Origin of the sequence: Cucumibacter marinus DSM 18995 (assembly GCF_000429865.1) — a bacterium.
GTDB lineage: Bacteria > Pseudomonadota > Alphaproteobacteria > Rhizobiales > Devosiaceae > Cucumibacter > Cucumibacter marinus.
Map to the genome: position 1 here is coordinate 397,452 of NZ_AUCR01000002.1, position 169,484 is coordinate 566,935.

The window sequence follows — 169,484 nt, forward strand, 5'->3', positions numbered from 1 at the left end:
CCACGCCTCCGACATCGGGGGAAACGATCATCACCTTGTCGGTGTCGTAGTTCTCCTGGATGTCACGCACCATGACCGGCGCGGCATAGAGATTGTCGGTGGGGATATCGAAGAAACCCTGGATCTGCCCGGCATGAAGATCGAGGTTGAGAACGCGGTTGGCGCCGGCCTCGGTAATGAGGTTGGCGACCAGCTTGGCGGAGATCGGGGTGCGCGGCGCGGATTTGCGGTCCTGCCGGGCATAGCCGTAATAAGGGATCACCGCGGTAATGCGCCGGGCCGAAGAGCGGCGGAGCGCGTCGATGATGATCAGCAGCTCCATCAGGTTGTCATTCGCCGGGAAGGAGGTCGACTGGAGGACGAAGACATCCTCACCGCGGACGTTTTCCTTGATCTCGACGAAGATCTCTTTGTCGGCGAAGCGCCGGACATCGCAATCGGTGAGCTTTGTGTTGAGGTATTTGGCGACGTCGTGCGCCAGGGGCAGATTGGCGTTGCCGGTGACCAGTTTCATGATGCTGCCTCGGGCTCTTCGTGCCGCGCCGCCTCAGATGCGGCGGAAATGTTGGGTTTCCCATATACGCCCAGACCGCAGGGTTCAACTGGGCTGGCGCCGATGCGACACCAAATCCACCTGAAAAGTTAAGAATGGCCGTCAATGGGGCGCTGATTCCGGATTTCTGAGTCGGATCAACGCCGTGCGCCGCAAGCCTGACAGACAGATTCAGTCAGTGGCCTGTATCTGTCAGCGCGATGACGGATAGCTGGCGACCGGGGCTGCCCTGGCGGTGAGAGAAGTATTTCTCCGGGCTGGCGAAGGTCGAGGTGCCAACATGGCCGGGATCGGAAATGCCACCCTCGCGCAGCCGGGCGAGAACGAAGCCAGGCAGGTCAAAATGCTCCCTCTCGGCCCCGCGCGGGATGTGGATGAAGCGCTCATATTCCGGATTGCGGGCCACGAGGGCGTTGGCCCATTCATTGCCGACTTCATAGTCGGGCATGTGAATACAGGGACCAATCGCGGCACGGATATTGTCTCGGTCGGCGCCCAGTTTCTCCATCGCATCGATCGTTGCAGCGACCACATGGTCGACCGCGCCACGCCAACCGGCATGGCAGGCGCCGATGATGCGCGCCTCCGAGTCGGCGAACAGCACCGGGACGCAGTCGGCCGTCAGGACGCCAAGGCTGACACCGGGCCGGTCGGTCACCAACGCATCCGCCTCGGGCCGCGAGGCCTCGTCGAAAGGACCGGTTGCGGTGACCACCATCGCGCTGTGCACCTGCTTGGCGATCGCCAGGGTATCCGGCATCAAACCCAGCGAGCGCAGGACAATACGGCGGTTCTCAAGGACATTCTCAAGCACATCACCGCTGGCGGTCGAGCAGTTGAGACTGTCGTAAGGTGCAGAGGACACGCCTCCGGCACGACCGAAAAAGCCATGCAGTATGGCTGTGTCGCCGGAAAGGTTTGTGCATTTCTCGAAGGCTACGGTCATCGGGTTTCCCTTGTGGCCTCCTTTTCGGGCCCGACCAAACAGGCGGTCAGGCCGAAAGCGTCATCACCTTGAACAACTCGCCCATCTGGTCGGACGCCGTGAGCCGGGTGAATGCAGTTTTTGTTGTATCAGCTTCCTCGGGATTTTTTGAGGCCAGATCGTGCGCGCGTTGCCCGATGCCATGGTCAGCCAGGAATTGGGCCTGTGTCGTCAGGCTATAGTTGAGGCCGCGTTCACGCGCGATCTCGCCGAGTGCCCCGAAATCCACATGGGCCGTCAGGTCGGCGTGTCCGGGATCGGCGAAGGGATCCGCGAAACGATGCCCGGCGACTGCCTGGAACGTGTCGCCGGTCTGGGTGTCCGCATAGCCGTAATCGATGAAGAGCGCTGCCCCGCCGCGGGCCTTGAGGAGGTCGGCGACTTCGGCGATGAGCTGCCTGGCCCCAAAATTGACTTCCCAGATGGCGCCCTCCGGGGCATCGGCGATGGCCGGGGGAAGGTTGGCCTCCGGCATCGGGGTTGGCGACAGGCCGAAGGCGAATTGGCCGTCGACAAGCCCGATCTCGCGTTCGTGCCAGGCTCCGTCGGCCTTCTGGTACTGCGTGATCGGCAGGGCATCGAGGAACTCGTTGCCGATCATCAGCACGGGCGGCCCGCTATCCGGTAGTTCACCCAGGTCCCTGATCCATTCAGGATTGGCATGCGCCAGTCTGTCTGCCTGTTGGGCACGCAGGGTGAGGCTCGCTTCCAGCAAATGCAGATTGGCGGCGTCGGCGAGGCCAGGCACCTTACCCAACACCCGCCATGCGTCGGCCATCAGCGTTCCGCGCCCTGGCCCGAACTCCACAATGTCGACTGGGTTGGGAGAACCCAGGCCCTGCCATCTCGTGGCCGCCCAGACCCCGATCATTTCCCCGAACATCTGAGAAATCTCGGGCGCGGTAATGAAATCGCCGTCCTGCCCGATCGGGTTGCCCGTGGTGTAGTAGCCATGGTCGGGACGCAGCAGGCAAAGCCGCATATAGGCCGACAGAGAAATTGGCCCGGACTGGGCAATCATGCCTTCGATAAAGCGTCTTTGCTTATTGTTGGCAGTCGTCACGGGCCGGTCAGCCTTCGGCGCCAGCACGGTCGGCCGGCTTGCGCATGGCGTAGGCGATCAGGCCGATGCCGGCGATCAGAACCGGCAGCGACAGCACCATGCCCATGGTCAGCCCGAAAGGCAGGTAGCCGATATGGGCGTCCGGTTCGCGGACCATCTCTACAAGAATGCGAGAAAGGCCGTATCCGATGCCGAACAGGCCGGCGATGAGACCGGGGCGCTTGAGCGCGCCAAAGAAGCGAATGAGGATGAAGAACAGCCCGAAAAGCAGCAGGCCTTCGAGTGCGGCTTCATAAAGCTGGCTCGGATGACGCGGTTCCGGACCGCCCATGGGGAACACAATGCCCCAAGGCAGATCAGTCGGGCGGCCGAACAGTTCCCCATTGATGAAATTGGCGATGCGCCCAAAACACAGCCCGATGGGGGCGGCAGCCCCCAGCAGGTCGAGCAATGGCAAGAGCGGCGCCTTGTGGCGGCGCGCGAACCAGGTGATCGCGATGATCATGCCCAACAGACCGCCATGGAAGGACATGCCGCCGGCCCACAGCATCGGGATTTCCGCCGGATTGGCGGCGAAATAGGCGGGATTGTAGAAGATCACATAGCCCAGCCGGCCGCCGACGATGATGCCGATGACGGCCCAGAACAGGAAATCGAGCCATTGTTCGCGGGTCAGGGGCGGGGCGTCTGCCGGCCACAGGCTCTGTCGAGCGATCAGGCGGGTGCCGTAGAACCAGCCCAGCCCGATACCGACGATATAGGCGAGGGCGTACCAGCGCACCACAAGCGGGCCAATGGCAAAGGCGACTGGGTCGATTTCGGGGAAAGGCACGCTGTTACGCTCGCATTCTGTCCAAGGTCGGCGGCACATTGCCGCCGGACCCGGCACTGGTCAAGCGCCGGTGCGCTCCCTACATTCTGGTCACCTGATTTGAGTGCAAAGGACCTCACCATGACCCAGGGCAGCAAGTTTTTCGACGATCTGGCCAAAGTGATGAACGACGCGGCCGGAATGGCGGATGGCGTCCGCCGCGAAGCGGAAACCGCATTCAAGGCGCAGATGGAGCGCATCGTCGCCGATCTCGATCTCGTCAAGCGCGAGGATTATGACGCCTTGCGCGAGCTCGTTCAGATCCAGGGCGAGGAAATCGCGCAGCTCCGCCGTGATCTCGAAAATTTCAAGGGAAAGAAGAAGGTATCGTAACGGGACAGAAATGCCGGGATTGAGGGCATTCGATTAATCGCACGTTAACCTTTGAGCGCCGATCATCCACAAGAGAAATCCGGTCTGAGTCCCCCGGACAGTCCACCACAGACCGGACCCGGTGTAGGGTGATGATGCGATGAAGATTCGCGATGGTGCGGCACATTTCCGGATCGTCGACCGGCCAGGTAAAGGGCCGGGAATGCAAGCATTTTCACCGTGCGGGCAGGCGGGTTTTTCCGCGTGTCGAACTCAAATCTACGAGCTTTGCGAGGCCCGGCATGTCCCTGATTGAACTGGAACTTGAGCGCAGCGTTCACCCGGTCGATATCATCGAGCATATTGCGTCGATCAATGACTGGTCTTTTGACCGTCAGGACGCGGATGAGATCTCGATTTCGGTGCGCGGGGGCTGGTCGGATTATCACGTCTCCTTCACCTGGATGGAGGATATCGAGGCGCTGCATCTGGCATGCGCCTTCGATCTCAAGATTCCCGATGCGCGGCGTAACGAGGTGAAGCAGCTTATCGCCCTGATCAACGAGCAGCTCTGGATCGGGCATTTCGACAATTGGAACAATGAATCCATGGTTCTGTTCCGCAATTCGCACATGCTCAATGGCGGCGCAGAAGTGTCACCCTTGCAGTGCGAGGCGTTGATGAAGTCCGCCGTCGAGAGCTGCGACCAGTATTATCAGGCGTTCCAATTCGTCGTCTGGGCCGGCAAATCTGCGGGCGAGGCGCTGTCTGACGTCATGTTCGAAACCGTGGGCGAGGCGTGAGTTTAACCAGGGCAACACCGCTCGTCCTGATCGGCGCGGGCAAGATGGGAACGGCCATGGCGGGCGGATGGCTCGCCAAGGGCCTGCCGCCGCACGGCCTGACCTTGGTCGATCCGTCGCCGGCCGAAGCTGTGATCGAGTTTGCGCGCAAGCACGGCGTTCAGATCGCCGATGCCGTGCCGCGGGAATCCGCGCGGGTCATTGTGCTTGCCGTCAAACCCCAGGTGATGGGTGAAGTCATGGGCGACGCGGCCATGGCCGTCGGCCCTGATACACTGGTGGTTTCGATTGCCGCCGGCATACCTATGGCGAAGCTGAGCGCCGGCACCGGCACGCATCGTGTTGTCAGAGTGATGCCAAACACACCGGCACAAATCGGCAAGGGCATCTCCGGGGCCTATGCGGGGGACATCTCGGCTGAAGACAGGGACGTGGCGACCGCGTTGCTCGAAGCTGCCGGGCGCGTGGTCTGGGTCGACAACGAGACCGATATCGATGCGGTAACCTCTGTTTCCGGTTCCGGTCCGGCCTATGTGTTCCATCTCGTTGAAGCGCTGGCGGCTGCAGGTGAGGCCGAAGGGTTGCCGGCGGAGACTGCAATGGCGCTGGCGCGGCAGACGATCATTGGTGCCGCGGGACTGCTCGAGGAAGACGACTGGATCCCGGCGGCCAAGCTTCGCGAAAATGTGACTTCGCCCAAGGGCACCACCGCCGCGGCGCTTGACGTGCTGATGGCCAATGAGGACGGGCTGAGAGACTTGATGAGACGGGCGGTTCATGCTGCACGGCTGCGGGCAGAGGAATTGGGCCAGTGACGGACACGATCAGCTTCGACGATTTTCTCAAGGTCGATATCCGGACCGGCACGATTGTCGAAACCCGTGATTTTCCCGAGGCCCGCAAGCCCGCGATCATCATGTTGATCGATTTCGGGCCGGAACTGGGGATCAAGAAATCCTCGGCCCAGATCACCGTGCATTATTCGCCAGACGAGCTCGTGGGGCGGCAGGTGATGGCTGTCGTAAACTTCCCGCCGCGGCAGATCGGGCCGCTCAAATCGGAAGTGCTGACGCTGGGCTATGAAGACGAGAATGGTGACATCGTCCTGGCGGCCGTCGACAAGCCGGTGCCGAACGGCCAACGCCTGATGTAGCTGCCGGATTGATTCAACCGGTTTGACCAAGGGCCTGAAATCAAAACTGTTTCAGCGGCGTCAGAGATAGTCCTTGAGGACGTCTGTGAGGTGCAGATCGTCGAGGGTCTTGCGATCCTCGGGCTGGACCATCTGCTCGAGAAAGCGTGCAACCAGCTTGTGGCCGTCGGGTGGCAAGGCGTCGAGCGCCTTCGATACCCGAGCTGCCTGCAGATCCGTGAGGGTGCCGATCAAGTTGACGCCCTTGGCGGTCGGATAAAGCAGCCGCTGGCGCCGGTCGGTCGGTCCGGTGATCTGCTCGATATAGTCGCTTTCGACCAGTTGCCGCAGCACGCGAGCCAGGCTTTGTTTTGTAATGCGCAGAATATCCAGCAATTCGGCGACCGTCATGCCGGGCTTCCGATTGACGAAATAGAGAACCCGGTGATGCGCCCGCCCAAAGCCCTGCTTGGCGAGAAGGGCATCGGCATCGCGCACGAAATCCCGATAGGCGAAGAACAGGAGCCCCATCAGATCGAGGGGTTGTCCGGTCCGGGCTGAATTTATGTCAGCCTTATTGACATTAATTTCGGGTGCTGGCATCGTGATTCCAGTCGCCAAGACTTTCGGTCTTATCCCAGAGCCAATTGGATTTGCCAAGTCTGGGGCGGCGGCGCACAATGGTGCTTCACAAGCAAAACGCGAGAAATGGAGAGAAGAAGATGGCCGGTTTGCCCTTGGACCAGCGCGAAGGCTGGATCTGGTTCGACGGCGAAATGGTGCCCTGGAAGGACGCCAAGGTGCATGTGCTGACCCACGCCATGCATTATGCTTCGTCGGTTTTTGAGGGGCAGCGCGCCTATGGCGGGCAGGTGTTCAAGCTGCACGAACACTCCGAGCGGCTGATCAATTCCGCCCGTATTCTCGATTTCAAGATTCCCTACAGCGCCGATGAGATCGACGCCGCCTGCAATGCCGTTCTCGAAAAGAACGGGCTGACCGACGCCTATATGCGTCCGGTCGCGTGGCGCGGCTCCAAGGAATTGGGGCTCTATGCGCGGAACAACCCCGTGCATCTGGCGATCGCCGCCTGGGAATGGCCCAGCTATTTCACCCCCGAGCAGCGGCTCAAGGGAATCCGGCTGACGATCTCAGACTGGCGCCGTCCGGCGCCGAATTCGACCCCCTATGCTTCCAAGGCAGCCGGGCTCTACATGATCTGCACGCTCTCCAAGCAGGCCGCGGAGGACAAGGGTTTCGGCGACGCGCTGATGCTCGATTATCGCGGGCAGGTGGCTGAGGCGACCGGGGCGAATATCTTCTTTTACAAGGATGGCGAGCTGCACACGCCGCTGCCGGACTGTTTCCTTGATGGCATCACCCGCCGCACCGTCATCGCACTGGCCAAGGCCAAGGGGATCAAGGTCATCGAACGCGCGATCATGCCCGAGGAAATGGGCGACTATGACGAGTGTTTCCTGACCGGTTCGGCCGCGGAAGTGACCCCTGTGTCCGAGATCGACCAGTACACCTTCACGCCGGGCGAGATCTGCAAGGACATGATGGAAAGCTATTCGCGCGAAGTGCAGCCCAAGCGGGCCGCTGCTGAATAGGGCCCAATTCATCCGATCCTCATCCTGAGCTTGTCGAAGGGTGGGGATCAATTTATCCCACCCTCGTGGTTCGCCCCGGTCATTGGCCGGGGCTTCCTTTTTTCCTAGGACTTCCAGCGGTCGCGGGCGGTGTCGTCTGTCGCCTTGGCCTCGACCCAGTTTTCACCTTGAGGACCCGCTTCCTTTTTCCAGAAAGGGGCGTCGGTCTTGAGCCAGTCCATCACAAAGTTGGCGCCGTCGAAGGCGGCTAGCCGGTGCGGAGACAGCGCCATGACCATGACGATGACCTCGCCGGGCTTCATGGTGCCGAAACGATGGATGGCGGCGATATCGGTGAGTTTGAAGCGCTCAAGTGCTTCTTCGGCGAAGCGGGTGATCTGGGCTTCGGCCATTCCCGGATAGTGTTCGAGGGTAAGGCTGGTCACCGGCTTGTCGGGCGTCGAGCGGACGGTGCCGACGAAGCTCACAAAGGCACCGGTCTCCTCGCGGCCTTTGAGGAAGGCATTGGTTTCCGCGCCGGGATCGAAGGGTTCGGCCTGCAGACGCACACGGGGCATGTCAGCCCCCGGTCATGGGCGGGAAGAGGGCGATGGTGCCGGCCCCGGCGATCGGGGCGTCGTGGTCAACCAGTTCCTCGTCCCGCGCCGCCCGGATGGCCTTGCGGTCCTCCAGCAGCAGAGCGAAGCTCTCATCGCCGTCTGCCAGCCAGTCGAGCAGGTCGGAGACGGTGACGACTTCGGCAGGGGGATCGACTTCGTCACCGGAGCGATTGAGCCGTTCCCTGATCCAGGCGAAATAGACGAGCTTCATACCTTGGCTCCCGAAAGATGCGGCCAGGCCTTCATGAAATATTCGACCCCCGTATAGACCGTCAGCACCGCTGCCAGCCAGACCAGCCCGTGGGCGGCGAGTTCGAGGCCAGGGACGAGCGGCACCACCAGCATGGCGCCGAGCGCGATGAGTTGGGTCATGGTCTTGTATTTGGCGATCGCGGTGACGTGCACGGTAACACCCTCGCTGCCGAGATGTTCGCGCAGGCCGGAGACTGCTATCTCGCGCATCATGATGGCAATGGCGGCCCAGGTGAGGCCTGTGGTGAAGCTGCCTGCAAAGGCGAAGGCGATCAGCAGCGCGCCGACCAGCAGCTTGTCGGCGATGGGATCGAGCATGCGCCCCAGCGGGGACACGGCGTTCATTCGCCTTGCCAGCGCCCCGTCGAAGAAATCGGTAATGGCCGCAATCACATAGAGAGCAAAGGCGAACCACTGCGCGACCGGGTTGCCGGTCAGGAACAGGAAGATGATGACCGGAATGGCGACGATCCGGCTCAGTGTCAGGATATTGGGCAGGTTCATCGGTCTCGGCCTTGGTTCGGTACCCTATCTCATTGTGATCGCGTCGTTTTTGCGAATAACCGGCATCCACTTTTCGCACGATGCTTTAGCCAACAGGAGCGATCAGGCCCGGTCAAGCGCAGTGTCACCGGATCAACTGCTCCGGTTGAAGTGATCATAGATCTTTTGCGCCATTTCCGAGGAGATGCCGCTGATCGCTTGCAGATCGGCCTGCGAGGCGCGGGACACGGCCTTGGCCGAGCCGAAATGGTTGAGCAGCGCGCGCTTGCGGGTCGGTCCGATCCCTTCGATCTCATCAAGGGGGTTCTTGACCATCTCCTTTTTGCGGCGGGCGCGGTGGGTGCCGATGGCAAAGCAGTGGGCCTCGTCGCGCAGGCGCTGGACGTAATAAAGGACCGGATCACGGGCCGGCAGCATGAAGGGCTCGCGGCCTTCCATATGGAAGGTTTCGCGCCCGGCATTGCGCTCCTCGCCCTTGGCGATGCCGATCAGGGCCACATGGCGCGGCAGGTCCATTTCACTCAAGATTTCGCGTACCGCGCCGAGCTGGCCCTTGCCGCCATCGATGAGCAGCACATCCGGCCATTCGGGCATTGTGGCGGAGTCATCGGCATCGGGGTCGACGGTCTCGGTTTCGGGATCGGTTTCGTTGATCAGCCGGGTGAAACGCCGGGTCAGCACTTCGCGCATCATGCCGAAATCGTCGCCCGGGGTCAGCTCGGTCGATTTGATGTTGAAGGTGCGGTAGTGCTTCTTCGACAGGCCCTCCCGCCCGGCAACGATCATGCCGCCAACGGCATTCGTGCCCTGGATGTGGGAGTTGTCGTAGACCTCGATGCGGCGTGGGGTTTCCTCCAGCCCGAAGGTTTCCCTAACGCCTTCGAGCAGCTTTTGCTGAGAGGCGGTTTCCGAGAGCTTGCGCCCCAGCGCCTCGCGGGCATTGGTCAGCGCGTAGTCGACCAGTTCGCGCTTTTCGCCCCGCTTGGGTGCGGTGATGCGGACCTTGGATTTCGAGCGGATATAGAGTGCTTCGGCTACGAGGTCCTGCTCCAGCAATTCGTGCGAGACCAGCACGTCGCGGGGCGCCGTCCGGCCTTCATAGAACTGGGCGACAAAGGCGGTCAGCACCTCTTCGTCGGTCAACTCCTTGTCGGCGCGGGGGTAGTAGGCGTGGTTGCCCCAGTTCTGGTGGGCGCGGAAGAAAAAGACCTGAACGCAGAACTGGCCGGCCTCGTGATGGATGGCAAACACGTCGGCATCGGCGAGGCTCTGGGCGGTCATGTCGCCCTGGCTCTGGATAAGGGCCAGCGCGCTGAGCCGGTCGCGCAGCAATGCGGCTCGCTCGAAATCGAGGTTTTCGGCGGCCTCGTTCATGTCCTTTGAAAGCTCGTCCTGCACCTTCTTGGTCTTGCCCATCAAAAAGGCGCGGGCATCCTCGACCAGCGCTTCGTAGTCGGGGATTGAAATCTCCCCGGTGCAGGGCGCGGCGCAGCGCTTGATCTGATGCTGCAGGCAGGGCCGGGTGCGGCTTTGGTAGAAGCTGTCGGTGCAGTTGCGCAAAAGGAAAGCCTTTTGCAGCGCCGTGATCGTCTTGCGCACCGAATGGGCCGAGGCGAAGGGACCGAAATAGTGCCCCTTTCGGCGCCGGACGCCGCGATGCAACAGGATTTCAGGCGCCTCATGCTCGGTGGCAATCAGGATGTAGGGGAAGCTCTTGTCGTCGCGCAGCAGCACATTGTAGCGCGGCTTGAGGCGCTTGATGAGGTTGGCCTCGAGCAGCAGGGCTTCGCCCTCGGTCTCGGTGGTCACGAACTCCATGGAGCGGGTGGCCGAGATCATCCGCCCGATGCGCAGCGAGTTGCCTTCATAGCGGGTGTAGTTATTCACCCGGGCCTTGAGGCTGCGGGCCTTGCCGACATAAATCACCTGGCCCTTGTCATCGAGCATGCGATAGACGCCGGGGGAGGCAGGCAGGGTGCGCACAAAGGCCTTGATGATGTCAGGGCCGGATTTTTGCGCTTCCTGATGCTGTTCCTGACTCATTCGTCGCCGTCCTTGCGGCGCCAATTGAGGTGCGCACCGCCATCGAGGGCCAGCATCTGGCCGGTGATCGAGGGTGTCTCAATGAGAAACAGCGCCGCCCGCGCGAAGTCCTCGAGGTCTGCTCCTTGACCGAGCGGCAGGGCACGCTGGCTTGCCTCGAACTCTTCTTCGGTCTGGTGGACGTCCTGCAGGGTCGGGCCAGGACCAATGGCGTTGACGCGGATATGCGGGGCGTAGGTGAGGGCCATATTTCGGGTGGCGGTCCACAGCACTGACTTCGACAGATAGTAGCTGAAGAATTCGGTATCGGGACGCAACACGCGTTCGTCGATCATGTTGATCACTGAACCGCTTGCGCCTTCGGGCAACTGACGGGCGAAGTCCGCGGCCAGGCGCGTCGGAACTTCGGCGTGGAGGGTGAAATGGATGTGCCAGTGGTCCTCGTCTATCGCGTGGGCGGTATCGGCGTGGAAGACTGAGGCGTTGTTGATCAGAATGGTGAGCGGCCCAAAGGGTTCGCCGGCGCGCTCGACCAAGGTACCGCGTGCCTTTGTGTCCGTGAGGTCGGCGCCAATGCAAGCGGCCGCGCCACCCTCATTGTTGATTTTCGCCACCAGGTCTTCGGCCTTTGATCGCGACCGGTTGTAGTGAACGATCACTTTGAAGCCGGCCTTGGCCAGGCCGCGCGCCATGGCCGCGCCAATGCGGTCGGCTGCGCCGGTGATCAGGGCGACACCGCTCATATCGAGTTTCCCGTATCCGTTTTCCGTTTCCCGTGCCGCACTATGCGCCGGGAATCGTCACCATGTTCATGTGATAAACGAAATACACATAGCCGAGATAGGCGACAGTCATCACGGCGCCTTCAATCCTGCCAATCTTGCGACCCATCAAGACGAGAGGCAGCAGCAAGGCCGAGGTCGCCAGCATCACCCAGAAGTCGAAGCGCAGGAAGTTCTCCGGCACGCTGAGCGGAAAGAATGTGACGATGAGGCCGAGGATGAACAGGATGTTGAAAATGTTCGATCCGACCACATTGCCTATGGCGACAGCATGCTGACGCCGCATGGCGGCGGCCATGCCGGCGGCAAATTCGGGCAGTGACGTACCCAGGGCAACAATGGTCAGGCCCACGGCGCTGTCGGCCACCTGCCAGGTTGCGGCGATGGCGAGTGCATTGTCAGTGGTCAGCTTGGCGCCAAGCGGCAGGCCGATAAGGCCAGCCACGAGGAACAGGACAATGCGCTTGGTGTCGTCGGGTGCTTCTTCAAGCTCCTCAAAGGCTTCAGCGGCATCGCGATTCTTCATGTCCCGGCGGGCATGATGGAAGGAATAGCCCACGAAAATCGCGAGAAACGCCAACAGGACGACGCCGTCCATGGCCGACAAGGAGCCATCGAGAGACAGTCCGATGAGGATCACCGAGATCGCGATCATGAACAAGGTCGAGCGCCGGATGCCGTTCTGCCGGCAGTCTATGGCGCAAAACAGGGCTGGTACGCCGAGCACGAACAGCACATTCGTGATGTTGGAGCCGACCACATTGCCCAGCGCCAGGCCGGCCGCGCCCTTTTGTGCCGCATCGAGTGACACCACCAGCTCCGGGGCGGATGTGCCCATGGCAACGATGGTGAGGCCGATGACGAGCGGGGGAATGCCCACGCGTTTGGAGAGGCCCACCGCGCCGCGTACAAGCAAATCACCCGCCAGAATGAGAACAGTCAGACCAACGAGCAGCAGCACATAAATCATATCGGCCCTTGTTTCGGCGGGTAGTCAGCGGGAAGGCGCTCCGGAACCGGGCGCAGATCACGCCAATATGGTGAGGACAATCAGGATTTAAAGGGGGGCACATTCGGGTTTGTGAATGGCGCTATGGGGGAGACCACACTATTTTGACGTCATGAGGGGCGGTTCATGCTGACAACGACGCATATGCTGGTAGCCGGGGCGACGCTTTCGCGTCCCAGCCAGCGCTGGTATCACATCGCCGCCGCGTGGTTCGGGGGTTTCTTCCCCGATATGAGCGTGTTCGTCATGGTCGGCTATGGCCGGGCGATGATGGACAATGCCAATCTGTGGAGAAAGCCGGAGGGCCTCTACTGGCAAGAGCCATGGCAGACCTTTTCGGCGATCTCGAATTCGATGCCACTGTATGCGTCGCTGATCGCCCTCGGCTACTGGATCAGCCGCGCCAGCGAGCGGTTGCGTGGCTGGGGTGTCGGGCTGATGCTTTTTGCCGGGGCGGCCATGACCCATGTGGTCCTCGACTTCCCCGTTCATACCGATGATGCCCATATTCATTTCTGGCCCTTGACTGACTGGCGTTTCCATTCGCCGGTCAGCTATTACCAGCGCGACCATTATGGCGGCCTCGTCGGCACCGTGGAAATCGTTGTCGGGGTCATTCTGGCGGCACTGGTGATCTGGCGGTTCAGGCGCTGGCCGCTCACGGTTCTCGCGGTGCTGCTGGCGCTACCCTATTTCCTTTCCATCGGCCTTATCTTCTTCTGGGACCCGTTCTGATCAATCGGTGTGATAGATCTGTTCGGTTATCTCCCAGGTCTGGTCGCTGCAATTGTCATCGATTCCAAACGAGTCGGCCACGAAGCCGTTTTCGACCAAACGCCAAACTCCGATCGCTCCGCAGTCGTAGTAGCCGTAACGGGGCACCCAATGAGCGGTCAGCGTGACCTGATCCGGATCAAAATCAACTTCCGGCAGCCGGTCGGTCGCCCACCATCCGCTCTCTCCGTCGGTGATTGCGAAGTATTTTTGATTGAACTTACGAAGGGTGTCGTCCCTTTCAATATAGATACGAAATGTATAGGGAACGTGGTGACCGCCGAAACAGGGAACGAGGTACAGGTTAGTGTCCCCGTCGAGAAGGTAAGTCAAACCCCAGAACTGTTCTTCATCTTCCCGTGGCAGAATACACGTACCGTCGCCCTTGTGCTGCGCGAGAAGGGCATCAGGGATTGTATATTTCGGCTCGTCTGGCTGAGGTGCTTCGGGTGGCGTGTTGGCGACCTCTTCACGCCAGCGCTCAACCGCCTTGTTGAGCACGGGACCCCAATCGACGTCCTGCTGGGCCGGTTCGACGGCGCTCGACGGCGCCGCCAGTAACAACGCGATCAACGCCGCTGAGAACCACTTCCGCATCTCGCCCATCCCTTCGGCCATTCGTTGGTTGACCTGACGTGGGGTCAGATCGGTCGGCTTCAAGTCGGGGCTTTTCTCACCGGCTGCGAAATCTCACGGGTAGACCTGCGGGAACTCGCCGCCGAAATCGCCGTCGCATTCGTCCTTGGCGTAATAGCTTTCGAGCTTGAAGGCGTAGTCGCTCCAGACCCAATTGCCGGCCGTGCCACAATCGGCAAGACCGCGGCCCTTATAGAAGGCGCTCAGCCTGTTCGTTTCCGGTTCGAAAGCGATGTTGAAAAGCCGGTCGGTGCCGGTCCAGCCCAAGGCCTCGGAATAGTCCGCGAAATAGAGCGGCTCGAAGGAAGTGAAGGGTGCACGGGCGACGTAGAGCCGGAATGTGACATTGTAGGCATGGCTGGTGCAGGGGACGATATAGAGCTTTGTTGTTTCGCCGAGATCATGCACTTCACCCCAATCGGCATGGACGACGTCCTGCATGGGATCGCAGGTGCCGCTGGCCGCGTGTTGCTGCAGGAGGGCGGCGGGCAGGCTGCCATTGGGCCCGGTCGCCTGCCCCACGCGCTCCAGGCCCTTGGGGTCGGCACCGGCCACGCGCTCGGCGCCTACACGGCGCTGCTGTTCGTCGATCCAGAGCAGAGATGCAGCGAGGCCGCGTAGCGAGAACGCGGCTTCATGGGGCGTGCCCTGATCGTCGGTGAAGGCGAAGCGGGCCGTGTTTCCGGGCACGAGGTGATCGAGGGTGAACTGGGCGGCGTCGCCCATGAGGAAATAGTCGTTGATCGCGCCAAAGGCGGCGTAGTCGCGTCCCGGCTCGGCGTTCAGTTCGGCATCGTCGATGGCGATGTTGAGCACGGAGGTTTCGGCGGGCATGGCGATGACCGCCGTGAACGAGACTTCCCAATAGGGCGCATCGGGATGTCGACCGACCCTGAGGATATGATCTGCCACGCGGCCACCCGCCCCGACATTCACATAGGCGGTTGCCGAGCAATAATCGGTGGTGGGCCGGCAGGCCGCCAGCCAGTCATCGAAATAGCGCCGTGTCTCGCCGAATGGCTGGGCGAGGCCCGGCCATGCCAGCGCGAAAAGGCAGGCGATGGTGAGGGCAAATCGGGTCAGGGGGCGGAACATGTGCCACTCCATGTTGGGTGCACCTGGCGATAGCGCCACAAAATGCCCGGTTGATGACATCAATCAAGCCATTTCGGTAGGGCCCGGTTCGCGGTAACTTTTTTGTGCGCTCCGCTTCCGGAGTCGCAAATGAGGAGGGAACAATGGAAACCATTATTGCCCTGATTATCCAGGCGGTGGCGGGCGGTGTCGGCGGTGTCGGGACCGGACAGGTCGCCAAGAATGTCAGCCTCGGCCAGACCGGCAATATCATTGCCGGTGTGATCGGCGGGGTTGGCGGCACCTGGCTTGCTGGCATCATTCCGGGGCTGGAAGGCCTTGTGGGGGCCGGCGGGCTTGACGCGGGCGCCATCGTCGGGCAGGCGGTCACCGGTCTTGTCGGTGGCGGCATCCTGACCGGGATTGCTGGCTTTGCGAAGAACGCGATGGGCGGCAAATAAGGTTTCATCCACGCTGCGAACTGGCGCTCCGATCCAGCCGGACCGGGGCGCCGATGCTTTTTGGAGAGAATGATGGCCGGGGAAACGGCGGCGAACGGAAACAGCAATGGACGCGGAATCATGCTCGCCCTCATGGCGATCATGGTGTTCGGCGGGCAGGATGTGGCCGGCAAGATCCTGGTGCAGGACTATGCGCCGGCCCAGATCGTGATGATCCGCTATTGGTCGTTCGCCGCCTTTGCGCTGTTTCTCGTCATGCGGCAGGGCAAGCTGCGCCATGCCTTCCGCGCCAGGCGGCCGCTGGTGCATGTGCTGCGCGGGGCATTGCTGATCGCCGACGTGCTGTTGTTCGCGCTGGCGGTGCAGACGCTGCCGCTGGGTGAACTGCACGCGGTCCTGTTGCTGTTCCCGATCCTTGTGACCGTGTTCTCGATCCCGCTTCTCGGGGAGACGATCGGTCCGTTCCGCTGGGGGGCGGTGTTTGCCGGGTTTGTCGGCTCGCTGATCATTCTGCGGCCGGGCTTCGGCGAATTCGATATCGGGCTGGTCTATGGTCTCGCCGCGGCGGTGGTGTTCGCGCTCTACAATGTGCTCACGCGATTGACCGCACGGGACGACAGCACGGCGACGGCGATGCTCTATGCGGGCGTGGTGGGGCTGGTGGTGTCGGGCGCCATCGGCATCTTCTACTGGGTGCCGCTGACGCTTGAGGCCTGGGGGCTGATCGCGATCACCTGGGTTTCGACGGCTCTCGGGCACTTTCTGATGATGCGTTCGCTGCATTTTGCGCCGGCAAGCCTGCTGCAGCCGTTCAACTTTTTGATGCTGCCCTGGGCGATTCTGATGTCACTGATCTTTTTCGGGGTGGGGATCGATCCGATTTCGCTTGTGGGCGCCACGATCATCATTGCGGCAGGGCTGACCGTGACCTGGCGCGAGCGGGTGAAGGCGCGGGCTGTGACGCCGGCCATGTTTGCCGCCTCGGCGGGGGAAGCGACGACCCGGCAGCAGGTCAGCGCCGCAGAAATGCCCAGAGATAAAACCCCAGCGCCATGAGGGCGATGATCAGCCCGAGCGGGCCGACGCCATAAGCGAGAAGGATCGGAATCGGGCCGAGCAGGCCGGGGAACACATAGATTGCCAACAGGAGCGGGCCGAACCCCACAATGGTGAGGACGGCGGCCATCAGGGCGAACATGTGGGCGGAGCGCCAGAGATTCATGCGAATGCCTATCCTTTGGTCAGGTCCGCAATGCGGTTGCGCAAGGCGGGGAGAAGCTCGGCTTCGAACCAGGGGTTTTTCTTTTGCCAGCCGAGGGTACGCCAGCTCGGGTGGGGGAGGACAAAATAATCCGGTAAATAATCACGCCAGGCGGCAACGGTCGCTGTCAGGGTCTTGTGACGGCGCGAACCCAGATACCGCTTCTGGGCGTATTGCCCCACCAGCAGCACGAGATCGAGGCCCGGGAAGCCCGCCATCATTCGCTCATGCCAGAGCGGGGCACATTCGGGGCGGGGCGGCAGGTCGCCGCCCTTGTCGTTGACGCCCGGGTAGCAAAATCCCATGGGCATGATGGCAATCCTGCCTTCGTCGTAGAAGGTGTCCGTGTCCATCTGAAGCCAGTCGCGCAGGCGCTCGCCGCTGGCGTCGTTCCATGGCACGCCGGATTCATGCACCCGCGTACCCGGCGCCTGGCCGATGATCATCACCCGCGCTTGCGCTTCGCCACGCACGACCGGCCGGGGGCCGAGAGGCAGGTGGGCGGAACAATGAGTGCAGGCGCGGATCTCGCGCTTGATCTCGGCCAGAGCCGCGTCGGGCAAGTCGGCGTCAGGCATCGTTTTTGCTAGTCGTTGAGAACGAAGGTGACCTTGAGGTTGACGCGATACTCGATGATCTTGTCGTCCTTAACAACGACCTTCTGGTCCTGCACCCAGGCACCCTCGATGTTCTTGAGCGTCTCGGTGGCGCGTTCGATGCCCTTGTGGATGGCATCCTCGAAGCTCTGGGGCGAGCTGGCGATAATCTCGGTAACACGGGCGACGGACATGATGTCCTCCTTTTGTGCCGCAACGGGGAAGGGCCGGCGCAGAGTGGCAAAGCGTCGGTGCGGCGAATGCCGCGACAGAACAATGCCAGCCTTTGCGGGAAGTTCCAAATCCGGCAACGGGTTGCGGGGAAGGCCCGGACACCATATCTCAGGGGCAGCAATGGAGGATCGATCTTGGGTTTAGGCATTCTGCTTGTCGTGGGGCTGGTGGCGGTAGCGCTGATCGGCGGTGTGGGCTTTCTCGAACAGCGGGACAAGACCAAGGCGCTCGACAAGGCCGTGCGCGAACGGGCCATCGCCTATACCGACCGGCTGCGCAGGGCGGACGCGACCGGCTATTTCCAGCACATGACCCCGGCGGAAATGAAGGACCATGTGGCCCAGAACATCCGCATCTTCCGCAACAAGACCCGGGCCCGGCGCCGGATGATCGCCTTCGGGGTCATCCCCGCGGCGGCGGTGTGCATCTACTTCCTGACCCAGAACGGCCCGCTGGGGCTGGCGATCGCCAGCCTGGCCTGCGGCGCGACCCTTTTCGGGGTCAACGAGGTGCTCAAGCGCTATACGCGCCGGGAGTTCCTCAAGCTGGGGCTCGACACACGGCAATTGCGGATCGACTGACCCTGGCTTCCCTGCTTTTCCGCTGAACGGCAGATGAACCGCCCGCCCAGTACCGGTTCAAGCGGGGTGGGGCATGCTCTTTCTCAACGCTGAAACGCGAGGAGGAGACAATGACCCATATCGCCCGTGACATCACTGCCCTGATGCTCGCCGCAGAGGCGCTGCCCACCGAGGTGCCGGAAATCAAGCGCCGGCCGGACAATCCCGAAATCGACGATCTGATCGCCGCCATGCTGGCGATCGCCCATCTCAAGCAGGAAAAGGCGGATGCCGCTCCAGTGGAGCCGGACTTTCCCGAGCACCTGTTTTCGACCGACGGGCTCGATATTACCCACTGAGCCCGTCAGCCAGATATCCCGCCGGAACCTGTTTGCGTCGTGGTCGCGTGTCCGAACCGGAAAACCGCATGACACTTTTCCTGGACACGCTCCCGATTACTCGGCGGTGATCGTCCCCTTCATCGAGCTGTGGATCTCGCAATGATAGGGGTAGCTGCCAGCCTCGGTGATAACGATCTCGCCCACATCTCCGCCCGAGAGGCGCCCGGTATCGAAGGCACCGCCATCGGCGGTCGCAGTGTGGGGGGCGCTGTCATTGTTGGTGAAGCGCACCGTATCGCCGACCGCGACGGTCAGGCTGGCCGGGGCAAAGGCGAAATTGGCAATCGAAACCTCATGCACCGTGCCGCCTGTCGCCTCTTCCTCAGGCGCAGGCTCTTCCTGCGGCGCGGGTTCGGCTTCCATCTCCTCCATCGCGGGTTCTTCGGCGGGCTGTTCTTCAACCGGTGCCGGGGTCTCGGCCTCGGGCTCGGGGTCGGCCTGATTGTTGGAGCCGGAATTGTCGCAGGCGGCGAGCACAAACGGGCTCGCGGCGACGGGGATGAGGGTCAGAAAATGTCGGCGGTCCATGGCATTATTCCCTTCTGCTTGAACGCGCCACGCAGTTTTCAACCTGAACAAGGCTAATTCGTGTCAGCGAAGGGGGTGGCCGCCGGGCCCCGAGAATGAGGGGTAGGGGGCTGAGCCCGGCGGCCGATGCCGGCTAGACCAGATTGGCCAGCCGGGCAAACCATACGCCCGCGGCGGCCGACGCGGCGGTGAGCGCCGTGCCCCAGGCGATATCGACAATGGCGACGGCGGGGGTGAAGCCGCGCATGGTCGAAAGGTTGGTGAGGTCATAGGTGCCATAGGCGACGAAGCCGAGAACCGCGCCCAGCAGCGCTGCGCGCAGAATGTCGTTGCCCGCCGGGGCGGTCACCAGGATGGTGAGGCCGACCAGATAGGCCAAGTAGAACAGCCCCGCCACCGCCAGATTGGGATTGTCGAGCAGGAGCGAGCCGATCTGGGGCCGGTAGAAGGCCTTGCTCATGGTAGAGAGCCAGACGAAATCGGCGGCGAAAAACACGATCGCACTGCCGATATAGAGCACCAGATATTTGGTCATGTTGCCTGCCTTTGCCCTTTGCTTTGGCCGCTCGGTCGGGCCGTGTGTGACTTGCCGTGTGTGTCTTGCCATGTGTGTCTTGGCGTTAAGGGTGTTACGCGCGAGGGTGGAAATCGGATTTGTAGGGGTGGTTTTGTCGCCCTCTCCCTTCGAGGCTCGCCCTTCGACAAGCTCAGGATCGCCTCGCACCTCAGAGTGAGGCGGAGAGGGTGGGGGTGAACTCTTGGCACAGTGCAGCCCCGATTTCATCGTCACCCTCGGGCTTGACCCGAGGGTCCATGAGGCATCGCATGTGGTTCGGCGGTACTAACTAGTGACGAGCGGTTCCCGCGTGGCATCTCATCATGGATTCTCGCGAGTCTGACTGCCTCACGCCGGCAGGCTGCCCGAGCATGACGAAGATATGTGGGGCATCGCTTTCCTCCATTCGCTGCTTCCTTGTTTCGATCAGGCATCCCAACAGGCCCGGCAGGCTGTTGCCTCCGGGGTTTGCGAAAGAGCGGGAGTGGGACGCGGAACGTCTCATCCGAAACTAGTAAAAGCGAGGCACACCGCGTCCCACTCATCCGGGGTTTTGGGCTTGGACTGCGTCAACGGGCTGGGGTCAATCCCCGCTCTCTTTCGAGAGTACACCGCCGCCGTAACGGCAGCCGGCTCCGGCGCAGTTTTGGCCTCCGCTGGAGCGACCTCCATCGGACCCGGACCGGTCTATGAAGTTGGTCGGTTGGCGAACCGGACCCGAAGGGCCGCGCCCCGCGAACACCGCTTCACACTTTTCCTGCCAACCTCCCGCCGGAGCTCGTATGCATCCGCGCCCTGTTTGCGGGACCGTTCACAAAGGATAATTGGGTTCGAGAGGGCGGGGATAAGTTTCGTTGGCGGAGCGCCATCCCAACCTCAAACCTCATCCTGAGGCGGGAGCGCCACCGGCGCGACCCTCGAAGGACGCCCTCGCCCTTCGAGGCTCGGTTTCACCTCGCACCTCAGGGTGAGGGCTTGAGGGTGCATCCTACCGGGCCGCCCCGCACGGGCTGTGTTTCACTTCGCCGGCACGCGGTCCGCACCGCGCCAGTCGTGCCGGGTGCTGGCGATGGCGGCGGCGGTTATGGCCTCGATATCCGGGGTTTCACCGCGCTTGATAAGGGGCAGGGCGAGGCGGATGGCCTCGGCAAGCCCGGCGGTGACGCCCTCGTCGATGTGCTCGTCGATCCGGCGGATGAGGCGGGCGCGCAGCTCCGCCATGTTCTCGAATTCGGAGGCGGGTTCGGCCGGCTTGTCATAGCCCCTGGCCGCCCCATGGCGCGCGAGCGCCGCGCGGGCCTGGCCGAGGGTGACAGCGAGCATGGGGTAATCGGCGTCCGGGGCGAGGCGGGGGAGAGACTGGCGGGGGAGGGACTGGCGGCCACCACTGCCGGATCTGACGGCTCGCGTCACCTCCCGCAACAGGCGCTGCGCCAGCTTGAGGGTTTCGGGCGGCACGGGCACGGGCTTCGCCGCGCGGGCAGGGGCGGCGATGTCGGCGCCCAGCGCCTCCACCCGCGCCATCAGGGTCTCATAGGCTTCGCGGTGATCTGGGGTCTCGCGATGATCGGGCATGGCTCTCTCCTGTCTCAGCGCCGCCGGTGAGGCGGCTTGGGTCAACAGGAGAGTATGGGGCTTGTGGGGAGGGGCGGGGATTTCGAGGCGTTTCATCAATCGATCCGGTGGATCGATTGAAGCCGAGAAAGCCATGAGAGCTACGCTCGAGTGGCGGAGGCGTGAGGCCTCGCCGCGCAGGAAGGGCGGCAATGTCGGCGCCCGGCGCCTATAACCGCGGCAGCAGGTCTCACAATGATCGGGTGTATACGGCACCTGACCAAGACCTTATGTCGTGAAGTGGTTCGGTGCATATAGGTGCTTCGCTATCACCAAATGGCGATAAGCGATCGTTGAATAATAGGGGGCAATTACTCAGCAAAACGCCGTCATATCAGATGGGGTTTGTTTGACGACTATTTCCATTGTGCTAAAATTAAAGGCTTGAAGACCGGAGGCGGTAATGGACCTGATTGACGAAAAACAACTCGGTACCAAACTCTCGCAAAGAGCGCTCGACAAATTCCTAAGTATCGTTGGAGCGGAAATATCAAAGAAGTGGGCGTCGTATAGGAATTCGTTAGAAAAAACTTTTTCGATTTACATAGAAAATAAATATACATGGTGTAGTATTGTTAGAAACATACCTAATGATTTGCACACAGTGCCAATTGAGGACATATATGTTAGAAATTTTGTCTTAAACGGAGAGTCGCTATCAACCGAAGCAGATGTGATACGTGATCTTTTAGAGAGAAAAGATGGCCAACCAACCGTTCCTCAGGGCAAACTACAACTAGAATCGCATCGAAGGGCCAGAGCCATATTTGTCCAAGGCAGAGCTGGGGCTGGAAAGTCGTTTTTGCTGCGGCACATCTATATTCAAATATGTAAATCAGACATCGATAGGATACCTGTACTAATTGAGTTGAGAAACTCGAATAATATTAAGCTAACAGATATATCCAATATTATTCAAAAAGAATTTGAAGATCATGGCTGTAGTATATCATTAGCTCAAGTGCACGATGGTCTTGAGAATGGATTATTTGCTGTCCTTTTGGATGGATTTGACGAGCTAAAATGGAATATTCAATCTCATTATTCAATTGAGATAGATAAATTTTCCAAAAAATTTGGAAAATGTCCAATTCTGGTAACCGGTCGACCTCAGCATGAGGTCTATTCGTGGTCTCATTTTGAGATTATGAAGATGTCACCTTTCGATATCGACAGAGTCCAGGAGCTTGTTTCAGTCCAAAATATTGACGATTCAATAAAGGATAACTTTAAAACTCAATTGCGGGAATCGTTATTTTATACTCATAGAGAATTTTTGGAAATACCGCTTCTGGTAATTGTTATGCTAATAACATTTGGTGAAATTGGTGCAATATCTAGCAAAAAGCATGAGTTTTTTGATGATGTTTTAGGCGTACTTTGGCGAAAGCATGATGCACGTAAGAATGGCTTCGAAAGACAGAAATACACTGGTTTAGAACTTCATGATTTCAGAAAATTAGTTGCTACTTTCTCGATATCTTCGTACCTAGGTCAGGATTTTTCGTTTACCGATCGGAAGTTTCGGGAGCATTACCAGGCCGCGTGTGGGTTGGCTGGTCTGGATGTTGAGTTCGAATTGTTCTTTAAGGATATGACTATATCGACATGTTTGATCGTAGAGGACGGTGATTACTTTAAGTTTATACATCGGAGTTTTCAGGAATTTTTCGCGGCGGTATATATTTGTGAATGTATGAATGAAAGTCCTGCGGAAATTTTAGATCTCGTGGCGAGAAGATTTGAGACAGATAATGTCATATTTATTGCGCATTCTATAAAAAGAACACTCGTTGAAAATATTTGGTTACTTCCAATACTATCAGAGATTGAAGGTATCGATGACGGATCACATAGGCTTGTCGAGTATGCATCGAAATTTGGTGTTGTAGCAAATTCTAAGAGTAGTCGTATTAGTCTCGCAGTACGTATAGTTAGGGCGCTGTATGATCTTGAGCCGGGAGATGATTTGCTACGTGCTCGATGGGATGCGCTATGGTCTTCCAAGCCGCAGCTTATTCAGGCAATGAATATGCAGCGGGAAATGGTGGGTGACTGGAGGGTATTCTCGAAAGACCTGTCTAATATTCTTTCAAAAATAGAGGCTATGAAACAGCGTGTGGAACAAGAGGCCGCTGCAAAGTTAGCACTTTTGGGAAAAGCTTCCCGATCTTGAGCTGGAATGAACAGCTCGAAGCGTAATTTTCTATTTGACTACGGCATGTGATCTCGTGTCAGGCCCGGGACGGCGCGAGGAGGTGGCGCCGCTCGTTTCGCCCCCACAGCGTCACCACCCGACTTGTTCGGGGGTCCACTCATCAACAGACGGTGTTCGCCTTTTTTGGATTGCCCGGATAAACCGGGCAATGACGAGGGAGGATGCCGGCAGGCTGGTCGGGAATGATGAGGGAGTTTGTGTATAAGGCTCACCCTCGCCCTTCGACAGGCTCAGGATGAGGGTTCGCTTGCTGGCCGGGGATCCCGTTGCCCTAGGCAACTTCCCGGCGTTCGAAACCTGGCTGCCCTTCAAGCGTAGCTTTCAGGGCGTTCGTGCACTTGATTTGATCCACCGGATCAAATCATGCCTGCGGCACCGTTTCTCACTCCCCCAAAGGGAGAGGTGTGGTCGGTGCCAGGGGGAACGAGGTCCCGGATCAAGTCCGGGACGGCGCGAGGGTGGGGCACTGCATCCCCAAAGAACGGGCGTCACCCCGGTGAAAACCGGGGTCCAATCGCGGGCGCTGGGATGAAAGGCGCTGGCGTTTTGCCTTGTTGCTGATGCGAGTGGATCCCGGGTCAAGCCCGGGATGACGTCGAGTATGTGGCAGCTACTCGCCCAGGTGACTTTCCAGCGTATCCAGTTCCATTTCCTTTAGCCGTTTGACCTCGTCGCGAAGTCTTGCCGCCTCCTCGAACTCGAGGTTGGTGGCGGCGTCGCGCATGCGGGATTCGAGGTCCTTGATGGTGGCGGCGAGGTTGTCGCCCACATGCACATCGGTGCCGCCGCGGCCGGCCTTGCCGCCGATGCCGGTTTTCACGGTCACATGGTCGCCCTCATAGACGCTTTCCATGATGTTCTTGATGTTGGATTTGACCGTTTCCGGCGTGATGCCGTGTTCCTGATTATAGGCGAGCTGCTTTTCGCGGCGGCGGTTGGTCTCGGCCATCGCCCGCTCCATGGAGCCGGTGACGCGGTCGGCGTAAAGGATCACCTTGCCATCGGCGTTACGCGCGGCGCGGCCAATGGTCTGGATCAATGAGGTTTCCGAGCGCAGGAACCCTTCCTTGTCGGCATCGAGAATGGCGACGAGCGCGCATTCGGGAATGTCGAGGCCCTCGCGCAGAAGGTTGATGCCGACCAGCACGTCGAACGCGCCAAGCCGCAGATCGCGGATGATCTCGATGCGCTCGACGGTGTCGACATCGGAGTGCATGTAGCGCACGCGGATGCCCTGTTCGTGCATGTATTCGGTCAGATCCTCGGCCATCTTCTTGGTGAGGACGGTGAGGAGCGTGCGGTAGCCGGCCTTGGCGGTCTGGCGGACGGCGTCGATGACATCGTCGACCTGGTCCTTGGCGGGGCGGATCTCGACCGGCGGGTCCATGAGCCCGGTGGGGCGGATGACCTGTTCGGCGAAGACGCCATTGGTCTGCTCCATCTCCCAGGCGCCGGGGGTGGCCGAGACATAGACCGATTGCGGGCGCATGGCGTTCCACTCCTCGAAGCGAAGCGGGCGGTTGTCCATGCAGGAGGGCAGGCGGAAGCCATATTCGGCCAGCGTCGCCTTGCGGCGGAAGTCGCCGCGATACATGGCGCCGAGCTGGCCGATGGTGACATGGCTTTCGTCGACGAAGACCAGCGCATCGTCGGGCAGGTATTCGAACAGGGTCGGGGGCGGCTCGCCCGGCAGGCGGCCGGTGAGATAGCGCGAATAGTTCTCGATGCCGGCGCAGGAGCCGGTGGCCTCGATCATCTCGATGTCGAACAGGGTGCGCTGTTCGAGGCGCTGGGCCTCGAGGAAGCGGCCCATGCCGTTGAGCTCCTGCAGGCGGGCGGCGAGCTCGAGCTTGATGTCCTTGACCGCCTGGATGAGGGTCGGGCGCGGGGTCACATAGTGCGAATTGGCGTAGACCCGGACATAGTTGAGATTGGCGGCCTTCTTGCCGGTGAGGGGATCGAACTCGACGATTTCCTCGATCTCGTTGCCGAACAGGGTGATGCGCCAGGCGGCGCTGTCATAGTGGGCGGGGAAAAGCTCGATGGTGTCGCCGCGCACCCGGAAGGCGCCGCGCACGAAGGCGCTTTCATTGCGCTTGTATTGCAGCGCGACGAGGGATTTGAGCAATTCGTCGCGGTTGATCGACTGGCCCTTTTTGAGGTCGAGGATCATGGCCGAATAACCCTCGACCGAGCCGATACCGTAAATGCAGGAGACCGAGGCGACGATGATGACGTCGTCGCGCTCCATCAGGGCGCGGGTCGCCGCATGACGCATGCGGTCGATCTGCTCGTTGATGGTCGATTCCTTCTCGATATAGGTGTCGGTGCGCGGGACGTAGGCTTCGGGCTGGTAGTAGTCGTAATAGGAGACGAAATACTCGACGGCATTGTTGGGGAAGAAGGATTTGAACTCGCCATAGAGCTGGGCGGCGAGGGTCTTGTTGGGCGCCAGGATCAGCGCCGGGCGCTGGGTGCGGGCGATGGTCTGGGCGACGGTGAAAGTCTTGCCCGAACCGGTAACGCCGAGCAGCACCTGGTCGGTCTCGCCATTGTCGATGCCCTCGACAAGGTCGGCGATTGCCGTGGGCTGGTCGCCGCGCGGCTCGTATTCGGTGACGAGGTCGAAATTCTTGCCGCCCTCGAGCTTTTCGGGGCGTTCGGGGCGGTGCGGCTTCCAGGCTTCTGTGCCCTCGACCTCCTTGCGGCCATACTGGATGAGGTTTTCGAGTGCCTTGACGGTGGCGGAAACCCCGCCCGAGCCTTCGCCGGGGGAGGAGGCGATATCGGCGGCGCTGGCGATGCCGCGGCGCAATTGCTCAAGGGTCGCGGGATCCTTGGCGGCGGCGCGGGAGATATCGCGGGCGGTGAGCTCGCCTTGCGGCTTGTGGCCGAAGCCGGCCTGGGGCGGTTCCTCGAAGCCGGGCAGGTTGGTCGGGCGCTCGACGGCATTGGCCTTTGATTTCGGCGCCTTGAGCGTCATGCCGGTGGCTTCCGAGCGCCCGGCCTTCTTGGCTTTCTTCGCCTTTTCGGCCTTGGCTGCTTTGGCGAGGCGCTCGGCCTCGGCCTTTCTCGCCGCTTCCGCGTCTTCCCGGTCCAGCCGGCGCTTGTTCTTCATGCGCTGCTGGGGCAGGGGCTTGGACGCCTCGATATCCTCTGCCTTCTCGATCTCGGAGATGAAATCGTCGATGGAAAAGTCGGGTTTGGACGGGCGCTGGCTAGCGGGGTTCTTCTTGTCGGAAGCCATGATGTGACCTTTGGCGTGACCCTTGGTGTCGGCGCGTGAGACATAAGCACGAGCACCCTTCTCCTAAAGGAGGAGTGTGTCAGAATCTGTCAGGAGCCTTTGATATTCAGGCTAGCATGGCGGGAACCAAAGGGGAACAGGCGCGTGTTGTTCGTATCGCGCCTCGCCCTTCGTGGTTCGACAAGCTCACCATGAGGGCTCAGGGTGAGGGCTTTGTTTTGGGCAGTTCAGGTTGAGGCTTGGGAAGAGCCGGTTGCGGGTGGTGGTTCATGTAGCAATCAGCGCCAAGACCGCGTCGTCGAAGCTTTCCGCCTCGGCGGCAAGCCAATCGCGGAAGCGGGATTGGAGCGGAGAGAGGGGACGACCGGCGGTGCTGACCAGGCGGTAGCGATAGGCGGTGGGCAGGTTCTTTTCATAGCCAAACGGGGCCAGCAGCAGGCCCCGATCGATTGAATCGAAGGCTTCCGTGATGCCGCAGAGTACCAGCCCCTGACCGGCAAGGGCCGCCTGCAGGCCCGAGCTGATGCGGGAATAGCGCATGCCGGTCTCGGGCAGGGCGTAGGCCATGCCGAAATGCGGGCACCAGGTATCCCAGTCTGCCCATTGCGGATCTGGCGTGCGGTTCTCGAGCCTGACCAGGGGGACGCCCAGTACAGAGCGCGTGCTGGGCGAGAGGCCATGGCGCTGGGCAAAGCCCGGGGTGCAAAGCGGCAGGACGGCGTCGCCGAACAGATCGATGGCGCTGAGACCGTCGGCGGGTGGCGCGCTGTAGCGGATGGCGAAATCGAACCCTTCCGCGGCGATATCGACGCGCCGGTTGGCTGCTTCGAGCCGCAAATCGGCGCGGGGATTGTCGCTGTAGAACCCGGCAACGCGGCGGGTGAACCAGTTCTCGGCGAAGGATTCGGGCAGGGTCACCGCGATGCGCAGGCCCGAGTTTTCGTCTCTGAGCTCGGTCAGCGCCTCGGTGATGGCCGCGAAGCCGGCGGTCAGCCCGGCCTTGACGCGAAGGGCCTCCTCGGTCGGCTCGGCGCCGCCGGCGGTGCGCCGGAACAGCTTGCGTGACAGGAAGTCCTCAAGCCCCCGGATCTGCTGACCCACGGCGGCGGGGGTCACGCCGATCTCATCGGCGGCGGCCTTGAAAGAACCGGTGCGCATGACCGCTTCGAAGGCGCGCAAGGCGTTGAGGTGGGAAAGCTTCACGGCGCCAGACTAAAGATTTTCTATTGTCATGGCGAGGAAAACTGACCTGACTGGCTCGGATTTGTGACGCATCCTGTTTGCGAACACGCCCCTTGGAATAGATTTTGTTTCATAAGCCAGTGTATCGAACTGAAAGGAGGCCACATGTACACGCTTTACTGGGAGCGGTTGTCGGGCGCGATAGCCCCGCAGGTCATCATGGAGGAAATGGGCGTTCCCTATGACACTGTCTGGATCGACATGGCGTCGGGCGCACATCGGCAGCCGGGCTATGCCGACATCAATCCCGTTCGCCGTATTCCGGCGCTCAGGCTTCCCGAGGATACGGTGATTGGCGAGACCGCGGCGATCACGCTGGTGCTCGGGGAGCGCCACATCCAGCAGGACATCGTTCCGCAACCCGGCGACGATGACCGGGCGGTATTCCTGTTCTGGTTGTCGGCGATGGCGGCCAATGGCTATCCGCTGTTCACCCGGTCCTGGCACCCCGAACAGATCACGTTTGACGAGGCCGCCAACGAAACGGTGCGGCAGCGCGCTGAAGCCGATCTTGCGGATTTCTTCGCCATGATCGACCGTTCGATCTCCGGCGATCCCTATTTCCTGCCGCGGGGCTATTCGGCGCTCGATATCTATCTGACCATGCTGACGGAATGGTCCGCGGACCGCGATGCACTTTTTGCCGCCAATCCGCGGATTGCCGCTGTTTGCCGCGCGGTCGCCGACCGGCCAAGTTATCGCAAGGTGATGGCACAGCATCGTGAATGACTTCCCGAAGGGCCAACCCAGTGTGTCAATGCCTGAACCCTAGGTGGCTTGGCTTACCATTCGCCCTCGCCTTTCGAGGCTCGGCCCAGGGGGCCTTGCACCTCAGGGTGAGGGCGGGGGAGAAACGATCCTCGGTTCGGGTGGGGAGCGTGGTTGGCCTGGCTCGACGGGGTGGCTTGACCAGGGACGGGCGCTCGTCAAGGGTGGCGCTTCTGTGCTGAGTTGAGGGACGGCGGTCTGCCGGGCTGTAATTGCTGCATACACTTGCCATTTCCGGCTATCGCTCCATTCGCGATCTCGTGCTGCCGCTCGACCGGCTGACCCTGGTGACCGGGCGCAACGGGACGGGAAAATCGAGTTTTTACAGGGCTTTGCGGCTTCTGGCTGAAGTGGCCCAGGGCCGCGTGATCGCCTCGTTGGCTGCAGAAGGCGGACTCACCTCAACGCTCTGGGCCGGGCCGGAGAAGTTCTCCCGCGCGCTGAAGCAAGGCGAAGCACCGGTTGAGGGCTTGCGGCGGAAGGACAGTGTCAGCCTCAAGCTCGGCTTCGCCAGTGAAGACTACGGCTATGCGATTGACCTCGGCATGCCGAAGCCTCCCGCTGGGGCTTTTATGCTCGACCCCGAGATCAAGGCGGAAGCAGTGTGGGCTGGCGACGTGCTGAGCCGCCGCAATGTGTTCGCCTCACGCGCGGGCCCGAGCGTCACGGCGCTCGATCCCAGGGGGTATCGAGAGGTGATCACCGCCACCATGCCACCCTTCGAAAGCATGATGATGCACGCGGCGGACCCCAAGGGTTTGCCTGAACTGTTACACCTGCGCGAACGGATGCGATCCTGGCGGTTTTATGATCACTTCCGCACCGATGCCGAGGCGCCCGCGCGCCGCACCCGGGTCGGCACACGCACACCGATGCTTTCGGCTGATGGTGGCGATCTGCCGGCGGCGCTGCAGACCATCCGCGAGATCGGCGATCCCGATGGACTGAATGCAGCGATCGAGGATGCGTTTCCCGGTGCGTCGCTGGAGGTCCGGTCTGATAATGGCCGGTTCGAGTTGCTGATGGGGCAGCATGGGTTGCTGCGGGCCCTGGGCCCGGCCGAACTCTCGGACGGGACCTTGCGCTATCTGCTGCTGGTTGCTGCGCTGCTCACGCCCCGACCGCCTGAACTGATCGTGCTCAACGAGCCCGAAACCAGCCTGCACCCTGACCTGCTTGCGCCGCTTGCGCGCCTCATCGCGCGGGCAGCCAAGGAATGCCAGTTGGTCGTCGTGACCCATGACGACGCCTTGAAGCAGGCACTGTTGGCTGAAGACGCGCTGCACCATGAACTGGTCAAGGAACTCGGTGAGACGCTGGTGCCGGGCGCCGAGGAATTAAGCTGGACCTGGCCAAGCCGGTAGGGAAGGCGGTTCACCATCCGGGCAGGTCACTTCGACTGCGGGGCCAGCACGATTTCTACCGCAGCTGGCCAGTGAGGCTCATGATGGCGGAGAGGGCATCGCCCGGTTCCCGCCCCGCGGTGAAGGTGAGGACCGGTGTTTCCGGGTTGCCCTTCGGCCCGAGGGGCAGGGAAAGACTGGCCGACAGGCCAAGGCCGCGGGTGCCGTCTGACCCGAATTCGACGCTACCGGCGAAGCGCGATTGCAGACCTCCGGACCAGTTGAGATTGAGCGCTGCCTGCTTGGTCAGTGTCAGCTCGGGCACTGCGAAGGCGGGCAAACCCGATTGCAGGATAGCCCATTCCAGCCCGATCGTGCCTTCGAACCGCCCAATGGGGCCGGTGGCCAGATCACCCAGCAGGACAGGGTGACTGACAGTCGATTCAAGGATCAGAAGTCCCAGATCGAATGTGGACGGCGAAGACTTGTCGAGCGCGCTCCCGCTGGGCGCATCGCGTTTGGTGTGGCTGTAGGTCAGCCTGCCCGATTTGACGAGACGCCAGTCCCCGGGGAGGTCGAAAGCCTTGGCAAGGCCGGTCGAGGCGATGAATGTGCGGTGGCCAAAACCGGTGTCAGTGCTCGCTTCCACGATACCTGTGGTGCCAGCCTCGTAGCCCAGCATCACGTCCCAGATCAGCCCGCCTTCGCTCGTGAATTCGCTGAAGATTGCGCCACCGCCCAGTACGGTCTCCGAAGTGGTGTCGAGATCGGGTGCGGTGAGCGACGAGGCCTCCAAGCGGACAGCCGCACCCATTCGCGTTCTCTCGTTGACGGGAGCGAGAAAACCGGCAGCGATATTGGCGCGCAGACTGCTGTGGCCGGCCACCGGGCGGTCGACGCTTTCCCAAGTTATGTCGCCTTGGAGCCAGCTCTCGAAGCCATTCGGCTGGATATGGCGGAAGCCGAAATCGCCCTGATCGGCTGTCGGTGTCGGATCGAAATAGGCGAAGGCGGTGCCGGGCAGAGAGTGAGACGGACCATCAGCGATGTTGGATCCGGCCGGTGCGTAGTTGGACAGCAGGTCGGGCGACATGCCAACGCCGTCCAGTTGGTCCTGGATCAACAACAGGTACAGCAACTGGTCTCCGCCGAAATCCAAATGGCCCTGGTTTTCGGTGTCGTTGATGAATTGCCTGTTCTTATCGATTTCCGCCTCGAGGCGTTGGCGTTCGCCACGCGCCCAGTCATCCTCAGGGATTGAACCGTCAGCTATGCCCTTCTCCAGCGCATCGAGTTCTGCTTGTGCCTGTTCAACGGCCTTGAAGGCCAGGAAGACCCGAAAAACCATGTCGGCGACAGGCTGATTGGCGAACAGCGGGTCGTCTCTGAGCGGGTTGCGGACGAAGTAATTCTCCGGGAAGTTGCGCGTGGCGTCATGGGCAATGGTGCCGGTGACATAGTCGGTGCCAGAGCCAGGATCGGCGCTGCCGCCGCCGCCGCTATCGAGATCAGAGCAATCGACGAAGCCGTCGAAATGGCTGCCGCCAGCGGTGAAATTGAAGGAGAACGACTCCCCGGGAGCGAGCGAAATGTTGGTCTGGTTTCCGTCAATGCCCAAACCGAGTACGTCGAAGCTGTTCGACTGACCGGTATTGTTGGTGATCGTGATGTTCGCGGTGTCGCCCGGGTTGATGCGGAAGCCTGTGGCATCGCCGCCGCAATCATCGTCATTGGTGATCGAGATATTGATGTTCACCGGGGCTGCATGGGCCGGCGTTATCCATAGCATTGCCATTGCCAGCCCTGCGAATGCCGCCAGGGCAGGCGGTCGAGTGAACAGTCGATTGAAAAGCATGGCATCCCCCCAGGCCGTGCGTTCGCACGGTTGAGGCGAGCCTATTGGATGGAGATCGGCGGACAATCCGCACAATTGTGCGGGGGCAAAACCCGACCGGAAAGGGCGGATGTCATATCCGGATTACCTTGTATTTGAGCGCCTGGGCGATGGCCTGGGGCTGGGTCGAGGCATCGAGCTTGGCCATGGCGGAGCGGAGATAGGAACGTACGGTGTGAACGCTCAGCCCTTCAATATCGGCGATGTCGCGGGCCGACTTTCCCAGCGCCAGCCAACGGAGGCAATCGCGTTCGCGAGCCGATAGCTTGTATTTGCGGCCATGAGTATCGGGGGTGGCCAGGGTGTTGCGGATGACCCCGGCCATATCCGTTTCGGGAGCGAAATCGACAATATGAGCATGGAAACAGGTGCAAAGGAGGTGGAGAAGCGGTGTGTTGACTGACAGGGTATCGAGGTCCGTATCCGAGGCGCCGGCAAAGACCAGAACTGCCCCGACATAAGGTGGTCGCGACGTGGGGAAGACGACACCCCGATCGAGGCCGGCGGCAGACAGGGCCGCCCAGCGTGGCTGCGCCGAGGGAAGAGGGTTCCGCCAGGCCTCCTGATGGCTGAAGGGCCGGACAACACCCTGATGCAAGCGAGCCATGATCGGATCGTCTGCCCACCAGGCACTGTCAGCATCCAGACGGGCAAAGGGCTCTCTTTGCGAGGCGTAGAGCAGCATCCGGCTGCTGTCATTGGCCAGATAGGCTGTGGCGACGAAGCCGATGCCCCCAAATCCGGCGATGATGGAGTCAAAAGCGGCAATCAGCGCGACGGTGCCCTCGGCTGACTCGAGACGGCTCAAAAGCCTGTCGAAGAGCTGCTGGTCCATGATACTCCCCCGCGCCGCGAACCCGGCGGGCTCATGCGGCCATGCTCGTGGTGCAAGGTTGCCTCCGGGTCCACCGAACGGCAGATGGGATTCGAGCCTCCCGCCCGAAAACTAGCCGTCCGCGGCGCGATCCGCTATTGGCCTTTGGCTTCTTTCTTTGCGGCCTGCGGCTCCGTTGGCTATCGGCCTGCGGCCTGGCGGGCATATTCCTCAGCGTCGAACCAGCCGCGCGAGGATTTAACCTTGAGATCGTCGCCGAGCTCCCACTCCTCCCAGCCGCGGATATGGAGCGGATTGCCGGAACCGGCGTCGTGGCCGGTGAATGTCCAAACATAGATGACGTGATTGCCCGAAGCCCGGACATCGTCGCAGGTCAGCGACAGGTCGGGCACATCCGCGTAAAAGCCCGAGGCCATGTCGGCGACGCGGGACCGGCCGTTCCAGGGATCGCCCCTGTTGATGATGATATCGCCGTCCTCCGCATAGAACGAGGCGACCGCCTCGGCCGATCCGGAGTTCCAGGCGGCTGTGTAGTCGGCGGCCATTTTCTCGATGGCCTCAACCGGGTTCGTCATGGTCTTCCCCTCCCTCAACGACGTGGTGAAGCGCCGATTGTGGCCGGTTGGTGCCGAAAAGGCCAATTTGAGGGCCTTTCGGCGCGGTAGAGGGTTACACCGAGCGGGTAAGCCCGCCATCGACGCGCAGGTTCTGGCCGGTCATGTAGCCGCCTTCGGGCGAAGCGAGCCAACCGATCAGAGAAGAGATCTCCTCGGTGCGCCCATAGCGGCCCATGGGCACACGGGCGCGGCGCTCTTCGGTCTCGGGCAGACTGTCGATGAAGCCCGGCAGGACGTTGTTCATGCGGATATTGTCGGGCGCATATTTATCGGCAAACAGCTTGGTGAAGGCGGCGAGCCCGGCGCGGAAGACACCCGAGGTGGGAAACAGCGGGTCGGGCTCGAATACGGCAAAGGTCGAGATGTTGATGATCGCGCCGCCGCCTTGTGCCTGCATCAGCGGCGTGACGAGGCGCGTGGGGCGGATGACGTTGAGGAGGTAGACATCGAGGCCTTTGTGCCAATCCTCATCGGTAATCTCGAGAACGGGGCCCTTCGGGCCGTGGCCGGCGGAATTGACGAGCACATCGACCCGGCCCCAGCGCTGCCTGGCACCCTCAACCAGCGTTTCGAGATCGCTGGGCTCGAGATTAGAGCCGGTCACGCCGAAACCGCCGAGTTCCTTGCCCAGCGCTTCGCCCTTGCCGGACGATGAGAGAATGCCCACGCGAAACCCGTCGCTTGCAAGGCGGCGCGCAGCGTCTGCGCCCATGCCCGAGCCGCCTGCGGTGATGAGGGCAACCTTTTGTTCGCTCATGATTTTCTCCGGTCTGGTGGTCTGGTTGGGGCCGAGCCTATAGCGGGACAGGTGGCGTTGGCCATGCCGGGCGACACCAGATTCGCACCCGCGACATGCCGCGACCAGCCTTTCGGGTGTCGGGCTGGACAATTGGCGCATGCCGACGAAAGGCCTGCCGGGGCGTGAAGAACAGGGCTATTATTGGCGCGTTCAACCGGAATTGGAGGGAACGATGCCGGATCCGACACTATTGATGTGGAGCGCAGTGCTCACATTCGTGATGGTGCTTGCCGCGGGGTTGATCAAATACCGCGCCTGGACGCCGCAGGGGCTCAACACCATGATGGGCAATCGCGAGCATGTGGACGAGCCGACCGGCCTTGCGAGACGGGCCGACCGAGCCGCCGCCAACATGATCGAGAACATGGTGCTGTTCACCGCGGTCTTTGCCGCGGTGCATTTCAGCGGACAGGGTGATGCCCAGGCCAATTGGGGCGCGACCCTGTTTTTCTGGGCGCGGCTGATCTACTGGCCGGTTTATCTCGCCGGCATCCCTTATCTGAGGACCGGGCTCTGGGCCGTCGCGATCGTGGGCATAGGGATGATGGCCCTGTCCATGATTTGACAAGCATGGCGGCGGCAATGGCGTTGCCGCCGACCTTTTCCTCGGTTAGCGTTTTGCCCGGTTTGATCAATCTCCGGGGACAAGATGCTGAAAAAACTGGCTTTTGGAGCGCTGGCGCTGGCGATGGGTGTGGGCTTCGGTCTTGCTGCCCATGCGCAGGATGGCTCAGGCGAAGACGGAATCAACGCGCTCGCATTTTCGAATGGCACGGTGCTGCTGGGCTATTCGGACGAATATGGCGGCCGCGCCTCATCCCAATGGATTGCGCTGGCGCTGATCGACGAAGATCCGGCGCTTGGCTGGGCCAGCGCGCAGGGCGCACCAAAGCCGCATTCCTTCGTTTTCGAACTCAACACGGTTTATTCGCTGCACCGGTTCGGCTTTGACAGCGCGCAGGCCGAGGAAGGCGGGTATCCGGGCATCTCTGCGGAAGAGGTCAGGATTTCGGTGTCGACGGAAGGGGCGGACGGCCCGTGGACGATTGCCTATGAGGGCACCATCGATCCGGGCATGGCGTCCGCGCTCGACATTCCCGAGCCTGTCGAGGCGCAGTGGGTGAAACTGGAGATCACCGATAATGGCGGTCGCGACGATTATACGGAATTGATGGAGTTCAGCGCCTGGGGCCTGCCGATGGAGCCGCCGGCAACACCTGCAGCGGTGTCGGGAACCTATGACACCAATTGGGGCCGGTTCTATGTGAGCTACAAGGATGGCGCGCTGAGGGGCTGTTACAATCACGATGAGGGCAAGTTCTCCGGCTCGCTGGTGGGAAGCTTCCTCAATATCGAATGGCGCGAAACCGGCGACCAGCACGGCAAGGCGGTGATTGCGATCACGGCGGATGGCCGGTTCCTCAACGGCTTCTGGTACGAAAACGGGGCGCGGCAGGGGACCTGGTTCGGGCCGCTGATGGAGCCGGGCAGCGAGCCGGAATGTGCCGCCGACCTGATCGAGCCGACCAAAACCGCGATCGAGCAGTCGCTTGAGGAAACCGGGCGTGCGACGCTTTACGGTATCTATTTCGACCTCGATTCAGATGTGCTGAAGGCCGAATCCGAACCGACGCTGAGTGAGGTGCTGGCCTATCTGACCAACAATCCGGACAAGGGCGCGCTTTTCGAAGGGCATACGGATTCCCTTGGCGCTGATGATTACAACCTCGACCTGTCAGCGCGACGTGCGGCGGCGGTTGTGAGTTGGCTGACGGACCGAGGCGTCGATGCCGGGCGGCTTTCAGCCAGCGGTCTCGGCGAAGAACAGCCGGTGGCCGACAATGACAATCCGTCGGGCCGGGCGCTCAACCGGCGCGTCGAAGTCAGCCTGCAATAGGACGCCTGAATCGGACACGCCGCACTGCTGCGGGGCAGTGCGGCGTGCCAGGGAACCGGTGGACGCCGGGGATGGTGTGTTGGAGCGGTATCCCCGAGGACAGGCGAAACACGTCCGCCGGTTCCAAGCCTTGTTTGGTGACTAGCGGCCCAGACAGGACGGATCGCTGCGGATCGAGGAACAACATTCCTTGTTGGCGCGACAGATGGATTTGACCCATGCCTCACCGCCCTCGGTCCAGCGGAACTGGGCGCAGCCCGCGCTGAGCGAGGTGGCCATCAGCGCCGTCACGAGGAGGGCGGCGTGTAGCGCAGAATATCGCCGGGCTGGCATTCGAGGTACTCGCATATCTTCTCCAGGGTTTCGAAACGGACGCCCTTGACCTTGCCCTGCCGCAGCAAGGACATGTTGGCCTCGGTAATCCCCACATGTTCGGCCAGGTCCCGCGAGGTGACCCCGCGCTCGGCCAGGATGACGGCTAGCTTGACTTCTATCGGCATCAGACAAACTGCCTGTTTTCGTCTTCGAGACGGGCGGCTTCGGCCAGGATCGCGGCGATGACCCAGAACAGTCCGGCGGTGGCGATGGCGAAGAGTTCGGTGGTGCCGAACATGATCGCGACCGCCCCTTTGCCCGTGAGCCAGAGCGAAAGCATGATGCTCGAGACGGTGTTGCCCACCACATCGACGATGACGGACAGCAGGAGCGCGATGGCGAAACCGCGCAGGGCCACAAGGCCGTCGCGCCCGAAGAAATCGCCCTGCGAGAAGGCCCGGAACGCGGCAGAGAGCCGCCACAGCGCATAACCGGTCAAAAGAGACGCCGGCAAGTTGACCGCCAAAAGCGCCAGCCGAAGACCATTGTCTGGTGCCTGGGTTTCGCCAGCGGGCTGCAGGCCGGCCGCGGTCAACAGGGTCTGTGCATCGGCGAACCACAGCACCAATATTCCGGTGATGACCGCGAAGGCGGCAAACACCAGCGCCACCCACGACATCACACCACTCAATCGTTCGATCCGGGCCCGCTCTTGCCCTGTCACCTGTTCTTGTCCGGTCACCTGCGTTTGCCCGGTCACTGTCTCATTCATGTCGTTCTCCTCAAAAGGCTTGATTTCGTCATAATCCAATGATTATTGTTTTGCAATAAGTTTTATGCCCAAAACAGAAAGGAATATGGATATGACGATAAGGCGTACCGTGATCGCAGGGCTTTTGCTGGTGGTGGCCGGCGGCTTCGCGCTGGCCGATGTGGCCAGGGCCCAGGATGCCGGCATGACACCGGACGGGCAGGTGAGTGTGGCGGCCGTTCTCGACGGGATCGAGCAGTCCCCGCGCAGCCAGGAGGCCAACATGATGCTCAACACCTATCTGATCGCCGCCATCGAGGGCGCGATCGCCATGAGCAAGCGGTTGCCGACGCCGGTGCTGTGCCCCGAACAGTCTTCAGGCGAACTCGACGGAGCGATGCTGGTGGCGCATTTCACCCGCGCGGTGCCTGATCCGCGGATGCGCGACCAGGTGGCGGCAACCCCGCTGCTCGTCGGGCTTTTGACCGAGAAGTTTCCCTGCCGGTAGGGCGTCGCGCCTCCTGCCTCCCGAAAAGGCCGGTCCGCTTCTGGCGTGCCGGCCTTTCGGCTTTTCGGGCTCTCGAAAAATGGTGGCGAACGAATTGGAACTTCGTCCGGCGGGTCTCCGTTTGGCGGGCAGAACACCACAGAAAGGAGGACCGTCATGACGATGTTCACCACGACATCCAGGACTTCCAACACAACCTTGACCCGTGCGACTGCCAAGACCCCGTTCAAGCCGACGGTTCGTGCTTGGCTTGGCGCGGTGACCGGGACCCTGGCCGGCGCAATGCTGTTCGCCGCACCGTCCATGGCACAGGATGCGATGGCACCGGACGCGATGGATCAGAATTTCATGGCGCCCACGGTGGAACTGGGCGTTGATGCCACTGCCGCGGCCAGCGGCGAGGCGAATTCGTCCCGCATGACCAGCGGCGCCGATACCTATGGCGATGTGATCGCCGAGGTGCAGACCAATGTCGGCGTGACGCTTAACCTCGACGCCTTCGCCGAAGCAGACGAGGTGGATTTCGTCCGCCTGTCCGAGCTGAAGGCCGATCCGGATACCGCGACTCCGACCCTCGACTCGGTGCTTGAGGGTAATGCCGAGGCCATCGACCGGCTGCAGGCCGATGTCGAGGCCAGTTCGGCGCTGAGGGCCGAAATCGAGGAGCAGGACTTCTCGATCGAGGACGTGATCGCCATTGATGCGGCCACCGATGGTACGCTCGATGTCTATGTCGATGACCGCGCCTAGGCGAACCAGGCCCGTGTAAACACGGCACTTCCGCATCGCCGCCTCTGGCGGCTTGTGTTAGGGTCCCGTCCTTCTCAGGACGGGGCCTTTGATTTTGGACACATTGAACAAGGCAGTGGCCTTCGGGCTTGAAATCGCCGTTGTGGCGGCGGTCGCCTATTGGGCCTATGGCGCCGGCGGCAGCCCGGTGTGGGGCATCGCCTCGGCGGTGGTCGGCGCGATGCTGGTGATCCTGCTGTGGGGCGCGTTCGCGGCGCCGCGTGCCGAGCGGCGATTGAGCGGCGTGGCGCTGCTGGTGTTCAAGGCGGTGATCTTCGGGGCCGGGGCGCTTGCCCTGATCGCGGTGTCGCAATGGATTCTGGCGATCATTCTGGCGGGGCTCGCCGCCGGGCATCTCTGGTATTCGGCCGCCAACGATACGCTCTAGGCAAGGGGCGGGGTCTTCAGACCCGCGCCCTTTAGCCCTCCCGCGTGCGAGCCTTTCCTAAGCCTTTGAATTTCCGCGAAATTGTCACATTTAACTCGGGAACGACAGGGCGTGGTGCCCGTTTGGCTGTCACGGACGCAGCGAGAAAGGAGCACCACATGCTTACCACCAAGTCGACCACTCTTCGTGCAACAACCTTCGCCGCGGTTGCCGCGCTGATGACCGCGCCGGTGATGGCGCAGGACCTTGAGATCGGTACCGATCTCGGCCTTTCCGGTGATACCGGGGTCGAAGTGAGCGAAGACGGCGTCAATATCGGTGTCGATGCGGATGCAGGGGCCGGTGTCAACGCTTCGGCGGATGACGAAGACGGTGACAGCGAAGCCGATGCCGGCGTGAACGCGGATATCGGTGGTGACCTCGACGCCGGTGTCGAAACCGATGAGACACAGATGGCCGACGGCACCCACACCTATGGCGAGGTGATCTCGGACATCAATTCCGGCTTCGATGCCGAACTGTCGGACGCTGACGACGGTATCGATGTCGATTTCGTGCTGATGTCGGAGCTTGAAGGCAATGCGGCCTCGCATGCCGAAGCGCTCAGCGACACCATGCAGAGCCGCTCGGAGCTGATCAGCGATGTGCAGGCCGATTTTGAGGCCAATGCCTGGCTGATGGCCGAGCTCGACGATGAAGGTTTCACCCTCGACCAGGTCGTATGGGTGGAAGAGGAAGCCAGCGGCGACCTCGATGTCTTCATCGACGACCGCGCCTAGAGCACAATGCGTTCTGATTGAACCAGAACGCGTGCTCTAGCTTATTGTGATCGCATCGTTATTTGCGAAAAACCGGTACCCACTTTTTCGCACGATGCTTTAGCCGGACCTGACCTCCGGATCAGCCGAATAAGGGCTGAGGGCCGCCTTGCAGAAATGCAGGGCGGCCTTTTTTATGCCGCGCAACAGAGTGTGTTGACAAAGGGCCGGGGGTCTGTGATCGCATATCGGTCATGAGCGAAGACAAGATCAAAGGTCCGGCGTCCTATTTTCCGAGCATTGAGAAGAAATATGGACGCCCGATTTCCTACTGGAAGGAACTGGTTCGCGCGGCGCGCCCTGCCAGGCACATGGAACTGGTTGCCATGTTGAAGGACCAGCATGGCATGGGGCATGGCCATGCCAATGCGATCGTTGCCCATACGCTTGCCGAGGACGACGCCTGACCTCGTGACCGTGTGAGTTCCCGCAATTGCCGGGGGCAAGTCCGGTCGCCAGATCGATGTGGTTCAGACGCCGATCTCGTAATAGCCGAGCGCGTCGCCGATCGACTCCTCCTCATAGCCGAAATGCGAGAGCAGGACCTTTTCCAGCGCGTCATAGACCTCGCGGGCGGCGGCGAATTCTTCGGGGCCCTGATGGCGGATCAGGGCGACGAGGCTTTCGATCAGCCGCTCGAGCAGGGCGTGAACAACCACATGCTCATCGACGAGGCGCTGGGTGACCTTGCGGAAGGCCTCGGCCTTTTGCGAGAGGACCGGGAAGATCGCCTGATCCTCGATGCCGTGATGCATCTCGATGATCTGGCAATGCTGGCCGCAAAGGTTGCCGAAGCGGCGTGAGTTCTCGATGAAATGCAGATCGCTTGCGCGCTCGCGCAGTTCCTCGGGCGTGATGGCCCCCTGGGCGGCAGCATCGATCAGCCCACGCAGAACCTGCATGTTCTCGCGGAAGTGATTGTGGATCATGCGCAAATGCCGGCCCGGCGCGCGCTGTTCGAGGGTCAGGCCTTCGAGCCTGGGCGCCTCGGGGCGGGTGTCATCGTCAAGAAATTCGATATCCGAAAGAACGGAGGAAGGGGAGTGCATAGGGCCAGCGCGATTTTGGGGGATTGATATCGCCCTCAAGATGCGCACAGCGCCGCGCCGGTGCAAGGGCGGTCACACGGGTGTGCGTGGGGGCCGTCCTCACAATGCGTCGCAGACCCAGCTTTGCCATTGCTCCTCGGGGCGGCCGCCGAGTTTGGCGTAAAAGAGCTTGGCCTTCTCGTTCCAGGGCACGACGGTCCAGATCAACTGACCGCAATCGCCAGCGGCGGCCCTGGCCTTGACGGCGTTGAACAGTGCCTCACCGACTCCGGCCCCGCGGGCCTCTTCGGTGACATAGAGCTCCTTGAGCACCATGGTGGGTTTGAGGCTGTAGGTGTAGGGAATGAGATAGGTCACGGCCATGCCGAGGAGCATGTCCGAACCCTCACGGTGAGCCACCAGTGCCTCGAATTGCGGGGATGTTCCAAGCCCGCGCTTGATGATGTCGTCAGGCGTGACGGCAAGGTCGTAGCCCTCGAAATCGGCCAGCGCCAACATGAGGTCGTGGAGTTGTGGCACGTCCGGCCGCGTGAAGGGGCGAACGGCGATCGCGGTGGCGGGCATCAATAGTCTCCGTCCGGCAGCGTGTCGGCGTGCCAGGCGGCGGGATCGGGCGCTGTGGTCAGCATGGTGCGGATAAAGGCCTGGCGCTCATGCTCGATGACGACGCTTTCCCACACGCAGGCGTTGATGCGGGTGTCGGTAAGCCGCGTGAAATCATGGCTGCCCGCCGGGGCGAGCATGAGGATGTGGCAGTTGATCTCGCCAAATGCCCACCAGTGCAGCAGGAGCCAGGTGCCGTCCGCCCCGCTATGAACGATGGCATAGCCGAGCCCGTGATGACCGCCGAGATCGTGGATTTCGGGCACCTGGCGGTCGATCTCGCGGCGGAGCGCTTTGACGAGGGCGTCAGGTGCGACGGCCTCATCATGGCCGGCGTTGATCCAGTACATCTTGACCGCGATGCCCTGTGTCTCGTGCAGTCCGAGATGGCGAAAGGCGCGGTGGCGATAGGGTGTGGTGCTGCCGTCGATAGCGCCCGGCGGCGAGGCGAGGGGCTTGCCGGAGGCGGGGTATGTCTTTCGAAACCCGTCCTTGCTGGCGATCTTGCCATCGCGGAAGGTGAAAACGTCATAGCCGCGCGCCGTCATTTCCGGGCCATCGGCTCCGTCGGTCGTCCAGGACCAGCCGGCATAAGCCGTGTCGCCAAAGAAAACGCCCGGCTCGGCGGTGGCTTTTCCGGTGTCGAATGCGAGGAACTGTGCGAACCCCTTTCGTACCGCCTCGCGCCCGCGCCAGGTTTCGCCGGGTTCGGGGCCGATGGAGCCGGAATAGACCACATCATCGGTGACTAGCGCCATCAGCGCTTCGATGTCGCGGTCGCCCCAGGCCTTTTGAAACCGGGCAAGGACGGCCCGATTGATCTCGGTTTCAGGGTCAACAGTTTCTCTCTCTCCCGCGGTGGTCGCGGGGGTGTTGTTTGCAGCGCTCATGCCGGTCTCCAAGATTGCTCCCGGCACGAGGCTACTGCCCGACTGGCCCATGCTCTACGTCCAGTTCGGAGGTTTTGGATAAGGCCAATTATTTGGGGGAGTTGCGACCCCGACCCGCCTTGCCCTTTGCCCCCTGCGCCGGTTAGCTGAAGGCGGTTGGCGGGGAGAGGTTCATGTCCATCATTTTCGGGATCGTTCTGGCCGGGATCTGCGTGCTCATTCATTATGAGGCGCTCAGGTGGCTTTCCGGGCATCTCGACCGGCTGGAGCGGATTGCAAGGCGGCGCCTGCTGGTGGCGATTGCGGTCAGCTTTGTCGCGCATCTTGTCGAGATTGCGCTGTTCGCGGCAGCGTTCTGGCTGATCGCAGCGACCGGATTCGGGGCGCTCACCGGCGAGATCGACCATGATTTCTCGGATTATCTCTATTTCTCGGCCACGAGCTACACGACCCTGGGGGTCGGAGACATCACGCCCACCGACGGGATGCGCATGGTGGCGGGGATCGAGGGGTTGACAGGGCTGGTGATGATCACCTGGTCGGCATCCTTCACCTATCTGATCATGCGCAAGTTCTGGAGCTTCGACGAGGAATAGGCGCCTGGCGGATTGATTCAGCGTGCTTTGGCAAGCTGCTGTTTCCGCAAACAAAAAGACCGCCGGGCGGCGGTCTCAGAAGTCAGTGGTCAGGGTTGGGGTTATTGAGGGCGGCACCGGACTGGGGGGAAGGGGGCTGAGGAATGGCCCGGCCCGGCGCCTTTGGGGGAGGTCAGGAAAGGATGGTTGAGTTGGAGGTCAGTATCCTTTGCAAAATCCTGCCGAGTTCCCTTGTGGGGAAGCTTTCGGGGCCGATCAGGCCAGACCACCGCTGAGGGTGAGGACTGTGCCCGCAATGCCGGTCATGAACAGGCCGGCGACGGCGGCAAGGCTCATCTTGTAGATCTGCATCATGCGATGGTCGGTCATTGTGGCCTCCTTTCGGCCCGTTGTGGCCTTTCGGCTGGGGCGCCGTGGCGCCCTGTTAAAGAAGAAACGCCGGGACGGGGGAAAGGTTTCAGAAAGGGTCGCAAAAATTTGGGTGGCGGAGACAAAAAAGCCGCCCCGGGAGGGCGGCCTTGCCGTTGCGGGGGCCGGACAGAACCGTCCGGCCCGAAGGGTCCTGGTCTTACTTGTAGACCTGCAGCGAGCCGATCGCATTGTCGACCGGGCCAGGCAGCTGGTTGTGGCTGCTGTTGTAGACAATGCAGCCGCCATTGTAGTTCCACTTGTCGCAGACGCGGACCTTGTAGCCGGCAGCGAGGTAGAAGGAGGAGATATTGTTGTTCCTCCAGCCCTGCAGCTTGGGCCGGTTGCCCGAGCCCTGGATGCAGAAGCTCTGACCGGTGTAGTTCTTGCCGGTGTAGAAGCAGGACTGGCCCACATTCACGTTCACATTGGCGCCGTCGGACCCGAAGGTCACCGAGAAGTTGGGGCCGCCAAAGGTGATCGAGACGTTGGGCTTGTCTTCTTCTTCCTCGAAGCCGCCGCCACCGCCGCCGCCGCCATTGTAGAGCGTCAGGTAGCTCTGGGAGGCGAAGTAGCCATCACTGAACTTGCACCAGCCGCCCGAACAGCCCACGGTCTCGCGGACCTGGCCGGGATAAAGCACATAGACCTTGGAATAGCCGCCGCCAGGGCCGGTGCGCACATTGAGCGGGACGGTGGACGTCACCTGATCCGCATAGACCGCGCCGGCGGTTGCCAGCAGGCCGGTAAAGGCGAGGATGCCCGCCATAAGCCATTTGGAAAGTTTCATGTCTGTCTCCCTGCGAAAATCTGGATTATTTCCAGTGTCAGCACTTGATCATTTCGCGAATGAACCGGTGCTGAACGAACCTGCTGCAGGGCGAGCCATGGACGCCGAATAGCGTTGGCGCTTGCTCGAGCCGGCCGCACGGCTCGTCTATCCAGTGCATAAAGTCTAGCCCCATCAGGGGTTTGACGCCAGAAAAAAGCGATTCGGACCGGTCGAGCGGTAAACGAATTGCGCCGGACCATCGGCCCGGCGCATTTGCGATGTGTGGCGAGACGCCCTCCGCCCGCGTCCCCGGCGGTCCGCCGCATGGCGGGCGGACCATCAGCCTCAGAGCGGGGGCGCCCCATTCGGGGCCTCGGTCCCGGCGCCCGCGATTACCGGTCGCGAAGCACGCGGAAGGAGGAAATCCGGTCGTTCCAGTAGCGGCCGACATTGGGGGTGTTGCTGTCGATCACACGGCAATTGCCGCCATAGCTGGCATGTTCGCAGACCTGCACCTTGTAGCCGCGGTTGACCTTGATCGAGGAGATCTGGTCGTTCCAGCGATTGCCGACATAGCGGCGGCTGTCGCCCCGGTCGGCGCAGAAGGAATTGCCGCGGTAGCCGACATGTTCGTAGAAGCACACGACGTCGTTGCCACGACCGCCCCAGCCGCCATTGCCACCACCGTAGCCGGGCCGGCCCGGACGATTGTAGCGGTCATCGTCGCAGTTGACGCCGAATGAGAAGTTCGGGCCGTCAATGCAGAAGCCGACATCGGGGTCGTTGTTGCCACCCTGGTTGCCGCCATAGCCGCCACCCTGATTGCCGCCGCCATTATGGCCACCGCCATAGCCACCGCCATAGCCACCGCCATTGTTACCGCCGCCATAGCCGCCGCCCTGGTTGCCGCCGTAGCCGCCGCCATTGTTGCCGCCATAGCCGCCGCCATTGCCATAGGCCGGGACGAGATAACGGTCGGACGCGTAGCCACCGCGGTCGAGCTTGCACCAGCCGGAGCCGCAGAAATCAACTTCGACCTTCTGGCCAGCATAAAGGGTGTAGATCACCGGGTAGCCGGTCGACGGACCCGAGCGAACGTTGAGCGAGGTGGTGGACTGCATGGGGGCGGCATAGGCCGCGGCAGCGCCGGTGAAAGCGAGGCCGAGAGCGGCAGCGCCGGTGATGAAAAGCTTGCGAAGCGACATGGTGAACTCCTTGATGGTGAACCCCGGTGCCGGGTGTTCGTGTTGGTGTGAGCGGAATTCAACATTTGGCGGCTGAACGGTAGCTGAACAGCGTTTTTAGTTTTGTTTCAGACAACTAGGGGAGGCAGGGAAGGCCGGATTTCCGGGCTTTCCAGTCTGTCCGAGGCGAAAAAAAAACGCCGCCCCGGAGGGCGGCGTTGATCGTTTCAGGCTGTGGCCCGGCTACTGTCTCCAGCGCGGCCGGATCCGGTAGGACGAGATTTCGTCGTTCCGGTTCAGGCGGCGGCGGTCGGCATTGACGATCCAGCAGCCCTGATAGTTGACGTCGCGGCACACGACCGCGGAGGCGTTACCCTTCACGTCGATCGAGGAAATGCGGTCGTTCCAGAACGGGCTGAGGCGATTGTCGCGATCGCCGGGACGCTCACAGAAGGACCGGCCGCGGAAGTTGACGTGCTCATAGAAGCACACCTCGCCATAGCGCGGGTGGTTCGGACGGTTGCGGTCGCCCTGGTCGGGATCGCAGTTGACGCCGAAGGAGAAGTTTTCGCCTTCGATGCAGAAACCGACATCGGGATCGGGCCGGCCGCCGGTCTGGGGCGGGTTGTTCCCGCCGCGATTGCCCGAAACCGGGCGCAGATAGCTGCGCGAGGCATAGTTGCCATCACCGAAACGGCACCAACTGCCGACTTCGGCCACGCAATTGCGCACGTCGCCCGGCCGCATCACATATTGCACGGCATAGCCCGTGGACGGGCCGGAGCGCACGTTAAGAGTGGTGGTGGAGGTGACGTTGTAGGCGAAGCCCGCGGTCACCGTGGCCAGAAAGCCGAGCGTTGCGAGCCCGGCAGCGGCCATCCATTTTCTGAGCATCATGGTATTCTCCTCGCTCTGTTCGCCCCCCGTTTGACTAGAAAACACACGGATAAGCCTTTGGTTCCGTGAGCGCAGTGTCGCGTCTGCAGTTGACCCATCCGGGCGGTCGACGGCTTAATGGCACGGGAGTTGGGCAATCAAAGGGAATGGTGCCTCATGTTCGGGACGCAAAAGACGCTGGTGGCGCTGGCCGCCGGGCTGGTTTTCGGTTTGACGGCGGTGTTGGCGAGTGCGCCGGTGCAGGCGGGCGAAAAGGTGATGGTTGTGCTCGACGGGTCGGGCTCGATGTGGGGACGCATCGATGAAGAGCCCAAGATCTCGATCGCGCAGCGAGTGCTCAAGGATGTGCTGGGCGGCATCGAGGCCGATGTCGATCTGGGGTTGATGTCCTATGGTCACCGCGAAGAGGGCAATTGCGCCGATATCGAAATCATCATCGAGCCGGGGCCGGGGAACGGGCCGGCGATCGGGGAGGCGTCCGACAAGATCAACCCGCTTGGCAAAACGCCGCTCTCGGATGCCGTGCGCATGGCGGCGGAAAGCCTCAGCTATACCGATGAACGCGCCAGCGTGATCCTGATCACGGACGGGATCGAGACCTGCGACGCGGACCCTTGTGCGCTGGGGATGGCGCTCGAAGAAGCCGGTATCGACTTCACCGCGCATGTGATCGGTTTCGGGCTTTCGGCGGAAGAAGGCCAGCAGGTCGCCTGCCTGGCGGAGAATACCGGCGGTCTCTATCTGCCCGCAGGCGACGCAGACCAGCTTGAGCAGGTTCTGGGCGAAACCGTTGAGGATATTGCCGAGGCCGAGCCCGAAGTGATCGAGGAGGCTCCCGAAGCAGTCGAGGAAGAACCCGAGGCGTTGCCGGAGGCGAGCGTTGCTGGTCCCGAGAGCGTCGAGATCGGACGGACCTTCACTGGCACATGGGAAGGCCCGGGCGAGCGGCGTGATGCGCTGGTGCTGTGGGATCCGACCGCGAACCAGGGCGAGGGCCGGGAAGTGGCCGGCCGGCGGCTGATCAATGGGGACATGGACAACCAGGCGGTCGACCTGGTGGCGCCGGTGCATGTGGGCACCTATGAGCTGCGCTATGTCTGGGGCAGCCGGCGGATCGTTTTGGCGACGACCACGATCGAAGTCGTTGACGCACCGGTTTCGCTCGATGCCCCGGCGACGGTGGCTATCGGCAAGCGCTTCACGACCACGTGGGAAGGCCCGGGTGGCCGCCGCGACACCATCGAGATTATCGATCCGACCGGTGATGGCGGCGAAGGCAGCCGGGTGCGCGGCAAGCGGCTGGTGAATGACGATTTCGAAAACAATCAGGTGACGATGGAGGCGCCGGCCGAGCCCGGTTTCTATCGCCTGCAATATTGGAACGGGGACAATCGCGAAGTGCTCGCGACCCGCGAAATCGAGGTGCTCGACGCGCCGGTTTCGCTCACCGCAGAGGACACCGTGCCCATGGGCCGGGTGTTCGATGTGACCTGGGAAGGGCCGGGCGCGCGGCGCGATGCGGTCGAGATCTTCGATCAGAGCGCCAATCAGGGCGAAGGCAAGGTGATCTCCTCGCAGCGGCTGGTGAATGGCGATTTTGACAATGCCAGCGTGCGGCTGACGGCGCCGGCAGAGCCGGGCGACTACCTGCTGCGCTACTGGAATGGTGACAACCGCACGGTGCTCGCCACCCGCCCGATCAGCGTGGCGGAAGTGGCCGTCTCGCTCTCGGCTGACGATGCGGTGCCCATGGGCCGTCCGTTCGATGTGACCTGGCAAGGCCCGGGGGCGCGGCGCGACGCGGTCGAGATCTTCGATGAGAGTGCCGATGCGGGGCGTGGCAAGGTGGTCAGCGCAATGCGGATTGCCAATGGCGACTATGACAATGCCATGGTGACGCTCAACGCACCGGCGGAGCCGGGCGAATACCTGCTTCGCTACTGGAATGGCGACAGCCGCACGGTGCTGGCGACGCGACCGATCACGGTCGAGGCGGTGGCCGTCTCGCTCGATGCTGCCGAGACGGTGAAAATCGGGCAATCATTGACGGTGACCTGGGAAGGCCCGGGTGCCCGCCGGGATGCGATCGAATTGTTCGACCCGGAAGCCGATGCCGGGCGCGGAAAGGTGCTCGTCAGCCAGCGCATTACCAATGGCGATTATGACAACAGGACCGTCGAACTGACAGTGCCGGTCGCACCGAAGACCTATGAGCTGCGCTACTGGAACGGGGACGGGCGCACCGTGCTCGCAACCCGGCCGGTAACGGTGGAGCCGATGGATGTCTCGCTTGACGGGCCGGCAAGCGTGGGGGTCGAAGAGACCTTTGCAGTCACCTGGGAAGGGCCGGGGGCCTATCGCGATGCGGTCGAGGTGTTCGATCCGCGTGCCGCTGGCGGGCAGGGGCGGACGGCGACCTCCACCCGGCTGGTCAATGGCGACTACGACAACAAAAGCGTCAATGTTCGCGCGCCGAAGGAGCCGGGCAACTATCTCCTGCGCTATTGGAACGGAGATTTTGGCGCGGTGCTGTTCGAGGCGCCGATCATCGTCGAATAGGGCGAAGGCGCCAAGGCGGGTTGATGCCGGGGCGGGTTGCCGCCCTGGCTGCGAAACGGAGAGCGGCCGCGGCTCCGATTTGTTGTTCGACTTTGGCAGGGGGGAAGACTTGACTGACGAGACCATACGCAAGGCACAATGTTCCTGCGGGCAGTTCAGCGTGACTGTCCGCGGCGACCCTGAATGGGTGAATCTGTGCAACTGCCACGATTGCCAGCGCCGCACGGGCAGCGCCTTTCAGATTGCCGGCTTTTTCCGCGAAAGCCAGATCATCGAAAACACCGGCGAGCGAACCGAGTTTCATCGGCCGACCCAGGAGGGACGTACCATGGATCTTGAATTTTGCCCGGTCTGTGGCGTTTCAGTTCTGTTTCGGCTCAAGCTGCGGCCCGGCATGATGGCGATTCATGCCGGATGTTTCGCCGATACCGGGTTCCCGGCGCCCGACCGGATATGGTTTGCACACCGCGCCCACCCATGGGTGGTGCTGCCACCCGGCAAGAACATGACTCCGGCACCTGACTGAAGGCTTGGCTCGACCGGCCGGGAGACGGACAGGTTGCCACTCATCCAACCTTTTGATGCAGGTTTCGAGAAGCTCCCGGATGCAGCGGGGCTGGGGTGAATCCGCAGGTGTCGCTCACCCCTACTCAATCTTCCGCTTCTTCCCTTCATCGTCCAGCGCGACATAGATGAACCGGCCATCGGTGACCTTGACGCGGTCGGGGGAGCCGCGGCGGCGGACCCAGGCTTCGAGATCGACGGTGATCGAGGTGGTGCCGATGCGGGCGATGGTGGTGTAGATGCACAAAATGTCGCCCACCTTGACCGGGGCAATGAAGGTCATCGCTTCGACCGCGACGGTGGCCACGCGCCCCTTGACCCGTTCGATGGCGGAGACCGCGCCGGCAATATCCATCTGGCTCATCACCCAGCCGCCGAAAATATCGCCAGCGGCATTGGTATCGGCGGGCATGGCCATGGTGCGGATGGTCAGTTCACCTTTGGGCTCGGTGTTGTGGGCAGGCTCGGCATGGGTCACGGGATATCCCCTCGCAATCAGATTCAAGGGGCGAGTCTAACCCTTTGCCCATGTGGCGCAATTGACGATTGTGCCACGCTGCTATGCAGGCTGACCCTTGAAGGCCAACGGCTCGAACCGGAAAGGCGATCTGCATCCCCGTTCGGGGCTGAAGACATGTCTTTACCAGGTGTGCGCAGGTTCTTTTTGTGGTCGCGTGCCCGAACCAGAGAACCGTTTCACACTTCTCTTGGGCACGCTCAAAAAAAAGAAGGCCGCTGGCGGAGCGGCCGAGACGCGTCCAAATTGGGGGAACCTGGCGCGTTGGGCGGATGGGGCTCCGCCGATAGGCGGAACGGGGCGTTCCGCAAGACCAGCGCTGGCGTTAGGCGGGTGCGCCGGTCAAATGCACGCTAGGGGCGCTGTTTGAACGCCGGGTGAAGCTTGGGTGACGGTTCGATGACAATCCACAGGGGCGGGGGCACCCGAGGCTTGACACAAGTGGCGCTAGCGCAAGCCGCGAATTCCAGCCACATTTTCAAATGCCCGATGTCGGATCGGCGGGTGCCGGTTCGTCCTAGTGGGGCGAAGGATGCGCTTCGCGCAACAGGAGACAAGAGATGCAATACGCCATTCTGATTTTCGGCGCCGACGGGGTGTTTGACGATCTTCCGGAAGACGATCAGCGGACCTATATGCAGCAGCACCGCGACATGCAGACGAAATATGAGGATCGGTTAGGGGCCATTGCCCGGCTGATGCCCTCGACCAGTGCCATGACGGTCACCAGCAAGAATGGCTCTGTGATCGTGACCGACGGTCCCTATGCCGAGAGCAAGGAACAGCTTCTGGGTCTCTACATCGTTGAAGCGGACAGCATGGAAGAGGCCATCGAGGCAGCGAAAATGCTGCCCACCGGATTCAATTCCATGGAGGTGCGGCCGGTGGCCCAGGCGCCCGTGCAACGGGAAGCCGCAACGGCATGAACACAGGCGGCAGCGCGGCCATTGCCGCCCGGTTGCGCGCGGTGCGACCGCGCGCACTGGCTGCGCTGACCCGCATGTTGCGCGATCTCGATCTGGCCGAAGACGCCCTGCAGGACGCGTCCCTGGCGGCATTAGACACCTGGAGCCGGAATGGAATACCGCGCGATCCCTTGGCCTGGGTACTGACGGTGGCGCGCAACCGGGCACGCGATGCGTTGCGGCGGCGGCAACGTGTCGATGACACCCCGGCGGAAGAGCTTCTCGAGGCAGGGCTCGGGGCGTCGGACCGGGATATCGAGGCAGAAGAGGTCCAAGCCCTGGACGAGGCTGTCTACAAGGACGATGTGTTGCGGCTCATGTTCATGTGCTGCCACACCGAACTCTCCCCCACCGATCAGCTCGCCCTGGCGCTCAAGGTGATCGCCGGTTTACGGGTCGAGGAAATCGCGCGGGCGTTTCTGGTGTCGCCCAGGGCGATGGAACAGCGCATCACACGCGCCAAGAAGCGCGCCGGGGCCGTGGCGGCAAAGCTGGATGCACCTTCTCTTGCCGAGCGGGCCGCACGGCTCGATGCGGTGGCGGCGATGATCTATCTGATGTTCAACGAAGGCTACCAGACCCGGGGCGGGGAGGCGCCGATCCGGGTGGATCTGTGTGCCGAGGCGATCCGGCTCGGGCGATTACTGGTGAGCCTGTTTCCCGGTCAGCCGGAGGCGTTGGGGCTGCTGGCGCTGATGCTGCTGCAGCATTCGCGGCGCAGCGGGCGGACCGACGGTGAGGGCCAGCTTGTGCCGCTCGACCGGCAGGTCCGGAGTTGCTGGGACCGGCCGATGATCGATGAAGGCACGGTGCTTGTCGAAAAGGCGCTGCGGCACCGCCAACCCGGGCCCTATCAGGTGCAGGCGGCAATTGCGGCGGTGCATTGCGCGGCCCATCGGGCCGAGGACACGGACTGGGCCGAGATCGAACGGCTCTATGCCGCGCTGATGCAGATCCAGCCGAGCGCGGTCGTTGCGCTCAACCATGCGGTGGCGGTGTGGAAGCTCGAAGGCGCCGAAGCGGCGCTCGAGCGGCTCGCCGCCATTGAAGACGAACTCGGCGATTACCTGCATTTCCAGTCGACCCGCGCGGCGCTGCTGGCGGAGGCGGGCAGGATGCCCGAAGCGGTGGCCGCCTATCGGCGGGCGCTTGGGCTGGGACCCAACAAGGCGGAAGAAGCCCATATATTGCAGCGGCTTGCAGAGATCGGCGAAAAAAACTGAGACCGGTGTCGGATCGGCGGTCTGCCAAGCGTCCTTGGATCAGCCGGGAACGGCTCAACTCAAGGAGGACATCATGGACAAATATACAACCGCAGGCGCACCGAGCTGGATCGAACATTCGGGGCCGGATGGCGCAGCTGCGCGCAAATTCTACGAGGATGTGATCGGCTGGACGGTCAAGGAAATGCCGATGGGTGACGGGAGCAATTATCCCGTTCTCAATGTCGGCGAAGAATCTGTGGGCGGTCTCAATCCGCGCCCGGCAGAAGCGGGGCTCTGGACGGTCTACATCACGGTCGACGATGTCGATGCGACCCATGCCAAGGCGGTGGCGAATGGCGCCAAGAGCCTTGCCGAACCGTTCAACGCGCCGGGTGTCGGGCGGATGGCCCATATCCTCGACCCCTTCGGGGCGGCGATGGCTTTCATCACCTATGAGAGCCAGAATTGATCCAATGCCGCTTCGCCCTTTCCGGGCGGGGCGGCGTAAACGGAGAAGGGTGGAATGGTCGACAAATCGAAGGACCCGCAATTGCAGACCGAGCTGCGGGCAGCGCTGGGGCATCGGTCCGATATCGTCGAGAAGCGCATGTTTGGCGGGCAGGCCTTCATGCTCGATGGCAAGATGTTGTGTACGGCGGGCAAGGGGCGGTTCATGTTCCGGGTAGGACGCGAGACCGAGGCCGAAGCACTGGCGCTGCCCGGCACGACACTCGTCGAAATGAAGGGCCGGCCCATGCCCGGCTATATCGTTGTGCAGCCGGATCAAGCGCATGAGATCGGGCTCGAAACCTGGATCGCCATGGCGGAGCGCTACGTCCGCGCGCTGCCCGAAAAATGAGCAAGGCCGAGGAGTGAACGCAGATGTTTGCCGGATTGCCCAAGGATTTCACCGGGTTCCTCAAGGACCTCTCCAATAACAATGACAAGGCCTGGTTCGATGCCAATCGCGAGAGATATCAGGCATCGATCGTCGATCCGCTGATGGACCTGATTGTCGGGCTTGCGCCGGTTGTCGAGGCGCTCGACCCGCCGCACAAGGCGGTGCCCAAAATCAATGGCTCGATGCGCCGGATCTTTCGCGACACCCGGTTTTCCAAGGACAAGACGCCCTATCACACCCATGCGCATCTGGTGTTCTGGTGCGGGGATCACCCCAACCGGTCGCCGGGCATCCATCTTGTGTTTCATGCCGACGGGTTCGCGTTCGGGGCCGGGCAGTGGGGGCTCGATGCCGATCAGCTCCTCAAGTTCAGGCAGGCGGTCGAGGCCGATGGCGGCGCCGGAATCGAGGCTGCGACGGCTGGTGCCAGGGCACTGGGCGCCTTGCCGGACCAACCGGAGCTCACACGCGTGCCGAAAGGCTATGATTCGGGGAGCGAATCGGCGGAATGGCTGCGGCGAAAGTCGGTCGTTTTGCGGACGCAACGTATGCAATATCCGCAGGAACTCTTTGGAAACAAAGCAATTCCCTATCTATCTCGCATTTGTACTGGTTTGGCCGAGGTGAATAAATATATGTTCAGCGTCGTGGCTTGACATTTGGCAGTCGAAAAGGCGCCATAAGTGGGTGATAGGTCGCCTTTGCGGGGTGGCTGATGGGAAGAGGTATGTTCAGAACGTTCAAGCAATGGCTGGCGGCGCTTGTTTTGGTTTTGACCGGGGTGCCGGCTGCTCAGGCAGAGAATTTCAATCCGCATGGCATCTGGGAGCCTCCGGGCAAGGAGGCGCGCTACCGGGTAACCCTTTGCGGTGACGGGAGCCAACTCTGCGCCCTCGTAGTCTATATCCGGCCCGACCAGCAGACCGAAAGAAACAAGAAATATATCGGCACCTATCTGTTCGAGAAGCTGCCGCGGACCGGGCCAAACCGCTGGCGCGGCCAGGTGACGCTGGAAGACACCACCATCAACGGGACGGTGGAGATGGTCGGACGAAACGAATTGAAGGTCACCGGCTGCGTGTTGCTGGTTCTGTGCGACAACCTGGTGATGACGCGCCGCTGACCGGGGCGAACAGGAATGATCGAAAGAAGGGCCGCATGCGGCCCTTTTTTGTTGCCCCGGGACGGAAAATCAGCCGGTGGCGGCTGGCTTTCTGCGCAAGAGGGGCAGCGTTTCAACAGCCACGATGGCGATGAAGATCAGCGCCGCGCCGAGATAGCCGATCAGGGGAAGGCGCTCCCCGAGGAACAGGGCGCCACCCAACGCTGCGAAGAGAGATTCTGCCGACAGAATGATTGCCGCGTTGGCGGGCGGAACGTGTTGTTGGGCAATGGCCTGAAAGGTGAAGCCGACCGCGGTCGACAGCAGCCCGGCATAAAGGATTTCGCCCCAACCGAGGCGGAAGGCATCAAGGGTGACCGGCTCGGTGGCGAAGGCACCCACAGCGGCGAACAGGCCGGCCAGCAGGAAGATCACCGAAGAGATGAAGATGGGCCGGGCGGTCGAGCGTGCCAGGTAGCCGAGCACCAGCACATGAACGCCCCAGAAAAACGCGCTGGCGATGATCAGATAATCGCCGGTGACCATGGAGGTGAAGCTGGCGCCATTGAGCAGGTACAGACCGGCGACGGCCATCGGCATGCCGATCCAGACCACCGGGTGCGGCGCGGTGCGCAGGAGCACGAGCAGAATGAAGGGCACGAAGAACACATACAGCCCTGTGAGGAAGCCGCCATTGGTGACGCTGGTGGACATCAGCCCCGCCTGCTGCAGCCAGGAGGCGATGAAGAACGCGACCGAGACCAATCCCATGACCTGCCAGTCGCGGCGCGAAATGGGTTCGGCGCGGCGGCGGTGTTCGATCAGCGCCAGGGGCAGGATGACAAGGCCGCCCAGAATGTAGCGCGAGGCGATGAAGGTGAGCGGCCCCATGGCTTCCATCGCGGTCTTTTGCGCAATGAAGGCAAAGCCCCACACCATGGTGGCAATCAACAATACGCAAAGCGCCAGCGGGCGAGGCATGGTGGGCGACATGGCAGTGTTCACCTGATCGAGAAACCGGGAAGGGTCCGGCCCAAAGACAGCCGGAAAGGGCACCCGTCAGGGCGCCCGTTTTCCATGCCAGTGAATTGCAGAATTAGCAACCCGGAGCAATACGGGGCCACGGTGTTCAATCAGGCCAGTTCGACCTCAAGCGCTGCGATGAGACGTTCGATCTCTTCGGGCTCGGTGTAGTGGAGGAAGGACAGCCGCAGCACGCCGTGGTCGGGATCGATGCCCATCGCCTCCATCAGGCGCACGGCATAGAAATGGCCGCCCGAGGCCATGATGCCATGTTGAGCCAGGCCCTTGGCGATCTCGCCGCCCGGCCGATCGGCGATGACCGAGATGGTCGGTGCGCGGCTCTCGGGTTCGGCGGGGCCGACAAGGCGAATGTCGTTGCGGTCGGTGAGGTAGTTGAGGAGCGGGGCCATCAGCATGGTCTCTTGCGCGCGCATGGCCGTGTGGGCGCGGCGGAAGGGTGTGGCGTCTCCGGTCTGATCAGCGGCAAGGCCCGCGACGGCTTCGAGGTAGTCGACAATGCCGGCAGCGGCCGCGATCTGGGCATGGTCCGGGCCGGCAATGGTCAGACGTTTGCGCAGGAACCTGTCGTTGAAATAGTGACCCTGATTGGCCAGCACCCGGCCGAGCTCGGGGCGGATCATCATCACGCCGAGATGGGGGCCATAGGTCTTGTAGGCCGAAAACAGGTAGATATCGGCACCGAGATTGCCGAGATCAGGCAGGCCGTGGGGAGCATAAGCGACGCCGTCGACAATGCTGAGAATGCCGGCCTCGCGCAGCCGGGCGCAGATCTGGTTGGCCGGATTGATCTCGCCGACAATGTTGGAAACATGCGGGAAGGCGACAAAAGCGACCTTGTCGTCGAGCAACTCTTCAAGGTCGTCCGGGTCGAGGCGGCCGGTGGAGGAATTGACCTTCCACTCGCGGATTTCATGGCCTTCGGCGGCGAGGCGGCGCCAGGCGCCCGAATTGGCCTCATGGTCCTGATTGGTGACGACGATGGCGCTGTTGGGCCGGATATGGCCGGCAAGCGCATGGGCCAGCATATAGGTGTTGGCCGAGGTCGAAGGACCGAAATGGACGGCATCGACGGGCACGTTCAGCGCCGCGGCGAGGCGCGCATAAGCGAGGTCCATCGCCTGGCCCGCCTCGCTGGACGCAGGATAGGGGCTGTAGGGCTGGACCTTCTTGGTGAGGTAATAGTCGTTGAGCCGGTCGATGACCTGGCGGCAGGGATAGGCACCGCCGGCGTTCTCGAAAAAGGCCCAATCGCGCAGTGAAGGCTCTTCGAATGCCGGGAAATGCGAGCGCAGTTTTGCCGGGTTGAGGGGCAGGTCCTTCTGGGTTTGCCGGGACGGCATTGAATTGCTCACGGTGGGTCCATCTCTCTGCGGGGGCTTCGAGAGACGCTAGACCGCCAAAATCGAGCCGACAAGGGGCGTATGGGCAGTGACGCCGCAAATATGACGGGCCTGCACCCCCTGGGGGAGCGCAGGCCCGGCGGAGAGGCCGGTGGGCGGACAGGCAAGTACTTCAACGAACGCCACGCTGTCCGGCTCGTGATTGGCGGGGTCAGCTGCCCCGGCGGCCAGACTGCTCAGGGCCGCCCCGGTCGTTGTCTCCGCCGCGATGACCGTGGGCCAAGCCGTGGTTGTTGGGGGCCAGTTCGGCCTTCTGGTCATCGGTCAGGCTGTCGAAGAATGCCTCGAATGCCGGCAGAACGCTGTCAACGGCGGTGAGGCGCGCCTCACCAAGGCTCTGACGCAGGCGGATATTGTCGACCGCGTCGCCGGGCTCTTCGGCATTGAGCGCGGCACACACCGCGGCATAGTCGGCCTGGGCGGCAAGCGCGGCATCAGACAGCGCGGCCAGAAGCGGCTCCTGGTCGGGAGTCAGTTCGACCCGGTCGCCGGTGTGCTCGATCATGGCGGAAACGCGCATGGCGCCATTGGCCTCGCAAGTGAAAGAGAAGGGACCACCGCCGCGCATGCCAGGGCCATCGCGCATCTCGGGCCCGCCGCGCATGCCGCGCTGATGGTCTCCCCTGTGCACGGCCTGGCCGCGCTGCATCTGATGCGCCTGGGTGACGGGCGTGCCGTCGGGCGTTTCCTGGGCATAGGCCACCATCGGCACGGCGGTAGAGGCCATGGTTGCGGCGAGGGCGAGGGGCAGGGTGAAGGTTTTCAAGAGGGTCATTCGATCAGTCTCCATTGGGTTGGTTGCGGCGCCGCCGGAGGGCCACTGTGTGCCGGCGACGACATGGAGACTGACAGGAGGCGCCTTGCCTCAACTTTGCGGTGAGATGAAAAAACGGCAAGCTTGGTAAGGTGCGGCAAGACGTTGAACACAAAGCAAAAAGGCCGACCCAAAGGGCCGGCCAGATGTTCGCTTAGACTGTCAAAGGGGGGAGGTCAGTCAAATCGCTGAGGATTGTCAACTTCGCGAACCCGAACCGCCTGCTTGCGCAACAGACGGGACGTCTGATTCATCACATAGGCAGTGATAAATCCGGATACAAGGAGGGCGCATACGAACACCGCGGCAAAGGCGCCGCCCTCGGGCTGCGCGCCTGTGGGCGCCGCCAGGGCCGGTGCCGACATGGCCGGAACGGCAACAAGCAGGGCGGAAGTCAGCGTCGCGGCAATGTGAACAACGCGGGAAGGCATCGCTATGGTCTCCTTGAGTAGCTGCGATTAGGCTGATTAGGCGCTTTGAATGCGCAAAGATTTTGAGCGGGTTGCGGTTTCATCGTCGCGATTTTGCGGCGGTTCCATGACGAGGGGCATGACGGGTTACCTTTCGGTAACCCATTGAAAGGGGCTGAGCGCCCCTTGAGGAGGTGCACATGTTCATTCGCCTGAAACTGATGTTGGCGGCCATTCTTGTCGTGGCGTTCGCCGGTGCCGGCAGCGCCCAGGACGCCACAACCACCGACCCGGCCACCGAGGCGCCCTGGCAGGCCTCGATTACCGGCCAGATCGAAGCGTTCCGCGCGGGAGACGGGGCGGGCGCGCTCTCGTTCGCCGGGGCAGGGTTCCGCGCCGCGTTCGACGATCCGGCCGTCTTCGTCAATGCGCTGAGCGGCGGCTACAGCCCGATCATCAATTCCCGCACGCATTCCTTCGGCGATTTCCGGATCGTGGGTGAAGGCGTGGCGCTGCAGGAAGTGAATATCGTCGGCCCCGACCTCAAGAATTTCGAGGCGCTCTACCAGATGCGGCTCGAAGAAGAGGGCTGGCGGGTCTGGGGTGTGCAGATGCGCGCCGCGCCCGGCGTGACGATCTAGCCGGGGCGACGATTTACTCCGGGCGCGGGGTCGGGACTATTCCGCGTTGTCGCGACAGGTGAGATGGACGCTTTCCCCGAACGGGACGCGCTGCTGTTTCACCCGATCGGCGCAGGCGTACTCGATCTCGAACATGACGGGCTGGTTTGACGCGCCAGGTTGCCCGCACATCTTTTCGTCTGCCGTGAAGCTGCATTTGTCAGGAAAGATGGGCGGGTCGGCCGAAGCGTCGCCGCCATAGCACTTCCATTCCACAAAGTACTTCGCGTTGCATTCGCGCGCGGGATCCGAAATCTGGAACAGGCGTGCGGAATTAATGCGGATATCAGGATAACTGCGTCCCGCCAGTGCGGCCTGATGGGCGGCGATTTCCGCATCCCTGAACGCTTCCGCGGCTTCCTTGTAGTTCGTGGCTGCAGTTTTGTAGTCGATGGCGTTGGCCTTGCGCTTCGCTTCGACCTGGCCGCGCAAATTCTCCACCATGAGTTCGTTCTGAAGGTCCCTATACTCGTCGGCGAGGGCAGGCGGCAGACCTTCCGGTGCATCTTGCGCGGATGCCGGAAAGCTGTTGAGCGCTGCTACCAGAGTGATTGCAGGCAGGAGAAGACGCATCATTCCACCTGCTCCAGAAGTTGCTGCTGCTCTTCGGCGCTGAGCGAGAAACCGGGAACGTCGATGGTTTTCAGGTCCTCGGTGATCTTGCGCTGAACCTGCAGAGAGAAATCCATGTCTCCGCGTGGGCTGAGAGTGGGCAGGACAACGACATCAAGGTCGACCGTTTGCAGGGTTACTCCTGTGCCGCCGCCACCGCCAAAGTCGCCGGCACAACCGCGCGGCTCCGGCTCGTCGCCCGCGCACCAACACACTTCGGCGCCTCGCGAAAACAAATCGCAGGATGCAGAGTCGACCGCGTTGATCGCCGTGTACGACAGGCCCGCGACCTCACCCTTGCGGTTGGCAAAATACTGGACAAGCAGATCAGCCTCTCCGCCATTCTCAAGCACCGGCAGGTTGGGAATGCGGGACAGGAATCGCGTGTATTGCTCGCCGGTTCCTGCTGCGGGAAGTTCGACCGCGGGAGCATCCGCATCTGCATTATCCTGCGCCAGAATCACGATCGGGTTGAAAGTGCCGACGACCAACAGCGCTACCAACAGGTGTTTCATGAGCATCTCGGATAACCTTTCTGAGTGGCGTTCTTGCCGATATCGACCGGGAAGCTGAACCCTTCATAGCCAATGGCCACCGGGCGGTCGTAGGTCTTGGAGAAGGTGATGCCGAGGGCGTTCCAGGACTGAAAATTGAGGCTGGTGCCCTGGGTATCGCCCGTCGAAAAACTATCGATCTTGGTCTGAAGGTCTGTCAGTTCGTCATCGGTCGAGCCCGCCACCTTGGCCTCCCCCGTCGCCTGATTGACGTTGACGGTAATTCGCGACGGTACCGGCGCGGCAGGGGCGGTCTGGCCTTCTTCTGCCCGCCGCAGGCCGGCGGCGATGATGGCAGCGTTGTAGTAGGTGAAGTTGATTTGCCGAGTCAGGTACACACGCGTGACGACGACTGCAGCGGTGCATCGGGTTTTTGATATGTCGCGCCCCGCAAGTTCCTCGATGCGTTCGCGGTCTTTCAACGAAGTATATATGGGATTGGTTGGTCCCAACTGCTTGGGAATGATCGTCCCGGTGAGGAGGCGATTTCGGATATCGACCTGGTCCAGCTTAACCGGTTCGACCCAGTAGGTGCGGACATCGTTGAAATCCAGCCGAACCAGGGTTCTGTCACCGCCGCCGATCCCGAGCGACTGGAGGGCTTGCGAAATTCCAAGTCCTGCTGTGAACCCGGCATCTGCGGTAATACTCGGAAACGCCGAGATCGGCAGCGTTTCGATGTTCACCGCCTTTCGCCGCGTCAGCTTCCGACCGAACAAATCGGGAGTGTTGGCGGCTGCGTCCCCGTCTTCTCTCTTGCTGGTGGTTCCGGAACGAAAAACGATGCGCGATCCCATGAAGTCGTCGGCGGCGTCCGCGACCTCAGGAAAATCAGCGACCCAGACGCGGGCGGAGTCGTTGATGTCGACCTGCCTGCTGCCCGGTTTCATCCCGAATGAAGCAACGAACACGTCACCGATCTGGAATTCCTCGCGGGGCGGGTAGACCGGTACGATGCCGAGTTTGCGAACCGTCTGTGTATAGCTTTGCTGGATATCAGCGGTCTCCAGCGTCGTGCAGGCGGCGACGACGAGGCAAAAACCGAACGACAATAACAGCTTGAGCGCAGTCCCCATGCGCTTGCCCCCGCAGATCAGCCTCTTTTTGCCGCGGGCTCATTGTTGCATTTCCCATAACGCCGAAACATAAAATTCGAATTATTGATTGTTATGTTGAAAAGCTGTGAATAATAACTGTATATTCGTGTTGTTACATCTGATATTCTAAGTAATTATACTTACGTATATCAGTAGGATTGGGCGTGGCGCGGATCCAGCATTCCGTCTCTCGCCCAGTCAGGCGAACATTGCACCGTAATTGCCCTTTGGTTGGTGGGGCCCCTTGCTTGCCCTTCAACAGGGGTTTGAAGGGGTCTGAAAGGCTGGCGCCTTTGCAGCGCCCTTGGTGCGCCCTTGCTTCAAAAGGGGCGGGGGTGTAGACCCTGCGCGTCAATCAACCCCAATCTCCCGGATGTAAAATGTCCCAGATTTCCGAAGCGCTGCAACGTGTTCGCCCGTCCGCCACGATGACCATTTCTCAGTTGGCACGGGACAAGAAAACATCGGGTGCCGACGTTATCGCCCTGTCCGCGGGCGAGCCGGACTTCGACACGCCCGAGCATGTGAAGCAGGCGGCGATCAAGGCGCTTGCCGAAGGCAAGACCAAATACACAGCCGTTGACGGCATTCCCGAGCTCAAGCAGGCCATTGTCGACAAGTTCAAGCGTGAGAACGGGCTCGATTACACCCCGGCCAACATCACCGTCGGTGTGGGCGGCAAGCAGATCATCTTCAATGCGATGGTCGCGACCCTCGACCCGGGCGACGAAGTGATCATCCCCGCGCCCTATTGGGTGAGCTATCCCGAGATCGTGCGGCTGACCGGCGCGACCCCGGTGGTCGTCGAAGCGACGGCGGAACAGAAATTCCGGATCACGCCCGAACAGCTCGAAGCGGCGATCACGCCCAAGACCAAATGGCTGATCCTCAATTCGCCGAGCAACCCGTCGGGCGCCGCCTATTCGCGCGAGGACATGAAGAAGCTCGCCGATGTGCTGATGCGTCATCCGCAGGTGATGATCCTGACCGACGACATCTATGAGCACCTGATCTATGACGGCAACGAGTTCGTGACCATCGCCATGGTCGAGCCGGGCCTCAAGGACCGCACGTTGACCATGAACGGCGTCTCCAAGGCCTATTCGATGACCGGCTGGCGGATCGGCTATTCGGCGGGACCGGAATGGCTGGCCAATGGCATGCGCAAGCTGATGGGGCAGTCGACCTCGAACCCCTGCTCGATTGCACAGTGGGCTTCAGTCGAAGCGCTCAATGGCGACCAGACCTTCCTCAAGGACTGGGTCGAAACCTTCCGCGGGCGCCGCGACATGGTGGCGGAAAAGCTCAATGCCATTGACGGTATCGAGTGCCTGGTGCCGGAAGGGGCGTTCTATCTCTACCCGTCCTGCGCCGGCGCGATTGGCAAGACCGCGCCCAATGGCAAGGTGATCGAGACTGACGAGGACTTCGTGCTGGCGCTGCTCGACTGCGAGAACGTGGCCGCGGTGCATGGCGCGGCCTTCGGGCTGAGCCCGCATTTCCGGGTCAGCTATGCGACCTCGACCGAGGCGCTCGAGAAGGCCTGTGAGCGGATCGCGAATTTCATGGCGTCGCTGAAGTAGCTGCCGGTTTCATTACGGAATTCAAGGGCGCCTGTGGGCGCCCTTTTTTGTGCCGTTCGGGCTTTGCTGAAGGCGGGCACCAACTTCGCTCAGGCGATCGCGCAAAAAAAAGGCCCCGCGGAAGCGGAGCCTTGAGAAGGGGAAACCCCTTTTAGTTCGATCGGCACGCGAGGGAGGAGGGAACGAGCACCGATCTGACTGCTTGACAACGAGGGAGGAGGGAACGTGTCAAGCAATGTGAGTTCTATATGCGCCTTGACCGTCTGGTCAGCAAGATGACCTTGGTCATAGCGGCCATGCTGTTTTTGCATGGCTAAGGTCCGCATCTCTTTCGGACGCGGACCCCGGTCCGCCGCAACTCCCACCCAAAAGAAGAAGGCTCCGTCGCAATGACGGAGCCTGTCGCAAAGGGAAAACCCTTCAAGTGGTGGACCGTGCCCGAGGGAGGAGGGACAGACATCGGTCCGATCGCGCGGCGGCGAGGGAGGAGGGAACACCGCCGTGCGTCATGGGTGCTATATGGCTGTAACCCGGGTGATCCGCAACCGGTTCCCGCACATGTCAGCCATGCATCCCGCGCATTACTCAGGAGCCTCAAAAACGCAGGGCTCCAGACAAAGAAAAAGGCTCCGCTACAGGGTCAAGCGGAGCCTAGGAAGAAGAGGTATCCCTCTTCGGGATGAGGCGCTGTCCAGGGAGGAGGAAAAAACAGCAACCGCATCGCTGGGTGGGTATATGGGGGAGATGGCCGCGGAGCGCTAGGGGGTGGTGCGCATAGCAGGCATGCAGATGATGCATATGTTAAGTAAATTGCGACGCAGCTGTTCTTTGCCGGATTTCGATAATGACATCAGGAGTTTAGAAGGTTGGGATTTTTGAAAGTCGTGCGTGTGCCGGTGGGCAGTGGACGCCTAGTATGCCCATTCCCGGGCCTTGGCGACCAGGAAGTCCCGGAAAACGCCGACTCGTTTCGAGTTCTTGAGCGCGGGGGGATAGACGAAATAGGTCTCGAACAGCGGCAGCTCGACCTGGGAGAGAATCCGGGTCAGTTCAGGCTGGTTCTCGGTGATGTAGTCCGGGAGCATGGCAATGCCTATGCCCTGCTTGGCGGCCTGCATCATGGAATAGATCGCATTGACACGCAGGGTCGGCTGGCGGGGCGTGCTGTCGAGCCGGCCGACGCGCTCGAGATAGTTCACATCGCCGAGGAAGGACGGTGTCGGATCGCCGAAGGTGACGATGGAATGCTGGTCGAGTTCCTCGACGGTCTTGGGCTCACCGCGGTTCTTGAGATATTCGGCCGACGCATAGATGTGGAAGTGCACATCGAACAGCTTGCGCTGAATCATCTCGGACTGGTTGGGCCGATGCAGGCGGATGGCGACATCGGCCTCGCGCATGGCCAGGTCGAGCTCGGCGTCGGAGAGTTTGATGTCGAGCTGGATAGTGGGGAACATCTGCACGAATTCATGGATCCGGGCGGTCAGCCAGGTCGAGCCGATGCCGACCGTCGTGGTGACGCGCAGGGGTCCCGAGGGCATGTCGCGGCTCTCGGACATCTGCGCTTCGACGGATTGCAGTTCCCACGCCATGCGATGGGCGGTGCGGAAGAGCTGCTCTCCAACCTCGGTGAGCACGAGCCCGCGCGCGTGGCGGATGAAGAGCTTGAACCCCAGATCCTCTTCGAGCGCGGAGACCTGCCGGGAAACGGCGGACTGGCTCATATTCAGCCGCTCGGCGGCATGGGTGAAACTGCCGGCCTCTGCTGCGATATGAAATATGCGCAGCTTGTCCCAATCGAGCATTGACGGGTCCCCCTCCTCAAAAGCCGATGCCGCGGTCGCAAGGACCGCGGTCAGCCTAGCCTCTTTGTCGGTGCGGGCAAGCCGCTCCGTTATTTATTCCGCCGCTTCGGTGCTCGCGCCTTCGGCAAGGCCGATCTCGGCGAGATAGCGTTCCGCCTCGAGCGCCGCCATGCAGCCCATGCCGGCAGCGGTCACTGCCTGGCGGTAAATATCGTCGGTCACATCGCCGGCAGCGAAAACACCGGGGAGGGAGGTCGCGGTGCTGTCGGGCTGGGTGACGAGATAGCCGCCCTGCTTGGTTTCAAGCTTGTCCTTGAACAGTTCGGTCGCCGGTGCGTGGCCGATGGCGACAAAGATGCCGTCGACGGTTTTTTCGATGATTTCGCCGGTCTTGAGGTTCTTGAGCCTGGCGCCGGTCACCGAAGGCGGCATGGCATTGCCGGTCACTTCTTCCAGCGCGGTATCCCACATCACCTCGATCTTGGGATGCTTGAACAGGCGGTCCTGCAGGATGCGCTCGGCGCGCAGCTCGTCGCGGCGATGCACCAGGGTCACCTTGGAGGCGAAATTGGTGAGGAACAGCGCTTCTTCGACCGCGGTATTGCCGCCGCCGATCACCAGTACTTCCTTGTCGCGATAGAAAAAGCCGTCGCAGGTTGCGCAAGCAGATACGCCGAAGCCCTTGAATTTCTGCTCCGAAGGCAGGTCGAGCCATTTCGCCTTGGCGCCGGTCGCAATGATCAGCGCATCGCAAGTATAGGTCTCGCCGCTGTCGCCCTTCAGCGTGTAGGGGCGGGAACCGAGATCGACCTCGGTGATGGTATCGGACACCATTTTTGTGCCGACATGCTCGGACTGAGCCTTCATCTGTTCCATGAGCCAGGGGCCCTGGATGACATCGGCAAAACCGGGATAGTTCTCGACATCGGTGGTGATGGTGAGCTGGCCACCGGGCTCGAGCCCGGTGATCAACACCGGGTTCAGCATGGCGCGGGCAGCATAGATGGCGGCGGTGTAACCGGCCGGGCCGGAACCGATGATCATGACGGGTGCGTGCATGGGGCACTTCCACAGCAAGGAGATTTCAAAACTTTCGCCTAGATAAGGTGACCCACCCCCCGGGCGCAAGGTGCGGGGTGGTCGCGGCTGGGTAAAACCGGGGTGAAAGCGACCCAAAAGAAACAGGGCCCCGAAGGGCCCTGCAAAGCGTTCGACTGTGAAGCGCGTCGGTCAGACGTAATTGATCTCGAGGATCTCGTAGCCGCGCGCACCGCCAGGGGCGGTGACTTCAATGGAATCACCGACTTCCTTGCCGATCATCGCACGGGCGATGGGCGAAGAGATCGAGATTCGGCCAGCGCTGGCGTCCGCCTCAGGGTCGCCGACGATCGTGTAGGTCTTTTCCTGATCGGTGTCTTCGTCGACGATTCTGACGGTCGCGCCGAATTTCACCGTATCGCCGGACAGCTTGGTGACATCGATGATGTCGGCCAGCGCCAGCAGGGTTTCGAGCTCCTTGATGCGGCCCTCATTGTGGCTCTGCATCTCCTTGGCGGCATGGTACTCCGCGTTTTCGCTGAGATCGCCATGGGCACGCGCTTCCGAGATCGCCTCGATGATGCGCGGGCGCTCAATCGCGACGCGGCGTTCCAGTTCTTCGGTCAGTTGCACGTGACCGTTTTTCGTCATGGGGACCTTTTCCATTTTCCGTCCCTTCCTTGTAGTTCAACAACAACATCCAACCGCCGCGGCCGGTTGGCGCGGCGATACAAAAAAGCCGACCTTCGCGCTTCGCGCCTCAGGCCGACACAGCAAAACTCATCACCGATCTTAGCAAAAATCCCAGCAGGTTTAAGCGAAAAGTTCGAAACGCCCGGTCAGCGGGGATCAAGAGGGATAAGTAGGTGTCGCAATCAGCGTTTCAAGGGGCACGCAGAGGGAGCGATCACGGATTGGTGTTGGCCCCGAGGCGATCCAAATCGAATGCGAAGTGGTTGAATGCATAATGACGATCACGACGGCGACAATGCCGATCAAGACCGGGAGGCCGAGATGAGCGTAACCGATGATGCCAGGATGAAGACCGCACGCCGAACGCCGTTGATGCGCGCCTTGGGCGTGGTGGCGCTTGTCACCTTCATGAGTGCGCCGGTGGCGGCGACGGGACAATCCCGATTTGAGTCGAGCGCGGGGCCGCTGAAGGCAGAAACGCTTGTCGACGGCCTGAGCTATCCGTGGTCGGTGGCGTTTCTGCCCGCGGGTGGATACCTGGTGACCGAACGGCCCGGGGCGCTGAGGATCGTGCGCAACGGTAAGATTTCCGAGCCGGTTGCCGGTGTGCCCGATGTCTGGGCCAATGGGCAGGGCGGCTTGCTCGATGTCGTGCTTGCCCCGGATTTCGAGAATTCCCGCCGTCTTTATCTCAGCTACTCCAAACCCGGCGACGGCGGCGCCGGCACGGCCGTGATGGCGGCAACGCTGATCGAGGATGCCGAAGGTGCGCGGCTCACTGGGCAGCAGGATATCTTCGAGATGAACCGGTTCACCTCGCGCGGACAGCATTTCGGTTCGCGCATCGTGGTGGCGGACGATGGCAATCTGTTCGTCACGCTGGGCGAGCGAGGGCAGGGCGAACGGGCCCAGGATATCGAGGATCTGGCGGGTGCCGTGGTGCGCATCGCGCCGGACGGTTCGATCCCGCAAGACAATCCCTTTGTCGGTGAAGCCGGTCACGACGCGCTGTGGTCCATTGGCCATCGCAATCCGCAGGGTGCGGCCAAGCGGCCTTCGGATGGTTCGCTCTGGACGGTCGAGCACGGCGCACAGGGCGGCGATGAGATCAACAAGCCGCATCCGGGCGCCAATTATGGTTGGCCGGTTATCGCCTATGGCGAAAACTATGGCGGCGGGCAGATCGGGGAAGGCAATGCGAAACCCGGCATGGAACAGCCGGTCTATTACTGGGACCCCTCGATCGCTCCTTCAGGGCTGGCGTTTTACGATGGCGAGATGTTCCCCGAATGGCAGGGTGATCTGCTGGTCGGGGCGCTCAAGTTCCAGCTCTTGTCACGGCTCGACATGCAGGGCGACGAAGTCGCGGGCGAGGAGCAGCTTTTCAAGGGCGCATTCGGGCGCATCCGCGATGTGCGGGTGGGGCCGGACGGCGCGATCTACCTGCTTACCGACAAGGCAGATGGCGAGCTGATCCGGATTTCCAGAGCAAATGATGCGTAGGGGTTAGCGCCCGGACATCGGACGCACAAAGCAAAACGGCGCCCCGAAAAGGGGGCGCCGGAAATCAATCCGCCGATATCATCCCGGTTCAGTCTGCGGGCGTCAGATTGTCGGCAGCGGATTTGCCGGTGCGACGGTCGGTCACGATTTCGTAGTTGATTTTTTGGCCTTCATCGAGCTTCTGCAAGCCCGAGCGCTGGACGGCGGAGATGTGCACGAACACGTCGCTGCCGCCTTCATCCGGCTGGATGAAGCCATAGCCTTTTTGGCCGTTAAACCACTTAACGGTGCCGGTAGCCATATCAGGGTATCCTTCGAAGTTACCTAGTGTTCCGGGCCTGCCGGCGAACCGGCAAAGCAAGTTTCACATCGAAAATTGGGGGAGAACGTCAGCAGTCGCGAAACAGCAGGTCGCGGGGCCAGGTCGATCGGCCCTCAATATCGATGGCGAAAGGATAGGACAATTTGCCGCAACGCGCAATTGATTAGTAGATGAAGCCCCTTGCCCACAGGGGGATGCGGGTATTTCGCGGGTGATCGCCCTGGTCCCAAACGGCAGTCGGTGGGCACAAAAAAACCGCCCCGGCGCGTATTGGCGGCGGAGCGGTAATCGTTCCTGAAGACCGTTTCCGGCCCTGAAGCCTGTTCGGGTCAGGCGGCGAAATAGTCCTGCAGCGCCTTCACCGAAGCCTGGCCGTTTGCATAGGCGATGATCCCCTCGACGGCGGCAACCGCGCCGGGGATGGTGGTGTAGTAGGGGATCTTGCCCATCAGCGCGGTCCGCCGCAGGTCGCGGCTGTCGATCAGCGCCTGGCGGCCTTCGGTGGTGTTGATGACGAGCTGGATATCGCCGTTCTTCATCGAGTCGACGATATGCGGCCGGCCCTCGAGCACCTTGTTGACGCGGGTGGCGGGAATGCCCTCGGCCACGAGGTGGCGCTGGGTCCCGGAAGTCGCAACGATGTCGAACCCGGCATCGGCGAGCTTGCGCGCTGCCGGGGTGATGGTTGCCTTGTCGCCGTCGCGCACCGAGATGAAGACGGTGCCGGTAAGCGGCACGCCGGTTCCGCCGCCAAGCTGGGACTTGGCAAAGGCCATGCCATAGTCGGTGTCGAGGCCGATGACCTCGCCGGTCGAGCGCATTTCCGGGCCGAGCACGGTGTCGACGCCGGGGAAGCGGGCGAAGGGAAAGACCGCTTCCTTGATGGCGATGTGGTTGATCGGCTTTTCCGAAAGGTGGAAGTCGGCCAGCTTCTCGCCGGCCATGATGCGGGCGCCGATCTTGGCGATGGGCACGCCGATCACCTTGGCGACGAACGGCACAGTCCGCGAGGCGCGCGGATTGACTTCGAGGACGTAGATCTCGCCGTCCTTGATCGCATATTGCACGTTCATCAACCCGCCGACATTGAGCGAGAGGGCCATTTCCCCGGTCTGGCGCTTGAGCTCCTCGATGGTGGCAGCATCAAGGTTCTGCGGGGGCAGGGAGCAGGCGCTGTCGCCGGAGTGAATGCCGGCTTCCTCGATATGCTCCATGATGCCGCACACGAACACGTCAGTGCCGTCGGCAAGGCAGTCGACGTCGATCTCGGTGGCGCCCTGAAGATAGCTGTCGAACAGGAGCGGGTTGTTGGCGATCACGGAGTTGATCTGCCCGGTCTTGTCGTTGGGGTACTTCTGCCGGATGTCGGGCGGCACCAGTTCGGTCAGCGTGCCCTGCACATAGTCTTCGAACTCGTCGGCCGAATGCACGATGACCATGGCGCGGCCGCCCAGCACGTAGGAGGGGCGGATGACCAGCGGGAAGCCGAGCTTTTCGGCGACCATGCGGGCCTGCTCGAGCGAATAGGCGATGCCGTTCGAGGGCTGGCGCAGATCCAGCTTGTTCAAAAGCTTCTGGAAGTGGTCACGGTCTTCGGCAAGGTCGATGCTCTCCGGCTGGGTCCCGAGGATCGGGATACCGGCCTGCTTGACCGCTTCGGCGAGCCGCAGCGGGGTCTGGCCGCCAAGCTGGACGATGACGCCGTGAAGCGTGCCGTTCTGTTGCTCGGTCTTGAGGATCTCGAGCACGTCTTCCTCGGTCAGAGGCTCGAAATAGAGCCGGTCGGAGGTGTCGTAGTCGGTCGAGACCGTCTCGGGATTACAGTTGACCATGATGGTCTCGTAACCCGCATCGGTCAGCGCAAAGGCGGCGTGGCAGCAGCAATAATCGAACTCGATACCCTGGCCGATCCGGTTCGGGCCGCCGCCGAGGATGACGATCTTCTTGGCGTCGGTCGGCCGGGCCTCGTCTGCCGGCGCGCCGGCAAAGGGCGTCTCATAGGTCGAGTACATATAGGCGGTGGGCGAGGCGAACTCGGCCGCGCAGGTATCGATGCGCTTGTAGACGGGCCGCACCCCGAGGGCATGGCGCGCCTTGCGCACATCGGAGACCTTCTTGCCGGTCAATTCGGCCAGCCGGGCGTCGGAAAGGCCGAGTGCCTTGAGCCGGCGCAGATTGCCTTCGGTCTCGGGCAGGCCGTATTCGCGGACCTTGTTCTCCATCTCGACGATGGCCTCGATCTGGCGCAGGAACCACGGATCGATCTTGCAGATGTCGTGCACCGCTTCCACCGTCATGCCGAGACGCAGCGCTTCAGCCACCTGAAGCAGGCGGTTCGGCGTGGGCACCGCGAGCGCGGCGCGAATGGCATTCTTGTCGTCACCCTTGCCGAGGCCGGGAATGCCGATTTCGTTGAGGCCGGTCAGGCCGGTTTCGAGCGACCGCAGGGCTTTCTGAAGGCTTTCGGCAAATGTCCGGCCGATGGCCATGGCTTCGCCGACCGATTTCATGGCGGTCGTCAGGCGATTATCGGCCCCGGGGAACTTCTCGAAGGCGAAGCGCGGGATCTTGGTGACCACATAGTCGATGGAGGGCTCGAAACTGGCAGGAGTGGCGCCACCGGTAATGTCGTTTTCGAGCTCGTCGAGCGTGTAGCCAACCGCCAGCCGGGCGGCGACCTTTGCGATCGGGAAGCCGGTGGCCTTTGAGGCCAGCGCGGATGACCGCGACACGCGCGGGTTCATCTCGATGACGGTCATGCGCCCGTCTTCGGGGTTGACCGCGAACTGAACGTTCGAGCCGCCGGTTTCGACGCCGATCTCGCGCAAGACGGCGATCGAGGCGTCGCGCATGCGCTGGTATTCCTTGTCGGTCAGTGTCAGCGCGGGGGCGACGGTGATCGAGTCCCCGGTGTGGACCCCCATCGGGTCGATATTCTCGATGGAGCAGATGATGATGCAGTTGTCCGCCTTGTCGCGGACCACTTCCATCTCGAATTCTTTCCAGCCAAGGACGGATTCTTCGACAAGGACTTCGTTGGTGGGCGAGGCGTCGACACCGCGCAGCACCAGTTCGTAGAGCTCATCGAGGGTGTAGGCGACGCCGCCGCCTGTACCGCCGAGGGTAAAGGACGGCCGCACGATGGCGGGCAGGTTGGTGACCTTGTAGGCTTCAAGCGCCTGGAGCTGGGCGGTCAGCCGGTGCTCTTCGCGCCGGGCGCGTTCGCCCTCGGCCCATTTCTTCTCGAAAGCCTTGCGCTCGGCCTCGCCCTCGATCTCGGCGATCAGGGCATCGTGCTCGGCCTGGAAGCGCTGCTTGAGTTCCGATGTGTTGACGAAGGCGGCGTTCGGAGTTTCGAGGCCGATCTTCTCCATGGCGGAGCGAAACAGCTCGCGGTCCTCGGCCTTGTCGATGGCCTCGGCCCTGGCGCCGATCATCTCGACGCCGTATTTTTCCAAGACGCCCATCTTGCGCAGCGAGAGCGCGCAGTTGAGCGCGGTCTGGCCGCCCATGGTGGGCAGCAACGCGTCGGGGCGCTCTTTTTCGATGACCTTGGCGACGAATTCGGGGGTGATCGGCTCCATATAGGTCGCGTCGGCCACATCCGGGTCGGTCATGATCGTCGCCGGATTGGAGTTCACAAGGATGATGCGGTAGCCCTCGGCCTTGAGGGCCTTACAGGCCTGTGTGCCCGAATAGTCGAACTCGCAGGCCTGGCCGATAATGATCGGCCCCGCGCCTATGATCAGGATCGAGGAGATGTCGGTGCGCTTGGGCATATTTTGGCTCGGTCTTACCGGCCGCGCGGAACATGGGGGTTCCGGGCGGGAGTGGGCGGCGGCTGGATTCGAAGTTTGCGGGTGTTTAGCCCAAGCAAAAGCCGAATGCCAGTGTCATCTCGTCTCAATTTTGGTGGAAGTTGACAGGCTGTGGAACCTCTGAGGCATCCAGCACTTGATCGGCAGGCGGGGTCTCAGCATATGATGAAGGTCATGCCGCATACCGTCGGCGCTCCATTTCAATCAATTGATCCCGATATAGCCGGTTTTTCGCGCTTCGGCGCATTCAAGACTTTGTTCGCTTCGCGACGAGGAGGATTTCATGACCAGTGTACCGCTTCTCACTCTCAATGACGGCTTGACCGCCCCCCAGCTCGGGCTCGGAGTGTGGCAGGTCGAAGGCGAGAAGGCTGCCGACATCGTGCAGACCGCGCTCGATGCCGGGTACCGCGCGGTCGACACCGCTGCGATGTATCGCAATGAGCCCGGCGTCGGCGAGGGCATCCGCCGCTCGGGCGTGGCACGCGAGGACGTTTACCTCACGACCAAGCTCGGCAATGGAGACCATGGCTTTGATGCGGCGATGAAGGCGTTCGATGCCAGCCTCGAGCGGCTCGGGACCGACTATGTCGATCTCTATCTCATGCACTGGCCGCTGCCGATGTTCGACAATTATGTCGAGACCTGGAAGGCGATGGTGCAGATGCAAAAGGACGGCAAGGCGCGCTCGATCGGTGTCTCGAATTTCGAGAAAGAGCATCTTGAGCGCATTATCGGCGAGACCGGGGTGGTGCCGGCGGTGAACCAGATCGAACTGCATCCCAAATTCCAGCAGAAGGCCATGCGCGCCTATCACCAGACCCACGATATCATCACGGAAAGCTGGAGCCCGCTTGGCAGTGGCCGGCTGATCGAGGATCCGGGAATCTCCAAGATCGCGGAGAAGCACGGCAAATCGGTGCCGCAGACGATCATCCGCTTCCTGTTGCAGGAAGGGCTGATGGTGATCCCGAAATCGGCAACGCCCGAGCGCATTCGCGCCAATTTCGATGTCTTCGACTTCACACTCGACGAGGCGGATGTCGAAACGCTGCGCAAGATGGACAGCGCCGACGGGCGCAACGGCCCGCATCCGAGCGAGTTCGACTGGAAGCCTTAAGTCCCGGTTGCCGGTTCTGAAGTGAAATGCAAGGCGGCGCCGGGTGTGCCGCCTTATTTTTTGCGCCTTGCGGGCCGGCCGGCAGCGAAGCCCGCGCCGATGGTGATCAAAAGTGCGGCGGCGAGCACAGTCCAGGTGAAGGGCGCAAAACCCGTCGCCATCAGGATGAGGGTCGACAGGAGCGGCGCCGCATAGGCCGAGGTGCCCAAAAGCTGGATGTCGCCGTGCTTGACCCCGTGATCCCAGACGAAAAAGGCGAGCCCGACCGGTCCGAGCCCCAGGCCCAGCACCGCCAGCCACTGCATGGTGTCGGCGGGCATGACGGTTTCCTCAAGCGCCAGATGGCAGCCAAGGGACAAGAAGGCCGTCGCCATGCAGAAAAAGGTGACGATCGGGGTCGGCACGGATTTGAAGCCGCGGGACAGGACCGAGTATCCCGACCAGGTGAAGGCGCAGACCAGCGCCATCAGATAGCCGAAGCCATATTCCGCATTGAACGAGATGCCCTGGCCGCCGGTGACGATCAGGGCTGCGCCGAAAAGCCCGAGCACGGCGCCGATGACATGGCGGGGCTTGAGGTGCTCGCCCGGCAGCAGTGCCGAGAACAGCACGATCAGCAGTGGCCAGAGATAGGCGATCAACCCTGCCTCGACCGGCGGGGCGTTTCTGAGGGCGGTGAAATAGAAGAAGTGGTAGCCGAACAACCCGCCAATGCCGAGAAGCCAGACCGGCCAGGGTTGACGCAACATGGCCCAACGGCCCGGCTGGCGCTGCCAGAAGATGAGACCGATGGCGGTGGCCACGGTGAAAGCCATGGCATTGAGCTGGAAGGGGGGCACCGCACCGCTGGCTGCGGTGAACAGAGCCAGAAGTGCCCACATCAGCACAGCAGTGAAACCGATCAGGGTGGCAGGGGACATCAAGCTTCCGGTTTGGGGACGGGACATCCCATCCTTGGATGGATTGTGCGGCGGCAGCCGCGGGCCTAGCTTTCCCGAGACAGGGCGGCGGCGATCAACCCCGCCCGCGAGGAAAAACCAAGGGTGGTCAGCACTGCATGGACGTGATCCTTGACCGTTGCCGGGGAGATTTCGAGTTCGCGCGCGATCTGCTTGTTGGAGAGGCCGCGGATCACAGCCTCGGCCACCGCGCGGCGGCGTGGGCTCAGGGGGGCGAGCAGCGTGGCGACGCCATCTTCGGCGCCCGCCAGGATAACCGGTGCGCCGAGCGCGGCGCTGGCTGCGTAGTCGATGGTCAGCTGACGGTCGCTGTCCGCCAGTTCGCCGAGGGGCCCGAGGGCTGCGACCGGCACGCAACCGTCCGGCGTCTCGAGGGCGTCGAGCGCCTGCTTCAGCCGGTTGACCGTTTTGTCATCGAGTTTCGTCATTTCCACTCCGGGCTTGCCGACCGCGAACCTGAATTCATCTCTGCGAGGACTTCATGAGCACATCAGACCAGACTTTGCCTGCCGAGATCAGCAATTTCTTCCTCGCCATGCAAGCGGGCAAACCGGCAAGGGAGCGGATGGCGGCCTTGTTCGCGGAGGATGCGGTCTATGTCGAGCCGTTTTCGGGGAGCGAGCAAACCCATGAAGGCCGCGATGCAATTATCGGCACCATGGCGCAGGGCTGGGAGCAGCCCCTGCCCGAGATGAGCATTGCCATTGACCGGGTCGAAACCGGTGGCGGCCGGGTCAGCGTCGCCTGGACCTGCTATTCTCCGGCGTTGCCGGGCGGCCGGGGCAGCGGGGTCAACGAGTTCGAACTGGCGGGCGGGCAGATCACCCGGCTGGTCACGCGGTTCACCTGAGAAAGGGCAGTGAAATGGGCATGAAAGCCGATGAGGTCGAGGCCTGGATGGCCGAATATGAAAACCCGATGAAGCCGGTGGTCGAGAAAGTGCGCGAGATCGTGCTCGGGGCTGACGATCGCATGACCGAATGCATCAAATGGAAGACGCCAACCTTTGCCTACAAAGGCAATCTGATGAGTTTCAATCCGCGCTCGAAGAAGCACGCCAGCCTGCTGTTCCACACGGGTGCGGAGATCCCCGGCGATTTTCCGCTGCTTGAAGGCGACACGCCGACCGCGCGCACGGCCAAGATCGAGAACGTCGAAGACGCCGAGGCCCGAGCCGACGAACTGCGCCAGATCGTTGTGACCTGGTGCGACTGGAAGGACGGGAAGTGAGGGGGAATGAGTCGACCTAAAACTAATCAGTTGATGAAGGATCGAAGAACTCTATTTGATTGTCTAGTATTCGTGAGCGCCACTCAATGCCTCTAGCCATCAAGCATCCATTCGCAGATTCCACTATCTCTGGGTTTGGATTGAAGACTACAAAGTTAGCTTCCTGTTCCGACAGATTCAGGTCTTCGATCAAGGTTCTTGTGAAGAGTTCGAGGCGAGGTTCATAACCTGGCACCGCTCCACCACGGCCAAAAGATGCCATGAAAGGGTCTACGGGCGCTCCTTGCGCTTCCTGCATTATCTGAAACCCACTTTTTGCCGGCGCTGGCCAAACCTTCCCGTTTCCAACACTTCCACCAGCACCACCTACCCTTACGCCATCGCCGGAAACGACAGCGTTTCCGCCACGCCCCCCACTTGCCCCCGCCGCGTAACTACGGCCTCCGGCACCTCCGAGTGCCATGCCCCCGCCATTCGTGTGGGCATCCCCGCCTTTCCCACCCATGCCACTTCCGGTCGAGCTACCGCCGCGACCGCCAATTGCAATTCCTCCTCCCACGGCTTCAGCATTTCCGCCTGAACCACCGACGCCTGTTGCCGCGGTTTCGGCTGGATTTTCAGAGATCAGTATGTGTTGGATGAGCTTGGATACTGGCTTCGGTATGGTGGATGGGCGCAATAGGTGGACAGTTAGGGTGCCAAGCAAAAGAAGGCCAAAAACAAGTAGCAGGCCGCCCGCTACGGGTTGGATTGCGGCATAAATAGCGCTGGCAAGAATGCCTACAAGGAGGCTTATGATGATGGCTTTTGGGCTAATTGAGCTTTTTCCAAAGAAACTAATCCTAAGTTGCGATTTTAGGTTTTTGGATAAGTGAACTCAATATTTTTGCGCGGATATCAACAGCAAGAACCCCTAGCGCTGCGTCACATACCCTTCGGGCACGCCGCGGGTCGAGAGGACGAACTGCCAGACCTGGATGATGCGGGAGCGGAAGCCGCCGGCGCAGCACAACAGGTAGTATTCCCACATCCGCTTGAAGCGGTGTTCGTCATCGGTCTTGGGCGCGGGCCAATTGGCCTGGAAGTTCTCGTTCCAGGCGACGAGCGTCTTGTCGTAATGCGGGCCGATATTGTGCAGATCGATGACCACGAACAAATCTTCGATGGCCTTGCCGATCTGGGTGAGGGATGGCAGCACGCCGCCGGGGAAGATGTATTTCTCGATCCAGGGATCGATCGTTGTCGTTGAATCGGGTGAGCCGATGGTGTGCAGCATGAACAGCCCGTCATCCTTGATGGCGCGGCGGGCGGTTTCGAAATAGGTGCGATAGTTCTTGTAGCCGACATGCTCGAACATCCCCATCGAGACGATGTGGTCGACCTTTTCGTCGAACTCCCGGTAATCCTTGACCTGAAACTCGACGCTCAGATCCTTGTAGCGCTCGCGGCCATAGGCGGCCTGATCGGGCGAGACGGTGACACCGACGCAATCCGCACCATACTTCTCGGCGGCAAAGCCCATGAAGGCGCCCCAGCCACAGCCGATATCCCAGACCCGGTCACCGGGTTTCAATCCGACCTTGCGGCAGACCATGTCGAGCTTGGCCTCCTGGGCCTGGTCGACATTTTCGACTCCTTCGGGCCAGTAGCCGCAGGAGCCGGTGACCCGCGCATCGAGAGAAGCAAGGTAAGCTTCGGTCTGGTTGTAGTGCATCTGCGCCACCCGCTTCGAGCGGCCAAGGTTCTGCATGTTCAGCAGCCTTGCCTGCAGGTGCTGCCAGATCAGGTTGGGCGTGATACGCAGCCGGTCCTGAATGCCTGCGCCAATCACCCGGTTGAAGAACTCAGCGAGATCCTCGCATTCCCACCAGCCATCCATATAGGCCTCGCCGAGACCGACGGACCCGTGGGCATACAGTCTGCTCCACACATCGGGGTTCTTCATCTGAGGGTCCCAGGGGTTGGACCCGTTCACCGTAATTCCGACGTCGGCCAGCAGGCCGGTGATGAATGCTTCCTGTGTCATAAGCCTTGGATCCGTTGGCAGGGATGCAGTTGGCGGGAATGGCAAGTGGCATGAATTTCCTGGGCCTAATACGCAAAATCAAGGCCGGGCGAACCCGGCCTTGTCAATGGTCGAAAGCATTTTTTTGATACAGCAGGGCCGGTTAGGAGCCCAAAGGCCGGGGCGGCGTCAAGTTGGACTGCCTTGCTCGCCGGACCTCTTGGGTTGTCGCGTTTCCGAACGGTGAAGCCGATTCCATCCCCGTTCAGGCCGGGGACATGTTTCACCTGGAAACGCTTTGGCGCTTCGGATCAAACGATGTTGGTGGTCACTTCTATATTGCCGCGGGTGGCATTGGAATAAGGGCAGACATGGTGTGCCCGCTCGGTGAATTCCTCGGCCTTGGCCTTGTCGACCCCGGGCAGGTTGACGTCGAGCGTGACCGCGATCTGGAAGCCAAAGCCGTTGGGATGATCGCCGAAGCTGACATGAGCCGTCACGGTCGCATCGTCTGCAATCTTGACGTGCTGTTCGCCTGCGACCTTGCGCACGGCGCCGAGATAGCAGCCGGCATAGCCGGTGGCGAAAAGCTGTTCGGGGTTGGTGCCGTCGCCGCCCGGTCCACCCATTTCCTTGGGTGGCACAAGATCAACATCGATCTTGCCATCGTCCGTGCGCGAATGACCCATGCGGCCCCCGGTTGCGGTGGCGTGAGCGGTATATTTGGCTTCCATGTCGGAACTCCATTTGCTGGCGGGGAAGGATGCCCTGTCAACGCGGTGATAGCCCGCCCGGTTCACTGAACCAATGAAAAAGGGGCGCCGGGGCGCCCCTCACATAGTTACCTCGGGTCCGGCTACAGCGTGATGCGGTAGATGCCGAAGCCGGCTTCGTTGGTTTCGCCGGTCGGTTCGATATCGACGGCGGTGACGTCGGAAACGTGGTCGGCGCCCTTGGGGCCGGTCTCGAACAGAACGGTGGTCCCATCAAGCGGAGCCAGCGACCAGTTGCTGTCGGCGCTGGGGTTGATGGTGCCGTTTTCGACGATATAGCGCACGATGATGTCGCGGTTGGTGTCGGGGCCGACAAAGATGATGGTCGAGCCATCGGCACCCGGGAAATGGCCACCCCCACCGGCGCGGTAGTTGTTGGTCGCGACGACGAATTTCTGATTCGGATCAATCGGTTCGCCGTTGAACTTGAGATCGACGATGCGGCTGGCATCGGCATTCACAACATTGCCGTCACGGTCATATTTGGCCGGCTGGGACACGTCGATCTGGTAGGTCACCCCGTCGATGACGTCGAAATTATAGGACGGCATGTCCGGGTTGATGAGAGGCTGATCGGTGCCGCCGACCTCGACCTGGTTGAACATGCCGGCCGAACGCTCGAGCCATTCCTTGACCAGGCCACCGTCGATCAGCACGGCGCGGATGGTGTTGGGATAGAGGTAGAGGTCGGCCACGTTCTTGATGGCGACCGGGCCGACAGGAACGTCGGTATAGTAGTCCGGGCCACCGCGGCCACCGGCCTTGAACGGCGCGGCTGCGGACAGGATCGGCAGGCCTTCCCACTCGGTGCCCTGCATCATCTGTTCGATGTACCAGGTCTGGGCCTTGGAGACGATCTGAACGGACGGATCGTCGGCGACCAACGCGAAGTAGGAATGCAGCGGGGCCGAGGTTTCGCCGACTGCCCGACGGACATAGGCGAGCGTCTCTTCATGGGTCTGTTCGACCGACGCAAGGACCGGGGCGACCGATTCAACGAGCGCGATGGTCTGGCCGTCTTCACGCTTGGAGATCGGGCGGGCCTCGGAAACGTGGCTTGCGACGGCCCATTTGCCATCGGCATTGCGCTCGAGCATGAGATCGATCAGGCCCATATGCGAGCCCCAGAAGCCGCCCATGACAGCGGGCTTGCCCATCAGGGTGCCGGCTTCGTTGTCGACGCCTTCGATATCGGGGTAATTGCCCGGGAAGACCAAGTGGTGGTGGCCGGTGAACACGACGTCGATACCGTCAACGCCTGCCAGATAGAGCGAGGCGTTTTCCATGCCGTCGGTATGGCCGCCGCCGGCGATGCCGGAGTGGGAGAGGGCGACGATCAGGTCACAACCTTCTTCCTTCATCTGCGGGATATAGGCCTTTGCGGTTTCGACGATGTCACGGGTGATGACATTGCCGGTCAGGTGCTGGCTGTCCCAGGTCATGATCTGGGGCGGCACGAAACCGATGAAACCGATCTTGATGGTCGAGGTTTCGCCGGCACCATCGGTGATCTGCTTGTCGAGAATGGTGTAGGGCTTGATCAGGGTCTTGTCGTCTAGCGGGTTGCTGGCCAGCGTGTCGCCGACCGCGATATTGGCGCAAACGAAGGGGAAACCGGCGCCGGCCAGAGAGGCGGTCAGGAATTCGAGGCCGTAATTGAATTCGTGGTTGCCCAGCGTTGCCACATCGTATCCCAACGCGTTCATGGCCGCGATGGTGGGGTGCAATTCGCCGTCCTTCACACCCCGCTCATAAGCGACATAGTCGCCCATCGGGTTGCCCTGGATGAGGTCGCCATTGTCGAGCAGCATCGAGTTGGTGGCTTCCGCGCGAATGCCCTCGATCAGCGCGGCGGTGCGCGCCAGGCCCATGGTGTCGTTGGGGGCGTCGGCATAATAGTCATAAGGATAGATGGCAACGTGGATATCGGTGGTTTCCATCAGGCGCAGATGCGCCTGACCGGCGGCGGCGTTGGCCGAAAAGGGATGCAGTGCGATCAGCGCGCCGGCGCTCGCGGTGCCGGCAAGAAACGTCCGGCGGGAAAGATTTTTGTGAAACAGCATGGCCTCATCCTCGGGGGCAATTGATCGAGTGGGTTCGCGGCGCGGAACGCCGGTACAAGCTCGACCGTGTGGCCAACCCGGATGGACAAGGTGTGGTCTCGGTCGCGCTGTGACGCGCTTTTCCCGCTACCGTGTGAAGAGCGTATGACGCCGCGTGCCCTTGCTCAATGAAAATTTGTCCAAGCGGTCAAAGATAAAGCTTGAAGCCCTCGTGTGACGGCTCGAATCCGAGGCGCCCGTAAAAGCGGTGGGCCTCGGTACGTTTCTTGTTCGAGGTGAGCTGGACGAGGCGGCAGCCACGCCGTTGCGCCAGTTCGATGGCGTGGCGGATCATGGCGCTGCCGATACCCTTGCCGCGCCGGCTCTCGCGGACATGGATGTTTTCCAGCAGGGCGCGGGTCATGCCGCGGCGCATGATGCCGGGAATGAAGGTGATCTGCATCGTGGCTACGACTTCGCCCTCCATTTCGCCCAGAACGATCTGATTGTTCGGGTCGGCCTCGATGGCGGCAAAGGCGGTCTGGTACTCATCGCTTTCCCAGTCCGCCGGATCGTCGGCCAGGGTCATCACGGCCCCGCCCAAAGTGAGTTCGATTATCGTGCGCACGTCTTCGCGCCGCGCTGCGCGGAAGGTGAGCTCAGGCATGGGCAGTCTCCGGTCTGTGCGTGACGCGCATGAAAGGGCTGGATTGGTTTGACTTTCTTTGCCGGTTGCGGTCAATCAGATATCGGTCGGAGGCGGCGTGTGAGGCGCAGATGAAATGGCGAGGGCGGGCGCGTAGCGCCAATATCGAGGACCGGCGTCGCGGTTCCGCCGGATGGGCGCCGGGCACCAAACGCCGCCGCGTGGCACAGGGTGGCGCCGGCGGTATCGTCGTCATCGTCATTGTCATCTTCGGGGCTATTGCGCTGGGAATCGACCCCAGTGAAATCCTGCGCAGCCAGCCGGACCTGTTGCGCGATATCGGGGGTGGACAGGCCACGACCACCGGTCGCCCGGCTCCGGATGCGGGAGAGGAGGAGCTGGTCGATTTCGTCGGCGTGGTGTTGAAGGAAACCGAGACCCTGTGGAGCGAAGTCTTCGCGCAGAACGGGATCGATTACTCGGCGCCGACGCTGGTGCTGATCGACAGCCGCGACCGATCAGGCTGCGGCATTGCCGATCCCAACACCGGGCCGTTCTATTGTCCGGCGGACCAGAACATCTATCTCGACCTCGGGTTTTACGAGCAGCTTCGCGCGCGTTTCGGCGCGCCGGGTGATTTCGCCCAGGCCTATGTGATTGCGCATGAGGTGGGACACCACATCCAGAATCTCGTGGGGACGCTTGGGGACTTCAACCAGGCGCGGCAGAGCATGCGGCCGGAAGAGGCCAATGCCTATTCGGTGCGGGTCGAACTCCAGGCCGATTGCTATGCCGGCATCTGGGCCTCCTATGCAGGGCGCGAAAACCTGCTCGAACGGGGCGATATCGCCGAAGCGTTGAACGCGGCGGAGCAGATCGGGGACGATGCGATCCAGATCCGGACCCAGGGTTATGCGGTGCCGCGGACCTTCAGTCACGGCACGTCCGAGCAGCGCCAGCGCTGGTTCCGACGCGGATTCGAGGCGCGCGAAGTCGCCGAATGCGATACGTTCGAGGTCGCCAATCCCTGAGGTTCCTGACAGCCCGGGCATTCCCAGACGGCTGCATCTTGTGTGGTCGGGGCCGCGCATGCCGGAGAAGTTTGCGCGCATCTATCGGGCATGGCGCGAATCCCATGCGGATTGGGAGATCACGCTTTACGACGCCGAGGCCATGCGGGCGATGGTCGAGATGCAATACCCGCAATATCTCGCCATCTATGATGCCTATCCGACATGGACGCATCGGGGGGATGTGTTCCGATATTGCGTGCTCAGCGCAAAGGGAGGTGTTTATGCCGATCTCGATGTCGAACCGCTCGGTCGCCTCGATGATCTGATTGCGCAGAGCGAGATCTTTCTGGGGTGCGAACCGGCCTCCCACGGACACCGGTCGGGTGGCCTGCCTTACAATCTGGCGACGGCCTTTATGGGATCGGTGCAGGGGCACACGTTCTGGGATCATGCGATGTCCCGGCTTGAGCGGTGCGTCGGGCCGGATGTGGTCTGGTCCACAGGGCCAGGCTTTCTGTCCGGCGCGGCGCTGACGGCGCCGAGGGAGAGCCGGCCCGATGTTGTGGCACCGCGCTATTGGTCGCCGTTCGATGCCGCGGGCAAGCCGGTTGAAGACACAGAAGACTATCTGGGACGGGTGGAAGAAGCCTTCCACGTGGTGGGCGCGGGCCGGGAGCCGATTGTGTCCCATCTCTGGTTTGGCAGTTGGATGAGCGTTTCATCGGATTACATGGATCGCCATTGGCTGCGGGCGCCCTCGCGCCTGAAATGGCGGTGGCGCGAAACACGTCATCCGGAACTGGCCGAGCGCGCCGGGCAGTTTCTCGACGGGCCGCGTGACTTTGACCGGCAGACCGGCGTTGCCGATACGGCTTTGGACGGCACTCTGGCGATCGCCGTGACCGTCGGGGGACAAATTGCGGATGCCGAAGGATTTGCCCGGCAATTGGCGGCGCTCAAGAGCCCGGTGCCCGTCAAAGGCGTGGTCCTGGCTGTGGACGACGCCCAGGCCAACGGGGACGATGAGCACAGGCTCGAACGCGCCCTGTGCGCAGAGAATTTCCGGGTTGAGCGCGTTGGCATTGCCGGGGTGATGGGCAGGTTGGAGAGGTCGGCCGTGCTGGCTGATGCGGCGCTCGGTAAGGCTTCGGCGGAGGCAGACAGGGTGCTGCTCGTCGATGCCAATTGCAGCGATTTGCCTGCGTCGCTGATTGGCGATCTTGCTTCTGCGGGTCGTGATATTGTCGCTCCGCGGGTCGAGACCCGGCAAACCGGCGAACTCGATCCCGGCAATGCGAGATACGGCATGGCGCCCGGCTTCAGGTCTCACTACCGGAACAGAATGGCGAAGGGCCTGACAGCGGAAGCGGTCGAGGACTACCGGATTGTGCTGGGCACCAATAAATCGCTCGACGTTTTGCCCGTCGACAGCGTTTCGCCGCGATGTTTGCTGGTCTCCAGCGAGGCGCTACGCAAGAGCGGAGCGGTTTTTGCGGGAGAGCCGATCGCCGGAACGGTGGGCGGGCTGGGTTTCGTGCAGAAATTGTTGCGGGGGCAGGGCACCGTGGCCGGTATGCCGAACGTGGTGGTGACCCATGCGGGATCCTGATGTCATCGTGATCGGTGCCGGCGCGGCGGGCATGATGTGCGCCATCGAAGCCGGGCGCCGGGGGCGGCGTGTGCTGGTGCTCGAGCATAATCGCGAGCCCGGGGAGAAGATCCGAATTTCGGGCGGTGGACGCTGCAACTTTACCAATCTCGGTGTGGCGGCGAACCGGTTCATCTCGGGCAATCCGAAGTTCGCCCTGTCGGCGCTCAAGCGTTTCGACCAGCACGATTTCATCGCCATGGTCGACGCCCATGGCATTGCCTGGCACGAAAAGACCCTAGGTCAGCTGTTCTGCGATGGGTCATCGCGCCAGATCATCGACATGCTGACCGGCGAACTGAGGGAAGCGGGCGTGGAAATGCGGACCGCGATCGAGGTCGAAAGCGTCGAGCGTATCAAGGACAGGTTCGTCGTTTCGACGAGCGAAGGAGTCTTCATGGCTGAGGCCCTGGTGGTGGCCGCAGGGGGCAAATCGATCCCGAAAATGGGGGCGAGTGGTTTTGGCTACCGGATCGCACAGCAATTCGGCCTGAAGCTTCGTGAAACCCGTCCGGGCCTCGTGCCGCTGACCTTCGAGCCGGGGTTTCGGGAGTTGACGGCGGACCTTTCCGGCGTAGGAATCGATGTGTCCATCTCGGGCGGCGGTGTGCGCTTCCGAGAGGCAATGCTGTTCACCCATCGCGGGCTGAGCGGGCCGGCGGTGCTGCAGATCTCGAACCATTGGCGTGAAGGTGAAGAGATCATCATCGATCTGATGCCGGACGGCGACCCGCTCGAGGCGCTGAAATCGGCGCGCAAGGACAATCCCCGTCAACAGTTGGCCACGGCGCTATCGGGGGTGTTGCCGAAGCGGCTGGCGCAGCATTTTGCGGAGGGCGAAGCCCGGCGGATCGGCGAGATCGGGGACAAGGACCTGATCAGGGTCGGTGCAAGTCTGAGGGAATGGCGCGTGAAGCCGACCGGGAGTGAAGGCTACCGGACAGCGGAAGTGACGCTAGGCGGTGTCGATACCGATGGCCTTAATGCAAAGACATTGCAGGCCAAGGCCGTGCCCGGACTCTATTTCATCGGCGAAGTCGTCGATGTGACCGGCTGGCTCGGCGGATACAATTTTCAGTGGGCCTGGAGCTCTGGTTGGGCCGCCGGACAAGTGGCCTGAAGCCCACTGAGTTTTTGATGGCGTTTCGGCTTTCGCGCGGCGGGGCCGCGCGGCCTCACTGTGGGCCTGGAGCTCCGGCTGGGCGGCCGGACAAGTGGCCTGAAGCCCACTGAGTTTTTGATTGCGTTTCGGCTTTCGCGCGGCGGAGCCGCGCGGCCTCACTGTGGGCCTGGAGCTCTGGTTGGGCCGCCGGACAAGTGGTGTGACGCTTCTTACCCTCCCCCTTGCGGGGAGGGTGGGCCGGTGAAACCGGTCCGGGTGGGGGTCATAAAAAAGCCCCAACTTCTTCCGGCGTGCAGTAATCCAGGGTTACCCCCACCCTGTCTCGCGACAGACTTGGCTTTCGCCAAGCCTTGCTCGCCGTCCCTCCCCGCAAGGGGGAGGGAGGGCGCTGTGCAGGACTTCCCGCCTCAGGATGACGATGGCGGGATCAGCGAGCGGTGGCGTGGGCTCGTCAGCCGGCCTTGTCGAACTCGGCGACCGGCTCCATGCCCTTTTGCTCGCGCACCAGATTGATGAAGCGGCGGAACAGATAGTGGCTGTCCTGCGGGCCGGGTGAAGCCTCGGGGTGATGCTGGACGGAGAAGACCGGCTTGTCCGCAAGCCTGAGCCCGCAATTGGTGCCGTCGAACAGAGATTTGTGAGTCTCTTCAACGCCCTCGGGCAAAGAGTTGGTGTCGACCGCAAAGCCGTGATTCATCGACACGATCTCGACCTTGTCGGTGGTGAAATCCTTGACCGGGTGATTGGCGCCGTGATGGCCCTGATGCATCTTGACGGTCCGGGCGCCGAGCGCGATGGCCAGCAGCTGGTGGCCAAGGCAGATGCCGAAGACCGGCTTGCCGCTCTCGACCAGCTTTTGAATGATCGGCACGGCATATTCACCGGTCGCGGCCGGATCGCCCGGACCGTTGGACAGGAAGATGCCATCGGGGTTGAGCGCCAGGATGTCTTCGGCGCTGGTATGGGCATTGACCACGGTCACCCTGGCACCCTGATCGGCCAAGAGGCGCAGAATGTTGCGCTTGGCACCATAGTCGATGGCGACGATATGCATGGGCGCATCGTCATTGGCACCGAAGCCTGTGCCCCACTGCCAGCTTGTCTGGTCCCAACCATGGGTCTTGGCGGTGGTGACGGTGTCGGCGAGATCGAGACCCTCGAGGCCCGGAAACGCGTCGAGCTCGGCCTTGATGGCTGCGTCGTCGAACTTGCCATCGGGCGAATAGGCGATCACCGCGTCGGGCATGCCGGTCTCGCGGATGAGGGCGGTCAGGGCGCGGGTGTCGATGCCCGAAATGCCGATAATGCCGCGCGCCTTGAGCCAGGCGTCGAGATGGCTGACGGCGCGGTAGTTCGAGGGATCGGTGATATCGGCGCGGATCACGCAGCCGCGGGCGCCGGGCGCGCCATCCATATCAACGGTCTCGATGTCTTCGTCATTGGCGCCGACATTGCCGATATGCGGGAAGGTGAAGGTGATGATCTGGCCGGCATAGGACGGGTCGGTCAGGATCTCCTGGTAACCGGTCATCGCCGTGTTGAAGCAGACCTCACCGGCGGCCTGGCCGACAGCGCCTATTCCGAAGCCCTCGAGGACCGTTCCGTCTCTCAGGATCAGGCGCGCGGTGAATTGGGGCTCGGTCCAGCCAGTCATTTGCAATGCTCCTGAAATGGGGTCGCGCGGAAACTAAGCGATGCCTCGGCTGTGGTCAATCACTCCTGTGAAAGTAAAAATCGTTGAATATCAACGAGTTAAACATAAAGGAGAACGCGATTGGCTTTGCCGGTACGCTTGGGTATATGTGTGGTTCGCTCCAACTGCACAAGGAACGCTTTATGCGTGACAGGATCAACGCGGCGCTGAAGCAGGCCGTGAAAGCGCGTGAGACGCGCCGGATGGCAACGCTGAGGCTGGTCAATGCGGCGATCAAGGATCGGGATATCGACGCTCGCGGGGAGGGACGCGAAGCGGTAACCGACGAGGAAATCCTCGCCATCCTGCAAAAGATGATCAAGCAGCGCGAAGAAAGCGCGCGGATCTATGCCGAAAACGGCCGGGCCGAACTGGCCCAGCAGGAAAACGAAGAAATTGACATCATCCAGGAATTCCTGCCTCAACCGCTGAGCGATGAGGAGGTGGAGGCCGCGATCGACGAGGCGATTGCCGAGACCGGGGCCGAGAGCCTTCGCGATATGGGCAAGGTCGTCTCCGCGCTCAAGGCGAAGTTCCCCGGCCGGATCGATTTCGGCAAAGCGTCCAAGGTCGTCAAGGCGAAGCTGGCGAGCTGATGGCCGGTGAGAGGGTGCAGGGCAGGGCAACACTGCGCCCGATGACCGAGGCCGAATTCGAGGCCTGGAAAGGGCCTGCCATCAAGGCCTATGCGGACGACAAGTCCCGGTCGCTCAATATCAGCGACCAGGAAGCCATGGCGCTTTCGGTCGACTCCTTCGACAAGGAGTTGCCGCAGGGCCTTGGAACAGAGAACAACTTCCTTTTCACGGCAAGGAACGAGGACGACACGCCGGTTGGCATGGCCTGGATCGCGGTCGACACCGCGCGTGGCGTCACCACCGCGTTTGTTTTCGACATTCTGATCGAGGAGCCCTATCGCGGACACGGTTATGGCGGGTCCGTGATGTTGGCCCTCGAGGAAGAAGCCCGCAAGCATGGCGCGACGCGCATGGGCCTGCATGTCTTCGGCGACAATCCGCGCGCGCAGGCGCTTTATGAACGCATCGGCTACAAGGTGACCGACGTTTCCATGGCCAAGGAAATCGGCCTTAGGGGACGCTGACACTTGCCCGCTGCGCGTCCCGAGGACTGCGTCGAACCATGTTCTCGCCATACCGACCGACCAAAGTCCGGTCGCGGCGAGGAGCGGAGTTCCGTGCGATGAAACCGATAGCCCTGATTTTCTGCGTCTTCGTCATGGCCGGACCTGCGCTGGCCGGACCTGCGCTGGCCGCGGACATTATTCCACCCGCCGCAAGGCAGGTGTGGCAGGACTTTACGAACGAGCGATTTGGCGCTTCGGCCAAGGTCCCCACGGTCGGGTTCACGGCGGAGGCGCCGCCCGCCAATGGCGACGGGCAGGCCTGGACCGGGCAGGACGGCACGGTCCGCATCGCGGTCTATGGCAGCTACTGGACGGTGTTCGAAACCGACTTCCCGGGTTTTCGCGACAAGCTCCGGGAATTTCTCATTGAAGACGGGGTGACGCTTGAATCTGAGCAGACAGGCGATACCGAGTTCGGGTTTGCCGGTACGCTGCCTGACGGGCGGAAGTTCCGCGACCGCACGGTGATCGTGCCGGGCTGCGACATCGCCGCCCACACCCATATCGAATACCCGGCGGCCCAGGCGCCAGTGATGGATGCCATCGCCAACGAAGTGACCGAAAGCCTCGTGATTGCCGATGGGTATTGCTGAGGGGGCTGTCCCTGGTTCCCCAATTCGACCCGACAAGCCCATTGCGCTAGGCTCCCCGCGAGGAGGGCTGGCGAATGGTGGAGCAGGCTGGCGGGTGTCTTTGCGGGTCGGTGCGGTATCGGGTGACGGCGCATCCCAATCACGTGGTGATCTGTTTTTGCCGGTTCTGCCAGAAGACAACCGGTTCGGACCATATGGTCGAGCCGCTTTTCGACGTCTCCGAATTCGAGATCACCAAGGGTGAACCCTCGGTCTTCACGCTGATGTCTGAAGGCAGTGGCAAGCCGGTGCATGTCCATTTCTGCCCGACCTGCGGCACCAAGCTGCGGCTGACCTTCGACCGGTTTCCCACGAGCACCGGGGTGTATGCCGGCACATTCGACAATCCGGGCTGGTTCGAGCGCAGCCCGGAGAACACCGATTATTTCTTTGTCAGCGCCGCGCCGCCGGGCGCGATGGTGCCGGCGGGCTTTCCGCGCTTTCCCGAGCACGGCCTCAATCTCGACGGTTCGGCACGCCAGCCGGAGATCCTCGACCATCATCTGCTGATCGGCTTGCCCGGTTCTGCTTGACCCGAGCGGTGGATTAGCGGAATAAGCCGAGCCTTTGATTGCGGCGGGGGCAGGCGCAGCCTACATTCATAAAATGCGGTTTTCCGATCAGTTCCTCGACGAGATACGCGAGCGGCTTCCCATCTCCTCGGTGGTCGGCCAGTTCGTGGCTTGGGACAAGCGCAAATCCCAGCCCGGGCGCGGGGATTTCTGGGCCTGTTGCCCGTTCCATGGCGAGAAAACCCCGAGTTTTCATGCGGATGACCGGCGCGGGCGCTATCACTGCTTTGGCTGCGGGGTGTCGGGCGATCATTTCCGGTTTCTGACCGACAAGGCCGGGATGAGCTTTCCCGAAGCGGTCGAGCAACTGGCGCAGCAGGCCGGTGTGCCGATGCCGGCGCGGGACGAACGCGAAGAGAAAAAGCAGCGCGCCCGCAACACGCTCTTTGACGTGATGGAACTGGCGACGCGCTATTTCGAGGAAGCGCTGGCGGCCAATATCGGTGCCCGCACCCGCGGCTATTTGATGGAGCGCGGGGTTGCGCCGAAGATGCAGCGCCGGTTCCGGCTCGGTTTTGCCCCCGACAGCCGCAACGGGTTGAAGGAGTATCTTGCCTCGAACGGGGTGAGCGCGGCGCAGATGGCGGCCTCTGGCCTGGTTATCGAGCGCGAGGACGTGGCGGTGCCCTATGACCGGTTCCGCAACCGGCTGATGTTCCCGATCCTCGATATGCGGGGGCGGGTGATCGCCTTTGGCGGGCGGGCGATGGCCGAGGATATGCCGGCCAAATATCTCAATTCGCCTGAGACCGAGCTCTTCTCGAAGCGGCGTGTGCTCTACAACGGCCAGACCGCCCGGCAGGCGGCGCATGACGGCAAGCCGCTGATCGTCGTCGAAGGCTATATGGACGTGATCGCGCTGGTCTCGGCCGGGTTCGAGGGGGCTGTGGCGCCGCTCGGTACGGCGATGACCGAGGAGCATGTCGAGATCCTTTGGCGGATGTCGGAAATGCCCTATCTCGCCTTTGACGGGGATGAGGCCGGGCAGCGCGCGGCGGCCCGGGCTGCGGATATGGTTTTGCCCAAGCTGCAGCCGGGGCATTCTGTGCGGCTCATCACGCTGCCACCGGGGCAGGACCCGGACGATCTGATCAAGGCCGGCGGGCGCGACGCCTTTGCGGGCCTGCTGGAGACCGCGCAACCGCTGGCCGAGGCGGTGTGGGCGCGCGAGACGCGCAGTACTGTGTTTGAAACGCCGGAGGCGCGGGCGGCGCTTGAAGCCAAGTTGAAAGGCATTGCCCAGCAGATCGGCGACCAGTCGGTGCGCCGGCACTATCTGCAGGCGTTCGAGGAGAAGCTCAGGGAGTTTTTCCGGCCCCAGCGGCGCGACCATGGCGGCGGCGGACGTTATGACGGCCGCGGCCGCGGCGATTATCGCGGGCAGGGCCGAGGGCCTAGTGGTAGGCCGGCTGGCGGACGAGGCTACAATGTCAGCGAATCGCTGATGAAGACCCGGCATCTGCGTGACCATGTGACCCCGCAGGCGGTGATTCCGCGCGAGGCGGTAATCGTTGTCACACTTGTGAACCATCCGGGGCTGGCGGAAGCACGGCTCGAAAGCCTGGCCCATCTCGACCTGGTTTCGAGCGCCGGCAAAAAGGTTCTGGCCGCCGTGATCGATGCGGTGGGGAGCCTCGAAGCCCCTGATCCGAAAGCCATTCGCGACCATCTCGAGCGGCGCGGGCTCAGTGAAGCGCTCGGGGCGATGGAGAATGTGCTCATTCGCGAAAGAATTTGGCAGGCGGGTCCCGACATTAACGAAATCGATGCGGAGACCGGTTTAAAGCACGCCTTGGCCTTGCATAATAAGAAGGTTCAATTAAATAGAGAACTCAGAGCAGCCGAATTGGCGCTGGGCGAAGACCCGAGCGAGGAATCATTGGCGAGGCTGCGCGACATCCAGAACCAGATTTCAAGTGTCGACGGCACGGAAGCGCTGATTGAGAAATTTGGTTCGTTATCCGGCCGTACGGCGCGCTCCTTCTAGGGGGTGGGTGCCGGCGGGGCTTTTTCGTATTCGGGCGCGAATCACCCTTGAATGCGGAGCGGAGAAACGAACCCTTGTCCAGTCACCGCAACAGGCGGCAATCGATAAGCGGCGGATAACCGCCGGCGACCAGGAGCAGACGTTGAATGGCGACTAAGGCCTCTGAAAAGACCGAGAAGCCCGAAGCTCAGACCGAAACCCAGGACAGCCCGCTGCTGGATCTCTCCGATTCCGCAGTCAAGAAGATGATCAAATCCGCCAAGAAGCGCGGATACGTCACCTACGAGCAGCTCAATGAAGTGTTGCCCTCCGAAGAGGTCAACAATGAGCAGATCGAAGACGTGATGGCCATGCTTTCGGACATGGGCATCAATGTCGTCGATGAGGACGAGGTCGAAGACGAGCAGAATAGCGGCAGCGACGACGAGGAAGAGAGCGAAAGCACGGCGGTTGCAACCCGCACCGGCACGGCTGTCGCCACCAACTCGAACGCCAAATCGGGCTCGGACCGGACAGACGATCCGGTGCGCATGTATCTGCGCGAAATGGGCTCGGTCGAATTGCTGTCCCGCGAAGGCGAAATCGCCATCGCCAAGCGCATCGAGGCCGGCCGCGAGACCATGATCGCGGGGCTGTGCGAAAGCCCCTTGACCTTCCAGGCGATCATCATCTGGCGCGACCAGCTTGCAGAAGGTGAAATCCTTCTGCGCGACATCATCGATCTCGAAGCGACCTATGCCGGCCCTGACGCCAAGGCAGAGGCGCCCGCACCGGCACCTGCGGCGGAAACGCCCAAGCCCGAAGCCGAGTCCAAGCCCAAGGAAGAGGGCGAGGAGAATGAGGGTGAAGACGACGAAGAAGACGATGATGACGACGAGTTCGAAAGCAATCTCTCGCTCTCGGCGATGGAAGCCGAACTCAAGCCGCAGGTTGTCGAGACCTTCGACCGGATCGCCGGCACCTACACCAAGATGCGTAAGCTGCATGACGAGCAGGTCGAAAGGCGTCTCAACGCCGACGAGATTTCGAACGCTCAGCAGAAGAAGCTCGATACGCTGCGCGGCGCGGTGATCACCGATGTGAAATCGCTCTCGCTCAACAATTCGCGTATCGAAGCGCTGGTCGAACAGCTTTACGACATCAATAAGCGGCTGGTACGGCTCGAAGGCCGTCTGCTTCGCCTGGCGGAAAGCTATGGCGTCAAGCGCGAGGATTTCCTGTCGAACTATCATGGGCAGGAGCTGGCGCCGGACTGGACCCAGACCGTTGCGACCCTTCCGGGCAAGGGCTGGACCGACTTCGCCACCCGCGAGATCGACACCATCGAAGAGCTGCGCAACGAGATCCAGACGCTCGCAACCGAAACCGGGCTCGATATCGCCGAATACCGGCGGATCGTTCACAAGGTGCAAAAGGGCGAGCGCGAGGCGGCCATCGCCAAAAAGGAAATGGTCGAGGCCAATCTGCGCCTGGTGATCTCGATCGCCAAGAAATACACCAATCGCGGCCTGCAGTTCCTCGACCTGATCCAGGAAGGCAATATCGGGTTGATGAAGGCGGTCGACAAATTCGAATACCGTCGCGGCTACAAGTTTTCGACCTATGCCACCTGGTGGATCCGACAGGCGATCACCCGGTCGATCGCCGACCAGGCCCGCACCATCCGTATCCCGGTGCATATGATCGAGACGATCAACAAGATCGTTCGCACTTCGCGCCAGATGCTGCATGAGATCGGTCGCGAGCCGACCCCGGAAGAGCTGGCCGAAAAGCTGCAGATGCCGCTCGACAAGGTGCGCAAGGTCCTCAAGATTGCCAAGGAGCCGATCAGCCTCGAAACCCCGATCGGGGACGAGGAGGATTCAAACCTTGGGGATTTCATCCCGGACGTGAATGCGGTGCAGCCGATCGATGCGGCGATCCAGAGCAATCTGCGGGAGACCACGACCCGCGTGCTCGCCTCGCTCACCCCGCGTGAAGAGCGCGTGCTGCGCATGCGCTTCGGCATCGGCATGAATACCGACCACACGCTGGAAGAAGTCGGCCAGCAGTTCTCGGTGACCCGCGAACGTATCCGCCAAATCGAAGCGAAGGCGCTCAGAAAGCTCAAGCATCCGAGCCGGAGCCGCAAGCTGCGCAGCTTCCTCGATAATTGATCAGTCTGTCGGTTTGGAATTCAGGGGCGGCCTCAGGGCCGCCCTTTTTGTTGGCGGATGGAATCCGGAAGCGCCGCTAAGCGGTTGACGTGAAGTCGTTTTCGACCCGCTTGACGATGCGGTTGAGCCCGACCGGCGTCACGCCGAGATAGGCCGCGAGGTCTTTTTGCGTGATGCGTGCGATGAGGCCGGGATTGGTCCGACGCAGGGTGCGGTAGCGGGCCTCGGGCTTGAGCGTCAGGAAGTCGCGCTCGCGCGCCTCCTTGCGGGCGGCATAGGCGAGCAGGAGCTCGGTCAGCATCCCGGCCCAAGCGAGATCGTTGGCGGCGAGTTCCCTCAGGACCGAGAAGGGCAGGCTCTCGATCTCGGTGGGCTCGAGGGCGACGGCGTCGAAACCCGCGCCACCTTCGCCCATATGCGCGGTGATCGAAGTGAACAGTTGCCCCTCGGGGATGAAGGATTTGATCCATTCATCGCCATCCGCCAGCACATAGCAAAGCTTGACGAGGCCCGTGCGCACGACCTGAACCGAGGTCAGCGGATCACCGGCCGCGAAGATCATGGAGCCCGCCGCATGGGAACGCATGATGATCCGGCTTTCAAGCGCCTCAAGGCCGGTCAGAGGCGCGGGGGCGAGCGACTGGAACAGGGTGAGGCTGGCAAAGGACATCGGCTTAACCCGGGTTAATGCGGCATGGCCTCAGGTGACAAGAATGGCGCCATCACCAACAGGAGATGGCTCCATGACCACATTCAACTCCAAGCGTATTCTGATCACCGGCGCAAGTTCGGGCATTGGCCGGGACCTGGCACTCAAGCTCTCGGCTGACGGTCACGAGGTCGTCGCGCTGGGGAGAAGCCCGGAGCGGCTGGCGGCATTGCGGGCTGACGACAGCCGCATCGAGACCGTGATGCTCGATCTGTCGAACACCGAAGCGGTGCTCGACTTTGCGGCGCAGCCGGGGATCGGCGAGATCGATGTGCTGATCAACAATGCCGGGGTACAGGACCAGCACCGGCTTGATGACGTAGCGGTGAGGGGCCGGGTAATGGCCGAGGAGACGGTCACCAATCTGATCGCGCCGATGGTGCTGACCAAGGCACTGCTGCCGGGGCTCACAAGGGGCGGGCTGATCGTCAATCTGGTGTCGGGGCTGGCGCTGGCGCCCAAGGATGTGGCGGCGACCTATTCGGCCACCAAGGCGGGGCTGAAGATGTTCTCGGCCGGTCTCCGGGCGCAGTTTCCGCGCGAGAAACTGCGGGTCATCGATATCTACCCGCCGCTGGTAAACACAGCGATGACCGCCGGGCGCGGCAGCGGCAAGATGAGCGCAGAGGCGGCGGCGGATGCGATCATCAAAGCCATGAACGGCAAGAAGGACAGTGTCGCCTTCGGCACAATGAGAGTGATGGCGGTGATCGCCAAATTGGCGCCGGGTCTCGCCACGCGAATGATGAGCAGGTGATCGGCGGGTAGGTGTTGTTCCCGTATCCAAGCGCGCGCCTCCCCGCTAGGCTTGGCCCGTCGAGGCCGAGAGCAGGGGGGCGCCATGGCGACGGCATCGGGAGAACCGAATCAGATTTCATCACCCGAAGAGCTTGCCAAATGGCTCTCGGACAAACCGCCAGCCTGGGCGCAAGTCATTGCCATGCGCATGGCGCTGCGGGTTTTGCCCTTCATTACAGCCGTGCCGAGAGGGGGCGACCCTGATGATGACTTGGCGCTATTGCCCCGGATTGGCGCAGCAGTGCTGGCCTGGACCGGCGCGGCTTATCCGGAATGGCTAGATCGGATCGCCCTAACAGCGACCGAGGTTGCCTCGCATGCGGATCCGACAATGGATAATTGGCGAGGAGGCATTGCCTACGCGTCCGCGATGGCCAACGTTTCCGCCTGCGCGGCGGTCTATGTGCTTTCCGCCCCCGATAAAGCCCACAAAAGTATAGTGGATCGTGCCATATCAACCGCAACGTTTGCCTTCGAATCCTACTCTTCCGCTTTTGGACAGGCAACGCAACCGATCGGATTTTGGTCACAAGTTCGGCAAGATACGCTTGAACTGGAATCGTCCGGGGATACCGCGTCTCTCGCGCGATCCCGCCTTTGGACACTGAGAACGCCGCAACGGTGGCTCGACATAGCTGATGGTTTTCGCGCCTATCTCCGAAGGCGAGAGGCTGGTCTTTCCATTTGGGGCGAGTGGTATGGGAGCCGAGTTAGAGGTCATCCAAGTTACAGGCTCGACTCCGTACGTGCCGAATCTATTGATCAGCGAATTGGCTCCCAGGCGGCTGAATGGTGGAGAAGAGATCCGCAGGAAGTCGCCATTGAAACGAATGCTTGGCTTAACCAGATTCGAAGCGCGAGTTCACCAACATCCACCACCCGCCACGAGGCCGATACGCCAAACAGCTTCATCCATGACGATGTCGATGGCACGGTCGATTATCTCGGGCGGTCGAAGCTGGCCTTTGTGCTGGCCGGGCGGCTCAATCAGATATGGGACGATCTGGCGGCGGGGAACGGGCATGGGCGGCCCTTGCCCGGGCATGAGCGCGACCCCAAGCCCGGTTTCGTGGTGCACGTCGATGCGCCCTGGGGTGGGGGCAAGACCAGTTTCGTGCGCTATCTCACGCGCATCCTCAATCCCTATCGCCATGCCGGAACGCCGCCCGACTGGCTGCGCGAATTGCCGATGGCGGACCCCGACTATTGGCCGGAGGGCTATCGCCGGCCCTGGCGGATCGTGTGGTTCAACGCCTGGCAGCGCGAGCATGTCAGCCCGCCGTGGTGGGTGTTTTACGAGACGATCCGCAAGCAGATCACCCATGCCGCGGTGACCGAGATCGAGGCCGTGAAGCCTGCGCCGGGGCTGCCGGAAAGCGAGCCGCCCAAGCCGGATGTGCCGGCGCCCGTGGGCAAGGATTATCGTTACGCCAGCGGTTTCGGGCGCTGGGCACGGGGGCCCGAAGGCTGGCTCGGGGAAATGTGGTGGCGCTTGCAGCGCCCGGCCATTCTGGTGAGTGCCGGGGTTGCAATCTTGTCGGTCGCCATCATCTGGGTGATGAGCCTGTTCGGACTTTCGACCGTCGTTTTCGATGGTGGACTGCCGAAATTCGAGTTCAAGGACAACCCGTTCGGGTTACTCCTCTTGCTGTTCACCGGGGCCGGGGCGGTGACCACCATTGTGACCGCGCTCACACGGTCGCTGTTTCCCGGCACGCCGGATGCGGCGACGAATTATTCGCTCGGCTCAGGCGACCCGCATGAGCATTTCCGCCGGCATTTTGCGCGGCGGATGAAGGGCGCGCGACTGCCGGTCCTGGTGGTGGTCGACGATCTCGACCGCTGCCAGCCCGACTATGTGGTCGAGATGATCCGCGGCATGCAGACGATCCTGCAAAGCGAACGCGTTGTTTTCATCCTGCTCGGGGACAGAGACTGGATCGAGCACAGCTTTGCCGGGGCCTTCAAGGCGATGAACGGCATCGATGTCGGCCCCGAACACAGCTTTGGCGGGCGTTTTGTCGAAAAGGCGATTCAGCTTTCGCTGATGCTGCCGGATATCGATCCCGAGGTGCGGCGCGATTATGTCAACGCGCTGATCGATATCGAGCAGCCCGAGGAGCCGGAAGGCGGCGCAGAACTGCGCGCTGACGGCGTTGACCTCAATGCGCTGACAGCAAGCTTTGTCGCGCAATCGCAGGCCGCGCTGCGCAATGACGATATCCGCGAGCGCGATACCCAGATCGCGGCTGCTCGGGCGCCGCTCGAAGCATTCAAGGCCGACGCGAAGGTGGCTGCCGCCATAAGGCAGGTCAGCACCCAAAGGGCGCTCAGATCGGCGGGGGACAAGACGCTCGAAAAGGTCACCAAGGTCCGGCTTGCGGGGCTGGCCGATTATCTGCCGGCCAATCCGCGCCAGATCAAACGCATCATCAACGCGATCTCGCTGTGGCAACAGGTGGCGCTGATGGAGGCTGATATGGAGCCGGGCGAAGCCGAATGGCAAAAGCTCGTGCGCTGGATCGTGATCATGGTGGAATGGCCGAAAAGCTGGTTCACCCTCAGCCACTATCCGGACCTCGTGACGTTGGTCTATACGCCGCAGGCGGAAACCGAGGGGCTGGAACTGCCTGAAAAAGCAACGGAAATCGCCAGGCTGATCCGCGAGACGGACAATGTGCGCGACCTTCTCGACCTCAAACGGCCCGGCCCCGGCTGGTCGCACACAAGGATCGAAAAGACCGATGTCGACCTCTTCAAGCGCATCCTGCCGCCGACCAGCGGGTCGTTCCTGGCTCCTGCCGGCGACGGGGATGCTGGGGATGCGAAACAGGACCGGGACGGTCAGACAGGGCACAAAGGTGAAAGCTGAGATATCCGCCTTCCCGCAGCCGACCAGTAACTGATGATAGCCGCGCCGATCATGAGGGTGCTTCAGGACGTGCTAGCCTCGTCCGGGGCAATGGAATGACCGTGTCAATTTGCCGGGAGGCGTGTCGGGCAGATCAACGACTCATGGCTTTGAACAGGGTTCAAATGCGTTAGACTATCTGGTGCGGCAGGGCCAAACCGGGCGTCAGGCGGCTGCACGGTCCGCGTCATGCTGCGGGACGGCACCGGCCGGACGGTGGCCAAGCCGAAACCGGATATCGCGGAGCAGAGATGACCCTCAAACACACCGAAGTGCGCGAAAGGCTGATCGAGGCGACGCTGAGCGCCATGGACAAGGCCGGGCTCGAGGGCATCAAGGCGCGCGATCTGGCGCGTGCGGCGGATGTTTCGGTGGGGACGGTCTATAACCTTTTCGGCAATGTCGACCGGCTGATCCGCGAGGCGAATTTGAGGATCTATGCCCAGCTCAACGCGTTGGGGCACAAGAACCTCGAAAAGCAGGCGGCCGCCTTTGTCGATGCTGTTGCCGCGGGCAAACTCGAAAATGCCCCGCGCGACAAGATCCGGTTTCATCTTTTGGGCCTGGCGCGGCTCTATCTCGGTTTTGTCGAGGACAGTGCCAAGCGCTGGTCGGCGCTTCTGGCATTCAACCGCAGCCGGGCCGCGGCGTTTGAAAGTATGGAATATGCGGAAACGCCCGAGGTGCTGATCGGTATCGTCGCCGATCTGCTGCAAGAGGCGGTCGAAGACGAAGACCAGCGCAAGGCCACCGCCTGGGCGCTGTGGTCCTCGGTGCATGGCATCGTCACCATGAACTATGTCGGCCAGTTCACCGAAGAGGCCCGCGCCCGCGCCTGGGAGCAGATCGAGATTATCGTCACGCTCGCTGTCGAGGGCATGTTTGCGGGCCCCCGCGGGACATGATCAGGCGGGCAGGCGGGGCGAGCGGTGGTTTAGCGCCAGTCCCCATAACGCCAGGCCCGACAGCACGGCAAAGATGATCCATTGCGGCAGCGGCCAGGGCGAACCGAGCCGGGTCGTGCCGTAAAACAGGAACAGACCGATAATCGCAATATTGAGGGCAGTGACGGCGAGCACGGCGCCGCTGCCGATATCGGGCCGCCATATGCCAAGGGCGAAGCTGGCAACACTGATCAGCATGAAGGCCGAGACCATGTGCCAGAGAACGGCATAGAGCGCCTTGCCATCGGCGGTGAGGTCGCTGGCGAGGGCGGGGGCGAGGAATTCCGGGCCGCCGCCAAAGACATGCAGAAAGAAGGTGAGAAAAGCGATCGCGGCAGCGATCAGCAAAGGGATTCGGGGTGACATGATCTGGTCTCCATTTCCATACGGTACCGTATGTTAGAGGTGCTGCTTGCGCGCATCAATACGGTGCCGTATGGATGTGGCGATTGACCGCACAAGGCGATTGGCGCCGTGCAGCATGCGGAGTTGAACGATGGCAAAAGCCGGCAGCCTTGCCCCTGAAGACTGGATCAGGGCCGGGTTTCGCGCGCTGTCGCGTGGCGGACCGCAGGCAGTGCGTGCCGAGGCCATCGCCCGCGACCTGAAGGTCAGCAAAGGCTCGTTCTACTGGCACTTCAAGGATCTGCCGGCGTTCAAGCAGGCGATGCTCGATCATTGGCAGGGACAGGCGACCGAGGGAATTATCGCCGCGGTCGAGGCGGCGGGGGAGAATGCCCGCGAACGACTCAGCGCGCTGGTCGCCCTGACCACCAGCGATCTCGATCTGCCCTATGGCGGAGTGGTGGTCGAGGCCGCCATTCGCGATTGGGCGCGGCACGACCCCAAGGCCGCGGCGGTGCTGGCCGGCGTCGAGGATCGGCGACTCGGCTTTGTGACCGGCTTGTTCGCCGAGTCCGGAGTTGCGGACGCGGCACAGGCGGCGCGTTTGCTATATGCCGGGCTGATCGGTCTCGATCAGCTCGGCGTTTTCAATCCAGCGTCGCGCCGTGAGGATCTTGAGCGGTTGGTCGCTCTGCTACTCGCGGATGCGCCCCGGTGACTGTCAGTCAACCGATTTGACGGGCTGGCGCAGAATGGTGCGGCGTTTTTCCGGCGCGGTGCGATTGGGATCGTTGAGATAGATCTCGTGATGCGGCCCTGCCGGCGCCAGACCGTGCGCCGGCAGGTATTCACCGTGCAGCTTGTGCATGATCGGTCCCTGCTCGGGATAGTCGCCGCGATGCAGAATCTGCACGCAATCCCCTTCCTCCAGTTTCTCGAGCCGCAGGGTTTCGGGCGGCGGACCCAGGCGTGTTTCGGCCTGACTGACAGCCGAGGCCAGCATCTGCTCCGTGATCCAGGGCGGGGCGACGATCATGATCCGCCATTTCCATTTGTCGAGATTGGCGTTGACGAAATCGGCAGGGTCGTCTGCCCAGTAAAGGGCCTCGACCGGTGGCTCGACAAACTCCGCTCCCATACGCTTGCGGGCCTCTACACGAACGGGAAACACCACGGTCGAGAGATATTTGAGCGCCCGGGCGTAGTCGGGGCCTTGCGGGCTCCCCGCACCATCGACCATGAAATAGGTCAGTTCCGGCACGCTCACGCGCGCGAACTGCTCGGCGGGAGGCTGATAAAGCCGTTTCATCGTATCCCGGTCAGCAAGCGGATCCATGGTCATCTCCGTTTTCGGCCCGGCACCTGGCGATCATTTCGGCCATGGCCTGGCTTCCATATAAGCAAGGGTCTCTTCGACCCATTTCAGTTCCGCCCGAAGCTGGCCGAGCGAATAGTCGAACAAGGCATTGACGAAATCGGGCAGGGGTTGCTGGTCATACTGGATCGCAGCGAGGCGTTCGATCTCGGCACCAACGGCCCTGGCCCGGTCGGCGAGGGCGCCAAGGGCCGTGTCACGGTCCAGAACCGGCCAATGGGCCATGCCCAGAAGCACCGATGAGGGGCGGGGGCGGACCTCGCGCAGCGCTTCAACCGTCTGTGTCCTCAGGGTTTCCTCGCCGGTGGCGGTGAGCGTGAAGATCTTGCGCGACTTGGCGCTTTCCGGCGCGCGGGCGGCGATCAGCCCAGCCTTCTCCAGCTTGCCGAGCACGAAATAGATCGAGGAGAAGCCGATCTGGGTCCATTCGCGCATTCCCCGCTGCTCAATGACCTGTTCGAGCTCATAGCCATGCCTTGGCATTTCGGCGATCAAACCGAGCAAAAGCAGTTCGGCATCGGTTGTCTTGTGTTCCATATTCTAGTACTAGAATAACAAGTGATGCTTGGCAAGGGATGGGTGCCAGGGCGCGCGAATGCACAGGGAAACAGACAAGGCAGAAGGGCAGGCGATCGATATGGACAAGGTGGACTTCAAGAAGACGCTCAAGCATCTCTATATGCCCTCGGCGAAGGCATTCGAGATTATCGAAGTGCCGAAGATGCAGTTCCTCAAGGTGGATGGCGCGGGCAGCCCCGGCGGCCCGGCCTATGCGAAGGCGGTCGAGTGGCTCTATTCGGTCAGCTATCCGGTCAAGTTCATGTCGAAGAAGGAGCTGGGGCGCGACTATGGCGTGGCCCCGCTGGAAGGGCTCTGGTGGGCCGAGGACATGGATGCCTATATCACCGGCGACAAGGATCAGTGGGAATGGACCATGATGATCATGCAGCCGGACTGGATCACCCCGGAGATGGTCGAAGCAGGGATCGTGAAGGCCAAGGGGAAACTCGGTGATCCGCCAGCCAGCCTGAGACTGGAGCCCTATGATGAGGGGCTAAGCGTACAGATCATGCATATCGGGCCCTATAGCGAAGAGGGACCGACAATCGCAAAGCTGCATCACGAGTTCCTGCCCGCCAACGGATTGACCGAAACCGGGCATCATCACGAGATCTATATCGGCGATCCCCGGCGCACGGCGCCGGAAAAGCTCAAGACCGTGCTGCGTCAGCCGGTCAGGCGGGTTTAGTGGAGATCAGTCCAGAAAAGCGAAATGCCTGAGCGCCGTGCCCCCGCGGGTGAGGGGGAAGGCATCGGGGGTGGGTACATCGAGACGGCTGGCGACGACGCTTTGGACTGCAACCACACCGGACGGTTTGGCCGGGTGGGGGATGCCCACAATCCTGAGATACATCGGGCCCTTTTCCGAATCGACGTATTGGCCCAGGACTTCGACGGCCGGATAACCCGAGATCTTGGTCGAGCGGACCACTGCGCGGGCCGATTGCTCGGAGCCTTCGACAGCCATGTTGAACGCGTCATTGCCGAGGGACTGGGCGAGGTTTTCCAGCCGGTCGCCTTCCATGGAAAGGCTGAGCGGCACGATCTGCAGATCTTCAATCAGGCCGCGCTGCTCCGTGACGAAGCTGACCTTCACAAAAGCAGTGCCAGGTCTGGGTGCAGGCTCCACAACCGCGTCCACCAGCCGTTCCGTCGGCACGAGGAACGAGAAAGGGGTGGGCACTTCGATATCGTTCTGCTCCGCAAATCGTGAATCGACGCGAACAGTATCGCCCACAATCAGCCCGGTCTCGGGCAGCAGGTTGAAAGTGGGAATCGAATCGCTCGATCCGGACTGGGCGAACGCAGTGAAAGGTGCCGACATGGTCAGGCCAAAAATCAGGACGAAAGACAGGATCTGACGCATCGGGCTTCCCTAGTTTGCGGTGGTGCAAGTGTTGACGCTCGAGGTGGCGGCACTATGGCAAAGCCCCGTGAAAAGTGCCAGCGCAGGCAAATGTTTGTTGGGTATAGTTGAATTCGAAACTCGCGGCATTTCCCGTGGCCGGGGATTGAGATAGGAACACGATACGGTAAGGATAGAGCAATCCGGGTGGCCTGGCCGCCCCGACAGGGAGAGAGTTATGTCATTTCTCAAGAAACTGTTTGGCGGCAAAGGCGATACCGACGGCGTCGAAGTCACCCTCGAGCAGGAAGACTACAAGGGCTACACCATCAAGGCGCTCCTGATGGCAGCAGGGCGCGAATATCAGCTTGCCGGCGTCATCGAGAAGCAGGATGGGGACAATGTCCGCAGCACCCGTTTCATCCGTGCCGACCGGTTGCAGACCAAGGACGATGCGGCTTCTGCAGCGCTGGCCAAGGGGCGTCAGATCATCGATGAGCAGGGCGATTCCGTCTTCGCTTCCACCCAGAACTAGCGGGCGCTCCTAGAACGCCGCCAATACACCGGGCCGGGCCGGGGTCCAGCCCAGCTCATCGCGGCTGCGCGGGGCTTCCATGGTCTGGTCGAAGGTCAGGCATTCGGCCCAATCGCCCAGTTCAGTCATGACGTTCTCAAGCGGTTCGCGCACCGGTGCCGGCGCGCCGAAACGGTTGGCAAGATGCTCGGCGATCTCGCCCGCTGCCACGCCCCGTTCGGCGACACCGTGATAGTCCTGACCGTGGCGACCTGCCTCGAGCACCTTCACATAAAGCGCAGCGAGATCATCGGCGTGCACCAGCGGCCAGCGGGCCTTGCCTGAACCGATCAAGCCCGGTGCGCGCCCGGCGCGAGCCGCGCGCAGGATTCGGCCGATGGCGCCGCCATTGTCGTGCCATACCCCGGCAGGGTGGATGGTGGAGGCGCGCAGATGCGGGGATTCATAGAGCCAGTTGCGGTGCAAGATGGTGTGGCGGAAGGCGGCGGGGGGATCGAAGCGCGAGCCTTCGATGGCGGCGTCGTCACCTGTTTCGCCATAAAGCCAGCAGCCGCCCGTGTAGATCACGGGCAAACGGTCGCCGAGCCGACGGGCATGGCCTGGGGCTGTTTCGATCACGGCGCGCACCAGGGCGGCATCATTGGCGGACATATCCGGCCCGAAGCTGGCGGCGATGTGGATGATGCCGTCGAGATCGCCGAGCTCGCGTATCCACCGTGCCGCGTCGGCCAGGTTGCCATGAACCGGGGTAGCGCCGGCAACGGCCACGGCATCGGCAGCATGAGGTGTCCGTGCCAGGGCGGCGACATGATGGCCCTGCCTGACCAACTCGGCCAGAACGCCGCGGCCAATGGATCCGGTTCCGCCTGTGAGAAGAATAGTCATGTCAGATCCGTGCGTTGGCGATCGTGGCGGGGTTGGGCAGGCGAAGGGCGGTGAGCCCGGCCAGACCGACCACCGCTGCCCCGATGATGAAGATCTGCGGCGCGGTGGCGAGCACCGCCTCAGGAGCGACTACGCGATCGACAGGGGCGCCGTCAAACAGGCCGAGCGAAAGTGCCAGAAAGCCGGCGAATGCGGCGCCCAGGGCGCGGCCTGTGGAATCGACGGGCGGCATCATGCCCGAAACGCGGTCGCGCTCCGTCTCGCTTGCCGACGCAATCATGAACTTGTCGAGGAACAGGGTGTGGGTTCCATATCCATATCCGATCATCGCAATACCGGCGGCCATGACCCAGGGTGAAGGCATCGACAGCGCCAAGGCGCATATGGTCATCCCGACAGTGATGAGAAAGAGCCCCAAGCGCACAATCCGCAGCTGGGTGTCGGTGTTGGCGATCCCGACGACTGTCAGCGACCCGGTGGTCCAACTCAGCGCCAGCAATGTGCCGTAATACCCCGCCTGGGTCGGGCCGAAGCCCCAGACCGACTGGGCGATGGACGGCACCAGCACGCCGGTGGCCATGGTGCCGAGCGGGGTCAAGACCGCGATCAGAAAGCCCAGCCGCACCCAGCTTGCCGGTTTGAACAGGTCGGCGGGCAGGAGCCGCGCCACGGCGCGCCGGTCGAGCCCGGCCATCATGGCCAGCAGGACCACCGCCACGGTGATGTAGAGGGCGATGAGGCCGGGTTCGCGCGACTGGCCGACCATGCACAAGGCAAGTACGGCCGCAGCCAGCGATGCCATGCGCAACAAAGGCGGGCGGAAGCCGGGGGAGCGGGCGGTTGTGCGGTCCTGCGCGGGAATGGCAGTCAATGCCTGAACCAGCATGAGGGCCGCCAGGGGGAGATTGACGAGGAAGGCGGCGCGCCAGCTCACCAGCTCGGTGAGGGTGCCTGCGGCCAGGGGGCCGAAGCCTGCCGCCGCTGCCCAGATGACGCTTTGGGCCGAGAACATGCGGGGCATCAGCCAGCCGGGATAGCTCGCGGCGATCAGCATGTGGGAGACCGAGATGATGAGCCCTTCGCCCACGCCCTGCAGGCCGCGGCCGATCAGCACCGCGGTGAGATCACCGGCCGTGCCGGCGATCACCGAGCCGATCGCGACCAGGCCGATGCCCACAAGCATGGTTTCGCGGGCCCCGATGCGCGCCTTGATGGCGCCGGCCAGGGTGCCGGAGATGATGGCGCTGATCTGGAACAGGGCGAACACCCAATACATGACCTCGCGTCCGCCGAGCTCGGCGACCATGGAGGGGACGATGGTGAGGGTCAGGAACCCGTTGAGTGCATGCGAGCCAATGGCCACGACCAGCGTGGCGGTGAGGGGCAAGCGTCCGTCCCTGGCGAGATCTGCCCATGTGGAGTGGCGGGGTGTGGCGGGGGAAGGGGTTTCCGGCAGGGCGGTATTGGCGGATTGAACGGTCATGGCGGCACACGGAATCGAATTAAAAAAGTTTTTCCTTTCTTTTTTGCTAGTACGTGTTATTTGACAAGTCAATCCTTGTTTTATTAATTGTAGCCATGACCAATCAAACCGACATGACCGAGCATCCCGAAAACACCAGCGAGCGCGGCGGGCATCGCCTGCTGTTCGCGCTCAAATCGCGTGGCGAATTGACCGCGGCAGATCTGGCCAGGCTGATGAAGGTGACGACGGTGGCTATCCGCCAGCAGTTGGACCGGCTGGAGGGGGAGGGTCTGGTTGACTTTGAGGACCGCGCGGAAGGGGTTGGCCGACCGCGCCGCTACTGGCGGCTGACCGAGGCCGGGCATGGGCGCTTTCCCGACCGCCACTCGGACCTGACGCTTGAAGTGCTGACTTCGGTCAAGTCGCTGTTCGGGGAAGACGGGCTCGACAAGGTGATCGCGGCCCGTGAGGCCAGGTCACGCGAGCTCTATGGCGCTGCAGTCGACACGGATTCGCCGCTCGCGGATCGGGTCGCGACGCTGGCGGATTTGCGGCAGCGCGAAGGCTATATGGCCCAGGTTGAGCCGGACGGTGAGGGGGGCTTCTTCCTGCATGAAAACCATTGCCCGATCTGCGCAGCGGCAACGGCCTGCCAGGGGCTGTGCAGGGCGGAATTGACGCTGTTCCAGGCCGTGCTCGGTGCCGATACCGAGATCAGGCGCGAAAGCCATATCGTCTCGGGCGCCCGGCGCTGCACCTACCGGATTCGCGAGCGCCAGCCCGAGACGGCATGACGCCTCATCCTCCACCCCGAACGTGAAGCGCCCCACCCCGGGGACTGGGGCAGGGCGCTCACCGCAACCGGCGGGACGCTAGCTGTGGTGCTCAGGACCGGTGCGGTGTTCTTTGCTGGCAGATCTACTGGACGTTATTCTCACCCGGAGCGGTGGCCGGCTCTTCAACCGGCGCCGTGATTTCGGGCGGCGCCTCGCTGCCATTGGCAGGCGGGGTGGAGATATCGAGGTCGACCGGGGCTTCACCTTCCGCCGGAGCGGGCGTTGTGGCGGGCTGCTCCAGTTGAATGTCCACATTGCTCGGTGGGGGGTTCTGGTTGCCGGGCAGCATGAACAGGCCCAGCAGCACAAGCGCCAAAACGACGACGCCTGCGAAGACCCATACGCCCGGATGTCCGCCGCCGCTGTCTCGCACATAGTGGCGCTCGGAATAGCTCCGGGTGGGGCGCGCGTTATGAAAACCAGTCTCGTCAGTTCTAGCCATGATCCTGTGTCCTTTCCGAACAAATCATGGTCTATGAACGCTAGGGCATTGGCCCCGGTTCCCGGTTAATTGGGGAGATTTCGGGGCAATATGGCGGCCAACCGGCCGCAATGCGAGATGAGGGGTTGTCCGATGAGCATCGAGTTTCTGCTGACATCGCTTGTGGTGATCATTCTGCCGGGAACCGGTGTTGTGCTGACGTTGGCGGCGGCGTTGAGCCGCGGCTTTGCATGGTCTGTGATGACGGCCCTTGCGTGCACGATCGCGATCCTGCCGCATGCGGCAGCGGCGATCCTGGGCCTCGCTGCCCTGCTGCATGCGAGCGCACTGGCGTTTGAGATCGTGAGGTTCGCCGGGGTCGGATATCTGCTTTATCTCGGCTGGCAGACGCTCAAGGAACGCGGTGCGATGACCATCAACCCCGATGCGCCCCGCGCCTCGGCGGTCCGCACCTTCATGGTGGCGATGGGCGCCAATGCGCTCAATCCCAAGCTATCGGTATTCTTTTTGGCGTTCCTGCCGCAGTTCATCTCCCCGCAAAGCACGGCGCCAGCGCTCGACATGGCGGCGCTGGCGGCGGTGTTCATGGGCATGACCTTTGCGGTCTTTGCCGTTTATGGCGCGCTGGCCGCGCTGTTGCGCCAGCGTGTGTTGAGTTCGGCCCGTATCATGGCCTGGCTGCGGCGCAGCTTTGCGGCGGCTTTCGGTCTTTTGGCCGTGCGGCTGGCGCTCGCGGAGCGCTGACCGTCAGCCGGCAAACAGGCCGGAGAGAACGAGCGCGAGCCCGATCACGCCCAGGATCACCGCAAAGACAATGATGCCCTTGCGCGAGCGTCCGGCGATGGTGCGCTCGGTCTCGACCACGCGGCGGGCGCTATTGTCGCCATGTGTCGGCTGTTTGTGCGGCTTGTCGGGATTGGGGTCGGACGCATCCGGCTTGTCCCGGTTTTCGGGGCGGAGCGGCTCGACGCCGGGTTGAATGCGGTTCATGATTCACTCCCGTTCCTTGGTTGGACTACTGGCCATCGGGGGTCAGCGTGTCGGGGACCTCGATGCTGACGTCGACGGAATCCTGGGTGGTGAAGGTGCCGTTGTAAAACAGGTAGCCCACGAAAATGAGGGCGATCACGGCGATGATGGCGACGAACCAGCCGGCACCTCCGCTGCCACCCGAGACGACGACGGTTTCACGATCCTGATCTTCGGCCATTGTGATCTCCTTCATGCGCGGCGATGCCGTGATTGTTCAATGTAATCAACGCATGGCAGGGGATCGGGTTCCGCTTGGAGCCGGCCGCGGAGCGGTGCTAGGCTTGCCGTGTCACACGAGCCCGGGAGGAACCAGCCATGATGGCACAGCGCGAAATCACGGTTGAGACCAATGGTCAGGGGCTCTACGAGATCACCGGTCAGATCAATGAGTTCCTGCTTCGGCGCACGCATGGGCCGCGGCTTTTCGTAGCCTTCGTCAAGCACACGTCCTGCTCGCTGATCATTCAGGAGAATGCCGATCCGGACGTGAAGGCGGATCTGCAGGAATTCTTCTCGCGCATCGCCCCCGAGGGCATGGACTGGCTGCGCCACACGGCGGAAGGACCCGACGACATGCCGGCCCATATCAAGGCGGCGCTGATGCAGCCCAGTGTTTCAATTCCGGTGGCTGAAGGACGGCTTCAACTGGGCACCTGGCAAGGGATCTATCTGTTCGAGCATCGCTCGCAACCTCATAGCCGCACCGTCGTCCTTCACCTCACCCACTAGTAACTCGATCGACGCAAAAAGGCCGGACCCAAAGGCCCGGCCTCGTCTGTTCGGTGTGGCGAAGACCGCCTAGTTGCGCGCGATCGGGGAGATCAGCGGCGTAATCCGGCGGATCGTTACCCGGCGGTTGTAGCGGTTCGCTTCCTGGGTCTGGACCTTGAGATAGCGTTCGCCATAGCCCTGAGTGGCCAGGTTTTCGGCCGGAATATCGAAATATTCCGTCAGAGCGATCGCGACGGAGGCCGCGCGACGGTCCGAGAGCGCCAGGTTGTAAAGGTCCGAGCCGGTGGCGTCGGTGTGCCCTTCGATCAGGAAGGTGTGGCCCGGATAGCGGTCCAGCATGTCGTGCATCGCATTGGCGACACTGGCCAGCTTGGCGATCTGGTCCTGCGAGAGGCTCGCCGAATCGAGACCGAAGGTCAGCGTGTCGATTTCAACGCGGCGGACCTTGTCGCGAATTCGGGCAGAACGCTTCACCTCGTCGACCGAATAGAGGCGCTCGACGCGTTCGACCGGCGGACGTTCCCAAAAGTCCACGAGATCATTGCTGCGCGAATTCGCGGAGACCGAGAAGATGTACTCGCCAACCGGAATATCGAGCTGCAGACGGGGCAGGTCGCGGCCCGGATCACTCCAGTCGAGGAGTTCCTCCTCGCGGTCTTCGGGCAAATAGACCAACACAACCTCGCGGCCGTCGGGCATGATCCGCGAGCGGCGGATCACGTCGCCATTACGGTTGTAGATCGTGACGATCTGCACCCCGTTGGGGCGGGTGATGGTTTCGCGCAGATTGCCGCCACGCAGACGCTCGTAGAAGACATCGTCTTCATCTTCGTCATAGAAGCGGTTTTCGTCCCCGCCACGAATGACGATCTGGTTGTTGATCTGGAAGATGATGCGATTGCCTTCCTGCTCAACAACCTCGGCGTTGTCCGGGCGACGGTCGCGGCGTTCGCGGCGCGCTTCCTCGGCGTTCACGGTCTCGCCTTCCTCGGCGGTGGCGCTTTCCACCTGCTGCGGCACGGCATCGGCCTGGGCATCTTCGTCAGAAGTGGGGGCCGGGGTGTCATCCGCAGGCTGTTCTTCGGCCTGCTGATCTTCTGCGGTTGCCTGCTGGTCGTCGCTTGCGCCAGATTCCGCTTCGGTTTCAGCTTCCTTGGCGCTGTCGAGCACCGGCGCAGCTTCTTCCTCGGGTACGCTCTCGGGCAGCGGCTCCACGTCCGACTGCTCCAGGGCTTCCTCGGAGACCGGCTCTGGCTCTTCCGCTTCTTCGGTGGCGGCCTGTTCCTCGCTCGTGGCCGGTTCTTCAGCCGCTTCGCCACCCTGTTCCTCGGCCGTCATTTCCTCTGGCTGAGGTTCGGTGTTGATGGCGGCCTGAACGCCGGTGCGGCAGGTCTCGATATCGGCGAAACCGGCGTCGGTGCACATCCCGCTCAGATTATCGATGGCATCGCGCAGACGCTGTTCTGCCCCGGCGACGTCGCCACCGGAGGCTCGGGCCATCTCGTAATCGTCACCTGCTCGGCTGACAGCGGCGAAGGCGTCGATCAACCCGGCGGGCAAACCGGCAGCCTCAAGTCGCGCCGCGGCATCGTCGGTGAGATCGAGTGCGGTTTCGGGGATGTCGATGGCAGGCGCCATCTCTTCCATCGCCGGTTCTTCAGCCATCGGTTCTTCGGTGGCCGGTTCTTCTGTCGCCTGCTCCTCTGCCGCGGGTTCCTCGGCCGCCTGCTCCTGCTGAGCCGGCTCTTCTTCCATTGCGGGTTCTTCAGCCGGGGCGGTTTCTTCTTCCATTACCGGCTCTTCTTCCATCACCGGTTCTTGGGCAGGTTCTTCGCTGGCCTGCTGTTCTTCGGGTGCAGGTTCTTCGGCCGCAGGTTCTTCCGCAGCGGGTTCTTCGGCAGCGGGTTCTTCGGCAGGGGCCGCTTCTTCCTGAGCTGGCTCCTCCTCCATCATCGGTTCTTCGACCGGCGCGGCTTCCTCCACTACGGGCGGCGGGGCAAGTTCTGCGGCGAGCGCCGCATCGATTGCTGCCGAGCAGCTTTCAGCGTCATCAAAGCCGGCGGACTGGCACTGGGCTGCAAAATTGGCCTCGGCATCAGCAAGAGCCGCTTGCGCAGCTTCTACGTCGCCGCCTTCGTTTTCGGCTGTGGTCAGCGCCGCCTCTGCGGCGGCAACGGCCTTGCGGGCGTCCAGAAGGCCGACGGGAAGGCCGGCCTGTTCGAGCTTGGCTGCGGTGTCGCCGCCGGACTGGGCCAGCGGCGCCGAGACGGAGAGCGCGGCCGTCAGGGCCAGGGCTGTGCCCGTCATCAGAATGGATTTCAATCGCATCGGTATTCCTTTCCTCGCTGCGCCGGAACGCCCCCCGCGCATGCATTGGCCGCGACCACAACTTCCGGACCGGCAGCATTGTCGGCTCGCAAGCTGGATCGCGATTGCAGCAAATTAACGACCGGCAAGGCAAAAGGTTCCCTATTTGTGGGAAAGCGGGGCCGGCCCTATAGTGAAACAAAGCGGTGAGCCGCGATTCCCGTCGGAGGGAAGATGGGCTTTGTTCATGCTGGACTGGTTCTGGGTGCCATGCTGGCACTCGCCACGGTTTCGGGCTGCGAAAGGCCGCCGCCCGATCCGCCGATCGCTCGTGATGTCCGCAATAATGACGTCGAGGCGGTGCGCGCCTATCTGGCTGAAGGGGGCGATCCCAACGCAGAGGATGGCGACGGAGATTCGCTGCTCTACATCTCGGCCGGGCCGCGCGGCGGCGCTGCGGTGATGGCGCTTCTGCTTGAAGCGGGCGCCGACCCGGAAAAAGGCTCGGGCGAGCGGCGTTCGGCGTTGCAGAACGCGGCAGGCTGGTGCACGCCGCGCCAGGTGCAGATGCTTGTCGATGCAGGGGCCGATCCGCTCAAGAAGGGATGGAACGGCAAGACCCCGCTCGATGAGGTTTGCGCCGCGCCCGAAGATCGCCGACAAGAGGTGATCGAGATTCTCGAAAGAGCAATCCTCTCACGTCGTTAAATCCTTGCTGCAGCGGTAAATCATGGACATCGTTCTGGGGTATCTCCCCTTCATCGCCACGCTTGCTGTCGCCGGTGTGGCCGCAGGGATCGTCGCCGGCCTGCTGGGCATTGGTGGCGGCACCGTCATGGTGCCCGCCATGGCGCTGGTGCTGGGCATTCTGGGCTATGACCCTGCGGTGGTGATGCATGTGGCGGTGGGGACTTCGCTTGCCGTGATCATCCCCACCGGGCTGCGCAGCGCGCAGGCGCATGCCAGGCGTGATTCTGTCGACTTCACAACGCTGTGGCTCTGGGCGCCGGTGATCGCGGTCGCCTCGCTGGTCGGCGGTCTGATGGCAGGGCTCTATACCGGCGATGTCCTGCGCCTGGTGTTCGGGGTCGTGGTGCTGCTGATCGCGCTCAACTCGGTGTTTCCGGTGATCGAGAGACTGACCAGGGGCGTCGCGGGAAAACCCGTGGCGCATCGCATCGCTGCGGCAATCGTCGGCTATATCTCGGCGCTGATGGGGATTGGTGGCGGTGCGCTGAGCGTCCCGACGCTGACGAGTTTCGGGCTCACCATGCACCGGGCCGTGGGCACGGCCTCGGCCATCGGGGTGGTGCTGGCCGTTCCCGCGGCGCTTGGTTTCGTCGTTTCGGGCTGGAGCGTCGCCGGTCGGCCGCCCTTTTCTTTTGGCTATATCAATCTGCCCGGGCTGGTCGTGCTCGGGGTCATGGCGGCTTTGTTCGCACCGGTCGGTGCCGCAATTGCTCACAAACTGCCGGCGCGTACGCTCAAGATCGCCTTTGCGGTCTATCTGCTGATCGTCGGGGTCAGAATGCTCTGGCAGGTGGTTTCGGGCTGAGGAAAGGGCGGGTCGTGTGACCCGCCCGATGCAAAGTGTCTACTGTTCGAGCGCCCACTGGATGGTCACCGAGACATTATAGGCCAGTTCGCCGGCTTCGACCGGCACCGCGGCCGCTTCCGCCATGGCGTAGCGGCGCATGTCGGCCACGGGCTGGGGCGCACCGCCGCCACCCTGTTCGGTGATCATGCGGATTTCGCCCAGCTCAACACCGGCGGCGGTCGCATAAAGCCTCGCCTTGGCAATGGCGTCCTCGACCGCGGATTTGCGCGCATCATCGAGCAGGGCCGCCGGGTCGGAAACCGAGAAAGCGACATTCGAGATGGTATTCGCGCCAACGGTCACGGCCCGATCGAGCACGCCGCCGAGGCTGTCGAGGTCGCGCACGCGGACCGTCACATTGTTGGAGACGCGATAGCCATTGATCTTGGGCGGCAGCTGGTAGCCGTTCTCGTCGCGCTTGTCGGTGTAGACATAGTTGGGCTGCACCGAAAAGCCCGATGTCTGGATGTCGCGCGATTCGATGCCGGCGCCCTTGAGCACATCGATCAGTTCGGCCATGGCAGCGTTGTTGGCATCAAGCGCCTCTCGGGCGGTTTCGCCATCGGCCACAACACCCGAGGTGATGGTCGCCATGTCGGGGGTGGCAAGCGCCTCGCCCTGGCCGGTGATGGTGATAAGGCCGGCGTCTTGGGTGTCCTGCGCCATCGCGGGTGTGGCAAAAGCCAGCGCGAGCGCGGCGGCGAGCGGGAGGAGGGAGGAAGTCCGCATCAGTCTGTCTCCAGTTTGGGTATTGTTCATGTCTGCGAACCGTTTGCGACGGATTTGCGGCATGGTTCGATAGCTAGGACGACTGCGCCCGGGAAATCCTTGGCGATTTTTCAGAGTTTTTTGCGGATTTCCCCCGGCATATTCCTTGGTAGAAATTTAGGAGAAATGCGATACAACCGCGTCGACGCCGCTTGCCACGGCAAACGGGCCCGTAGCTCAATTGGTTAGAGCTGACCGCTCATAACGGTTAGGTTCCAGGTTCGAGTCCTGGCGGGCCCACCATTTTTCTTTCGACATCACTTCCTCCGCCGTTTCCCCCGCTCGACCTCCGTGGCGAGGGCCTCCAGGCGGTGGGTCCAGAAGCCGCGGAAGTGGCCGAGCCAGGCGTCGACTTCGGCCATCGGGGTGGCGTCGAGGGTGTAGATGCGGCGGGCGCCTTCGGGGCGCACAGTGGCGAAGCCGCTGTCTCGCAGGACCTTGAGGTGCTGGGAGACCGCGGCCTGGGTGATGCCGAATTCCTTCGCGATCACCGCGACCACGTCGCCCGAGGCGCGTTCGTTCTCGGCCAGCAGTTCAAGGATCCGCCGGCGCACGGGGTCGCCCAGCACATCGAAGGCGTGCATGGGGTCAGCCCTGTTCGCCGGTATAGAATTTTCGGCAGGCTTCGGCGGCTTCCCTCGCCTTTTGTGGGTCTTCGCCGTCCGCGATCGCGGCTTCTGCCCATGCTGCGCTGGCAGCGGCAATGAAATCCTTGCCTTGTTCGGTGAGTGGCCAGGCCTGAGCATCTTCAGGATCGACCGGTGCGCCTGTCTGAAGGTGCAGCATGAGCCCAAGCGCAATCAGCAGGTCCCAGCCGATGCCCGCAGCGCCGGGACCAAACTGATCCCAATGCGGGCCGACCGGTGAGATATGCTCAAGCTCCAACTGTGTGCCATCCCCGTCGGGGGTGAGGGTGACGTGGACCCAGCTCACCGCTCCGCCATACTCCCAGGTCACGGAGAGCGCCTGTTCGGGTACGCATTTGAGGATCTTGCCGCCCGCATTGCCCTCGAGCTGGAAGCTGCCGCCCTCAAAAAATTCGCCCCTGATCGGCAGGAACCAGCGCGGTATGCGGTCGGGATTGGTTATCGCGTTCCAGAGGTCTGCCGGCGTGGTGGGGTAGCGGCGGGTGGCGATCACCGCCTTGGCGGGCTTGCCCTCATGTTCGAGGCTTTGAACACTGCGGGTGACCGCGCCGATGGCGGTGGCGACATCGATTTGCATGATTTTCTCCGTTTGCAGCGGGGAATTCCCGGTTCTGTTCCACGAATATCAGTGCTCACTTATATAAGTCAATGCTTGTATGGCTGCCGAGCTCGACGAAGTACTTAACAGATTTAGTAAACGGATAAGGATTTGTAAGCGATGAATCTTCTTATCCCGGTATTGCGCTGGTGAAGCGAGTTGTCTTTACGACTCTTCAAAGTCTAGCGAGTCTAATGGCCAGCGTTTTTCTGCCAGGGGATGGGCACGATGAATGCAATACGCCGGATCGACATCGCACTAAGCCGGATGGTGCCGGCCCATCACGCCTTGCGTCAGCATGAGCGCCGGCGGATCAAGAATTTCCTGATCAGCAGCTTCGTGGCGCCGTTGTGTGCGCTGCCCACCATCATCGCGCTCGCCATGCTGGATCCCGATCCGGTGAGCCATCTCGGCATACTCGGTCTCGCGGTCATGCTCTACTGGCCACTCGCGGCGGTGTTTCTCAAATGGCCGCAGACCTATGTGCCGATGGTCGTGAGCGCGTTGGCCACCTTCACCTTCACCGTGTTCTGGACCGCCTATCACTATGGAGGGCTGACTTCGCCGCTTCTGGTGTGGACGGTTGTCATCCCCGTCATGACCTTCTTTCTGCTGGGCGACAGGCCGCGGGTGCGCTGGCTGGTGGCGCTGCAATTCGCGGGTGGCTTCGGCGTGATGGGCGCATGCGGGTTGGCATTCGGCTATCCTGAGAGCGTGCCCACGGAAGCGCTGGTGTGGCCGGGGCTGATGTCGATCGTAGCGGCGGCCGGCTATGCGGCGGTAACCTCTGCCTTCGATGCGGCAATCGTCGAATCGCAATCGACATTGTTGAAGGAGATCGATCGCAGCCAGGACGCGATGGCGGCGCTGACCGCGGCCAAGGAGATTGCCGAGCGCGCCAATGGTGCCAAATCCGAATTCCTCGCCAAGATGAGCCATGAACTGCGTACGCCGCTCAATGCGGTGATCGGCTATTCGGAAATCCTGCTCGAAGACGCGGAGCTCGACGGCAATACCGAGCAGATCCCTGACCTTCAAAAGATCAGCGCCGCCGGCAAGCACCTGCTGGCGATGGTCAATGACATCCTCGATATCTCCAAGATCGAGGCCGGGAAAATGCAGCTCAATATCGAGGAAATTTCGCTCGGCGGATTGCTCGACGAAGTCGAAGCCACCGGCCGCCCGCTCGCAGACAAGCACAAGAACAAGCTGGTCATCGAACGCGGCGCCAATCTGGGCGAGATGTATTCGGACCCGACAAAGCTGCGCCAGGCGATTTTCAACCTTGTCAGCAACGCCGCCAAATTCACTCACGAGGGCACGATCAGCGTCACCATGCGCCGCAATGCCTATGAGGACGGTGAGCGGGTGAGCATCACGGTCTCCGACACCGGGATCGGGATCGACAAGGAAGACCAGAAAAACCTGTTCAACAATTTCACCCAGGCCAACAATTCGATCTCTGCCAAATATGGCGGGACCGGGCTTGGCCTTTCGCTCAGCCGCCGGCTTTGCCAGCTCATGGGCGGTGACCTGACGTTCAAGAGCGCCAAGGGCAAGGGCTCGACCTTCACCATCGATATTCCTGCCCATTGTCCCGGCTATTCGGCGGGCGAAGCGGGTCTCGATGCAGCCATGGAGGCCGCGGATCCGGGGCGCCGGGCGCCGGCCGTGGTTTCGGCAATCACCGATCGGGGCGAGGCGCCGCGTGTTCTGATCGTCGACGATGACCCGGCATTCCTCGATCTCGCGGAACGGCTGCTGGTCAAGGAAGGGCTGCGTCCGATCATGACCGACAGCCCGCAAAGCTGCGTGCAGGTAGCGCGCGCCACGCGGCCATCGGTGATTTTCCTCGATGTGCTGATGCCCGGATACAATGGCTGGGACGTGCTCTCGATGATCAAGGCAGATGATCAGCTCGCCGACACGCCGGTGGTGATGCTGTCGGTCGCCGAAGAACGGCTCAAGGCGATCGAGAACGGGGCCGACGGATGTCTCGTCAAGCCGCTCGACGCCGAGAAGATTCACACCCAGTTCGCGCGTCTCGGCATTCATGTGCCGCAAGACGAAGAGATCGAGATCGAGACAGCTGTTGTAGTCAATGGTTGAACCTGGGCTGACCCGAAGGGAGGGAACGAAATGACACGAATCCTGATGGTCGAGGACAATGAGATCAACCGCGACGTCCTTGGTCGCCGGCTGGTGCGCCGCGGCTACGAGGTCGAGTATGCCGTCGATGGGCCAAGCGGCGTCGCGGCCGCCGCATCGGTGAGACCTGACCTTATTCTCATGGATATCGGGCTCGGGGAAATGTGCGGCTGTGAGGCGACGCGCCGGATCAAGGCAAACGGGGAGACGGCCCACATCCCGGTGATCGCCTTGACAGCCAGCGCTTTTGAAACCGACCGGCAGAATGCCCTCAATGCCGGCTGTATCGATTTCGATACCAAGCCTGTCGATCTGCCACGGCTGCTCGAAAAGATCGAGAAGGCGCTGGCGGCGCGCAACGCTGCCTGAGATCCTTGCCTGAAACAGGTGTTTGAAAGGCGGGCCGGCACTGGCCCGCTTTTTCGTGTTTGTGGAGAGACGCGTCTGGCCCGGAGGGCCGCGGCAGACTAGGACGCCCGGCGCGCCAGGGCGGCTTCGGGGTCTTCTGCCTGGGCCTTCAGCATCGAGCGCAGGGTGCCGAAATCGAGCGGTTTCTGCTGTAGCCAGGGCACCGAGAGACCCAGCGATTCCGCGGTGCGCTTTGCGTCGCGCAGAACAGCTTCATCCTGACCGCTCACGATCAGGATGCGACCCTTGAAATCGCATTCGGCCAGAAGGCCGAACAGTTCGATCGCATCGATATTGGGCATGCACATGTCGAGCGCGATGATGTCGGGCTGCAAAGCCTTGGTCAAAGAGATCACGCCGCGCGAATCCGAGGTTGCGAACGCCTCGAAGCCGCACCGTTCAGCAACACGGACGATCAGCTCGGCCGAGGCCGCATCATCGTCGACCGCGAGGAGCCTGAGTGGCTGGGCGGTATTGGCAGGCATACACTCACCGTTTCCTTTTCTGGAACCCGGTCCATGATTGGATCCAGGTCCTTTTGCGGTGCCAAGTCCAAAAGCGGTATAGAGGAGTTTGCTTTCCAAACCGTTATTATCCGGACAGTTGGTCGCAGCCGTCAAGACACGCGAAATACGTGCAAATACCGCGAGCTAGATACAATAGTTCATGTGCTCACATGATATGGCCGTCGCCTGTATCCTCCGGTCAGCCCCGTTTAGAGGCAGGCAACGGGCAGGGCTGCCGGCTGCCGCTTTCACATTTCCGAAAGCCCGGTAACACCTTGCTAACCCTTCTGAAAATCTTTGTTGTTTCTAGTGCTTAAGAGGGGGAGCCAAACCGCTCCCATTACGCAAATTTAAGCGTTGGGGCTCACAGTTTCGCCCGGGAATGAGCAGGAGACGCAGCCTTGCGCTTCTTATGGGATTTTTTGGATGGCACGACTTCCGGGCCGGATGGCGGCCAGGGGGTCAAGCAGAATGCGAGGGCATTACTGCGCTTCGAACAGGTGCGCGCCATCGTTCGGATGACGCCGGCGGCGGTGGCGAGTTCCGCCTGCGCCTCACTGATTTTGCTTGCGGTGTGTTTCCACACCGGGCTGTTGCCGACGCTGTTGATCTGGATCGGGGCGCTGGCGGTCATGCAGTTGATCGGGCTGCGCGCCTGGTGGCGATCCCGCCAGATGGCGCACAAGCCCGAGAACGCAAACAAAGCGATGCGTCATGCGGTCGGCAATGCCTTCGTGCAAGGGGCGATCTGGGGTTTCGTGCCGATCCTGTTCTTCGCCGAACCGGATGTATCGATGCGGATCGCGGCGTGTATCGCGGTGATCGCCGGCATGTGCGCGGCGGCCATGGCATTGATGACCGTGCCGCGCGCGACGCTCGCCTTCACCGTGCCGGTGATCGCAGCCACCGTCTGGGCCGCGCATACCAGCCTGGTGCCAAGCGAGGCCAATGTGGTGACGATTCTCGTCATCGCTTTCGGCGTGATCGTCAATTTCATCTCGCTGGTTTATGCGCGGGGCTTCGTGCGCAATCTGATTTCGATCTATGAGGTCAAGGAGCAAAAGGACATCATCGGTCTGCTGCTCAAGGAATTCGAAGAGAACTCGAGCGACTGGCTTTGGGAATTCGACCGCACGGGCCGGATTGACCGGGTGTCCAACAGGTTTGCCGCGGCTGCCGGCTGCAATCGCTCGAGCCTCGTCGGGCGTGATTTCGGCGGTTATCTCAATTCGATTACCGAGGAAGACGATCCGCATGTGGCGCGCATCCTGAATGCGATTGCGCAGCGCGCGACCTTCCATGACATCGAAGTCCGCATCAAATCCGAACAGTCCGAGCGCTGGTGGAAACTGACCGGCAAGCCGGCCTTTGACCAGTTCGGCGATTATGTCGGCTATATCGGTACGGGCTCGGACGTGTCTGCGCGCAAGCTTGCGGAGCGCCGCATCAACATGCTGGCGCATAATGATCCGCTGACAGGGCTTTTAAACCGCGCCAAGTTCACAGAACAGCTGGCGCATGCGGTGGCCCGGCTCGAGCGCTATGGCTCGCCATTTGCCGTCCTCTATCTCGATCTCGACCAGTTCAAGCTGGTGAACGATACGCTGGGTCACATGGCAGGCGACAAGCTGCTGCTGCAGGTGGCAGACCGTATTCGCCAGGTGGTGCGCCAGACCGATTGCGTGGCGCGTCTCGGTGGTGACGAGTTCGCGGTGATCATGGGTGATGATTGCACCAATGATCAGGCGGCCTTGGTGGCCACCCGGCTGATCGAGCGGATTTGTGAGCCCTATGAGATCGAACACGAAGTCGTGCAGATCGGGCTGAGCGTCGGGATCGCCATGGCGCCGATCAATGGCACGCGGCCGGACCAGCTTCTGCGCAATGCCGACCTGGCGCTCTATCGCGCCAAGGATGAGGGCAGGGGAACGTATCGCTTCTTCGAAAGCCGCATGGATTCAGAGGTGCGCGAGCGCCGCATGCTGGAGCTCGAACTGCGCCAGGCGGTCGAGGATGGCCAGCTCACACTGCATTACCAACCGCTCGTCACTGCCCGCAGCGGTCGTACGATCGCTTTTGAGGCGCTGATGCGCTGGCATCACCCGATCCGGGGCATGGTGCCGCCGATCGAATTCATTCCGATTGCCGAGCAGTCGGGTTTGATCATGGAGATCGGCGACTGGACGATTCGTGAGGCCTGCCGTACCGCATCGCGCTGGCCGGAGGGGCTGTCGGTTGCCGTCAATCTCTCCGCGAAGCACTTCAAGATGTCGGACATCGTCCAGGTTGTGACCGATGCGCTTGATGACACAGGACTAGCCTCGGAACGGCTTGAACTGGAAATCACCGAGAGCCTGTTGATCGAGAATCCAGATGAGGTGATCGGCAAGCTGCGGCAGCTCAAGGATCTGGGCGTCACCATCGCCATGGATGATTTCGGCACCGGCTATTCGAGCCTCGCCTATCTGATGAAATTCCCCTTCGACAAGATCAAGATCGACAAGAGCTTCATCGACCGGTCGGGGGGCGACCCGGTGGCCCGCGATATCCTGAGGGCGGTCGCGACACTCGGGAAGTCGCTCAAGATCGAGATCACCGCCGAAGGCGTCGAGACCGAAGAACAGGTCGCCTTCCTCAGAGAAATCGGCTGCGATCAGTTGCAGGGCTTCTATTTCGCCAAGCCGCTCAACAAGCGGGACATGGCGCGCTACCTGCTGCGCCGGTTCACCACCGACCGCGCCGAAGAAATGGAACGCGCCGCCGCCACGCCTGCAATCCGGAAGGTGGCGGGCTGACCCCAAAACACCAATTCGACCTCCAATCGAAAAGGGCCGGCGCAAAGCCGGCCCTTGTTTTTTGTCGGTTTTTCCGTGGTGGCGCCAAGCCTATTTGGCGGTGATGGCGCGCAGCATCCAGATCGCCTTCTCGTGGAAAGTGATGCGTGCCGTCAGCATATCGGCGGTCACGATATCTTTCTGCTCCTCGGCGAGTTCGGCCGTTTCGCGAAAGCGGCGGGCAACGGCCTCATGGTCGTTGACCAGGGTCTTGAGCATCTCGGCGGCCTCGAGTGTGTCGTCTTTTTCCTCGGTGACGACGGATTCGTCGAGCATCTTCGAGATGCTGCCCGGTGCCGGGTGCCCCAGGGCACGCACGCGCTCGGCAAGATCGTCGGCAGCCTCGAACAGATCCTGATAGTGCTCTTCGGTCAGGTTATGGATCGAGAAGAACAGCGGACCCACCACGTTCCAGTGGAAGGCCTGGGTCTTGATCATCAGGACATATGTATCGGCTAGGCAGCCCTCGAGGGCATGGGCCAGTTTGGCCGTGCTGTTGATACCGGTTTCCGGTTCGGTGACGGTGGCTTCCGTGCGCAGAACGCTGGTCGACATGTTTGCCTCCTTATTTGCGCTGAATTGCTGTCGGATGTCGTGCCCGGGATGGGCACATGGATCACCACCACAACGCGCCAGCCGCGAAGGGGTTGCATGAAAATGCGCGGCTGACCCTCATAATCTGCATGTGACAAACTACGGGCACTATTGCAGTATTGGTGTCAGGGAGGCCCCATCCGTATTCAAGGAGGATGCGATGGCCAAAAAACCGGTTGTACTCGATGCACCCCGTCCGGAGCCCCGGGCGAAGGATGCTGACACGCTGGCTTCGGAGATTCTGGAGCGGTTGACTTATTCGGTCGGCAAGGACCCGATCGTTGCACGGCCCCATGACTGGCTGACGGCGACCATTCTCGCAGTGCGGGCGCGGATCGTCGACAAGTGGATGGAGTCAACGCGCGCCACCTATGCGCGCGAAGACAAGCGGGTCTATTACCTGTCGCTCGAATTTCTGATCGGGCGGCTGTTGCGCGATGCCATGTCCAATCTGGGCCTGATGGACCAGATCAAGGATGCGCTGTCGCGCTTCGATGTGGAATTCGAGGCCATACTGGAACTCGAGCCGGATGCGGCGCTCGGCAATGGCGGGCTCGGTCGTCTGGCGGCTTGCTTCCTTGAATCGATGTCGACCATCAAGGTGCCGGCCTATGGCTATGGCATCCGCTATCAGCATGGGCTTTTCCGCCAGGAAATGGCCGATGGCTGGCAGGTGGAACTGCCCGAGGAATGGCTGGCGCATGGCAACCCCTGGGAATTCGAGCGCCGCGAAGCCGCGTATGAAATCGGCTTTGGCGGTACCGTCGATGCGCATACCGATGATGAAGGCGAAGTGCATCATCATTGGCGCCCGGCCGAAAAGGTGCTGGCTGTCGCCTTCGATACACCTGTTGTCGGCTGGCGGGGGGCGCGGGTTAACACGCTGCGGCTCTGGAGCGCACAGCCGATCGATCCGATCCTCCTCGACAAGTTCAACTCCGGCGATCACATCGGCGCATTGCAGGAAAGCTCGCGCGCAGAGACGATTACCCAGGTTCTTTATCCTGCCGATTCAACGCCTGCAGGCCAGGAATTGCGGCTGAAGCAGGAGTTCTTCTTCTCCTCCGCTTCGCTGCAGGACATCCTGCGCCGGCACCTGCAGCAATATCCCGATCTCACCAATCTGCCCGACAAGGTCGCCATTCAGCTCAACGATACGCATCCCGCGATCTCGGTGGCCGAACTGATGCGGCTGCTGGTCGATGAGCACGATCTCAAGTGGGAACAGGCCTGGGAGATCACCAAGGGCGTATTCTCCTACACCAATCATACCCTGATGCCCGAGGCGCTCGAGACCTGGCCGGTGGCGCTGGTTGAGCGGCTATTGCCGCGCCAGATGCAGATTATCTACGCGATCAACGCCGACCTCCTGCGCACGATCCGCAAGTCCCACAAGGCCGACGAAGCGCATATCGCGCAGATTTCGCTGATCGACGAACATGCCGGGCGGTATGTACGCATGGCGCAGCTCGCCTTTGTCGGCTCGCATGCGATCAACGGGGTGTCAGCGCTTCATACGGAGCTGATGAAGAAGACCGTTTTTGCGCCGATCCACGCGATCTTCCCCGACCGCATCCAGAACAAGACCAACGGCATCACTCCGCGGCGCTGGCTGTTCCAGTGTAATCCGGGGCTGACACGGCTGATCGAGCGCCGGATCGGCGACCGGTTCATGGATGATGCGGAGGCGCTATCTGCGCTCGCCGACCACGCGAATGATCCGGGCCTGCAAGAGCAATTCGGGCGGGTCAAACGCGAGAACAAGCAGCGCCTGGCCGATCTCATCCGCGAAAGGGTGGGGCTGAGCGTGAGCCCGGACGCCCTGTTCGACGTGCAGATCAAGCGGGTGCATGAATACAAGCGCCAGCTCCTCAACATCATCGAGACAGTGGCGCTTTACGACGCGATCCGCGCCCATCCCGAAAAGGATTGGGTGCCGCGGGTGAAGATCTTCGCCGGCAAGGCAGCCCCGGGCTACTGGAATGCCAAGTTGATCATCAAGCTGGCGAATGATGTTGCGCGGGTCATCAATTACGACCCGGCGGTGCGCGGGCTCCTGAAAGTGGTATTCCTGCCCAACTACAATGTGTCGCTTGCCGAGACGATTATTCCGGGCGCCGATCTCAGCGAACAGATTTCGACCGCCGGCATGGAAGCGGCGGGCACCGGCAACATGAAGTTCGCGCTCAATGGCGCTCTGACCGTCGGAACCCTCGACGGGGCCAATGTCGAGATCAGGGAACGGGTCGGGCCCGAAAACATCTTCATTTTCGGCATGACCGCAGACGAGGTGGCCTCCCGCCGGGCCAACGAATATGCGCCGCGCGAAGTGATCGAGGCGTCGCCCAAGCTTGGCGAGGCGCTTGACGCCATTGCCACCGGTGTGTTTTCGCCGGACGATCCCGATCGTTATCGCGATCTGATCGGCGGGCTCTATGATCACGACTGGTTCATGGTCGCTGGTGACTTCGATGCCTATTTTGCGGTTCAGCGCCAGATCGACGATGTTTATGCCGATGCGCAGCGCTGGCAGAGCATGGCCATCCGCAACACGGCCAATGTCGGCTGGTTCTCCTCCGACAGGACCATCGCGCAATATGCCGAGGAGATCTGGGGAATTCCAAGGACAGAAGGGTAGCTCATGGCCTCAAACTGGCGCAGTGCAGACAGCGAGATCATCAAGGTCGTCTCCGGCGAACATAATGATCCATTCGCGGTTCTGGGGCTGCACGAGGTCGAGGGCGGTTTTGTCACGCGGGCCTTTGTGCCCCACGCGCAGACCCTTGAGGCGCGACGCATGGACGGCAAGTCGCTGGGCGAATTGACCCGGCGGCATGATGCGGGCTTTTTCGAAGGAAAAGTGGCCCTCCAAGACTACCAGCCGATCATGTACCGGGCCGCAAATGAGGGTGGCGAGTGGGATGTGGCCGAGCCCTATTCGTTCGGGCCGGTGCTCGGGCCCATCGATGACTATTATCTCGGCGAGGGCTCACATCTGCGCCTTTTCGACAAGCTCGGCGCCCATTTCATGGAATTCGAGGGGGTCGAAGGCACGCATTTCGCGGTCTGGGCACCCAATGCCAAGCGGGTCTCGGTGGTGGGCCCGTTCAATGACTGGGACGGCCGCCGACACGCCATGCGCTCGCGCCTCAATACCGGGGTCTGGGAAATTTTCATTCCCTGGATCGGGCCGGGCACGATCTACAAGTTCGAGATTCTCGGCGCTACGGGCAAGATCCTGCCGCTCAAGGCCGACCCCTTCGGCCAGCAGGCGGAGCTGCGCCCCGGTAACGCCTCGATCGTGGCGGATCCGACACCGTTCGACTGGACGGACAAGGACTATCTCGATGCCCGGCGCGAGCGGGACAAGCGGCGGGTGCCAATCTCTGTGTACGAGGTGCACCCGGGCTCATGGCGCCGCCATGAAGACGGGCGCATGCTGTCCTATGACGAGATGGCGGATCAGTTGATCCCCTATGTCCGGGAGATGGGCTTCACTCATATCGAGTTCCTGCCGATCTCCGAGCATCCCTACGACCCGAGCTGGGGCTATCAGCCCATCGGCCTTTATGCGCCGACATCGCGCTTCGGCGACCCAAAGGGTTTTGCGCGATTTGTCGATGCCGCCCATGCGGCCGATATCGGGGTCATTCTCGATTGGGTGCCGGCGCATTTCCCGACCGACGAGCACGGGCTGGCCTGGTTCGACGGGACCGCGCTTTACGAGCATGCCGATCCGCGACGAGGGTTCCACCCCGACTGGAACACGGCGATCTATAATTTCGGGCGCCGGGAAGTGCGCTCCTTCCTCGTCAACAACGCGCTATTCTGGCTCGAGAAATTCCACATCGACGGGCTGCGCGTCGATGCTGTCGCCTCGATGCTCTATCTCGATTATTCCCGCAAACAGGGGGAATGGGTCGCCAACGAGAAAGGCGGGAACGAGAATCTCGAGGCGATCGAGTTTCTTCAGGCCTTCAACAAGGAGGTCTATGCCCTGCATCCGGGCACCTTCACCGTGGCGGAGGAATCGACGTCGTGGCCCGGCGTTTCGAAGCCGGTTCATGAAGGCGGGCTCGGGTTCGGCTTCAAGTGGAATATGGGCTTCATGCACGACACGCTCGATTACCTGAAGCGTGATCCCGTGCATCGCCGCTTCCACCACAACAACATGACCTTCGGGTTGATCTACGCATTCTCGGAGAATTTCGTGCTGCCGCTCAGCCATGACGAAGTGGTGCACGGGAAGGGCTCGCTGCTCAACAAGATGAGCGGAGACGATTGGCAGCAATTCGCCAATCTCAGGGCCTATTACGGTTACATGTGGGGTTATCCGGGCAAGAAGCTGTTGTTCATGGGTCAGGAATTCGCCCAGCGGAACGAATGGAACGAGAGCCGGGCGCTCGATTGGTGGCTGATGGACGCGCCCGCCCATGCCGGCGTGGCGCACCTGATCGCAGACCTCAATCGCGTCTATCGCGACAATCCGGCACTGCATGCGCGCGATTGCGAACCGGACGGCTTCGAATGGCTGATGGCCGATGATGCGGACCAGTCGGTCTTCGCCTGGCTTCGCAAGGCCGATGGCGAGAAGCCGGTGGCAGTTGTCGTCAACATGACGCCGGTGGCGCGCGAGAATTTCCAGGTGCCTGCGCCCAAACCTGGACGCTGGCGCGAAATCCTGAACACGGATTCGGAGCGTTATGGCGGCTCCAACACAGGCAATCAGGGTGTGATCGAAGCCAAAGCAGAAGCGGGGAGAGGCTGGCCGGCCAGCTTCACCATGACCCTGCCGCCCCTGGCGACGGTCTATCTCGAACCGGAAGAGTAGGCGACAGGGAGGACGAACATGCCAGAGAACAGAAATACCGCGGCGCCATTGGCGCGTGACGCCATGGCCTATGTGCTGGCCGGGGGGCGCGGCAGCCGCCTGATGGAACTGACCGACCGGCGCGCCAAGCCTGCGGTGTTCTTCGGGGGGAAGTCGCGGATCATCGACTTCGCGCTGTCCAACGCCATCAATTCGGGTATCCGCCGCATATCGGTGGCGACACAGTACCAGGCGCACAGCCTTATCCGGCACCTGCAACGGGGCTGGAACTTTCTGCGGCCTGAACGAAACGAAAGTTTCGATATTCTGCCCGCCAGCCAGCGCGTGGCTGAGGACAAATGGTATGCCGGCACCGCCGATGCGGTCTATCAGAACATGGACATCATCGAAGATCTGGCACCGCGCTATATCGTCATTCTGGCCGGCGACCACGTCTACAAGATGGACTACGAACTCATGCTGCGCCAGCATGAGGACACAGGCGCCGATGTGACCGTGGGGTGCCTCGAAGTGCCGCGCGAGGAGGCGAGCGCCTTCGGGGTGATGCATGTCGACGGGCGTGACCAGATTGTCGATTTCGTCGAAAAGCCTGCCGATCCTCCGGGCATTCCCGACAAGCCTGAATTCGCTCTGGCCTCGATGGGCATCTACGTGTTCGAGACCAATTTCCTGATGGAGCAGTTGCGACGCGATGCCGAGGAACCGGGCTCGAAGCGCGATTTCGGGCGCGACATCATTCCCTATATCGTCAAGCACGGTACCGCCTGGGCGCACCGTTTCCCGCGCTCCTGTGTGCGCTCGAGCATGGAGCCGGTTTCCTATTGGCGCGATGTGGGGACGATCGATGCCTATTGGGAAGCCAATATCGATCTGACCGGGGCTGCCCCGCAGCTCGATCTTTATGACCGGGATTGGCCGATCTGGACCTATGCCGAGATCACCCCACCGGCCAAATTCGTGCACGACCTCGAAGGACGGCGCGGGCAGGCGGTGTCTTCACTGGTTTCGGGCGACTGCATCGTTTCCGGCGCCAGCCTGCGCTCAACGCTGTTATCGACCGGCTCGCGGGTTCATTCCTTTTCCGAGCTCGATCAGGCGGTGATTCTGCCCTATTGCACCATCGATCGTGGCGCGCGGCTCAAGAATGTGGTCGTCGACCGTGGCGTCGACATTCCGGAAAACCTCGTTGTCGGTGAGGATCCGGAATTCGATGCCAAATGGTTCCGGCGCACTGAAAAAGGCACCGTCCTGATCACCAAACCCATGATTGACCGGTACCTGGCGTCCAAATGATCGAAATCCTGTCGGTGACCTCCGAGATCTACCCGCTTGTCAAAACCGGCGGGCTGGCCGATGTGGCAGGCGCGCTGCCGATGGCGCTCAAGCCGCATGGCCACAAGATGCGCACGGTATTGCCGGGCTATCCCAAGGTGGTCGACAAGATGCACCGGGCGAAGGTGGCCGCCGAGATCAAGGACCTGTTCGGCGGACCGGCGCGGTTGTTGACCGGGCGGCTCAAGGGGCTCGACCTGATCGTGATCGATGCGCCGCATCTCTATGCCCGCGAGGGGAGCCTTTATACCAATGGCAGCGGCGGTGACTGGCCGGACAACTGGAAGCGGTTCGCGGCGCTCGGCTGGGTGGCCGCCGAACTCGCCCACGGACTGATCGAGGGCTATGAGCCCGATATCCTGCATGCCCATGACTGGCAGGGTGCGATGGCCTGCGCCTATTTGCGCTACCATGAGGGCAAGCCCGTGCCCTCGATCATCACCATCCATAACCTTGCCTTCCAGGGACGGTTTTCGGCCGAGATCTTTTCCGAGCTGCGCCTGCCGGATGAAGCGTTTTCGATGGATGGCGTCGAATATTATGGTGGTGTGGGGTTCCTCAAGGCCGGGCTCGCCTCGGCCTCCGCAATCACCACAGTCAGTCCCAGCTATGCACGCGAGGTGCGTACCGCTGAAGGGGGCATGGGGCTACAGGGCCTTCTCGACATGCGGTTTGCCGATCTTCACGGCATTACCAACGGGATCGACCTGACCGACTGGGACCCGGCCATCGACAAGGCGCTGAACACGCAATTCACCGCGGCTCAGATTCAGCAGCGGGCGGGCAACAAACGGGCGCTGGAGGTCGAGTTCGAGCTCGATTCCGACGATGGCCCGCTCTTCGGCGTGGTCAGCCGGCTGACCTGGCAGAAGGGCATCGATGTGCTGGTTGAAGCTGCTGACCGGCTGGTTGCTCTGGGGGGACGGCTGGCGGTGCTCGGGTCGGGGGAGAGTGCGCTGGAGGGTGCCGTCAAGGCTGCCGCTCAACGCCATGAAGGGCGGATCGGGGTCAAGATCGGTTATGACGAAAACCTGTCCCACCTGATGCAGGGCGGTGCGGATGCCATGATCGTGCCGTCGCGGTTCGAACCGTGCGGGCTCACCCAGCTTTACGCGCTGCGCTATGGCTGCGTGCCGGTGGTCTCCCGGGTTGGCGGACTGGCCGACACCATCATCGATGCTAATGACGCGGCACTGAGCGCAGGGGTTGCAACCGGGATCCAGTTCGCGCCGTTGACGGTGCAGGCGCTTGGCGATGCACTGGCGCGGGCTGTCGAATTGTATGAGCAGCCCAAGATCTGGCGGCGGCTGCAGCGCTGCGGCATGAAATCCGATGTATCCTGGAGCCACAGCGCGTCGCGCTATGCTGCGCTCTACGAAGACCTGCTGGCTTCGAAGGAAGGGTGAAGATGACCAAGACCGTTTCAACAACGCCCTATGACGATCAGAAACCGGGGACGAGCGGGCTGCGCAAACGCGTGCCGGTCTTCGCCCAGCCCAACTATGTTGAGAATTTCGTGCAGTCGGTGTTCGATTGCCTTTCCGGGATCGAAGGACAGACGCTGATTATCGGCGGGGACGGGCGCTACTACAATGCCGAGGCGATCCAGAAGGCGATCCGCATCGCGGCGGCCAATGGATTTGGCAGGGTGATCGTGGGGCAGGGCGGGTTGCTCTCGACTCCGAGCGTCTCCAACCTCATCCGCACCACCGGGGCCTTTGGCGGTCTTGTGCTCAGCGCCAGTCACAATCCGGGCGGCCCGGATGGCGATTTCGGCATCAAGTACAATATCGGCAATGGCGGGCCGGCGCCCGAGCGGCTGACCGATGCGATCTACGCCCGCACCCAGATCATTGACAGTTATCGCACGATCGACAGCGAAGACATCGATCTGGGGACCCAGGGGGTTCACCGGGTTGGCGAGATGACCGTCGAGGTCATTGATCCCGTTTCGGCCTATGCCGACCTGATGCAGGAACTGTTTGACTTCGATGCGATCCGGGCGCTGTTCGCCTCGGGCTTCAAAGTGAAGTTCGACGCCATGCATGCAGTGACCGGGCCTTACGCCAAGCGCATTCTGGAGGAAGAGCTGGGAGCGCCTCCGGGAACCGTCTTGAATGGCGTGCCGAGCGAGGATTTCGGCGGGCACCATCCTGACCCCAATCCCGTGCATGCCGCCCATCTCATCGAGATGGCGATGGCCGCGGACGGTCCGGAACTCTGCGCCGCCTCCGACGGGGATGGCGACCGGAACATGATCATCGGCCGCGGCTGCCCGGTCTCGCCCTCGGATTCCCTTGCGGTGATCACTGCCAATGCGCATCTGGCGCCCGGCTATCGCGATGGCATTGCCGGGGTGGCGCGCTCGATGCCCACCAGCGGTGCGGCCGATCGCGTTGCCGAGGCCCTGGGCATCGATCTTTACGAAGTCCCGACAGGCTGGAAGTTTTTCTGCACGCTGCTCGATGCCGGCCGGGTCACGATCTGTGGCGAGGAAAGCGCCGGCACCGGTTCCAACCATGTCCGCGAGAAAGACGGTTTGTGGGCGGTGCTGATGTGGCTCAACATTCTTGCCGCCCGGCACCAGAGCGTGGCCGAAATCCTGGAGGATCACTGGCGACGCTATGGCCGGAACTACTATTCCCGGCACGACTTTGAAGAGGTCGACAAAGGGGCTGCCGAGGACATGATGCAGGCCATGCGGGACCGGTTCGGTGAACTGACCGGCGCCGAATTCGACGGTCGCCGGATCGCCCAGGCCGACGATTATGCCTATCGCGATCCGATCGATCGCTCGGAAACCAGCTCGCAAGGGATCCGGTTGATCTTCGAAGACGGCGCACGGATCATCTTCCGCCTCTCGGGCACCGGCACTGTGGGCGCGACAGTCCGGCTCTATGTCGATCGATTCGAGCCCGCCGATGGTGATCTCAGTCTTGAGACCCAGGCTGCACTGTCCGGCCTTTTCGCGCTCGCGGATGAGATTTCCGGGCTCAAACAGCGCCTCGGGCGCAGCGACCCCACCGTCATCACGTGACCATGGTCAATCCGCGTTTGGTTCCCGGTTCGGGGTCTCCGGCACGGCTGGGGGCCGATGTGCATGCCGACGGCGTCGATTTTGCCGTCTTCTCCGCCCATGCCGAGTGGATCGAGATCTGCCTGTTCGACGAGGCCGACCATGAGACCCATCGTTTCATTCTCGACGGGCGCGAAGGGGACATTCATTTCGGGCGCGTTGAAGGGATCGGCTCGGGCGCGAAATACGGTTTGCGCGCCGAAGGGGCCTATGATCCGGCCCGCGGATTCTGGTTCGATCCCGACAAGCTTCTGGTCGATCCATGGGCCCAGCGGATCGATCGTCCCTTCGAACTCGACAAGGTGCTGAGCGCGCCGAGGGGAGAAGCAGGCGACACTGCGCCGGTCGTGCCAAAAGCGTTTGTCTGCAAGCCGTTAGCCGGATTTCGCCCGAAACAGATTCAAGCGCCCGGCCTGATCTATGAACTCAATGTGCGCGGCTACACCAAGCTGCACCCGGATGTGCCAGAGCGGCTGCGCGGCACGGTTGCGGGGCTCACCGAACCGGCGGTGATCGAGCATTTGCATCGCATCGGGGTCGATACGGTCGAACTGATGCCGATGGCGGCCTGGGCCAATGACCGGCATCTGCCGGCGCTCGGGCTGACCAATTCCTGGGGCTACAATCCGATCACCATGTTCGCGCCCGATCCGCGGCTTTGTCCCGGGGGCATGGGGGATGTGCGCGAACTGACGGCTGCCTATGCGGAGGCCGGCATCGCCGTGGTGCTCGACGTTGTCTACAACCATACCGGGGAGGGCGATGACCTCGGCCCGGTGCTGAGTTTTCGCGGGCTCGATGCGCTGAGCTATTATCGCTATCGCGAGACCGAGAAGGGACTCGCGCTCGACAATCTGGTCGGGACCGGCAACGCTCTCGATACCAGCCACCCCATCGTCCAGCGTCTGACGGTCGAAAGCCTAAAGCATTGGGTGGAAGCCGGGGGCATATCCGGGTTCCGGTTCGATCTGGCGCCCGTTCTGGGGCGGACCGAACATGGATATGATCCCCATGCCCCGCTGATTGAGGCGATCCGCAAGGACAAGCTGCTGGGCAAATGCCTGTTGATCGCCGAGCCCTGGGACCCGGCGCCGGGCGGCTATCAGCTGGGGCATTTCCCCTCGCCCTTTTACGAATGGAACGATCAGTATCGCGACACGGTGCGCCGGTTCTGGCGTGGTGATGAGGGGATTGTGGGGCGTCTCGCCGATGTGCTGGCGGGCAGCGCACGCCAGTTCCGCGACACCGGGCGCCACGCGGCTGCCAGTGTCAACTTCCTCACCGCCCATGATGGCTTCACCCTGGCCGATCTTGTCTCCTATGAGCGCAAGCACAACGCGGCCAATGGCGAAGACAACCGCGACGGGCACGACCACAATTACGCCTGGAACAACGGGGTTGAAGGGCCGAGCACGGACGAACAGGTCAACTCTGCGCGGCGGGCTGACATTCTGGCATTGCTCGCGACGCTGTTCGTTTCGCGCGGCACACCCATGTTGCTGGCCGGAGACGAGTTGGGCCGTAGCCAGCAGGGCAACAACAATGCCTATGCCCAGGACAACGCCTTGAGCTGGGTGGACTGGGACAGTGCCGATGGGGACCTGGTTGCCCATGTCGCGGCGCTTGCCGAATTGCGGCGCAATCACCCAGCACTGCACGCTCCGGAATTTCTCGACGGGCATGCCGATGAGAGCGGGCGGCGCGACTGCATCTGGTACAATGCCGATGGCCGCGAGATGGAAATCGCCGACTGGCAGCTGGCCGAAGCCGATATTCTCGGTTTACGGTTGCTGGAAGGGGATGATGCGGTGCTGATCTGGTTCAACCGCGCTCACGAAACCCGTTTGGTGCATCTGCCGAAATCACCGCTCGGGCGCTGGCAGGCGCTGGCGCCGCTCGATGGAGATGTCGAAGTCGGGGGACGCGAGCTGACGCTGCCGGCCCGGTCAGTGCGGGCATTGGTTGCGGTCGCCGAAGACGTCAGGTGACGTTGGGGCCGAGATGTTCGGCGAGGAAATCAATGAAAACGCGGGTCTTGAGCGCCAGCTTGCGCCGGTGCGGGTAGAGCACGTGGATCGGGGTGCGTTCGGTTGCGATATCGGGCAGCACGATTTCGAGCTTGCCGTCTGCGATCGACTGGTCGGCGAGAAAGCGCGGCATATAGCACAGGCCGAGGCCGGCCTCGGCCATGCCGATCAGCACATCGCCATTGTTCGACCGGATACGGTCATTCGCGGTGAAACTGCGCGCGCCTGACCATGGCGGCGGGCTCGTCCGCAGGGTGTAATTGAGGATCGGCCAGTTGCGCAGTTCCGCCTCCGAAGATGGCGGGCCGCCCATGCGCTTGATCAGGGCCGGGGCGGCGGCGAGTACATGCACGGTTTCTCCGATCTTGCGGGTGATCAGCGAATCCTGTCCTGCCGCACCGATGCGGATGGCGAGATCCAGCCCGTTCTCGACGAGATCGACGAAGCTATCGGTCATCTCGAGGTCGATCTGGACCTTGGGATTGAGTTCGAGAAATTTCGGCAGTACCGGCCCAAGATGACGGATGCCGAAACTGACCGGGGCAGTAACGCGAAGTCTTCCTTGCGGCTCGAGCGCGCTGGCGGCGAACCGGCTCTCGATCTCGTAGTTCTGCTCGAGCATGGCCCGACAGTGGTCGAGATATTCCTGTCCTGCTTCAGTCAGGGACACCTTGCGTGTGGTGCGGTTGAGCAGGCGGACATTGAGCCGGTCCTCAAGCAGGCTGAGGGTACGGCTGACAATGGCCTTGGAACAGCCAAGCCGTTCTGCCGCCGAGGTGATGCCGCCGGTTTCAGCTACGGCCACAAAGACCGACATGGCGTTCAATACGTCCATTCTGCGCTCCAAACCTACGGGAAATATCTAATGATTGTCTCAATTCGTCAAACGAACGTCACTGCGACAAATGGGCTGGCGGCGGCACGGAGTCGAGTCAAATAAAGGTCAGTAACACTCACTGATACCGTCTGAACATGTTAAGTAATTAGGTATTTTTACTGGCACACGCGGCCGGGACTGGATGCATTTCCTCATCGGGAACAATACGCATACATGTCGATTGTCGCATAAGTTAAGTAAATAACGCTTTGAATCGATTGGCATTTTGGTCGAAGACTTGAAAGTAATGTTGTTTTGTTTCAATTGAGTCTTTGAGGTTTATTACTATACAGGAAAATGGAGTCAGGCTTCAGTTAGCGATTGTTCGCAAACGGGAGAACTGACATGCGTTTTCAATATTTGAAGTGGGCTTTGGTCCCGGCGTTTGCGGCGCTGGCGTTTTCGACCGTGCCGGCCCAGTCCCTCAGCCTCAATGTCGGTGGTATCGGTGTCGACGTCCTGGAAAATGACGACGACAACGACGTTGATGCCAATGTCAGCCTTGGTGGTTCGGGCGGCTCGGGTGGCACCAACACCAGCGTCAACGTCGGACTCGGCGGCGGATCGAATGGCGGTGGTGGCGGGGTTAACGCCAATGTCAATCTGGGCCTCGGCGGCAACGACAGTGGCGGGGGTACCGGCATCGGCGTCAATATCGGTCTTGGCGGCGGTGGCGACGGTTCCGGCGGCAACGGCGGCAATGGCGGCAACGGCGGCAACGGCGGCAACGGCGGCAGTGGCGATGTCTATTCTGGCGGCGGCAGTGGCGGCGGCGGGGGCGGTGGCACCATCCGCACCGGCAACAGCCGCATCGACTACCTGCTCTATCTGATGCAGTCGCGCGGCTGGGCCAATATCCAGCTGGCCTCCTACGGCTATGTCGATGTTCAGATCGTCGATGTGCGCCGCTGGCTGGGTCGGCGTGGCTACACCCAGCTCTATCCGATCCTCCCGCGCTATTCGGGTTCCATCTATTCGGTGCAGCAGGCGCTCCGCACGAGCGGCATTGCCAACCGGGTCAGGGTCGACATCTCCCGCGTCATCGCGATGGATGTACAGCGCAACCGGATCATCCTCTACGTCCTGTAATCCTACTCCACTCATTCCCCTCCCAGGGCCAAATACCGGATGATACCGTGAAGAACCGGACCGCAAGGCCCGGTTCTTTTTGATGGGACTGGGGGGCTCCCGGGAAGGGCCGGGTCCTCAGGGCCCGGTTCTTCTGGCTCAAAACAAACAAAAGGCCGGGCGTGAAGCCCGGCCCCGTTCGCGCGGAGGAGGAAGAGGTCGCGCGCCGGGCCCGGTCAGCGTTCCAGGGAAGCGCTGAACGGCCCCGGTTTTCTTGTTGTCGCGTTTCCGAACGGTGAACCGGTATCCACTTCACCTGGAAACGCTTTAGCCGATCAGGTTGTCTGCCGGCACATAGTCATAGCCGAGGTCGCGGGCGACCGGGGCGCAGGTGACCTTGCCGTCACAGACATTGAGACCGTTCTTGAGGTGACGATCATCCTTGAGGGCCTGCTTCCAGCCCTTGTTGGCGATGTCCATGGCAAAGCGCAGGGTCACATTGTTGAGCGCATAGGTCGAGGTGCGCGCCACTGCGCCCGGCATGTTGGCCACGCAGTAATGGACCACATCGCCGACCATATAGGTCGGTTCGGCATGGGTGGTGGCCTTGGAGGTCTCGAAGCAACCGCCCTGGTCGATGGCGACATCGACGAGCACCGCGCCGCGCTCCATCGTGCCCAGCATGTCGCGGGTCACGAGCTTCGGGGCGGCAGCGCCCGGCACCAGTACGGCGCCGATGACGAGATCGGCAGCGGCAACCTGCTCGGCGAGCGCTGCGGTGGTCGAATAGAGCACCTTTGCGCTCGACTCGAAGTGGTTCTCGAGCTTTTCGAGCACGTTCGGGTTGCGGTCGAGAATGGTGACGTCGGCATGCATGCCGACGGCCATCTGGGCCGCGTTGAAGCCGACGACGCCGCCACCGATGATGACGACCTTGCCCGGCAGCACGCCCGGCACACCGCCCAGCAGCACACCGCGGCCGCCATGGGCCTTTTCAAGCGCGTTGGCGCCGGCGTGGACCGACATGCGGCCCGCAACCTGGCTCATCGGCTTGAGCAGCGGGAGCCCGCCCTGGTCGTCGGTGACGGTTTCATAAGCGATGCAGACGGCGCCGGACTTGACGAGGTCGGCTGTCTGATCGGGATCAGGAGCGAGATGGAGATAGGTATAAAGGATCTGGCCGGGCTTCAGCATGGCGCGCTCGACGGCCTGAGGTTCCTTGACCTTGACGATCATGTCAGCGGTGTCGAAGACCGACGCCGCGTCCGGCAGGATCTTGGCGCCTGCCTCCGTGTAGCGCGCATCATCTGCGCCAATACCTTCGCCGGCTTTGGTTTCGACGAAGAGCTCGTGGCCCGCGCCGACCAGTTCTGCGACACTCTCCGGTGTCAGGCCGACGCGGTATTCATGGTTCTTGATTTCCTTGGGTACGCCGATGCGCATTGGGGGATCCCTCCAACTTGAGATTAGGGGAGTGCGTATAACCCAAATCCCGGCGAATTGGTTTGCATTCCCTGTCCTGATTGTGTCATCTGCGGGATGAAACTGCACGGATGGCGGATTTGTTCGAATGAGCGTTCTCGACGATATCGATCGGCGAATCCTGAGGGTTCTGCAGCGCGACAGCCGGCTGTCGATGATCGAGCTGGGCGAGCAGGTGGGATTGTCGGCCTCGTCCTGTCACCGGCGGGTCAAACAACTCGAAGACAGAGGCATCATCACCGGATACAGCGCCGGGCTCGACGCGGCCAAGGCCGGCTTCGGCATGATGTTTCTGGTCGAGGTGGGCCTGACCAACCAGTCGGAGGCCACGCTCGAGGCCTTCGAGAGCGCGGTGAGGGCGGCGCCCGAAATTCTCGAATGCACGCTCCTGGCCGGCCAGTATGACTATTTGCTCCGGCTCGTGTGCCGGGATGTTGAAGACTTCCAGCACATTCACCGCGAGCGGCTGTCCCGGCTGCCGCATGTGGCGCGGATCCATTCGAACATGGCGATCCGCATCGTCAAACCCTTGTCGGGCTACCCGGTCTGACACCGCCTCGGGCGGGATAGGGACCGCTCCCGTCCTGTGAGGTGGCGCCACATCCCGACCGGATAGCCCGACCGGGAGGTCACGGCGCTGAAGACGACGCCGCGAACGCAAGGGCGCCCACAAGGGCAGAGTTGTAATAGATGGTGACTTCATTGCCGATATAGTCGGCGATGTCGTCTTCATAGCCGGCTTTGGTCACGTCCTCGGCTTCCTCGGTCGGACCGCCAACCATGGCGCCGGTCAGCTCATAGGCCATGGGCGTCTCATTGGAGAACTTTTCCCAGTCGCCATCGTCGACCCCAAGCGTGTTGGCGTGGTGGGGATGTTGGGGCGGATTGTGGCCCCAACCGACAATGAAGGAGCGGTCATATTCATTCTGACCCAGCGCGTAGTCGACCTGGGAGACCGCGAAGTCCCGATATTTCTCCTCGCCGGTCAGCTCAAAAGTGAGCGCGGCCGAGAAGGCGGCGGAGAGGGCCGAGTTGAGGCTGCCCCAGGGCATGTAATAGGCGAGGCCCTTCACATTGGGGCTGTCGCTGACAAGGTCGATTGCCCTGTCATTCGCCGTCTTGAGAAGCGCGATCGCCGCCTCGTCGCCCGCCAGGGCAAGGGAATGGCGGCAATAATCCTCGTTCTGACCCCAGCCGACTACCCAGCCATGATCGTCGAGTTCGGCGCTCAAGGCGCTGGCGCGGTCGAAATAGGTCGTCTCGCCGGTGGCGCGATACAGCTCAATCGCCCCGCACATCTCCGCGTCACGATATTCCCCATCGGTCCAGTTGGCCGCGCACCGTCCATTCTCGTAATAGTCTTCGTCATAAGTGACGTCTTCGCCCTCCGGCGTCTCGCAGACCCCTTCGGGGTAATAGCCATCGGCGACCGTGCCGGGATGGGCCTTGGCGAATGCATCCAGGCGCTTCGCCTGGGCAAGGGCTGCCGCGGCGTAATCCGCGTCATAGGGCATGTAGAGTTTCGACATCAGCGCCAGCGCGGCTGCGGCGATGCCCGCGGTATTCGCCTTGCCGTCCGCATAGACGGGGCGGGGGTCGCCGCCTTGCTCTGCCGGCAGGGCGCTCATCGTCGGGCAGGTATAAAGATTGTCGTGATCCTGGTTGCCGCCGACCCGGGCGATGACCGTGTCGTCGTCCGGCATAACCTTCAGCAAATAGTCGGTCGCGATCTTCACCTCGTCGAGTATATCGGGAATGCCGTTGGGCACGCCCGAATAGGCAATGTCGTCAAGATCCGCGAAGGCATCAGGCCAGACCTCATAGGCCTTGAGCAGGGAATGGGCGGTGAAAGCATTGTTCTGGGTGAATTTTAGGAAGTCACCGGCGTCCATCCAGCCGCCCGTCAGATCATAGCCGGACGCATAGGCCTCGCCATCCCCGAGGTGGCACGTGCTGCCAGCCGGGTTTCTTGCCAACAGCCAGTTGTGATTGTCACCCGAGCGCTGGGCGCCGAAAAACTTGACGGCGAGGGGCAGTGCCTCGGCATAGTCGCTCGTGGTGATTTCGGCGGCATTGGCGCTGGCGATCAGTCCGAAAACAAGGCCGGTGGCGAGCGCCCCGGCCACTAGGCCGTTCAATTTCATCATGTATCCTCCCTCGATCATCACACCATTCCGACCCGGATCGGCATTCATTGTGAGATCGTTCCCATAGTGGTAACGTTCCCACAAAATACAGAGGGACGCAATGCGGGAAATGCGCAATGTAGAGGGGTGGGGGGCGTTCAGGCGGTCAGTCTTCGGGAAACTCGACCTCGGTGGCGATGATGTCGCTGAGCCGCTTGCCGGTGCCCGTCGCGGCATAGATCGAGCGCGGGGGACGAGCGGTGTCGTCGATGGTGCGGGTCACCCATCCGCGCTCCTCCATGGCCTTGAGCGATTGTGACAGGGCGCGGTCGGTGATCGGGGACAAGGCCCTGGCCAGATCGTTGAACTGATGCGGCGTGTGGAGAACGGCGAGGACCGGCAGGGTCCAGGACTTGCGGAGAAGCTCAAGGTCATCGTCGCTGACCGCTTCTCGAATCCGGTGAGCGAGGGGGGCGAAGGCCTTGCCTTTTGCGGTCAGCCGGAATTCCGGACGCAGGGGATGTCCATAGCCGGGATTGCGTTCCATCAGCCCGGCATCGATCAGGTGATCCATGCTTTGTGCGAAGGCGGTTCTGCCCGCGCCCGTCGCCGCCACCAGGGGCGCCTGCCGGCCCGCGACCCCGGCATGAAGGCTCCACAGAATGGGCACCGCCCAGGCCCGGGAGGTGACGTTGACAAGGGAATTAATGTCCATTAAATATAGTTAGCATAATTTTTGACGAGAGGGAATCCATGTCCTTGATATCGCTAAAAGACACCATCACCATCGCACTGTCGGTCAAGGACCGCCATGCCAGCGCGAAATGGTATGAAGACATGTTGGGGTTCGAGACCGTATATCATGCCGATGAAGCTGGGTGGTCGGAGCTGCAAACCAAGACTCACGGAGTGACGATTGGACTTGGTGAACATACCAAGCCGGCCCCTGGCAATTGTGTACCGGTATACGGGATTGCCGATCTCGATTCCGCGCGGGCGAAGCTCGAAGGCGCCGGCGTGACGTTCGACGGGGAGACCGATGTCGTCGAAGGCATGGTCAAGACCGCGACCTTCTACGATCCCGATGGCAACGCCATGATGCTTGCCGAAGATCTCAAGGAAGGCGCATAACCATGCGCCAATTGATCCTGGCGTCGGCCTTGTTGGCGGGCTGCAGCGGTGTTGCTTCGGCAGAACCTTTTGGTGAAGTGACAGTCGGTATTCCGGTTCCGTCCCTTGCCGAGGCGGAAGCCTGGTACGGTCAGCTTCTGGGGGGCGGTGCGGAGAAATTCGAGCCCGCTCCCGGCGTTGTCGAGTTCAAGGCCACGCCTAATGTCTGGCTGCAGATCTTCGAGGTGGAAAACCACCAGCCCACCGGCGCCGTCGTGCGGTTCCTGGTCGAGGATATGGCAGTCGCGCAGGCGGCCCGGGCCGAGGCCGGTATCGACACCGGTGAGGCGATCGAGGTTCCCGGCATTGTGACCTATTCCGAATTTGCCGATCCCTTCGGCAATGCTCTGGGGTTTTACGCCCTGCCATAGCGGCTTCCATTGAACCGATGTAAGTACGCACCACCCGGTTTATCCGGGTGGTGCATGATACGCCTTGCCGGGACGCCACGGCTCGGTCGGCTGTTCGGCCGAACCTTTGGGCTGGTTGCACCAATCCACCGAATGCCATAAACCGCCGCGACGACAGAATTTGCGGGCGGCCGGCGCGATTCCGGCCGCATTTCATGAGAGGTGCTTATGGCGCGTCAGTTCATCTATCACATGCATGGTCTCACCAAGACCTATTCGGGCGGCAAGAAGGTTCTCGACGGGGTCAATCTCAGCTTCTACCCGGATGCCAAGATCGGTGTGCTCGGGCCCAATGGCGCGGGCAAATCCACGCTGTTGAAGATCATGGCCGGGATCGACACCGAGTTCACCGGCGAAGCCTGGGCCGCCGAAGGCGCCAAGGTCGGTTATCTGCCGCAGGAACCGCAGCTCGACCCGAGCCTCGATGTGCGCGGCAATGTCATGATCGGGGTCAAGGAAAAGCAGGCCATCCTCGACCGCTACAACGAATTGATGATGAACTATTCGGACGAGACGGCAGAGGAGGGCGCCGCCCTTCAGGACCAGATCGATGCCGAAAACCTGTGGGACCTCGATTCCAAGGTCGAGATGGCGATGGAGGCGCTCAGGTGCCCGCCGCCCGAGGCCAGTGTCGAGAACCTGTCGGGCGGTGAAAAGCGCCGGGTGGCGCTGTGCCAGCTTCTTCTGTCCGCACCGGACCTGCTGCTGCTCGATGAGCCGACCAACCATCTCGATGCGGAGACCACGGCCTGGCTTGAAAAGCATCTGCGCGAATTTCCCGGCGCGGTGCTGATCATCACCCACGACCGTTACTTCCTCGACAATGTCACCGGCTGGATCCTCGAGCTCGACCGGGGCCGGGGCATTCCTTACGAGGGCAATTACACCGCCTATCTCGAGCAGAAGACCAAGCGTTATGCGCAGGAGCAGCGCGAGGACGAGGCGCGTTTGAAGGTGCTGCAGCGCGAAAAGGAATGGCTCGGTCAGAGCCCGCAGGCGCGGCAGACCAAATCCAAGGCGCGTATCCGGGCCTATGACGAACTGGTCAAGATCAACGAGGCGCGCAGCCAGTCGGGCAAGGCGCAGATCGTCATTCCCGCCGGTCCGCGGCTCGGCCAGAACGTCATCGATGCGGAAAACCTGCGCAAAGGCTATGGCAACAAGCTGTTGATCGACGATCTCACCTTCTCGCTGCCGCCGGGCGGCATTGTCGGCGTGATCGGGCCGAACGGCGCGGGTAAAACCACCTTGTTCCGCATGATCACCGAGCAGGAACAGCCCGATGGCGGCACCATCACCGTTGGGGAGACCGTCAAGCTCGGTTATGTCGACCAGAGCCGCGACGCGCTCGATCCGAAAAAGACCGTCTGGGAGGAAATCTCGGAAGGCAATGACGTGATCACGCTGGGCAAGCGCGAGGTGAATTCGCGCGCCTATACCTCGGCCTTCAACTTCAAGGGCGGGGACCAGCAGCAGCCGGTGGGCACGCTTTCAGGCGGTCAGCGCAACCGCGTTCACCTCGCCAAGATGCTGAAATCGGGCGCCAATGTCCTGCTGCTCGATGAGCCGACCAACGATCTCGACACCGAGACCCTGGCCGCGCTTGAAGAAGCGCTCGAGGAGTTCGCAGGCTGCGCGGTGATCATCAGCCACGACCGCATGTTCCTCGACCGTCTCGCCACCCACATCCTCGCCTTTGAGGGCGACAGCCATGTGGAATGGTTCGAAGGCAATTTCGCCGACTATGAGGCCGACAAGGTCCGCCGCCTCGGCCCCGATGCGGTCAACCCCAAGCGGGTGAGCTACAAGCCGCTCACGCGGTAGTTGCAGGCCGCTGGCGCGGCTGGCAGTCTGTGGTCCATCGAATTGAAAAGGCCGGGCATTTGCCCGGCCTTTTTTATTGGTCACATTTCCAGCTTGAGCTGGGGTTCGCCGTTCGAGGTGCGCTCTTTCGAATGGCCGCTGGGGCCGACCACGGCGCGCAGGCGTTTGCGGAAGTTCGAGAAGCTTTCGAAGGTCACCACGTCGACCGCCTCATCCAGTTCCAGTTCGAGCCGGAACCAGCCCGGCTGCAGGGCCGCGACAGCGACCACCGTCGCCTTGAAGGGCTGGCCGAGATAGCTGCCCGCGACCCGCCCGCCCGGCGTCCACCCATCGGGCGGGCCATTGCCGATGGCCGCGTGGAGCGTGTTCCAGTCCCGAAACCCGAGCTGATGGGCGGTGATCTCGAGCGACTGGGCGTGTCCGATCTCCTGTCCTTCTTCGGCCAGCCGGGTGCGCAGGCGTTTGGCCTGCGCCTTGGCCTCGGCGATGGTGGGGAGATGGCGGGTCATGGCCGGCCTCCTTCGATCATCGGCGCGGGCGACGGTGGGAGCCTGTTCGCCCGCGAAAGCTGGACCAGCACGATGAACGTCAGCCCGAGCAACAGCACTTCGGCTGCCGGGCCGGCCATCCAGATGCCCCATTCCCCGATCCATGCAGCGAGCGCGAAGGTGAGGGGAATGCCGAAGGCGTAGGGCTTGGACAGACCCAGCAACGCAGCCCGCCCGGCATCGCCAATGGCCTGGAAATAGGTCGCGGTCATCATCAGCGGCCCCGCGAGGAAGAACATGGCGGTGATGACGGGCAGGATGCGGCCAACTTCGGCGATAACCAGCGGGTCGGCGACGAAAGCCGCGCCGATCTGCGTGGCAAAGACCGAGAACAGGATCTGGATCGTTGCCCCGTAGCTAAAGGCCGCCACCAGCGCGATTTTCAGACTGGTCCGGGTCCGCGTGCGGTCCCCGGCGCCGAAATTCGAGCCGGTGATGGTCTGCATGGCGTGGCTCAGCCCCAGCATGGGCAGAAAGGCGAAGGTCATCACCCTTGTGATGATGCCATAGGCGGAAACGGTCGCCGCATAGTCCGCGGTTTGTATCCATTGCAGGGCAATCAGGATCGCCGCGGAGCCGAGCGCCAGCCCGATAAAGTTGAGGCTTTGCGGGGCACCGAGCGCCAGAATGCGGGTCCAGCCGGTGGTCAGCTTGTGTTGCCATAGCGCCGAAGGCCGCAAATCGGTGCGCCCCTTGAGGCGGAAGCCGAGGATGATCGCCATCGCAAGGGCTTGCGCCAGGGCGGTGCCATAGGCGGAGCCGGCGACCCCCATATCGAGTATGGCGATCAGCACATAGTTGAAGCCGATATTGGCGAGGGAGACCAAAAGGCTCATCGCCGCCATGAAGCCCACGCGCCCCTCATTGCGCAACGCGTCGGAATTGACCGCGAGCATGAACAACAGGGGCGAAAAGGCGATGGTGATGCCGAGATAGATCAGCCCGAGATCGGCCAGCTCTTGCGATCCGCCCGCCGCGAGCAGGGCGACGGGACGGCCAAGGGTCATGAACAGGGCGATGAGGATGACGCCCACCACAAGCGCCAGTCCATGCGCGCCGGCATAGATGGCCTGCGCTTCGCCGGTGGCACCGGCGCCGAGGCGCCGGGCGAGAATGCTCGACATGCCGGATGAAACGAGCGTCGAAAGCGCCACGACGAGCATATAGAGCGGGAACATAAGGGTGACAGCGGCGAGCGCCTCGGGGCCGACGAAATGCCCGAGGAACAAGGCGTCGGCGACGGCCAGCAGGCCGTTCATGCCCATCACGAAGATGATCGGCAGCGCCGTTCTGGCGTAGATCGGGCCGAGTGGCCCGGCAAGATACGAATTGGCTGGGGTGTCAGACATGCCCCGTTCTCCTTTGGCCAATGTCGCAATGTGAAGGAAGGGGCCCGCGTTGCCATCCATGCGACTGGCGTCAAGGAAGACGGATTGGTCTGTGTCAGAACTTCACCGGACAAATGTCTGCGGGCGGCTGGCGTCTGCGGCCAGCGGTGCTTCTAATGGGCGGGCGCGGCGGCGTCAAGCGAAGGATCGTTGGTGACAGTCCGTCATTGCCGGTGTCAGGATTGTGCCTGCGCGGGATATGGAAGGTGACCATGGGCGAGAAACATATGCTTGAAGGCACATGCCTTTGCGGCGATGTGCGGTATCGGGTCGAAGATGCGTTCGAATACGCCGCCAACTGCCATTGCTCTAAATGCCGGCGGACAACCGGGTCGGCGTTCAAGCCCTTTGGCGGGATCGAGCGCGACGCGCTGGTGCTGCATCAGGGCTGCGGGCATCTGCTGATCATGGGCGATGGCGTCGATCAGGATGTGCATTGCGGGCGGTGCGGCTCGCTCCTTTATTCGGTGGTTCGCGAAGGGGCCTATGTCCATGTGGCGCTCGGCACGCTAGTCGACACGCCCTCCATCCGGCCGACCGAGCATATCTTTGTGGGGTCCAAGGCGCCGTGGTTCGAGATCACCGACGACCTGCCGCAATATCTCGAATTCTCCGACGGAGAGCCGATCAACGGGTGAGGCCCCTGTCCCGAGATGCGGGTGGACCCTCAGCCTGTCGGCGAGAGGCCAAAAGCGTCCGGGACGACACGAGGGGATGATTGCGCCGCACGTCCTCACCCTGAGGTGCGAGGCAAGCCGAGCCTCGAAGGGCGAGGGCGGGATGTGCTTTGGCAAGTCCACCCTTCGAGGGTCGCGCCGGTGGCGCTCCCGCCTCAGGGTGAGGCGGGGTTTCGGGTTTATCGGTCGCCCTCAGACCAACCCGAGTTCCTTGTCCGTCGCGCTCACGTTGAACTTGTCCCTTGGCGGCATGGGGCGCGTCGTCCAGTCGGGATCGAATGTGAAGCTCGATTTTTCCCGGCCCGGCAGCAGGCCGCCATTCCCCGCGCCTTTGGCGTAATCGTAGTAAAGCTTGACGATCTCATCGTAACTCGTCTGCTGCGCGGCGGGGTGTTCTATAGCCGCATCGTGCCAGCGGCGGACGCGTTTCAGCTCAGCGGGGATTTCGTAGTTCTCGTAGTAGTCGAGGAACCAGAAGCGCTGGAAGAACGGGGTGTAAACCGCTTCAGCGAAACCGAAATCCTCGAACAACCAGGTGTCGTGCCGGGCATTGGCGACGAGGAAATCGTCCAGCTTCTTGTATTGGGCATCCATCCGATCGCGGAATTCCTCGCGCTTCTCGCGGTCCTGGTTCATCACCATCATGTAGCCGGCAGCCACGAACCCGCCTTCCATCGTGACCATCAGGGCTTCCAGGGCTTTCTCATAAGGGTCGGTGCGCTTGACCGGGCGATCGGGGTAAAGGTCCTCGATATAATCGAGCAGGACGAGGCTTTCCTTGAGCGGGCCCTTGTCGGTTTCCATGACGGGCAGGGCGGTCGTGCCGCCGGTCAGGCCCAGCAGCCATTCGGGGCGCGGTACCGTGATGTCGACGACGTGGAAATCGACCGCATCGCGCTTGCCCTTCAAATCCAACATCACCTCGATGCGCTGGCAAAAGGGGCAGACCGGGATGTGATAGACCGCGGGCCGGCCGTTGAAAGGCGGCTTCTCGGTCGTGGAGACGGGTGAGTTCATGGTGTTGCCTGACAGTTCGGTTTCGGCCGCAGTCTATGCAAACGGGGCGGCGATTCCAGCCTCGAAATCTCGATGGGCGCCGCGACAATCGCGGAATTCCTGATCGCCTTCGCGGCCCAAGCTGTTAAACTCGGCCTGTGGGGAGCTGCAAAGGAGGACGCTGTGGCATCAACAATCGCAAAACTGGCGCTGGCCGGACTGTGCGCCTGTGCTTTTTCGGCGCCGGTGCTGGCCGCCGAACTTGGCCGGGTCCAGCTCAATGGCCGTACGGTCGTTTTGAATGATGATTTCACCTGGGCATATGACAAGTCTTCAGCCAAGCAGGCAGCCGGTGGCGAATGCTCGGCCGGCGCAGAAGTCATGGACAGCCAGAACGTGGCACTTACCGCCTGTCTCGATGCCGCCATCTGGCAGGAAGTCGAGCAGTTGCCTGAGCATGAGAAAGACTATTTCACCAAGGACGGGGCGCTCGGTTTGGCCTTCATCAACGAGAAGATCACCGTGGGCAATGAAGCCCTGCGCGAACAGATCGTGCTCAACGCCGCCGCCGGTCTCAACGTGTCGGTAGAGGACGTTGATATTCGCCGCGAGGAAGACCTGGCAATCGGCGGCGCGGAATGGCGCGTGATCGAATATGGTGCCAATTTCAACGGTGTCGACGTGGTCTTCGTCAATCATTTCCGTTCGGTCAACGGCTTCGGCACGGCGCAGATCGTGTTCTACACCAATGACAATCTGCTCGAGGAAATGAGTGGCGCCATCGACAATGTGCTCGCGGGCATTTCGGTCGGTCCGTAGCGTGCATGAGGCTTTGCGAAAATTGATGGATCCATCAGCAAACATCATTCGACGGGCCGGGCTGGCAGGGCTAGCCTTGTGATGTCCCGGTTCACGCCCCTTGAGGGGCGTGTGCCGCCTTTCCTGCCGCATCCCGGCTCGGCGGGTGTCCCACCCCGCCCCGGGATGCCTGAATCGCTTGGCCTGCGGTAACCGCTCGAGCACTTCCGGAAAAGCGCCATGTCCCCATCGGCTTCCACCCCTTCCTCCGTCGAGGCCGGTGAAATCCGTGCCGGACTGATCGCGGCGCTGTTCTGTTATGGCGTGTGGGGCGTGTTTCCGCTCCTGTTCAAGCTGGTCGATCATGTCGATTCACTGACCATTGTCGCCCACCGGGTGGTCTGGGCTCTGATCTCTGTTGCGCTCTTTCTTGCCATCAGGAACCGGCTCGGCGAAGTCCGTGCCGTCTTCATCAATCGCCGCGTGCTGTTCGCGCTGATGGCTTCGGCGCTGTTCCTGGCGATCAACTGGCTGGCCTTCATCTGGGCGGTGACCAGCGGCAATGTGCTCGAATCGAGCTTTGGCTATTTCATCAGCCCGCTTGTGAATGTCGCCATGGGCACGGTGCTGCTCAAGGAGAAGCAGAACCGCGTCCAAACGATCGCCATTGCCATCGCGGTGTTTGCCGTCCTCATCCAGGGTTTCGGGCTCGGCTCGATGCCCTGGGCGGCGCTGGCCATGGCGTTCGCTTTCGGGTTCTACGGCTATTTCCGCAAGACCGTGGTGGTTGGCGCGGCGCCCGGCCTGATGGTCGAGACCATGATCATGCTGCCGGTGGCGGCGGCGTTCATCGGTTTTGTACTGGCCACCGAGGGGCCGGGACCGATCGGCGATCCGCTCACCTATTTCTACATCATCATGGCGGGGACGGTGACGTCCGGCGTGCTGGTCCTGTTCGCTTTTGCCGCGCGGCGGCTGCGCCTTTCGACCATCGGCATGTTCCAATACATTCCGCCGAGTCTCCAATTCATCATGGCGGTCTGGCTTTTCGGCGAACCGCTGGGCATCTACAAGCTGGTCAGCTTCGCGCTGATCTGGCTGTCACTGTCCATCTTCACCTGGGACAGCTGGCGCCGTCAGCGCGCGGTGCCACCGGTTGAAACACCGCCCATTCCGAGGAAACCCGCATGAGCGAAATCGGTGTCCAGAAACTCAAGGCCCGTGTCGTCGGGCTGTTTGTGGCCGATGGCGGAGACTTCGTCACCCGGCCGGCGGAAAGCCTTGATCTGGGTTTCGAGGGAATTGCGGGAGATGTGCATGGCGGGCCGATCCGGTTGTCGGGCGGGCGCGAACCCCGGTATCCGCGCGGCACCGAAATCCGCAATGAGCGGCAGCTCTCGATGCTGTGCCCCACAGAACTGGCGGACGTCGCGGATGCGCTTGGCCTTGACGAGCTCAGGCCCGAATGGATCGGCGGCAATCTGCTGATCGAGGGCATTCCACGCTTTACCCAACTGCCGCCGCGCACCCAGCTTTTTTTCGAGGGCGGAGCGGTGATCCGCGTGGATGGCGACAACGCCCCCTGCAAGGTTGCCGGCGGCAAGATCGCCGAAGCCGTCGGGCGCCCGGAGCTGACGCTCGATTTTGTCAAGGCGGCGCGTGGACGGCGCGGGCTTGTCGGTTGGGTCGAAAAGCCCGGCATGATTGCTCTGGGCGAAGCGATTTCAGTGCGGGTCTGGCCGCAGCGCCTTTATGTGGCCGACGGGCAGGAGGCGCTGCTTTGAGGGACCGCAAAATCGACGACCAGGCGTTGGCCGACGCCTATAACGCGGCTCTGGCGCTTGAAAAGGCTGGCCGGATCGATGCAGCGGTCGAAGCGTACACACGCGTGCTGACGCTTGATCCCGCCGATCATGGCGGGGTGGCGGTCCGGCTCGCCGCGCTCAGGCGCGGGGAGGTGCCGGCCAAGGCACCGGATGCCTATGTGGCCACTCTGTTCGATCAGCATGCCGAAGACTTCGAGGAAATTCTCGTCGATGCACTGGGCTATGGCGTCCCCGGTCTCGCAAGGGACCGGCTCGATGCGCTGGGGCTTGGCCCCTTTGCGCGGGTGCTCGACCTTGGTTGCGGCACCGGGCTGATGGCCGAGGCACTCGGGGAGAGGGCCGGGGAGATTGTCGGGCTCGATTTGTCCGAGGCCATGGTCGACATGGCTTTCGACAAGGACATCTATGACGGGCTCTATGTGGCCGAGGCGGTTGAGTTTCTCGAAGACAATGACGAGCCCGCCTTCGATCTGATCGCGGCGGCGGATGTGCTGCCTTATGTCGGTGCGCTCGATGCCTTGTTCGCCGGCATGGCGGCCAATCTCAACCCTGGCGGTGTCGTCGTTTTTTCATCCGAGGCAGATGAGTCCGCGGATGCCGGATTTGCGGTGACCCCGCATCAGCGCTTTGCACATTCGCGTGGCTATATCGAGACGCAGCTAGAGGCCAGTGGCTTCGCGCTTGTGGAGGCCACCGATATCAATGTGCGCATGCAGGATGGCGCGCCAACGCCGGGCCAGTTGATCCTGGCCCGGCACCGATAAGCGTTATTGATCGAAATCGACGGCGACCTTGGCGCGGACGCTGAGCGCGCGCAGCTCGTTGCCGGCGAAGCCGTGCTCGTATGCCCCTTCGATTTCGAGGCGCTTGCCGTCTTCGGTCAGCCGGTCAGCCCCGATCTCGATGCGGCCATAAGCGTCCCGGGTGGCAGCACCACCATTGAGTGAGGTGTAGTCGGCGATCAGTTCGGCTTTGGCGCGGAACTCGGTGTCGCCGGTTGCGGAAGGCTGCCTGACCCGGATCCCGGCGCCAAGCCCCGCTTGCAGCAGGTCGACCGTTTGCTCCGGAATCACCGTCGCGGTGCTGTCGGTATAGCTGTGCTGGGTCTGGTGGTAGTAGCCGAGCCGCGCTTCGGGCGCGAAGACGAAGTTGCCATCGGGTATCTCGCCCTGCAGGGCGGCGCTCACCAGCCAGTCGGTGGTGTCGTAATCGTCGGTATAGGTCCCGAGCGGGGAGATCGTGTTGGCGGAGTGCCCATAGGTGGCGCGGGTGTCGAGGAACAGACCGTCGCCAAGCCGGAAGGTCGCATAAGGTCCGATCGCCCATCCGGTCGCGGTCTGGGCGGCGTCGGTTCCGATATCGGTTTCGGAGAAGCGGTCGATCTGGATCAGGCCGCCGATCAGGGCGCCATCGCCGACCAGCTTGTCGGCGCCGACATAGCCGATGCCATACCAGCCCTCGATATCGCCCTGCTGGTATCCACCCAGCGTGCCGTCGGTCCAGATGTCCCATGCCTCGGGCGTGCCGCCAGCAGGTGACATGACCGGGTCTTCTGACAGACCGGCGAGCTCGCGGGCATAGGCGAGGCCGATCGCCTCCTTTGAGCCCGGAGGCGGCGCACCCGGGTCGCCGATCGAGGCCGTTACAGTCGGGTCGTAGACCGGCCGGGGATCGCCGCCGTTCGCGGGATCGGTCAGGCGCTGGATGCGGCGTTGCCGGTCCGGTTCATGCGCAAGCAGGATCGTGCCGCGGCGTTCTAGGAAGTCGAGGATCATCGGCGCGGTTGCCGACGGGGCATCGACGATCTCGAGATCGTCCGAGACCGGATCGACCGTGAACAAGGAGGGGCCGGTCGTCCCCGCGACTTCGCCACCCAGGCTACTGGTGGTGTTTGTGTAGGAGCCGGGTGTTGCGGAGCCGGGGATGGAAACCTGGATCGAGAATGTGCAGGTGGTCTCCGCCGGCACATCGATCCCGGTCACTGAAATGATGCTCGTGCCGGTCAGTGACGATCCCGCGCCGCAGAAGCCGGTCTGGGGACCGGATGCATTGACGAGGCCGGAGAGGGTTGCGTCGAGATCGTCGGTGAAGCTGGCATTTCCGATATCGAAGCCGGTAGACGGCGTCGCCGTATGATCGATGGTGAATTGCAGGGTCACCGTGCTGCCCGGTGCACCGGCGCTCAGAAAGGATTTCGACCAGCTCGGATCATTGAAGATGTTGGCGAAAGCGGGTGTGGCGGCGGCGAACGCGGCGATACCAAGCGCTGAAGCAAGGGCAAAACGGACCAAGCCGGTCCAATGGCGGCGCGGCGCAACGAAAACGTGGCGGGCGGTCATCCCGTCCTCCAAATCCAGGCGCATCGCCGCAAAACGCGCGTCTAGTGAAACTGATAGCATCCTCAGCGCCGGAGTTAATCAGCCGTTAACGGTCAGGGCAACTGCGAAGCGTGACGAATCGGCAACAGTCGGGGGGCAAGTGCCCGTCATATCGTGACTTTTACGTATTGCAGGTCCTCACGCCGCCGGCAGGGCTTCGGAGAGACGCGTGATCCCCACCTGCTGGAACGCGGCGGCAATCTGCCGGTAGGTGCCGGCAAACGGGCTCGACCGGCGCCAGGCGAGGCGGATCAGGCGGCCCGCACCCGGCGCGGCCAACGAGAGGATACGGATGCGCGGATCGGCGGCTTCGCGGGCCAGGGCGATGGCCGGCAACAGCGTCACGCCGTGATCGAGCGCGACCATCTCCATGATCGTCGTCAGCGAGGTAGCGGCGAAGGCGAGACGTGCGGCCTCGGCCTCGAGCCGGCAGGCATCCACCGCCTGATCACGCAGGCAATGGCCTTCTTCGAGCAGCAAGAGGCGCTTTTGCGGCAGGGCGGCAAGCGCCGCCGGTTCCACCTGCTCGGCCTTTGCCGAGACCGCGAGCACGAAGGGATCGGCGAACAGCACCACGGACTCGATACGGTCGGCAAAGCCTTCGGGTGCCGTGGCGATGACCGCGAGGTCAATTTCGCCGGTGTCGAGCTCGGTCAGCAAGGTCTCGGTCTTGCCCTCGGAGATCGCGAACTCGACCTCGGGATGCGCGTCCCGCAAGGCCGGAAATGCGATCGGCAGCAAGTAGGGGGCAATAGTCGGGATGAGCCCGAGCCGGATTGGTTGCACGCCGCCATGGCCGGCGCGCTGGACGTAGGTTTCAAGCTGTTCGGTGGCTGCAACCACTTGCCGGGCGTGGGCCAGGAACTCGATGCCGAAAGCGGTGGGGCGGGCAGATTTGCGCCGCCTTTCGAAGATCGGCGTGCCGCAGGATTCCTCGAGCAGCTTTATCTGCTGGCTGAGGGCCGGCTGGGTGACATGGCACTGCGCCGCGGCCTGACCAAAATGGCCGGTACGGGCGACAGCGAGAGCATAATTAAGCTGTTTGAGGGTCGGCGACATGATTAGGCGATCTTATCGTAATTGAAGGAACAATCAATTTGAACGATGGCTAGCGGCTACCTATGTTAGAACCATTCCAAAATTGGCTAATCATGGGAGGCCATCATGGCAGATCGGCGCAAGATGACGACGTCGGCGGGCGCGCCTGTGCCCGACAATCAGAATTCGATCACGGCGGGCGAGCGCGGCCCGGTCCTGATGCAGGACTACCAACTGATCGAAAAGCTTTCGCACCAGAACCGCGAGCGCATTCCCGAGCGGACCGTGCACGCCAAGGGCTGGGGTGCTTACGGCACGCTCAAGATCACCGGTGACATTTCCAAATACACCAAGGCCAAGGCGCTGCAGCCTGGCGCCGAAACCCCGATGCTGGCGCGCTTTTCGACCGTCGCCGGCGAGCAGGGTGCAGCCGATGCCGAACGCGACGTTCGCGGTTTCGCGCTGAAGTTCTACACCGAAGACGGCAACTGGGACCTTGTGGGCAACAATACACCGGTGTTCTTCGTGCGCGATCCGGTGAAGTTCCCCGATTTCATTCACACCCAGAAGCGTCACCCCAAGACCAATCTGCGGTCGCCGACCGCGATGTGGGATTTCTGGTCGCTGTCGCCCGAAAGCCTTCACCAGGTCACCATCCTGATGTCGGACCGCGGTCTGCCCACCGATGTGCGGCACATGAACGGCTATGGCTCGCACACCTATTCGCTGTGGAACGACAAGGGTGAGCGGTTCTGGGTCAAGTTCCACTTCAAGACCGAGCAGGGCCACCGCCACTGGACCAATGCGGAAGCCGAGGACGTCGTCGGGAAGACGCGCGAATCCACCCAGGAAGATCTCTATGGATCGATCGACAAGGGTGAGTTCCCGCGCTGGAAGGTTCAGGTCCAGATCATGCCGGAAGAGGAAGCGGACAAGCATTCCTACAACCCGTTCGACCTCACCAAGGTGTGGCCGCATGCGGACTATCCGCCCATCGATATCGGCGTGATGGAACTCAACCGGAACCCGGAAAACTATTTCGCCGAGATCGAGAACGCCGCGTTCTCACCTTCGAACATCGTTCCGGGTATTTCGTTCTCGCCGGACAAGATGCTGCAGGCCCGCATCTTCTCCTATGCGGATGCGCACCGTCATCGCCTCGGCACGCATTACGAGAGCATTCCGGTCAACCGCCCGCATGTCGAGGTCGCGCACTATCACCGCGATGGTCAGATGAACACTTATGGCGGCATCGCGACGGGCAATCCGGACGCCTATTACGAACCGAACTCTTTCAACGGCCCGGTGCAGGACGAAAGCGCGCAAGAGCCTCCGCTCAAGATCTCGGGTGACGCCGACCGGTACAATCACCGTGAAGGCAATGACGATTTCTCGCAGCCGCGGGCGTTGTTCAACCTGTTCGATCAGGGTCAGAAAGACCGGCTGTTCGCCAATATCGCTGCGGCAATGGGCGGCGTACCCGGCGAGATCATCGAGCGCCAGCTCGCGCTGTTCGACCAGGTTCACGCTGACTATGGCAATGGCGTGCGTGCGGCCCTCAAGGCTGCGCATGGGTATGAGGCCAACGCCGTGCCCGTGACCGGGAACACGCCCCAGAACGCGGCCGAATAAGACCGCTTCTGTCTTCATCCCGATTGCCCCGGAACCCCCAGGTTCCGGGGCTTTTTCATGGTTATGGCGGGGTTAATACCCACGTCCCGATTTGACTTAAAACCGATCTTCGTGTTTCACGCCGCGTGAAACGGGCGTCCGCATACTGTCTCCTACGGCAAAGCGCCGGGAGGTGAATGAAAATGATGGACGATCAAGGGACAGGGCGTGCGTTCGAGAATTTTCGCGCGCTGAGCGGCACCCCCAATATCGGTGAGTGTGACGTTCTGATCCGCAACATGGCTCAACTGTTCAGCCATGTGTCAGACCGCTGCGACGACGAACAGGTCGCGCAGTATGATGAAGTTTTGTGCCAGTTGGCCGATCTCGTCGAGGAAGAGGCGAGGGCGCATGTCGCCGATCTCCTTTCCAGGCTAGAACGGGCGCCGGGAACGGTGGTGGTCAGGCTCGCCAATGATTCGATTGAAGTGGCGCGTCCGCTACTCGAATTTTCCAACGTTCTGTCGGACGACGATCTGATCGACGTGGTCAAGGAACGCTCGGAAGAGCATCGGGTGGCCGTGGCCGGCCGCAACGGCGTGACCGACCGGGTGGGCGATGCCATCGTGACCCATGGGGGTCAGGCGTCGGTGCTGCGGCTCGTCAATAATTCCAATGCGGAGCTGGGTGAAAAGACCCTGCCGAAGCTTGTCGAGCGCGCATCCAAGGATCCGGCGATTGCCGGCGACATGCGGATGCGCCGCGATGTCGACTGGCAGGCGCTGGGCAACCGGATTTCGCAGGCTGGTCAGCAGGCCCGTTCACGGATGCCGGGCAATCCCGGTCAGCCGCAGGCCGACAATACTATGCTCGGCAAGGCCCAGGCCGTTGTCTACAACCGCATCAAGAACCGGATCGGTTTCGATGCCGGTGAGTGGCGGATCGCCTGGAACCAGGTGAAGGCGCTCAACGATCGCAAGCGGCTCGATTTGCGCGCCATGGACCGGTTTGCCCGGTTCGGCTACGGCCATCACACCGCAGCGGGCCTGACGGTCATGCTCAATGTGAAGCCGGAGGTCGTGGTGCGCTGGCTCGCGACCCAGGACTATGTGGCCCTGACCGTGGCCTCCCGGGCGCTCGGGCTCGACCCGGTTCTGTTTGAGAATGTGGTTGCTGTCATGCCCTGGCGCGACATGCCGACCAAGGAAGACCGCGAGAATGTGCGCAAGCGCTTCGAGGCGCTTTCCGCGGACGAGGCACGCAACATCTTCGATCTGTGGCGGGCGCATTCTTTCCGCCGCCGCCCCGAACCGGGCCAGCAGGCTGTCGGCGCCGCCTGAGGCAGCGCGAATTTCCAAAACGGACTGGCGCGCGGCGTCCCTTACGGGGTGTCGCGCGCGATCTTGTCCATGAAAGTGCAGGCTTTCATCAGCGGGGCGCGATGCAGCGAGCAGATGCGCCACTGGCGATCCACGCGGCGCTCGATGAGGCCGACGGTTTCTAGCACCTTGAGGTGACGGGAGATCGCGGGGGCGGTTATCGCAAAGGGTTCGCTCAGATCCCCAACCGTCAGTTCGCCCTCTTGTGCCAGGCGGGCGATGATCTCCAGCCGAACCGGATCGGAAAGCGCCGCAAACAGAATCGCAAAATCGTTGAGACTTTGCTCGTTGCTGTCGCCCTTCGATTCAGACGGGGTGGTCATGGCAGCACCGGTCCTTATTTAATTATTGATTTAATTAGGTTTTTTGCCCTGCCCGGCAAAACCAGGTTGAATTTCCTGTAACCCGAAATGTTGCGCAACTCCCGAAAAAGGATATAAAGATATCTTTATATCAAGGAGTCATCGCGTGTCCGGATTACGCGAATTTGTCGATGTCCTGCGCGCGGCAGGTGAGAACACAAGGCTACGCTTGTTGGCGTTGTTGGCCAATGGCGAATTGTCGGTCAAGGACCTCACCGAGATACTTGACCAGAGCCAGCCGCGCATCTCGCGGCATCTCAGATTGCTGTGCGAAGCCGGTCTGGCCACCCGCCATGCGGAAGGGGCCTGGGCCTATTTCCGGTTGTCTGATGACCCCTGGTCGGCAGAACTGGTCACCGCTCTTCTGGCCCGGCTCGATGAGGCTGACCCGATCCTTAAGGGCGACCGCGACAGGCTCGAGGCGGTGCGTATCGATCATCAGAACCGGGCGTCTGCATACTTCGCCAAGGTTGCATCCAACTGGGACCGGATACGCGGATTGCATCTGCCTGAGGCAGACGTGAATCGCGCCATTTTCTCCTTGATCGAAAATGTGGATATCGACGATTGCCTCGATCTGGGGACCGGTACGGGTCGCATGCTGGAGGTTTTATCGCCTCACTTCAAAAGAGGCGTGGGAATCGATTCGAGCCGCGAGATGATCGCGGTGGCCCGCGCCAACATTGAAAAGGCGGGTATCCGCAACGCCCAGATCCGGCTCGGTGACATCACTGCGCTTGATGCGTTTTCCGAAACCGCTGATCTCGTGGTGTTGCACCAGGTGCTGCATTATTTCGACGATCCCGGCCGTGCCCTGCGCTATGCGCGCGCCACGCTCAAGCCCGGCGGTCATGTGCTGATTGTCGATTTCGCCCCCCACAATCTTGAATTCCTCCGTGAGCAGCAGGCGCATCGGCGCCTGGGTTTGTCCGAAGCGCAGATGGCGCAGTGGGCACGCCTTGCCGAAATGGAGGTGAAAACCGTTGAAACCCTTCCGCCGGTCGAGGGCCGGGAAGGGCTGACTGTTTGTGTTTGGCTACTGGCCGACAACCGATAGGACCCCGTTTGTGAACATTCCGACCCCCGTCGAAGACCGTGCCAGCCATCAGAGCGGCGAGAGCCTGCCGAAGCTCGAACTGAGTTTCGAATTCTTCCCGCCAAAATCCGATGAAGCGGAAGCCCGGTTCTGGCGCACCATCCGCCGGCTGGCACCACTCGAACCGCGCTTTGTCTCGGTGACCTATGGGGCTGGCGGTTCGACCCGCGAGCGCACCTTGTCGATGGTGACCCGCGTCAAGGCGGATACCGGGGTGAATGCGGCCGCCCATCTCACCTGCGTCGGCGCCAGCCGGGCAGAGGTCGACGCGGTCATCCGGTCCTATCGTGATGCCGGGATCAACCAGATCGTGGCCCTGCGCGGCGACCCGGCGGAAGGCATCGACCGGCCGTTTGTGCCGCATCCTCAAGGCTACCAGAACGCCGCGGATCTGGTCGCCGGCATCCACCGCTGGGGCGATTTCGACATCTCGGTTGCCGCTTATCCTGAAAAGCATCCGCAGAGCGCCAACTGGGACGAGGAAATCGACAATCTCAAGCGCAAGCTCGATGCCGGAGCCAACCGGGCCATCACCCAGATGTTCTTCGACAACGCCGATTACTGGCGTCTGCTGGAGCGGGCGCAAAGGGCGGGGATCGAGGCGCCGATCGTGCCCGGCATTCAACCCATCCATAATTTCCAGCAGATCTCGAGATTCGCCGGCAAATGCGGCGCGAAGATTCCGGCCTGGCTCGCAGACCGGTTCGAGGGGCTCGAAGACGATGAGGAAACTCACGCGCTGGTCGCTGCCGGCATCGCCGCAGAACAGGTCTTCGAACTGCTCGATCATGGTGTGCGTGAGTTCCACATCTTCACCATGAACCGCTCAGCCCTGGCCTATGCGTTGGCAAGAGTTCTCGGCAGGCGCGGCGAATAGCGTCGCGGTCATCCAATTTCCGCCTGAATGCCCCGGTTAATGCTAGGTTAACGGGGGACAGGCAGGTGTTATGTGCGCGTACTGGTAGCGTTTTCTGGTTTAGTGGTGAGTATGGGATTGCTGGCAGCAACGGCCAGCATGGCGCCGGGCGCGGGGTCCGGGGCGACCGCTGATTCATTTCACGATTCCAATGAATTAAGCGTTCTGTCGCCGTGGCAGATGGCACCTTACGAAGCACATTTCGAGATCCCCGAAACTGTCTCTCCGGCCGGCAAGTCATTGGCGCGCCTGCCACAATCGAGCAAAGCGCTGCCGCTCGTCGAAGATCTCGACAAAACTGGAGGCGGAGATATCGCCGCCACGCCCGTTCCCTTCGTGGAAGCCGCGGCCTCCGAGGCTTATCCACAGAACGGCAGCGTGCCTGTGGATAACCCGGCGCTGCGGGCGGCGACGCTGATGGCGGGCGAGCGCTTCGAGTTCATGCCTTTTGCCTTTGTTGCGAACGGCACGGCGCTGATCACGGATTGATCGAGGACGGTGATGGCGCCTGCTTCCATGCGTCCGGTTTTCCCTTTGGATATGCGCGATAGAATGCATCTCCGCCGAGCGTGATTCATCCCGTTGGCGGTTTCGAGTGGCGCTTCAATTGTGCGCCGGGTCAGCAATGCCAGCGGGCAGGGGGCAGGGATGTCGGTTTGGGACCGGATCGTCGAGCTTGGCGGATCGCTCGCCAGCCTGTTCGATCCTGATAGCTGGTTGCCCGGCGGGCGCGATGCGGCCTTTACCCTGGCCCTGGTGTCGCTGTCGGCCAAAATGGCGGCTGCGGACGGGGTCGTGACCGCGGACGAGATCCGTGCCTTTGCCGAAACCGTCGATATTCCCGCCGGGGCCGAGCGTCAGATCGAGCGCATGTTCGACCTTGCCCAGGGCGACGTTGCCGGCTTCGAGCACTACGCCCGCAAGGTGGCACGGCTGTTCGAAGGGCGGCCCGAAACCCTGGAGCACGTCCTTGACGGCCTGTTTCATATCGCGGCAGCCGACGGCATCATCCATGAAGACGAACTCGCCTATCTGAAGACCGTCAGCGACATTTTCGGCTTCGATGAGCTGCGTTTCGAGCATATCGCGGCGCAGCACGTGCTCGGGCAGGGCGAAAAGGACCCCTATCTGGTGCTCGGCCTCGATCCGCGCGCACCGGATGACGAGGTGAAGCGCGTCTATCGCCTGCTGGCCGCCGAGCATCACCCCGACCGGCTGGCGGCCCGGGGGGTGCCCGAAGAACTCACGTCGATGATGAGCCGCAAGATGGCCGCGATCAACGCCGCCTATGAGCGGATCAAAGAGATCCGCGGGCTGTGAGCGGCACCCCGCGCCAGGCCGAAGCAGTGATTGTCTTCGATGGCGTCTGCAATCTGTGCAACGGCGCGGTGGATTTCGTCATTCGCCGGGACAAGGCGGGTGTCTTCCGCTTCACCGCCAATCAGGGGGCGATGGGTCGCTCCTTGTTGGCCCGCTACGGGTTCGAGGGGCAGGGCGACCGCACGATCCTTCTGATTGAAGGCGGAACGGCCTATACCCGCTCCGAAGCCGCCTTACGGGTTCTCGGGCATTTGGGGTGGCCATGGAAGGCGATGACCGTATTTCGCGTGGTGCCCAGACCTGTGCGTGACTGGGTTTACAAGCTGATTGCCCGCAACCGATACCGCGTGTTCGGGAAACGTGAAACCTGCCGGCTACCGACGCCTGAAGAACGGTCGCGATTTCTGTGAAGCGCTGCAGTCGCTTGACGGGGTGCCCCCGCACCCTTAAGCCAGCGCGGCCAGTTGGCCGGGCAGCCGCTCCGCGCAAGCGGGGAGGAAAGTCCGGGCTCCATGGAAACACGGTGCCGGGTAGCGCCCGGCGGGGGTAACCCCAGGGAAAGTGCCACAGAAAGCAAACCGCCGGGCCTTCGGGCCCGGTAAGGGTGAAAGGGTGCGGTAAGAGCGCACCGCGCCGCCGGCAACGGGGGCGGCATGGTAAACCCCACCGGGAGCAAGACCGAATAGGGATGACGCGGGGGCGACCCCAGCCAGTTTCCGGGCCAGTCATCCGGGTAGGTTGCAGGAGGCGTCCGGTAACGGGCGTCCCAGATGAATGGTTGCCACGTCCTCCGGCTTCGGTCTGAGGGCCTTACAGAACCCGGCTTACAGGCCAACTGGCCCTTTCTTTTCGCTCTCGCCCCTGACTGCTGATTGCCCTGATTGGGAAACAGAATCTTAAGCCTGAAGGCGCAAATTGAACGGCAAGGACAGGCATACTGGCCCGGCAATTATCCGGCGCCGCGCCTTTTGTCCGAAAAGTTCCACCGGTTTCAATGCGTTAGGCCGGTGTTATGCGTATCCCGGCGGGACGCCGCCGGCAGGGAGTATGTGGTCAGTGCCGAAGTCCGGGTCCGATCTTGCGCGCGATGCCCATGAAGGGGCGCCGCATGTGCCGGTTCTGATCGGTGCGGTGCTCGAAGCGCTTGGTGATATTTCCGGCAAGACGATTATCGATGGCACCTTCGGGGCCGGCGGCTACACGCGCGCTTTCCTCGAGGCCGGCGCGCATGTCACCGGCATCGACCGCGACCCTTCCGTCACGCCGCATGTGGCTGCCGTTGAAGGCGAATTCGGCGAGTCCTTTCAATTTGTTGCCGGCCGTTTCTCGCAACTTGATTCACTGATCGAAGGCACCGCGCCCGACGCGATCGTGCTCGATATCGGGGTCTCCTCCATGCAGCTCGACCAGGACGAGCGCGGCTTCTCCTTCATGAAGGATGGGCCGCTCGACATGCGCATGAGCCGCGAAGGGGTGAGCGCCGCCGATCTGGTCAATGAACTCCCCGAGCGCGAACTGGCCGACCTGATCTTCGGACTTGGCGAGGAACGCAAATCGCGCGCCATCGCCAAGGCGATCTGCGCCGCGCGCCAGGACAAGCCCATCGAGACCACAGGCGCGCTTGCCGCGATCATCGAAGGCGTGGTGCCGCGCCGGCCCGGTGCTGCGCATCCGGCCACCCGCACGTTCCAGGCACTCAGGATCGCGGTGAATCGCGAGTTCAACGAGCTTGTCGACGCCCTGTTCGCCGCCGAAGCGCTGCTCGAAGAGGGCGGAGTGCTGGCGGTCGTCACCTTTCATTCGCTCGAAGACCGAATCGTGAAGCGGTTTTTCAAGCCCCAGGAGGCCGGGTCGCGTCATCTGCCGGTCAAGGATCAGGCGGCGGCGTGCTGGGACCCGGTCGCCAAGCCGGTCAAGGCGTCCAAGACCGAACTTGCGGACAACCCGCGCGCCCGTTCGGCAACGCTTAGGGCCGCAAGGCGTACCGGCGCGCCGGCGCGCGCGATTTCATACAAGGGGCTCGGTGTCCCCGGCTATGCGCTCAAGGAGGTGCGGACATGATCCGGACCCTCAACACGATCATGGTGGCGGCAACCGTCCTGCTGCTGGTGGCTGTCTATGCCCAGAAATACCGGGCCGAAGAGATTGCCTCTGAAAACGCCCGGCTCGAGACCGAGATCGACCGCAAGGTCGAGCGTCTGACCGGGCTCAAGGCCGACTGGGCCTATCTCAACCAGCCTTCGGCCATCGAGCCCATTGTGGTCCGTCATGCGGAGGCGCTGGGCCTCGCACCGGTCGATGGCAAGCAGTTCGCCAGCATCGAGGATATCCCGATGCGGCCTGCGACCGACATCAATTCCGACGCGCTCGAAGCGCTGTTGTTGTCCCTCGATGAGGGCGTTGATCCCGGTAATCCGGAAGTTCTGGAGATTCAGTGAAGTGAGCGACGCGGCATTCTCTGCATCCGGCAGCCCGATTACCATCGAAGGCGTGCAAAAGGCGCGCGGTGCGCTGACGCGTAACCGCATCAAGCTGGCGCTTTTGTTCGCCTCGCTCTTGTTCGTCGTCATTCTCGGACGCCTGGCGCTCTTGGCGATGGAGACCGTCGAAGACGATTTCGTCGGCCAGGAACGCCCCGCGCTGACGGCGTCGCGCCCGACCCTGCTCGACCGGAACGGGCAGCAGCTCGCCATCGATATCCAATCGCCGTCGTTGTTCGCGGAGCCGCGCAATATTGTCGATCTCGACGAGGCGGTCGAAAAGATCTCCCGGGTGCTGCCCGATCTCGACCGCAAATTCTTGCGCGAGCGCCTGGATGGCGACGAGGGTTTTGTCTGGCTGCAGCGCGAGCTGACCCCGGCGCAGCAGGATTCGATCATGCGCCTTGGCCTGCCGGGCATCGATTTCGTGACCGAGACCCGGCGTTTCTATCCCGGCGGACCGGTGGCTTCGCACATCCTCGGAGCGGTCAATGTCGACAATGTCGGGATCGCGGGTATCGAGGCCTATCTCGACCGCGAGGAAGTCGCGCTCCTGCAGGATCTCGGCCTGGCACGCGACCGGACCCTCGAGCCCAAGAACCTCTCGATCGACCTGCGCGTGCAGCACGCCATGCATCGCGAACTCAAGGACGCGCTTGAGCGCTACCAGGCGATTGCCTCGGCCGGTGTGATGATCGATGTGCGTACCGGCGAGATCATCGCCATGGCATCTTTGCCCGATTTCGACCCGAACGACCCGGCTTCAGCGCTTGAGGAAGGTCGCTACAATCGCATCACCGCGGGCACGTTCGAGCTCGGTTCGACCTTCAAGACCGTGACCATTTCCGGCGCGCTCGACAGTAGCGCGGTCTCCATCACCGACCGCTTCGACGCGACCTCGGCAGTGCGGTTCGGGCGCTTCTCCATTGGCGATTTCCACGGCAAGAACCGGGTGCTTTCGGTGCCCGAGGTCTACAAATATTCCTCGAATATCGGCACCATCAAGATCATGCAGGCCTGGGGCAAGGACAATTACCGGGCCTATCTGCACAAGCTGCATCTCGACGGGACACCGACCATCGAATTGCCGGAGAAAAAGACCGCCAACGTGCCGAAAACCTTCTCGGAGGTTGGCGCGGCCACGGCCTCGTTCGGACACGGGCTTTCGGTGACGCCCCTGCAGCTGGTGGCGGCCTATGCGGCGATTGCCAATGGCGGGACCTACATCCCCCCGACGCTGTTCAAGCGCGACCCGATCGATGCGCAGATCCTGGGCGAACAGGTGATTTCCAAGCGCGCGAGCGATGACATGCGCTATTTGTTGCGGCTTAACGCGCTCGAGGGCTCGGGCCGACGTGCCGCGCCGGATGGCTACATGGTCGGTGGCAAGACCGGGACGGCCGAAAAGGTTGTTGACGGGCGGTATTCCTCTGCCAAGAGTCTCGCTGTATTCGCCTCGGTGTTTCCAATGGATTCGCCGCGCTATGCCATGGTCATTCTGGTCGACGAACCGCAACCGGAAAACGAGAGAAGTGGCCGCACAGCCGCATGGAACGCGGGGGATGTGACGGGCCGCATCATCGAGCGGGTCGCGCCGATGCTGGGCGTGTTGCCCGATTTCGACGAAAACCGCGATGTGGCGCTGGTGCCGGCGGCACTGCAATAAGTTGGGGCAGGGGCAAGAGTGGGGATCAGGGATTGAGTTTCGAACTGGCTGATATTCTGGCCGAAGACGACAAGAAGCAGGTGCCCAAGGGCCTGCATGTGACCGGCATTCGTGCCCAGAGCAGTCATGTGGCACCGGGCGAAGCTTTTTTTGCGCTGCCGGGCACGCGGGTGCATGGCAACCAGTTCATCGCTGATGCCGTTGAGAACGGCGCGGCCATGATCGTCACAGACCACAAGCCGGACATCGAGCCGGTTGTGCCCGTGGTGGTGGTCGAGGATGTGCGCGCAGCCTATGCCCGCGCCGCCGCCTCATTGTTCGCGCCGCAACCCGAAATCAGCGCTGCGGTCACCGGCACCTCCGGCAAGACTTCTGTCGTCAATTTCCTGCGTCAGTTCTGGGCCCATGCCGGGATCAAGGCGGCGAGCGTCGGCACGCTCGGGGTCATTGTTGAAGGCGAAGAGATGATGGGCGGTTCCACCGGCGACCTGACAACGCCGGATGCGCTCGACCTGCATCACCAGTTGCGCAATCTGAAGACGCTCTATGACGTCGACCACGTGGCGCTTGAAGCCTCAAGCCATGGCCTCGATCAGCGCCGGCTCGACGGCTTGGCCTTTGACGCGGTCGGCTTCACCAATCTCAGCCACGAACATCTCGACTATCATGGCGAGATGGCGGCCTATCGCGATGCCAAGATGCGGTTGTTCCGCGACCTTCTTAAGGAAGGCGGGACGGCGGTGGTCAATTGCGACGATGCCGAGCATCCGCCGTTCATGTTCGCGGCCCTCGAGCGCGGCGCCACGCTGATGACTGTCGGTCGCGAAGGTGCGCATTTCGAAGTGGGCGAAGTGATCCGCGAAGGCTTTGGCCAACGCGTAACCGGCAAACTTGTCGGGGAAGATGTGAGCTTCCACCTGCCGTTGACCGGCGAATTCCAGGTTTCGAACGCCGTTGTCGCCGGGGCCATGGCCATGGCGACGGGCGTGGAAAAGGAAGCCATGATCGAGGGCATGAGTGCCCTCCGCGGCGCCAAGGGCCGGCTCGAACACGTCGCCGATCACAATGGTGGTGGAATCTTTGTCGACTACTCCCATAAGCCCGCCGCACTGCAGTCTGCGCTTGAATCACTGCGTCCCTATGTCGACGGCCGCCTGATTGTCGTCTTCGGCGCCGGTGGAGACCGCGACAAGGGCAAGCGCCCGATCATGGGGCAGATCGCAACCCAGCTCGCCGATGCAGTGATCGTCACTGACGACAATCCGCGCAGTGAGGACCCCGCCGAGATCCGCAAGGAAATCCTGGCCGAGGCTCCTGCCGCGCGCGAGGTTGGTGACCGGGCCGATGCGATTGCGCTCGGGATTGGCGACATGCGCAAAGGCGACGTGCTGCTCATCGCGGGCAAGGGGCACGAGGATTATCAGATCGTCGGGTCCACCAAGCACCATTTCTCTGATCATGAAGTCGTGGCGCAGGCCGTTTCGGCCCAGCGCGCTGCCGGGTGACCGTGGCCTGTCTGTGGACCCTTGCCGCTGTCGCGGAGGCCACAGGCGGCCGCATTGCCGGTGATCCGGCGCCCGAATACTCCGGAATTGCCATCGATTCCCGCACTGTCGGGCGCGGCGATCTGTTTGTCGCCATCGCAGGCGACCGGTTCGACGGGCATGATTTTGTCGAGAGTGCTATTGCTGGCGGCGCCGGGGCAGGGCTGGTTTTGGAAGACAAGGCAGAAGCGCTTGAGCGCAAGGGGTTGCCGCTTATCGTCGTGCCGGATGCCTTCGAGGGACTTCGCGATCTGGCCAGGGCTGCGCGGGCGCGCACCAGCGCCAAGGTCGTGGCGGTTACTGGCAGTGTCGGCAAGACCTCGACCCGTGAGGCGATCCGCCATGCACTCTCCGCCATCGGCCGGACCCACGCTTCGGTCAAGTCGTTCAACAATCATTGGGGCGTGCCGCTCACTCTGGCGCGCATGCCGGAAGACACAGAGTTCGCGGTTATTGAGATCGGCATGAATCACGCCGGTGAAATCACCCCGCTCACTCAGATGACCCGGCCCCATGTGGCGATGGTGACAACGGTGGCGCCGGCGCATCTCGAGTTCTTCGACAGCGTGGCCGGGATCGCCCACGCCAAGGCGGAAATTTTTGAGGGTCTAGGGCCAGGCGGCATGGCGTTGATCGGGCTCGGGCATGAGCATGAAGCCATTCTGCGTGACGCAGCAGCGGCCCATGGCGCAACGATCCTTACCTATGGCCGGGCCGACAATGCTGATATCCGCATCGTTTCCGAAACGTCGGGACCAACTGCCTCGGGCCGGATCGACGTGCGCGGAGAGGCGGTCGATGTGACACTCGACCAGGCGGGCGGGCATGCGCTTTTCAACGCTGCCGGGGCTTTGGCCGTGGCCAGTGCGGTCGGCGCCGATGTCAAACGCTGCGCTGAGGCACTCTCCGCCATGAAAGCCGTCGAAGGGCGAGGGGCGGTGCATCAGCTCGGCCGCATCACCCTGATCGATGAAAGCTATAATGCCAATCCCGCTTCGATGCGGGCGGCGCTCTCGGTGCTCCACGACACACCCGCTTCGCAGGGCCGCCGGATCGCCGTGCTCGGCGATATGCTTGAGCTCGGTCCGCAAAGCGCCAAGCTTCATGCAGAACTTTCACAGGCCGTCATAAACAGCGGTGTACAAAAGGTCTATCTGGTGGGGGGGCACATGGCCCGCCTGGCAGAAGAACTGCCGGCTCCTCTGGTCGCCGCACATGCGAACTCGACTGCGGAGATCTCTCCCAAGGTCCTCAATTCGCTTGCTTTTGGCGATGTGATTATGGTCAAAGGGTCGCTGGGCGTTGGGCTCGGGGGGCTGGTCAACGACATCCGGGCGCGGTTCGCTTCCGAACCGGGCAAAACGCCACCAGCAAAGTGACGCGAAGTCTCCATGCTCTATTTTCTCGGTCAGTTCGGCGACGTCTTCACCCCGTTCAACGTGTTTCGGTATCTCACCTTCCGCACTGGCGGGGCGGTGATCACCGGTCTGTTTTTCGTGTTCCTGTTCGGTCCTGGCCTGATCCGGTTCCTGGGTTTGAGGCAGGGACGGGGACAGCCGATCCGGGAAGACGGCCCGCAATCGCATCTTCTGACCAAGAAGGGCACGCCGACCATGGGCGGGCTGATGATCGTGTCAGGACTCGTGGTTTCGACTCTCTTGTGGGCGAATTTGTCGAATGCCTATGTGTGGGTGGTGCTGGCGGTGACGGTCGCTTTCGGCATGATCGGCGCTTATGACGACTATCTCAAAGTGTCTTCGGGAACCCATCAGGGCTTTGGCGGGCGTCAGCGTCTTCTGATCGAGGCGATTGTGGCGGCCTTTGCCTGCTTCATCGTGGCCCAGGTCGGGGAACCCGACACCTCGCACTCGCTGGCCCTGCCATTCGTCAAGGATTTCATGATCGACCTGGGCTGGTTTTACCTGGCATTCGGCGCCTTCGTGATCGTGGGGGCGGGCAATGCGGTCAATTTCACCGACGGGCTGGATGGCCTTGCCATCGTGCCGGCCATGCTGGCCGCTGGCTCCTTCGGGCTGATCGCGTATCTCGTCGGCAATGAAGTCTTCGCCAATTATCTCCTCGTCAATTTCGTGCCCGGCACGGGCGAACTTGCCGTCATCTGCGGGGCGATGATCGGGGCAGGGCTCGGTTTTTTGTGGTTCAATGCCCCGCCGGCTTCGATCTTCATGGGCGATACCGGCTCGCTGGCGCTTGGCGGGATGCTCGGCGCTATCGCCGTTGCCACCAAGCACGAGATCGTCCTGGCCATCATTGGCGGGCTGTTCGTTCTGGAGGTCGTTTCGGTGGTGGTGCAGGTGGTCTCCTATCGCACCACCGGCAAGCGCATTTTCAAGATGGCGCCGATCCACCACCATTTCGAACATCTGGGATGGACGGAGAGTCAGATCGTGATCCGGTTCTGGATCATCTCCTTCGTCCTCGCCATGATCGGGCTGTCCTCACTCAAGCTGCGGTAATCCACAGGCTGGTGGAATCGCAGCGCGCGGCCACTCACGGTTAAATCTTGGTAACTTCATGCTGGTAGATTGCACCAATTGCGTGTGCGTATCTGCGTGAGGCCCCTCGTGAACATCTTCTCCCGTGACCGGAAAACCCTGATCGCCGAATGGTGGTGGACGGTCGACCGTGAACTGCTCGGCGCCCTGTTTGCCCTGATGGGCATCGGGATCCTGATGAGTTTTGCCGCCAGTCCGGCGGTCGCGGAGCGGCTCAAGCTCGGGGAGTGGCACTTCATCATCCGTCACATGCTGCTGCTGATCCCCACCATCGGGGTCATGCTCGGTGTCTCGTTGATGACGCCTCGACAAGCGCGGTTCCTGGCACTCGGGGTTCTGGGCGTATCGATGGTGCTGCTGGCGGCGACGCTGGTCGTGGGCACCGAAATCAAGGGGTCGCAGCGCTGGCTGAGCTTTGCTGGCCAGTCCCTGCAGCCATCCGAATTCGTCAAACCCGCTTTTGCGGTGATCGCGGGCTGGTTGATGGCGGAACGCATGCGACGCACCGATGTGCCGGGTCATGCCATCACGCTCGGTCTTTTGGGCATGATCGTTGGCATGCTGATCCTGCAGCCGGACGTGGGGCAGACGGTGCTGATCCTTCTGACCTGGGCGGCGCTCTTGTTCATCGCCGGCATTTCCTGGTGGGTGATCGCAGTGCTCGGCGGTCTCGGCATTGCCGGCATTACCTCGGCGTATTTGCTGTTTCCGCATGTGAGCCGGCGTATCGACACCTTTCTGGGCGGAGACTCTGGCGACAATTACCAGGTCGAAAAGGCCTTGCAGTCGCTGGTCGAAGGCGGCTGGTTCGGACGCGGCCCCGGGGAAGCGGTGACCAAGCGGTTCCTGCCTGACGCCCATGCGGATTTCGTGTTCTCGGCGGCAGCCGGGGAATTCGGGATCCTCTTCTGCATGGCGCTTGTGGGCCTGATCGGGTTTGTGGTCTGGCGCGGACTGAGCCGGGCGCAATTGCTCAATGACCTGTTCGCCCGCCTGGCAGCGAGTGCGCTCGTCATCCAGTTCGGCCTGCAATCGGCGATCAACCTGATGGTGAACATCAATCTGATCCCGCCCAAGGGCATGACCTTGCCCTTTGTCAGCTATGGTGGCACATCCATGATCGCCGTGGCGTTCGGGATGGGAATTCTCCTGGCGCTGACACGGCGCAAACCGCAGGAAGCCATCGCCTCAGGTCTGCCCCTCGAGCGCGAGGCGTTGCGGCACGAGGCTGCATGAAGACTTTCACACTGATGGCAGGCGGTACGGGCGGGCATCTGTTTCCCGCCCAGGCGCTCGGCCAGGAACTCAAGCGCCGCGGACACGCGATCTCGCTGATGACCGACCGGCGCACCTCGCGCTATCTCGATGTCTTTCCCGCCAACCGGACCTATGTGATCCCTTCGGCCACGCCGCGCCTGCGCAATCCGATCAAGGCGATCGAGGCCGGGTTCACCATTCTGCGCGGCATGGCGACGGCGCGCTCGACACTCAAGAAACTTCAGCCCGACGCGGTGATCGGCTTCGGCGGTTATCCGACCTTTCCGCCGTTCCTGATGGCCTCGCTGATGGGCATTCCAGGCCTACTGCATGAGCAGAACGCGGTGATGGGCGCGGCCAACCGGGCGCTGGCGCGTTTTGCGGACGGGCTGGCGCTCAGCTTTGACGACACCCGCCACGCGGACAAGTTCGCCATCGCCAGGACCGTCACCGGCAACCCGGTCCGCGACGCGGTGCTGGCGGTGGCCGATCAGCCGCTGCCGCCAATCGGCGAGGGCATGAAGCTGCGGTTACTGGTGTTTGGCGGCAGCCAGGGCGCGCGGTTCTTTTCCGAGGTGATGCCCGGCGCCATCGAGGCGCTGCCCGAGAGCATCCGCAGCCGGCTGATCCTGACCCAGCAGTGTCGCGAGGAAGACCTCGAGCGGGTGACCCGCGCCTATGCCGCGGCCAAGGTCAATGTGGAACTCGCGACGTTTTTCGACGATCTGCCCCAGCGCATTGCCGGCAGCCACCTGGTGATCGGCCGGGCAGGGGCGGGCACGATTGCAGAGCTGGGCGTGCTGGGCCGTCCTGCTATCCTTGTGCCCTTGCCCGGTTCGCTCGATCAGGACCAGAGTGCCAATGCGAAGGTCATGGAGGCCGCCGGCGGCGCGCTTGTGTGGCGGCAGGACACGATTTCACCGCAATCGCTTGCGACCGAGCTGGAAAGGCTGCTGCCCGACAGCGACAGGCTGACGACAATGGCCGCCAGGGCCGCTACAATCGGGCGGGCCGATGCGGTCGGTGCGCTTGCGGATTTCGCCGAGGCCATCGCCGAAGGTGCCGCTGCCCCATCAACTCCGCGCTCGACGGAGGAAGGAGAACGCTCATGAAAATGCCATCCAATATCGGCCCCGTGCACTTTGTCGGGATCGGCGGGATCGGCATGAGCGGGATCGCCGAAGTCCTGCACACCCAGGGCTATGAGGTGCGCGGCTCGGACATCAATGCCAATCCCAATGTCCAGCGCCTGCAGAAGATGGGCATCGAGGTCGAGATCGGCCAACGCGCCGAAAACCTGCGCAACGCCGCTGTGGTCGTCGTCTCTTCGGCCATCCGCAAGGACAATCCGGAGCTGATCGCGGCGCGGGCGCGCTCGCTGCCGGTGGTGCGCCGGGCCGAGATGCTGGCCGAGATCATGCGGTTCCGCAACGCCATCGCCATTGGCGGCACCCATGGCAAGACAACCACCACTTCGCTTGTGGCGGCGCTGCTCGATGCCGGGAATTTCGATCCGACCGTTATCAATGGCGGCATCATCAATGCCTATGGCACCAATGCCCGGCTCGGCGCCGGGGACTGGATGGTGGTCGAGGCGGATGAGAGCGACGGTACTTTCGTCAAGCTGCCGGCCGATGTCGCCGTCGTGACCAATATGGACCCCGAGCATCTCGACTATTACGGCTCGTTCGAAGCGGTGCGGAAAGCGTTCCTGCATTTCATCGAGAATGTGCCGTTCTACGGCTTCGCCGTGATGTGCACCGACCACCCCGAGGTTCAGTCTCTGGTGGGTGAAATCGAGGACCGCCGGGTCATCACCTATGGCGAAAACCCGCAAGCCGATGCGCGTCTGTTGGGCCTCACAACGAAAAATGGCGGCAGCGTCTTCTCTGTGGCGATCCGCGACCGCGTCAAGAAAACCGACAAGCTGATCGAGGGGCTCGAACTGCCCATGCCGGGCACGCACAATGCCCTTAACGCGACAGCGGCGATTGCCGTGGCCGACCAGCTCGGCATCGACGAAACCGCGATCCGCGAAGGGCTCAAGAACTTCTCTGGCGTCAAGCGTCGTTTCACCCGCACCGGCCTTGTCGATGGCATCAGCGTGATCGACGATTACGCCCATCACCCGGTCGAGATCGCTGCGGTGCTGCGGGCCGCCCGGTCGGCGACCGAGCGCGACGTCATCGCGGTCGTCCAGCCGCACCGCTATTCGCGCCTGCATGATCTGATGGATGATTTCGCGGTCTGCTTCAACGATGCGGATACAGTGATTGTGGCGCCGGTTTTCAGCGCCGGCGAGGCCCCTATCGACGGGGTCAGTCACGATGAACTGGTGGCCCGGCTCCGCGCCAAGGGCCATCGCGATGCCCAGGCCATCGACCGGCCCGAATTGCTGGCATCGGTGATTTCAGCGCGGGCCAAGACGGGCGACTATGTCGTGTGTCTGGGAGCAGGCAGCATCACCCAGTGGGCGGCGCATCTGCCCGGCCAGATCGAAAGCCTGCGCCAGAACAACCAGGACCATCAGGATCACAAGGAGTCCTGATTTTGCAGGACGTCGTTTCGATAATCCCTTGTCCTTCATTCTTAATGTATTGATTCAAGTGGGGTTTTACCCATGGCTACTGACAATGTGTCTGATGAAAGCGTGACGTTTCCCGATATTCTGCCCGATCTCGGCGCCTGGACCGGCGATGTGCGCGGGCGGCTGGTGCCGAACCAGTCGCTGGCGGAGATCACCCGGTTTCGCGCCGGGGGACCGGCACAGCTGTTTTTTGCGCCCGCTGATGAGGACGATCTCGCCTTCTTCCTCAAAAATCTCGACCCGGCGATCAAGGTGACCGTGATCGGCCTTGCCTCCAACCTTCTCGTCCGCGATGGCGGCATTGAAGGGGTGGTCATCCGCCTGTCCGCCAAGGGGTTCGGGCAGCTCGAAGTGCTTGGCGACAGCAAGATCGCCGCCGGGGCGTCTTCGACCGACTTCCGGCTGGCCAATGCCGCTGCGGAAGCGGGGATTGACGGGCTGGCCTTTTACCGGGGCATTCCGGGCGGGGTTGGTGGCGCGCTCTATATGAATGCCGGCTGCTACAAGACCGAGACGCGCGATCGTATGGTGTCGCTGCGCGCGGTGACGCGGCAGGGGGAAGTCATCGAACTCTCCAACGCCGATATGGGCTACGAGTACCGCAAGTCGCATGGCCCTCGCGATGTGATCTTCACCCGGGCCGTGTTCCAGGGCGAGCCGGGCGATCCCGACGCGATCAAGGCGCGCATGGAAGAGATCACGTCCCAGCGCGAGCAAAGCCAGCCGATCAAGGCCAATACCGGGGGCTCGACCTTCAAGAACCCGCTGCCGCAGTCGAGCTGGAAGGTGATCGATGCCGCCGGCATGCGCGGCTACCGGGTCGGCGGTGCGCATGTGAGCGAGAAACACTGCAATTTCCTGATCAACGATCAGAACGCCACCGCCCACGATATCGAGACCCTTGGTGAAACCGTCCGGCAGAAAGTGCGCGCGCATTCGGGCATTTCGCTCAAATGGGAAATCCGCCGCATGGGCCGGTTCGTCCCGGGCCGCGAGGTGCGCGAATTCCTTGATGGCGAGGTCTTTACCGGCGCGGTGTAGGCGGGTGAGGGGCGGCCCGGGAGGATGCGATTGCCAACAGCCCTCATCCTGAGCTTGTCGAAGGACGAGGGCGCAATGTGGGTGATCACGAACTGTGCGGCCCATCCTTCGACGGGTTCAGGATGAGGTCGAGGAACTAGGTTGACGCCCACCATCAAAACTTATCCCCGCCCTCTGCACTTCCCTTATCCTCCCCTGACCAGCTTGCGATTGAGCGTGGTCGCGACGAACGGTCAGGCAGGTCTGGGTCCGGGTTCCATGAGGGTCGCCTCAGGGAAGGCCAAAACTGCGCCGGAGCCGGCTGCCGTCAAGGCGGCGGTGTACTCTCGAAAGAGAGCGGGGATTGACCCCAGCCCGTTGACGCAGTCCAAGCCCAAAATCCCGGGTGAGTGGGACGCGGTGCGCCTCGCTTCTATTCGTTTACGGATGAGACGTTCCGCGTCCCACTCCCGCTCTATCGCAAACCCTGGAGGCAACCGCCTGCCGGGCCAGGAGGCATGTCCGATGGAAACAAGAGAAGCGATGCGAGGGAAAAGGAGGAC

General features: G+C 62.1%; 170 protein-coding genes, 1 tRNA gene, 1 other RNA gene and 1 pseudogene (1 of these 173 only partly in view). 93 read left to right on the forward strand and 80 right to left on the reverse strand.

The annotated features are described in order from the left end of the window. From G489_RS0105095 to lgt, 4 genes are all read right to left on the reverse strand, one after another. Nucleotides 1–514: the 5' portion of a ribose-phosphate pyrophosphokinase gene (locus tag G489_RS0105095; protein ID WP_029040627.1), read on the reverse strand. Its footprint begins 419 nt before the window's first position; 514 of the gene's 933 nt are visible here — the first part of the coding sequence; the start codon lies at nucleotides 512–514; its stop codon lies off the left edge, out of view. A 214-nt stretch (nucleotides 515–728) separates the two neighbouring features. Further along, a complete protein-coding gene (gene pgeF / locus G489_RS0105100) occupies nucleotides 729–1,499 on the reverse strand; it encodes a peptidoglycan editing factor PgeF (protein WP_029040628.1) in 771 nt (256 codons plus the stop codon). A 46-nt stretch (nucleotides 1,500–1,545) separates the two neighbouring features. Next, entirely contained in the window at nucleotides 1,546–2,601 is a 1,056-nt protein-coding gene (locus G489_RS0105105; RefSeq protein ID WP_210162570.1) for a class I SAM-dependent methyltransferase, read from the reverse strand. A 7-nt stretch (nucleotides 2,602–2,608) separates the two neighbouring features. After that, the gene (lgt, locus tag G489_RS0105110) at nucleotides 2,609–3,472 is read right to left on the reverse strand and encodes a prolipoprotein diacylglyceryl transferase (RefSeq protein WP_035871493.1); all 864 of its coding nucleotides are present in this window, start codon (nucleotides 3,470–3,472) and stop codon (nucleotides 2,609–2,611) included. 81 nt (nucleotides 3,473–3,553) lie between these two features. On the opposite strand from lgt, the gene G489_RS0105115 reads away from it, so the two are divergent. The 4 genes from G489_RS0105115 (at nucleotide 3,554) to G489_RS0105130 (ending at nucleotide 5,740) form a co-directional block, all read left to right on the forward strand. Beyond that, nucleotides 3,554–3,805: an accessory factor UbiK family protein gene (locus G489_RS0105115; protein WP_029040631.1), complete on the forward strand. Its 252-nt coding sequence runs from the start codon at nucleotides 3,554–3,556 to the stop codon at nucleotides 3,803–3,805. Nucleotides 3,806–4,086: 281 nt separating this feature from the next. Beyond that, on the forward strand, nucleotides 4,087–4,587 hold the full coding sequence (locus G489_RS0105120; protein ID WP_029040632.1) for a type III secretion system chaperone family protein: 501 nt from the start codon (nucleotides 4,087–4,089) through the stop codon (nucleotides 4,585–4,587). Continuing rightward, on the forward strand, nucleotides 4,584–5,402 hold the full coding sequence (gene proC, locus G489_RS0105125) for a pyrroline-5-carboxylate reductase (RefSeq protein WP_029040633.1): 819 nt from the start codon (nucleotides 4,584–4,586) through the stop codon (nucleotides 5,400–5,402). The genes G489_RS0105120 and proC overlap by 4 nt, the downstream gene beginning before the upstream one ends. Beyond that, nucleotides 5,399–5,740: a tRNA-binding protein gene (locus G489_RS0105130; RefSeq protein WP_051332321.1), complete on the forward strand. Its 342-nt coding sequence runs from the start codon at nucleotides 5,399–5,401 to the stop codon at nucleotides 5,738–5,740. Before proC ends, G489_RS0105130 begins: the two co-directional genes overlap by 4 nt. A 60-nt stretch (nucleotides 5,741–5,800) precedes the next feature. Here the strand turns inward: G489_RS0105130 and G489_RS0105135 are convergent, their stop codons facing one another. Further along, a complete protein-coding gene (locus G489_RS0105135) occupies nucleotides 5,801–6,322 on the reverse strand; it encodes a MarR family winged helix-turn-helix transcriptional regulator (protein ID WP_051332322.1) in 522 nt (173 codons plus the stop codon). Nucleotides 6,323–6,441: 119 nt separating this feature from the next. On the opposite strand from G489_RS0105135, the gene G489_RS0105140 reads away from it, so the two are divergent. Further along, nucleotides 6,442–7,332 carry a branched-chain amino acid aminotransferase gene (locus G489_RS0105140; protein WP_029040636.1) on the forward strand — a complete coding sequence of 297 codons (891 nt, stop codon included), beginning with the start codon at nucleotides 6,442–6,444 and terminating at the stop codon, nucleotides 7,330–7,332. A gap of 104 nt (nucleotides 7,333–7,436) precedes the next feature. Here G489_RS0105140 and G489_RS0105145 read toward each other — a convergent pair whose 3' ends face one another. From G489_RS0105145 to G489_RS0105170, 6 genes are all read right to left on the reverse strand, one after another. After that, entirely contained in the window at nucleotides 7,437–7,889 is a 453-nt protein-coding gene (locus G489_RS0105145; protein WP_029040637.1) for a molybdenum cofactor biosynthesis protein MoaE, read from the reverse strand. A gap of 1 nt (nucleotide 7,890) precedes the next feature. Further along, nucleotides 7,891–8,142, reverse strand: coding sequence for a MoaD/ThiS family protein (locus G489_RS0105150; protein WP_029040638.1), 252 nt, complete (start codon nucleotides 8,140–8,142; stop codon nucleotides 7,891–7,893). Next, the gene (pgsA, locus tag G489_RS0105155; protein WP_210162571.1) at nucleotides 8,139–8,687 is read right to left on the reverse strand and encodes a CDP-diacylglycerol--glycerol-3-phosphate 3-phosphatidyltransferase; all 549 of its coding nucleotides are present in this window, start codon (nucleotides 8,685–8,687) and stop codon (nucleotides 8,139–8,141) included. Before pgsA ends, G489_RS0105150 begins: the two co-directional genes overlap by 4 nt. Nucleotides 8,688–8,819: 132 nt before the next feature. Then, nucleotides 8,820–10,730 carry an excinuclease ABC subunit UvrC gene (gene uvrC, locus G489_RS0105160; RefSeq protein ID WP_029040640.1) on the reverse strand — a complete coding sequence of 637 codons (1,911 nt, stop codon included), beginning with the start codon at nucleotides 10,728–10,730 and terminating at the stop codon, nucleotides 8,820–8,822. Then, nucleotides 10,727–11,473, reverse strand: a complete 747-nt coding sequence (locus tag G489_RS0105165; protein ID WP_029040641.1) for an SDR family oxidoreductase — start codon at nucleotides 11,471–11,473, stop codon at nucleotides 10,727–10,729. The genes uvrC and G489_RS0105165 overlap by 4 nt, the downstream gene beginning before the upstream one ends. Nucleotides 11,474–11,513: 40 nt before the next feature. Then, on the reverse strand, nucleotides 11,514–12,482 hold the full coding sequence (locus G489_RS0105170; RefSeq protein WP_029040642.1) for a calcium/sodium antiporter: 969 nt from the start codon (nucleotides 12,480–12,482) through the stop codon (nucleotides 11,514–11,516). A 165-nt stretch (nucleotides 12,483–12,647) separates the two neighbouring features. Here G489_RS0105170 and G489_RS19155 point away from each other — a divergent pair, with 165 nt between their 5' ends. Further along, entirely contained in the window at nucleotides 12,648–13,256 is a 609-nt protein-coding gene (locus G489_RS19155; RefSeq protein WP_051332323.1) for a hypothetical protein, read from the forward strand. Here G489_RS19155 and G489_RS0105180 read toward each other — a convergent pair whose 3' ends face one another. Then, nucleotides 13,257–13,955, reverse strand: coding sequence for a hypothetical protein (locus tag G489_RS0105180; RefSeq protein ID WP_029040643.1), 699 nt, complete (start codon nucleotides 13,953–13,955; stop codon nucleotides 13,257–13,259). A 30-nt stretch (nucleotides 13,956–13,985) separates the two neighbouring features. Beyond that, a complete protein-coding gene (locus G489_RS21610) occupies nucleotides 13,986–15,026 on the reverse strand; it encodes a DUF1176 domain-containing protein (protein ID WP_029040644.1) in 1,041 nt (346 codons plus the stop codon). A gap of 143 nt (nucleotides 15,027–15,169) precedes the next feature. On the opposite strand from G489_RS21610, the gene G489_RS0105190 reads away from it, so the two are divergent. After that, on the forward strand, nucleotides 15,170–15,466 hold the full coding sequence (locus tag G489_RS0105190) for a hypothetical protein (RefSeq protein ID WP_029040645.1): 297 nt from the start codon (nucleotides 15,170–15,172) through the stop codon (nucleotides 15,464–15,466). A gap of 120 nt (nucleotides 15,467–15,586) precedes the next feature. Next, entirely contained in the window at nucleotides 15,587–16,522 is a 936-nt protein-coding gene (locus G489_RS19165; RefSeq protein ID WP_162142403.1) for a DMT family transporter, read from the forward strand. Here G489_RS19165 and G489_RS0105200 read toward each other — a convergent pair. From G489_RS0105200 to G489_RS0105210, 3 genes are read right to left on the reverse strand one after another with little or no spacing between them, the layout of a single operon-like run. Beyond that, the gene (locus tag G489_RS0105200; RefSeq protein WP_029040646.1) at nucleotides 16,479–16,688 is read right to left on the reverse strand and encodes a hypothetical protein; all 210 of its coding nucleotides are present in this window, start codon (nucleotides 16,686–16,688) and stop codon (nucleotides 16,479–16,481) included. The two genes, G489_RS19165 and G489_RS0105200, sit on opposite strands and share 44 nt — an antisense overlap. 8 nt (nucleotides 16,689–16,696) lie before the next feature. Next, nucleotides 16,697–17,305, reverse strand: a complete 609-nt coding sequence (locus tag G489_RS0105205; protein ID WP_035871497.1) for a uracil-DNA glycosylase family protein — start codon at nucleotides 17,303–17,305, stop codon at nucleotides 16,697–16,699. An 8-nt stretch (nucleotides 17,306–17,313) separates the two neighbouring features. Next, nucleotides 17,314–17,517: a dodecin family protein gene (locus G489_RS0105210; RefSeq protein ID WP_029040648.1), complete on the reverse strand. Its 204-nt coding sequence runs from the start codon at nucleotides 17,515–17,517 to the stop codon at nucleotides 17,314–17,316. 174 nt (nucleotides 17,518–17,691) lie between these two features. Between G489_RS0105210 and G489_RS0105215 the strand changes: the two genes are divergently transcribed. Then, nucleotides 17,692–18,138 carry a hypothetical protein gene (locus tag G489_RS0105215; protein WP_029040649.1) on the forward strand — a complete coding sequence of 149 codons (447 nt, stop codon included), beginning with the start codon at nucleotides 17,692–17,694 and terminating at the stop codon, nucleotides 18,136–18,138. Between the two features lie 110 nt (nucleotides 18,139–18,248). Next, nucleotides 18,249–18,476, forward strand: coding sequence for a hypothetical protein (locus G489_RS0105220; protein WP_029040650.1), 228 nt, complete (start codon nucleotides 18,249–18,251; stop codon nucleotides 18,474–18,476). 96 nt (nucleotides 18,477–18,572) lie between these two features. On the opposite strand, the gene G489_RS21615 is transcribed toward G489_RS0105220, so the two are convergent. The 3 genes from G489_RS21615 to G489_RS0105235 form a co-directional block, all read right to left on the reverse strand. Beyond that, nucleotides 18,573–19,046, reverse strand: coding sequence for a cupredoxin domain-containing protein (locus tag G489_RS21615; RefSeq protein WP_051332325.1), 474 nt, complete (start codon nucleotides 19,044–19,046; stop codon nucleotides 18,573–18,575). A 133-nt stretch (nucleotides 19,047–19,179) separates the two neighbouring features. After that, on the reverse strand, nucleotides 19,180–19,581 hold the full coding sequence (locus G489_RS0105230) for a DUF2177 family protein (RefSeq protein ID WP_029040651.1): 402 nt from the start codon (nucleotides 19,579–19,581) through the stop codon (nucleotides 19,180–19,182). A gap of 1,038 nt (nucleotides 19,582–20,619) precedes the next feature. Then, nucleotides 20,620–21,177: a hypothetical protein gene (locus G489_RS0105235; RefSeq protein WP_029040652.1), complete on the reverse strand. Its 558-nt coding sequence runs from the start codon at nucleotides 21,175–21,177 to the stop codon at nucleotides 20,620–20,622. Between the two features lie 442 nt (nucleotides 21,178–21,619). Here G489_RS0105235 and G489_RS22200 point away from each other — a divergent pair, with 442 nt between their 5' ends. Further along, the gene (locus tag G489_RS22200; protein WP_081691409.1) at nucleotides 21,620–23,392 is read left to right on the forward strand and encodes an NACHT domain-containing protein; all 1,773 of its coding nucleotides are present in this window, start codon (nucleotides 21,620–21,622) and stop codon (nucleotides 23,390–23,392) included. Nucleotides 23,393–24,044: 652 nt separating this feature from the next. On the opposite strand, the gene uvrB is transcribed toward G489_RS22200, so the two are convergent. Both uvrB and G489_RS0105250 read right to left on the reverse strand, forming a co-directional pair. Beyond that, nucleotides 24,045–26,681 (reverse strand): excinuclease ABC subunit UvrB, encoded by a 2,637-nt coding sequence (uvrB, locus tag G489_RS0105245; protein WP_029040654.1) that lies wholly within the window; start codon nucleotides 26,679–26,681, stop codon nucleotides 24,045–24,047. 267 nt (nucleotides 26,682–26,948) lie between these two features. After that, nucleotides 26,949–27,884 (reverse strand): LysR substrate-binding domain-containing protein, encoded by a 936-nt coding sequence (locus G489_RS0105250; RefSeq protein ID WP_029040655.1) that lies wholly within the window; start codon nucleotides 27,882–27,884, stop codon nucleotides 26,949–26,951. Between the two features lie 144 nt (nucleotides 27,885–28,028). On the opposite strand from G489_RS0105250, the gene G489_RS0105255 reads away from it, so the two are divergent. Next, on the forward strand, nucleotides 28,029–28,652 hold the full coding sequence (locus tag G489_RS0105255; protein ID WP_029040656.1) for a glutathione S-transferase family protein: 624 nt from the start codon (nucleotides 28,029–28,031) through the stop codon (nucleotides 28,650–28,652). Nucleotides 28,653–28,903: 251 nt separating this feature from the next. Beyond that, nucleotides 28,904–30,055: an AAA family ATPase gene (locus G489_RS0105260; protein WP_029040657.1), complete on the forward strand. Its 1,152-nt coding sequence runs from the start codon at nucleotides 28,904–28,906 to the stop codon at nucleotides 30,053–30,055. 55 nt (nucleotides 30,056–30,110) lie between these two features. On the opposite strand, the gene G489_RS0105265 is transcribed toward G489_RS0105260, so the two are convergent. The 4 genes from G489_RS0105265 to G489_RS0105280 form a co-directional block, all read right to left on the reverse strand. Continuing rightward, the gene (locus tag G489_RS0105265; protein WP_155889314.1) at nucleotides 30,111–31,790 is read right to left on the reverse strand and encodes a hypothetical protein; all 1,680 of its coding nucleotides are present in this window, start codon (nucleotides 31,788–31,790) and stop codon (nucleotides 30,111–30,113) included. A gap of 211 nt (nucleotides 31,791–32,001) precedes the next feature. Next, entirely contained in the window at nucleotides 32,002–32,763 is a 762-nt protein-coding gene (locus G489_RS0105270; RefSeq protein WP_029040659.1) for a helix-turn-helix transcriptional regulator, read from the reverse strand. A 179-nt stretch (nucleotides 32,764–32,942) separates the two neighbouring features. Continuing rightward, a complete protein-coding gene (locus tag G489_RS0105275; RefSeq protein ID WP_029040660.1) occupies nucleotides 32,943–33,338 on the reverse strand; it encodes a nuclear transport factor 2 family protein in 396 nt (131 codons plus the stop codon). 94 nt (nucleotides 33,339–33,432) lie between these two features. After that, the gene (locus G489_RS0105280; protein WP_029040661.1) at nucleotides 33,433–34,137 is read right to left on the reverse strand and encodes an SDR family oxidoreductase; all 705 of its coding nucleotides are present in this window, start codon (nucleotides 34,135–34,137) and stop codon (nucleotides 33,433–33,435) included. A 139-nt stretch (nucleotides 34,138–34,276) separates the two neighbouring features. Here G489_RS0105280 and G489_RS0105285 point away from each other — a divergent pair, with 139 nt between their 5' ends. Both G489_RS0105285 and G489_RS21620 read left to right on the forward strand, forming a co-directional pair. Further along, nucleotides 34,277–34,744, forward strand: coding sequence for an MAPEG family protein (locus G489_RS0105285; protein WP_210162572.1), 468 nt, complete (start codon nucleotides 34,277–34,279; stop codon nucleotides 34,742–34,744). A gap of 84 nt (nucleotides 34,745–34,828) precedes the next feature. After that, nucleotides 34,829–36,076 carry an OmpA family protein gene (locus tag G489_RS21620; RefSeq protein WP_051332326.1) on the forward strand — a complete coding sequence of 416 codons (1,248 nt, stop codon included), beginning with the start codon at nucleotides 34,829–34,831 and terminating at the stop codon, nucleotides 36,074–36,076. A gap of 287 nt (nucleotides 36,077–36,363) precedes the next feature. Here the strand turns inward: G489_RS21620 and G489_RS0105300 are convergent, their stop codons facing one another. Together G489_RS0105300 and G489_RS0105305 are read right to left on the reverse strand one after the other, a co-directional pair. Next, the gene (locus tag G489_RS0105300) at nucleotides 36,364–36,576 is read right to left on the reverse strand and encodes a helix-turn-helix domain-containing protein (RefSeq protein WP_029040663.1); all 213 of its coding nucleotides are present in this window, start codon (nucleotides 36,574–36,576) and stop codon (nucleotides 36,364–36,366) included. After that, nucleotides 36,576–37,163: a DUF2975 domain-containing protein gene (locus G489_RS0105305; RefSeq protein ID WP_035871503.1), complete on the reverse strand. Its 588-nt coding sequence runs from the start codon at nucleotides 37,161–37,163 to the stop codon at nucleotides 36,576–36,578. Before G489_RS0105305 ends, G489_RS0105300 begins: the two co-directional genes overlap by 1 nt. Nucleotides 37,164–37,254: 91 nt before the next feature. Here G489_RS0105305 and G489_RS0105310 point away from each other — a divergent pair, with 91 nt between their 5' ends. The 5 genes from G489_RS0105310 (at nucleotide 37,255) to G489_RS0105330 (ending at nucleotide 40,052) form a co-directional block, all read left to right on the forward strand. Continuing rightward, complete coding sequence (locus tag G489_RS0105310; protein ID WP_035871505.1) at nucleotides 37,255–37,650, forward strand: hypothetical protein; 396 nt, start codon at nucleotides 37,255–37,257, stop codon at nucleotides 37,648–37,650. Nucleotides 37,651–37,806: 156 nt separating this feature from the next. After that, nucleotides 37,807–38,400 carry a hypothetical protein gene (locus G489_RS0105315; protein ID WP_029040666.1) on the forward strand — a complete coding sequence of 198 codons (594 nt, stop codon included), beginning with the start codon at nucleotides 37,807–37,809 and terminating at the stop codon, nucleotides 38,398–38,400. Nucleotides 38,401–38,494: 94 nt separating this feature from the next. Beyond that, complete coding sequence (locus G489_RS19180; RefSeq protein WP_162142404.1) at nucleotides 38,495–38,827, forward strand: YrdB family protein; 333 nt, start codon at nucleotides 38,495–38,497, stop codon at nucleotides 38,825–38,827. Between the two features lie 158 nt (nucleotides 38,828–38,985). Beyond that, nucleotides 38,986–39,606 (forward strand): hypothetical protein, encoded by a 621-nt coding sequence (locus tag G489_RS0105325; protein ID WP_029040667.1) that lies wholly within the window; start codon nucleotides 38,986–38,988, stop codon nucleotides 39,604–39,606. Between the two features lie 233 nt (nucleotides 39,607–39,839). Further along, nucleotides 39,840–40,052, forward strand: a complete 213-nt coding sequence (locus tag G489_RS0105330; protein WP_029040668.1) for a DUF4287 domain-containing protein — start codon at nucleotides 39,840–39,842, stop codon at nucleotides 40,050–40,052. A gap of 63 nt (nucleotides 40,053–40,115) precedes the next feature. Here the strand turns inward: G489_RS0105330 and G489_RS0105335 are convergent, their stop codons facing one another. The 3 genes from G489_RS0105335 to G489_RS21625 all read right to left on the reverse strand — a co-directional run bounded on the left by G489_RS0105335 (nucleotide 40,116) and on the right by G489_RS21625 (nucleotide 42,187). Then, entirely contained in the window at nucleotides 40,116–40,694 is a 579-nt protein-coding gene (locus tag G489_RS0105335) for a hemerythrin domain-containing protein (protein ID WP_029040669.1), read from the reverse strand. Between the two features lie 99 nt (nucleotides 40,695–40,793). After that, nucleotides 40,794–41,258, reverse strand: a complete 465-nt coding sequence (locus tag G489_RS0105340; protein WP_029040670.1) for a GNAT family N-acetyltransferase — start codon at nucleotides 41,256–41,258, stop codon at nucleotides 40,794–40,796. Beyond that, nucleotides 41,258–42,187, reverse strand: coding sequence for a nuclear transport factor 2 family protein (locus tag G489_RS21625; RefSeq protein ID WP_162142405.1), 930 nt, complete (start codon nucleotides 42,185–42,187; stop codon nucleotides 41,258–41,260). Before G489_RS21625 ends, G489_RS0105340 begins: the two co-directional genes overlap by 1 nt. A gap of 173 nt (nucleotides 42,188–42,360) precedes the next feature. Here G489_RS21625 and G489_RS0105355 point away from each other — a divergent pair, with 173 nt between their 5' ends. Beyond that, the gene (locus G489_RS0105355; protein WP_029040671.1) at nucleotides 42,361–42,783 is read left to right on the forward strand and encodes a potassium channel family protein; all 423 of its coding nucleotides are present in this window, start codon (nucleotides 42,361–42,363) and stop codon (nucleotides 42,781–42,783) included. 568 nt (nucleotides 42,784–43,351) lie between these two features. Here the strand turns inward: G489_RS0105355 and G489_RS0105365 are convergent. The 3 genes from G489_RS0105365 to G489_RS21635 all read right to left on the reverse strand — a co-directional run bounded on the left by G489_RS0105365 (nucleotide 43,352) and on the right by G489_RS21635 (nucleotide 46,044). After that, nucleotides 43,352–43,981 carry an SH3 domain-containing protein gene (locus tag G489_RS0105365; RefSeq protein ID WP_029040672.1) on the reverse strand — a complete coding sequence of 210 codons (630 nt, stop codon included), beginning with the start codon at nucleotides 43,979–43,981 and terminating at the stop codon, nucleotides 43,352–43,354. A gap of 374 nt (nucleotides 43,982–44,355) precedes the next feature. Next, complete coding sequence (locus G489_RS21630; protein WP_029040673.1) at nucleotides 44,356–45,168, reverse strand: SH3 domain-containing protein; 813 nt, start codon at nucleotides 45,166–45,168, stop codon at nucleotides 44,356–44,358. Nucleotides 45,169–45,390: 222 nt separating this feature from the next. Further along, nucleotides 45,391–46,044, reverse strand: a complete 654-nt coding sequence (locus tag G489_RS21635) for a peptidase inhibitor family I36 protein (RefSeq protein ID WP_029040674.1) — start codon at nucleotides 46,042–46,044, stop codon at nucleotides 45,391–45,393. Between the two features lie 156 nt (nucleotides 46,045–46,200). Between G489_RS21635 and G489_RS0105385 the strand changes: the two genes are divergently transcribed. Together G489_RS0105385 and G489_RS22555 are read left to right on the forward strand one after the other, a co-directional pair. Beyond that, on the forward strand, nucleotides 46,201–48,603 hold the full coding sequence (locus G489_RS0105385) for a vWA domain-containing protein (protein ID WP_029040675.1): 2,403 nt from the start codon (nucleotides 46,201–46,203) through the stop codon (nucleotides 48,601–48,603). Between the two features lie 109 nt (nucleotides 48,604–48,712). Continuing rightward, nucleotides 48,713–49,129 (forward strand): GFA family protein, encoded by a 417-nt coding sequence (locus G489_RS22555; RefSeq protein ID WP_162142406.1) that lies wholly within the window; start codon nucleotides 48,713–48,715, stop codon nucleotides 49,127–49,129. Between the two features lie 120 nt (nucleotides 49,130–49,249). Here G489_RS22555 and G489_RS0105395 read toward each other — a convergent pair whose 3' ends face one another. Further along, nucleotides 49,250–49,645 (reverse strand): acyl-CoA thioesterase, encoded by a 396-nt coding sequence (locus G489_RS0105395; RefSeq protein WP_029040677.1) that lies wholly within the window; start codon nucleotides 49,643–49,645, stop codon nucleotides 49,250–49,252. A 599-nt stretch (nucleotides 49,646–50,244) separates the two neighbouring features. Here G489_RS0105395 and G489_RS19205 point away from each other — a divergent pair. The 6 genes from G489_RS19205 (at nucleotide 50,245) to G489_RS0105425 (ending at nucleotide 53,878) form a co-directional block, all read left to right on the forward strand. Then, complete coding sequence (locus G489_RS19205) at nucleotides 50,245–50,610, forward strand: YciI family protein (RefSeq protein WP_051332330.1); 366 nt, start codon at nucleotides 50,245–50,247, stop codon at nucleotides 50,608–50,610. Then, nucleotides 50,607–51,872, forward strand: a complete 1,266-nt coding sequence (locus tag G489_RS0105405; RefSeq protein ID WP_035871508.1) for an RNA polymerase sigma factor — start codon at nucleotides 50,607–50,609, stop codon at nucleotides 51,870–51,872. The genes G489_RS19205 and G489_RS0105405 overlap by 4 nt, the downstream gene beginning before the upstream one ends. A gap of 73 nt (nucleotides 51,873–51,945) precedes the next feature. Further along, nucleotides 51,946–52,323 carry a VOC family protein gene (locus G489_RS0105410; RefSeq protein WP_051332331.1) on the forward strand — a complete coding sequence of 126 codons (378 nt, stop codon included), beginning with the start codon at nucleotides 51,946–51,948 and terminating at the stop codon, nucleotides 52,321–52,323. A gap of 54 nt (nucleotides 52,324–52,377) precedes the next feature. Further along, nucleotides 52,378–52,713: a TfoX/Sxy family protein gene (locus G489_RS0105415; RefSeq protein WP_051332332.1), complete on the forward strand. Its 336-nt coding sequence runs from the start codon at nucleotides 52,378–52,380 to the stop codon at nucleotides 52,711–52,713. Nucleotides 52,714–52,736: 23 nt separating this feature from the next. Continuing rightward, nucleotides 52,737–53,411 carry a DUF2461 domain-containing protein gene (locus G489_RS0105420; protein WP_029040681.1) on the forward strand — a complete coding sequence of 225 codons (675 nt, stop codon included), beginning with the start codon at nucleotides 52,737–52,739 and terminating at the stop codon, nucleotides 53,409–53,411. Nucleotides 53,412–53,482: 71 nt separating this feature from the next. Continuing rightward, nucleotides 53,483–53,878: a DUF2147 domain-containing protein gene (locus G489_RS0105425; protein WP_029040682.1), complete on the forward strand. Its 396-nt coding sequence runs from the start codon at nucleotides 53,483–53,485 to the stop codon at nucleotides 53,876–53,878. 69 nt (nucleotides 53,879–53,947) lie between these two features. Here G489_RS0105425 and G489_RS0105430 read toward each other — a convergent pair whose 3' ends face one another. The 4 genes from G489_RS0105430 to G489_RS0105445 form a co-directional block, all read right to left on the reverse strand. Further along, a complete protein-coding gene (locus tag G489_RS0105430) occupies nucleotides 53,948–54,850 on the reverse strand; it encodes a DMT family transporter (protein WP_155889315.1) in 903 nt (300 codons plus the stop codon). Between the two features lie 140 nt (nucleotides 54,851–54,990). Continuing rightward, nucleotides 54,991–56,241 (reverse strand): aminotransferase class V-fold PLP-dependent enzyme, encoded by a 1,251-nt coding sequence (locus G489_RS0105435; RefSeq protein WP_155889324.1) that lies wholly within the window; start codon nucleotides 56,239–56,241, stop codon nucleotides 54,991–54,993. Nucleotides 56,242–56,452: 211 nt separating this feature from the next. Further along, nucleotides 56,453–57,076 carry a Spy/CpxP family protein refolding chaperone gene (locus G489_RS0105440; RefSeq protein WP_029040685.1) on the reverse strand — a complete coding sequence of 208 codons (624 nt, stop codon included), beginning with the start codon at nucleotides 57,074–57,076 and terminating at the stop codon, nucleotides 56,453–56,455. A gap of 215 nt (nucleotides 57,077–57,291) precedes the next feature. After that, nucleotides 57,292–57,546: a hypothetical protein gene (locus G489_RS0105445; RefSeq protein WP_029040686.1), complete on the reverse strand. Its 255-nt coding sequence runs from the start codon at nucleotides 57,544–57,546 to the stop codon at nucleotides 57,292–57,294. 179 nt (nucleotides 57,547–57,725) lie between these two features. Between G489_RS0105445 and G489_RS0105450 the strand changes: the two genes are divergently transcribed. Then, nucleotides 57,726–58,166 (forward strand): DUF4864 domain-containing protein, encoded by a 441-nt coding sequence (locus tag G489_RS0105450; protein ID WP_029040687.1) that lies wholly within the window; start codon nucleotides 57,726–57,728, stop codon nucleotides 58,164–58,166. A gap of 36 nt (nucleotides 58,167–58,202) precedes the next feature. On the opposite strand, the gene G489_RS0105455 is transcribed toward G489_RS0105450, so the two are convergent. The 3 genes from G489_RS0105455 to G489_RS0105465 are packed head-to-tail and all read right to left on the reverse strand — an operon-like array spanning nucleotide 58,203 to nucleotide 60,447. Further along, nucleotides 58,203–58,781 carry a hypothetical protein gene (locus G489_RS0105455; protein ID WP_029040688.1) on the reverse strand — a complete coding sequence of 193 codons (579 nt, stop codon included), beginning with the start codon at nucleotides 58,779–58,781 and terminating at the stop codon, nucleotides 58,203–58,205. Then, a complete protein-coding gene (locus tag G489_RS0105460; RefSeq protein ID WP_155889316.1) occupies nucleotides 58,778–59,332 on the reverse strand; it encodes a hypothetical protein in 555 nt (184 codons plus the stop codon). Before G489_RS0105460 ends, G489_RS0105455 begins: the two co-directional genes overlap by 4 nt. Then, nucleotides 59,329–60,447, reverse strand: a complete 1,119-nt coding sequence (locus G489_RS0105465) for a hypothetical protein (RefSeq protein WP_029040690.1) — start codon at nucleotides 60,445–60,447, stop codon at nucleotides 59,329–59,331. The genes G489_RS0105460 and G489_RS0105465 overlap by 4 nt, the downstream gene beginning before the upstream one ends. Nucleotides 60,448–60,848: 401 nt before the next feature. Between G489_RS0105465 and G489_RS0105470 the strand changes: the two genes are divergently transcribed. Further along, the gene (locus tag G489_RS0105470) at nucleotides 60,849–62,051 is read left to right on the forward strand and encodes a pyridoxal phosphate-dependent aminotransferase (RefSeq protein WP_029040691.1); all 1,203 of its coding nucleotides are present in this window, start codon (nucleotides 60,849–60,851) and stop codon (nucleotides 62,049–62,051) included. 911 nt (nucleotides 62,052–62,962) lie between these two features. On the opposite strand, the gene G489_RS0105475 is transcribed toward G489_RS0105470, so the two are convergent. The 3 genes from G489_RS0105475 to greA form a co-directional block, all read right to left on the reverse strand. After that, nucleotides 62,963–63,856 (reverse strand): LysR family transcriptional regulator, encoded by an 894-nt coding sequence (locus G489_RS0105475; protein WP_029040692.1) that lies wholly within the window; start codon nucleotides 63,854–63,856, stop codon nucleotides 62,963–62,965. A gap of 93 nt (nucleotides 63,857–63,949) precedes the next feature. Continuing rightward, nucleotides 63,950–64,915, reverse strand: coding sequence for a thioredoxin-disulfide reductase (gene trxB / locus G489_RS0105480; protein ID WP_035871516.1), 966 nt, complete (start codon nucleotides 64,913–64,915; stop codon nucleotides 63,950–63,952). Between the two features lie 171 nt (nucleotides 64,916–65,086). Continuing rightward, nucleotides 65,087–65,560 carry a transcription elongation factor GreA gene (gene greA, locus G489_RS0105485; RefSeq protein ID WP_029040694.1) on the reverse strand — a complete coding sequence of 158 codons (474 nt, stop codon included), beginning with the start codon at nucleotides 65,558–65,560 and terminating at the stop codon, nucleotides 65,087–65,089. Between the two features lie 348 nt (nucleotides 65,561–65,908). On the opposite strand from greA, the gene G489_RS19210 reads away from it, so the two are divergent. Beyond that, complete coding sequence (locus G489_RS19210; RefSeq protein ID WP_245578816.1) at nucleotides 65,909–67,090, forward strand: PQQ-dependent sugar dehydrogenase; 1,182 nt, start codon at nucleotides 65,909–65,911, stop codon at nucleotides 67,088–67,090. A gap of 88 nt (nucleotides 67,091–67,178) precedes the next feature. On the opposite strand, the gene G489_RS0105495 is transcribed toward G489_RS19210, so the two are convergent. Continuing rightward, nucleotides 67,179–67,391, reverse strand: a complete 213-nt coding sequence (locus tag G489_RS0105495; RefSeq protein WP_029040695.1) for a cold-shock protein — start codon at nucleotides 67,389–67,391, stop codon at nucleotides 67,179–67,181. Between the two features lie 350 nt (nucleotides 67,392–67,741). Next, entirely contained in the window at nucleotides 67,742–71,191 is a 3,450-nt protein-coding gene (carB, locus tag G489_RS0105500; RefSeq protein ID WP_029040696.1) for a carbamoyl-phosphate synthase large subunit, read from the reverse strand. Between the two features lie 322 nt (nucleotides 71,192–71,513). Here carB and G489_RS0105510 point away from each other — a divergent pair, with 322 nt between their 5' ends. Next, entirely contained in the window at nucleotides 71,514–72,350 is an 837-nt protein-coding gene (locus G489_RS0105510; RefSeq protein WP_029040697.1) for an aldo/keto reductase, read from the forward strand. 53 nt (nucleotides 72,351–72,403) lie between these two features. On the opposite strand, the gene yddG is transcribed toward G489_RS0105510, so the two are convergent. Together yddG and G489_RS19215 are read right to left on the reverse strand one after the other, a co-directional pair. After that, nucleotides 72,404–73,270, reverse strand: a complete 867-nt coding sequence (yddG, locus tag G489_RS0105515) for an aromatic amino acid exporter YddG (protein WP_029040698.1) — start codon at nucleotides 73,268–73,270, stop codon at nucleotides 72,404–72,406. Between the two features lie 65 nt (nucleotides 73,271–73,335). Beyond that, nucleotides 73,336–73,737 carry a response regulator transcription factor gene (locus G489_RS19215; protein WP_029040699.1) on the reverse strand — a complete coding sequence of 134 codons (402 nt, stop codon included), beginning with the start codon at nucleotides 73,735–73,737 and terminating at the stop codon, nucleotides 73,336–73,338. 53 nt (nucleotides 73,738–73,790) lie between these two features. Here G489_RS19215 and G489_RS0105525 point away from each other — a divergent pair, with 53 nt between their 5' ends. Together G489_RS0105525 and G489_RS21640 are read left to right on the forward strand one after the other, a co-directional pair. After that, nucleotides 73,791–74,159 (forward strand): nuclear transport factor 2 family protein, encoded by a 369-nt coding sequence (locus tag G489_RS0105525; protein ID WP_029040700.1) that lies wholly within the window; start codon nucleotides 73,791–73,793, stop codon nucleotides 74,157–74,159. 14 nt (nucleotides 74,160–74,173) lie between these two features. After that, nucleotides 74,174–74,539, forward strand: a complete 366-nt coding sequence (locus G489_RS21640; protein ID WP_051332334.1) for a DUF1801 domain-containing protein — start codon at nucleotides 74,174–74,176, stop codon at nucleotides 74,537–74,539. 913 nt (nucleotides 74,540–75,452) lie between these two features. Here G489_RS21640 and cfa read toward each other — a convergent pair. The 4 genes from cfa to G489_RS0105555 all read right to left on the reverse strand — a co-directional run bounded on the left by cfa (nucleotide 75,453) and on the right by G489_RS0105555 (nucleotide 80,026). Beyond that, complete coding sequence (gene cfa / locus G489_RS19225) at nucleotides 75,453–76,565, reverse strand: cyclopropane fatty acyl phospholipid synthase (RefSeq protein WP_051332335.1); 1,113 nt, start codon at nucleotides 76,563–76,565, stop codon at nucleotides 75,453–75,455. A 290-nt stretch (nucleotides 76,566–76,855) separates the two neighbouring features. After that, nucleotides 76,856–77,278 (reverse strand): organic hydroperoxide resistance protein, encoded by a 423-nt coding sequence (locus tag G489_RS0105545; protein WP_029040702.1) that lies wholly within the window; start codon nucleotides 77,276–77,278, stop codon nucleotides 76,856–76,858. 122 nt (nucleotides 77,279–77,400) lie between these two features. Further along, entirely contained in the window at nucleotides 77,401–79,380 is a 1,980-nt protein-coding gene (locus tag G489_RS0105550) for a bifunctional 2',3'-cyclic-nucleotide 2'-phosphodiesterase/3'-nucleotidase (RefSeq protein WP_029040703.1), read from the reverse strand. A gap of 187 nt (nucleotides 79,381–79,567) precedes the next feature. Next, on the reverse strand, nucleotides 79,568–80,026 hold the full coding sequence (locus tag G489_RS0105555; RefSeq protein WP_029040704.1) for a GNAT family N-acetyltransferase: 459 nt from the start codon (nucleotides 80,024–80,026) through the stop codon (nucleotides 79,568–79,570). Nucleotides 80,027–80,136: 110 nt separating this feature from the next. Here G489_RS0105555 and ypfJ point away from each other — a divergent pair, with 110 nt between their 5' ends. Genes ypfJ through G489_RS0105570 form a run of 3 tightly spaced genes read left to right on the forward strand, consistent with a single transcriptional unit; the run spans nucleotide 80,137 to nucleotide 83,786 of the window. Continuing rightward, nucleotides 80,137–81,036 carry a KPN_02809 family neutral zinc metallopeptidase gene (gene ypfJ, locus G489_RS0105560; protein ID WP_029040705.1) on the forward strand — a complete coding sequence of 300 codons (900 nt, stop codon included), beginning with the start codon at nucleotides 80,137–80,139 and terminating at the stop codon, nucleotides 81,034–81,036. A 58-nt stretch (nucleotides 81,037–81,094) separates the two neighbouring features. Further along, nucleotides 81,095–82,627 carry a glycosyltransferase gene (locus tag G489_RS0105565; RefSeq protein ID WP_029040706.1) on the forward strand — a complete coding sequence of 511 codons (1,533 nt, stop codon included), beginning with the start codon at nucleotides 81,095–81,097 and terminating at the stop codon, nucleotides 82,625–82,627. Continuing rightward, nucleotides 82,614–83,786, forward strand: coding sequence for a BaiN/RdsA family NAD(P)/FAD-dependent oxidoreductase (locus G489_RS0105570; RefSeq protein WP_029040707.1), 1,173 nt, complete (start codon nucleotides 82,614–82,616; stop codon nucleotides 83,784–83,786). Before G489_RS0105565 ends, G489_RS0105570 begins: the two co-directional genes overlap by 14 nt. Nucleotides 83,787–84,240: 454 nt before the next feature. Here the strand turns inward: G489_RS0105570 and carA are convergent, their stop codons facing one another. Then, nucleotides 84,241–85,443 (reverse strand): glutamine-hydrolyzing carbamoyl-phosphate synthase small subunit, encoded by a 1,203-nt coding sequence (gene carA, locus G489_RS0105575; RefSeq protein ID WP_029040708.1) that lies wholly within the window; start codon nucleotides 85,441–85,443, stop codon nucleotides 84,241–84,243. A 182-nt stretch (nucleotides 85,444–85,625) separates the two neighbouring features. On the opposite strand from carA, the gene G489_RS0105580 reads away from it, so the two are divergent. The 6 genes from G489_RS0105580 to rpoD all read left to right on the forward strand — a co-directional run bounded on the left by G489_RS0105580 (nucleotide 85,626) and on the right by rpoD (nucleotide 91,973). Continuing rightward, complete coding sequence (locus tag G489_RS0105580; RefSeq protein ID WP_029040709.1) at nucleotides 85,626–86,078, forward strand: GatB/YqeY domain-containing protein; 453 nt, start codon at nucleotides 85,626–85,628, stop codon at nucleotides 86,076–86,078. Continuing rightward, the gene (locus G489_RS0105585; RefSeq protein ID WP_051332337.1) at nucleotides 86,078–86,584 is read left to right on the forward strand and encodes a GNAT family N-acetyltransferase; all 507 of its coding nucleotides are present in this window, start codon (nucleotides 86,078–86,080) and stop codon (nucleotides 86,582–86,584) included. Before G489_RS0105580 ends, G489_RS0105585 begins: the two co-directional genes overlap by 1 nt. A gap of 98 nt (nucleotides 86,585–86,682) precedes the next feature. After that, a complete protein-coding gene (locus G489_RS0105590) occupies nucleotides 86,683–87,219 on the forward strand; it encodes a hypothetical protein (protein ID WP_029040711.1) in 537 nt (178 codons plus the stop codon). 74 nt (nucleotides 87,220–87,293) lie between these two features. After that, nucleotides 87,294–87,791 (forward strand): GFA family protein, encoded by a 498-nt coding sequence (locus tag G489_RS19230; protein ID WP_051332338.1) that lies wholly within the window; start codon nucleotides 87,294–87,296, stop codon nucleotides 87,789–87,791. 73 nt (nucleotides 87,792–87,864) lie between these two features. Further along, on the forward strand, nucleotides 87,865–89,817 hold the full coding sequence (dnaG, locus tag G489_RS0105600; RefSeq protein ID WP_029040712.1) for a DNA primase: 1,953 nt from the start codon (nucleotides 87,865–87,867) through the stop codon (nucleotides 89,815–89,817). A gap of 146 nt (nucleotides 89,818–89,963) precedes the next feature. Continuing rightward, the gene (gene rpoD / locus G489_RS0105605) at nucleotides 89,964–91,973 is read left to right on the forward strand and encodes an RNA polymerase sigma factor RpoD (RefSeq protein WP_029040713.1); all 2,010 of its coding nucleotides are present in this window, start codon (nucleotides 89,964–89,966) and stop codon (nucleotides 91,971–91,973) included. Nucleotides 91,974–92,049: 76 nt separating this feature from the next. On the opposite strand, the gene G489_RS0105610 is transcribed toward rpoD, so the two are convergent. Continuing rightward, nucleotides 92,050–92,643, reverse strand: a complete 594-nt coding sequence (locus G489_RS0105610; protein ID WP_029040714.1) for a Crp/Fnr family transcriptional regulator — start codon at nucleotides 92,641–92,643, stop codon at nucleotides 92,050–92,052. A 73-nt stretch (nucleotides 92,644–92,716) separates the two neighbouring features. Here G489_RS0105610 and G489_RS0105615 point away from each other — a divergent pair, with 73 nt between their 5' ends. From G489_RS0105615 to G489_RS0105625, 3 genes are all read left to right on the forward strand, one after another. Then, the gene (locus G489_RS0105615) at nucleotides 92,717–93,439 is read left to right on the forward strand and encodes an SDR family NAD(P)-dependent oxidoreductase (protein ID WP_029040715.1); all 723 of its coding nucleotides are present in this window, start codon (nucleotides 92,717–92,719) and stop codon (nucleotides 93,437–93,439) included. A gap of 1,008 nt (nucleotides 93,440–94,447) precedes the next feature. Further along, nucleotides 94,448–96,352, forward strand: a complete 1,905-nt coding sequence (locus tag G489_RS0105620) for a KAP family P-loop NTPase fold protein (RefSeq protein ID WP_029040716.1) — start codon at nucleotides 94,448–94,450, stop codon at nucleotides 96,350–96,352. 290 nt (nucleotides 96,353–96,642) lie between these two features. Next, nucleotides 96,643–97,296, forward strand: a complete 654-nt coding sequence (locus G489_RS0105625; RefSeq protein WP_029040717.1) for a TetR/AcrR family transcriptional regulator — start codon at nucleotides 96,643–96,645, stop codon at nucleotides 97,294–97,296. On the opposite strand, the gene G489_RS21645 is transcribed toward G489_RS0105625, so the two are convergent. After that, nucleotides 97,297–97,701 (reverse strand): hypothetical protein, encoded by a 405-nt coding sequence (locus G489_RS21645; RefSeq protein WP_155889318.1) that lies wholly within the window; start codon nucleotides 97,699–97,701, stop codon nucleotides 97,297–97,299. It abuts the gene before it with no gap. Between the two features lie 130 nt (nucleotides 97,702–97,831). Here G489_RS21645 and G489_RS0105635 point away from each other — a divergent pair, with 130 nt between their 5' ends. Further along, nucleotides 97,832–98,398: a TetR/AcrR family transcriptional regulator gene (locus G489_RS0105635; protein WP_029040718.1), complete on the forward strand. Its 567-nt coding sequence runs from the start codon at nucleotides 97,832–97,834 to the stop codon at nucleotides 98,396–98,398. A gap of 3 nt (nucleotides 98,399–98,401) precedes the next feature. Here the strand turns inward: G489_RS0105635 and G489_RS0105640 are convergent, their stop codons facing one another. Beyond that, nucleotides 98,402–99,016, reverse strand: coding sequence for a GyrI-like domain-containing protein (locus G489_RS0105640; protein ID WP_029040719.1), 615 nt, complete (start codon nucleotides 99,014–99,016; stop codon nucleotides 98,402–98,404). Between the two features lie 33 nt (nucleotides 99,017–99,049). After that, the gene (locus G489_RS0105645; RefSeq protein ID WP_029040720.1) at nucleotides 99,050–99,592 is read right to left on the reverse strand and encodes a PadR family transcriptional regulator; all 543 of its coding nucleotides are present in this window, start codon (nucleotides 99,590–99,592) and stop codon (nucleotides 99,050–99,052) included. Between the two features lie 58 nt (nucleotides 99,593–99,650). Here G489_RS0105645 and G489_RS0105650 point away from each other — a divergent pair, with 58 nt between their 5' ends. Continuing rightward, nucleotides 99,651–100,304 carry a GyrI-like domain-containing protein gene (locus tag G489_RS0105650; RefSeq protein WP_245578817.1) on the forward strand — a complete coding sequence of 218 codons (654 nt, stop codon included), beginning with the start codon at nucleotides 99,651–99,653 and terminating at the stop codon, nucleotides 100,302–100,304. 6 nt (nucleotides 100,305–100,310) lie between these two features. Here G489_RS0105650 and G489_RS0105655 read toward each other — a convergent pair whose 3' ends face one another. Next, nucleotides 100,311–100,982, reverse strand: coding sequence for a hypothetical protein (locus tag G489_RS0105655; protein ID WP_029040722.1), 672 nt, complete (start codon nucleotides 100,980–100,982; stop codon nucleotides 100,311–100,313). Between the two features lie 217 nt (nucleotides 100,983–101,199). Here G489_RS0105655 and G489_RS0105660 point away from each other — a divergent pair, with 217 nt between their 5' ends. Beyond that, nucleotides 101,200–101,496, forward strand: coding sequence for an HlyU family transcriptional regulator (locus tag G489_RS0105660; RefSeq protein ID WP_029040723.1), 297 nt, complete (start codon nucleotides 101,200–101,202; stop codon nucleotides 101,494–101,496). Between the two features lie 9 nt (nucleotides 101,497–101,505). On the opposite strand, the gene G489_RS19240 is transcribed toward G489_RS0105660, so the two are convergent. Beyond that, nucleotides 101,506–102,381, reverse strand: coding sequence for an NAD-dependent epimerase/dehydratase family protein (locus G489_RS19240; RefSeq protein WP_051332340.1), 876 nt, complete (start codon nucleotides 102,379–102,381; stop codon nucleotides 101,506–101,508). Nucleotide 102,382: 1 nt separating this feature from the next. Next, complete coding sequence (locus G489_RS19245) at nucleotides 102,383–103,864, reverse strand: MFS transporter (RefSeq protein ID WP_029040724.1); 1,482 nt, start codon at nucleotides 103,862–103,864, stop codon at nucleotides 102,383–102,385. Nucleotides 103,865–103,959: 95 nt separating this feature from the next. Here G489_RS19245 and G489_RS0105675 point away from each other — a divergent pair, with 95 nt between their 5' ends. After that, entirely contained in the window at nucleotides 103,960–104,640 is a 681-nt protein-coding gene (locus tag G489_RS0105675) for a helix-turn-helix transcriptional regulator (RefSeq protein WP_245578818.1), read from the forward strand. A gap of 124 nt (nucleotides 104,641–104,764) precedes the next feature. Here G489_RS0105675 and G489_RS0105680 read toward each other — a convergent pair whose 3' ends face one another. Further along, a complete protein-coding gene (locus tag G489_RS0105680; RefSeq protein ID WP_029040726.1) occupies nucleotides 104,765–105,124 on the reverse strand; it encodes a hypothetical protein in 360 nt (119 codons plus the stop codon). A gap of 132 nt (nucleotides 105,125–105,256) precedes the next feature. Here G489_RS0105680 and G489_RS0105685 point away from each other — a divergent pair, with 132 nt between their 5' ends. Further along, nucleotides 105,257–105,868, forward strand: coding sequence for a LysE family translocator (locus G489_RS0105685; protein WP_029040727.1), 612 nt, complete (start codon nucleotides 105,257–105,259; stop codon nucleotides 105,866–105,868). A 3-nt stretch (nucleotides 105,869–105,871) separates the two neighbouring features. On the opposite strand, the gene G489_RS0105690 is transcribed toward G489_RS0105685, so the two are convergent. Both G489_RS0105690 and G489_RS0105695 read right to left on the reverse strand, forming a co-directional pair. Then, complete coding sequence (locus tag G489_RS0105690; protein ID WP_029040728.1) at nucleotides 105,872–106,114, reverse strand: hypothetical protein; 243 nt, start codon at nucleotides 106,112–106,114, stop codon at nucleotides 105,872–105,874. Between the two features lie 25 nt (nucleotides 106,115–106,139). Beyond that, nucleotides 106,140–106,334 carry a hypothetical protein gene (locus G489_RS0105695; RefSeq protein ID WP_035871534.1) on the reverse strand — a complete coding sequence of 65 codons (195 nt, stop codon included), beginning with the start codon at nucleotides 106,332–106,334 and terminating at the stop codon, nucleotides 106,140–106,142. A gap of 140 nt (nucleotides 106,335–106,474) precedes the next feature. Here G489_RS0105695 and G489_RS0105700 point away from each other — a divergent pair, with 140 nt between their 5' ends. Continuing rightward, a complete protein-coding gene (locus tag G489_RS0105700; protein ID WP_029040730.1) occupies nucleotides 106,475–106,885 on the forward strand; it encodes a secondary thiamine-phosphate synthase enzyme YjbQ in 411 nt (136 codons plus the stop codon). Nucleotides 106,886–106,954: 69 nt separating this feature from the next. Here G489_RS0105700 and G489_RS0105705 read toward each other — a convergent pair whose 3' ends face one another. Further along, a complete protein-coding gene (locus tag G489_RS0105705) occupies nucleotides 106,955–109,216 on the reverse strand; it encodes an OmpA family protein (RefSeq protein WP_051332341.1) in 2,262 nt (753 codons plus the stop codon). Between the two features lie 213 nt (nucleotides 109,217–109,429). On the opposite strand from G489_RS0105705, the gene G489_RS21650 reads away from it, so the two are divergent. Continuing rightward, entirely contained in the window at nucleotides 109,430–109,903 is a 474-nt protein-coding gene (locus G489_RS21650) for an ankyrin repeat domain-containing protein (RefSeq protein ID WP_051332342.1), read from the forward strand. Nucleotides 109,904–109,925: 22 nt separating this feature from the next. Beyond that, entirely contained in the window at nucleotides 109,926–110,750 is an 825-nt protein-coding gene (locus tag G489_RS0105715; protein ID WP_035871535.1) for a sulfite exporter TauE/SafE family protein, read from the forward strand. A gap of 39 nt (nucleotides 110,751–110,789) precedes the next feature. Here G489_RS0105715 and G489_RS0105720 read toward each other — a convergent pair whose 3' ends face one another. Next, nucleotides 110,790–111,521, reverse strand: a complete 732-nt coding sequence (locus G489_RS0105720; protein ID WP_051332343.1) for an SIMPL domain-containing protein — start codon at nucleotides 111,519–111,521, stop codon at nucleotides 110,790–110,792. Nucleotides 111,522–111,726: 205 nt separating this feature from the next. Between G489_RS0105720 and G489_RS0105725 the strand changes: the two genes are divergently transcribed. Beyond that, nucleotides 111,727–111,803 (forward strand) — tRNA-Ile (locus G489_RS0105725). Between the two features lie 14 nt (nucleotides 111,804–111,817). Here the strand turns inward: G489_RS0105725 and G489_RS0105730 are convergent. Continuing rightward, nucleotides 111,818–112,144, reverse strand: coding sequence for an ArsR/SmtB family transcription factor (locus G489_RS0105730; RefSeq protein ID WP_029040734.1), 327 nt, complete (start codon nucleotides 112,142–112,144; stop codon nucleotides 111,818–111,820). A gap of 4 nt (nucleotides 112,145–112,148) precedes the next feature. After that, nucleotides 112,149–112,784, reverse strand: a complete 636-nt coding sequence (locus G489_RS0105735) for an SRPBCC family protein (RefSeq protein ID WP_029040735.1) — start codon at nucleotides 112,782–112,784, stop codon at nucleotides 112,149–112,151. Between the two features lie 249 nt (nucleotides 112,785–113,033). Between G489_RS0105735 and G489_RS21655 the strand changes: the two genes are divergently transcribed. Together G489_RS21655 and G489_RS0105745 are read left to right on the forward strand one after the other, a co-directional pair. After that, nucleotides 113,034–114,914, forward strand: a complete 1,881-nt coding sequence (locus tag G489_RS21655; protein WP_051332344.1) for an ATP-binding response regulator — start codon at nucleotides 113,034–113,036, stop codon at nucleotides 114,912–114,914. A gap of 30 nt (nucleotides 114,915–114,944) precedes the next feature. Next, a complete protein-coding gene (locus tag G489_RS0105745; protein ID WP_029040773.1) occupies nucleotides 114,945–115,322 on the forward strand; it encodes a response regulator in 378 nt (125 codons plus the stop codon). A 98-nt stretch (nucleotides 115,323–115,420) separates the two neighbouring features. On the opposite strand, the gene G489_RS0105750 is transcribed toward G489_RS0105745, so the two are convergent. Then, entirely contained in the window at nucleotides 115,421–115,846 is a 426-nt protein-coding gene (locus G489_RS0105750) for a response regulator (RefSeq protein WP_029040736.1), read from the reverse strand. 422 nt (nucleotides 115,847–116,268) lie between these two features. On the opposite strand from G489_RS0105750, the gene G489_RS19260 reads away from it, so the two are divergent. Next, entirely contained in the window at nucleotides 116,269–118,662 is a 2,394-nt protein-coding gene (locus G489_RS19260) for a putative bifunctional diguanylate cyclase/phosphodiesterase (RefSeq protein ID WP_051332345.1), read from the forward strand. A gap of 90 nt (nucleotides 118,663–118,752) precedes the next feature. Here the strand turns inward: G489_RS19260 and G489_RS0105760 are convergent, their stop codons facing one another. Beyond that, nucleotides 118,753–119,256: a Dps family protein gene (locus tag G489_RS0105760; protein ID WP_051332346.1), complete on the reverse strand. Its 504-nt coding sequence runs from the start codon at nucleotides 119,254–119,256 to the stop codon at nucleotides 118,753–118,755. A gap of 199 nt (nucleotides 119,257–119,455) precedes the next feature. On the opposite strand from G489_RS0105760, the gene G489_RS0105765 reads away from it, so the two are divergent. The 6 genes from G489_RS0105765 to glgX are packed head-to-tail and all read left to right on the forward strand — an operon-like array spanning nucleotide 119,456 to nucleotide 130,522. Then, nucleotides 119,456–121,933, forward strand: a complete 2,478-nt coding sequence (locus G489_RS0105765; RefSeq protein WP_029040738.1) for a glycogen/starch/alpha-glucan phosphorylase — start codon at nucleotides 119,456–119,458, stop codon at nucleotides 121,931–121,933. A gap of 3 nt (nucleotides 121,934–121,936) precedes the next feature. Beyond that, nucleotides 121,937–124,126, forward strand: coding sequence for a 1,4-alpha-glucan branching protein GlgB (gene glgB / locus G489_RS0105770; RefSeq protein ID WP_029040739.1), 2,190 nt, complete (start codon nucleotides 121,937–121,939; stop codon nucleotides 124,124–124,126). An 18-nt stretch (nucleotides 124,127–124,144) separates the two neighbouring features. Continuing rightward, nucleotides 124,145–125,419 carry a glucose-1-phosphate adenylyltransferase gene (gene glgC, locus G489_RS0105775; protein WP_029040740.1) on the forward strand — a complete coding sequence of 425 codons (1,275 nt, stop codon included), beginning with the start codon at nucleotides 124,145–124,147 and terminating at the stop codon, nucleotides 125,417–125,419. After that, complete coding sequence (gene glgA, locus G489_RS0105780; protein WP_029040741.1) at nucleotides 125,419–126,864, forward strand: glycogen synthase GlgA; 1,446 nt, start codon at nucleotides 125,419–125,421, stop codon at nucleotides 126,862–126,864. Before glgC ends, glgA begins: the two co-directional genes overlap by 1 nt. 2 nt (nucleotides 126,865–126,866) lie before the next feature. Further along, the gene (locus tag G489_RS0105785) at nucleotides 126,867–128,495 is read left to right on the forward strand and encodes an alpha-D-glucose phosphate-specific phosphoglucomutase (protein ID WP_029040742.1); all 1,629 of its coding nucleotides are present in this window, start codon (nucleotides 126,867–126,869) and stop codon (nucleotides 128,493–128,495) included. Nucleotides 128,496–128,497: 2 nt separating this feature from the next. Beyond that, nucleotides 128,498–130,522 carry a glycogen debranching protein GlgX gene (gene glgX, locus G489_RS0105790; protein WP_051332347.1) on the forward strand — a complete coding sequence of 675 codons (2,025 nt, stop codon included), beginning with the start codon at nucleotides 128,498–128,500 and terminating at the stop codon, nucleotides 130,520–130,522. On the opposite strand, the gene G489_RS0105795 is transcribed toward glgX, so the two are convergent. Beyond that, nucleotides 130,515–131,396, reverse strand: coding sequence for a LysR family transcriptional regulator (locus tag G489_RS0105795; RefSeq protein WP_029040744.1), 882 nt, complete (start codon nucleotides 131,394–131,396; stop codon nucleotides 130,515–130,517). The genes glgX and G489_RS0105795 overlap by 8 nt on opposite strands. A 387-nt stretch (nucleotides 131,397–131,783) precedes the next feature. Between G489_RS0105795 and G489_RS21660 the strand changes: the two genes are divergently transcribed. Then, nucleotides 131,784–132,527 (forward strand): hypothetical protein, encoded by a 744-nt coding sequence (locus tag G489_RS21660; protein WP_051332348.1) that lies wholly within the window; start codon nucleotides 131,784–131,786, stop codon nucleotides 132,525–132,527. Between the two features lie 306 nt (nucleotides 132,528–132,833). Here the strand turns inward: G489_RS21660 and ald are convergent, their stop codons facing one another. After that, nucleotides 132,834–133,949, reverse strand: a complete 1,116-nt coding sequence (gene ald / locus G489_RS0105805; protein ID WP_029040745.1) for an alanine dehydrogenase — start codon at nucleotides 133,947–133,949, stop codon at nucleotides 132,834–132,836. Nucleotides 133,950–134,076: 127 nt separating this feature from the next. Between ald and G489_RS0105810 the strand changes: the two genes are divergently transcribed. Then, on the forward strand, nucleotides 134,077–134,538 hold the full coding sequence (locus G489_RS0105810; protein ID WP_029040746.1) for an Lrp/AsnC family transcriptional regulator: 462 nt from the start codon (nucleotides 134,077–134,079) through the stop codon (nucleotides 134,536–134,538). Between the two features lie 79 nt (nucleotides 134,539–134,617). On the opposite strand, the gene G489_RS0105815 is transcribed toward G489_RS0105810, so the two are convergent. Next, the gene (locus G489_RS0105815) at nucleotides 134,618–136,135 is read right to left on the reverse strand and encodes a glycoside hydrolase family 9 protein (RefSeq protein ID WP_162142407.1); all 1,518 of its coding nucleotides are present in this window, start codon (nucleotides 136,133–136,135) and stop codon (nucleotides 134,618–134,620) included. 145 nt (nucleotides 136,136–136,280) lie between these two features. Continuing rightward, nucleotides 136,281–136,829 carry a winged helix-turn-helix transcriptional regulator gene (locus tag G489_RS0105820; RefSeq protein ID WP_029040748.1) on the reverse strand — a complete coding sequence of 183 codons (549 nt, stop codon included), beginning with the start codon at nucleotides 136,827–136,829 and terminating at the stop codon, nucleotides 136,281–136,283. Between the two features lie 38 nt (nucleotides 136,830–136,867). On the opposite strand from G489_RS0105820, the gene G489_RS0105825 reads away from it, so the two are divergent. The 3 genes from G489_RS0105825 to ettA all read left to right on the forward strand — a co-directional run bounded on the left by G489_RS0105825 (nucleotide 136,868) and on the right by ettA (nucleotide 139,518). Then, nucleotides 136,868–137,245, forward strand: coding sequence for a VOC family protein (locus tag G489_RS0105825; protein WP_029040749.1), 378 nt, complete (start codon nucleotides 136,868–136,870; stop codon nucleotides 137,243–137,245). Nucleotides 137,246–137,247: 2 nt separating this feature from the next. After that, nucleotides 137,248–137,655: a VOC family protein gene (locus G489_RS0105830; protein WP_051332349.1), complete on the forward strand. Its 408-nt coding sequence runs from the start codon at nucleotides 137,248–137,250 to the stop codon at nucleotides 137,653–137,655. A gap of 207 nt (nucleotides 137,656–137,862) precedes the next feature. Continuing rightward, nucleotides 137,863–139,518, forward strand: a complete 1,656-nt coding sequence (gene ettA / locus G489_RS0105835; RefSeq protein WP_029040751.1) for an energy-dependent translational throttle protein EttA — start codon at nucleotides 137,863–137,865, stop codon at nucleotides 139,516–139,518. Between the two features lie 80 nt (nucleotides 139,519–139,598). On the opposite strand, the gene G489_RS0105840 is transcribed toward ettA, so the two are convergent. Together G489_RS0105840 and G489_RS19270 are read right to left on the reverse strand one after the other, a co-directional pair. Next, complete coding sequence (locus tag G489_RS0105840) at nucleotides 139,599–140,027, reverse strand: glyoxalase superfamily protein (protein WP_029040752.1); 429 nt, start codon at nucleotides 140,025–140,027, stop codon at nucleotides 139,599–139,601. Next, nucleotides 140,024–141,415: an MATE family efflux transporter gene (locus G489_RS19270; RefSeq protein ID WP_051332350.1), complete on the reverse strand. Its 1,392-nt coding sequence runs from the start codon at nucleotides 141,413–141,415 to the stop codon at nucleotides 140,024–140,026. The genes G489_RS0105840 and G489_RS19270 overlap by 4 nt, the downstream gene beginning before the upstream one ends. Nucleotides 141,416–141,666: 251 nt before the next feature. Between G489_RS19270 and G489_RS0105850 the strand changes: the two genes are divergently transcribed. Continuing rightward, on the forward strand, nucleotides 141,667–142,092 hold the full coding sequence (locus G489_RS0105850) for a GFA family protein (protein WP_029040753.1): 426 nt from the start codon (nucleotides 141,667–141,669) through the stop codon (nucleotides 142,090–142,092). 231 nt (nucleotides 142,093–142,323) lie between these two features. On the opposite strand, the gene G489_RS0105855 is transcribed toward G489_RS0105850, so the two are convergent. Continuing rightward, nucleotides 142,324–143,148: a glutathione S-transferase family protein gene (locus G489_RS0105855; RefSeq protein ID WP_051332351.1), complete on the reverse strand. Its 825-nt coding sequence runs from the start codon at nucleotides 143,146–143,148 to the stop codon at nucleotides 142,324–142,326. A gap of 162 nt (nucleotides 143,149–143,310) precedes the next feature. Here G489_RS0105855 and G489_RS0105860 point away from each other — a divergent pair, with 162 nt between their 5' ends. The 4 genes from G489_RS0105860 to G489_RS0105875 all read left to right on the forward strand — a co-directional run bounded on the left by G489_RS0105860 (nucleotide 143,311) and on the right by G489_RS0105875 (nucleotide 146,515). After that, nucleotides 143,311–143,946 carry a DUF3157 family protein gene (locus tag G489_RS0105860; protein WP_162142408.1) on the forward strand — a complete coding sequence of 212 codons (636 nt, stop codon included), beginning with the start codon at nucleotides 143,311–143,313 and terminating at the stop codon, nucleotides 143,944–143,946. A 219-nt stretch (nucleotides 143,947–144,165) separates the two neighbouring features. After that, nucleotides 144,166–145,116, forward strand: coding sequence for an EamA family transporter RarD (gene rarD, locus G489_RS19275; RefSeq protein WP_051332352.1), 951 nt, complete (start codon nucleotides 144,166–144,168; stop codon nucleotides 145,114–145,116). Further along, complete coding sequence (locus tag G489_RS0105870; protein WP_029040756.1) at nucleotides 145,113–145,709, forward strand: MOSC domain-containing protein; 597 nt, start codon at nucleotides 145,113–145,115, stop codon at nucleotides 145,707–145,709. Before rarD ends, G489_RS0105870 begins: the two co-directional genes overlap by 4 nt. Further along, nucleotides 145,706–146,515, forward strand: a complete 810-nt coding sequence (locus G489_RS0105875; RefSeq protein ID WP_029040757.1) for a methyltransferase domain-containing protein — start codon at nucleotides 145,706–145,708, stop codon at nucleotides 146,513–146,515. The genes G489_RS0105870 and G489_RS0105875 overlap by 4 nt, the downstream gene beginning before the upstream one ends. A gap of 3 nt (nucleotides 146,516–146,518) precedes the next feature. Here the strand turns inward: G489_RS0105875 and G489_RS22890 are convergent, their stop codons facing one another. The 3 genes and pseudogenes from G489_RS22890 to G489_RS19280 all read right to left on the reverse strand — a co-directional run bounded on the left by G489_RS22890 (nucleotide 146,519) and on the right by G489_RS19280 (nucleotide 149,188). Then, a complete protein-coding gene (locus G489_RS22890; protein WP_407059822.1) occupies nucleotides 146,519–147,292 on the reverse strand; it encodes an autotransporter outer membrane beta-barrel domain-containing protein in 774 nt (257 codons plus the stop codon). A gap of 315 nt (nucleotides 147,293–147,607) precedes the next feature. Continuing rightward, nucleotides 147,608–148,150, reverse strand: a pseudogene (locus G489_RS22910) (DUF7933 domain-containing protein); the annotation flags it as partial. A gap of 117 nt (nucleotides 148,151–148,267) precedes the next feature. Continuing rightward, the gene (locus G489_RS19280) at nucleotides 148,268–149,188 is read right to left on the reverse strand and encodes a hydrogen peroxide-inducible genes activator (RefSeq protein ID WP_035871547.1); all 921 of its coding nucleotides are present in this window, start codon (nucleotides 149,186–149,188) and stop codon (nucleotides 148,268–148,270) included. Nucleotides 149,189–149,293: 105 nt separating this feature from the next. On the opposite strand from G489_RS19280, the gene G489_RS0105890 reads away from it, so the two are divergent. Continuing rightward, nucleotides 149,294–150,799 (forward strand): catalase, encoded by a 1,506-nt coding sequence (locus tag G489_RS0105890; protein ID WP_029040759.1) that lies wholly within the window; start codon nucleotides 149,294–149,296, stop codon nucleotides 150,797–150,799. 182 nt (nucleotides 150,800–150,981) lie between these two features. Then, on the forward strand, nucleotides 150,982–152,118 hold the full coding sequence (locus G489_RS0105895; RefSeq protein WP_162142409.1) for a DUF2336 domain-containing protein: 1,137 nt from the start codon (nucleotides 150,982–150,984) through the stop codon (nucleotides 152,116–152,118). A 41-nt stretch (nucleotides 152,119–152,159) separates the two neighbouring features. Here G489_RS0105895 and G489_RS19285 read toward each other — a convergent pair whose 3' ends face one another. Beyond that, nucleotides 152,160–152,480 carry an ArsR/SmtB family transcription factor gene (locus G489_RS19285; protein ID WP_051332353.1) on the reverse strand — a complete coding sequence of 107 codons (321 nt, stop codon included), beginning with the start codon at nucleotides 152,478–152,480 and terminating at the stop codon, nucleotides 152,160–152,162. Nucleotides 152,481–152,625: 145 nt separating this feature from the next. On the opposite strand from G489_RS19285, the gene G489_RS19290 reads away from it, so the two are divergent. The 16 genes from G489_RS19290 (at nucleotide 152,626) to murB (ending at nucleotide 168,942) form a co-directional block, all read left to right on the forward strand. Beyond that, entirely contained in the window at nucleotides 152,626–153,576 is a 951-nt protein-coding gene (locus G489_RS19290; protein WP_035871549.1) for an ArsR/SmtB family transcription factor, read from the forward strand. 16 nt (nucleotides 153,577–153,592) lie between these two features. After that, the gene (gene metF / locus G489_RS0105910; RefSeq protein WP_035871758.1) at nucleotides 153,593–154,492 is read left to right on the forward strand and encodes a methylenetetrahydrofolate reductase [NAD(P)H]; all 900 of its coding nucleotides are present in this window, start codon (nucleotides 153,593–153,595) and stop codon (nucleotides 154,490–154,492) included. 72 nt (nucleotides 154,493–154,564) lie between these two features. Continuing rightward, on the forward strand, nucleotides 154,565–155,020 hold the full coding sequence (locus G489_RS19295; RefSeq protein ID WP_155889320.1) for a hypothetical protein: 456 nt from the start codon (nucleotides 154,565–154,567) through the stop codon (nucleotides 155,018–155,020). A 159-nt stretch (nucleotides 155,021–155,179) separates the two neighbouring features. After that, nucleotides 155,180–155,851: a TerB family tellurite resistance protein gene (locus tag G489_RS0105920; RefSeq protein WP_035871554.1), complete on the forward strand. Its 672-nt coding sequence runs from the start codon at nucleotides 155,180–155,182 to the stop codon at nucleotides 155,849–155,851. Then, entirely contained in the window at nucleotides 155,848–156,261 is a 414-nt protein-coding gene (locus G489_RS0105925) for a thiol-disulfide oxidoreductase DCC family protein (RefSeq protein ID WP_029040764.1), read from the forward strand. The genes G489_RS0105920 and G489_RS0105925 overlap by 4 nt, the downstream gene beginning before the upstream one ends. A gap of 50 nt (nucleotides 156,262–156,311) precedes the next feature. Then, nucleotides 156,312–156,694, forward strand: an RNA gene (rnpB, locus tag G489_RS21665) — RNase P RNA component class A. Between the two features lie 213 nt (nucleotides 156,695–156,907). Further along, nucleotides 156,908–157,912 carry a 16S rRNA (cytosine(1402)-N(4))-methyltransferase RsmH gene (gene rsmH, locus G489_RS0105930; RefSeq protein ID WP_245578819.1) on the forward strand — a complete coding sequence of 335 codons (1,005 nt, stop codon included), beginning with the start codon at nucleotides 156,908–156,910 and terminating at the stop codon, nucleotides 157,910–157,912. Then, nucleotides 157,909–158,289, forward strand: coding sequence for a cell division protein FtsL (ftsL, locus tag G489_RS0105935; protein WP_029040766.1), 381 nt, complete (start codon nucleotides 157,909–157,911; stop codon nucleotides 158,287–158,289). The genes rsmH and ftsL overlap by 4 nt, the downstream gene beginning before the upstream one ends. A gap of 1 nt (nucleotide 158,290) precedes the next feature. Beyond that, nucleotides 158,291–159,997: a peptidoglycan D,D-transpeptidase FtsI family protein gene (locus tag G489_RS19300; RefSeq protein ID WP_245578820.1), complete on the forward strand. Its 1,707-nt coding sequence runs from the start codon at nucleotides 158,291–158,293 to the stop codon at nucleotides 159,995–159,997. Between the two features lie 32 nt (nucleotides 159,998–160,029). Further along, on the forward strand, nucleotides 160,030–161,502 hold the full coding sequence (locus G489_RS19305; RefSeq protein WP_035871557.1) for a UDP-N-acetylmuramoyl-L-alanyl-D-glutamate--2,6-diaminopimelate ligase: 1,473 nt from the start codon (nucleotides 160,030–160,032) through the stop codon (nucleotides 161,500–161,502). After that, the gene (locus G489_RS0105950; RefSeq protein WP_245578822.1) at nucleotides 161,499–162,920 is read left to right on the forward strand and encodes a UDP-N-acetylmuramoyl-tripeptide--D-alanyl-D-alanine ligase; all 1,422 of its coding nucleotides are present in this window, start codon (nucleotides 161,499–161,501) and stop codon (nucleotides 162,918–162,920) included. The genes G489_RS19305 and G489_RS0105950 overlap by 4 nt, the downstream gene beginning before the upstream one ends. 12 nt (nucleotides 162,921–162,932) lie before the next feature. Next, a complete protein-coding gene (gene mraY, locus G489_RS0105955; protein ID WP_029040768.1) occupies nucleotides 162,933–164,018 on the forward strand; it encodes a phospho-N-acetylmuramoyl-pentapeptide-transferase in 1,086 nt (361 codons plus the stop codon). A gap of 108 nt (nucleotides 164,019–164,126) precedes the next feature. Next, nucleotides 164,127–165,293, forward strand: a complete 1,167-nt coding sequence (locus G489_RS0105960) for an FtsW/RodA/SpoVE family cell cycle protein (protein ID WP_342667634.1) — start codon at nucleotides 164,127–164,129, stop codon at nucleotides 165,291–165,293. Further along, a complete protein-coding gene (gene murG / locus G489_RS0105965; RefSeq protein WP_029040770.1) occupies nucleotides 165,290–166,426 on the forward strand; it encodes an undecaprenyldiphospho-muramoylpentapeptide beta-N-acetylglucosaminyltransferase in 1,137 nt (378 codons plus the stop codon). The genes G489_RS0105960 and murG overlap by 4 nt, the downstream gene beginning before the upstream one ends. Then, nucleotides 166,423–167,862 (forward strand): UDP-N-acetylmuramate--L-alanine ligase, encoded by a 1,440-nt coding sequence (murC, locus tag G489_RS19310; protein WP_051332355.1) that lies wholly within the window; start codon nucleotides 166,423–166,425, stop codon nucleotides 167,860–167,862. Before murG ends, murC begins: the two co-directional genes overlap by 4 nt. Before the next feature lie 72 nt (nucleotides 167,863–167,934). Next, the gene (gene murB / locus G489_RS0105975) at nucleotides 167,935–168,942 is read left to right on the forward strand and encodes a UDP-N-acetylmuramate dehydrogenase (protein WP_245578823.1); all 1,008 of its coding nucleotides are present in this window, start codon (nucleotides 167,935–167,937) and stop codon (nucleotides 168,940–168,942) included. The last annotated feature ends 542 nt before the right edge of the window (nucleotides 168,943–169,484 follow it).

Excerpts from the sequence above, each read along its gene's own strand:
- G489_RS0105640 (WP_029040719.1), bottom strand. The coding sequence starts at position 99,016 with ATGGATCCGCTTGCTGACCGGGATACGATGAAACGGCTTTATCAGCCT.
- rarD (WP_051332352.1), top strand. The coding sequence starts at position 144,166 with ATGTCCCCATCGGCTTCCACCCCTTCCTCCGTCGAGGCCGGTGAAATC.
- ypfJ (WP_029040705.1), top strand. The coding sequence starts at position 80,137 with ATGAAATGGCGAGGGCGGGCGCGTAGCGCCAATATCGAGGACCGGCGT.
- G489_RS0105580 (WP_029040709.1), top strand. The coding sequence starts at position 85,626 with ATGCGTGACAGGATCAACGCGGCGCTGAAGCAGGCCGTGAAAGCGCGT.
- G489_RS22200 (WP_081691409.1), top strand. The coding sequence starts at position 21,620 with ATGGACCTGATTGACGAAAAACAACTCGGTACCAAACTCTCGCAAAGA.
- G489_RS21630 (WP_029040673.1), bottom strand. The coding sequence starts at position 45,168 with ATGTCGCTTCGCAAGCTTTTCATCACCGGCGCTGCCGCTCTCGGCCTC.
- G489_RS0105190 (WP_029040645.1), top strand. The coding sequence starts at position 15,170 with ATGGAAACCATTATTGCCCTGATTATCCAGGCGGTGGCGGGCGGTGTC.
- G489_RS0105420 (WP_029040681.1), top strand. The coding sequence starts at position 52,737 with ATGTTTGCCGGATTGCCCAAGGATTTCACCGGGTTCCTCAAGGACCTC.
- G489_RS19240 (WP_051332340.1), bottom strand. The coding sequence starts at position 102,381 with ATGACTATTCTTCTCACAGGCGGAACCGGATCCATTGGCCGCGGCGTT.
- cfa (WP_051332335.1), bottom strand. The coding sequence starts at position 76,565 with ATGACACAGGAAGCATTCATCACCGGCCTGCTGGCCGACGTCGGAATT.
- G489_RS0105495 (WP_029040695.1), bottom strand. The coding sequence starts at position 67,391 with ATGGCTACCGGCACCGTTAAGTGGTTTAACGGCCAAAAAGGCTATGGC.
- G489_RS0105695 (WP_035871534.1), bottom strand. The coding sequence starts at position 106,334 with ATGGCCGAAGATCAGGATCGTGAAACCGTCGTCGTCTCGGGTGGCAGC.
- G489_RS0105700 (WP_029040730.1), top strand. The coding sequence starts at position 106,475 with ATGGCACAGCGCGAAATCACGGTTGAGACCAATGGTCAGGGGCTCTAC.
- G489_RS0105810 (WP_029040746.1), top strand. The coding sequence starts at position 134,077 with ATGAGCGTTCTCGACGATATCGATCGGCGAATCCTGAGGGTTCTGCAG.
- G489_RS0105635 (WP_029040718.1), top strand. The coding sequence starts at position 97,832 with ATGGCAAAAGCCGGCAGCCTTGCCCCTGAAGACTGGATCAGGGCCGGG.
- lgt (WP_035871493.1), bottom strand. The coding sequence starts at position 3,472 with ATGTGCCGCCGACCTTGGACAGAATGCGAGCGTAACAGCGTGCCTTTC.
- G489_RS0105430 (WP_155889315.1), bottom strand. The coding sequence starts at position 54,850 with ATGTCGCCCACCATGCCTCGCCCGCTGGCGCTTTGCGTATTGTTGATT.
- G489_RS0105650 (WP_245578817.1), top strand. The coding sequence starts at position 99,651 with ATGCACAGGGAAACAGACAAGGCAGAAGGGCAGGCGATCGATATGGAC.
- G489_RS0105525 (WP_029040700.1), top strand. The coding sequence starts at position 73,791 with ATGAGCACATCAGACCAGACTTTGCCTGCCGAGATCAGCAATTTCTTC.
- G489_RS0105660 (WP_029040723.1), top strand. The coding sequence starts at position 101,200 with ATGTCATTTCTCAAGAAACTGTTTGGCGGCAAAGGCGATACCGACGGC.
- G489_RS0105315 (WP_029040666.1), top strand. The coding sequence starts at position 37,807 with ATGACGATGTTCACCACGACATCCAGGACTTCCAACACAACCTTGACC.
- G489_RS0105890 (WP_029040759.1), top strand. The coding sequence starts at position 149,294 with ATGGCAGATCGGCGCAAGATGACGACGTCGGCGGGCGCGCCTGTGCCC.
- G489_RS0105205 (WP_035871497.1), bottom strand. The coding sequence starts at position 17,305 with ATGCCTGACGCCGACTTGCCCGACGCGGCTCTGGCCGAGATCAAGCGC.
- ftsL (WP_029040766.1), top strand. The coding sequence starts at position 157,909 with ATGATCCGGACCCTCAACACGATCATGGTGGCGGCAACCGTCCTGCTG.
- G489_RS0105310 (WP_035871505.1), top strand. The coding sequence starts at position 37,255 with ATGACGATAAGGCGTACCGTGATCGCAGGGCTTTTGCTGGTGGTGGCC.
- trxB (WP_035871516.1), bottom strand. The coding sequence starts at position 64,915 with ATGCACGCACCCGTCATGATCATCGGTTCCGGCCCGGCCGGTTACACC.
- G489_RS0105255 (WP_029040656.1), top strand. The coding sequence starts at position 28,029 with ATGTACACGCTTTACTGGGAGCGGTTGTCGGGCGCGATAGCCCCGCAG.
- G489_RS0105450 (WP_029040687.1), top strand. The coding sequence starts at position 57,726 with ATGTTCATTCGCCTGAAACTGATGTTGGCGGCCATTCTTGTCGTGGCG.
- uvrB (WP_029040654.1), bottom strand. The coding sequence starts at position 26,681 with ATGGCTTCCGACAAGAAGAACCCCGCTAGCCAGCGCCCGTCCAAACCC.
- ettA (WP_029040751.1), top strand. The coding sequence starts at position 137,863 with ATGGCGCGTCAGTTCATCTATCACATGCATGGTCTCACCAAGACCTAT.
- pgeF (WP_029040628.1), bottom strand. The coding sequence starts at position 1,499 with ATGACCGTAGCCTTCGAGAAATGCACAAACCTTTCCGGCGACACAGCC.
- G489_RS19155 (WP_051332323.1), top strand. The coding sequence starts at position 12,648 with ATGCTGACAACGACGCATATGCTGGTAGCCGGGGCGACGCTTTCGCGT.
- G489_RS0105720 (WP_051332343.1), bottom strand. The coding sequence starts at position 111,521 with ATGCGGACTTCCTCCCTCCTCCCGCTCGCCGCCGCGCTCGCGCTGGCT.
- G489_RS0105425 (WP_029040682.1), top strand. The coding sequence starts at position 53,483 with ATGTTCAGAACGTTCAAGCAATGGCTGGCGGCGCTTGTTTTGGTTTTG.
- G489_RS0105340 (WP_029040670.1), bottom strand. The coding sequence starts at position 41,258 with ATGCCCGCCACCGCGATCGCCGTTCGCCCCTTCACGCGGCCGGACGTG.
- rpoD (WP_029040713.1), top strand. The coding sequence starts at position 89,964 with ATGGCGACTAAGGCCTCTGAAAAGACCGAGAAGCCCGAAGCTCAGACC.
- G489_RS0105625 (WP_029040717.1), top strand. The coding sequence starts at position 96,643 with ATGACCCTCAAACACACCGAAGTGCGCGAAAGGCTGATCGAGGCGACG.
- G489_RS0105765 (WP_029040738.1), top strand. The coding sequence starts at position 119,456 with ATGGCCAAAAAACCGGTTGTACTCGATGCACCCCGTCCGGAGCCCCGG.
- G489_RS0105475 (WP_029040692.1), bottom strand. The coding sequence starts at position 63,856 with ATGCTCGATTGGGACAAGCTGCGCATATTTCATATCGCAGCAGAGGCC.
- G489_RS0105555 (WP_029040704.1), bottom strand. The coding sequence starts at position 80,026 with ATGCCTGAGCTCACCTTCCGCGCAGCGCGGCGCGAAGACGTGCGCACG.
- G489_RS19245 (WP_029040724.1), bottom strand. The coding sequence starts at position 103,864 with ATGACCGTTCAATCCGCCAATACCGCCCTGCCGGAAACCCCTTCCCCC.
- dnaG (WP_029040712.1), top strand. The coding sequence starts at position 87,865 with ATGCGGTTTTCCGATCAGTTCCTCGACGAGATACGCGAGCGGCTTCCC.
- G489_RS0105210 (WP_029040648.1), bottom strand. The coding sequence starts at position 17,517 with ATGTCCGTCGCCCGTGTTACCGAGATTATCGCCAGCTCGCCCCAGAGC.
- G489_RS0105365 (WP_029040672.1), bottom strand. The coding sequence starts at position 43,981 with ATGAAACTTTCCAAATGGCTTATGGCGGGCATCCTCGCCTTTACCGGC.
- G489_RS0105230 (WP_029040651.1), bottom strand. The coding sequence starts at position 19,581 with ATGACCAAATATCTGGTGCTCTATATCGGCAGTGCGATCGTGTTTTTC.
- uvrC (WP_029040640.1), bottom strand. The coding sequence starts at position 10,730 with ATGAGTCAGGAACAGCATCAGGAAGCGCAAAAATCCGGCCCTGACATC.
- G489_RS0105440 (WP_029040685.1), bottom strand. The coding sequence starts at position 57,076 with ATGACCCTCTTGAAAACCTTCACCCTGCCCCTCGCCCTCGCCGCAACC.
- G489_RS0105510 (WP_029040697.1), top strand. The coding sequence starts at position 71,514 with ATGACCAGTGTACCGCTTCTCACTCTCAATGACGGCTTGACCGCCCCC.
- G489_RS0105690 (WP_029040728.1), bottom strand. The coding sequence starts at position 106,114 with ATGAACCGCATTCAACCCGGCGTCGAGCCGCTCCGCCCCGAAAACCGG.
- G489_RS0105715 (WP_035871535.1), top strand. The coding sequence starts at position 109,926 with ATGGACATCGTTCTGGGGTATCTCCCCTTCATCGCCACGCTTGCTGTC.
- G489_RS21620 (WP_051332326.1), top strand. The coding sequence starts at position 34,829 with ATGCTGAAAAAACTGGCTTTTGGAGCGCTGGCGCTGGCGATGGGTGTG.
- G489_RS0105285 (WP_210162572.1), top strand. The coding sequence starts at position 34,277 with ATGCCGACGAAAGGCCTGCCGGGGCGTGAAGAACAGGGCTATTATTGG.
- G489_RS19205 (WP_051332330.1), top strand. The coding sequence starts at position 50,245 with ATGCAATACGCCATTCTGATTTTCGGCGCCGACGGGGTGTTTGACGAT.
- G489_RS19280 (WP_035871547.1), bottom strand. The coding sequence starts at position 149,188 with ATGTCGCCGACCCTCAAACAGCTTAATTATGCTCTCGCTGTCGCCCGT.
- G489_RS0105405 (WP_035871508.1), top strand. The coding sequence starts at position 50,607 with ATGAACACAGGCGGCAGCGCGGCCATTGCCGCCCGGTTGCGCGCGGTG.
- G489_RS19230 (WP_051332338.1), top strand. The coding sequence starts at position 87,294 with ATGGTGGAGCAGGCTGGCGGGTGTCTTTGCGGGTCGGTGCGGTATCGG.
- murC (WP_051332355.1), top strand. The coding sequence starts at position 166,423 with ATGAAAATGCCATCCAATATCGGCCCCGTGCACTTTGTCGGGATCGGC.
- G489_RS0105820 (WP_029040748.1), bottom strand. The coding sequence starts at position 136,829 with ATGGACATTAATTCCCTTGTCAACGTCACCTCCCGGGCCTGGGCGGTG.
- G489_RS0105615 (WP_029040715.1), top strand. The coding sequence starts at position 92,717 with ATGACCACATTCAACTCCAAGCGTATTCTGATCACCGGCGCAAGTTCG.
- G489_RS0105550 (WP_029040703.1), bottom strand. The coding sequence starts at position 79,380 with ATGCTGTTTCACAAAAATCTTTCCCGCCGGACGTTTCTTGCCGGCACC.
- carB (WP_029040696.1), bottom strand. The coding sequence starts at position 71,191 with ATGCCCAAGCGCACCGACATCTCCTCGATCCTGATCATAGGCGCGGGG.
- G489_RS0105610 (WP_029040714.1), bottom strand. The coding sequence starts at position 92,643 with ATGTCCTTTGCCAGCCTCACCCTGTTCCAGTCGCTCGCCCCCGCGCCT.
- mraY (WP_029040768.1), top strand. The coding sequence starts at position 162,933 with ATGCTCTATTTTCTCGGTCAGTTCGGCGACGTCTTCACCCCGTTCAAC.
- G489_RS0105140 (WP_029040636.1), top strand. The coding sequence starts at position 6,442 with ATGGCCGGTTTGCCCTTGGACCAGCGCGAAGGCTGGATCTGGTTCGAC.
- G489_RS21640 (WP_051332334.1), top strand. The coding sequence starts at position 74,174 with ATGGGCATGAAAGCCGATGAGGTCGAGGCCTGGATGGCCGAATATGAA.
- G489_RS0105760 (WP_051332346.1), bottom strand. The coding sequence starts at position 119,256 with ATGTCGACCAGCGTTCTGCGCACGGAAGCCACCGTCACCGAACCGGAA.
- G489_RS0105830 (WP_051332349.1), top strand. The coding sequence starts at position 137,248 with ATGCGCCAATTGATCCTGGCGTCGGCCTTGTTGGCGGGCTGCAGCGGT.
- G489_RS0105455 (WP_029040688.1), bottom strand. The coding sequence starts at position 58,781 with ATGATGCGTCTTCTCCTGCCTGCAATCACTCTGGTAGCAGCGCTCAAC.
- G489_RS0105200 (WP_029040646.1), bottom strand. The coding sequence starts at position 16,688 with ATGAATCTCTGGCGCTCCGCCCACATGTTCGCCCTGATGGCCGCCGTC.
- glgB (WP_029040739.1), top strand. The coding sequence starts at position 121,937 with ATGGCCTCAAACTGGCGCAGTGCAGACAGCGAGATCATCAAGGTCGTC.
- G489_RS0105270 (WP_029040659.1), bottom strand. The coding sequence starts at position 32,763 with ATGGACCAGCAGCTCTTCGACAGGCTTTTGAGCCGTCTCGAGTCAGCC.
- G489_RS0105735 (WP_029040735.1), bottom strand. The coding sequence starts at position 112,784 with ATGCAAATCGATGTCGCCACCGCCATCGGCGCGGTCACCCGCAGTGTT.
- G489_RS0105325 (WP_029040667.1), top strand. The coding sequence starts at position 38,986 with ATGCTTACCACCAAGTCGACCACTCTTCGTGCAACAACCTTCGCCGCG.
- G489_RS0105355 (WP_029040671.1), top strand. The coding sequence starts at position 42,361 with ATGTCCATCATTTTCGGGATCGTTCTGGCCGGGATCTGCGTGCTCATT.
- G489_RS0105300 (WP_029040663.1), bottom strand. The coding sequence starts at position 36,576 with ATGCCGATAGAAGTCAAGCTAGCCGTCATCCTGGCCGAGCGCGGGGTC.
- G489_RS0105410 (WP_051332331.1), top strand. The coding sequence starts at position 51,946 with ATGGACAAATATACAACCGCAGGCGCACCGAGCTGGATCGAACATTCG.
- G489_RS0105645 (WP_029040720.1), bottom strand. The coding sequence starts at position 99,592 with ATGGAACACAAGACAACCGATGCCGAACTGCTTTTGCTCGGTTTGATC.
- G489_RS21625 (WP_162142405.1), bottom strand. The coding sequence starts at position 42,187 with ATGAGCGCTGCAAACAACACCCCCGCGACCACCGCGGGAGAGAGAGAA.
- pgsA (WP_210162571.1), bottom strand. The coding sequence starts at position 8,687 with ATGAACCTGCCCAATATCCTGACACTGAGCCGGATCGTCGCCATTCCG.
- G489_RS0105275 (WP_029040660.1), bottom strand. The coding sequence starts at position 33,338 with ATGACGAACCCGGTTGAGGCCATCGAGAAAATGGCCGCCGACTACACA.
- G489_RS0105680 (WP_029040726.1), bottom strand. The coding sequence starts at position 105,124 with ATGGCTAGAACTGACGAGACTGGTTTTCATAACGCGCGCCCCACCCGG.
- G489_RS0105435 (WP_155889324.1), bottom strand. The coding sequence starts at position 56,241 with ATGCCGTCCCGGCAAACCCAGAAGGACCTGCCCCTCAACCCGGCAAAA.
- G489_RS21615 (WP_051332325.1), bottom strand. The coding sequence starts at position 19,046 with ATGGACCGCCGACATTTTCTGACCCTCATCCCCGTCGCCGCGAGCCCG.
- G489_RS0105280 (WP_029040661.1), bottom strand. The coding sequence starts at position 34,137 with ATGAGCGAACAAAAGGTTGCCCTCATCACCGCAGGCGGCTCGGGCATG.
- G489_RS0105590 (WP_029040711.1), top strand. The coding sequence starts at position 86,683 with ATGAAACCGATAGCCCTGATTTTCTGCGTCTTCGTCATGGCCGGACCT.
- G489_RS21655 (WP_051332344.1), top strand. The coding sequence starts at position 113,034 with ATGAATGCAATACGCCGGATCGACATCGCACTAAGCCGGATGGTGCCG.
- G489_RS0105545 (WP_029040702.1), bottom strand. The coding sequence starts at position 77,278 with ATGGAAGCCAAATATACCGCTCACGCCACCGCAACCGGGGGCCGCATG.
- G489_RS0105920 (WP_035871554.1), top strand. The coding sequence starts at position 155,180 with ATGTCGGTTTGGGACCGGATCGTCGAGCTTGGCGGATCGCTCGCCAGC.
- G489_RS0105570 (WP_029040707.1), top strand. The coding sequence starts at position 82,614 with ATGCGGGATCCTGATGTCATCGTGATCGGTGCCGGCGCGGCGGGCATG.
- G489_RS0105235 (WP_029040652.1), bottom strand. The coding sequence starts at position 21,177 with ATGCCCGATCATCGCGAGACCCCAGATCACCGCGAAGCCTATGAGACC.
- glgX (WP_051332347.1), top strand. The coding sequence starts at position 128,498 with ATGGTCAATCCGCGTTTGGTTCCCGGTTCGGGGTCTCCGGCACGGCTG.
- G489_RS21650 (WP_051332342.1), top strand. The coding sequence starts at position 109,430 with ATGGGCTTTGTTCATGCTGGACTGGTTCTGGGTGCCATGCTGGCACTC.
- G489_RS21645 (WP_155889318.1), bottom strand. The coding sequence starts at position 97,701 with ATGTCACCCCGAATCCCTTTGCTGATCGCTGCCGCGATCGCTTTTCTC.
- G489_RS0105150 (WP_029040638.1), bottom strand. The coding sequence starts at position 8,142 with ATGAAGCTCGTCTATTTCGCCTGGATCAGGGAACGGCTCAATCGCTCC.
- G489_RS0105815 (WP_162142407.1), bottom strand. The coding sequence starts at position 136,135 with ATGATGAAATTGAACGGCCTAGTGGCCGGGGCGCTCGCCACCGGCCTT.
- G489_RS19210 (WP_245578816.1), top strand. The coding sequence starts at position 65,909 with ATGAGCGTAACCGATGATGCCAGGATGAAGACCGCACGCCGAACGCCG.
- G489_RS0105170 (WP_029040642.1), bottom strand. The coding sequence starts at position 12,482 with ATGATTTATGTGCTGCTGCTCGTTGGTCTGACTGTTCTCATTCTGGCG.
- G489_RS0105795 (WP_029040744.1), bottom strand. The coding sequence starts at position 131,396 with ATGGACGTATTGAACGCCATGTCGGTCTTTGTGGCCGTAGCTGAAACC.
- G489_RS0105685 (WP_029040727.1), top strand. The coding sequence starts at position 105,257 with ATGAGCATCGAGTTTCTGCTGACATCGCTTGTGGTGATCATTCTGCCG.
- G489_RS0105135 (WP_051332322.1), bottom strand. The coding sequence starts at position 6,322 with ATGCCAGCACCCGAAATTAATGTCAATAAGGCTGACATAAATTCAGCC.
- G489_RS0105750 (WP_029040736.1), bottom strand. The coding sequence starts at position 115,846 with ATGCCTGCCAATACCGCCCAGCCACTCAGGCTCCTCGCGGTCGACGAT.
- ald (WP_029040745.1), bottom strand. The coding sequence starts at position 133,949 with ATGCGCATCGGCGTACCCAAGGAAATCAAGAACCATGAATACCGCGTC.
- G489_RS21660 (WP_051332348.1), top strand. The coding sequence starts at position 131,784 with ATGCGTTTTCAATATTTGAAGTGGGCTTTGGTCCCGGCGTTTGCGGCG.
- G489_RS0105870 (WP_029040756.1), top strand. The coding sequence starts at position 145,113 with ATGAGCGAAATCGGTGTCCAGAAACTCAAGGCCCGTGTCGTCGGGCTG.
- murG (WP_029040770.1), top strand. The coding sequence starts at position 165,290 with ATGAAGACTTTCACACTGATGGCAGGCGGTACGGGCGGGCATCTGTTT.
- glgC (WP_029040740.1), top strand. The coding sequence starts at position 124,145 with ATGCCAGAGAACAGAAATACCGCGGCGCCATTGGCGCGTGACGCCATG.
- G489_RS0105465 (WP_029040690.1), bottom strand. The coding sequence starts at position 60,447 with ATGGGGACTGCGCTCAAGCTGTTATTGTCGTTCGGTTTTTGCCTCGTC.
- G489_RS21610 (WP_029040644.1), bottom strand. The coding sequence starts at position 15,026 with ATGTTCCGCCCCCTGACCCGATTTGCCCTCACCATCGCCTGCCTTTTC.
- G489_RS0105165 (WP_029040641.1), bottom strand. The coding sequence starts at position 11,473 with ATGAGCGGTGTCGCCCTGATCACCGGCGCAGCCGACCGCATTGGCGCG.
- G489_RS0105220 (WP_029040650.1), top strand. The coding sequence starts at position 18,249 with ATGACCCATATCGCCCGTGACATCACTGCCCTGATGCTCGCCGCAGAG.
- G489_RS19215 (WP_029040699.1), bottom strand. The coding sequence starts at position 73,737 with ATGACGAAACTCGATGACAAAACGGTCAACCGGCTGAAGCAGGCGCTC.
- G489_RS0105330 (WP_029040668.1), top strand. The coding sequence starts at position 39,840 with ATGAGCGAAGACAAGATCAAAGGTCCGGCGTCCTATTTTCCGAGCATT.
- G489_RS0105730 (WP_029040734.1), bottom strand. The coding sequence starts at position 112,144 with ATGCACGCCTTCGATGTGCTGGGCGACCCCGTGCGCCGGCGGATCCTT.
- G489_RS0105840 (WP_029040752.1), bottom strand. The coding sequence starts at position 140,027 with ATGACCCGCCATCTCCCCACCATCGCCGAGGCCAAGGCGCAGGCCAAA.
- G489_RS19270 (WP_051332350.1), bottom strand. The coding sequence starts at position 141,415 with ATGTCTGACACCCCAGCCAATTCGTATCTTGCCGGGCCACTCGGCCCG.
- G489_RS0105305 (WP_035871503.1), bottom strand. The coding sequence starts at position 37,163 with ATGAATGAGACAGTGACCGGGCAAACGCAGGTGACCGGACAAGAACAG.
- G489_RS0105145 (WP_029040637.1), bottom strand. The coding sequence starts at position 7,889 with ATGCCCCGTGTGCGTCTGCAGGCCGAACCCTTCGATCCCGGCGCGGAA.
- G489_RS0105115 (WP_029040631.1), top strand. The coding sequence starts at position 3,554 with ATGACCCAGGGCAGCAAGTTTTTCGACGATCTGGCCAAAGTGATGAAC.
- G489_RS22890 (WP_407059822.1), bottom strand. The coding sequence starts at position 147,292 with ATGTCACCTGCTGGCGGCACGCCCGAGGCATGGGACATCTGGACCGAC.
- G489_RS0105895 (WP_162142409.1), top strand. The coding sequence starts at position 150,982 with ATGATGGACGATCAAGGGACAGGGCGTGCGTTCGAGAATTTTCGCGCG.
- murB (WP_245578823.1), top strand. The coding sequence starts at position 167,935 with ATGGCTACTGACAATGTGTCTGATGAAAGCGTGACGTTTCCCGATATT.
- G489_RS0105855 (WP_051332351.1), bottom strand. The coding sequence starts at position 143,148 with ATGAACTCACCCGTCTCCACGACCGAGAAGCCGCCTTTCAACGGCCGG.
- G489_RS0105470 (WP_029040691.1), top strand. The coding sequence starts at position 60,849 with ATGTCCCAGATTTCCGAAGCGCTGCAACGTGTTCGCCCGTCCGCCACG.
- yddG (WP_029040698.1), bottom strand. The coding sequence starts at position 73,270 with ATGTCCCCTGCCACCCTGATCGGTTTCACTGCTGTGCTGATGTGGGCA.
- greA (WP_029040694.1), bottom strand. The coding sequence starts at position 65,560 with ATGGAAAAGGTCCCCATGACGAAAAACGGTCACGTGCAACTGACCGAA.
- G489_RS0105705 (WP_051332341.1), bottom strand. The coding sequence starts at position 109,216 with ATGCGATTGAAATCCATTCTGATGACGGGCACAGCCCTGGCCCTGACG.
- G489_RS0105565 (WP_029040706.1), top strand. The coding sequence starts at position 81,095 with ATGCCGGAGAAGTTTGCGCGCATCTATCGGGCATGGCGCGAATCCCAT.
- G489_RS0105460 (WP_155889316.1), bottom strand. The coding sequence starts at position 59,332 with ATGAAACACCTGTTGGTAGCGCTGTTGGTCGTCGGCACTTTCAACCCG.
- G489_RS0105825 (WP_029040749.1), top strand. The coding sequence starts at position 136,868 with ATGTCCTTGATATCGCTAAAAGACACCATCACCATCGCACTGTCGGTC.
- G489_RS0105415 (WP_051332332.1), top strand. The coding sequence starts at position 52,378 with ATGGTCGACAAATCGAAGGACCCGCAATTGCAGACCGAGCTGCGGGCA.
- G489_RS0105850 (WP_029040753.1), top strand. The coding sequence starts at position 141,667 with ATGGGCGAGAAACATATGCTTGAAGGCACATGCCTTTGCGGCGATGTG.
- G489_RS0105120 (WP_029040632.1), top strand. The coding sequence starts at position 4,087 with ATGTCCCTGATTGAACTGGAACTTGAGCGCAGCGTTCACCCGGTCGAT.
- G489_RS0105585 (WP_051332337.1), top strand. The coding sequence starts at position 86,078 with ATGGCCGGTGAGAGGGTGCAGGGCAGGGCAACACTGCGCCCGATGACC.
- G489_RS0105445 (WP_029040686.1), bottom strand. The coding sequence starts at position 57,546 with ATGCCTTCCCGCGTTGTTCACATTGCCGCGACGCTGACTTCCGCCCTG.
- G489_RS0105335 (WP_029040669.1), bottom strand. The coding sequence starts at position 40,694 with ATGCACTCCCCTTCCTCCGTTCTTTCGGATATCGAATTTCTTGACGAT.
- G489_RS0105655 (WP_029040722.1), bottom strand. The coding sequence starts at position 100,982 with ATGCGTCAGATCCTGTCTTTCGTCCTGATTTTTGGCCTGACCATGTCG.
- G489_RS0105785 (WP_029040742.1), top strand. The coding sequence starts at position 126,867 with ATGACCAAGACCGTTTCAACAACGCCCTATGACGATCAGAAACCGGGG.
- G489_RS0105745 (WP_029040773.1), top strand. The coding sequence starts at position 114,945 with ATGACACGAATCCTGATGGTCGAGGACAATGAGATCAACCGCGACGTC.
- G489_RS19285 (WP_051332353.1), bottom strand. The coding sequence starts at position 152,480 with ATGACCACCCCGTCTGAATCGAAGGGCGACAGCAACGAGCAAAGTCTC.
- G489_RS0105675 (WP_245578818.1), top strand. The coding sequence starts at position 103,960 with ATGACCAATCAAACCGACATGACCGAGCATCCCGAAAACACCAGCGAG.
- G489_RS0105385 (WP_029040675.1), top strand. The coding sequence starts at position 46,201 with ATGTTCGGGACGCAAAAGACGCTGGTGGCGCTGGCCGCCGGGCTGGTT.
- G489_RS19165 (WP_162142403.1), top strand. The coding sequence starts at position 15,587 with ATGCTCGCCCTCATGGCGATCATGGTGTTCGGCGGGCAGGATGTGGCC.
- carA (WP_029040708.1), bottom strand. The coding sequence starts at position 85,443 with ATGACTGGCTGGACCGAGCCCCAATTCACCGCGCGCCTGATCCTGAGA.
- G489_RS21635 (WP_029040674.1), bottom strand. The coding sequence starts at position 46,044 with ATGATGCTCAGAAAATGGATGGCCGCTGCCGGGCTCGCAACGCTCGGC.